Origin of the sequence: Pseudomonas brassicacearum subsp. brassicacearum (genome assembly GCF_008801605.1) — a bacterium.
GTDB lineage: Bacteria > Pseudomonadota > Gammaproteobacteria > Pseudomonadales > Pseudomonadaceae > Aquipseudomonas > Aquipseudomonas brassicacearum.
Genome location: NZ_VZPJ01000001.1, coordinates 691,645 through 922,330, shown reverse-complemented (window position 1 = coordinate 922,330; position 230,686 = coordinate 691,645). Strand labels below are relative to the sequence as shown.

Annotated in this window: 201 protein-coding genes, 1 tRNA gene, 8 pseudogenes and 2 riboswitches (2 of these 212 running past the window's edge); of the genes and pseudogenes, 109 read left to right on the top strand and 101 right to left on the bottom strand. The window is 58.7% G+C overall.

Annotated features, from left to right (window positions below; translation table 11 throughout):
• Nucleotides 1–436: the 3' portion of an SDR family oxidoreductase gene (locus F7R20_RS04040; RefSeq protein ID WP_003200090.1), read on the top strand. Its footprint begins 311 nt before the window's first position; only the last 436 of its 747 coding nucleotides appear in the window; the start codon falls outside the window, past its left edge; the stop codon is at nt 434–436.
• Between the two features lie 115 nt (nt 437–551).
• On the opposite strand, the gene mapR is transcribed toward F7R20_RS04040, so the two are convergent.
• The 3 genes from mapR to F7R20_RS04020 form a co-directional block, all read right to left on the bottom strand.
• Nucleotides 552–1,961, bottom strand: coding sequence for a GntR family transcriptional regulator MpaR (mapR, locus tag F7R20_RS04035; protein WP_003200093.1), 1,410 nt, complete (start codon nt 1,959–1,961; stop codon nt 552–554).
• Nucleotides 1,962–2,143: 182 nt separating this feature from the next.
• Nucleotides 2,144–3,556 (bottom strand): cytochrome c oxidase accessory protein CcoG, encoded by a 1,413-nt coding sequence (gene ccoG, locus F7R20_RS04030; protein ID WP_003200095.1) that lies wholly within the window; start codon nt 3,554–3,556, stop codon nt 2,144–2,146.
• A gap of 288 nt (nt 3,557–3,844) precedes the next feature.
• Entirely contained in the window at nt 3,845–4,081 is a 237-nt protein-coding gene (locus F7R20_RS04020) for a DUF3203 family protein (protein ID WP_003200097.1), read from the bottom strand.
• A 135-nt stretch (nt 4,082–4,216) separates the two neighbouring features.
• On the opposite strand from F7R20_RS04020, the gene F7R20_RS04015 reads away from it, so the two are divergent.
• The gene (locus F7R20_RS04015; protein WP_003200100.1) at nt 4,217–4,717 is read left to right on the top strand and encodes an MgtC/SapB family protein; all 501 of its coding nucleotides are present in this window, start codon (nt 4,217–4,219) and stop codon (nt 4,715–4,717) included.
• Between the two features lie 50 nt (nt 4,718–4,767).
• Here F7R20_RS04015 and F7R20_RS31580 read toward each other — a convergent pair whose 3' ends face one another.
• Nucleotides 4,768–4,932 carry a hypothetical protein gene (locus F7R20_RS31580; protein WP_013692690.1) on the bottom strand — a complete coding sequence of 55 codons (165 nt, stop codon included), beginning with the start codon at nt 4,930–4,932 and terminating at the stop codon, nt 4,768–4,770.
• 211 nt (nt 4,933–5,143) lie between these two features.
• Between F7R20_RS31580 and F7R20_RS04010 the strand changes: the two genes are divergently transcribed.
• From F7R20_RS04010 to glgB, 3 genes are all read left to right on the top strand, one after another.
• The gene (locus tag F7R20_RS04010; RefSeq protein WP_003200102.1) at nt 5,144–7,141 is read left to right on the top strand and encodes an alpha-1,4-glucan--maltose-1-phosphate maltosyltransferase; all 1,998 of its coding nucleotides are present in this window, start codon (nt 5,144–5,146) and stop codon (nt 7,139–7,141) included.
• A 169-nt stretch (nt 7,142–7,310) separates the two neighbouring features.
• Entirely contained in the window at nt 7,311–10,655 is a 3,345-nt protein-coding gene (gene treS, locus F7R20_RS04005) for a maltose alpha-D-glucosyltransferase (protein ID WP_003200104.1), read from the top strand.
• An 11-nt stretch (nt 10,656–10,666) separates the two neighbouring features.
• Nucleotides 10,667–12,901 carry a 1,4-alpha-glucan branching protein GlgB gene (glgB, locus tag F7R20_RS04000; RefSeq protein ID WP_003200106.1) on the top strand — a complete coding sequence of 745 codons (2,235 nt, stop codon included), beginning with the start codon at nt 10,667–10,669 and terminating at the stop codon, nt 12,899–12,901.
• A 187-nt stretch (nt 12,902–13,088) separates the two neighbouring features.
• On the opposite strand, the gene gudD is transcribed toward glgB, so the two are convergent.
• Both gudD and F7R20_RS03990 read right to left on the bottom strand, forming a co-directional pair.
• Nucleotides 13,089–14,432: a glucarate dehydratase gene (gudD, locus tag F7R20_RS03995; RefSeq protein ID WP_003200108.1), complete on the bottom strand. Its 1,344-nt coding sequence runs from the start codon at nt 14,430–14,432 to the stop codon at nt 13,089–13,091.
• Between the two features lie 28 nt (nt 14,433–14,460).
• Nucleotides 14,461–15,807: an MFS transporter gene (locus tag F7R20_RS03990; protein WP_003200111.1), complete on the bottom strand. Its 1,347-nt coding sequence runs from the start codon at nt 15,805–15,807 to the stop codon at nt 14,461–14,463.
• A gap of 336 nt (nt 15,808–16,143) precedes the next feature.
• Between F7R20_RS03990 and F7R20_RS03985 the strand changes: the two genes are divergently transcribed.
• Nucleotides 16,144–16,854: a FadR/GntR family transcriptional regulator gene (locus tag F7R20_RS03985; protein WP_003200113.1), complete on the top strand. Its 711-nt coding sequence runs from the start codon at nt 16,144–16,146 to the stop codon at nt 16,852–16,854.
• Nucleotides 16,855–17,102: 248 nt separating this feature from the next.
• Here F7R20_RS03985 and F7R20_RS03975 read toward each other — a convergent pair whose 3' ends face one another.
• From F7R20_RS03975 to F7R20_RS03965, 3 genes are read right to left on the bottom strand one after another with little or no spacing between them, the layout of a single operon-like run.
• A complete protein-coding gene (locus F7R20_RS03975; RefSeq protein ID WP_003200115.1) occupies nt 17,103–18,284 on the bottom strand; it encodes an acetyl-CoA C-acetyltransferase in 1,182 nt (393 codons plus the stop codon).
• A gap of 11 nt (nt 18,285–18,295) precedes the next feature.
• On the bottom strand, nt 18,296–18,961 hold the full coding sequence (locus F7R20_RS03970; RefSeq protein WP_003180355.1) for a CoA transferase subunit B: 666 nt from the start codon (nt 18,959–18,961) through the stop codon (nt 18,296–18,298).
• A 35-nt stretch (nt 18,962–18,996) separates the two neighbouring features.
• Nucleotides 18,997–19,695: a CoA transferase subunit A gene (locus F7R20_RS03965; RefSeq protein ID WP_003200117.1), complete on the bottom strand. Its 699-nt coding sequence runs from the start codon at nt 19,693–19,695 to the stop codon at nt 18,997–18,999.
• 130 nt (nt 19,696–19,825) lie between these two features.
• Between F7R20_RS03965 and F7R20_RS03960 the strand changes: the two genes are divergently transcribed.
• Complete coding sequence (locus tag F7R20_RS03960; RefSeq protein ID WP_003200120.1) at nt 19,826–20,731, top strand: LysR family transcriptional regulator; 906 nt, start codon at nt 19,826–19,828, stop codon at nt 20,729–20,731.
• A 47-nt stretch (nt 20,732–20,778) separates the two neighbouring features.
• Here F7R20_RS03960 and F7R20_RS03955 read toward each other — a convergent pair whose 3' ends face one another.
• A complete protein-coding gene (locus F7R20_RS03955; RefSeq protein ID WP_003200121.1) occupies nt 20,779–21,606 on the bottom strand; it encodes an NAD-dependent protein deacetylase in 828 nt (275 codons plus the stop codon).
• 185 nt (nt 21,607–21,791) lie between these two features.
• On the opposite strand from F7R20_RS03955, the gene F7R20_RS03950 reads away from it, so the two are divergent.
• From F7R20_RS03950 to F7R20_RS03935, 4 genes are all read left to right on the top strand, one after another.
• Nucleotides 21,792–22,064 carry a hypothetical protein gene (locus F7R20_RS03950; protein WP_003200123.1) on the top strand — a complete coding sequence of 91 codons (273 nt, stop codon included), beginning with the start codon at nt 21,792–21,794 and terminating at the stop codon, nt 22,062–22,064.
• A 35-nt stretch (nt 22,065–22,099) separates the two neighbouring features.
• Nucleotides 22,100–22,348 (top strand): metallothionein, encoded by a 249-nt coding sequence (locus F7R20_RS03945; RefSeq protein ID WP_013692693.1) that lies wholly within the window; start codon nt 22,100–22,102, stop codon nt 22,346–22,348.
• A 477-nt stretch (nt 22,349–22,825) separates the two neighbouring features.
• Nucleotides 22,826–23,203: a con-10 family general stress protein gene (locus tag F7R20_RS03940; RefSeq protein WP_013692695.1), complete on the top strand. Its 378-nt coding sequence runs from the start codon at nt 22,826–22,828 to the stop codon at nt 23,201–23,203.
• Between the two features lie 311 nt (nt 23,204–23,514).
• Nucleotides 23,515–24,444, top strand: coding sequence for a ZIP family metal transporter (locus F7R20_RS03935; protein WP_003200128.1), 930 nt, complete (start codon nt 23,515–23,517; stop codon nt 24,442–24,444).
• A 24-nt stretch (nt 24,445–24,468) separates the two neighbouring features.
• On the opposite strand, the gene F7R20_RS03930 is transcribed toward F7R20_RS03935, so the two are convergent.
• A complete protein-coding gene (locus F7R20_RS03930) occupies nt 24,469–24,876 on the bottom strand; it encodes a YkvA family protein (RefSeq protein WP_003200130.1) in 408 nt (135 codons plus the stop codon).
• A 243-nt stretch (nt 24,877–25,119) separates the two neighbouring features.
• Here F7R20_RS03930 and F7R20_RS03925 point away from each other — a divergent pair, with 243 nt between their 5' ends.
• On the top strand, nt 25,120–26,139 hold the full coding sequence (locus F7R20_RS03925; protein ID WP_003200131.1) for a hypothetical protein: 1,020 nt from the start codon (nt 25,120–25,122) through the stop codon (nt 26,137–26,139).
• 9 nt (nt 26,140–26,148) lie between these two features.
• Here the strand turns inward: F7R20_RS03925 and F7R20_RS03920 are convergent, their stop codons facing one another.
• The gene (locus F7R20_RS03920) at nt 26,149–26,343 is read right to left on the bottom strand and encodes a hypothetical protein (RefSeq protein ID WP_003200134.1); all 195 of its coding nucleotides are present in this window, start codon (nt 26,341–26,343) and stop codon (nt 26,149–26,151) included.
• A gap of 218 nt (nt 26,344–26,561) precedes the next feature.
• On the opposite strand from F7R20_RS03920, the gene glsB reads away from it, so the two are divergent.
• Nucleotides 26,562–27,470: a glutaminase B gene (glsB, locus tag F7R20_RS03915; RefSeq protein ID WP_003200136.1), complete on the top strand. Its 909-nt coding sequence runs from the start codon at nt 26,562–26,564 to the stop codon at nt 27,468–27,470.
• A gap of 63 nt (nt 27,471–27,533) precedes the next feature.
• On the opposite strand, the gene F7R20_RS03910 is transcribed toward glsB, so the two are convergent.
• Together F7R20_RS03910 and F7R20_RS03900 are read right to left on the bottom strand one after the other, a co-directional pair.
• Entirely contained in the window at nt 27,534–27,863 is a 330-nt protein-coding gene (locus F7R20_RS03910) for a hypothetical protein (RefSeq protein WP_003200138.1), read from the bottom strand.
• 664 nt (nt 27,864–28,527) lie between these two features.
• Nucleotides 28,528–30,474, bottom strand: a complete 1,947-nt coding sequence (locus F7R20_RS03900) for a DNA topoisomerase III (protein WP_003200140.1) — start codon at nt 30,472–30,474, stop codon at nt 28,528–28,530.
• Nucleotides 30,475–30,718: 244 nt separating this feature from the next.
• On the opposite strand from F7R20_RS03900, the gene F7R20_RS03895 reads away from it, so the two are divergent.
• From F7R20_RS03895 to F7R20_RS03880, 4 genes are all read left to right on the top strand, one after another.
• Nucleotides 30,719–31,126 (top strand): response regulator, encoded by a 408-nt coding sequence (locus F7R20_RS03895; protein ID WP_003200142.1) that lies wholly within the window; start codon nt 30,719–30,721, stop codon nt 31,124–31,126.
• Between the two features lie 103 nt (nt 31,127–31,229).
• Nucleotides 31,230–31,751, top strand: a complete 522-nt coding sequence (locus F7R20_RS03890; protein ID WP_003200143.1) for a sigma-70 family RNA polymerase sigma factor — start codon at nt 31,230–31,232, stop codon at nt 31,749–31,751.
• Complete coding sequence (locus F7R20_RS03885; RefSeq protein ID WP_003200145.1) at nt 31,748–32,707, top strand: FecR domain-containing protein; 960 nt, start codon at nt 31,748–31,750, stop codon at nt 32,705–32,707. The genes F7R20_RS03890 and F7R20_RS03885 overlap by 4 nt, the downstream gene beginning before the upstream one ends.
• A 96-nt stretch (nt 32,708–32,803) precedes the next feature.
• Nucleotides 32,804–35,281 (top strand): TonB-dependent siderophore receptor, encoded by a 2,478-nt coding sequence (locus F7R20_RS03880; RefSeq protein ID WP_003200146.1) that lies wholly within the window; start codon nt 32,804–32,806, stop codon nt 35,279–35,281.
• A 42-nt stretch (nt 35,282–35,323) separates the two neighbouring features.
• Here the strand turns inward: F7R20_RS03880 and F7R20_RS03875 are convergent, their stop codons facing one another.
• Both F7R20_RS03875 and F7R20_RS03870 read right to left on the bottom strand, forming a co-directional pair.
• Nucleotides 35,324–36,946: an MFS transporter gene (locus F7R20_RS03875; RefSeq protein WP_003200149.1), complete on the bottom strand. Its 1,623-nt coding sequence runs from the start codon at nt 36,944–36,946 to the stop codon at nt 35,324–35,326.
• A 205-nt stretch (nt 36,947–37,151) separates the two neighbouring features.
• Nucleotides 37,152–38,795 (bottom strand): GMC family oxidoreductase, encoded by a 1,644-nt coding sequence (locus F7R20_RS03870; RefSeq protein ID WP_003200150.1) that lies wholly within the window; start codon nt 38,793–38,795, stop codon nt 37,152–37,154.
• Between the two features lie 130 nt (nt 38,796–38,925).
• On the opposite strand from F7R20_RS03870, the gene F7R20_RS03865 reads away from it, so the two are divergent.
• From F7R20_RS03865 to F7R20_RS03855, 3 genes are all read left to right on the top strand, one after another.
• On the top strand, nt 38,926–39,810 hold the full coding sequence (locus F7R20_RS03865) for a LysR family transcriptional regulator (RefSeq protein ID WP_003200152.1): 885 nt from the start codon (nt 38,926–38,928) through the stop codon (nt 39,808–39,810).
• A gap of 132 nt (nt 39,811–39,942) precedes the next feature.
• Complete coding sequence (locus tag F7R20_RS03860) at nt 39,943–40,314, top strand: c-type cytochrome (protein WP_003200154.1); 372 nt, start codon at nt 39,943–39,945, stop codon at nt 40,312–40,314.
• A 115-nt stretch (nt 40,315–40,429) separates the two neighbouring features.
• Entirely contained in the window at nt 40,430–41,728 is a 1,299-nt protein-coding gene (locus F7R20_RS03855) for a D-arabinono-1,4-lactone oxidase (RefSeq protein WP_161796648.1), read from the top strand.
• Between the two features lie 82 nt (nt 41,729–41,810).
• Here the strand turns inward: F7R20_RS03855 and F7R20_RS03850 are convergent, their stop codons facing one another.
• Entirely contained in the window at nt 41,811–42,755 is a 945-nt protein-coding gene (locus F7R20_RS03850) for a SphA family protein (protein ID WP_003200158.1), read from the bottom strand.
• Nucleotides 42,756–42,961: 206 nt separating this feature from the next.
• On the opposite strand from F7R20_RS03850, the gene F7R20_RS03845 reads away from it, so the two are divergent.
• The 7 genes from F7R20_RS03845 (at nt 42,962) to F7R20_RS03815 (ending at nt 52,647) form a co-directional block, all read left to right on the top strand.
• Complete coding sequence (locus F7R20_RS03845; RefSeq protein ID WP_003200160.1) at nt 42,962–44,005, top strand: AraC family transcriptional regulator; 1,044 nt, start codon at nt 42,962–42,964, stop codon at nt 44,003–44,005.
• 282 nt (nt 44,006–44,287) lie between these two features.
• Nucleotides 44,288–44,905, top strand: a complete 618-nt coding sequence (gene lexA, locus F7R20_RS03840; protein WP_013692700.1) for a transcriptional repressor LexA — start codon at nt 44,288–44,290, stop codon at nt 44,903–44,905.
• Nucleotides 44,905–45,537, top strand: a complete 633-nt coding sequence (gene imuA / locus F7R20_RS03835; protein ID WP_003200164.1) for a translesion DNA synthesis-associated protein ImuA — start codon at nt 44,905–44,907, stop codon at nt 45,535–45,537. The genes lexA and imuA overlap by 1 nt, the downstream gene beginning before the upstream one ends.
• Nucleotides 45,538–45,544: 7 nt before the next feature.
• Entirely contained in the window at nt 45,545–46,966 is a 1,422-nt protein-coding gene (locus tag F7R20_RS03830) for a Y-family DNA polymerase (RefSeq protein WP_003200166.1), read from the top strand.
• Complete coding sequence (locus F7R20_RS03825; protein WP_197675458.1) at nt 46,942–50,040, top strand: error-prone DNA polymerase; 3,099 nt, start codon at nt 46,942–46,944, stop codon at nt 50,038–50,040. The genes F7R20_RS03830 and F7R20_RS03825 overlap by 25 nt, the downstream gene beginning before the upstream one ends.
• A gap of 117 nt (nt 50,041–50,157) precedes the next feature.
• Entirely contained in the window at nt 50,158–52,269 is a 2,112-nt protein-coding gene (locus F7R20_RS03820) for a PAS domain-containing hybrid sensor histidine kinase/response regulator (RefSeq protein WP_003200170.1), read from the top strand.
• 96 nt (nt 52,270–52,365) lie between these two features.
• Entirely contained in the window at nt 52,366–52,647 is a 282-nt protein-coding gene (locus F7R20_RS03815; protein WP_027912559.1) for a hypothetical protein, read from the top strand.
• A 193-nt stretch (nt 52,648–52,840) separates the two neighbouring features.
• On the opposite strand, the gene F7R20_RS03810 is transcribed toward F7R20_RS03815, so the two are convergent.
• A complete protein-coding gene (locus F7R20_RS03810) occupies nt 52,841–53,362 on the bottom strand; it encodes a DUF4142 domain-containing protein (protein WP_003200174.1) in 522 nt (173 codons plus the stop codon).
• 217 nt (nt 53,363–53,579) lie between these two features.
• Here F7R20_RS03810 and F7R20_RS03805 point away from each other — a divergent pair, with 217 nt between their 5' ends.
• Nucleotides 53,580–53,816 carry a YdcH family protein gene (locus F7R20_RS03805; protein WP_003200175.1) on the top strand — a complete coding sequence of 79 codons (237 nt, stop codon included), beginning with the start codon at nt 53,580–53,582 and terminating at the stop codon, nt 53,814–53,816.
• Nucleotides 53,817–53,889: 73 nt separating this feature from the next.
• On the opposite strand, the gene F7R20_RS03800 is transcribed toward F7R20_RS03805, so the two are convergent.
• The 4 genes from F7R20_RS03800 to F7R20_RS03785 form a co-directional block, all read right to left on the bottom strand.
• Nucleotides 53,890–54,753 (bottom strand): LysR family transcriptional regulator, encoded by an 864-nt coding sequence (locus F7R20_RS03800; protein WP_003200177.1) that lies wholly within the window; start codon nt 54,751–54,753, stop codon nt 53,890–53,892.
• Between the two features lie 63 nt (nt 54,754–54,816).
• Nucleotides 54,817–56,535, bottom strand: a complete 1,719-nt coding sequence (locus tag F7R20_RS03795) for a hydrogenase maturation protein (RefSeq protein WP_003200178.1) — start codon at nt 56,533–56,535, stop codon at nt 54,817–54,819.
• A 214-nt stretch (nt 56,536–56,749) separates the two neighbouring features.
• Nucleotides 56,750–57,064, bottom strand: coding sequence for an SCP2 sterol-binding domain-containing protein (locus F7R20_RS03790; protein WP_003200180.1), 315 nt, complete (start codon nt 57,062–57,064; stop codon nt 56,750–56,752).
• A 51-nt stretch (nt 57,065–57,115) separates the two neighbouring features.
• A complete protein-coding gene (locus F7R20_RS03785) occupies nt 57,116–57,826 on the bottom strand; it encodes a histidine phosphatase family protein (protein ID WP_003200182.1) in 711 nt (236 codons plus the stop codon).
• 226 nt (nt 57,827–58,052) lie between these two features.
• Here F7R20_RS03785 and sohB point away from each other — a divergent pair, with 226 nt between their 5' ends.
• Entirely contained in the window at nt 58,053–59,084 is a 1,032-nt protein-coding gene (sohB, locus tag F7R20_RS03780) for a protease SohB (protein WP_003200184.1), read from the top strand.
• A 205-nt stretch (nt 59,085–59,289) separates the two neighbouring features.
• Here sohB and F7R20_RS03775 read toward each other — a convergent pair whose 3' ends face one another.
• Together F7R20_RS03775 and F7R20_RS03770 are read right to left on the bottom strand one after the other, a co-directional pair.
• Nucleotides 59,290–59,784: a DUF934 domain-containing protein gene (locus F7R20_RS03775; RefSeq protein ID WP_003200186.1), complete on the bottom strand. Its 495-nt coding sequence runs from the start codon at nt 59,782–59,784 to the stop codon at nt 59,290–59,292.
• Nucleotides 59,768–61,426, bottom strand: a complete 1,659-nt coding sequence (locus F7R20_RS03770) for a nitrite/sulfite reductase (RefSeq protein ID WP_003200188.1) — start codon at nt 61,424–61,426, stop codon at nt 59,768–59,770. The genes F7R20_RS03775 and F7R20_RS03770 overlap by 17 nt, the downstream gene beginning before the upstream one ends.
• 503 nt (nt 61,427–61,929) lie before the next feature.
• Here F7R20_RS03770 and F7R20_RS03765 point away from each other — a divergent pair.
• A complete protein-coding gene (locus F7R20_RS03765; RefSeq protein ID WP_003200192.1) occupies nt 61,930–63,069 on the top strand; it encodes an ABC transporter substrate-binding protein in 1,140 nt (379 codons plus the stop codon).
• A gap of 74 nt (nt 63,070–63,143) precedes the next feature.
• Here F7R20_RS03765 and F7R20_RS03760 read toward each other — a convergent pair whose 3' ends face one another.
• The gene (locus F7R20_RS03760; RefSeq protein WP_003200193.1) at nt 63,144–63,362 is read right to left on the bottom strand and encodes a DUF2970 domain-containing protein; all 219 of its coding nucleotides are present in this window, start codon (nt 63,360–63,362) and stop codon (nt 63,144–63,146) included.
• A 54-nt stretch (nt 63,363–63,416) separates the two neighbouring features.
• The gene (gene metH / locus F7R20_RS03755; RefSeq protein WP_003200194.1) at nt 63,417–67,127 is read right to left on the bottom strand and encodes a methionine synthase; all 3,711 of its coding nucleotides are present in this window, start codon (nt 67,125–67,127) and stop codon (nt 63,417–63,419) included.
• Between the two features lie 156 nt (nt 67,128–67,283).
• Here metH and F7R20_RS03750 point away from each other — a divergent pair, with 156 nt between their 5' ends.
• The gene (locus tag F7R20_RS03750) at nt 67,284–69,575 is read left to right on the top strand and encodes a fatty acid cis/trans isomerase (protein WP_003200197.1); all 2,292 of its coding nucleotides are present in this window, start codon (nt 67,284–67,286) and stop codon (nt 69,573–69,575) included.
• Nucleotides 69,576–69,690: 115 nt separating this feature from the next.
• Nucleotides 69,691–70,275, top strand: a complete 585-nt coding sequence (nfuA, locus tag F7R20_RS03745; protein ID WP_003182850.1) for a Fe-S biogenesis protein NfuA — start codon at nt 69,691–69,693, stop codon at nt 70,273–70,275.
• Between the two features lie 180 nt (nt 70,276–70,455).
• Here nfuA and cobM read toward each other — a convergent pair whose 3' ends face one another.
• The 4 genes from cobM to F7R20_RS03725 form a co-directional block, all read right to left on the bottom strand.
• Nucleotides 70,456–71,202 (bottom strand): precorrin-4 C(11)-methyltransferase, encoded by a 747-nt coding sequence (gene cobM / locus F7R20_RS03740; RefSeq protein ID WP_003200200.1) that lies wholly within the window; start codon nt 71,200–71,202, stop codon nt 70,456–70,458.
• A 77-nt stretch (nt 71,203–71,279) separates the two neighbouring features.
• Complete coding sequence (locus F7R20_RS03735) at nt 71,280–71,684, bottom strand: cobalamin biosynthesis protein (RefSeq protein WP_003200202.1); 405 nt, start codon at nt 71,682–71,684, stop codon at nt 71,280–71,282.
• Nucleotides 71,681–72,376, bottom strand: a complete 696-nt coding sequence (locus tag F7R20_RS03730) for a CbtA family protein (RefSeq protein WP_003200205.1) — start codon at nt 72,374–72,376, stop codon at nt 71,681–71,683. The genes F7R20_RS03735 and F7R20_RS03730 overlap by 4 nt, the downstream gene beginning before the upstream one ends.
• An 11-nt stretch (nt 72,377–72,387) precedes the next feature.
• The gene (locus tag F7R20_RS03725) at nt 72,388–72,576 is read right to left on the bottom strand and encodes a CbtB domain-containing protein (protein ID WP_003200207.1); all 189 of its coding nucleotides are present in this window, start codon (nt 72,574–72,576) and stop codon (nt 72,388–72,390) included.
• Nucleotides 72,577–72,676: 100 nt separating this feature from the next.
• A riboswitch (cobalamin riboswitch) is annotated at nt 72,677–72,899 on the bottom strand.
• Nucleotides 72,900–73,112: 213 nt separating this feature from the next.
• Nucleotides 73,113–73,326: riboswitch (cobalamin riboswitch) on the top strand.
• A 98-nt stretch (nt 73,327–73,424) separates the two neighbouring features.
• Between F7R20_RS03725 and cobW the strand changes: the two genes are divergently transcribed.
• From cobW to F7R20_RS03645, 15 genes are all read left to right on the top strand, one after another.
• Complete coding sequence (cobW, locus tag F7R20_RS03720; RefSeq protein ID WP_003200209.1) at nt 73,425–74,489, top strand: cobalamin biosynthesis protein CobW; 1,065 nt, start codon at nt 73,425–73,427, stop codon at nt 74,487–74,489.
• Nucleotides 74,490–74,492: 3 nt separating this feature from the next.
• Nucleotides 74,493–78,266 carry a cobaltochelatase subunit CobN gene (gene cobN, locus F7R20_RS03715; protein WP_003200211.1) on the top strand — a complete coding sequence of 1,258 codons (3,774 nt, stop codon included), beginning with the start codon at nt 74,493–74,495 and terminating at the stop codon, nt 78,264–78,266.
• A gap of 209 nt (nt 78,267–78,475) precedes the next feature.
• The gene (locus F7R20_RS03710; protein ID WP_003200213.1) at nt 78,476–79,474 is read left to right on the top strand and encodes an ATP-binding protein; all 999 of its coding nucleotides are present in this window, start codon (nt 78,476–78,478) and stop codon (nt 79,472–79,474) included.
• Between the two features lie 101 nt (nt 79,475–79,575).
• Nucleotides 79,576–80,133, top strand: coding sequence for a vWA domain-containing protein (locus F7R20_RS03705; protein WP_028237280.1), 558 nt, complete (start codon nt 79,576–79,578; stop codon nt 80,131–80,133).
• A gap of 199 nt (nt 80,134–80,332) precedes the next feature.
• Nucleotides 80,333–81,979, top strand: a complete 1,647-nt coding sequence (locus tag F7R20_RS03700) for a phospholipase D-like domain-containing protein (RefSeq protein WP_003200218.1) — start codon at nt 80,333–80,335, stop codon at nt 81,977–81,979.
• A gap of 64 nt (nt 81,980–82,043) precedes the next feature.
• The gene (locus F7R20_RS03695; protein WP_013692712.1) at nt 82,044–82,292 is read left to right on the top strand and encodes a type II toxin-antitoxin system Phd/YefM family antitoxin; all 249 of its coding nucleotides are present in this window, start codon (nt 82,044–82,046) and stop codon (nt 82,290–82,292) included.
• Nucleotides 82,293–82,402: 110 nt separating this feature from the next.
• Entirely contained in the window at nt 82,403–82,744 is a 342-nt protein-coding gene (locus F7R20_RS03690) for a YdcA family protein (RefSeq protein WP_003200220.1), read from the top strand.
• A gap of 395 nt (nt 82,745–83,139) precedes the next feature.
• Nucleotides 83,140–83,988: a transporter substrate-binding domain-containing protein gene (locus F7R20_RS03680; protein ID WP_003200222.1), complete on the top strand. Its 849-nt coding sequence runs from the start codon at nt 83,140–83,142 to the stop codon at nt 83,986–83,988.
• Nucleotides 83,989–84,042: 54 nt separating this feature from the next.
• Entirely contained in the window at nt 84,043–84,705 is a 663-nt protein-coding gene (locus F7R20_RS03675) for an amino acid ABC transporter permease (protein ID WP_003200225.1), read from the top strand.
• A gap of 9 nt (nt 84,706–84,714) precedes the next feature.
• Nucleotides 84,715–85,377: an amino acid ABC transporter permease gene (locus F7R20_RS03670; RefSeq protein WP_081352422.1), complete on the top strand. Its 663-nt coding sequence runs from the start codon at nt 84,715–84,717 to the stop codon at nt 85,375–85,377.
• Entirely contained in the window at nt 85,374–86,195 is an 822-nt protein-coding gene (locus F7R20_RS03665) for an amino acid ABC transporter ATP-binding protein (protein WP_003200230.1), read from the top strand. Before F7R20_RS03670 ends, F7R20_RS03665 begins: the two co-directional genes overlap by 4 nt.
• Before the next feature lie 26 nt (nt 86,196–86,221).
• Nucleotides 86,222–86,611, top strand: coding sequence for a RidA family protein (locus F7R20_RS03660; protein ID WP_003200232.1), 390 nt, complete (start codon nt 86,222–86,224; stop codon nt 86,609–86,611).
• Between the two features lie 145 nt (nt 86,612–86,756).
• Complete coding sequence (locus tag F7R20_RS03655; protein WP_003200234.1) at nt 86,757–87,521, top strand: IclR family transcriptional regulator; 765 nt, start codon at nt 86,757–86,759, stop codon at nt 87,519–87,521.
• A gap of 40 nt (nt 87,522–87,561) precedes the next feature.
• Complete coding sequence (locus F7R20_RS03650) at nt 87,562–88,779, top strand: amino acid deaminase (protein WP_003200236.1); 1,218 nt, start codon at nt 87,562–87,564, stop codon at nt 88,777–88,779.
• A gap of 154 nt (nt 88,780–88,933) precedes the next feature.
• The gene (locus tag F7R20_RS03645; protein WP_003200238.1) at nt 88,934–89,848 is read left to right on the top strand and encodes a sugar kinase; all 915 of its coding nucleotides are present in this window, start codon (nt 88,934–88,936) and stop codon (nt 89,846–89,848) included.
• A gap of 122 nt (nt 89,849–89,970) precedes the next feature.
• Here the strand turns inward: F7R20_RS03645 and F7R20_RS03640 are convergent, their stop codons facing one another.
• Together F7R20_RS03640 and F7R20_RS03635 are read right to left on the bottom strand one after the other, a co-directional pair.
• Nucleotides 89,971–90,246, bottom strand: coding sequence for a peptidylprolyl isomerase (locus tag F7R20_RS03640; protein WP_003182808.1), 276 nt, complete (start codon nt 90,244–90,246; stop codon nt 89,971–89,973).
• A gap of 48 nt (nt 90,247–90,294) precedes the next feature.
• Nucleotides 90,295–92,832: a hybrid sensor histidine kinase/response regulator gene (locus F7R20_RS03635; protein WP_003200240.1), complete on the bottom strand. Its 2,538-nt coding sequence runs from the start codon at nt 92,830–92,832 to the stop codon at nt 90,295–90,297.
• A 132-nt stretch (nt 92,833–92,964) separates the two neighbouring features.
• On the opposite strand from F7R20_RS03635, the gene F7R20_RS03630 reads away from it, so the two are divergent.
• Nucleotides 92,965–94,083 carry a PilT/PilU family type 4a pilus ATPase gene (locus F7R20_RS03630; RefSeq protein WP_003200243.1) on the top strand — a complete coding sequence of 373 codons (1,119 nt, stop codon included), beginning with the start codon at nt 92,965–92,967 and terminating at the stop codon, nt 94,081–94,083.
• 191 nt (nt 94,084–94,274) lie between these two features.
• Here the strand turns inward: F7R20_RS03630 and F7R20_RS03625 are convergent, their stop codons facing one another.
• The 10 genes from F7R20_RS03625 to F7R20_RS03580 all read right to left on the bottom strand — a co-directional run bounded on the left by F7R20_RS03625 (nt 94,275) and on the right by F7R20_RS03580 (nt 107,429).
• Entirely contained in the window at nt 94,275–96,230 is a 1,956-nt protein-coding gene (locus F7R20_RS03625; protein WP_003200245.1) for an acetoacetate--CoA ligase, read from the bottom strand.
• Between the two features lie 158 nt (nt 96,231–96,388).
• A complete protein-coding gene (locus tag F7R20_RS03620) occupies nt 96,389–97,165 on the bottom strand; it encodes a 3-hydroxybutyrate dehydrogenase (protein ID WP_003200247.1) in 777 nt (258 codons plus the stop codon).
• 7 nt (nt 97,166–97,172) lie between these two features.
• Nucleotides 97,173–98,564 carry a GntP family permease gene (locus F7R20_RS03615; RefSeq protein ID WP_003200250.1) on the bottom strand — a complete coding sequence of 464 codons (1,392 nt, stop codon included), beginning with the start codon at nt 98,562–98,564 and terminating at the stop codon, nt 97,173–97,175.
• Nucleotides 98,565–98,866: 302 nt separating this feature from the next.
• A complete protein-coding gene (locus F7R20_RS03610) occupies nt 98,867–100,282 on the bottom strand; it encodes a sigma-54 interaction domain-containing protein (RefSeq protein WP_003200252.1) in 1,416 nt (471 codons plus the stop codon).
• A 144-nt stretch (nt 100,283–100,426) separates the two neighbouring features.
• Nucleotides 100,427–102,007: an ABC transporter ATP-binding protein gene (locus tag F7R20_RS03605; RefSeq protein WP_003200254.1), complete on the bottom strand. Its 1,581-nt coding sequence runs from the start codon at nt 102,005–102,007 to the stop codon at nt 100,427–100,429.
• Between the two features lie 25 nt (nt 102,008–102,032).
• On the bottom strand, nt 102,033–103,055 hold the full coding sequence (locus tag F7R20_RS03600; RefSeq protein ID WP_003200255.1) for an ABC transporter permease: 1,023 nt from the start codon (nt 103,053–103,055) through the stop codon (nt 102,033–102,035).
• The gene (locus tag F7R20_RS03595; RefSeq protein WP_003200258.1) at nt 103,055–104,113 is read right to left on the bottom strand and encodes a microcin C ABC transporter permease YejB; all 1,059 of its coding nucleotides are present in this window, start codon (nt 104,111–104,113) and stop codon (nt 103,055–103,057) included. Before F7R20_RS03595 ends, F7R20_RS03600 begins: the two co-directional genes overlap by 1 nt.
• Complete coding sequence (locus F7R20_RS03590; protein WP_003200260.1) at nt 104,113–105,981, bottom strand: extracellular solute-binding protein; 1,869 nt, start codon at nt 105,979–105,981, stop codon at nt 104,113–104,115. Before F7R20_RS03590 ends, F7R20_RS03595 begins: the two co-directional genes overlap by 1 nt.
• A 200-nt stretch (nt 105,982–106,181) precedes the next feature.
• Entirely contained in the window at nt 106,182–106,463 is a 282-nt protein-coding gene (locus F7R20_RS03585; RefSeq protein ID WP_003200262.1) for a peptidylprolyl isomerase, read from the bottom strand.
• A gap of 96 nt (nt 106,464–106,559) precedes the next feature.
• Complete coding sequence (locus F7R20_RS03580; protein WP_003200264.1) at nt 106,560–107,429, bottom strand: esterase/lipase family protein; 870 nt, start codon at nt 107,427–107,429, stop codon at nt 106,560–106,562.
• Nucleotides 107,430–107,752: 323 nt separating this feature from the next.
• Between F7R20_RS03580 and F7R20_RS03575 the strand changes: the two genes are divergently transcribed.
• Nucleotides 107,753–108,814 carry a hypothetical protein gene (locus tag F7R20_RS03575; RefSeq protein WP_069971609.1) on the top strand — a complete coding sequence of 354 codons (1,062 nt, stop codon included), beginning with the start codon at nt 107,753–107,755 and terminating at the stop codon, nt 108,812–108,814.
• Nucleotides 108,815–108,973: 159 nt separating this feature from the next.
• Here F7R20_RS03575 and F7R20_RS03570 read toward each other — a convergent pair whose 3' ends face one another.
• Nucleotides 108,974–110,044, bottom strand: coding sequence for a 3-deoxy-7-phosphoheptulonate synthase (locus F7R20_RS03570; protein ID WP_042956675.1), 1,071 nt, complete (start codon nt 110,042–110,044; stop codon nt 108,974–108,976).
• A gap of 47 nt (nt 110,045–110,091) precedes the next feature.
• A complete protein-coding gene (locus F7R20_RS31575) occupies nt 110,092–110,244 on the bottom strand; it encodes a hypothetical protein (RefSeq protein ID WP_003200270.1) in 153 nt (50 codons plus the stop codon).
• 416 nt (nt 110,245–110,660) lie between these two features.
• Between F7R20_RS31575 and F7R20_RS03565 the strand changes: the two genes are divergently transcribed.
• From F7R20_RS03565 to F7R20_RS03530, 8 genes are all read left to right on the top strand, one after another.
• Nucleotides 110,661–111,422, top strand: a complete 762-nt coding sequence (locus F7R20_RS03565) for a carbon-nitrogen hydrolase family protein (protein ID WP_003200272.1) — start codon at nt 110,661–110,663, stop codon at nt 111,420–111,422.
• A 7-nt stretch (nt 111,423–111,429) separates the two neighbouring features.
• The gene (locus F7R20_RS03560) at nt 111,430–111,864 is read left to right on the top strand and encodes a GNAT family N-acetyltransferase (RefSeq protein WP_003200274.1); all 435 of its coding nucleotides are present in this window, start codon (nt 111,430–111,432) and stop codon (nt 111,862–111,864) included.
• A gap of 126 nt (nt 111,865–111,990) precedes the next feature.
• Nucleotides 111,991–112,632: a response regulator transcription factor GacA gene (gene gacA / locus F7R20_RS03555; protein ID WP_003200277.1), complete on the top strand. Its 642-nt coding sequence runs from the start codon at nt 111,991–111,993 to the stop codon at nt 112,630–112,632.
• A 2-nt stretch (nt 112,633–112,634) separates the two neighbouring features.
• Entirely contained in the window at nt 112,635–114,458 is a 1,824-nt protein-coding gene (gene uvrC, locus F7R20_RS03550; RefSeq protein ID WP_003200279.1) for an excinuclease ABC subunit UvrC, read from the top strand.
• A gap of 32 nt (nt 114,459–114,490) precedes the next feature.
• A complete protein-coding gene (gene pgsA, locus F7R20_RS03545; protein WP_003200282.1) occupies nt 114,491–115,051 on the top strand; it encodes a CDP-diacylglycerol--glycerol-3-phosphate 3-phosphatidyltransferase in 561 nt (186 codons plus the stop codon).
• A 63-nt stretch (nt 115,052–115,114) separates the two neighbouring features.
• Nucleotides 115,115–115,190 (top strand) — tRNA-Gly (locus tag F7R20_RS03540).
• Nucleotides 115,191–115,412: 222 nt separating this feature from the next.
• Nucleotides 115,413–117,254, top strand: coding sequence for a tyrosine-type recombinase/integrase (locus tag F7R20_RS03535; protein WP_081352424.1), 1,842 nt, complete (start codon nt 115,413–115,415; stop codon nt 117,252–117,254).
• 256 nt (nt 117,255–117,510) lie between these two features.
• Nucleotides 117,511–118,353 carry a pentapeptide repeat-containing protein gene (locus F7R20_RS03530; protein WP_081352425.1) on the top strand — a complete coding sequence of 281 codons (843 nt, stop codon included), beginning with the start codon at nt 117,511–117,513 and terminating at the stop codon, nt 118,351–118,353.
• Between the two features lie 265 nt (nt 118,354–118,618).
• On the opposite strand, the gene F7R20_RS03525 is transcribed toward F7R20_RS03530, so the two are convergent.
• From F7R20_RS03525 to F7R20_RS03505, 5 genes are all read right to left on the bottom strand, one after another.
• Complete coding sequence (locus F7R20_RS03525; RefSeq protein ID WP_081352426.1) at nt 118,619–120,400, bottom strand: UvrD-helicase domain-containing protein; 1,782 nt, start codon at nt 120,398–120,400, stop codon at nt 118,619–118,621.
• Nucleotides 120,400–122,538, bottom strand: a complete 2,139-nt coding sequence (locus tag F7R20_RS03520; protein ID WP_081352427.1) for an AAA family ATPase — start codon at nt 122,536–122,538, stop codon at nt 120,400–120,402. The genes F7R20_RS03525 and F7R20_RS03520 overlap by 1 nt, the downstream gene beginning before the upstream one ends.
• Nucleotides 122,539–122,681: 143 nt before the next feature.
• On the bottom strand, nt 122,682–123,848 hold the full coding sequence (locus F7R20_RS03515) for a reverse transcriptase family protein (RefSeq protein ID WP_081352428.1): 1,167 nt from the start codon (nt 123,846–123,848) through the stop codon (nt 122,682–122,684).
• Nucleotides 123,849–124,037: 189 nt separating this feature from the next.
• Nucleotides 124,038–125,339: a phosphoribosyltransferase-like protein gene (locus tag F7R20_RS03510; RefSeq protein WP_081352429.1), complete on the bottom strand. Its 1,302-nt coding sequence runs from the start codon at nt 125,337–125,339 to the stop codon at nt 124,038–124,040.
• Between the two features lie 168 nt (nt 125,340–125,507).
• Nucleotides 125,508–126,650 (bottom strand): hypothetical protein, encoded by a 1,143-nt coding sequence (locus tag F7R20_RS03505; RefSeq protein WP_081352430.1) that lies wholly within the window; start codon nt 126,648–126,650, stop codon nt 125,508–125,510.
• Between the two features lie 282 nt (nt 126,651–126,932).
• Here F7R20_RS03505 and tnpA point away from each other — a divergent pair, with 282 nt between their 5' ends.
• From tnpA to tnpC, 3 genes are all read left to right on the top strand, one after another.
• On the top strand, nt 126,933–127,265 hold the full coding sequence (tnpA, locus tag F7R20_RS03495; protein WP_080766454.1) for an IS66-like element accessory protein TnpA: 333 nt from the start codon (nt 126,933–126,935) through the stop codon (nt 127,263–127,265).
• Nucleotides 127,262–127,597 (top strand): IS66 family insertion sequence element accessory protein TnpB, encoded by a 336-nt coding sequence (gene tnpB / locus F7R20_RS03490; RefSeq protein WP_081352431.1) that lies wholly within the window; start codon nt 127,262–127,264, stop codon nt 127,595–127,597. The genes tnpA and tnpB overlap by 4 nt, the downstream gene beginning before the upstream one ends.
• A gap of 61 nt (nt 127,598–127,658) precedes the next feature.
• Nucleotides 127,659–129,185, top strand: a complete 1,527-nt coding sequence (tnpC, locus tag F7R20_RS03485) for an IS66 family transposase (RefSeq protein WP_081352432.1) — start codon at nt 127,659–127,661, stop codon at nt 129,183–129,185.
• 38 nt (nt 129,186–129,223) lie between these two features.
• On the opposite strand, the gene F7R20_RS03480 is transcribed toward tnpC, so the two are convergent.
• The gene (locus tag F7R20_RS03480; RefSeq protein ID WP_039011224.1) at nt 129,224–130,186 is read right to left on the bottom strand and encodes an arsenic resistance protein; all 963 of its coding nucleotides are present in this window, start codon (nt 130,184–130,186) and stop codon (nt 129,224–129,226) included.
• 93 nt (nt 130,187–130,279) lie between these two features.
• On the opposite strand from F7R20_RS03480, the gene F7R20_RS32250 reads away from it, so the two are divergent.
• Nucleotides 130,280–130,714, top strand: a complete 435-nt coding sequence (locus tag F7R20_RS32250; RefSeq protein ID WP_080766455.1) for a MerR family transcriptional regulator — start codon at nt 130,280–130,282, stop codon at nt 130,712–130,714.
• Nucleotides 130,715–132,073: 1,359 nt separating this feature from the next.
• Here F7R20_RS32250 and F7R20_RS03470 read toward each other — a convergent pair.
• A complete protein-coding gene (locus F7R20_RS03470; RefSeq protein WP_151180591.1) occupies nt 132,074–132,508 on the bottom strand; it encodes a hypothetical protein in 435 nt (144 codons plus the stop codon).
• 192 nt (nt 132,509–132,700) lie between these two features.
• Entirely contained in the window at nt 132,701–134,425 is a 1,725-nt protein-coding gene (gene mobH, locus F7R20_RS03465) for a MobH family relaxase (protein WP_039011230.1), read from the bottom strand.
• A gap of 231 nt (nt 134,426–134,656) precedes the next feature.
• Here mobH and F7R20_RS03460 point away from each other — a divergent pair, with 231 nt between their 5' ends.
• A complete protein-coding gene (locus F7R20_RS03460) occupies nt 134,657–134,851 on the top strand; it encodes a DUF7740 domain-containing protein (RefSeq protein ID WP_026067412.1) in 195 nt (64 codons plus the stop codon).
• 134 nt (nt 134,852–134,985) lie between these two features.
• On the opposite strand, the gene F7R20_RS03455 is transcribed toward F7R20_RS03460, so the two are convergent.
• The gene (locus F7R20_RS03455) at nt 134,986–135,948 is read right to left on the bottom strand and encodes an ArdC family protein (protein WP_039011233.1); all 963 of its coding nucleotides are present in this window, start codon (nt 135,946–135,948) and stop codon (nt 134,986–134,988) included.
• A gap of 130 nt (nt 135,949–136,078) precedes the next feature.
• Nucleotides 136,079–136,408, bottom strand: a complete 330-nt coding sequence (locus tag F7R20_RS03450) for a hypothetical protein (RefSeq protein ID WP_081352434.1) — start codon at nt 136,406–136,408, stop codon at nt 136,079–136,081.
• A gap of 449 nt (nt 136,409–136,857) precedes the next feature.
• Between F7R20_RS03450 and F7R20_RS03445 the strand changes: the two genes are divergently transcribed.
• Nucleotides 136,858–137,268 carry a DUF3742 family protein gene (locus F7R20_RS03445; protein ID WP_039011236.1) on the top strand — a complete coding sequence of 137 codons (411 nt, stop codon included), beginning with the start codon at nt 136,858–136,860 and terminating at the stop codon, nt 137,266–137,268.
• Here F7R20_RS03445 and F7R20_RS03440 read toward each other — a convergent pair.
• The 5 genes from F7R20_RS03440 to F7R20_RS03420 form a co-directional block, all read right to left on the bottom strand.
• Nucleotides 137,261–138,799, bottom strand: a complete 1,539-nt coding sequence (locus tag F7R20_RS03440; RefSeq protein WP_081352435.1) for a conjugal transfer protein TraG N-terminal domain-containing protein — start codon at nt 138,797–138,799, stop codon at nt 137,261–137,263. The two genes, F7R20_RS03445 and F7R20_RS03440, sit on opposite strands and share 8 nt — an antisense overlap.
• 10 nt (nt 138,800–138,809) lie before the next feature.
• On the bottom strand, nt 138,810–139,118 hold the full coding sequence (locus tag F7R20_RS03435; protein WP_039011238.1) for a hypothetical protein: 309 nt from the start codon (nt 139,116–139,118) through the stop codon (nt 138,810–138,812).
• A 3-nt stretch (nt 139,119–139,121) separates the two neighbouring features.
• Nucleotides 139,122–140,504: an integrating conjugative element protein gene (locus F7R20_RS03430; RefSeq protein WP_081352436.1), complete on the bottom strand. Its 1,383-nt coding sequence runs from the start codon at nt 140,502–140,504 to the stop codon at nt 139,122–139,124.
• Nucleotides 140,501–141,457 carry a TIGR03756 family integrating conjugative element protein gene (locus F7R20_RS03425; protein WP_081352437.1) on the bottom strand — a complete coding sequence of 319 codons (957 nt, stop codon included), beginning with the start codon at nt 141,455–141,457 and terminating at the stop codon, nt 140,501–140,503. The genes F7R20_RS03430 and F7R20_RS03425 overlap by 4 nt, the downstream gene beginning before the upstream one ends.
• 115 nt (nt 141,458–141,572) lie before the next feature.
• Nucleotides 141,573–141,827 carry a helix-turn-helix domain-containing protein gene (locus F7R20_RS03420; protein ID WP_081352438.1) on the bottom strand — a complete coding sequence of 85 codons (255 nt, stop codon included), beginning with the start codon at nt 141,825–141,827 and terminating at the stop codon, nt 141,573–141,575.
• A 158-nt stretch (nt 141,828–141,985) separates the two neighbouring features.
• Between F7R20_RS03420 and F7R20_RS03415 the strand changes: the two genes are divergently transcribed.
• The 7 genes and pseudogenes from F7R20_RS03415 to F7R20_RS03385 all read left to right on the top strand — a co-directional run bounded on the left by F7R20_RS03415 (nt 141,986) and on the right by F7R20_RS03385 (nt 147,248).
• Complete coding sequence (locus tag F7R20_RS03415) at nt 141,986–142,243, top strand: LasR-specific antiactivator QslA (RefSeq protein WP_080766456.1); 258 nt, start codon at nt 141,986–141,988, stop codon at nt 142,241–142,243.
• A 98-nt stretch (nt 142,244–142,341) separates the two neighbouring features.
• Nucleotides 142,342–142,962 carry a hypothetical protein gene (locus F7R20_RS03410; protein ID WP_039011245.1) on the top strand — a complete coding sequence of 207 codons (621 nt, stop codon included), beginning with the start codon at nt 142,342–142,344 and terminating at the stop codon, nt 142,960–142,962.
• Nucleotides 142,963–143,209: 247 nt separating this feature from the next.
• Nucleotides 143,210–143,329: pseudogene (locus F7R20_RS31790) on the top strand (AAA family ATPase); the annotation flags it as partial.
• A gap of 175 nt (nt 143,330–143,504) precedes the next feature.
• Nucleotides 143,505–145,064 carry a hypothetical protein gene (locus tag F7R20_RS03400; RefSeq protein ID WP_039011246.1) on the top strand — a complete coding sequence of 520 codons (1,560 nt, stop codon included), beginning with the start codon at nt 143,505–143,507 and terminating at the stop codon, nt 145,062–145,064.
• Between the two features lie 94 nt (nt 145,065–145,158).
• Entirely contained in the window at nt 145,159–145,299 is a 141-nt protein-coding gene (locus F7R20_RS32245) for a 3'-5' exonuclease (protein WP_197675462.1), read from the top strand.
• A gap of 239 nt (nt 145,300–145,538) precedes the next feature.
• A complete protein-coding gene (locus F7R20_RS03390) occupies nt 145,539–145,991 on the top strand; it encodes a hypothetical protein (RefSeq protein WP_052239504.1) in 453 nt (150 codons plus the stop codon).
• Nucleotides 145,992–147,248: a hypothetical protein gene (locus F7R20_RS03385; RefSeq protein WP_039011248.1), complete on the top strand. Its 1,257-nt coding sequence runs from the start codon at nt 145,992–145,994 to the stop codon at nt 147,246–147,248. It begins immediately after the preceding gene.
• 13 nt (nt 147,249–147,261) lie between these two features.
• Here F7R20_RS03385 and F7R20_RS03380 read toward each other — a convergent pair whose 3' ends face one another.
• The 9 genes from F7R20_RS03380 to F7R20_RS03340 are packed head-to-tail and all read right to left on the bottom strand — an operon-like array spanning nt 147,262 to nt 154,729.
• A complete protein-coding gene (locus F7R20_RS03380) occupies nt 147,262–150,015 on the bottom strand; it encodes a conjugative transfer ATPase (RefSeq protein WP_081352439.1) in 2,754 nt (917 codons plus the stop codon).
• A complete protein-coding gene (locus F7R20_RS03375) occupies nt 150,015–150,431 on the bottom strand; it encodes a TIGR03751 family conjugal transfer lipoprotein (RefSeq protein ID WP_081352440.1) in 417 nt (138 codons plus the stop codon). The genes F7R20_RS03380 and F7R20_RS03375 overlap by 1 nt, the downstream gene beginning before the upstream one ends.
• Nucleotides 150,394–151,911: a TIGR03752 family integrating conjugative element protein gene (locus F7R20_RS03370; RefSeq protein WP_081352441.1), complete on the bottom strand. Its 1,518-nt coding sequence runs from the start codon at nt 151,909–151,911 to the stop codon at nt 150,394–150,396. Before F7R20_RS03370 ends, F7R20_RS03375 begins: the two co-directional genes overlap by 38 nt.
• Complete coding sequence (locus F7R20_RS03365; protein ID WP_081352442.1) at nt 151,901–152,713, bottom strand: TIGR03749 family integrating conjugative element protein; 813 nt, start codon at nt 152,711–152,713, stop codon at nt 151,901–151,903. The genes F7R20_RS03370 and F7R20_RS03365 overlap by 11 nt, the downstream gene beginning before the upstream one ends.
• Nucleotides 152,710–153,351 (bottom strand): PFL_4703 family integrating conjugative element protein, encoded by a 642-nt coding sequence (locus tag F7R20_RS03360; protein WP_039011258.1) that lies wholly within the window; start codon nt 153,349–153,351, stop codon nt 152,710–152,712. Before F7R20_RS03360 ends, F7R20_RS03365 begins: the two co-directional genes overlap by 4 nt.
• Nucleotides 153,348–153,761, bottom strand: a complete 414-nt coding sequence (locus F7R20_RS03355; RefSeq protein ID WP_039011260.1) for a TIGR03750 family conjugal transfer protein — start codon at nt 153,759–153,761, stop codon at nt 153,348–153,350. The genes F7R20_RS03360 and F7R20_RS03355 overlap by 4 nt, the downstream gene beginning before the upstream one ends.
• 7 nt (nt 153,762–153,768) lie before the next feature.
• Nucleotides 153,769–154,140, bottom strand: coding sequence for a TIGR03745 family integrating conjugative element membrane protein (locus tag F7R20_RS03350; protein ID WP_039011261.1), 372 nt, complete (start codon nt 154,138–154,140; stop codon nt 153,769–153,771).
• A gap of 17 nt (nt 154,141–154,157) precedes the next feature.
• Nucleotides 154,158–154,397 carry a TIGR03758 family integrating conjugative element protein gene (locus tag F7R20_RS03345; RefSeq protein ID WP_039011262.1) on the bottom strand — a complete coding sequence of 80 codons (240 nt, stop codon included), beginning with the start codon at nt 154,395–154,397 and terminating at the stop codon, nt 154,158–154,160.
• Entirely contained in the window at nt 154,394–154,729 is a 336-nt protein-coding gene (locus tag F7R20_RS03340; protein ID WP_081352443.1) for an integrative conjugative element protein, RAQPRD family, read from the bottom strand. The genes F7R20_RS03345 and F7R20_RS03340 overlap by 4 nt, the downstream gene beginning before the upstream one ends.
• A gap of 319 nt (nt 154,730–155,048) precedes the next feature.
• Here F7R20_RS03340 and F7R20_RS03330 point away from each other — a divergent pair, with 319 nt between their 5' ends.
• The 5 genes and pseudogenes from F7R20_RS03330 to F7R20_RS31855 form a co-directional block, all read left to right on the top strand.
• Complete coding sequence (locus tag F7R20_RS03330; RefSeq protein ID WP_081352444.1) at nt 155,049–155,822, top strand: toll/interleukin-1 receptor domain-containing protein; 774 nt, start codon at nt 155,049–155,051, stop codon at nt 155,820–155,822.
• Between the two features lie 11 nt (nt 155,823–155,833).
• Nucleotides 155,834–156,292 (top strand): GIY-YIG nuclease family protein, encoded by a 459-nt coding sequence (locus F7R20_RS03325; RefSeq protein ID WP_081352445.1) that lies wholly within the window; start codon nt 155,834–155,836, stop codon nt 156,290–156,292.
• A gap of 137 nt (nt 156,293–156,429) precedes the next feature.
• Nucleotides 156,430–157,095 carry a competence protein CoiA gene (locus F7R20_RS03320; RefSeq protein ID WP_080766457.1) on the top strand — a complete coding sequence of 222 codons (666 nt, stop codon included), beginning with the start codon at nt 156,430–156,432 and terminating at the stop codon, nt 157,093–157,095.
• Between the two features lie 17 nt (nt 157,096–157,112).
• Nucleotides 157,113–157,451: a hypothetical protein gene (locus tag F7R20_RS03315; protein WP_039011268.1), complete on the top strand. Its 339-nt coding sequence runs from the start codon at nt 157,113–157,115 to the stop codon at nt 157,449–157,451.
• Between the two features lie 15 nt (nt 157,452–157,466).
• Nucleotides 157,467–157,647, top strand: a pseudogene (locus F7R20_RS31855) (hypothetical protein); the annotation flags it as partial.
• A gap of 110 nt (nt 157,648–157,757) precedes the next feature.
• Here F7R20_RS31855 and F7R20_RS03310 read toward each other — a convergent pair.
• The 12 genes from F7R20_RS03310 to F7R20_RS03255 all read right to left on the bottom strand — a co-directional run bounded on the left by F7R20_RS03310 (nt 157,758) and on the right by F7R20_RS03255 (nt 167,293).
• The gene (locus tag F7R20_RS03310) at nt 157,758–158,489 is read right to left on the bottom strand and encodes a TIGR03747 family integrating conjugative element membrane protein (protein WP_081352446.1); all 732 of its coding nucleotides are present in this window, start codon (nt 158,487–158,489) and stop codon (nt 157,758–157,760) included.
• Between the two features lie 89 nt (nt 158,490–158,578).
• Entirely contained in the window at nt 158,579–160,684 is a 2,106-nt protein-coding gene (gene traD / locus F7R20_RS03305) for a type IV conjugative transfer system coupling protein TraD (RefSeq protein ID WP_081352447.1), read from the bottom strand.
• Nucleotides 160,685–160,693: 9 nt separating this feature from the next.
• Nucleotides 160,694–161,209 (bottom strand): integrating conjugative element protein, encoded by a 516-nt coding sequence (locus tag F7R20_RS03300; protein WP_081352448.1) that lies wholly within the window; start codon nt 161,207–161,209, stop codon nt 160,694–160,696.
• A complete protein-coding gene (locus F7R20_RS03295) occupies nt 161,206–161,754 on the bottom strand; it encodes a lysozyme family protein (protein ID WP_081352449.1) in 549 nt (182 codons plus the stop codon). Before F7R20_RS03295 ends, F7R20_RS03300 begins: the two co-directional genes overlap by 4 nt.
• A complete protein-coding gene (locus F7R20_RS03290) occupies nt 161,736–162,455 on the bottom strand; it encodes a TIGR03759 family integrating conjugative element protein (RefSeq protein ID WP_081352450.1) in 720 nt (239 codons plus the stop codon). Before F7R20_RS03290 ends, F7R20_RS03295 begins: the two co-directional genes overlap by 19 nt.
• 9 nt (nt 162,456–162,464) lie before the next feature.
• A complete protein-coding gene (locus F7R20_RS03285; RefSeq protein WP_081352451.1) occupies nt 162,465–163,136 on the bottom strand; it encodes a chemotaxis protein in 672 nt (223 codons plus the stop codon).
• Complete coding sequence (pilL2, locus tag F7R20_RS03280; protein ID WP_081352452.1) at nt 163,133–163,675, bottom strand: PFGI-1 class ICE element type IV pilus protein PilL2; 543 nt, start codon at nt 163,673–163,675, stop codon at nt 163,133–163,135. Before pilL2 ends, F7R20_RS03285 begins: the two co-directional genes overlap by 4 nt.
• 110 nt (nt 163,676–163,785) lie before the next feature.
• The gene (locus F7R20_RS03275; protein ID WP_081352453.1) at nt 163,786–164,529 is read right to left on the bottom strand and encodes a DUF5983 family protein; all 744 of its coding nucleotides are present in this window, start codon (nt 164,527–164,529) and stop codon (nt 163,786–163,788) included.
• 53 nt (nt 164,530–164,582) lie between these two features.
• The gene (radC, locus tag F7R20_RS03270; protein WP_081352454.1) at nt 164,583–165,077 is read right to left on the bottom strand and encodes a RadC family protein; all 495 of its coding nucleotides are present in this window, start codon (nt 165,075–165,077) and stop codon (nt 164,583–164,585) included.
• Between the two features lie 99 nt (nt 165,078–165,176).
• A complete protein-coding gene (locus F7R20_RS03265) occupies nt 165,177–165,434 on the bottom strand; it encodes a hypothetical protein (RefSeq protein ID WP_081352455.1) in 258 nt (85 codons plus the stop codon).
• Nucleotides 165,435–165,503: 69 nt separating this feature from the next.
• Nucleotides 165,504–166,085 carry an STY4534 family ICE replication protein gene (locus F7R20_RS03260; protein WP_081352456.1) on the bottom strand — a complete coding sequence of 194 codons (582 nt, stop codon included), beginning with the start codon at nt 166,083–166,085 and terminating at the stop codon, nt 165,504–165,506.
• An 866-nt stretch (nt 166,086–166,951) separates the two neighbouring features.
• Entirely contained in the window at nt 166,952–167,293 is a 342-nt protein-coding gene (locus F7R20_RS03255) for a helix-turn-helix domain-containing protein (RefSeq protein WP_081352457.1), read from the bottom strand.
• A gap of 233 nt (nt 167,294–167,526) precedes the next feature.
• Between F7R20_RS03255 and F7R20_RS03250 the strand changes: the two genes are divergently transcribed.
• The gene (locus F7R20_RS03250) at nt 167,527–167,760 is read left to right on the top strand and encodes a hypothetical protein (protein ID WP_245224355.1); all 234 of its coding nucleotides are present in this window, start codon (nt 167,527–167,529) and stop codon (nt 167,758–167,760) included.
• 46 nt (nt 167,761–167,806) lie between these two features.
• Here F7R20_RS03250 and F7R20_RS03245 read toward each other — a convergent pair whose 3' ends face one another.
• The 14 genes from F7R20_RS03245 to F7R20_RS03180 all read right to left on the bottom strand — a co-directional run bounded on the left by F7R20_RS03245 (nt 167,807) and on the right by F7R20_RS03180 (nt 181,732).
• A complete protein-coding gene (locus F7R20_RS03245) occupies nt 167,807–169,774 on the bottom strand; it encodes a DNA topoisomerase III (RefSeq protein ID WP_081352459.1) in 1,968 nt (655 codons plus the stop codon).
• A gap of 221 nt (nt 169,775–169,995) precedes the next feature.
• Entirely contained in the window at nt 169,996–170,466 is a 471-nt protein-coding gene (locus F7R20_RS03240) for a single-stranded DNA-binding protein (protein WP_081352460.1), read from the bottom strand.
• Nucleotides 170,463–170,981 carry a DUF3158 family protein gene (locus tag F7R20_RS03235; RefSeq protein ID WP_081352461.1) on the bottom strand — a complete coding sequence of 173 codons (519 nt, stop codon included), beginning with the start codon at nt 170,979–170,981 and terminating at the stop codon, nt 170,463–170,465. Before F7R20_RS03235 ends, F7R20_RS03240 begins: the two co-directional genes overlap by 4 nt.
• Nucleotides 170,978–171,733, bottom strand: coding sequence for a PFL_4669 family integrating conjugative element protein (locus F7R20_RS03230; RefSeq protein ID WP_081352462.1), 756 nt, complete (start codon nt 171,731–171,733; stop codon nt 170,978–170,980). Before F7R20_RS03230 ends, F7R20_RS03235 begins: the two co-directional genes overlap by 4 nt.
• 144 nt (nt 171,734–171,877) lie before the next feature.
• Entirely contained in the window at nt 171,878–173,065 is a 1,188-nt protein-coding gene (locus F7R20_RS03225; RefSeq protein ID WP_081352463.1) for an STY4528 family pathogenicity island replication protein, read from the bottom strand.
• Complete coding sequence (locus F7R20_RS03220; RefSeq protein ID WP_081352464.1) at nt 173,062–173,610, bottom strand: DUF2857 domain-containing protein; 549 nt, start codon at nt 173,608–173,610, stop codon at nt 173,062–173,064. The genes F7R20_RS03225 and F7R20_RS03220 overlap by 4 nt, the downstream gene beginning before the upstream one ends.
• On the bottom strand, nt 173,607–175,190 hold the full coding sequence (locus F7R20_RS03215; protein ID WP_081352465.1) for a ParB family protein: 1,584 nt from the start codon (nt 175,188–175,190) through the stop codon (nt 173,607–173,609). The genes F7R20_RS03220 and F7R20_RS03215 overlap by 4 nt, the downstream gene beginning before the upstream one ends.
• Before the next feature lie 14 nt (nt 175,191–175,204).
• Nucleotides 175,205–175,414, bottom strand: a complete 210-nt coding sequence (locus F7R20_RS32130) for a hypothetical protein (RefSeq protein WP_081352466.1) — start codon at nt 175,412–175,414, stop codon at nt 175,205–175,207.
• Between the two features lie 85 nt (nt 175,415–175,499).
• The gene (locus tag F7R20_RS03205) at nt 175,500–176,342 is read right to left on the bottom strand and encodes a ParA family protein (protein WP_081352467.1); all 843 of its coding nucleotides are present in this window, start codon (nt 176,340–176,342) and stop codon (nt 175,500–175,502) included.
• Between the two features lie 4 nt (nt 176,343–176,346).
• Nucleotides 176,347–176,577 carry an AlpA family transcriptional regulator gene (locus tag F7R20_RS03200; protein ID WP_025214457.1) on the bottom strand — a complete coding sequence of 77 codons (231 nt, stop codon included), beginning with the start codon at nt 176,575–176,577 and terminating at the stop codon, nt 176,347–176,349.
• 111 nt (nt 176,578–176,688) lie between these two features.
• The gene (locus F7R20_RS03195; protein WP_081352468.1) at nt 176,689–177,438 is read right to left on the bottom strand and encodes a hypothetical protein; all 750 of its coding nucleotides are present in this window, start codon (nt 177,436–177,438) and stop codon (nt 176,689–176,691) included.
• 687 nt (nt 177,439–178,125) lie between these two features.
• Nucleotides 178,126–179,403: an O-acetylhomoserine aminocarboxypropyltransferase/cysteine synthase family protein gene (locus F7R20_RS03190; RefSeq protein WP_081352470.1), complete on the bottom strand. Its 1,278-nt coding sequence runs from the start codon at nt 179,401–179,403 to the stop codon at nt 178,126–178,128.
• Nucleotides 179,404–180,488: 1,085 nt separating this feature from the next.
• Nucleotides 180,489–181,451 (bottom strand): GlxA family transcriptional regulator, encoded by a 963-nt coding sequence (locus F7R20_RS03185; protein WP_081352471.1) that lies wholly within the window; start codon nt 181,449–181,451, stop codon nt 180,489–180,491.
• Between the two features lie 167 nt (nt 181,452–181,618).
• The gene (locus F7R20_RS03180; protein ID WP_145902449.1) at nt 181,619–181,732 is read right to left on the bottom strand and encodes a helix-turn-helix domain-containing protein; all 114 of its coding nucleotides are present in this window, start codon (nt 181,730–181,732) and stop codon (nt 181,619–181,621) included.
• A gap of 541 nt (nt 181,733–182,273) precedes the next feature.
• Here F7R20_RS03180 and F7R20_RS03175 point away from each other — a divergent pair.
• From F7R20_RS03175 to F7R20_RS03155, 5 genes and pseudogenes are all read left to right on the top strand, one after another.
• Nucleotides 182,274–182,525: pseudogene (locus F7R20_RS03175) on the top strand (IS66 family transposase); the annotation flags it as partial.
• 555 nt (nt 182,526–183,080) lie between these two features.
• Nucleotides 183,081–185,387, top strand: a complete 2,307-nt coding sequence (locus tag F7R20_RS03170; protein WP_081352472.1) for a molybdopterin-dependent oxidoreductase — start codon at nt 183,081–183,083, stop codon at nt 185,385–185,387.
• A gap of 177 nt (nt 185,388–185,564) precedes the next feature.
• Complete coding sequence (locus F7R20_RS03165) at nt 185,565–186,020, top strand: OsmC family protein (RefSeq protein ID WP_081352473.1); 456 nt, start codon at nt 185,565–185,567, stop codon at nt 186,018–186,020.
• 47 nt (nt 186,021–186,067) lie between these two features.
• Entirely contained in the window at nt 186,068–186,829 is a 762-nt protein-coding gene (locus F7R20_RS03160) for an enoyl-CoA hydratase (protein WP_081352474.1), read from the top strand.
• A 238-nt stretch (nt 186,830–187,067) separates the two neighbouring features.
• A pseudogene (locus tag F7R20_RS03155) lies at nt 187,068–188,600 on the top strand (IS3 family transposase).
• A gap of 225 nt (nt 188,601–188,825) precedes the next feature.
• On the opposite strand, the gene F7R20_RS31565 reads toward F7R20_RS03155, so the two are convergent.
• On the bottom strand, nt 188,826–188,990 hold the full coding sequence (locus F7R20_RS31565) for a hypothetical protein (RefSeq protein ID WP_155767773.1): 165 nt from the start codon (nt 188,988–188,990) through the stop codon (nt 188,826–188,828).
• Between the two features lie 26 nt (nt 188,991–189,016).
• Between F7R20_RS31565 and F7R20_RS03150 the strand changes: the two genes are divergently transcribed.
• The 4 genes from F7R20_RS03150 (at nt 189,017) to F7R20_RS03135 (ending at nt 195,349) form a co-directional block, all read left to right on the top strand.
• Nucleotides 189,017–190,039 carry an AraC family transcriptional regulator gene (locus F7R20_RS03150; protein WP_081352475.1) on the top strand — a complete coding sequence of 341 codons (1,023 nt, stop codon included), beginning with the start codon at nt 189,017–189,019 and terminating at the stop codon, nt 190,037–190,039.
• Between the two features lie 90 nt (nt 190,040–190,129).
• Entirely contained in the window at nt 190,130–191,572 is a 1,443-nt protein-coding gene (locus F7R20_RS03145; protein ID WP_081352476.1) for an aldehyde dehydrogenase family protein, read from the top strand.
• A 901-nt stretch (nt 191,573–192,473) separates the two neighbouring features.
• Complete coding sequence (locus tag F7R20_RS03140) at nt 192,474–193,874, top strand: APC family permease (protein ID WP_081352477.1); 1,401 nt, start codon at nt 192,474–192,476, stop codon at nt 193,872–193,874.
• Between the two features lie 62 nt (nt 193,875–193,936).
• Nucleotides 193,937–195,349, top strand: coding sequence for an aspartate aminotransferase family protein (locus F7R20_RS03135; protein ID WP_081352478.1), 1,413 nt, complete (start codon nt 193,937–193,939; stop codon nt 195,347–195,349).
• Between the two features lie 360 nt (nt 195,350–195,709).
• Here the strand turns inward: F7R20_RS03135 and F7R20_RS03130 are convergent, their stop codons facing one another.
• Nucleotides 195,710–196,753, bottom strand: coding sequence for a helix-turn-helix domain-containing protein (locus F7R20_RS03130; protein ID WP_162276482.1), 1,044 nt, complete (start codon nt 196,751–196,753; stop codon nt 195,710–195,712).
• Between the two features lie 447 nt (nt 196,754–197,200).
• On the opposite strand from F7R20_RS03130, the gene F7R20_RS03125 reads away from it, so the two are divergent.
• From F7R20_RS03125 to qhpG, 12 genes and pseudogenes are all read left to right on the top strand, one after another.
• Complete coding sequence (locus tag F7R20_RS03125) at nt 197,201–197,743, top strand: isochorismatase family protein (protein WP_081352480.1); 543 nt, start codon at nt 197,201–197,203, stop codon at nt 197,741–197,743.
• Nucleotides 197,744–197,774: 31 nt separating this feature from the next.
• Complete coding sequence (locus F7R20_RS03120; RefSeq protein ID WP_081352481.1) at nt 197,775–198,623, top strand: 3-hydroxybutyryl-CoA dehydrogenase; 849 nt, start codon at nt 197,775–197,777, stop codon at nt 198,621–198,623.
• A 98-nt stretch (nt 198,624–198,721) separates the two neighbouring features.
• Entirely contained in the window at nt 198,722–199,501 is a 780-nt protein-coding gene (locus F7R20_RS03115) for an enoyl-CoA hydratase (protein ID WP_239548665.1), read from the top strand.
• 358 nt (nt 199,502–199,859) lie between these two features.
• On the top strand, nt 199,860–201,044 hold the full coding sequence (locus F7R20_RS03110) for an acetyl-CoA C-acyltransferase family protein (protein ID WP_081352482.1): 1,185 nt from the start codon (nt 199,860–199,862) through the stop codon (nt 201,042–201,044).
• 14 nt (nt 201,045–201,058) lie between these two features.
• Nucleotides 201,059–201,688, top strand: coding sequence for a TetR/AcrR family transcriptional regulator (locus F7R20_RS03105; protein ID WP_081352483.1), 630 nt, complete (start codon nt 201,059–201,061; stop codon nt 201,686–201,688).
• A gap of 83 nt (nt 201,689–201,771) precedes the next feature.
• A complete protein-coding gene (locus F7R20_RS03100; RefSeq protein WP_081352484.1) occupies nt 201,772–203,550 on the top strand; it encodes an acyl-CoA dehydrogenase C-terminal domain-containing protein in 1,779 nt (592 codons plus the stop codon).
• Between the two features lie 97 nt (nt 203,551–203,647).
• Entirely contained in the window at nt 203,648–205,327 is a 1,680-nt protein-coding gene (locus tag F7R20_RS03095; RefSeq protein ID WP_081352485.1) for a fatty acid--CoA ligase, read from the top strand.
• Between the two features lie 88 nt (nt 205,328–205,415).
• Nucleotides 205,416–205,750, top strand: a pseudogene (locus F7R20_RS31850) (quinohemoprotein amine dehydrogenase subunit beta); the annotation flags it as partial.
• 359 nt (nt 205,751–206,109) lie between these two features.
• Nucleotides 206,110–208,017 carry a sigma-54-dependent Fis family transcriptional regulator gene (locus tag F7R20_RS03085; protein WP_081352486.1) on the top strand — a complete coding sequence of 636 codons (1,908 nt, stop codon included), beginning with the start codon at nt 206,110–206,112 and terminating at the stop codon, nt 208,015–208,017.
• The gene (locus F7R20_RS03080; RefSeq protein WP_081352487.1) at nt 208,017–209,735 is read left to right on the top strand and encodes an ABC transporter ATP-binding protein; all 1,719 of its coding nucleotides are present in this window, start codon (nt 208,017–208,019) and stop codon (nt 209,733–209,735) included. The genes F7R20_RS03085 and F7R20_RS03080 overlap by 1 nt, the downstream gene beginning before the upstream one ends.
• Nucleotides 209,725–210,402 carry a subtilisin-like serine protease QhpE gene (gene qhpE, locus F7R20_RS03075; protein WP_081352488.1) on the top strand — a complete coding sequence of 226 codons (678 nt, stop codon included), beginning with the start codon at nt 209,725–209,727 and terminating at the stop codon, nt 210,400–210,402. Before F7R20_RS03080 ends, qhpE begins: the two co-directional genes overlap by 11 nt.
• The gene (qhpG, locus tag F7R20_RS03070) at nt 210,399–211,688 is read left to right on the top strand and encodes a flavin-dependent monooxygenase QhpG (RefSeq protein WP_081352489.1); all 1,290 of its coding nucleotides are present in this window, start codon (nt 210,399–210,401) and stop codon (nt 211,686–211,688) included. Before qhpE ends, qhpG begins: the two co-directional genes overlap by 4 nt.
• A 99-nt stretch (nt 211,689–211,787) precedes the next feature.
• On the opposite strand, the gene F7R20_RS03065 is transcribed toward qhpG, so the two are convergent.
• Nucleotides 211,788–213,278 carry an aldehyde dehydrogenase family protein gene (locus F7R20_RS03065; RefSeq protein ID WP_081352490.1) on the bottom strand — a complete coding sequence of 497 codons (1,491 nt, stop codon included), beginning with the start codon at nt 213,276–213,278 and terminating at the stop codon, nt 211,788–211,790.
• Nucleotides 213,279–213,741: 463 nt separating this feature from the next.
• On the opposite strand from F7R20_RS03065, the gene peaA reads away from it, so the two are divergent.
• The 11 genes and pseudogenes from peaA (at nt 213,742) to ccmI (ending at nt 225,338) form a co-directional block, all read left to right on the top strand.
• Nucleotides 213,742–215,322, top strand: coding sequence for a quinohemoprotein amine dehydrogenase subunit alpha (gene peaA / locus F7R20_RS03060; RefSeq protein ID WP_081352491.1), 1,581 nt, complete (start codon nt 213,742–213,744; stop codon nt 215,320–215,322).
• 81 nt (nt 215,323–215,403) lie between these two features.
• Entirely contained in the window at nt 215,404–216,834 is a 1,431-nt protein-coding gene (peaB, locus tag F7R20_RS03055; protein ID WP_081352492.1) for a quinohemoprotein amine dehydrogenase maturation protein, read from the top strand.
• A 1-nt stretch (nt 216,835) separates the two neighbouring features.
• The gene (gene qhpC / locus F7R20_RS03050) at nt 216,836–217,159 is read left to right on the top strand and encodes a quinohemoprotein amine dehydrogenase subunit gamma (RefSeq protein ID WP_081352493.1); all 324 of its coding nucleotides are present in this window, start codon (nt 216,836–216,838) and stop codon (nt 217,157–217,159) included.
• 24 nt (nt 217,160–217,183) lie between these two features.
• Complete coding sequence (gene peaD / locus F7R20_RS03045) at nt 217,184–218,302, top strand: quinohemoprotein amine dehydrogenase subunit beta (protein ID WP_081352494.1); 1,119 nt, start codon at nt 217,184–217,186, stop codon at nt 218,300–218,302.
• Nucleotides 218,303–218,687: 385 nt separating this feature from the next.
• Nucleotides 218,688–219,821: pseudogene (locus tag F7R20_RS32240) on the top strand (PDC sensor domain-containing protein); the annotation flags it as partial.
• A 150-nt stretch (nt 219,822–219,971) separates the two neighbouring features.
• On the top strand, nt 219,972–220,751 hold the full coding sequence (locus F7R20_RS32235; RefSeq protein WP_394351187.1) for a methyl-accepting chemotaxis protein: 780 nt from the start codon (nt 219,972–219,974) through the stop codon (nt 220,749–220,751).
• 165 nt (nt 220,752–220,916) lie between these two features.
• Complete coding sequence (locus F7R20_RS03035) at nt 220,917–221,672, top strand: heme ABC transporter permease (RefSeq protein WP_081352495.1); 756 nt, start codon at nt 220,917–220,919, stop codon at nt 221,670–221,672.
• A complete protein-coding gene (ccmD, locus tag F7R20_RS03030; protein WP_003199159.1) occupies nt 221,669–221,845 on the top strand; it encodes a heme exporter protein CcmD in 177 nt (58 codons plus the stop codon). The genes F7R20_RS03035 and ccmD overlap by 4 nt, the downstream gene beginning before the upstream one ends.
• Nucleotides 221,842–222,297, top strand: a complete 456-nt coding sequence (ccmE, locus tag F7R20_RS03025) for a cytochrome c maturation protein CcmE (protein ID WP_081352496.1) — start codon at nt 221,842–221,844, stop codon at nt 222,295–222,297. Before ccmD ends, ccmE begins: the two co-directional genes overlap by 4 nt.
• A gap of 3 nt (nt 222,298–222,300) precedes the next feature.
• Nucleotides 222,301–224,289, top strand: a complete 1,989-nt coding sequence (locus F7R20_RS03020; protein ID WP_081352497.1) for a heme lyase CcmF/NrfE family subunit — start codon at nt 222,301–222,303, stop codon at nt 224,287–224,289.
• Between the two features lie 58 nt (nt 224,290–224,347).
• A pseudogene (gene ccmI, locus F7R20_RS03015) lies at nt 224,348–225,338 on the top strand (c-type cytochrome biogenesis protein CcmI).
• A 165-nt stretch (nt 225,339–225,503) separates the two neighbouring features.
• Here ccmI and F7R20_RS03010 read toward each other — a convergent pair.
• The 3 genes and pseudogenes from F7R20_RS03010 to F7R20_RS03000 all read right to left on the bottom strand — a co-directional run.
• A pseudogene (locus F7R20_RS03010) lies at nt 225,504–225,754 on the bottom strand (3-hydroxyacyl-CoA dehydrogenase family protein); the annotation flags it as partial.
• Between the two features lie 322 nt (nt 225,755–226,076).
• Nucleotides 226,077–226,619 carry a cysteine hydrolase family protein gene (locus tag F7R20_RS03005; protein WP_039011326.1) on the bottom strand — a complete coding sequence of 181 codons (543 nt, stop codon included), beginning with the start codon at nt 226,617–226,619 and terminating at the stop codon, nt 226,077–226,079.
• 91 nt (nt 226,620–226,710) lie between these two features.
• A complete protein-coding gene (locus tag F7R20_RS03000) occupies nt 226,711–227,601 on the bottom strand; it encodes an MBL fold metallo-hydrolase (RefSeq protein WP_039012782.1) in 891 nt (296 codons plus the stop codon).
• A gap of 237 nt (nt 227,602–227,838) precedes the next feature.
• On the opposite strand from F7R20_RS03000, the gene F7R20_RS02995 reads away from it, so the two are divergent.
• On the top strand, nt 227,839–228,849 hold the full coding sequence (locus F7R20_RS02995; RefSeq protein WP_081352498.1) for a GlxA family transcriptional regulator: 1,011 nt from the start codon (nt 227,839–227,841) through the stop codon (nt 228,847–228,849).
• Nucleotides 228,850–228,884: 35 nt separating this feature from the next.
• Here the strand turns inward: F7R20_RS02995 and F7R20_RS02990 are convergent, their stop codons facing one another.
• Nucleotides 228,885–230,686: the 3' portion of a TonB-dependent receptor gene (locus F7R20_RS02990; RefSeq protein ID WP_039011331.1), read on the bottom strand. Its footprint extends 202 nt past the window's final position; only the last 1,802 of its 2,004 coding nucleotides appear in the window; its start codon lies off the right edge, out of view; the stop codon is at nt 228,885–228,887.

Below are 230,686 nucleotides of genomic sequence, written 5' to 3'. Positions count from 1 at the left end.
CATTCTCAAGATCATGAAGACCAACGTGCTGGGGCCGATTCTTTGCGCCAAGCACGCGGTGCTGCGCATGTCGCCCAGGCACGGCGGGCAGGGTGGCAGCATCGTCAACGTCTCGTCGGTGGCCGCGCGCTTGGGCGCACCGGGGGAGTACGTCGATTACGCGGCCTCCAAGGGCGCGCTGGACACCTTCACCATCGGCTTGTCCAAGGAAGTGGCCGGCGAAGGCATTCGCGTCAACGCGGTGCGTCCCGGCTACATCTACACCGATTTCCATGCCCTGAGCGGTGACCCGGACCGGGTCAGCAAGCTGGAATCAGCGATCCCCATGGCTCGGGGCGGGCGTCCGGATGAAGTGGCCGAAGCGATTATCTGGCTGTTGTCGGACAAGGCTTCGTATGCGACCGGGACGTTTGTGGATCTGGGGGGCGGGCGCTGAGTCCTGGGGTGTCTGTTTTGGCCCTATCGCGAGCAAGCTTTGCTCCCACAGGGGACAGTGTTCCGATGTGGGAGCAAAGCTTGCTCGCGATGGCGGTCTGACGGACAACCCGATATCAGAACGAGCGAATAATCCGCCCCAACGTCTCCATGGCCTTTTCCGAGGCCTCGGTCCACGGGCTGCCGTAATTCAAGCGGATGCAATTCCTGAAACGCCGGGTTGGTGAAAAGATCGGTCCCGGCGCGATGCTGATGCCCTGGGCCAGGGCCATCTGGAACAGCTTGAGCGAATCCATCTGCTCCGGCAGCTCCAGCCACAGGAAGTAGCCCCCCGCCGGCTGGCTGACCCGGGTCTGGGCGGGGAAGTAGCGGGCGATGGCGGCGAGCATCGCGCTTTGCTGTTCCTCCAGGGCATAGCGCAGTTTGCGCAGGTGACGGTCGTAGCCTCCGTGTTGCAGGTAGTCGGCGATGGCGGCCTGGGCCGGCATCGAGGCGCACAACGAGGTCATGAGCTTGAGCCGTTCGATCTTCTGCGCGTAGCGCCCGGCGGCGACCCAGCCGATGCGATAACCCGGTGCCAGGCTCTTGGCGAACGAACCGCAATGCATCACCAAGCCTTCGGTGTCGAACGCCTTGGCAGGCTTGGGGGCCTGCTGGCCGTAATAGAGTTCGGCGTACACGTCGTCCTCGATCAGCGGCACCTGATGGCGGCGCAGCAACTCTACCAACGCCTGTTTGCGCTCTTCGGGCATGGTCGCGCCCATGGGGTTCTGGAAGCTGGTCATGCACCAACAGGCCTTGATCGGATGGCGCTCCAGTGTCTGCGCCAGCACGTCCAGGTCGATGCCGTCGCGCGGGTGCACGGGAATTTCCACGGCCTTGAGCTTCAGGCGCTCCAGTACCTGCAGGCTGGCGTAGAACGCTGGCGCTTCGATCGCCACCAGATCGCCGGGCTCGGTCACGGCTTGCAGGCACAGGTTCAACGCTTCCAGGGCGCCGTTGGTGACCAACAGCTCCTCCATGGGCAGCATCAACCCGCCGACCATGTAGCGCAGGGCGATCTGTCGGCGCAGTTGCGGGTTGCCTGGCGACATGTCCGTGACCACCATTCGCGGGTCCATGTCCCGTGTTGCGCTGGACAGCGAACGGGACAGCCGTTGCAGTGGGAACAGCATCGGGCTGGGGAATGCCGAGCCGAACGGTACGGTGGCCGGGTCCTTGATCGAGTCGAGGACCGAAAATACCAGCTCACTGACGTCGACTTCGGTGGACTCGTGCACCTGGCTGCTGATCGCGGGCTCCGAAAACGGGCTCGGCGCATGGGTGTTGACGAAGTAGCCGGAGCGCGGCCGGGCCCGGATCATGCCGCGTCGTTCCAGCAGGTAATAGGCCTGGAACACGGTGGACGGGCTGACACCGTAGGTCTGGCTGGCGTAGCGTACCGACGGCACACGCTGACCTGGCCCCAGCATGCCCGAGCGGATCAGTTCAGCGATGTCGTCGGCAAATTTCTCGTAGCGTTTCATGGTGGTGCCCAGTCTTGAATGACGCGTGGTTTGCGCTTTTTAAACTGTGGGAGCTTCTGTGGGAGCAAAGCTTGCTCGCGACGCAGGCGACACGGATCAACAGTAAGGTCGCGTTATCGTTCTTCGCGAGCAAGCTTTGCTCCCACACGCTCGCTCCCACAGGTGCCCGGCATCTTAAAGCTTCAACGATTCATCGGTGCGACAAAACGGCTCTTGGCGATGCTGTAGATGCCTGGCTCGTCGCTGTCGGCGACCTTGAACGTCATTTCCTGGGAGCCTTTGCCGGGCCGTTCGCTGAGCATCGCCACCGACACCGGCACATCGACGATTTCCCCCGGGGCCAGGCTCAGTTGGGTCTTGCCTTGCAGGATGAAGCCGTCGCCGTCCACCAGGGACAGATGGTAATCCTGGCGCTGTTGGGTCTTGTTGATGATTTTCAGGCTGTAGATGTTCTCGATCTGGCCTGCGCTGTTTTCCCGAAACAGGCCACGGTCCTTGCTGACGTCCAGCGACACCATGGGCCGTTGCATCAGCGCTACGACCAGCGCGCCGATCATCACCAGCAGCACGGCGGTATAGCCGATCAGCCGAGGCCTGAGCAGGTGAGTCTTGCCACCCTGCAGCTGATGTTCGGAGGTGTATTTGATCAGGCCGTGGGCGTAGCCCATCTTGTCCATGATCGAGTCGCAGGCATCAATGCAGGCCGCGCAGCCGATGCACTCCATCTGCAGGCCGTCGCGGATGTCGATGCCGGTGGGGCAGACCTGCACGCACATCTGGCAGTCGATGCAGTCGCCCAGACCAATATTGGCCGGGTTTGCCTCGCGTTTGCGTGGGCCGCGGATTTCACCGCGGGCCGCATCGTAGGAAATGGTCAGCGTGTCCTTGTCGAACATCACGCTCTGGAAGCGTGCATAGGGGCACATATGCATGCACACCGCTTCACGCAGCCAGCCGGCGTTGAGATAGGTGGCTGCGGTAAAGAAGAGCACCCAGAACAGACTCACGCCGGCCATTTGCAGGGTCAGCAGTTCTTCGGCCAAGGGGCGGATCGGTGTGAAGTACCCCACGAACGTCAGGCCGGTGAGCAGGCTGATGGCCAGCCATAGCGTGTGCTTGGCGCTGCGGCGCAAGAGTTTGTTCAGGCCCCAGGGCGCGGCCTGCAGTTTGATCCGCTGGTTGCGTTCGCCCTCGGTGATTTTCTCGCACCACATGAAGATCCAGGTCCAGGAACTCTGCGGGCAGGTGTACCCGCACCACACGCGGCCAGCAAACACGGTGATCGCAAACAGGCCGAAGGCGGCAATGATCAGCAAGGCCGACAGCAGGATGAAATCCTGGGGCCAGAAGGTCGCGCCAAAGATGTGGAATTTGCTTTCGGAAAGGTCCCAGAGCACCGCCTGGCGTCCGCCCCAGTTCAACCACACCGTGCCGAAGAACAGCAGGAACAGAACCCCCGCACCGCTGATGCGCAGGGTACGAAACAAACCGGTGAAGCTGCGGGTGTGGATCAGGTTGTCGGTGCTCCTGGCCTTTATCTTCGTTGGCGCAGGTTCGAACGTCTGTATCAACTGGACGGGGATTCTATCGCTCATGGTCGGTCGCTCATCAGCCTCTATCTGGCCGGGGCACTATGACCATGGAACTGTTTGCATAACAGACTCAGGTGTTTCGATAAAAACCGGATCAGATGCCGCGAAACCCAGGCCCTGCGACACTTTGATGCACCCGAGGACGAGCGAACATACCGTTGAGGCCAGGGGGTAGTGGGAGCAAAGCTTGCTCGCGATACAGACACCTCGGTTCAAGAAGTATCGTGTTGTTTTCATCGCGAGCAAGCTTTGCTCCCACGGATTGAACACCTCGCAGAGGCTTCAAGCCGTTCAGATCGCCGAGCCGCTGTCGCTGGCCTTCAGGTGCTTGCGCCCGTCGACTGCGCCGGCCACGGTCAGTGCATCGGCCTCGGCCTCGGTGATGTAGACCCGGTCGCCATTGAGCTCCACGACTGACATGGCCTTGTCCGGGTCGGTGATGATGGTCAGCTCGCTGGCAGGGCGCTGTTCGGTGCCATTGGGGGTTTCGAAATGGCAGGTCTGGTTGTCATCGATACGGACAGTCATGGTGTTGCTCCTTCCGGGGTCATGAACGTTAGGTCGCGCGGCCAAGCCAGGGTTCGTTGCGGCTGATCAGCGGTCGGGCGCACCTCTGGCGCCGCCTGCGGTCCATCGTTTATCGAATGAAAAAGAGGACGGTCCATGGACGCCTGGTGGCATGAAGTCTGGGTAACCCTGCAGGCGGAATTCGCCGACATCACCGATGCCCAGCAGATGACCCGGGTCACGGTGCGTCTGCTAATGGCCGCGCTGTTGGGCGGCATTTTGGGTTTCGAGCGCGAACACAAGGGCAAGGCTGCCGGCGTGCGGACCCACATGCTTGTGGCCCTGGGGGCGGCGCTGTTCGTATTGGTGCCACAGATGTCCGGGTCACAGGCCGACGCGATGAGTCGGGTGATACAAGGCGTGGTCGCCGGCATCGGTTTTCTCGGCGCCGGCACCATCCTGAAAAACACCGACGGCGACGAAGGTCACGTCAAGGGCCTGACCACGGCTGCGGGCCTCTGGATGACCGCCGCCATTGGCGTCGCCGCCGGGCTGGGCCGGGAGGCGACGGCGGTGCTCAGCACGGTGCTGGCGCTGGCGATCTTCAGTGTGATGCCGGTGATCGTCCGGGCGCTGGAGAAGGGCGGCAAGCCGTGAAGCGGCTATGAGCCTGCAAACACAACAGGTTTTTTATTACTACGCTTGAATCAAACCCGCTCCGGCGGCGCCTCGCTCGGCGGGTCGCCCAGCGGCGGTTGTGGGTCCAGTGGCGGGTCTTTCTCTGGAATCGGCTCGGGATCAGGGCCGGGCGGGGGCAAGGTGGGGTCGTCGATGTTCGGATCGGGTGTTTCGGCCGGGATGGGAATGTTCATCGGGACGGGTCTCCGTGACGCACATGGCTTGAGTCGTGCTTATTGTTGTTGACCACCTTGCACCGGCTTTGATCCCCGGGATGCATCGGGGTAAATCCCTCTGAACTTTTAGCCGCTGATCCGGTTCGGAGTTTAAGTGAGTTTTTTCAGGGACCCGTTGGGCCTTTACCGCCACAAGCGCGTCCATGGGGCGTAAAAGGAGCGATGCTCGATGACTGCCGAACACCCGACTGAACTGGCCTACAACCCGCATTTGCCGCTGTCCCAAGCTTTGCTGTTGCCGCGTATCGCTATTGAAAGCACCATGCCGGTGATCGACGGCGGGCAATTCGCCGCCAAGGCCGTGGCTGGGCAGGACGTGACAGTGACCAGCAAAGTCTTCGCCGATGGTCATGACAAGCTGGCCGTGCGCATTCGCTGGCGTGCGCTGCAGGATGAAGTGTGGAACAGCGAGGTCATGAGTGACCTGGGCAACAACGGCTGGCACGGCCAGTTCAACGTGCCGGAACAAGGCCGCTATGTGTTTTGTATCGAGGCCTGGATCGATCAGTTCGCCAGTTTTCGCTACGAGTTGGAGAAGAAATTCGGTGCAGGGGTGCCGATCAGCCTGGAGTTGCAGGAAGGGCGCAGCCAAGTGCAAATGGCCGTCGAGCGCAGCACGGGTGAACTGAGCGAGCAACTGGCGGCCTTGCACCATGAGCTCTCCGGCTTGTTGCCGACCGAGCAGGTGGCGCTGTTCCTGGCACCGCGCAGTGCCGATCTGATGTCCCGGGCCGATCATCGCCCGTACTTGAGCATCAGCCCCGAGTATCCGCTGGATGTGGAGCGCAAGCTGTCCGAGTTTGCCAGCTGGTATGAGCTGTTTCCCCGCTCGATCACCGACGATCCCCAGCGCCACGGCACTTTCAACGACGTGCATTCGCGCCTGGCGGTGATCCAGGACATGGGCTTCGACGTACTGTACTTCCCGCCGATCCACCCCATCGGTCGCAGTTTCCGCAAAGGCCCGAACAATTCCCTCACTGCCGGTCCCGACGACCCGGGCAGTCCGTATGCCATTGGCAGCGAGGAGGGCGGGCACGAGGCCATTCACCCGCAATTGGGTAGCCGCGAGGACTTCCGGCGCCTGGTGGCGGCGGCCGCTGACCACGGCCTGGAGATCGCCCTGGACTTCGCGATCCAGTGTTCCCAGGATCACCCCTGGCTCAAGCAGCACCCGGGCTGGTTCAGCTGGCGGCCGGACGGCACGATCAAATATGCGGAAAACCCGCCGAAGAAATACCAGGACATCGTCAACGTTGATTTCTACGCGGCCGATGCGATTCCCAGCCTGTGGACGGAGCTGCGGGACATCGTGGTGGGCTGGGTCAAGGAAGGCGTGAAGATATTCCGCGTCGACAACCCTCACACTAAACCGTTGCCGTTCTGGCAATGGCTGATCGCCGATGTGCGGGCGCAATATCCTGAAGTGATCTTCCTGGCTGAAGCGTTCACTACGCCGGCCATGATGGCGCGGCTGGGCAAGGTCGGTTACTCCCAGAGCTACACCTATTTCACCTGGCGCAACACCAAGGCTGAGCTGGCGACCTACTTCAGTGAGCTCAATGAATCGCCGTGGCGTGAATGCTACCGGCCGAATTTTTTCGTCAACACGCCGGACATCAACCCGGCCTTTCTCCATGAGTCGGGGCGTGCCGGTTTTTTGATCCGCGCGGCCCTGGCAACCATGGGCTCAGGCCTGTGGGGCATGTATTCGGGCTTCGAGCTGTGTGAGTCGGCACCGGTGCCGGGCAAGGAGGAATACCTCGATTCGGAGAAATACGAGATCCGCCCCCGGGACTTCACCGCGCCGGGCAACATCATTGCCGAGATCGCCCAGCTCAACCGCATCCGCCGGCAGAACCCGGCGCTGCATACCCACTTGGGCCTGAAAATCTACAACGCCTGGAACGACAACATTCTCTATTTCGGCAAGCGCGCCGCCGACGGCAGCAATTTCATCCTGGTGGCGGTGAGCCTTGATCCGCACAACCCGCAGGAAGCCAGTTTTGAGTTGCCGCTGTGGGAGATGGGCCTGCCCGACGACGCCCAGACCCAGGGCGAGGATCTGATGAATGGACATCGCTGGACCTGGTACGGCAAGTACCAGTTCATGCGGATTGACCCGGCGTACCAGCCGTTCGGGATTTGGCGGATCAGCGTGGCGTGATGCTGTGGGAGCAAGGCTTGCCTGCGATGAAGAGGGCGCGGTCTCCCTGAGGAATCGAGGTGCCTGCATCGCGAGCAAGCTTTGCTCCCACAAAGCGCAGGCCTCACAACACAAAAAGACCTCACAAGCCTGTATCCCGCGGCTTTATTGAATTCATCAGGAGTTGCAAATGGCGAAGAAACCCCGGTCTGCCACCTTTATCAAAGACCCGCTCTGGTACAAGGACGCGGTGATCTATCAGGTCCACGTAAAATCCTATTTCGACTCCAATAACGACGGGATCGGTGACTTTCCCGGCCTGATCGAAAAGCTCGACTACATCGCCGACCTGGGCGTCAACACCATCTGGCTGCTGCCGTTCTATCCTTCACCCAGGCGCGACGACGGTTATGACATTGCCGAATACCGTGGCGTCAGCCCCGACTACGGCACCATGGCCGATGCGCGGCGGTTCATTGCCGAAGCCCACAAGCGCAACCTGCGGGTGATCACCGAGCTGGTCATCAACCACACCTCGGACCAGCACCCCTGGTTCCAGCGCGCGCGCAAGGCCAAGCCGGGTTCGAAGGCGCGGGACTTCTACGTCTGGTCCGATGACGACCACAAGTACGACGGCACGCGCATCATCTTCCTCGACACCGAGAAGTCCAACTGGACCTGGGACCCGGTGGCGGGCCAGTACTTCTGGCACCGCTTCTACTCCCACCAGCCCGACCTCAACTTCGATAACCCGCAGGTCCTCAAGGCCGTGTTGTCGGTGATGCGCTACTGGCTGGACATGGGCATCGACGGCCTGCGCCTGGACGCCATCCCGTACCTGATCGAGCGCGACGGCACCAACAACGAAAACCTGCCCGAGACCCATGACGTCCTGAAGCTGATCCGCGCCGAGATCGACGCCAACTACCCCGACCGCATGTTGCTGGCCGAAGCCAACCAGTGGCCGGAGGACACCCAGTTGTACTTCGGCGATGTCGACGCCCAAGGGATGAACGGTGACGAATGCCACATGGCCTTCCACTTCCCGCTGATGCCGCGCATGTACATGGCGCTGGCCCAGGAAGATCGCTTCCCTATCACCGACATCCTGCGCCAGACCCCGGAGATCCCCGCCAATTGCCAGTGGGCGATTTTCCTGCGCAACCATGATGAGTTGACCCTGGAGATGGTCACCGACAAGGAGCGTGACTACCTGTGGAACTACTACGCCGCCGACCGTCGGGCGCGTATCAACCTGGGCATTCGTCGGCGCCTGGCGCCGTTGGTGGAGCGCGACCGTCGTCGCGTCGAGTTGCTCAACAGCCTGCTGCTGTCGATGCCTGGCACGCCAACGCTGTACTACGGCGATGAAATCGGCATGGGCGACAACATCTACCTCGGCGACCGCGATGGCGTGCGTACGCCGATGCAGTGGTCCATCGACCGCAACGGCGGTTTCTCCCGTGCCGACCCGGCCAGCCTAGTGCTGCCGCCGATCATGGACCCGCAGTACGGCTACCAGTCGGTCAACGTCGAGACTCAGGCCGGCGACCCGCACTCGCTGCTCAACTGGACCCGGCGCATGCTGGCGGTGCGCAAGCAGTCCAAGGCCTTTGGCCGTGGCACGTTGAAGATGCTCTCGCCGAGCAATCGCCGGATCCTGGCCTATACCCGCGAATACACCGGGCCCGACGGCAAGCACGAAATCATCCTCTGCGTGGCCAACGTGTCCCGCAGCGCCCAGGCTGCTGAACTGGATCTGTCGACCTACGCCGGCATGGTCCCGGTGGAGATGCTCGGCGGCAATGCCTTTCCACCCATCGGCCAGTTGAACTTCCTGCTGACCTTGGCGCCGTACGGCTTCTATTGGTTTGCCCTGGCAACCGAGAACCAGATGCCGAGCTGGCACGTGGAACCGGCCCAGAGCCTGCCGGACTTCACCACCCTGGTGCTGAAGAAACGCCTGGAAGAATTGCTCGAAGCGCCATCGCGCACCACGCTGGAGCAAACCATCCTGCCGAGCTGGTTGCAGAACCGGCGCTGGTTCGCCGGCAAGGACAGCGCGATCGAGAAGGTCGAGATAGTCTATGGCGTGCGCTTTGGTGACCCGCAGCACCCGGTGCTGCTCAGCGAAATCGATGTCACCAGTGGCGGCCAGACCCTGCGTTATCAGCTGCCGTTCGGCCTGCTCGCCGAAGACCAGGTCGGTGCGGCATTGCCGCAGCAACTGGCGTTGTCGCGGGTACGTCGGGTGCGTCAGGTGGGCTTGATCACCGATGCATTCAGCCTGGAAAGCTTCGTGCGCGCCGTGCTGCACAGCATGCAGGCCGCCACGGTGCTGCCGTTCGCCGAAGGTGAGTTGCGCTTCGAACCCACCGAAGGCCTGGCTGCGCTGAACCTGGGCGAAGAGCCGGAGGTGCGCTACCTGTCCGCCGAACAGTCCAACAGTTCGGTGGTGGTGGGCAGCAGCCTCGTGCTCAAGCTGATTCGCAAGGTCGCCTCGGGTGTGCACCCGGAACTGGAAATGAGCGCCTACTTGACCGCCGCCGGTTTCAGCAACATCTCACCGCTGCTGGGTTCGGTGGTTCGCCGCGACGTCCAGGGTGAAGATGCGCTGCTGATGATCGCGCAGGGCTACTTGAGCAATCAGGGCGATGCCTGGGAATGGACCCAGAACAACCTCGAACGCGCCCTGCGCGACGAGCTGGCGGACGCGGTGTCCGAACAGGAGCAGCATTACAACGCCCTGGGCGAACTGAAGGATTTCGCCGGCATGCTCGGCCAGCGCCTGGGGGAAATGCACCAGGTATTGGCCCAGGCCACCGACGACCCGGACTTCGCGCCGCAGGCTACCAACGCCAAGCAAGCCCAGGCCATCGGCAAGGACGTGGCCGCCCAAGTGGAAAACGCCTTGCGCCTGCTCAAGCAGAACCAGGGCCAATTGAACCCCGCGGACCAGGCCATGGTCGCACGTTTGCTGGAGCACAAGAAAACCGTCCTGGCCCATGTCCAGACGCTGGCCGGCAAGGCTGAGGGAGGCTTGCGCATTCGCGTCCACGGAGACCTGCACCTGGGGCAGGTGCTGGTGATCAAGGGCGACGCCTACCTGATCGACTTCGAAGGTGAGCCGGCGCGGCCATTGCATGAGCGACGGGGCAAGCACAGCCCCTATAAGGACGTCAGTGGCGTGTTGCGCTCCTTCGATTACGCGGCGGCCATGGCGATTCACTTGCACACCGTCGACAGCACGGCCGATGCCGATGCAGCGAGGCAAAGGGTCGCCGATCGTTATTTGAAAGAGGCTCGCCAGGCATTTGTCGAGGCATATCGGCTGGCGGCAGCTAGTCTTGCCCATGAGTGGAAGGATGCTGAAGGCGAAGACGCCGCACTGGCGTTGTTCGGCCTGGAGAAGGCGGCCTATGAAGTGGCCTATGAAGCCGAGAATCGCCCCACCTGGCTACCCGTGCCGTTGCACGGTCTGGTCGGGTTATTGAGTGGGCTGCAACCCTTTTCCGACGTAGCCGGACCGATTTAGTGGAGAGAATCATGAGTGTCTCGAACAAAGAACCACAGGGGCAGGCCAAGGAGTCGTTGCTGCCGGCGCCCCATGACATCGACGCGCTGGTGCGCGCCGAACACCACGACCCGTTTTCCATCCTGGGGCCTCATGGCGACGACGCCGGCGGCCAATTCATTCGCGCGTATCTGCCCGGAGCCCTGAGCGTGCATGTGCTGGCCCGCGATGGCGGCGAAGAGCTGGGGGAGCTGCAATCCACCGCAACCCCGGGACTGTTCGTCGGCCATTTCGACCGTACCCAGGCGTACTTGCTGCGCACCCGTTGGGCCGGCGGCGAGCAGGTTGCCGAAGACCCCTACAGCTTCGGCCCGTTGCTGGGGGAGATGGACCTTTACCTGTTTGGCGAGGGCAATCACCGCGACCTCAGTTCCTGCCTCGGTGCGCAACTGACCACCGTCGATGGCATCGACGGCGTGCGGTTCGCTGTCTGGGCGCCGAACGCCCGACGCGTTTCGGTGGTCGGGGATTTCAACGTCTGGGACGGGCGTCGGCATCCGATGCGCATCCGTTATCCGTCCGGCGTGTGGGAGATATTCATCCCCAGGCTGGGTCCCGGCGAAGGTTACAAGTATGAAATCCTCGGCGCCCACGGCATCCTGCCGCTCAAGGCCGACCCGGTGGCCCTGGCCACGCAGATGCCGCCAGACACGGCGTCGAGAGTCGCCTCACCCCTGAAGATCGAGTGGCAGGACGACGAGTGGATGCAGCACCGTCGCGAGCGGCATCTCCCGGGTGCGCCGCTGTCGATCTATGAATTGCACGCCGGCTCCTGGCAGTGCGAAATCGACGAGGCGGGTGAGGTGGCCCGGCAGTACAACTGGCATGAAATGGCCGAGCGGCTGATCCCGTATGTCAAGGACCTGGGCTTCACCCACATCGAGCTGATGCCGATCATGGAGCACCCGTTCGGCGGCTCCTGGGGCTATCAGCCGCTGTCGCAATTCGCGCCGACGGCACGCTTCGGCTCGCCGGACGATTTCGCGGCGTTCGTCAACGCCTGCCACCAGGCCAATATCGGCGTCATCCTCGACTGGGTGCCGGCGCATTTTCCCACCGACACCCACGGCCTGGCCCAGTTCGACGGCACTGCGCTGTACGAATACGGCAACCCGCTGGAAGGCTTCCACCAGGATTGGGACACGCTGATCTACAACCTGGGCCGCACCGAAGTGCACGGTTTCATGCTGGCGTCGGCGCTGCACTGGCTCAAGCATTTCCACGTCGATGGCCTGCGGGTGGATGCCGTGGCCTCGATGTTGTACCGCGACTATTCGCGCAAGGCCGGCGAGTGGGTGCCCAACCGCCACGGCGGACGGGAAAACCTCGAAGCCATCGATTTCCTGCGGCACCTCAACGATGTGGTGGCGCTGGAAACCCCCGGTGCGCTGGTCATCGCCGAAGAATCCACGGCGTGGCCGGGCGTCAGCCAGAGCACCCAGCAGGGCGGCCTGGGTTTCGCCTACAAGTGGAACATGGGCTGGATGCACGATTCGCTGCACTACATCCAGCAAGACCCGGTGTACCGCGCCCATCACCACAACGAACTGAGCTTCGGCCTGGTGTATGCCTGGTCCGAGCGCTTCGTCCTGCCGATTTCCCATGACGAAGTGGTCCACGGCAAACGCTCGCTGATCGACAAGATGCCCGGTGACCGCTGGCAGAAATTCGCCAACCTGAGGGCCTACCTCAGCTTCATGTGGGGGCATCCCGGCAAGAAGCTGTTGTTCATGGGCTGTGAATTCGGCCAATGGCGCGAGTGGAACCACGACCAGCAGTTGGACTGGTACCTGCTGCAATACCCTGAGCACCGTGGTGTGCAGAAACTGGTCAGCGATCTGAACCGTCTGTATCGCGAAGAACCGGCGCTGCACGACCAGGATGATGCGCCCCAGGGGTTCCAGTGGTTGATTGGCGACGATGCGCTTAACAGCGTCTACGCCTGGCTGCGCTGGAGCAAGGAGGGCCGGCCGGTGCTGGTGGTCGCCAACTTCACGCCGGTGCCGCGCGAGGCCTACCGGGTCGGCGTGCCATTCGGCGGGCGCTGGGTCGAATTGCTCAACAGCGATGCCGACACCTACGCCGGTTCCAACTATGGCAATGGCGGTGGAGCCTCCACCGAAGAGGTGCCCAGCCATGGCCAGGCCCTGTCGCTGGAACTCAACTTGCCGCCGTTGGCGGTTTTGATCCTGCGGCCGGAGGGTTAGTCGCGAGTCTTGCCATGCAACCCTGTGGGAGCGAGCCTGCTCGCGATGCGGTCTGCCTGAGAAGGTGATGTGGATGTGCCGCCGTCATCGCGAGCAGGCTCGCGATGGCGGTGGATCAGTCACCTGGATAGAGGCTGACACTGCGCAATCGCGAGCAAGCTCGCTCCCACAAGGGATATTGCCCGCTTTAGCGAACCAGGCACGGCCGCTTGTTGTTGAACGTCCAGCCTGGAATCAGGAACTGCATCGCCACCGCATCGTCCCGCGCGCCAAGGCCCATGCCCTTGTACAACTCATGGGCCTTGGCCAGTTGGTCGGTGTCCAGCTCAATCCCCAGTCCCGGTTTTTTCGGCACTTGCACGCAGCCGCCCTGGATCTGCAACGGTGCCTTGGTCAGCCGCTGGCCGTCCTGCCAGATCCAATGGGTGTCGATGGCCGTGATGTCGCCCGGTGCGGCAGCGGCCACGTGGGTGAACATCGCCAGGGAAATGTCGAAGTGGTTGTTGGAGTGCGAGCCCCAGGTCAGGCCCCATTCATTGCACATCTGCGCCACCCGTACCGAACCCTGCATGGTCCAGAAGTGCGGATCGGCCAGGGGAATGTCCACGGACTGCAAGGTGATGGCGTGGCCCATCTCGCGCCAGTCGGTGGCGATCATGTTGGTGGCGGTCTTCAGGCCCGTGGCGCGGCGGAACTCGGCCATGACTTCGCGGCCGGAGTAGCCGTTCTCGGCACCGCAAGGGTCTTCGGCATAGGCCAGCACCTTGTGCTGATCGCGGCACAAACGGATGGCTTCCTTGAGTGACCAGGCGCCGTTCGGGTCCAGGGTAATGCGCGCCTGGGGAAAGCGCTCGGCCAGCGCCGTGACCGCTTCGATCTCCGCATCACCTTGCAGCACGCCGCCCTTGAGCTTGAAGTCCTGGAAACCATAGCGGGCGTGTGCCGCTTCGGCCAGGCGGACCACGGCGTCGGCGTCCAGGGCCTTCTCATGGCGTACGCGGAACCAGTCGTTGTCGGCGTCCGGCTCGCTGCGGTAGGGCAGGTCGGTCTGCTGGCGATCGCCGACGTAAAACAGATAGCCGAGCATCTTCACTTCATCGCGTTGCTGGCCTTCGCCAAGCAGGGCGGCGACCGGTACATCCAGGTGTTGGCCGAGCAGGTCCAGCAACGCCGCTTCCAGGCCGGTCACCGCGTGGATGGTGATGCGCAGGTCGAACGTTTGCAGGCCACGACCGCCGGCATCGCGGTCGGCAAAGGCTTGGCGCACGGTGTTGAGGATCTTCTGGTACGTGCCGATGGGGCTGCCGACCACCAGCGAACGGGCGTCTTCGAGGGTCTGGCGAATGCGCTCGCCACCGGGTACTTCGCCCACGCCGGTGTGGCCGGCGTTGTCTTTGAGGATGACGATGTTGCGGGTGAAGAACGGGCCGTGGGCGCCGCTGAGGTTCAGCAACATGCCGTCATGGCCGGCCACGGGCACGATCTGCATGCTGGTGATGATCGGGGCTTTGCTGGTTTCTGGGGTGCTCATCTGTACTTATCCTTGAACAATCGAATGATCAGACGTGGCTGGCTGCCGGGTCGGCTGGGGTTGTCACGGCTTTGGGCTTGGGCGTGTTGCGTGCGGCAAACACGATGATCGCGGCAATGATCGAGGTGGCCGCCAAGCCATAGAGGCCGCCCTGGATCGAGCCGGTGTTCTGTTCCAGCAGGCCGAACGTGGTTGGGGCGACGAACCCTCCGAGGTTGCCCACCGAGTTGATCAGGGCAATAACCCCAGCGGCGATCCGTGCGTCCAGGTAAGCCTGGGGAATTGGCCAGAACAGCGACGACGCCGACTTGAAGCCCAGGGCCGCGAAGCAGATGGCGACGAAGGCGAAGATCGGCCCGCCGGTGGTGGACATGAACATCCCGGCTGCCGCGATCAACAGGGCCGTGGCGACCCAGGCCTGCTGGAATTTCCACTTGGCCGACAGCGAGGCGAAGGCGTACATGCCGACGATCGACAACAGCCACGGGATCGAGTTGAACAGCCCGACCTGGATGTCGCTCAGTTCACCCATTTTCTTGATGATGCTCGGCAGCCAGAACGTGGCGGCATAGATCGTCAATTGGATGAAGAAGTAGATCAGGCAAAACAGGATGATCTGGCGGTCCTTGAGCAACTGGCCGATGGACAGTTTGATCGGCGAGGCGGCTTCTCGTGCGCGCTGTTCATCGTCGATGGTTTTGACCAGCACATCTTGTTCTTCGCGGCTCAACCATTTGGCGTCGTGGGGCTTGGAGTCCAGCCAGAACCAGACGAAGACGCACAGGCCGACGGAAAACATCCCTTCGATGAAGTACATCCACTGCCAGCCGTGCATGCCCAGGCCATTGATTTGCAGCAGCAGCCCCGACAGCGGGCCGGAGATCAGCGACGCAATGGCCGAACCGCTGAGGAAGATGGCGATGGCTTTGCCGCGTTCGACACCCGGCAGCCAGCGAGTGAAGTAGTAGATCACCCCAGGGAAGAAGCCGGCTTCGGCCACGCCCAGCAGGAAACGCAGGATGTAGAAGTGGGTTTCGTTCTGGATGAAGGCCATGCCCGCGGCCACCAGGCCCCAGGTGAGCATGATGCGGGTCAGCCAGATACGGGCGCCGATTTTTTGCAAGAGGATGTTGGACGGGACTTCGAACAGCGCGTAGCCGATGAAGAACAGGCCGGCGCCAAAGCCGTAGGCCGCGGCACCGATGCCCAGGTCGTGCTCCATATGGGCGCGCACGAAGCCGATGTTCACGCGGTCGATGTAGTTGACGATAAACATGATGACGAACAGCGGCAGGATGTGGCGCTTGACCTTGGCGATGGCCGACAGCAGCACCGGATCCGCTCCGGCATTCGCCTTGAGGCTGGATGTGTTCACTGGTTTTCTCCCACTCGTTATTTTTATGCGGGGCATCGTGCAGGTGCCGATGTTGATAGACATCATACAACCTGATTTTTTTGAGTGACAAGATATTTTTTAGCGTGATTGGATGGGCGGTCAGACTTTTTAATGCTGTATTTGTTGGGTGTCGTTGAAGTTTTTGACGGTGTGCAGGGCGCACGGTGCGATAGAAATCGAGCTTTTATGGGCGTTGATTTTCGAAGTCGATCGCCAGGTGCGGTGTGTTGTCATACAAGTTTGGCGTTCTGTAATGCTCACTCTCAAGCCTGCTGATGGTAGGATCGACCAGCCTGTTTTCGAGGAACCCTGGCGATGCAAGACACCGAAGCGCCGCTGCGCAAGCGTACCCATAACCTGGCCCATGACCTGGTGGCGAAGCTGAGCCAGAGCATCTTGCTGGGACAGTTGAAACCCGGCGAAAAACTGCCATCGGAAGGTGCCATCGTTCGCGAGCATGGCGTCAGCCGGACCGTGGTGCGCGAGGCGATTTCCAAGTTGCAGGCTTCGGGGCTGGTGGAGACCCGCCACGGCATCGGCACCTTTGTGCTGGCGCAAACCGGCGAGCCGGGGTTGCGGCTCAATGTCGACACTGCGGCAGGGGTGCGGGCAATCCTGGAGCTGCGCCTGGGCCTGGAAACCCAGGCGGTGGCATTGGCGGCCCAGCGCCGCAGCGAACACCAGTTGCAGCAGATGCGCCAGGCGCTGGATGACTATCAGCGGCTGTCCAGCAACAACGACAGCTGTGTCGAGGCCGACCGGCGGTTCCATCTGCTCATCGCCGAAGCCACGGACAACGCCTGTTTTGTCGAAATCATGCAGCACCTGGGCAGTGCGATGATCCCCAGGACCCGAGTGAACGTGGCCGAACGCGGTCAGGCGGACCTGGGCAAGCTGGCACAACTGGCCAACCTCGAGCATGAGGCGATCTTCAACGCCATCAAACGCCAGGACCCGGACGCCGCCCGCGCCGCCATGTGGCTGCACCTGACCAACAGCCGCGACCGGTTTGGCGCAGGTTCCTGACGGCTCATCGTCGCCTGACCCACCGCCATCGCGAGCAAGCTCGCTCCCACAGGGGATTGGCGGTGGGCACAGAATCCCAGAACACCACAGATCCACTGTGGGAGCGAGCTTGCTCGCGATGAGGTCGGTAGGCCATGCGCAAAACAGCAGGCAAAAAAAACCGGCGCAACCGAGATTGCGCCGGTGGTGGTGCCAGTGGTTGTGCGGATATTCGTGGGTCCGCGCAGCCACCGTTGAACCTGTATCGGTTATGCCCGTTCCAGCGCCAGGGCCACACCTTGGCCGCCGCCGATGCACAGTGTCGCGAGGCCTTTCTTGGCGTCGCGCTTGATCATTTCATGCAGCAGCGACACCAGGACTCGGCACCCCGATGCGCCGATAGGGTGGCCCAGGGCGATGGCGCCGCCGTTGACGTTGACCTTGTCCATGTCCCATTTCAGTTCCCGGGCCACGGCCAGCGATTGGGCGGCGAAGGCTTCGTTGGCTTCGACCAGGTCCAGTTGATCCAGCGACCAGCCAGCCTTGTCCAGGCAGCGGCGGGTGGCCGAGACCGGGCCTATGCCCATGATGGCCGGGTCGACGCCGGCATTGGCGTAGGCACTGATTTTCGCCAGCACGGGCAGGCCCAGGGCCTTGGCTTTTTCCGCGCTCATCAGGATCACGGCGGCGGCGCCATCATTCAGCGAAGACGCGTTGCCAGCGGTGACGCTGCCGTCCTTCTTGAAGGCGGGTTTGAGCTTGCCCAGGGATTCGGCGGTGGTGCCGGCGCGCGGTTGTTCGTCGGTGGCGAACGCCACAGGATCGCCTTTGCGCTGGGGAATCAGGATCGGCGTGATCTCATCGGCGAACCGACCGCCCTCGATGGCGGCGACAGCCTTCTGCTGGGACGCGGCAGAGAAAGCGTCCTGCTCCTCGCGGCTGATGCCGTACTTGTCCACCAGGTTCTCGGCGGTGATGCCCATGTGGTAATCGTTGAAGGCATCCCACAGGCCGTCGGTGATCATGCTGTCGATCATCTTCGCGTGGCCCATGCGCAGGCCGGTGCGGGCGGCCGGCAACACGTACGGGGCCAGGCTCATGTTCTCCATGCCGCCGGCGATGATGACGTCGGCGTCGCCACAGCGGATCGCCTGGGCGCCCAGGTGCAACGCCTTGAGTCCCGAACCGCAGACCTTGTTCAGGGTCAGCGCCGGCACCGCATGAGGCAGGCCGGCCAGGATCGCCGCCTGGCGAGCCGGGTTTTGTCCGGATCCTGCGGTCAGCACCTGGCCAAGAATCACTTCATCGACCTGTTCGCCCGACAAACCGGTCTGTTCCAGCAGGCGACGAATCACCGCGGCACCGAGTTCCGGCGCGGGAATGGAAGCCAGCGAACCCTGGAAACTGCCGATGGCGGTACGGGTAGCGGCGACAATCACGACTTCTTGCATCGAATCTCTCCTCACTGGGCAGCGAACTGCATTTCAGGCACGTGGTCCGGCACGATCAATTTGCCGGCGGTCTTGGCGACGATTTCCTCGACGCTGACGCCCGGGGCACGTTCTTTCAGGATGAAGGCGCCGTCCTGGATTTCCAGGTAGGCCAGGTCGGTCAACACCCGCTTGATGCAACCGGCGCCGGTCAGCGGCAGGCTGCAACGCGGCAGCAGTTTCGACTCGCCGTCCTTGGACGCATGGGTCATGGTGACGATGATGTTCTCGGCACCGGCCACCAGGTCCATCGCGCCGCCCATGCCCTTGACCAGCTTGCCGGGGATCATCCACGAGGCAATATTGCCTTCCACGTCCACCTCGAACGCGCCGAGCACGGTCAGGTCGATATGCCCGCCACGGATCATGGCAAACGATTCGGCCGAAGAGAAGATCGACGCGCCAATGCGCGCGGTGACGGTCTGCTTGCCGGCGTTGATCATGTCGGCATCGACTTCGGCTTCGGTGGGAAACGCACCCATGCCGAGCAGGCCGTTTTCCGATTGCAGCATGACTTCCATGCCTTCGGGAATGTAGTTGGCGACCAGGGTCGGAATGCCGATGCCCAGGTTCACGTAGTAGCCGTCCTGCATTTCGCGGGCGACGCGTTGAGCCATTTGTTCGCGGGAAAGTGCCATGTTGTTATTCCTTCATTCGGGCCGGGGGCAGGGGATCACTTACGCACGGTGCGCTGTTCGATGCGTTTTTCGAACGTGCCGCAAATGACCCGGTCGACGTAGATGCCAGGGGTGTGGATCTGCGTCGGGTCCAGCTCGCCGGGTTCGACGATTTCTTCGACTTCCACCACCGTGATCTTGCCCGCCGTGGCGGCCAGTGGATTGAAGTTCTGGGCGGTGTGGCGATAGATCACGTTGCCGAAATGATCGGCCTTCCAGCCTTTGACGATGGCGAAGTCGCCGGTGATGGATTCTTCCATCAGGTACTGGCGACCATGGAATTCACGCACTTCCTTGCCTTCGGCCACCGGGGTGCCGACGCCGGTGGCGGTGAAGAACGCCGGGATGCCTGCGCCGCCGGCGCGCATTTTTTCCGCGAGGGTGCCTTGGGGGGTAAGTACGACTTCGATTTCACCGCTGAGCAGTTGCTTCTCGAACAGGGCATTTTCGCCCACGTAGGAGGCGACCACCTTGCGGATCTGCCGGTCTTCCAGCAGCACGCCGAGGCCGAAGCCGTCGACGCCGCAGTTATTGGACACTACGGTGAGGTCGCGGATGCCCTTGCGCTTGATCTCGGCGATCAGGTTTTCCGGGATACCGCACAGGCCGAAGCCGCCGGCGATGACGGTCATGCCGTCCTTCAAGCCTTCCAGCGCTTCCTCATAAGAGCTCACGCGTTTGTCGAAACCTGCCATAGACACCTCTTTTATTCTTGATGGGGTCGCAATGGGATGCAGTGTTGCGCCAAGTCATATATTTGTTAAGTTGATTTTTAGGTTGGATTGATTGATAAAACTCAACAATAGACCCTGGAGCGTAGCGAGCATGACCCTCAAGCAAATCCGCGCCTTCCTCGCCGTGGCCCAGAGCCTGAGCTTTGCCGTGGCCTGCGAGCGGTTGCACCTGTCCCAGTCGGCCCTGAGCCTGACCATCAAGGCCCTGGAAGAAGGCCTCGGCGGTCGCTTGTTCAGCCGTAATACCCGTAACGTGGCGCTGACGCCCGAAGGCGAATCCTTGCTGCCACTGGCCCGACGGCTGATTGCCGACTGGGACAACGCCGAGGACGAAATGCGCCAGCGCTTCACCTTGCAGCGTGGCCGCGTGACGTTGGCGGCGATGCCGTCGTTTGCCGGCAACCTGCTGCCGCCGATCCTCAAGACCTTCCGCGCCCGCTATCCGAATGTCAACGTCACGGTCAACGACGTGATCAACGAGCAAGTACTGGAAATGGTCCGCGATCGTCATGTCGAATTGGGTGTGGCGTTCGAGCCGATGCAGGGTTCGTCATTGGCGTTCACGCCCTTGTATCTGGATCGCTTCGTCGCGGTAGTGCCGTTGGACTCACCGTTTGCCCTGCGCGACGAAATCCACTGGGAAACCCTGCTGGAACAGCCCTTCATCACGCTGCAACGGCCCTCCACCGTACGGGTGATGCTGGAGGAGCATCTGCGGGCCCGGGGCATGAAACTGCCTGTGGAGTTCGAGAGCCACCAATTGGCGACCGTCGGGCGGATGGTCGCCAGCGGGCTGGGGGTGAGTGCCGTGCCGGCGCTGTGCGTCGGGCAGATGCATGAGCTGGGCGCCCGCTGCATCACCTTGAGCGATCCGGTGATCGAACGGGCCATCGGGGTGCTGACCAAGCCGGGGCATGAACTGTCTGCGGCGGCGCAGGCGTTGTTCGATACGCTCAGGGATCAGGATTTGGGCACATTGACCGCAGGCTACCACTGATCCTGTGGGAGCGAGCAAGCTCGCTCCCACAGGGGTATGGCGTGGTGTCAGATCAACAGTGGCAACAGTTGCTCACACGGCTCTTCAAGCTTGAGGTCCAGCAGCTCATCGGCCCGGGTCTTGCCTCGGTTGATCGCCAGCAGCGGCTTGCCCTGGTCCTTGATGGCCCGGCACAGGCGAAACGCCGAATACGCCATCAGCGACGAGCCCACCACGAGCAGGCCGTCCGCTTGCTCGACGGCTTGCACGGCGCGGGTCGCGGTGAGGGGGGCGACGTTCTCGCCGAAAAACACTACGTCGGGTTTCAATCGCTCGCCGCCGCAATGAGGGCAGCGAGGCACTTGGAAGCGCGCCTCGAAGGCCGGGTCGAGCAGGGTGTCGCCATCGGGTGCCTGCACCGCATCGACACCGGCCAGGTAAGGGTTTTCGGTTTCCATCAACTGTTGAATCTGCTGTCGTTCGCTGCGCTGGCCGCAATCCAGGCACAGCACGCGATGCAGGCTGCCGTGCAGTTCGATGACGTCCTGGCTGCCGGCCTGGTCATGCAGGGTGTCGACATTCTGGGTAATCAGGCCGGTGATGCGCTGCCGTGCCTGCAATTGGGCCAAGGCCTCGTGAGCTGCGTTCGGCCTGGCCTGCCGCACCCGTGGCCAGCCCAGCATCGCCCGCGCCCAGTAGCGCCGTCTTGCCTCGGCCTGGGCGAGGAACTCCTGATACATCATCGGCTGTCGACCCCGGCGTACACCGTCGCTGTCGCGGTAGTCGGGGATGCCCGAAGGGGTGCTGATGCCAGCACCGGTGAGCACCAGGAAGCGGCGTCCGGCCAGGTACGCCTGCAACTGATCGAGCGGTTCGCGATGGAAATCGTCCGGCATGGGTGTTTCTCCGTGGGCCTGGATTCGTTGAGGGTAGCACTGTCGAGCACGGGGCCTGCGTCACGCCTTTCGTCGCTCAGCGGCGCTGTTCTGCAAACTTTCCTTGCAGGAGGGGCCTCCACACTTATGTGCGAAAGAGCAATCGGGTTGTTTCGGTCGCTCTGAACCTGTCGCAGGGGAGGCTTATGAAACAGACCATCGGTGAAGTACGGGCCATCAATCGACCGCGCGCAATGGTGGGTGTGTACGTGGGGCAGGAGCACGGCCATACCGTGCTAGCGCTGCGTTCGGCCAATGACATCGATATTGGCGACATCCTGGAGTGGGACAGCGGCACGGCCTTGGGCACTCAGTCCTATCACAACCAGACCAAGGGCTGGACCGCCGATGTGTATGTGGCAAACCACGGTGTGGCGACGGCCAACCTTGAGGTCCAGTTGATGGTGGGCTCTTCCTGACGGCGCCTTCGACTTATTACTTCGGGAGAAAGAGCATGAGCAAACTAAAGTGCGGTTGCCCCGATTGCCAATGCGAGGTGGATCCGCAACGGATGTTCAACCACGACGGCGAGGCTTATTGCAGCCAGGCGTGTGCCGAACAACATCCCAACGGTGAGCCGTGTCCGGCCCCCGACTGCCATTGCGAACGCAGTGGCAAGGTGGGTGAGCGGAATGTCACCGATAACCAACTGGACGACGCGCTGGAGGAAACGTTTCCGGCGAGCGATCCGATTTCACCCTGAGCATTCTTGAATCCGGGTATCGGCGACAGGGTATCCGGACGCCGCAAGCCGGTCAGTGCGGTGGTGCAGGACAACACCGGCAGCCCGCGAGTTTTGGCTTCCTGGAACGGCGCGAGGCCAGGGTGACGAGACCGGTGCAATGGGGTGCCGGCGCCACTTGGCCTTTGGCGGACAGCGTGGAAAGACACGCACTGTTTTCCCCATGTGGGAGCGAGCTTGCTCGCGATAGCGTTGGATCAGCCTTATTGATATCGACTGACACACCGCCATCGCGAGCAAGCTCGCTCCCACAGGAAGTTTCAGTCTCGACCTGCTTAATAGCCTGATGCAATAAAGATCATGGCGGCGGCAATATAAATCGGGCATTGACCATTCGTCGCCGTTTACAACGTTTTCTTAAAACCTTGGCGGCGTCATGTTTTCCGAATAAGACGAGTCAGCAAGGCTCGTTGATATTAACTAAACGAGGTGAATGAAATGGCTAACACAGGAAATAACAATCCTGGCAATTTCGCTAACGATCGTGAAAAGGCATCGGCAGCCGGGAAAAAGGGCGGCCATGCATCAGGGGGTAACTTCGCCAATAATCCTGAGCGTGCATCCGAGGCAGGGCGCAAGGGAGGGCAGGCATCGGGTGGTAATTTTGCCAACGACCCTGGGCGTGCCGCAGAAGCCGGCCGCAAAGGCGGGCAGGCCTCTGGCGGTAATTTTGCCAACGACCCTGAGCGGGCTTCGGAAGCCGGCCGCAAAGGTGGCCAGGCCTCGGGCGGCAACTTTGCCAACGACCGGGAGAAAGCCTCCGAAGCGGGTAGAAAAGGCGGTGAGAACAGCCGCGGCGGCGGCCGTGATTCATAATGCCCGCTGACATGGCAAGCCCCGTGCCCATGGCATGGGGCCCCATTGGTTTATATAGCCGAGTTTGCCGGGTTTAAACTACTGCCGGGCTTTACAGTCTTTTCGCTTTGTTCGTTAAAAATATGGGTTAATTGGTGAGTTAATCACCGTTCGTCTCGTTTATTGAATAAAAGATAAATCATCCTGTTACTTCCTCCGACTATAAAAAACGGCGAGGGCGGCGCTTCCTTGCCTGGATATTATGTTTGATCGTTGCCACCGTTTAGGAGCACGATCAGCCATGTTTTGGTCAACACCCGTAAGGACCTTCGATGGACCAACCCACCTCCCGGAGTCGATCTCCCTGGCGCACCTGGCTCAACCCCGTGCAAGACAACCTGTTGCTGGGGGTAACGTTCTGGCTCGGGCTGGCGTTGGTGGCCGCGTTGTTGCTCTACAGTGGCTACAACGCCCTGGTTGGCGCCAATCGTCAAAACCTGGGCTACGCAGTGCTGGGCGGTACCTCGGGCTTTGCCGCCACCGCCCTGGGTGCGTTGATGGCAGTGGTGCTGCGCGATATCGCCTCGCGTACCCAGGACATCATGCTGGGTTTTGCCGCCGGCATGATGCTCGCCGCCAGTTCGTTCTCATTGATCCTGCCGGGCATCGAAGCGGCACAGGTCATCTGCGGCAATCAGTTGCTTGCCGCGTTTGTCGTCGTGGTCGGCCTGGGCCTGGGCGTCGCCCTGATGATCGGCCTGGACCGTTTCGTGCCGCACGAGCACGAACTCAGTGGCCGGCGTGGGCCCCAGGCCGAACGTATCAATCGCGTCTGGCTGTTCGTGCTTGCCATCACCTTGCACAACTTGCCGGAGGGCATGGCCATCGGCGTCAGTTTTGCCGACGGCGACTTCAAGGTCGGCCTGCCCCTGACCACCGCCATCGCTATCCAGGACATCCCCGAAGGCCTGGCCATTGCCATGGCGCTGCGGGTTACCGGTATCAGCACCTTGCGTGCCGCGCTCATCGCGGTCGGCTCGGGGTTGATGGAGCCACTGGGCGCGGTGATTGGCCTGGGCATGTCATCGGGTGTCGCCATCGCGTACCCCATCAGCCTGGGGTTGGCGGCGGGGGCGATGATTTTCGTGGTATCCCACGAAGTGATTCCCGAAACCCACCGCAACGGCCATGAAACACCGGCCACTCTGGGGCTGATGATGGGGTTTGCGGTAATGATGTTTCTCGACACGGCGCTGGGCTGAGCCCCCTGAACCGAATGCATGGTTTCAGCCGGTATTGACGGGACCGCCGTAGAACATGAACCAGGTACCTGCCAGTGTCGCTATCCAGGCCAGCACAATCAACGCCGCCGCTAGCTTGTTCACCGGGCGCTGGCCATCGTTTTCCTGCCATTGTCGGGCCTTGGCTGCACATTCTGCCAGCACTGCGAGCGGCGTCAGGCGAAGCGCCAACCAAATCCCCAGGGGCAGCAAGATCACATCATCCAGATAACCCAATACCGGGATGAAATCCGGGATCAGGTCAATGGGGCTCAGGGCATACGCCACCACGATAACGGCGATCCATTTGGGCAGCCAGGGCGTCTGCGGATGGCGATAGCAGAACCACAGCGTCATGGTCTGGCGTTTCAGGGTCCTGGCCCATTGGCGAAGACGTTCGAGGAGCTTGGTCATCAAAGCCCTGCAAGGTCTAGGGATCGACAAAGGATACTCGCAAACTGCGAGATGAAACCTGTGGGAGCAAAGCTTGCTCGCGATAGGTGTATCAGCAGTATTGATGTCGGCTGATACACCGCTATCGCGAGCAAGCTTTGCCCCCACAGGTTTGCTCCCATAGGTTTTTGCCTCCACAGGTTTTACTGTTCTCGCGACCTATACTCAACCCCATGGGTGACCTGAATCCGGGGTGGCGCGATCGTGCTGCGTTCGCTGGTGCTGGCCGTTTTGCTCGTTCTGGCGGGGTGCGCCACGCCGCAGCGCGGTCAACAGGCTGCCACGGTGACGATTGACCAGGCCACTTGGCGACAGGTGGACCAGCAGATCATCGCAGCATCGAAAAGCGCTATCGAAAAGGCGGGGCTCTACGCCCGCGGGTCGATGGAGCATTGGCGTTTGTTGGTCTATGAGCGCACCGAGGCTGAGTTCATCCCCTGGTTCAGCAGCTATTGGACCCAGGAATGGCTGGCGGTGAAGGTCAGCTGGTATGCCGCCAGTGCCAAGGCTGAGGAGGATTCCTCGGCCAGGCGCCTGGCGGTTTACCTGCAAGAACAATATCGCGAGCAGGTACTGGAACCGGTGGCGGTGGAAATTGATCCCGAGGCGATCAGGGCTGCCGCGACGGACTACTACATACGCCAGCTCAATCAGCAGGTCCAGGTCATCGCCCTGCGGCATCGAATCCCGAACGAACTGATGAACCGGCGCCTGCACGGTATTCCTGCCATCAACCTGGGGCCGCCGGCGGCGCGTAACGCGTCGTTGTACGAGGTGGTGCATACCGAACCGCTGAACACGCTGCCGGCTTATGCGGCCCTGATCGACCACGTCAACAAGGCCGCTACCACAGGTGCCGGGCCCTCAGAGGCGGTGATCGCAACGGTGGCGCAACGCACCAGCGAAAAAATCGAGGCGCAATTTGCCACCCGAGGGGCGACCGGCGCGGCGGCGGCGGTGGCCGGGAAGGCGGCCGGGGCGTTGATCTCGGTGGGCGTGGCGGGTATTCGCGCGATCATCCACGAGGGCGAGCGGCCGGAAATGGAGGCAGAAATCCGCAAAAGCCTGAGCGCTGCGTTCGATGAGGCGTGGTTCAGGTCGCTCAAGCATCCCCTCAGCGGGGTGATGGCGCCGGTGTACTACCTGGACGAGGAAATAGAAGGCAACCTGGTGGAGGCGGAGCTGGCCAATCGCGCGGTGGCATTGCCGGACATCAAGCCGTGACGGGCTGGCTCATTCTGACCCGAGGGTGACGCGGCAACCCTTGCGCTGGCGGATCTGCTCGTCCGATGGGCGTTCCTTGATGAACTCGAAGCGCGGCTCGCCTTCGCTGTAGATCACCAGCCAGCCCCATTCCAGCTCGCTTTCATCCTGCCCGGGCTTGGGCGGCGAGGCCCACCAGGGTTCTTTTTGCATGATCTGGCGCATCGTCTGCTCCTGTCGATTGATCCTTTGAACTATAGACCGCTCGATTTTGTGACAAGCGCCTGTGAAAGCGCTTGCTCCCACAAAGTCTGCTTCCACAGATCCCCTTGCCGGAGGGTTGTGTGCCTGAAGCTTGATAATCAGTGTGCTCTGACCTCGCCCACCAGCGTCTAGCGTCTGTATCCCCGCACTCGAACGGGGAATGACTGGACCCCGCGCATATGCAAGCACTGTTGAACGAGATCCTCGATGCGGTTCGCCCCCTGATTGGTCAGGGCAAGGTGGCCGACTACATTCCGGCCCTGGGCACTGTGGCGCCCAACCAGTTGGGCATTGCCGTGTATGGCAACGACGGCGAGTTGTATTGCGCCGGCGACGCCGAAACAGCGTTTTCGGTGCAGAGTATTTCCAAGGTGTTCAGCCTGGTGCAGGCCATCGGGCATTCCGGCGAAGCGATCTGGGAGCGCCTGGGCCATGAGCCGTCCGGCCAACCGTTCAATTCCCTGGTGCAACTGGAATTCGAACGCGGTCGACCACGCAACCCGTTCATCAATGCCGGCGCGTTGGTGATCTGCGATATAAACCAGTCGCGTTTCGCCGCCCCGGCGCTGTCGATGCGCGATTTCGTACGCCGTCTGTCGGGTAACCCACAGGTGATGGTGGACGGCAAGGTCGCCGAATCGGAATACCAGCACCGCGCCCGCAACGCGGCGATGGCGTACCTGATGCAATCGTTCGGCAATTTCCATAACGATGTGGAAGCGGTACTGCGCAGTTACTTCAGCCACTGCGCCCTGCGGATGAGCTGTGTCGACCTGGCACGGGCATTCTGCTTCCTGGCCAACGACGGGTTCTGCAAGCACAGCGGCGAACAGATCCTCAGCGCCCGGCAAACCCAGCAGGTCAATTCCATCATGGCCACCAGCGGCTTGTACGATGAGGCCGGCAATTTCGCTTATCGCGTCGGCCTGCCGGGCAAGAGCGGGGTCGGTGGCGGGATTGTCGCCGTAGTGCCGGGGCGGTTCACGGTGTGCGTCTGGTCGCCTGAGCTCAACGTCGCCGGCAACTCCCTGGCCGGCATGGCGGCGCTGGAGTTGATGAGCCAGCGGATCGGCTGGTCGGTGTTCTAGAACCTGCCTCACAAAAAAAGGCCCGCTCCTGGATCAGGAGCGGGCCTTTTTGTGGAGTGGTTATCAGCAGAGGCGGTCGATGACCCGGACCTCAGAAGTGTTCTGCATCGACTGCCAGGCCTGGGTCAGCGTTTGCAACACGCGACCGATGAAGTCTTTGTCGGCCGCGGCCTTCTTGCCAACGTAGCCCTGGCCACGACGGTACATCTTCAGCCGGGCACCCAGCTCTTGCGTGTTCTTTTCGAACTCGTCTTCGCGGGTGTAGGGCGACAGGCAGTCCATATGCACCTGGCCAGTCTTGCTGATCCACAGGATATGGCTGTCGAGAGTGTCCTTGTGTGCTGCGAATATGCGAGCCAGTTCATCAATAGATGGTTGATTATTCAGATTCATGTGTAAGCCCCTTGACCATTTGGTTGATCTGTCTGGTGGTTCGCAAAAACTTCGCTACTCGGTAAGTACCTGCCTGCTACCGAAACCAGGCCGTCAGCATTCTTCCGTCGAACTTCGACAGGGTCGTGCATCGGTTGTGTAGTCTTATCGAAGGGCTGCTACGCAAATGCGCTACAACGAAGAGAAACAGCGAAGAATCTTCAGGCAGTGTCAACTTTCGAGGGTCGAACCACGCGCGTCATGAGGATTGATCGCCGGCGTTTCTCGTCCTTGTTACCGGACGGTCAGGCCAGGTCAGCACCTTCAATCTGCCTTGTGGGCAGTCCCTTATCCAAAAAACAGCTCGGCGGTCAGACGAGCTTGCTCAAACAGTTGCCTGTACTCCCGATCGGGGAGACGTCTGCATCATGCAAGGGCAAATCGGAGGCGTCAACGGTTTTGTAGTGATTATTTTTGGTCACTACATATTGTCGGACAAAACGGTTTGGGTATGAAAAATTGGCGAAGGCGCGGACTTATCTGTGGGAGCAAGGCTTGCCCGCGATGAAGATCACACGGTCGATCTGGAACCGAGTCGCCTGCTTCGCGGGCAAGCCTTGCTCCCACAAAGCCTTGCTCCCACAGATCTTCTGCCACAGGTTCCATGTCTTCGGTGAGCCGCTGCTCAGGTCGCCTTGGCCTTGCTCGCCTTGCGCGGTGCGCCGCCAGCCTTGCGCTTGGCCGGCTTGCGTTTGTTTTTCCACGGCGTTGCGCCGCGCCCGGCGGGGCTGGCCGGGCCGCTGATGGTCAGGCTCATGCCCTGGCAGCGGGCGACGTGCTTGCTCATCCAGGCGGCTTGTCGGGTCACGAATTCCTCCAGGCTCATTTCGCCGCTTTGCACCATGTCCAGCGCCTGCTCCCAGATGGCCGTGGTGCCCGGGTCGGCGATGGCCCGGGGCACGGCGTCGATCAGGCTGAAGGCCGCCGGGGTGGCGGACAGCGCCTTGCCGTTTTTCACCAGGTAACCGCGGTCGAGCAGCCCCTGGATGATCGAGGCCCGGGTCGCTTCGGTGCCAATGCCGGTGGTGTCCTTGAGCTTTTGCTTGAGCAGCGGATCTTCTACCAGTTTGGCGACGTTCTTCATCGCCTTGATCAGGTCGCCTTCGGTGAACGGCTTGGGCGGTTGGGTCCACAGGTCCTTGGGTTTCACCTCGTCCACGGCGCAGTCGCGGCCTTCGGCCAGCGCCGGCAAGGTCTGCGGCGCCGGTGCTTCACGGCCCCTGGCCGGGGCCAGCGCTTCGGGCAGGGCGCGTTTCCAGCCGGGTTCGACGATCTGCTTGCCCACGGCCCGCAGCGCCTGGCCGGCACAGTCGAAGTCGGCCTGGGTCCGGTCGTATTCGTGGTTGGGCAGGAACTGCGCCAGGTAGCGCGCGCGAATCAGCGTGTAGACCGCGCGCTGCTTGCCGGCGAGTTTGTCGAGGTTCCTGGCGGCGGCGGTGGGAATGATGCCGTGGTGGGCGCTGACCTTGGCGTCGTTCCAGGCCCGGGACTTGCGTTGCGGCTGCAGGTGCTCGCGCAGCGGTGCAAGGCTTGGGTCGGCCTGGGCGAGGGCGGCCAGGATGGCTGGTGCTTCACTGTGCTGGCTCAAGGGCAGGAAACCGCAATCGCTGCGAGGGTAGGTGATGAGCTTGTAGGTCTCGTAGAGCGACTGGGCGATGTCCAGGGTTTCCTGGGCGCCGAGGCCGAGTTTCTTCGAGCAGACTTCCTGCAGCGTGCCCAGGTCGAAGGGCAAGGGTGCCGCTTCGCGCAGACGCTCGGTGCGCACTTTCAGCGTCCGGGCGCTGGCGGCGTTGCTCATGGCCATGGCCGCGTCTCGGGCCAGGGCCTGGTTCAGGCAGCGCTCCTGGTCGTCGCAGGCGTCCGGGTCGGCGCGCCACTGGGCGGTGAATGCCGTGCCTTCGTGGCTGAGCTGCACGTCGATGGCCCAATAGGCGATCGGTACGAAGTCGGCGATGCTGCGGTCGCGGTCCACCACCAGGCGCAGCGTGGGTGTCTGTACGCGGCCCACCGGCAACACGCCCTGGTAGCCGGACTGGCGCCCCAGCAGGGTGAACAGGCGACTCATGTTCATGCCGACCAGCCAGTCGGCCCGGGAACGGCCCAGCGCCGAGTGATACAGGTTGAAGGTTTCGGCCCCCGGCTTGAGGGCGGCCAGGGCCTTGCGGATCGATGCTTCGTCCAGGGCCGACAGCCATAGCCGCCGGATCGGCCCGCGATAACGGCAATGTTCCACCAGCTCCCGGGCGATCATTTCGCCTTCGCGGTCGGCGTCGGTGGCGATCACCAATTCCTTCGCTTCCCCCAGCAGGCGCTTGACCGCCTTGTACTGGCTGGCGGTTTTCGGCTTGACGGTCATTTTCCATTGCGCCGGCACGATGGGCAGGTCGGCCAGTACCCAGCGCTTGTAGCGCGCGTCGTAGGCGTCGGGTGGGGCGGTTTCCAGCAGATGGCCGATGCACCAGGTGACCGTGATGCCAGGGCCCAGCCAGCAACCGTCGCCACGGCGCGTGGCACCGAGCACGGCGGCGATGTCCTTGGCCTGGGACGGTTTTTCACACAGGTACAGCTGCATAGCGCCCTTTTCCCGAGCAGATTTTCATGGGGCTGTAGCATGGTCATGGATGCGCGCCAGGGCAAGTTTTATCTGTATGGATATACAGATAAAAAGCGTTGCGCTGCGTTGCCAGGACGGCTCTGGCATGACATTCGGCGGCCTGTTGGCACACAGAATGAATTTCTCGCAGGGGGATTGCTCATAACTTCAAGGCGGTTGCTGCCGCAAAGAAGGTTTTATGAGGTCAAGGAGAGTCACTTTCATGAATTCGATGCCAAATGGCAACGGCCAGGCGACTACACGTTTGATTCTCGTTGTGGAAGATGATCCGACCATCCTGGAGTTCCTCTGTGAAATTCTCGAGGAGGAAGGGTTTGTCGTGGAGCCTCGGGAAAGCGCCGACGCGGCGTTGACGTTTCTCGAAGAGAGCGCCCATTACGTCGACCTGTTGCTCACGGATATCACCATGCCCGGAAAGATCGACGGCGCGGACCTGGCCAACCTGACCGGCGACCGCTGGCCGCAGATACCGCTGCTGATCATGTCCGGTTTCGAGACCCCGGAAAGCGCGGGAATCAAGCATCACGCTTCGTTCATCGCCAAGCCCTGGGCGCTGGGACAGATGCTGGATCTGGTGGAAAGCACGGTAAAAAGTCACTCCATGAACTGAGTCATTCCAGCGAGTGGGTGGTGGCCGGGCATGTTTGGGTTGCAAGCGGCGATAGGCTCCATGACAATGCGAGTCATTATCAGTCGCGAATTATTCCATTGCCATGTCCGCCAACGATCTGTCCCTACGCAGTGCTGTCGACGTTCTGTACAGTGATCATCATGGTTGGCTCCAGGGCTGGCTGCGCAAGCGTTTGGGCAACACCTTCGATGCCGCGGACCTTGCCCAGGATACGTTTGTGCGGGTCATCAAGGCGCGCACTGCGCTGGATATCCGTGAGCCACGACCGTACCTGTCGATGATCGCCAAAGGGCTGTTGATCGACCTGTTTCGCCGTCGCTCGCTGGAGCAATCCTACCTCGAAGTATTGGCGGCCATGCCGCAAGAGCAGCACCCCTCGCTGGAAGAGCAGGCAATCATGCTCCAGGCCCTGATGGAGATCGACCGCTTGCTCCTGGGGCTGGGGCCGCGGGTAAGGCAGGCGTTCATCCTGTCGCAGTTCGATGGCCTGACTTACCCGCAAATTGCCGAACGCCTGGGTGTCAGCGTACGCACGGTCAACAATCACATGGCCAAGGCCATGGAGCATTGCTGCCTGATGCAGATTCAACTGCAGCTTTCATGAACCTGCCCCCTGAAGAGTTGCACGCCATTCGCGTGGCGGCGCAGTGGTACGCCCGGCTGCATTCCGGTATCACCACCGACGCGGACCGGGCCGACTGGCGCGCCTGGCTGGCTGCCGATCCGCTGCACGGCCAAGCCTGGCAACGCATGGCGGCAGTGGCCGAGCAGATGGCAAGCGTACCGGGCGCCCTGGCCGCACCGACCTTGAGCGACGCCCACCATCGATCCCGCCGCCAGGTATTGCGTAGCGTTTTGCTGCTGACGTCCGCTGGCGGCCTGGGCTGGCTGGGCTGGCGCAGTCAGGCAAGCCAAAACCTGTTTTGCGATTACCGCACCGCCGTGGGCGAGCGTCGCGAGTTCCAACTGGCTGATGGCAGCACGGTCCTGCTCAACACCGATACCTCGATCAATGTTCGTTTCGATGGGAGGCAGCGGCTCGTGGAGTTGTTGCAGGGTGAGGTGCTTGTGACGACGGCGGTCGATCCCTTGCAGCGTCCGTTCAAAGTGGTGACGGGGCCGGTCGAGGTGCTTGCGCTGGGCACGCGGTTTATCGTCCGTGGTCAGGTGCGAGGCGGCGAAGTGGCGGTGCTGGAGAAAGCGGTCGAGGTGAGTCTGTCGGCGATGGGGTCAAGGAGGCGGGTCGAAGCCGGCCAGCGCCTGGATTTCAATGAGCGGTCGCTGGGCACGTTGCGGGGCAACGATGTGTCGGTCGGTGCCTGGCAGAAGGGCAGCATCATCGCCATTGACCGTCCCCTGGCGGCGCTGCTGGATGAACTGTCGCGCTATCGCCCCGGTGTGCTGCGCTGGGACCCGGCGATTGGCGACTTGAAGGTCTCCGGTGTGTTTCCTGTCGATAACACTGACCTCGCCCTGGCGGCGTTGGAGAGCGGCTTTTCGTTGCGGGTGACGCGCTACAGCCGATTCTGGGTCCAGGTCGCAGGTGGCGAGCGGCGGTGACGCTGTGTAATAAAAATATCCGCCCCTGCACTTTTCAGCCTCATCGTTCGGCTCTTCCTCAGTGAGTTTTTATCGACCGTTTTGGGGAGGGGAAATATGCCTTGGGTAAGCGCGCCAGGCCGTCTGGTGTTTGCAGTGAAAATCGGCTTGCTGGCTGTCACCACCGCCGGCGCCACGGCCGTGAATGCCAACCCGGTTCCAGGCGCCTCGGTGCAGCAGCGTTCGGTGCAGGCCTACGATATCGGCGCCGGCAGCCTGGTGGATGTGCTGACCCGTTTCTCCAGCGCCGCCGGTGTCGCCCTTTCGTTTGATGCCCGGCAACTGGAGGATCTGCAATCGCCCGGCCTGAGAGGTTCTTTCGGCGTGGCTGACGGCTTCGCTCGCATTCTTGGCGGGAGCGGCCTGCAAGCTGAGCCCCAGGCCAACGGCACGTACGTGCTGCGCCGGTTACCTGCCAACGGTTCGGTCATGGAACTGGGAGCAACCAGCATCGAGGCACAGATGCTCGGGGCGACCACCGAGAACAGTGGTTCCTACACGACGGGCGCGGTGACCATCGGCAAGGGCGAGCAATCCCTGCGCGAAACGCCGCAGTCGGTGACGGTGATCACCCGCAAGATGCTCGATGACCAGAACCTCAACACCATCGATCAAGTGATGGAAAAGACCCCCGGCATCACCGTCTACGACTCGACCATGGGCGGCAAGTATTTCTATTCCCGTGGGTTCCGGATGTCCGGTCAGTATCAATACGACGGCGTTCCGCTGGACATGGGCAACAGCTATGTCCAGGCCGACAGTTTCAGCAGCGACATGGCTTATTACGACCGGGTCGAAGTCCTGCGCGGTGCCGCAGGGATGATGAAAGGCGCGGGCGGTACTTCCGGTGGCGTCAATTTTGTCCGCAAGCGTGGCCAGGCCACGGCCCAGACCGAACTCAGCCTCTCGGGCGGCACTTGGGACAACTACCGCGGGCAGGTCGATACCGGTGGCCCGTTGAATGATTCCGGCACCGTGCGGGGCAGGGCGGTGATCGCCGAGCAGAGCCGGCATTATTTCTACGACGATGCCCGGCGCAAGGACCAGATTTATTACGGTGCCCTGGATTTCGATCTGTCGCCCGACACGACGCTCGGCGTGGGCGTTGCCTATGAAGACGTTGATGCAAGCCCTTGCTGGGGCGGGCTTCCTCGCTACCGCGACGGCAGCGATCTGAAACTCAGCCGTTCCACTTGCCTGGATCCGTCGTGGAACACTTGGCGCAGCCAACGGACCACGGTGTTCAGCGATCTCAAGCATCAGCTCAATGACGACTGGGCGGTGAAGGTAGCCGGTGTCTATACGAAAAATACCCAGGACATCAAATACGCCTTTGCATCGGGTTCGGTGGCGCCAGGCACCTCGACCACCAACCTGCTGGGCAGCATGTACGACTACGACCAGGTCGATTACGGCCTCGACGCCTACCTGGACGGCAAGTTCGACGCCCTGGGGCAGCAACATGAATTGATCGTTGGTTTCAACGCCAGTCGTTCGGACAAGGATGACTTCTTCTCGGTGGCACTGCTGCCACAGAAGCAGAACGTGTTCGATCCGGATCGACATATTCCCGAACCGGACGACAGTTACTTCATCGAAAACTCGACGCGCGGTGGCCCGGTCAAGACCGTTACCCAGCAGCAAGGCATGTATTCGACCCTTCGCCTGAAACTGGCGGACCCGCTGACCTTTGTCGTCGGCAGTCGGGTGAGCTGGTACCGCTCCAAGACCGACTCGGTGTTCCTCACGGGTGGTTCGGAGCACGCCAAGAGCACGGAGACCGGCCAGGTCACGCCGTTTGCCGCCGTGCTGCTGGACCTCAATGAGCACCTGACGGCCTATGCCAGTTATTCGGATATCTTCACGCCCCAGGGCAACTATCGCTCCGAAAGCGGCGCGGCGCTCAAGCCCCTGGTGGGCGAGAGTTATGAGTTGGGGATCAAGGGCGAGTGGTTCGAGGGACGCTTGAACAGTGCTTTCAACCTGTTCCGCACGCTGCAGAAAGACCAGGCCCAGACCGACTACAACTCAAGTTGTGCGTCCTCGGACGGTTACTGCTATGAGAACGCCGGCAAGGTTCGCGCCCAGGGCTTCGAAGCCGAGATCAGCGGTGAAGTCATCGAGCGCCTGCAACTGCTTGCCGGCTACACCTACACCCAGACCAAGACCCTCAGCGACATAGACACCAGCCTCAACGGTGGTTCGTTCAACAGTTATGTGCCGCGTCATGTGCTGCGCCTGTGGGGCGATTATGCCCTCGGCGGAGCGTTCGAACGGTTCAGTGTCGGTGCCGGGGTCAATGCCCAAAGCGACAACTTCCGGGTATCGCCAGCGACGGGCGAGAAGATCACCCAGGCCGGTTATGCCGTGTGGAATGGCCGCGTCGGCTACCGCATCGATGACACCTGGTCGTTGGCCCTCAATGGCAACAACCTGTTCGACAAGCGCTACTACACCACCATCGGTACCGAGGGTTTCGGTAACTATTACGGTGAGCCGCGCAACTTCACCATGACCGTGAAGGCGCGCTTCTGATCCGCTGGCGAGGGCGCCAGTGCCCTCGCCACGGTTTCGTCCTCAGTTTTTATCCAGGTCCACGTTCCGGGTTTCCCGCAGGCAGATCATGCCCACCACCAGGCTCACCCCGGTGATCACCACCGGGTACCACAGCCCATAGAAAATATCCCCGGTGTAGACCACCAGGGCGAACGAGACGGTGGGCAGGAAGCCGCCGAACCAACCGTTGCCGATGTGATAGGGCAGGGACATGGAGGTGTAGCGAATGCGGGTCGGGAACAGTTCGACCATCAACGCTGCCAGCGGTCCGTAGCACATCGCGGAGATGATGATCAGCGCCACGATCAAGGCCACGATCATCGGCCGGTTGATCTGCTGGGTATCGGCCTGTTGCGGGTAGCCTGCCAGGGTCACGGCGCCGCGCAGGGCGGCTTCGTCGTAACCTTCGAGTTTCACGTCACCGACGCTGACCTGCACCGTGCTGCCGGCCGGGGCCGCGACGCTGCTGTAGGGCAGGCCTTGCTTGACCAGGAAGGTCTTGACCTTGTCGCAAGGGCTGTCGAAACGCGCCTTGCCCACCGGGTCGAACTGGAAGGTACAGGTTGCCGGGTCGGCGATCACGGTGATCGGTGCCTGGCGGCTCGCCTGGTCGATGGCCGGGTTGGCGTAGTGGGCCAGGGTCTTGAAGATCGGGAAGTACAGCGCGGTGGCCAGCAGCAGGCCGATCATCAGCACCGGTTTGCGCCCGACCTTGTCCGACAGCCAGCCGAAAAAGATGAAGAACGGTGCGCCGATCACCACGCTGACAATCAGCAAGCTGTTGGCCAGGGCCGGGTCCATCTTCAGGAACTGGGTGAGGAAAAACAGCACGTAGAACTGCGCGGCATAGAAGGTCACCGCTTGCCCGGCGTTGATGCTGAACAGGGCGATCAGCACCACCTTGAGATTCTCCCATTTGCCGAAGGATTCGCGGATCGGCGCCTTGCAGCACTTGCCTTCTTCTTTCATTTTCAGGAAGGCCGGCGACTCATGCAGGCTCAGGCGAATCCAGGTGGAGATGCCCAGCAGCAGGATCGACAGCAGGAACGGAATGCGCCAGCCCCAGACTTCGAACTGATCGCCGGTGAAGTAGCGACAGCCCAGCACCACCAGCAGCGACAGCAACAGCCCGAGGGTAGCGGTGGACTGAATCCAGCTGGTATGAAAACCGCGCTTGCCCATTGGCGCGTGCTCGGCAACGTAGGTCGCCGCGCCACCGTACTCACCGCCCAGGGCCAGGCCCTGGAGCATGCGCAACACCACCAGGATGATCGGCGCGGCGATGCCGATGCTGGCGTAGTTGGGCAGCAGGCCGACGCAGAACGTCGCCAGGCCCATGAGGATGATGGTCGCCAGGAAGGTGTATTTGCGCCCGATCATGTCCCCCAGCCGGCCGAACACCAGTGCCCCGAATGGCCGCACGATGAAGCCGGCGGCGAACGCCATCAGGGCGAAAATGAACGCGGTGGTGTCGTTGACCCCGGCAAAGAACTGCTTGCTGATCACCGCCGCCAGGGCGCCATAGAGGAAAAAGTCGTACCACTCGAACACCGTCCCCAAGGACGAGGCGAAGATGACTTTCTGGGTTTCCTGGCTGGTGCCGACGCTGCGCGTGGCTTCCAGGGACTGAACATGCTCGGACATAGCGGTATCCCTCACAGTGATTGTTTTTGTTGTTCCACTGCGACGCCGGGGTGGCGTCTCCTGATTTGACACACTTTCCTTGAATCGACCCATCCCCTTGTGGGAGCGAGCTTGCTCGCGATAGCGGCGGCACATTCAACCTATGCGTGGCAGACAGACCGCTATCGCGAGCAAGCTCGCTCCCACAGGGGGGCTCTGCTGTTTTTCAGACCGTGGCCGGCTCCTTCTGGGGCGTGGTGATTCTTGTGTCTGCCTCAAGCATCATCTGCGCCGCCTTCTCGGCAATCATCAAGGTCGGCGAGCAGGTGTTGCCCGAGGTGATGCGCGGCATGATCGAGGCGTCGGCGATGCGCAGGCCCTTGATGCCGTGGACACGCAGTTGCGCATCCACCACCGCGTCGCGATCCTGGCCCATGCGGCACGTGCCGACCGGGTGGAAAATCGTCGTGCCAATCCGGGCTGCGGCCTGGTGCAGCTCCTCTTCGGTTTGCAGGCTGGGGCCCGGCAGGTATTCCACCGGTTTGAACGCGCTCAGGGCCGGGGCCACGACGATGCGTCGGGTCAGGCGGATGGCGTCGGCGGCGACCCGCAAGTCTTCGGGATGGCTCAGGTAATTGGGTTGGATCAGCGGTGCTTCGTGCGGGTCGGGCGAACGAATGTCCACCCGGCCACGGCTTTGCGGGCGCAGGTCGCAGACCGATGCGGTGAACGCCGGGAAGCTGTGCAGCGGTTCGCCGAAGCGTTCCAGGGACAACGGTTGTACGTGGTATTCGAGGTTGGCCGAGGCCTGTTCCGGGCCCGAGCGGGCGAATGCACCGAGTTGGCTGGGGGCCATGGACAGTGGGCCGCTGCGGTCGTACAGGTAGCGCAGGCCCATGCCCATCTTGCCCCACAGGGTGCCGGCGATCTGGTTCAGGGTGCGGGCGTTTTCCAACTGGTAGATCAGCCGCAGTTGCAGGTGGTCCTGCAAGTTGCCGCCGACACCGGGCAGTTCATGGGTCACACCGATGCCCAGGCGTTGCAGCAGGTTGCGCGAGCCGATCCCGGAACGTTGCAGGATGCCCGGCGAGCCAACGGCTCCGGCGCACAGGACAATTTCCTTGCGGGCCTTGAAGGTCATGCCCTTGCCTTGCCAGCGCGCGCTGACGGCGTGGGCGCGGTCGTCACGCAGCAACACGCGGTCGACCTCGACGTCGGTCAATACCGTGAGGTTGGCGCGGTGGCGAATCGGCTTGAGAAACGCCTTGGCCGCGTTCCAGCGTACCCCGGCTTTCTGGTTGACCTGGAAGTAGCCGCAGCCTTCGTTGTCGCCGCTGTTGAAGTCGTCGACGTTGGGGATGCCGCTCTGTTCGGCGGCGCTGCGGAAGGCATCGAGAATCGGCCATGACAAGCGCTGGCGTTCGACCCGCCATTCCCCAGCGGCGCCGTGGAATTCGGACGCGCCGGCAAAGTGGTTTTCACTCTGGCGGAACAGCGGCAGCACATCGTTCCAGGCCCAGCCGGAATTGCCCTCGGCGGCCCAGCTGTCGTAGTCCGTCGCCTGGCCGCGCATGTAGATCATGCCGTTGATGGAGGAGCAGCCACCCAGGACCTTGCCGCGAGGGTAGCTCAGGGCGCGCCCTTGCAGGCCTGGTTGTGCTTCGGTCTTGAAGCACCAGTCGGTGCGTGGGTTGCCGATGCAGAACAGGTAGCCGACCGGGATGTGAATCCACGGATAGTTGTCGCGCCCACCGGCTTCGAGCAGCAGCACCCGGTGTTGCGGATTGGCCGACAGCCGATTGGCCAGCAGGCATCCGGCAGGGCCGGCGCCCACGATCACGTAATCGTATTCATCGACGACAGGTTGCATTCGCGACCTCATTCTTGTTTTTGTGGGATCCATCCTAGTTGTTAGTTTTCGTCAAAAGAATGTTAGTTTTTGCGCAGCGGCTGTGCGTTTATAAACAGTCATGCCTTCAGGCGCGTTCAAGGATCGCTTCATGTTCGACTGGAATGACCTGCGTTATTTCCTGGAGCTGCAACGCAGCGGACGTCTGCTGACGGCTGCACGGCGGCTGAACACCACCCACGCCACCGTGGCCCGGCACATCGAGGCCATCGAAAAAAGCCTGGGCTCCGCGCTGTTTGTCCAGCATGCCCAGGGCTATGAACTGACCCCGGCCGGCGAGACGCTGCTCAAGCACGCCGAAGCCATGGAAAACGTGGCGTTGCTGGCCCAGGAGGACATCACCCAATCCAGTGCGCCCCTGGGCAAGATCCGCCTGGGGGTGACCGAAGGGCTGGGCATCATGTTCCTCGCCAGTCGCATGGACGGGCTGTTCCAGCGTTATCCGGGGCTGGAAGTGGAACTGGTGGCGGTGCCGCGCTTTGTCAGCATCCTCAACCGTGAGGCGGAAATCAGCATTCACCTCGAACGCCCGGCGGCCGACCTGCTGGTCACCCGCAAACTCACCGACTACAGCCTGGCGCTGTACGCCAGCCAGGCCTACCTGGACCGCTCGCCAGCACTGCGCAGCCGCGAGGACCTGGCCCGCCACGCCTGGATCGGGTATGTCGATGACCTGCTGTTCAGCCAGGAACTGATGTTCCTCAACAGCTTCTGCCGCAACCCTCGGGTGGTGTTCCACAGCACCAGCGTCATCGCTCAGCAACAGGCCGCGCGCTCGGGCCTGGGGATCGCCGTGCTGCCTTGCTACATGGCCAGCGGCGACCCGACGCTGGTGCCGTTGCTGCCGGACGAAACCATCCGCCGCAGTTACTGGATCAGCACTCGTCGCGAACTGCACAAATCCGTGCGATTGCGGGTGCTGTGGGATTACGTGGTGCAGTTGTGCGAGCGTGAGCAGGGGCTGCTGTTGCCCTGAGCAAGCTCCCTCGCCAGGGTGCATATGTCCTGGCCGCCCAAGCCCCCTTTTATGGCCCCCAATGACCTCAAGCCGATGCAGTGGCGTGCCTTAGTGTTGACCCACAACAAAAGCGCCGCCGAGAGGGCCTCTATGCCGGCTACCACGCCTTCAACCGTGTTCCACTCAGCCTTCATCGTGCTGCTCGGCACCCTGCTCACAGGGTGCGGCGAAGAGGCCAAGCCGCCCGCGCCCACGGTGTTCACGGCCATGCCCAGCGATGCGGCGCTGGCCCAGGTCTACGACAGCAGCTGCAAGCTCTGCCACGCCAACCCCGCTGCCGGGGCGCCGTTGACCGGCGATACGAACGCCTGGGCGCCACGGGTGGCCCAGGGCGCCGACACCCTGCTGGACCACGCGATCAACGGCTACAACGGCATGCCGCCGATGGGCCTGTGCATGCACTGTTCCGAAGAGCAGTTCCTGGCCCTGATCGCCTTCATGTCCGGCCAACACTTCCAATAATAACTACGGGTACTACGGCATGACGATGGACTCCTCACGGCGCCGGTTGCTGCAACAGGCCGGTGTTGTCGCAGCCTTTACGGCCCTGGGCAGCCAGGGCGCCCTGGCCGAGCTGATGCGCGCGCCGCGGCTGATTCCATGGCGCAACTGGTCCGGTGCGCAGAGTTGCCTGCCGGCGGCGCGCCTGGCCCCCAAGGACCTCGATGAACTGGTGAGCGTGGTGAGACGCGCCGAAGGGCGGATTCGTCCGGTGGGTTCCGGGCATTCCTTCAGTGCCCTGGTGCCCACTGACGGCACCTTGTTGTCGCTGAGTTTTTTCAGCGGCCTGTTGGCTCATGATGCAGCCAGCCTGCAAGCCGAGTTCGGCGGCGGCACGCCCATGTCCCGCATGGGCCCGGCGCTCAAGGCCATCGGCCAGGCACTGCCGAACATGGCCGACGTGGATTACCAGACCCTGGCCGGTGCCATCGCCACCTCGACCCACGGCACTGGCAAGGCCTTCGGCTCGTACGCGTCCCAAGTGGTCGGCCTGCAACTGGTGACGGCCAGCGGCGCGGTCCTCGATTGTGATGCCCAGCGTCATCCTGAAGTGTTCAAGGCCGCTCGGGTGTCCCTTGGCGCGCTGGGGCTGGTGACCCGCGTGCGCCTGCAGAACCGCGCCGCCTATCGCTTGCGCGAGCACCAATGGGTGGCGAAAACCGAGGAGTTGCTCGAAGACGTGGACACCAACACCCGGGACAACCAGCACTGGGAAATGCAGGTCGTCACCCATTCCGACTATGCGTTGTCGATCGCCCTGAACGAAACCACCGATCCGGCCACGCCGCCGATCAGCCCCGAGGAGGAGGGTGGCAACGAATTCGTCAGCCTGATCGAAAACCTCGACAAGTACGGCAGCGACTTTCCAGCGATCCGGCGAGCGCTGCTCAACAGCCTGCGGCTGGTGGCCGATTTCGACGACCGGGTCGGTGACTCCCATGACATCTATGCCAACGCTCGCACCGTGCGCTTCAACGAGATGGAGTACTCGGTGCCGGCCGAACACGGACCGGCGTGCCTGCGGGAGATTCTGGCGCTGATCCGCGACAAGGACCTGCGCACCTGGTTTCCCATCGAATACCGCTACGTGAAGGCCGACGACATTGCCTTGAGCATGTTTGAAGGCCGGGACAGTTGCTCGATCTCGGTGCACCAGCATTACCAGATGGACCATCACAATTTCTTTGCCGCCATCGAGCCGATCTTCTGGAAATACCAGGGTCGTCCGCATTGGGGGAAATTGCATTCCCTGAACGCCAAGGCGCTCCAGGCGCTGTACCCGCGCTGGACGGAATTCACCGAGGTGCGTCAGGCGCTGGACCCCAGCGGCAAGTTCCTCAATGGGCATCTTTCATCGATTCTGGGTTTGAGCTGAAGGAAGAACCTGTGGGAGCGAGCCTGCTCGCGAAGCAGGCGACTCGGTCTTATGACAAAACAAGCGGTATGGCTGCATCCATTCAAAACGCAAACGGAATACTGACCTTGGCCCAGAGCATTTCGCCCTCGGTGCGGTTCTCCACTGCAAATTCCTTGGCCCAGCGGATTTCGGCGCTGGCGTACTTGAGGAAGGTCAGGTGCAGCGCCGGGCCGATGGCGAAGACCTGGCCGCGCACACCATCGTCGACGTCCTGCCCGGCGAATTGCACGGTGCGGCCGTACTGTTTGTCGTCGGTGGTCTGTTTGAGGTAGTAGCCGTTGAGCCCCAGCATCACGTTGTCGGTCAGGCGGTAGCTGGCGGAATAATCGAAGTGGAAAATCTGCCCCGAACGGTAGTCGGTGTCCTTGTTCTTGCGGTTGAAGCTGTAGGTGGTTTTCATCGACACCTCGGTGTTTTCCGTGGGCAGCCAGGTGAAGGAAAACAGCGGCTTGTAGGTGTAGAAATTGTTGCTGGTATTGGCCAGTCGATCAGTGCTGTATTCGCCGGTCGGCACGGTGATTTCCACCGCCGCGGCCAGGGTCAGATTCTTGCCCATGTCCCAGAGCACGATGGGCGAAATCGTGGTGTCGCCCATGCCCTCGCGGGTGTCATGCAGGCCGAACACCGAGACTTCCTGCTTGAGCCACGGCTGGGCGATGTAGATCCCCAGGCGCCCACCGGCCACCCGCAACGGGCTCAAGTAATCGATGCGCGGGATCACCGCCGTGGATTCGATTTCGACATTCGGCACTTCGCCGCCCAACGAACTGATGTTGAGCTTCCGGGCCTTGTAGTGGTTGTAGTAGACGTTGAACGCAACCATGTTGTCCGGAAGGCTGTCGACCTCCAGCGGCAGCATGAAGAAGCCATCTGTACCGGGGCCGATGTTGTCGACCCCGGCTTCGGTAGCCAGGGCCGGCAAGGCACTGGCGCAGGCCAGGCCGAGGGTCAATTGCAAGGCGAGTGTCGTGCGGATCGGGTTCATGTGGGGGCTCATTATTATTGTTGGTGATGCACCGAAAGTCCGAGCCATACAAATAAGCCGTTCGCCGCCAACAGGGCAGGGTATTGGCGGCCATACAGGGGACTTGGGCGGCCAGATTTTTGTGCCCCTCGATCCGCTGGGGCATGCTAACTTTGTGAAACAACCGGTTACAAAAACGCCACCTAACGTGCTCCGGAACCCGCCCCATGCAGATGAAAGTCATCGACCCGACCTATGAATTGGCGCTGGTATCGCCATTCCTGCTGCAGACCCTGGCCGAAGTGGTGGCGGACAAAGGCTTCGATGCCGCCAGCCTGTGTCGCGGCCTGGGGTTCGGCCTCGATGATCTGCAAGATCCCGCCCAGCGCATTTCCTACCGCCAGGCCGTGGTCATGATTCAACGGGCGCTCAAGCTGTTACCCGACCAGGGGCTGGGGTTGTGGGTGGGCGACCGCAACGTGCTTGGCACCCTCGGCCTGTTGGGCCACGTCTTATCGCTGTGCGAAACCCTGCGCGATGCCTTCGCCCTGGGCGTCCGTTACCAGCACACTAGCGGCGGCATCGCCGTGGCCAGCGTCGAAGAAGCCACTGACCGGATCATGGTCGAGGCGATCTGCCGCCTGCCTTTCGCCGAGATCCAGGTGTTTGCCGTGGAAGAGTTCTTCGCCAGCCTGATGGTCTATGGCCGGGCGCTGGCGGGGCCCGACTTCAAGCCCCAGGCCGTGGAGTTCATGCACGCCGCGCCGTCCTATGCCCAGCAATACCAGCGGATTTTGGGACCGGATGTGCACTTCGGTTGCCGACACAATCGCATGCTGATCGACGTGCGCTGGCTGGATATGCGTTTGCCCAATCACCACCCGTTGGCCCTGCGCCAGGCATTGGCCTTGCTGGAGCAGGAGGCCACCGAGGTACACCAGAAAATCGATCTGATCCAGACCGTGGAACGGGCGATTGCCCGGGACCTGACCCGGGGCAGCCATATCGAGAAAATCGCCAGCGATCTCAACATGAGCAGCCGCACTCTGCGTCGGCGCCTGACCGAACACAACCTGACCTTCGAGGCCTTGCTCGAACAAGTGCGCCGTGGCCGGACCCTGAACCTGTTGGCCAACCCTGGACTGTCCATCGAGCGCATCACTGAAGAAGTCGGCTATAGCGATGTGCGCAGTTTTCGCCGGGCGTTCCGACGCTGGACAGGCATGAGCCCGAGCGCATTTCGCAACGAGAGCGCCGACGCCCGGCTCTAAGGATATGTCCAAACAGTATTTCTCAAGCCGTGTGGGAAGCGACCTGACAGTCGGCCTGGTTCTGCAGCCGTACCTCGATCCAACTGTGGGAGCAAAGCTTGCTCGCGATGGCGGTGGGTCAGCCTCCATGGATGTCGAATGGCCTGATGCCTTCGCGAGCAGGCTCGCTCCCACAAGGTAATGCTGTTCACTTGAGGAAAAGTGTTGATACCTGTGGCCAGAGATTGCTCCCGCTGTGAACTGACTGGCGGCGCTTGTCAGAAAAATCCTTAAAGAGTACAAATGTACTCCATGACGACTCTCACTCCCCGCCGTACCGCCATCCTGACTTTCATCCGCGAACGCATCGCCGATCAGGGCCAGCCTCCCAGCCTCGCTGAAATCAGCGAGGCGTTTGGTTTTGCCTCCCGCAGTGTGGCGCGCAAGCATGTGCTGGCGCTGACCGAAGCCGGTTTCATCGAGGTCAATCCGCACCAGGCCCGGGGCATTCGCTTGCTGAACCAGCCACCACGACCCGAGTTGCTGGACGTGCCGGTGCTGGGGCGAGTGGCCGCCGGGCTGCCGATTGGTGCCGATGCCGAGGTCCACAGCCGCCTGATGCTGGACCCGGCGATTTTTACCAAGGCGCCGGATTACCTGCTGCGGGTCCAGGGCGATTCGATGATCGAGGACGGCATTCTCGACGGTGACCTGGTGGGCGTGCAGCGCACACCGCAGGCCGCCAACGGCCAGATTGTCGTGGCGCGTCTGGACGGTGAAGTCACCATCAAGCGCTTCGAGCGCATTGGCGAGCGGGTGCGTTTGTTGCCGCGCAACCCGGCCTACCAGCCGATCATCGTCGAGGCCGATCAGGACCTGGCGATAGAAGGGGTGTTCTGTGGCTTGGTGAGGCAAGGCTGATGGGCGCCGTCGTTGCGCTGGACACGCTGTTCAACGGCGGCCAGGTCTGGAAGGGGCGGCCTGCGCCGCCAGCCGCCAGCCCGCAACCCACCGGCCATGCGGCGCTGGATGCGGCGTTGCCCAGTGGTGGCTGGCCGGAGGCGGCGTTGACGGAACTGCTTATCGCCGCGCCGGGCGTGGGTGAGTTGCAACTGGTGTGGCCGACCCTGGCGCGGCTGTCGGCGGCGGGGGAGCGGATCGTGCTGGTGGCGCCACCGTTCGTGCCCTATCCCCAGGCCTGGCAGAACGCTGGCGTCGACCTGCAACAGTTGTCGGTGATCCGCGCCGATGAGCGCGATGCCTTGTGGGCCACCGAACAGTGCTTGCGTTCGGGCAGTTGTGGCGCGGTCCTGTGCTGGCCCCGCCAGGCGGACGACCGGGCCTTGCGCCGTTTGCAAGTGGCGGCGGAAACCGGCCAGACCCTGGCATTCGCCTGGCGCTCGATCCAGGAGGCCATCAACCCGTCGCCGGCGGCGCTGCGCATCGCCATCGATACCCGGCCGGCGCAGTTGCGCGTGCTCAAATGCCGCGGCGGGGTGGCTCGTTCGGCGCCGATTGCCTTTGCCACGCTCGCCCCACAAACCGGGCATTGAGGTTGCGATGCGCTGGGTCTGTATTCTCTTCCCGCAATTGGCGCTGGACGCCGCGCTGCGTCAGCGCCCCGATCCCGACCAGCCCCTGGCATTGCTGACCGGTCCGGCACAGCGTCGGGTGCTGCAAGCGGTGAATGCGCCGGCACGGGCCCTGGGCTTGCGTCCCGGCCAGACCATGACCGCCGCCCAGGCCTTGAGCAAAGGCTTTGCCACCGCCGAATACGACGCGGCGCAAATCGAACACTGGCAACAGTTCCTGGCGGCCTGGGCCTACCGTTTCAGCTCCCAGGTCAGCGTGCATTACCCGCGTACGCTGCTGTTCGAGATCGAGTCGAGCCTGGGCCTGTTTGGCCCCTGGCCGGTGTTCGAGGCGCGCTTGCGGACCGAGCTGACCGAGCTGGGTTTTCGTCATCGCATCGTCGCCGCGCCCAATCCGGTGGCGGCGCGGGTGTTGGCCAATGCCTATGACGCCCTGGTGGTGCCCGACGCCGAGACCTTGCAACAATGCCTGGGAGACATGCCCGTGGAGCGGATCGGCCTGGAACCCGAGGTCGCCACGGCGCTGTCGCGCATGGGCCTGCGCCGTCTGAGCCAGGTCCAGGCCTTGCCCCGGCAGACCCTGGCTCGGCGCTTCGAGGCCCAGGTGCTCAAGCACCTCGACGCGCTGACGGGCAGTCGCACCCTGGCGCTGTCGTTCTACCTGCCGCCAGACCGTTTCGATGTGCGCATCGAACTCAACTACGACGTTCAGTCCCATCAGGCGCTGCTGTTTCCGTTGCGCCGGCTGACCGGTGACTTGTCGGCCTTCCTGTGCGGTCGCGACAGCGGCGTGCAGCGCTTCGACCTGCACCTGGAGCACGCCGGTTTGCCGGACACGCTGATCAAGGTCGGCTTGCTCAGCGCCGAACGGGACCCTGCGATGCTCTTCGAACTGGCCCGCGGTCGCTTGGAACAGGTGCAGGTCGCGGCCCCAGTGCGGGGTTTTCGCTTGTGTGCCGAGGACCTGCCGAGTTTCGTGCCCCAGCGCCTGGAGCTGTTCGACGAGCGCCCGCAACAGTCCTTGCCCTGGGAGCAACTGCGCGAACGCCTGCGGGCGCGGCTGGGGGATGACGCGGTGCAGGGCCTGGGGTTTCGCGATGACCATCGACCTGAATGCGCCTGGCAAATGACACCGCAACCCCGGCCCCAGGCCTGTCCGGTGCGCGCTGGCGTGCAGCGTCCCGGCTGGCTGCTGAATGAAGCCCAGCTGCTGCAGGACAGCCAGGCGCGAATCCTCATGGGCCCGGAACGCATCGAGACCGGTTGGTGGGACGGCGCCGACGTACGCCGTGACTACTACCTGATCGAAACCCGCAGCGGACAACGTGGCTGGGCCTATCGAACGGTGGGCGAGGGCGGGCCGTTGTGGCTGCAGGGCTGGTTCGCATGAGCGTCGAGTATGCAGAGCTGCATTGCCTGTCGAACTTCAGCTTCCAACGCGGCGCCTCCAGTGCCCTGGAGCTGTGTCGTCGGGCCAGGCAAGAGGGCTACCAGGCCCTGGCGATCACCGATGAATGCACACTGGCTGGAATCGTCCGGGCCTGGCAGGCGGCCAAGGAACTGGAACTGCAACTGATCGTCGGCAGCGAAATCCAGGTCGAGAACGGCCCGAAGCTGGTGTTGCTGGTGGAAAACCTGGAGGGCTATCAAGCCTTGTGCCGGCTGATCACCCGCGCCCGACGTCGCAGCGAGAAGGGTCACTATCGCATTGTGCGAGAGGACTTCGACCAGCCCTTGTCGGGGCTGCTGGCGTTGTGGATAGCCGAGGGCAAAGACGCCGAGGAACATGGCCGTTGGCTCCAGTCGATCTTTGCCGGGCGCCTGTGGCTGACGGTCCAGTTGCATTGTGGACAGGACGACCGCCGTCGGTTGGCAGACTCGTTGGCGCTGGCCGAGCGCTTGGATCTTCCAGTTGTGGCCAGTGGCGATGTGCACATGCACGTGCGCGGCCGTCGTGCCCTGCAGGACACCATGACCGCCATCCGCCACCACGTCACGGTGGCCGAGGCTGGCCAGCGCCTGCACCCCAACGGCGAGCACCACCTGCGCAGCCGCAAGGATCTGGCCGATCTCTACCCGCGGGCCTTGCTCGACGAAACCCTGAACATCGCCCGGCGCTGCACCTTCGATCTTGGCCAACTGCGTTACCAATACCCCCGCGAGCTGGTGCCCGAGGGGCATGACCCGGCGTCCTGGCTGCGGGAACTGACTGAGCGCGGCATGCGCGAGCGGTGGAAGGATGGCGCGACAGACAAAGTGCGGGCACAGATCGACAAGGAGCTGAGCCTGATCGCCGAGCTGGGCTATGACAGTTATTTCCTCACCGTACAGGACATCGTCAGCTTCGCCCGCAGCCGCCATATCCTTTGCCAGGGGCGTGGTTCGGCGGCCAACTCGGCAGTGTGCTACGCCCTGGGTATCACCGAAATCGACCCCAGCCTTACCAGCCTGTTGTTTGAACGCTTCCTGTCCCGGGAGCGCAACGAGCCGCCGGACATTGACGTCGATTTTGAACACGATCGTCGCGAGGAAGTGCTGCAGTACGTGTTCCGGCGCTACGGTCGTCATCGTGCGGCATTGACGGCGGTGGTCAGCAGTTACCACGGCGCCGGCGCGGTGCGCGATGTGGCCAAGGCCCTGGGGCTGCCGCCGGACCAGGTCAGCGCCCTGGCCGATTGCTGTGGCCGCTGGAGCGACGAGGCGCCGCCAGTGGAGCGCCTGCGTGAAGGCGGCTTCGACCCGGACAGCCCGGTGTTGCGCCGGGTCCTGAGCCTGACCCGGCAATTGATCGGTTTCCCTCGGCATTTGTCCCAGCACCCTGGCGGCTTCGTGATTTCCGAGCAGCCCCTGGACACCCTGGTGCCGGTGGAAAACGCCGCCATGGCCGAACGCACCATCATCCAGTGGGACAAGGACGACCTGGATGCGGTCGGGCTGCTCAAGGTGGACATCCTGGCCCTGGGCATGCTCAGTGCGATTCGTCGCTGTTTCGATTTGATCGAGCACTACCGGGGCCAGCGCTACGCCCTGGCGTCGCTGCCCCAGAATGATCGAGCGACCTACGAAATGATCAGCCGCGCCGATACTATCGGTGTGTTCCAGATCGAGTCCCGGGCGCAGATGTCGATGTTGCCCCGGCTGAGGCCCAAGACGTTCTACGATTTGGTCATCGAAGTGGCGATTGTACGGCCCGGGCCGATCCAGGGTGGGATGGTGCATCCGTACCTGCGGCGCAGAAACAAAGAAGAGGCGGTGACTTATCCCTCTGAAGCGTTGAAGCAAGTGCTCAACCGCACCCTGGGTGTTCCCTTGTTCCAGGAGCAGGTCATGCAGATCGCCATCGTTGCGGCCGATTACACCCCGGGTGAAGCAGACCAATTGCGTCGCTCCATGGCTGCCTGGAAACGTCACGGTGGGTTGGAGCCCCATCGGGAACGCCTGGCGCAGGGGATGAAGAAAAACGGCTACACCGCTGAATTCGCCGCGCAAATCTTCGAACAGATCAAAGGCTTCGGCAATTACGGTTTTCCCGAATCCCATGCCGCCAGTTTCGCCTTGCTGACCTACGCCAGCAGTTGGCTCAAATGCCACGAACCGGCGGCGTTCGCCTGTGCCCTGATCAACAGTTGGCCCATGGGGTTCTACAGCCCGGACCAGATCCTCCAGGATGCCCGCCGGCATCAACTGTCGATCCGCCCGGTGGACGTGCGTGCCAGCGATTGGGATTGCAGCCTCGAGCCCATGGAAGACCGACAACCGGCGATTCGCATGGGGCTGCGCATGGTCAAGGGCTTTCGCGAAGAGGATGCCCGCCGTATCGAAGCGGCCCGCCGGCATCGGCCCTTCAGCGACGTGGCCGACTTGGGCGAGCGCGCGCAGCTCGATGCCCGGGCCCAGGCGCAACTGGCCGACGCCGGTGCCTTGCAGGGTTTGGCCGGTGATCGCCATCGTGCCCGCTGGGAAGTGGCCGGGGTGCAGAAGCAACTGGGCTTGTTCGCCGGTTTGCCCAGTCAGGAGGAACCACCCGTGGCCCTGCCAAAACCCACGCTGGGGGAAAACCTGTTTGCCGATTACACCACGCTCGGCACGACACTGGGCCCTCATCCACTGGCCCTGCTGCGTCCCGAACTGCGTGCCCGCCGCTGCCGCAGTTCACGGGAGTTGCAGGATGTGGAGCATGGGCGCAATGTCAGCGTCGCCGGGTTGGTCACCGGCCGCCAACGCCCGGGCACGGCCAGCGGTGTAACCTTCGTCACCCTGGAAGATGAATTCGGCAACCTCAACGTGGTGGTCTGGCGCGACTTGGCCGAACGCCAGCGCAAGACCTTGGTGGGCTCGCAATTGCTCAGGGTCGACGGGCGCTGGGAAAGCGTCGGCGAGGTCCGCCACTTGATCGCCGGGCGCCTGAGCGACCTGACCGAGTTGTTGGCGGGTATCCAGGTGCATAGCCGTGATTTCCGCTGAATCCGCAAACAGGATCCTCCCATGAAACCAAACGCCAACCCAGCGCTCGAAGCACTGATCGCAAGGGATTTGTGTAATGCCGACTCCCTGCAGGCATTTTGAGGTTCAGAATCGACCATGCAGTTTCTATCCCAAAATCACGGGTGCCCTGGATGGGGCGGTGAAATGGCCGGGCGTATCCGGGCGTTCGATTGGAGCCGGACCGAGTTGGGCGCCATCGAGCACTGGTCCGCCAGCCTGCGCAGTGCCGTTCAGTTGTTGCTGGCTTCGCCCTTGCCGATGGTAATGTTGTGGGGCCGCCAGGGCTTCATGATCTACAACGATGCCTATGCCGAGTTCGCCGGTGGCCGTCATCCCTACCTGCTGGGGTGCGCGGTGGAGTTGGGTTGGCCGGAGGTCGCCGAATTCAATCGGCATGTGCTGGACGTCTGCCTGGCCGGCGGCACCTTGTCCTACCGCAGCAAAGAGTTGGTCCTGCTGCGCGATGGCAAGCCTGAAGATGTGTGGATGGACCTCTATTACAGCCCGGTGCCCGATGACGACCAGTCCCCGGCGGGCGTGCTGGCGATTGTGGTGGAGACCACCGAGCTCGTGTTGACCGAGCGCGCCCGGCAAGAGGCCGAACGCAGTTACCGGGCCGTCAATGAGCGCATCCAGTTGGCCCTCTCGGCCGGACCATTGCTGGGGTCGTTCGTCTGGGATATCCAGGCCGACACCCTGTCGGGCGATGAGCGTTTCGCCCGTACCTTCAACTACCCGCCAGACTGTTCGCTGGACGCACTGCCCATCGAAATTGCCCGCAAGCGCATCCACGCCGATGACCTCGAAGAGGTCAACCAGCGGGTCGAACTGACCTTGCGCACGGGCATCCCCTACAGCGCTGAATATCGAGTGCGCCGCGTGGGCGGTGATTACCTGTGGGTGCTGGCCAGCGGTCGCTGCGAATTCGATGCCACGGGCAAGCCCCTGCGTTTTCCAGGTGTGCTGATTGACATCAATGAACGCAAGACAGCCGAAGCTTCGCTGCTCAAATTCACCCGCGACCTGGAACAGCGGGTCGCCGATGAGGTGCAGGCGCGGCTGGCGGCAGAAGAGCAGTTGCGTCAGTCGCAAAAGCTCGAGGCCATTGGCGGTCTCACTGGCGGCGTGGCCCATGACTTCAACAACCTGCTGCAAGTGATTGCCGGCAATCTGCACTTGCTGGCCCGCCACGAGCGGGACAACGCCAACGTGCAACGGCGGGTCAGTGCCTCCATCGAAGCCGTGGAACGGGGGGCCAAGTTGTCATCGCAGTTGCTGGCTTTTGCCCGGCGCCAGCCATTGTCACCGGCGGTCTACAACCCACGACGCATCTACGATGGCATGGGTGAACTGCTGCAGCGGGCCTTGGGCGAAACCATCCAGATTGAAGTGAGCCTGCCCCAGGAGCCCTGGTGCATCCACGTCGATCGCAATCAACTGGAAAACGCCCTGTTGAACCTGGCGATCAATGCTCGCGATGCCATGGGCGGCGAGGGCACCATCCGCCTGATCGGTGAGAACATCGGACTCGATGAAGCGTTCTGTGCCGGCAAGGGGATCCCGGCCGGCGACTACGTCCGGCTGTCGGTGATCGACCGCGGTGCCGGCATGCCGCCCGACATCCTGAAGCAGGTGTTCGAACCGTTTTTCACCACCAAGACCGATGGCCAGGGCACCGGGCTTGGACTGAGCATGGTGTTCGGGTTCGTCAAGCAAAGTGGCGGCCATATCGAGATCTCCAGCGACCTGGGCGAGGGCACGCGGGTACGGATGTATTTCCCTCGAAGCCTTGCGCCCGAAGCGGGGGAAACCGAGCAACACGACGTGCTTCAGTCCGGCAGGCAAGAGACGATCCTGGTGGTGGAGGACAACGAAGAGGTGCGCAGCGCGTCGGTGGAACTGTTGGAACAGTCTGGTTATCGGACCCTCACGGCCGCCAACGGTGATGAGGCGATGAAGCTGCTGCTGGAAGGCATCTCGGTCGACTTGATCTTCACCGACGTGGTCATGCCCGGCTTGATCAAGAGTTCCGACCTGGCCGCCTGGGCCAAGGTGCAGAACCCGCCGGTTCCGGTGCTGTTCACCTCGGGACACACCCGGGACATCATCTCCCGGAACCATCAACTGAGCCCCGATACCCATTTATTGAGCAAACCCTACGGCCCGGACGCGCTGACCCGGATGGTGAGGAGTGTGCTGGGCGGCTGATCGCGGCGCTGCAAACAAATGGAACCGAAGCCGTCGCGTCACCTTCGAATGTTCAAGACCGGTCATCCATCCGGCCCTGCCATGAACGAGGTGCCCATGAACGACGATCCCGCAACCACCCAGCAACAAGGCCAGGCGCAGACACCGTCCCCCCGTAACGATCCGGCCATCGACCCCCAAGTCCCGGACAAGCCTGCGAGCGCCCAGCCAGTCAGCCCTGCCGGAACGGACCAGGCCCAAAGCGGCGCCACTGAGGTCGATCAGAAGCATCATCATCAGGACAATGACAACACCTTCAGTCCCGGCTTCAAGCCTGAACCGGATCGGCCGAAATCTGGCGAGGATACTGACGCTGATATCGACACCGATGGTGGCTAGCCCCTGAAGGATGTGCGACACCGAGCCATTGTGGGAGCGAGCTTGCTCGCGATGACTGTGGCAAATTCGCCATCCCTGTGACTGAAACACCGCTATCGCGAGCAAGCTCGCTCCCACAGGGGGGCGCTTCGAGAAAACGGCGCTTCCCTTCCAAGGGAGGCGCCGTTTTTCCTTGGGTGAGCAGTGTCTCGCTCTACTTGCTTGGATGCGCAGCCTGAAGTTTCTTGGCGGCATCCAGGTGATGTTGCAGATCCGGCAGCATCTTCTGGGCGAACGCCTTGAGTTCGGTATTGCCAGCCTTCTTGTCGTCGGTAACGGTTTCGGCTTCTTTCTTGAACAGGGCGATGGTTTCTTCGTGGGCCTTGACCTGGTTGTTGGCGTAGGCCGCATCAAAAGACTCATCGCGTACGTCGAGAATCTTCGCCTTGGCTTTTTTCATCAGCGTGGTGTCGTCGGGTACTTCGATGTCATGTTTTTGCGCCAGGGCTTTCAGCTCTTCGTTGGCCTTGGTGTGGTCGGTGATCATCTTGTTGGCGAACGCCTTGATGTCCGCCGATTGGCTTTTTTCCAAGGCCAGTTTGCTGGTCTCGATTTCTGCAATGCCGCCGGCCGCCGCGTTGTCGACAAAGTCGTTGGAAGTCGCGGCCCATGCCATGCCCATGCTGGTACTCAGGGCAACTGCCAGGCCGAGTTGACGCAGGGTAAATCTGTCCATAGGTAAGTCTCCACACAAGTTGAACGAGCGACTCTTGTCGTCTCTGAGCAATGGAGGGTGGGGTACAGGCAAAGGTTTGATCGCCAAGCGATCCGGTACGACGAACGGTCACCGCTGGTCGGATTGGCGGTCGACAGAACCCTGTCGAGGAGGCCATCCTGATAATCGACGGGTGCCGCAAGGGCGCCTGCCACCGACCCATCGAAGGAGGTGTTCCATGCCGGTGTCCCACGATTTGTGCCAGGATCTCAAATGCACAAAAGACCACATCCAGCAAAAACGCAGCGAGAATCCAAGGCTCGACTCGTTAATTCAAAAATACTCCCAACTTGATGCCGAGGTGGTCGAAGCCGAGAAACCGTCCTCCGGCGCGCTGTCCGACGATGCTTTGGAGACGCTCAAGAAGAAGCGATTGCTGGTCAAGGACGAGATCGTGGCTCAGATGCAGCGCTAGCCTCGGGACCGAACCTGTGAAGGCCCTTCGTGTTGCGAAGGGCTTTTTGGGCGAGGCCCTCACTCTCATAAACTCAGGTCAATGGATCCCAGCGCTGCGACCAGTCGCTGCCGGTCTTGACGATCTCTCGCAACACCTCGAATGCCTGCTGCAACGCTGCTGAATCCCGATCGCGGGAGTAGACCAGGTAAGTGGGGTAGTTGAATTCCGGTGCCTTGGGCACCCGTTCCAGGATGCCGCTGTCCAGGTAGCTCTGCACGACCCGGGTGCGGAAGTAACCGCTGCCGCCGTTTTCCAGGATGTACTGCAAGGCCAGGGGACCGAGGTTGAAGGTCACGGCGGCCTTGGCCTTGTCCGGTAGCGCGGTGTCGTGTTGGCGGCGGAAGTCAGCACTCCAGTCGATGTACACGTAGGGTTCGGGACGGGCGGCCAGGCGTACCAGGATGAGTTTTTCTTCCAGCAGCTGTTCTACCTGCAGGCGCGGCCAGTATTCGGGTTGATACACCACCGCCGCGTCCAGCAGCCCCAGCTCCAGCTGTTGCAGCAGTTTCTCGCCGTCGCGGATGTCCATGCGCAGGGCATGGCCGGGAATTTTCTGGCGCAGTTCGCCGGCCCAGGCGAGCATCAAGGGATTGCACAGGCTGACCTCGCCTCCCAGGTGCAAGACGTTGCGATAACCCTCGGGCAGTGGCAGGTCCCGGCGGGCTGCTTCCCAGGTCTGCACGAGCTGGTTGGCGTAGACCACAAACGCCTCGCCGTCGCTGGTCAAGCGCGCGCCGGCACGGTTGCGCACGAACAGCGCGCAGCCGAGCTGGCTTTCGAGCTTCTGCACCCGGGCGGTGATCGCCGTCTGGGTCACGTGCAGCTTTTCGGCCGCAGCAGCGAGGCTGCCGTGGCGGACGATTTCCAGGAAGGTGCGGGCGAGGTCGATGTCCATGTTCAGGCCGATACGGGGGAAGCGGGCATTGTAAGAGCTGCCGCGCCTCGCCGATACCGGGCATTATTGGACGGCTTGGGCCTGTGCTGTTCGCGCCCAAGGGGCGACCAGGCGTTCTGGTGTGCGGCAGGCCTTGTGCTTGAAGACGAACCCACGGCACTTGTCGGCGAAGCCGTGGCGATTGTCCACCATGTCATGTCGCATCTGCGCGAGTTCGCCATCGCGGCACGCCTGGATCGCTGACAGGCTCCGCTCGGCCTTGCGAACCCGGATGCTTTCATAGTTCGGATCGAGCAGCGCACTGTTGGCTCGCTGCAGCAGCCACAGGCCGAACTCGTCGGGGCAGCGTGGTCCGATCTCCTGGACCATGCCGTAGCGCAACGCCTGGAGGGCGCTGATCGGCAGGCAGTCCTGGGTGAGTTTCCAGGCCATGTCCGGGCCGACCGCGCGGGGCAGGCTGTAGGTCCAGTATTCGGAGCCGTACAGGCCCATGGTCGCGTAGTGCGGGTTGAGCACGATGTCACGGCGCGCCAGCACGATATCGGCCGCCAGAGCCAACATCACACCGCCGGCCCCGGCGTTACCCGTCAGGCCGCTGACCACCAGTTGCCGTGCGCTGAACAACTCAAGGCAAACGTCATCGATGGCCTGGATGTTGGCCCAGGCCTCCAGGCCGGGTTCGGCGGCGGCCTGGATAACGTTCAGGTGCACACCGTTGGAAAAGCTGCCGCGCCCGCCGCGGACCAACAGCACCTGGGTGTCCCGGGACTTGGCCCAGCGCAATGCCGCCACCAGCCGTTGGCATTGCTCAGTGCTCATCGCCCCGTTATAGAACTCGAACGTCAGCTCTCCCACATGGCCGCATTCCCGATAGCGAATGGGTTGGTAAGGCTCATCGCTGAACGGCTGGCGAGCCAGGGAACCGTCGAGCATCGGGACGCCTTCGAGCCGGTTAGACAATACGTGGCGCGCCGGACGCTTGAAGGTCTGTTCGCCGGGCTGCGGCTTGCGGCGCAGGGCGCCGATCCACAGGCTTGCATCCCCTGTCGCCACCAGCACCGCATCGTCACGCACGGCCAGCAGTTCGCCGGGCAGGCCGTGACGAACGTCCGGATGGGCGTCGTACAGGTAAAACTGCTCGCCGGCCAGGCTTGCCAGCACTCCGGGTTGACCGTCGGCGGCATCGATGCAGCGTTTGATGAAGCCGGTGCTGTCGTGCCAGCTGAAGGTGCGATGGGCCTGGGTCATGTTCGGTTGCAGGCGTCCGACCACGTCATGACGGTCATAGTCCAGTGGCACCGGGATGAAACCGTCGAGGTATTTTTCCACGACCTCGCGGATGCAACGAATGGCCGCATCGCTGACCGGGCCGTTATACAGCTCGGATTTGCGCAGGCCTTGGGGCAGGTCGAATTCGCAAGTGGCCCAGACTGGCCCGGCGTCCATTTCCTCTACCGCCTGCAACGCCGTGACACCCCAGCGTTCGGGCTGCCGAGTGATCGCCCAGTCCAGGGCGCTGGCGCCGCGGTCGCCGACAATTCCGGGATGAATGATCACCACCGGGCGCCGCGGGTTGCGCCATAACTGCTCGGGTACGCGGTCCTTGAGGAACGGGCAGATCACCAGGTGGGCGCCGCTTTCTTCGATTTGCCGGCAGACCGAGGCCGGATCGGTGAACAGCACGACGCTGGGGTGATAGCCGGCCTCGCGCAGATCCAGCCAGGCGCGTTGGGTCAGGCCGTTGAAGGCACTCGACAGCAAAATGATCTTCAGTGTGGGCATGAGTCTCTTCCGTGAGATGAGCAGGCGCCGGCTCCCGATGAGCCGTCCCTGGCTTGATGGAAGCGCTACGTTAGCGGCTGGGGGAAGAGCGACAACTGACAGGGATCAAGGTTGTGAGTGCAACGCGGGATCAGGGGAGGGCAAAAACACGAATCCCGCCACGGGGGCGGGATTCGTCTGCAATCAAAGGCCCGCGAAGAACGCGAGCGCAGTCTCAGCCTGGGAACAGCTCGGACAGTTTCATGGCCAGCATCATGTCGCCTTCGGCGCGCAGCTTGCCGCCCATGAACGCTTGCATGCCGTCGGTGCTGCCGTCGACGATGCCTTGCAGGGTTTCGCCGTCCATCACCAGGGTCACCTGGGCGTCCGGGTTTTCACCTTCCTGCAGTTCGCAGGTGCTGTCCTTGACGACCAGCGAGAAGTTCTTGGTATCGTCGATGCGGAAACCGAATACCAGGTCCAGGCCGGCAGCGGCGGCTGGGTTGAACTTGGCTTTCATGGCTTGTACGGCGTCGGCTACGGAGGTCATGGTTTCGATCCTTATTTGGGTGGTACAGCAAGGGTCTACAGTAATCCGGACTCAGCGAAAGGTGATGAGGTCCGGGGCCTTCAGCAGTTGCAGGTGGGCATGGCTGTTGAAGGAAGCCAGGGCCACCTCGCGGCCCCTGAATTTCAGGTGGTTGAGCGAGGTGTTGACGATTTGCCAGTTCAATTCGAAGGCCTGTCGGGCCGGTATCCGGGTGATCAGGTGGAGCAGGGCAGTGATGGTGCCGCCGGAGGTGAACACGGCGATTTTATGGGTGTTGTCGGCTTGCTCCAGGATGCGGTGCAGGCCCGCCTGGACCCGCTCGACAAAACCCAGCCAGCTTTCCAGGCCCGGCGGGTCATACTGGCCGCTGAGCCAGCGTTCGACGATCAGTGCGAAGATGCGCTGGAATTCGGCGCGGTTCTGCGCAGCGTTGCGCAGGATATGCAGCGCCTCGGGCTCTTGGGGAAGCATGTCCGGCAGCAGGGCGCGAATGACCGCGTCGGCATCGAACTCGTTGAACGCGGCGTCGATTTCCAGCTCGGGAACCGGCAACCCGGCGGCGGACATCTGGCCCAGCGCACCGATGGCGGTATCCTGTTGGCGACGCAGGTCACCCGAGAGGCAGCGATCGAATACGACACCGAGCTCCGCCAGGTGACCGCCGAGCACTTGCGCCTGGCGCACGCCATTGGGTGAAAGGACATCGTAGTCGTCCGCACCAAAGGAGGCCTGGCCATGTCGAATCAGATAGATACTGCCCACGTCCTCGTCATCCCGGTACGTTGAAGGTTTGGCGAGGTTATGGGGATGGCGGTGAGCTGTCAATGAAAAAACATACGCTTGTTTGAAATGCCCGTTGCAGCCTTGTCCTGCCTCGCTCGCGTTAAGGTAACCAGCGGTTTCATGACTGGTCGCGACGCAGGCGCATGGGTATGCTGGGACCGTTACGCGCCTGCGTTCAGTGGCGCATTGCATTTAAGGAGTTGCTGTGGAGTTTTTCATCGAGTACGCCGGTTTCCTGGCCAAGACCGTGACGTTGGTGATCGCCATCCTGGTGGTGCTGGCCAGTTTTGCGGCGCTGCGCAGCAAGGGGCGACGTAAGTCGACCGGCCAGTTGCAGGTGAGCAAACTCAACGATTTCTACAAGGGGCTGCGTGAGCGCCTGGAACAGACGCTGCTGGACAAGGATCAGCTCAAGGCCCTGCGCAAGGCCGAAGGCAAGGCTGAAAAGGCCGGGAAGAAAAACAAGGACAAGCCGGCGGCCAAGCCCCGGGTGTTCGTGCTGGATTTCGACGGTGACATCAAGGCCTCGGCCACCGAGAGCCTGCGTCATGAAATCACTGCGCTGCTGACCCTGGCGACGCCGAAGGATGAAGTGGTGCTGCGCCTGGAAAGTGGCGGCGGCATGGTCCACAGCTACGGCTTGGCCTCGTCGCAACTGGCGCGGATCCGTCAGGCCGGCGTGCCGTTGACAGTCTGCATCGACAAGGTCGCGGCCAGCGGCGGCTACATGATGGCGTGCATCGGCGAGAAGATCATCAGCGCTCCCTTCGCGATCCTGGGCTCCATCGGCGTCGTCGCGCAATTGCCCAACGTCAATCGGCTGCTGAAGAAACACGACATCGATTTCGAAGTGTTGACGGCCGGGGAATACAAACGCACGTTGACGGTGTTCGGCGAAAATACCGAGAAGGGCCGGGAGAAATTCCAGGAAGACCTGGACATCACCCATGAGCTGTTCAAGAACTTCGTGTCCAACTACCGCCCGCAACTGGCCATCGATGAAGTGGCGACCGGTGAGGTCTGGCTGGGTGTCGCGGCGCAGGGCAAGGGCTTGGTGGACGAGCTGAAAACCAGCGATGAATACCTGGCCGAACGCGCCAAGGGTGCCGAGCTGTACCACCTGCACTACGCCGAACGCAAAAGCCTGCAGGAACGCATCGGCATGGCGGCCAGCGGCTCGGTGGATCGCGTGCTGCTCAGTTGGTGGAGCCGCCTGACCCAGCAGCGGTTCTGGTAATTCGGGGGCAGAACCGCCAATTCCCTGTGGGAGCGAGCTTGCTCGCGATAGCGGCGGCACAGCCAACATCCTCTGTCCAGACACACCGCCATCGCGAGCAAGCTCGCTCCCACAGTGGTTCGGGGGGGAGCTGGGCATTGATCATTCAGAAACAAAAAAGCCCTGAACCGGTACACCCGGCTCAGGGCTTTTTCATAGGGCTTTCTCAGCGACGACGGAACAGCGGCAGCGGCTCGTCAGTGGCTGCCTGGTAGGTCACCGAGAAGTCCTTGAGGCTTTCGAGGGCTTCGTAGGGATCTTTGTCGGCGCGCAAGGCAAAGGCGTCGAAGCCGCAGCGGCGCATGTAGAACAACTGGTCGCGCAGTACGTCGCCAATCGCCCGCAATTCACCCTTGAAACCATAGCGGTCACGCAGCAGGCGGGCGTTGGAGTAGCTGCGCCCGTCGGTGAAGGCCGGGAAGTTCAAGGCGATGACCTGCAACTGGTTGGCGTCCTCGCCGATTTCCTCGGCTTCCTCGTCGGCGTCCAGCCACACGCCCAGGCCGCCGTCGCGGGCCTTGAGGGCGTGGGCATGATCGCGCCACAGGGCCAGGGGCACGATCAGGTCGTCACAGTTGGAGATGCCATCGAGGGTCGCGTCCTTGGGCAGCAGGTGCCAGGTTTCGTCGACAACCTCGTTGTTCTTAATGATTCGCTGCATAGACGCGTTCCTTGAAGAGGTCGATGCCAATACGTTGGTAAGTGTCGATGAAGCGCTCGTCTTCGGTACGTTGTTCGATGTACACGTCGATCAGCTTCTCGATCACGTCAGGCATGTCGTCCTGGGCAAACGACGGGCCGAGGATCTTGCCCAGGCTGGCGTCGCGGCTACCGCTGCCGCCCAGGGAGACCTGGTAGAACTCTTCGCCTTTCTTGTCCACGCCCAGGATGCCGATGTGGCCGACGTGGTGGTGACCACAGGCGTTCATGCAGCCGGAAATGTTCAGGTCCAGCTCGCCGATGTCGAACAGGTAGTCCAGGTCGTCGAAACGACGCTGGATCGATTCGGCGATAGGGATCGACTTGGCGTTGGCCAGCGAGCAGAAATCGCCGCCCGGGCAGCAGATCATGTCGGTCAGCAGGCCGATGTTCGGGGTGGCGAAACCTTGCTCGCGCAGCTCGCCCCACAGGGTGAACAACTGGCTCTGTTCAACGTCCGCCAGGATGATGTTCTGTTCGTGGGAGGTGCGCAGCTGGCCGAAGCTGTAGCGCTCGGCCAGGTCGGCCACGGCGTCCAGTTGCTTGTCGGTGATGTCGCCTGGCGCGACGCCGGTCGGCTTCAGGGACAGGGTCACCGCGACATAACCCGGCTTCTTGTGGGCCAGGGTGTTGCGGGTGCGCCAGCGGGCGAAGCCTGGGTGTTCCTTGTCGAGGGCTGCCAGTTCGGCGTCCTGATTACCCAGCGCCTTGTACTGCGGGTCGACAAAGTGCTTGGCAACGCGATGCACTTCGGCTTCCGTCAGGGTGGTCTGGCCGCCACGCAGGTGAGCCATCTCGGCTTCGACCTTCTCGGCGAACACTTCAGGCGTCAGGGCCTTGACCAGGATCTTGATCCGCGCCTTGTATTTGTTGTCGCGACGGCCGTAGCGGTTGTATACCCGCAGGATGGCGTCGAGGTAGCTCAGCAGGTCCTGCCACGGCAGGAACTCGTTGATGAACGCGCCGACCACCGGCGTACGCCCCAGGCCACCGCCGACCAGTACACGGAAGCCCAGCTCGCCGGCCGCGTTGTAGACCGTTTCCAGGCCGATGTCGTGGACTTCGATGGCCGCACGGTCCGAGGTCGAGCCGTTGATGGCGATCTTGAACTTGCGCGGCAGGTAGGCGAATTCCGGGTGGAAAGTCGTCCACTGGCGGACAATTTCGCACCACGGGCGCGGGTCGATCAACTCGTCGGCTGCGACACCGGCGAACTGGTCGGTGGTGACGTTGCGCAGGCAGTTGCCGCTGGTCTGGATCGCGTGCATCTGCACGGTGGCCAGTTCGGCGAGGATCTCGGGCACATCTTCCAGGGCTGGCCAGTTGTACTGGACGTTCTGCCGGGTACTGATGTGGGCGTAGCCCTTGTCGTAGTCGCGGGCAATTTTCGCCAGCTTGCGCACCTGGCGCGAGGTCAGTTGGCCATAAGGCACAGCCACGCGCAGCATCGGGGCGAAGCGCTGGATATATAAGCCATTCTGCAAGCGCAGAGGGCGGAATTCTTCTTCGCTCAGCTCGCCTGCCAGATAGCGTCGGGTCTGATCACGGAACTGCTTGACGCGGTCCTCGATGATCCGCTGATCGTACTCGTCATATACGTACATATAAGTCTCGGTCTCAGGCTTGGGCCGATCAGAAACAGCTGCATGTTGGCTCGCTGGAATCGGGTTCTGCCTCGGCAATTCTGCGCGCACGGCCGCGCACTCCTAGAGGAGCCGGTGCAAGATACCTGTTTTGAGTTATGCGCAAAAGTGATGTTTGAGTATATGTAAAGAACCAAATCGACTAATGAGATTGATTATTGCCTAACCCACATTTGTCGTACGGGCAATCATCGTCTTAACTGTGGTCGAGTCCCTATGCAATCACCTACAAAACCGACAAGAGGCGATGCAATGAGCAATCCGACCAAAGCAAGGAAAAGCGACAGTACTGTTGATGCCTGGGCCATTTTGTTCCTGATTATCCTGGTGGTGGGCTCCGCAGTGTTCTGGGTCAGTCATCAATAAGTTCGAGCCGTTGCAGGCCACATGAAGGTCGCGCGTTCATGTGCCCGTTCGCCACCCGGGTCGTTATACTGGGTGGCGTATTATTTGGGGCGGGCGGGATGTCGAAGTTTATCTGTAGGCTACTGGGGCTGTTATGCCTGTCATTCTGGGCCCAGGCCCAGGCCGCCCATGTGGTTTCTTCTTCGTCCGAGGCGTTGCCTGGCAGTTCGGCTGCTCCTTCAGTCGTGTTCCTTAACCCGGGGTACTCCACCGAGCCCTTCTGGGTCAGCTACACCGAATTCATGCAAGCGGCGGCAAGCAAACTGGGCTTGCGGCTGCGCGTGGAGTATGCCGAGCGCGATCCCCAGCGGATGATTCGCCAAGCGCGCGAGGCCGTCACGGCCAAGGACCGTCCGGACTATCTGGTGTTGGTCAACGAGCAGTATGTCGCCCCGCGGATCCTGCAGTTGGCGCAGGGCAGTGGGGTCAAGCTGTTCCTGGTGAACAACACGTTGACCAGCGATCAGACTCGCCTGCTGACAGAGAACGGTGCCCCACCTCCCGAGTTGCTCGGCAGCCTGGTGCCCAATGATGAGCGCAGCGGTTACCTGATGCTCAAGGAACTGTTGCGACAATACGGACCGTTGGCGCCTGGGCAGACGCTCGATCTGCTGGCTTTTTCCGGGAAGAAACTCACCCCTTCGGCGCAACTGCGCGAGAAAGGCCTGCTCCGGGCGCTGGCCGAGCACCCGCAAGTGCATCTGCGCCAGTTGGTCTATGGCGAGTGGAATCGCGAACGGGCTCATGAGCAGGCAAGCCAGTTGATCAAGCGCTATCCGCAGACCGCGCTGGTCTGGTCGGCCAATGATGAAATGGCCCTGGGCGCCATGCAGGCGTTCGAGGAGGCGGGTCGCCAACCGGGCAAGGATGTGTTGTTCAGCGCCATGAACAGCTCCAGGGCGGCGCTCCAGGCCCGCATCGACGGGCGCTTGAGCGTGCTGTTCACCGGGCATTTCAGCTTGGGAGGGTGGGCCATGGTGCTGCTCCATGATCACGCCCGGGGCGTCGACCTCGCGCGTCATGGCGGCTACAACCAGCAGATCGACCTGATGCAATCGCTCGATCCGGCCCGTGCCCGCGCGTGGTTGAACATGAATCCGGCCAAGGACTATCGCCTGGACTTCAAGCGCTTCAGCCTGGTGTCCCACCCGGATGGCGAGCGTTATGCCTTTTCGCTCGATGCACTGGGGCGGCGCTAGAGCGGCTCAGATCGAGATGGGCGATATGGCTGTTTCGGTTCGCAAGAGAGCTGTTTCCATACTGTGCAGACGTTCTATACGTCCGCAAAGTACAACACCAGATTGACGATCCCATACAACGTCAACCCGAAAATCACCGTAAACAGGATGCCGAGGATGATGAAGTGGCTCGGCTTGCCATGGGTGAAGTCGCGGGCGCGGTTTTTTCCGCTTTGCACGCCGAAGGCCGCCGCTCCCACGCTGTGGAGCATTTGCCAGAGGGTGGGCGGCTTATTTTCGGTTGGTTCGTCCATGATGCTCTCCATACACAAGGTCGTATGTAGAGAGCATAGCCAATTGCTGCGCACTCAGTTGTCGTAACCCAGGTTTGGCGACAGCCAGCGCTCCGTCACGCTCAGGTCCTGGCCCTTGCGGGCGGTGTAGCTCTGGACCTGGTCCTTGTCGATCTTGCCCACGGCGAAGTATTGCGCCTGGGGGTGGGCGAAATACCAGCCGCTGACCGCTGCTGCCGGGAACATGGCGTAGTGTTCGGTGAGGAACACACCGCTGCGCCCGGCCTTCAGTTCGCTGGCCTCGGGGTCGAGCAGGCGGAACAGGGTGGCCTTCTCGGTGTGGTCCGGGCAGGCCGGGTAGCCAGGGGCAGGGCGGATGCCGGTGTACTGCTCCTTGATCAGGGCGTCGTTGTCCAGGCTCTCGTCCTGGGCATAGCCCCAATAGTCTTTGCGCACCTGCTGGTGCAGCCATTCGGCACAAGCTTCGGCCAGTCGGTCGGCCAGGGCCTTGACCATGATCGAGTTGTAGTCGTCGCCGGCTTCCTGGTAGGCCTTGGCGACTTCTTCGGCACCGATGCCAGCAGTGGTAATGAAACCGCCGACGTAGTCGGTCACCCCGCTGTCCTTCGGCGCGACGAAGTCGGCCAGGGAGAAGTTCGGCTTGCCGTCGGTCTTGATGATCTGTTGGCGCAGGTGATGCAGGCGGGCCAGTGGCTTGCCATCGTCGCCGTAGACTTCCAGGTCATCGTCGTGCACCTGGTTGGCCGGCCAGAAACCGAACACGGCGCGGGCGCTGATGAGTTTCTCGTCGATCAGCTTGCGCAACATCGCCCGGGCATCGGCGTACAGCGCGGTGGCGGCTTCGCCGACCACTTCGTCGGTGAGGATGCGCGGGTATTTGCCGGCCAGGTCCCAGGAAATGAAGAATGGTGTCCAGTCGATGTATTCGGCCAGGACGTTCAGGTCGATGTTGTCCAGTACTTTGGCGCCCGTGAAGGTCGGCTTGACCGGCTGGTAGCTGCTCCAGTCGAACTGTGGCTTCTTGGCCACGGCGGCGGGGTAGCTCAGGCGTTCGGTGCGGGCGCTGCGGTTGGAAGTACGCTCGCGTACGTCGATGTAGTCCAGGCGGGTTTTCTCGACGAAAGCCGGCTTGAGCTCCTTGGACAGCAACTGGGTCGCCACGCCTACGGCGCGGGAGGCGTCGGTGACGTAGATCACCGCGTCGTTGCTGTACTTGGGCTCGATCTTCACCGCCGTGTGGGCCTTGGAGGTGGTGGCCCCGCCAATCATCAGCGGCAGGTGGAAGCCCTGGCGCTGCATCTCGCGCGCCACATGCACCATCTCATCCAGGGACGGGGTGATCAGCCCAGAGAGGCCGATAATGTCGCACTTCTGCTCCTTGGCCACCTGCAGGATCTTCTCCGCCGGCACCATCACGCCCAGGTCGACGATGTCATAGCCGTTGCAACCGAGCACCACGCCGACGATGTTCTTGCCGATGTCATGCACGTCGCCCTTGACCGTGGCCATCAGGATCTTGCCCTTGGCCTCCGGCTTGTCGCCTTTTTCCGCCTCGATGAACGGGATCAGGTGGGCCACGGCCTGCTTCATCACGCGGGCGGACTTGACCACCTGGGGCAGGAACATTTTGCCGGCGCCAAACAGGTCGCCGACGATGTTCATGCCGGCCATCAGCGGGCCTTCGATGACCTCGATCGGGCGGGCGAAAGACAGTCGCGATTCCTCGGTGTCTTCAACGATGTGGGTGGTGATGCCCTTGACCAGCGCATGCTCCAGGCGCTTGTTCACTTCCCAGCCGCGCCATTCCTCGGTTTCCGCTTCCTTGACGCTGCCGTCGCCCTTGTACTTGTCGGCGATGGCCAGCAGGGCGTCGGTGCCTTCGGGGGTGCGGTTGAGGATCACGTCTTCCACGGCGTCGCGCAGCTCCGCCGGGATCTGGTCGTAGATCTCCAGTTGGCCGGCGTTGACGATGCCCATGGTCAGGCCCGCGCGGATCGCATAGAGCAGGAACACCGAGTGGATCGCCTCGCGCACCGGGTTGTTGCCGCGGAACGAGAAGGACACGTTGGAGACCCCGCCCGAGGTCAGTGCGTAGGGCAGTTCGTCACGGATGTAGGCGCAGGCGTTGATGAAATCCACGGCATAGTTGTTGTGCTCTTCGATACCGGTGGCGACGGCGAAGATGTTCGGGTCGAAAATGATGTCTTCCGGTGGGAAGCCGACTTCATTGACCAGGATGTCGTAGGAGCGCTTGCAGATTTCCTTCTTGCGCGCCTCGGTGTCGGCCTGGCCGGCTTCGTCGAAGGCCATCACCACCACGGCGGCACCGTAGCGCTTGCACAACTTGGCGTGATGGATGAACTGCTCGACGCCTTCCTTCATGCTGATGGAGTTGACGATGCCCTTGCCCTGGATGCACTTGAGGCCGGCTTCGATCACCTCCCACTTGGAGGAGTCGATCATGATCGGTACGCGGGAGATGTCCGGTTCGCCGGCAATCAGATTGAGGAAGGTCACCATGGCCTTCTTCGAATCGAGCATGCCCTCGTCCATGTTGATGTCGATCACCTGGGCGCCGGCCTCGACCTGTTGCAGGGCCACTTCCAGGGCCTCGGTGTAGTTGTCCTCGCGGATCAGCCGGGCGAACTTGGCGGAACCGGTGATGTTGGTCCGCTCGCCGACGTTGACGAACAGCGAACTGCGATCGATGGTGAACGGTTCCAGGCCCGACAGGCGGCAGGCCCGCGGGATCTCCGGGATTGGCCGCGGCGCATAGCCGGCCACGGCCTTGGCGATGGATTCGATGTGCGCCGGGGTGGTGCCGCAGCAGCCACCGACAATGTTCAGGAAGCCGCTCTGGGCGAACTCTTCGATGACCTTGGCCGTTTCGGCTGGCAGTTCGTCGTATTCACCGAATTCGTTGGGCAGGCCGGCGTTGGGGTGGGCCGATACGTGGGTGCTGGCCTTGTTCGACAGCTCCTCCAGGTACGGACGCAGTTCGCTGGCGCCGAGGGCGCAGTTCAGGCCCACGGAGATCGGCTTGGCGTGGGCCACCGAGTTCCAGAAAGCTTCGGTGGTCTGGCCCGAGAGGGTGCGGCCGGAGGCGTCGGTGATGGTGCCGGAGATCATGATCGGCAGTTCGACGCCCAGTTCTTCGTAGACCCCTTGCACGGCAAAGATCGCCGCCTTGGCGTTCAGCGTATCGAAAATGGTTTCGATCAGGATCAGGTCGGCGCCGCCTTCGATCAGGCCCTTGGTGGCCTCGGTGTAGTTTTCCACCAGTTCGTCGAAGGTCACGTTGCGGTAGCCGGGGTTGTTCACATCCGGTGACAGCGAGCAGGTGCGGCTGGTCGGGCCGAGCACGCCGGCGACGAAGCGCGGCTTGTCCGGGGTTTCCAGGGTCTTGGCGTCGGCCACTTTACGGGCCAGGCGCGCGCCTTCCAGGTTCAGCTCGTAGGCCAGGCCCTGCATGCCGTAGTCGGCCTGGGACACCTGGGTGGCGTTGAAGGTGTTGGTCTCCAGGATGTCGGCGCCGGCATCCAGGTAGGCTTTTTCAATGGCACCGATCACGTCGGGGCGGCTGAGCACCAGCAAATCGTTGTTGCCCTTGACGTCGCTCGGCCAGTCGGCGAAGCGCTTGCCGCGGTAGTCCTGTTCTTCCAGCTTGTAGCTCTGGATCATCGTGCCCATGCCGCCGTCGAGGATCAGGATGCGTTCCTTGAGGGCTTGCTGGAGAAGATAAAGGCGAGCGCTGCGATCAGACATAGGACTACCTGGAAAAAAAGACCATTACGAAGGCCGGGATGATAGCAAACCTGTGCAGGATTTGATCATGAGGGGCTTTTGCATGAATATCGCTCATGTTTGCAAGGCGATGCTGGCCCGGTAGAATCGCCGGACTATCTATTAGGGACCCGAGACATGCCGTACCGCGTCTTATTCGGCAGTCTGTTGCTGCTGTTGTGTTTTACCGCAGCGGCCGGGAGTCTCGCTCCCGCGATCTCCTACACCCGCGACATCCAGCCGATCTTCACGGAAAAATGCGTGGCCTGTCATGCCTGCTATGATTCCGCCTGCCAGTTGAACCTGGGCAGCGGCGAAGGCGCGGCACGGGGGGCGAGCAAGCTGTCGGTGTACGACGGCGAGCGGCGCCAGGCGGCCGATCCGACCCGTTTGTTCTATGACGCCTCCGGCCAGCGCGCCTGGCAGCGCAAGGGTTTCTATTCGGTGCTCGATGCACAAGGCAGCCAGGCTGCCCTGATGGCGCGCATGCTGGAGTTGGGCCACCGCACGCCGTTGCAGCCCAACGCCAAACTGCCGGAAGAGATCGTGCTGGGCCTCAATCGTGAAAACAGTTGCGCGATGCCCGATCAATTCAACGAATACGCCGGTGCCCATCCCAAGGAAGGCATGCCCCTGGCCGTCACCGGCCTGACCGACCAGCAATACCAGACCCTGCAACGCTGGCTGGCCGCAGGCGCCCCCATCGATCAGCAGGCCCTGGCCCCGAGTGCCGCCGAAGCCTTGCAGGTGGTGCAATGGGAAAACCTGCTCAATGCCCCTGGCGCCCGGGAAAGCCTGGTGGGCCGCTGGTTGTTCGAGCATTGGTTCCTGGCGCACATCTATTTCAAGGACGGTGAGCCGGGGCATTTCTTCCAGTGGGTCCGTTCGCGCACGCCCACCGGCCAGCCGATCGACCTGATCAATACCCGTCGTCCGAATGATGACCCCGGTACCAGCGTCTATTACCGGCTCTGGCCGGTGCAAGGGGTGATCGTACACAAGACCCACATCACCTACGGCTTGAGCGCGGCGAAGATGGCGCGCATCAAGAGCCTGTTCTACAGCGGCAAATGGCAGGTTTCCGCGTTGCCGGGCTACGGTCCGGAGCGCCGGGCCAATCCGTTCTCCACCTTCGAAGCTATCCCGGCCCAGGCTCGCTACCAGTTCATGCTCGATAACGCCGAGTATTTCGTGCGCACCTTCATTCGCGGGCCGGTGTGCCGGGGCCAGATTGCCACGGACGTGATCCGCGACAATTTCTGGGCGTTGTTCCAAGCGCCCGAACACGACCTGTACATCACCGATCCGAACTACCGCGGCCAGGCCACGCCGCTGCTGGCGATGCCGGGGCAGAACGACGATGTGGGCAGCGTCGTCAGCCTGTGGCTCGACTACCGGGACAAGCGCAACGAATACGAAGCCTTGCGCCGCGACGTCTATGCCGACGCTCCGGCGCCGAGTTGGTCGACGCTGTGGGCCGGGAACGACAATGCGTTGCTGAGCATTTTCCGGCACTTCGACAGCGCCTCGGTCAACAAGGGCCTGATCGGCGAAGTGCCGCAGACGATGTGGCTGTTCGACTTCCCATTGCTGGAACGCACCTATTACCAATTGGCGGTGAACTTCGATGTATTCGGCAACGTGTCCCACCAGGCCCAGACCCGGCTGTATTTCGATCTGATCCGCAACGGTGCGGAGCAGAACTTCCTGCGCCTGATGCCGGCCGACTCCCGGGAAGGCTACCTTGACGACTGGTACCAGGCCGGCGGCAAATTCAAGATGTGGCTCGATTACGAGACCATCGATGATGACAAGCCGACCGCCCTCAAGCTCGACGAGCGCGACCCCAAGGGCGATTTCGCCCTGCAATTGCTGGCCCGTTACGGCGAGCTGAATGCGCGCCCCGATCCGATCAACCGCTGCGACGGGGCCTACTGCTCGCGCCCGAACATCGACCCGTCGCTGCAAAACGCCGAACAGGCCCTCAGTCGGCTGGTGTCACGCCCGGCGGCGGGGCTCAAGGTGATCGACCAACTGCCGGAAGCGACCCTGCTGCGCGTCGAAACCGCCAGCGGTCATCGTGAGGTCTACAGCCTGCTGCGCAACCGAGCCCACAGCAACGTGGCGTTCCTGCTGGGCGAGGAGGCGCGCTACCAGCCGGGGCTGGACACGCTGACGGTCTACCCGGGTGTGCTCAGCAGCTATCCGAACTTCATGTTCAACATTCCGGCCGAGCAAGTGCCGGCGTTCGTCGAGGCCATGCAAGGCGCCCAGGATGCATCGGCGTTCGAGCGGATTGTCGAGCGCTGGGGCATTCGCCGCAGTCACCCACAGTTCTGGCACTACTTCCATGACCTGAGCCAGTACATCCAGGAGACGGAGCCCGTGGAAAACGGTGTGCTGGACATGAATCGCTACCAGAACCTCTGATCGACAGCACCGGTGGCAAACTCCGTGCCGCCGGGCTCTTTCCTGACAAAAATACTAGGACTTTGTCCGGCGCGATGATTGGCGTAAACTGCCGGCAAGCCTGCGAGGAGTTTCCATGACCGCCATTACCATTACCGATGCCGCCCACGATTACCTGGCCGACCTGCTGTCCAAGCAGAACACGCCTGGGATCGGGATCCGCATCTTCATCACCCAGCCCGGCACCCAGTACGCTGAGACGTGCATTGCCTACTGCAAGCCGGGGGAAGAAAAACCCGAAGACACCGCGCTGGGGCTCAAGAGCTTCACCGCGTACATCGACTCGTTCAGCGAAGCCTTCCTGGACGATGCGGTGGTCGACTACGCCACTGACCGCATGGGCGGCCAACTGACCATCAAGGCGCCAAACGCCAAGGTGCCGATGGTCAATGCCGACAGCCCGGTCAACGAGCGCATCAATTACTACCTGCAAACCGAAATCAACCCGGGACTGGCCAGCCACGGCGGCCAGGTTTCGCTGATCGACGTGGTGGAAGACGGCATCGCCGTACTCCAGTTCGGCGGCGGCTGCCAGGGCTGCGGCCAGGCTGACGTCACCTTGAAGGAAGGCATCGAGCGGACCTTGCTCGAGCGCATTCCGGAGCTCAAGGGCGTACGCGACGTGACCGACCACACGCAGAAAGAAAACGCCTACTACTGATTGTGGCAATACCATCTTGCGATCAGCTCGTAACCTGTGGGAGCGAGCTTGTGGGAGCAAGGCTTGCCCGCGATGCAAACACCTTGGTGTAGCGGATAGACCGAGGCGACGCCTTCGCGGGCAAGCCTTGCTCCCACAGGTTCGCTCCCGCAGGGGGATCCAGGTGGATTCTCTGGCGAGTCAGGGCCTGTAGAGATGCGCATGCCCGGCGCGGTACAGCGAAGACTCGCTGAACACATCGTTGCCCAGCACACGTCCCACCAGAATCAGCGCCGTGCGGCGAAAGCCCTTGGCGTGTACCTTTGCTGCGATATCGTCCAGCGTCCCCATCACCCAATCCTGATCCGGCCAGGTCGCCCGGTGGATCACGGCAATCGGGCAATCGGCGCCATAGTGGGGCCGCAGTTCGTCGACGATTTTTTCCAGATGATTGACCCCCAGGTGAATCGCCATGGTCGCCCCGTGCTGCGCCAGGCTGCCCAGTTCTTCCCCAGCGGGCATCGGGCTTTTGTCGGCGTAGCGGGTGAGGATCAGGCTTTGGGAAATGTCCGGCAAGGTCAGTTCGGCGCCCAGCAGGGCGGCGCAGGCTGAGGTCGCTGTCACCCCCGGGATGATTTCGAAAGGGATGGCCAATTCCCGCAGGCAACGAATCTGCTCGCCGATGGCGCCGTACAGGCTCGGGTCGCCGGAATGCACCCGGGCCACGTCCTGGCCCTTGAGATGGGCGCTCTTGATCAATTCGATGATCTGTTCCAGATGCAGCTCGGCGCTGTTGATCACCTGTTCGGCACAATGGCCTTCAAGGACGGCGGTTGGCACCAGCGAGCCGGCGTAGATGATCACCGCGCACTGGCGGATCAGTCGCTGGCCTTTGACCGTGATGAGGTCCGGGTCGCCGGGGCCGGCGCCGATGAAGTAAACGGTCATGACCGGCTCCTGTGGAAGGTGGGTGAGCGTTGCCCAGATGAAGATCGCTCATGATCCTGGGCGCCGATTATCGGGATTTACGCCACGACCGCCAATGCCAACGTGCTCTTGGGGCCTTTTTGGCGAGTAATCAGTAGCGTCGCGGGCGATCTGCCCAACTGGTCGGCCAAGGCGAGGGCGGCGCTTTCGGCGATGCCGTAGCAACCGGTTCGCTCGAAGGCGATCTCGGAACGGTGACTGAGCCGCTGCTCGTAGCTGGCCAACTGTTCGACACTGAAGCAGGTCAGCGGCAGCGCCAGTTGCCCGGCCAGCTCCAGCAGCCCGGGCTCGTCACGCTTGAGGTCGATACTGGCCAGGGCCCGTACCCGATGAAGTTCGATGCCGTGGGCCAGCAGCGTCTGGTCGAGCAGGGCCCGCAGCGTGCTGGCCGGGCAACCACGCTGGCAGCCCAGGCCGATCACCAGGATCGGCTCGGCGCTCATGCGTCGTGGTGGGCTTGGCCGTCACGGCGAAACAGCCAGGCGCTGATCAGGCCCAGGGCCAGCCAGAACGCGACGTTGGTCAACTGCGAGGCAATCTTGAACTGGCTCTCCAGCGCTTCGGGCGCCAGCATCGAGTGGACTTCGGGCTGCGGCGCGCCGATGACGTGGGGCACCAGCAATGTTGCCACGCCCAGCACCTTGAGCAGCCAATGCTGGCCGAAGGCGATCAAGGCAATGCCCACCGCCGTGGACGCCGCGGTGCCGATCCACCACATCTGTCGTTGGGCCAGGTCGGCCGCTGCGGTGCCAGGCAATTCCGGGGGCAGGCCAAGCGTCGGCGCCAAGACGAAAGTGGCATAACCGGCCAGGCCCCAGAGCAGGCCCTGGGACGTGCGCGTCGGTGCGCGCAAGGTGTACAGGCCCGCCAGCATCAGGGCAAACCCCACGGCGACCACCAGGTTGCCGCCCGTGGTGGACAGCACGCGCTGCCAGCCGTCTTCCGGCTCCCAGGCCTCGGCATCATGGGTATGAGCCGCCCCGTCGGCGTGTTCATGGACCTCGGTCGCCGGGGCCTTCTCGAAGGTTTCCGCCTGGAGAATCAACGGCGATACCCAGAAACTTTGCAGCAGAGTCAGCAGCAGGGCGGCCAGCAAGCCGCTGAAACCAGCGGTCTGCGCGATACGCTTGATCATGTCGTCAGTTCTCAATGGCACGGGAATGCGGCGCTGTGACGGGTATCGTGAGCAGCGTTGTGCACCGCTTCGATGTGGGAGAAACCGGCGAAATAGACCAGCCCCGCGCCGAGGATGGAAGCAAGGATCGCGGCGCTCAGGCGTTGGCTCAGGGTGGTGGTGCTGCTGGTGGTGCGGGCGGTGCTGCTGATGGTCGACATGGCGCTTCCCTCTGTTCTTGTTCAGTGGGCATTCGAGCGCGATGAAACCCCGGGCGAAAGCCCGCCAAGGTTCGAACAGCGCCCGCCCACCGCGGGTTTGTTGATGCATGAGTCAAGGGCCGGTCTCCGGGCTCGCGAGGGGCGGGGCTTGCGCCTGGCCTGCAAGCGTCACCTTCCCATGTCCGGGGACACAGTGGTTCAGACGCTTCGCTCGCTTACCGTTGCGGGGGCAGCACCGGACTGACGTGGCTTTGGAGTAAAGCACACGATTCACCGGTTTCCCGTTTCACCCTGTGAAGGGCACCCGTAACTAGGCGTACAGGAGAGCATGGGCGGGGGCGGGGCGTCAATTGGCGTGGGTTCTCAGGCTGGCACCGAGTTGCGCCCATCGCGAGCAAGCTCGCTCCCACAATGAATCTCGCGGATCACAAAACTCATGTTCAACAAAGATCAACTGTGGGAGCGAGCCTGCTCGCGATGAGGCCCGGACATACACCGCAGAACACTCTGGCGATTGACCCGCCCCCACACCCTGCGTAGCCTTGCGCCTTCGAGGTTCTTCGGCACATGCCGGAGCTAAGAAGGGAACGCGGTCCAAGCCGCGGCTGCCCCCGCAACTGTGAACGGTGCTGTTTCTGCAAGGCCACTGTGCATGCCCTTTAAAACGGGCGCACGGGAAGGCGCAGCAATTGCCAGTCGAAAGATTGGCCCGCCGTCAGCCAGGAGACCTGCCTCGAGACAGATTCTCACTACAACCGGGCGGGGTGATCCGGTGGCGAAATCTTCCGCGCACGCCTGTGCCAGCGGTTGTCGTCCCGTTTGCCCGCCACCTTGCCAAAGGGCATCCGATGAAAACACTGGCCAAACTCCCCGTCACCATCGTCACCGGTTTCCTCGGCTCGGGTAAAACCACCTTGCTGCGGCACATGCTCGACAACGCCCAGGGCCGGCGCATCGCCGTGATCGTCAACGAATTCGGCGAGCTGGGCATCGACGGCGAAATCCTCAAGCAGTGCTCCATCGGTTGCACCGAAGAAGAAGCCAACGGCCGCGTCTATGAACTGGCCAACGGCTGCCTGTGCTGCACGGTGCAGGAAGAGTTCTTCCCGGTGATGCGCGAACTGGTGGCCCGGCGTGGCGACCTCGATCACATCCTCATCGAAACCTCCGGCCTGGCCCTGCCCAAGCCGCTGGTCCAGGCCTTCCAATGGCCGGAAATCCGCAGCGCCTGCACCGTCGATGCGGTAATCACCGTGGTCGACAGCCCGGCCGTGGCCGCGGGTACCTTTGCCGCGTTCCCCGACCAGGTCGATGCCCAGCGCAAACTCGACCCGAACCTGGACCACGAATCGCCGCTGCACGAACTGTTCGCCGACCAACTGGCGAGCGCCGACCTGGTGATCCTCAACAAGGCTGACCTGATCAGCCCTGAGGACCTGGCCAAAGTTCGCCTGGAAGTCGCCGAAGAGCTGCCACCGGCGGTCAAGGTCATCGAAGCCAGCAGCGGTCGCCTGCCGCTGGACGTATTGATCGGCCTGGGCGCTGGTTCCGAAGAACACATCGACGGCCGCCACAGCCATCACGACCATCACCACGATGGCGACGATGATGACCACGATCATGACGCCTTCGATTCCATTTCCATCGAACTGCCCCAGGCTGACGAAAGCCTGTTGCTCGACGCGCTGACGCAACTGGTGGTCCAGCACGGAGTATTGCGAGTCAAGGGTTTCGCGGCGATTCCGAACAAGCCGATGCGCCTGTTGATCCAGGGCGTCGGGACGCGTTTCGACAAGCATTTCGACCGCCAGTGGGGCGCTGAGGAAGCGCGGGTCACCCGCCTGGTGCTGATCGGCCAGGCGCTTGACGCCGCGCTGCTCGAAGCGCAGTTGCGCGCCGCCCTCGGGGCCTAAGCCATGCACCTGCTCAGGACCCAGCCCGGCGGTTTCGTGTCGGACGACAACATCGCCGACCTGGGGCAAACCCCCGCCGAACTGGTGATCCTGTGCAGCGGCGACTCCAGCCTGGCGCTGTTGGCCGAAGCGGCGAAGCAGTTGCCGGGTGACTACCCGCAGTTTCGCCTCGCCAACCCGATGCAGGTGCAGAACCACGCCTCGGTGGATCTGTATGTCGAAGACGTGCTGCAACACGCCAAGGTCATCCTGTTGTCGCTGCATGGCGGCATCGGCTATTGGCGCTACGGCATCGAGCGCCTGATGGAACTGGCGGGGCGCGGGGTGAAGCTGATCCTGGTGCCGGGGGATGATCGTCCAGACCCGGAACTCAGTGACCTGAGCAACGTGGCCGTTGAGGACCGCGACCGGCTCTGGCAGTTCTTGCGCCAGGGCGGGCTGGGCAATGCCCTCGACCTGTTTTACAACCTAGGCAGCCAATGGTTCGGCCGCGATTATCCGTGGGCCGAGCCGCAGGCCTTGCCACGCACGGCCATCTATCACCCGGCGAAAACCAGCGCCAACCTCGACGACTGGCAAGCCGACTGGAGCGCCGGGCAACCGGTGGCGGCGGTGCTGTTTTATCGCTCCCACCTGCAAGCGGCGAACACCGCGTTCATCGACGTGTTCTGCCAGCGCCTGCAAGCGGCGGGGCTCAATCCGCTGCCGATTGCCGTGGCAAGCCTCAAGGAGCCTGGTTGCCTCGCACTTGTAGAGGACTGGCTGGACGAGGTGCAGGCGGGGGTGATCCTCAACACCACCGGCTTCGCTCAATCCAGCCCCGAAGCTCCGCATTTGCGACCGTTTCGCCGCAACATCCCGGTGATCCAGGCGATCTGCGCCCAGGACAACGAACCCGGCTGGCGGGCCAGCGAGCAGGGCTTGGGACCGCGAGACCTGGCGATGCACATTGCCTTGCCGGAACTGGACGGACGGATCATCAGCCGCCCCATCAGTTTCAAGGACCTGGCCTGGCGCAGCGAGCGCAGCCAGAGCGATGTGGTCTGCTACCGGGCCGCGCCCGAGCGCATGGATTTTGTCGCCGAACTGGCCCGACGCTGGACCACCCTGGCGCGTTTGCCCGATGCCCAGAAGCGTGTGGCGCTGATCCTCGCCAACTACCCGACCCGCGACGGTCGCATCGGCAATGGCGTCGGCCTGGACACCCCGGCGTCGGCCTTGAATATCCTGCGGGCCCTGCAGGCCGAGGGCTATCCGTTGCCGTCCGAACTGCCGGCGAGCGGCACCGCGTTGATCCAGCAATTGCTCGGCGGGGTCAGTAATGACCTGGACAGCCTCGACCTGCGTCCCTGTCACCAGAGCCTGGCCCTCGCCGAGTACCAGGCCTTGTTCGACGCATTGCCCGAAGGCAATCGCCAAGCGGTGCTGGCGCGCTGGGGCTCGCCCGAGCAGGACCCGATGTTCCGCGACGGCCGTCTGATGGTCGCCGGTCTTCGGCTGGGCCTGACCTTCGTCGGTATCCAGCCGGCGCGGGGTTATCAGGTCGATCCGAGCGCGGTGTACCATGACCCGGACCTGGTACCGCCCCACGGTTACCTGGCGTTTTATTTCTGGTTGCGCCACACCTACGGCGTCCACGGGGTGATTCACGTCGGCAAGCACGGCAACCTCGAATGGCTGCCGGGCAAGGGCGTCGGGCTGTCGGAAAACTGCTGGCCGGACGTGCTGCTGGGGCCGCTGCCGAATATCTATCCATTCATCGTCAACGACCCGGGTGAGGGCGCCCAGGCCAAGCGTCGTACCCAGGCGGTAATCATCGACCACTTGATGCCGCCGCTGACCCGGGCCGAAACCTATGGGCCACTGCGTAACCTCGAGCTGCTGGCTGACGAGTACTACGAGGCGCAATTGCTCGATCCGCGCCGTGCCCGGGAGCTGCAACGGGACATCCTCAATCTGGTGCGCGAGACCCACATCGACCGCGAACTGCAACTCGACGCATCCCTCGACAGCGACACCGACGCGGCGATCTGGCTGCCACGCCTGGACACTTACCTGTGCGACTTGAAGGAGTCGCAGATCCGCGATGGCTTGCACATTTTTGGTGAGTCGCCCAGCGGACGGCTGCGCATCGACACCTTGCTGGCGTTGCTGCGCATTCCCCGGGGCGACGGCAAAGGCGCGCAGTCGAGCCTGTTGCGGGCGCTGGCCAAGGCGTTCGGGCTGGGTTTCGATCCACTGGATTGTGCCTTGGCCGAGCCCTGGACTGGCGAGTGTCCCGAGGCGTTGCGTCAGGTCAGCGCCGAGCCCTGGCGCACCACCGGCGATACCCGCGAGCGCCTGGAGCTGTTCGCTGTGCAGTTGATCGAGCAGGCGCTGGACGGTGCGGTGGAGCAACTCGACGCGCCGGGTTGGGAGGTGGCGGGCAGCATCATTGAAAACCTGCGATCCGTCGTGGCCCCGCGCCTGGACGCTTGCGGCCCGGCGGAAATGCGCGGCCTGCTCGATGCCTTGAACGGGCGCTTCGTGCCGGCCGGCCCCAGCGGCGCGCCGAGCCGCGGGCGCCTCGATGTGTTGCCCACCGGGCGCAACTTCTTCTCGGTGGACGTGCGCAACCTGCCCACCACCACGGCGTGGCGCATCGGTTTCCAATCGGCGAACCTGATCCTTGAACGGCACTTGCAGGACCACGGCGATCACCTGCGTCAGCTCGGCCTGTCGGTGTGGGGCACCGCCACCATGCGTACCGGCGGCGATGACATCGCCCAGGCCATGGCGCTGATGGGCGTGCGTCCGGTGTGGGCCACGGGCAGCCAGCGGGTCGATGACTTCGAGATCCTGCCGCTGAGCCTGCTGGACCGGCCTCGGGTCGATGTCACGCTGCGCGTGTCCGGCTTCTTTCGTGACGCCTTTGCCAACCTGATCCGCTTGTTCGATGCCGCCGTGCAGGCCGTCGCCGCCCTCGATGAGCCGGACGACATGAACCCGTTGGCGGCCAAGGTGCGCGGCGAACGCGAAGCCTTGCTGGCATCGGGTCTTGAGCCGGAAGCCGCGGCGCGCCAGGCCGGCTGGCGGATCTTCGGCGCCAAGCCCGGTGCCTATGGCGCGGGCGTGCAGGGGGCGATTGACGGTCGCTTGTGGCAGAGCCGCGAGGATCTGGCCGAGGTGTACCTGAACTGGGGTGGTTACGCCTACGGCGCCAGCGATGAAGGCACTGCTGCCCGGGAGCAGTTCTCCCGGCGTTTGAGCCAGGTGCAGGCGGTGTTGCAGAACCAGGACAATCGCGAGCATGACCTGCTCGATTCCAACGATTACTACCAGTTCCAGGGCGGCATGCTGGCGGCTGTCGAGACCCTCAGTGGTGATGCGGCGGCCAGTTACCATGGCGATCACAGCCAGCCAGACTTGCCCAGGATCCGCACCCTGAAAGAAGAGCTCAACCGCGTCATCCGTTCCCGCGCAGCGAATCCGAAGTGGATCGACGGCGTGAAGCGTCACGGCTATAAAGGCGCGTTCGAACTGGCGGCGACGGTGGACAACCTGTTTGCCTTCGACGCCACCACTCGGTTGATCGACGATCACCAGTACGCCTTGCTGGCCGATGCCTACCTGCTCGACCCGGACACCCGGGATTTCGTCCGCCAGCACAACCCCGACGCTCTGCGGGACATGACCGAGCGCATGCTCGAAGCGCAGCAGCGGGGGATGTGGCAGGCGCCGGGGGAGTACCGCGAGGCGCTGGAGAATTTGTTGTTGGATATAGAAGAAGATGGCTGACGTGCCTACTCAGCAGGCGAGACACAACCCCTGTGATGGGTTGACCTGTGGCAAAGGGATTTATCTCCACCCTGTGGGAGCAAGGCTTGCCCGCGATGGTGGCGCCGCGGTTTAGCAGCTAAACCGCGTTTTCGTTCATCGCGGGCAAGCCTTGCTCCCACAAGTCCCCTTTTGACATTGACGTTACCGACCACCCTTGAGAATTAGATATGACCCACACCCCCCATTTCCCGCTCTGCGCCGTGGTCGGCGCCGATGATCTGAAACTGGCCCTGTGCCTGGCCGCGATCGATCCGAAAATCGGCGGTGTGCTGATCGAAGGGCCGCGGGGCATGGCCAAGTCCACACTGGCCCGGGGCCTGGCGGACCTGCTGGCCAGCGGTCAGTTCGTCACCTTGCCCCTCGGTGCTACCGAAGAGCGACTGGTGGGCACCCTGGACCTGGACGCGGCGCTGGGGGAAGGGCGCGCGCAGTTTTCTCCCGGCGTGTTGGCCAAGGCCGATGGTGGCGTGCTGTACGTCGATGAAGTGAACCTGCTGCCCGATCACCTGGTGGACTTGCTGCTCGATGTGGCCGCCAGCGGCATCAACCTCATCGAGCGCGACGGCATTTCCCATCGGCATCCGGCGCGCTTTGTGCTGATCGGCACCATGAATCCGGAAGAGGGCGAACTGCGCCCGCAGTTGCTCGACCGTTTTGGCCTGAACGTCGCCCTCGACGGTCACACCGCACCGACTGAGCGCGGCCAGATCATCCGACGGCGGCTGGATTTCGACAGCGATCCGCAGGCGTTCTGCGCGGCGTGGGAGACGACCCAGGCGCAGTTGCGCGAACGTTGCCAACAGGCACGCGACCGCTTGGCCGGGATCGCCCTGGATGACGCGGCGCTGGCGCAGATCACCGAGCGCTGCTTTGCCGCCGGGGTCGATGGCTTGCGCGCCGACCTGGTCTGGCTGCGGGCGGCCCGGGCCCATGCGGCTTGGCGCGGGGCTGCTGCAATTGCCGATGAAGACATCGATGCGGTCGCCGAGTTTGCCTTGCGGCACCGGCGGCGCGGGCATTCGGCACCGACACCGTCCCAGGCGCCGACCGGCGCGGAAAAAACCACTGAACCCAGCGAGGGCCAGGGCCAGTGGGGTGACCTGCCGGCCCGGGCATTGCCGACCGGTGCTCGGCGTGACGTGCCGAGCTGGCCAAAAAAGCCCTAGGCATTCGCCCCCGTTCGCCAGCGGGGGCGAATGCCAGACCCCGTGCCGGACGACTCGACCAGGGCCGCCAGGGCCGCAGCAAAGCGGCGGCCAGCGGTGCGGTGAACTGGCCGGGGACGTTGCTCAATGGCCGGCCACGTCTGCGTGAGGACCTGTGCTGGCACGCTCGCCAGCGCTCGCCCCATGAGCTGTGGCTGGTCATTGTCGATGCGTCGGCCTCGACCCGGCGTCATCGCGCCTTGAGTGACGGCAAAGGCCTGCTGGCGCAGTTGTTCGACGACGCCTATCGCCAACGGGCCCGCCTGGGGCTGTTGACGGCCAGCGGTACGCAGCCGAACTGGCAGGTGCAAGGGCTCAAGGCCTCGGCCGGTCTGCGCGACTGGCTCGATGGGCTGGGCGCCGGTGGCGGAACGCCGTTGCTGGCGGCGCTGAACGAGGCCGGGCGCTGGCTGGAGGCCCGACGCAAGCGCTACCCGGCGGAGCAGCAACGGGTCTTGGTGATGACCGATGGGCGAGTCAAGGAGGGGCTTTCACTGCCGTTGCTCGATTGCCCGTGCCTGTTGATCGACATCGAAAGAGGCCCGATTCGCCTGGGCCGGGCCCGGCAGTTGGCGGGGCGGTTGGGGGCGGAGTATCGGCATATCGATGAAACCACTTGAAATGTTCTTTGACTGTGAAGGCCTCATCGCGAGCAAGCTCGCTCCCACATTTGGTTTCGCTGTGCACACATAACTGATGAACACCACAGCCCCTGTGTGTGCGAGCTTGCTCGCGATCAGCATCGCCTCGGTCCCTGATCTGACCACCTAACCCGCATCACTACACTATGCTCAGGCAGCCCCCTCACAGGAGTGAACCATGCGCGTACTCGTCACCAACGCCCAGGACGATTTTCGGGTCAAGGCCTATGCCGGCACCAACGGCGTGCTGCTCGCCATGGACCTGGCGGAATCCCGACGCCAGGGGCTGCTGGGTTTTGCCATCGAGAAGCAGCAGGGGGACAAACCCTGGCTGTTCCTGTTCAACAGCCTGACCTTCCCCGACAAGGCCCACACCTTTCCTCAGTTCCACGCCACCCCCAGCGACAAGGCACCCTTGCAGAAATTTCGCTGGGCCGACTACGCGGTCAACCCCGGCGTGACCATGCACTACCGCGTGCACCTGGCCTACGGCAGCCCCGATGCACCGCAGTTGGGCGAATCCCTGGAGGTCACGGTCACCAGCGACGACGGGCAGCCGGCCAACCAGCGGGTCATCTTCAACCGTGCCGTGGCCGCCAGCCAGGCGTTCCAGCGCAAGTTTCCTGAAGTGGACGCGCTGATCGGCGCCAACAAGCACCTGTCCATCGATGACTGGCCCGACGCCCCGCGTCGCTGGCTGGAGAATGGCCTGTTGGGACGCCTGATCGGTTTTATCGACCGGGCGCTGGATGCCAGCTGGGCCCTGGATGTCGCCATTTATGAATACGAACTGCCGGTGATCGTCGACGCGGTGAATGCCGCCCATGCTCGCGGTGCGAAGGTGCGGGTGCTGTATCACGCCGAGCCGGGGGACGACACCACGGCGCGCAACGAAGCCAGCCTCGAGAAAATGCCAGCAGCCAACAAGCGCGGACGAGTTACCCATAACATTTTCCACGACAAGTTCATTGTGCTGAGCAAGGTGGACGGCAACGGCTCATTGCAACCGGAGGCGGTGCTGTGCGGCAGCACCAACTTCACCGCCAACGGTGTCTACCGCCAGGCCAACGTCGTTCATGTGCTGGACGACCCTCGGGTGAGCGGCAGCTACTTCCAGGTGTTCGAGCAAATCTGGGCCGAACCCCAGGACGTCGATGCCACTCGCCAGTGGCTGACCGACAACAATGCCATGGCTCCACAAGAGGCGTTGTTCGCCGGGTTCTCGCCGCGCACCGGGGAGGGCGACCTGGATCGCTTCGTCGACATCATCAAGGGCGCGCGAAAGGACCTGCTGTTCGTCACCGCCTTTGTGTTGCCCGAGCGCATCCTCGACGCGGTGCTCGGCGCACCCAATGACGACGTGCTGCGCTACGGTCTGCAAAACTCCAAGAGCCGCATCACCGGCTTTCACGCCGACCGCACCGCCGAATTCGCCGCCACCGCGCTGCTCAACACCGGCCTGGAAGGCTGGCTGCGGGAAAACATGAAAGGCCAGAAGGGCAACCTGCTGGTGCACACCAAAGCCATCGTCACCGACTTCACCAGCGACACCCCGACCATCCTCAGCGGCAGCCATAACCTGAGCGCCGCGGCGAGCAGCGGCAACGACGAGAATTACCTGATCATCCAGGGCGACACCGACCTGGCCGACCGCTACGGGCTGGAGTTGCTGCGTTTCTATGAACATTACCGCTTTCGCTACTTCGCGAAAAAACTCGCCCTCAAGCAGGTCAAGCCACTGGCGGTGGATGACAGCTGGAGTGATGACTATTACCGCGAGGGGGATTTGCGGATGTTGTCCAGGGTGAGGTTTTGCGGGCGCTGACAGTTTTAAGAGTTGTATTAGAACGCTATTGTTTAGCGCCATTCAGTACTCAAGGTCTCATTCCATGACTCGTATCGTGCTTTCTCGAGTTGTAGCCAGCATTTCTGAACTCAAGAAAAATCCGATGGGTACCGTTGCAGCGGGTGAGGGATTATCCGTAGCGATCCTGAATCGTAACGAGCCGGCTTTTTACTGCGTCCCAGCCAGAGAATACGAAGCCATGATGAATCGGCTTGAGGACATGGAGCTTGTCGCTCTGTGTCACGAGCGGGAGAACGATCCATCAATCAAGGTTGCGCTTGATGATTTATGAGCAGAAGTTCCTGTAGAAAACAGGGTTGTTCGAGTTGAGATCTTGCGGGCGTTAGGCGCAGTAGATGATCCAGTGCTAGCATAGGGCCATATATCAGCCTGGAAGCTGCCATGAATCTCTGTCACGGAACGTCCGCTTTACTTCGCGCCTGTGTCGCGATTCTGTTGTTGACCCTGGGCACTTCGGCCCTTGCCGCCAATCAACCGTGTTCCGGGCGCAAGGGCGGTATTGCCGGGTGTGACGGCGATACCTTCCTGTGCAACGACGGCTCCATCAGTGCTTCGAAGAAGTCCTGTTCCGCTGTGCTGGGGCTTCGGAACGAGGCCCGGCCGCAGTCGTTGCTCAAGTCCGCCGACGGTTGCCAATGCGGCAGTGGCAATTACTGCGTCGGCCCCCGGGGCGGGGTCTATTGCCTTACGCCTGGCGGCAGCAAGAGCTACAAGCGCAAATAGCCCAGGCACACCGCCGAACCATTGTGGGAGCGAGCTTGCTCGCGATAGCGTCAGGTCAGTCGCCATCAATATTGACTGATACACCGCCATCGCGAGCAAGCTCGCTCCCACAGGGTATTTTACAAATTCCAGAGTGGCTCCGTTTCGGTGCACCGGGGGCGCCGAATACCCGGCTTGGGGCCTTGTTACCCGTGCGTCGTGGCCCACGGTAGCAACAGTGTTCGCACGCAGATGCCACTGTGCGGGCGCCTGTTTTTCCCATCCCCCTGATTTCCTTAACTTTCCATTTTCCTCACCCACGCGCTGCAAGCCTGTGGCACACTTTCTGCTGTCTATTCCGTTGTTACATACCACGTTCCGGTATAGCGGAATAAACCCATTCTGGAGTGCTTGCCATGCAACGCCGACCTTCCTTGTTCAAAGCGTGTGTTTTTCTCTTCGCGGCCACGACGGCTGCCATGGGGGTCGCTCAGGCGGCCGACAGCAAGCTGGACAGCGTGCTGCAGCGGGGGAAATTGATCGTGGGCACGGGCAGTACCAATGCGCCGTGGCACTTCCAGGGAGCGGATGGCAAGTTGCAGGGCTTTGATATCGATATTGCGCGGATGGTCGCCAAGGGGTTGTTCAACGACCCGGAGAAAGTCGAGTTCGTGGTGCAGTCTTCCGATGCGCGCATACCCAACCTGTTGACCGACAAGGTCGACATGAGCTGCCAGTTCATCACCGTCACCGCCAGCCGCGCCCAGCAAGTGGCGTTCACCCTGCCGTACTACCGCGAAGGCGTGGGCCTGCTGCTGCCGGCCAACAGCAAGTACAAGGAAATCGAAGACCTCAAGGCCGCCGGCGACGGCGTCACCGTGGCGGTGCTGCAGAACGTCTACGCCGAGGAGCTGGTGCACCAGGCGCTGCCCAAGGCCAAGGTCGACCAGTACGACAGCGTCGACCTGATGTACCAGGCAGTGAACTCCGGTCGCGCCGATGCCGCCGCCACCGACCAGTCCTCGGTCAAGTACCTGATGGTGCAGAACCCTGGCCGCTACCGCAGCCCGGCCTATGCCTGGAGCCCGCAAACCTACGCCTGTGCGGTCAAGCGCGGCGACCAGGACTGGCTGAACTTCGTCAACACCACCTTGCATGAAGCCATGACCGGCGTGGAATTCCCCACCTATGCGGCGTCCTTCAAGCAGTGGTTCGGTGTCGAGCTGCCGTCGCCAGCGATCGGTTTCCCCGTCGAATTCAAATGACCCTGTGAGCCCGGGGCGCCACTTGCGGGCGCTCCGTCGAAGGTACTGCCGACCATGAATTATCAGTTGAACTTTGCCGCCGTCTGGCGCGATTTCGACACCCTGCTGGCGGGGCTTGGCCTGGGGCTTTCCCTGGCACTGGTGTCGATCGCCATCGGTTGCGTGATCGGCCTGGCGATGGCGTTCGCGCTGCTGAGCAAACATCGGATCTTGCGAGTGCTGGCGTCGGTGTATGTGACGGTGATCCGCAATACGCCGATCCTGGTGCTGATCCTGCTGATCTACTTCGCCTTGCCGAGCCTGGGCATCCGCCTGGACAAGCTGCCGTCGTTCGTCATCACCCTCTCGCTGTACGCCGGGGCCTACCTGACCGAAGTGTTTCGCGGCGGACTGTTGAGCATTCACAAGGGACAGCGTGAAGCCGGGCTGGCCATCGGCCTGGGCGAGTGGCAGGTGAAGGCCTACATCACCGTACCGGTGATGCTGCGCAACGTGTTGCCGGCGTTGTCGAACAACTTCATTTCGCTGTTCAAGGACACCTCCCTGGCGGCGGCGATTGCCGTGCCGGAGCTGACCTATTACGCCCGCAAGATCAACGTGGAGAGCTACCGGGTGATCGAAACCTGGCTGGTGACCACGGCCCTGTATGTCGCGGCCTGTTACCTCATTGCCATGGTGCTGCGTTATTTCGAGCAGCGCCTGGCGATCCGCCGTTAGGAGTGTCCCATGTACGAATCACCCAGTTGGTTGCATGAGTTATGGGTTGCCCGGGACACCCTGTGGGCCGGCTTCCTGACCAGTGTGCAGTGTTCGCTGCTGGCGATTGTGTTGGGCACGTTGATCGGCCTGGCCGCCGGGCTGGTGCTGACCTATGGCCGGACCTGGATGCGCGCGCCGTTTCGCTTCTATGTCGACCTGATTCGCGGCACGCCGGTGTTCGTGCTGGTGCTGGCCTGCTTCTACATGGCTTCGGCCCTGGGCTGGCAGATCGGTGCGTTCCAGGCCGGCGTGCTGGGCTTGACGCTGTTCTGCGGCTCCCACGTGGCCGAGATCGTGCGTGGGGCCTTGCAGGCGTTGCCCCGTGGGCAGATGGAGGCGAGCCAGGCCATCGGCCTGACGTTCTACCAGTCGCTGGGCTATGTGCTGTTGCCCCAGGCGTTGCGGCAGATCTTGCCGACCTGGGTCAATTCCTCCACCGAGATCGTCAAGGCCTCGACCCTGCTGTCGGTGATCGGCGTTGCCGAACTGCTGCTCAGCACCCAGCAGATCATCGCCCGGACGTTCATGACCCTGGAGTTTTACCTGTTCGCCGGGTTTCTCTTTTTCATCATCAATTACGCCATTGAATTGCTCGGGCGGCACATTGAAAAGCGGGTGGCCTTGCCATGACTGACGTTTCGAATCTCTCCAACACGGAGCTTTCCAACACAGAGCTCTCCAACACCCAGCCGCTGCTGGACATTCGCGGCTTGCGCAAACAATACGGCCCGTTGGAAGTGCTCAAGGGCGTGGACCTGAGCATGCAGCGCGGCAACGTGGTCACGCTGATCGGTTCCAGCGGTTCGGGCAAGACCACGCTGCTGCGCTGCGTCAACATGCTGGAAGAGTTCCAGGGCGGGCAGATCATGCTCGACGGCGAATCCATCGGTTACGACGACATCGACGGCAAGCGTGTGCGCCACGCCGAAAAAATCATCGCCCGGCACCGGGCCATGACCGGCATGGCTTTCCAGCAATTCAACCTGTTCCCGCATTTGACCGCGTTGCAGAACGTCACCCTGGGCCTGCTCAAAGTGAAAAAGCTGCCCAAGGACGAGGCCGTGGCCCTGGCCGAGAAATGGCTGGAGCGAGTGGGCCTGTTGGAGCGGCGCGATCACTTTCCCGGCCAGTTGTCCGGCGGCCAGCAGCAGCGCGTGGCAATCGCCCGGGCAATTGCCATGAACCCCAGCCTGATGCTGTTCGACGAAGTGACCTCGGCCCTGGACCCGGAACTGGTCGGCGAGGTGCTGAACGTGATCAAGGGCCTGGCCGAAGACGGCATGACCATGCTGCTGGTGACCCACGAAATGCGCTTTGCCTTCGAGGTCTCCGACAAGATCGTGTTCATGAACCAGGGCCGCATCGAAGAGCAGGGGCCGCCGAAGGAATTGTTCGAACGGCCACAGTCGCCACGGCTGGCAGAATTTCTCAAGAACACGCGTTTTTAATTTTCCATTCAATAAGGAGATAACCCATGAGCATTACGCGCTACGGCACCGGCAGCACCGCAGGTGGCGGTCAGCCTCGGCCATTCGCCCGCGCCGTGGAAGCCGATGGCTGGCTGCACGTGTCCGGCCAGGTGCCGGCGGTGAACGGCGAGATCATTGCCGGCGGGATCGTCGAACAGACCCACCAGACCATGAAGAACCTGGTCGCTATTCTCGAGGAGGCCGGATACGGCCTGGAAGATGTGGTGCGCTGCGGTGTGTGGCTGGAAGACCCGCGGGATTTCTGGAGTTTCAACAAGGTCTTCGGCGAGTACTTCAGCCCGGAACACGCCCCGGCCAGGGCCTGCGTGCAGGCGAGCATGATGGTCGATTGCAAGGTCGAGATCGATTGTGTGGCCTACAAGAAGAAGGCCTGAACCACGGGGGCCTTATCGCGGGCAAGCCTTGCTCCCACAAGGAAACGCATTCTTCCGTGGGAGCATGGCTTGCCCGCGATAGCGATCTATCAGGCGGCGCAGCAGTCTGGTTAAACTCCCGGCCAATTGAATGGGAACCAAAGACATGACCGAAGACACCATCAAACGCCGGGCCCGGGGATTGGATCGGGCGTTCGATATCCTCGATTTCCTCAAGGAAATCGGCCAGCCGCTGCGCCCGAACGATATTGCCAGCGGCATCGGCAGCCCCAAGTCCACGGTCTATGAACTGGTGGCGTCGCTGCTGGAGCGGCGCATCCTCGAGCCGGTGGGCAAGGACGGCCATGTCTACCTGGGCCGCCAGTTGTATTTCCTCGGGCAGGCACACCTGCGGCATTTCGACCTGAGCCGCGAGGCTGACCAGGCCTTGCAGGAGATCGTGCGCCAGACCCGGGAAACGGCGCAGATGTGCCTGCTCAACGGGCGCAAATACACCGTCGCGCTGATGAAGGAAGGCGAGCGGCATTTTCGCATTTCATCGGACATCGGGGAAAACGCGCCGATCCCGTGGACGGCGTCCGGGCGCCTGCTGCTGGCGCATTTGAGTGACCAGCAGATCGTTGACCTGATCGATCCCGACGACTTCATTTTGCCGGACGGCGAGCGCCTGCCCCTGGAGCAGTTCCTCAAGGAAATCCGCCAGGCCGGCCTCGATGGGTTTTTCTCCTTCGACAGTGTCGCCGACACCTTCACCCACTGCTTCGCCGCACCGGTCAAAGACCCGAATGGCGTGGCCATCGCCACCCTGTGCATCGTCGCCCCTCGGGCCGACGCCAAGAACAATTACGCCGACTACCGCCGGGTGCTGATCGAAAGCGCCAACCACCTGGCCCGTCGTATCAATGAATAGACAGCAACGGCACTAGCGGCCGTGTGCGAGGAGTTCGAACATGCCTTCCGCCATCCTTAATGCCGGCGTCGAGAAGGGCGCCGCCACCGTCGGCGCCCACCTGCTACGGGACGTCAGCCTGCCGGCGCTGGTGCTGCATCGCGCGGCGCTGGAGCACAACATCCGCTGGATGCAGGATTTCATCAGCAGCAGCGGTGCCGAACTGGCGCCCCACGGCAAGACCAGCATGACCCCGGCATTGTTTCGCCGGCAACTGGACGCAGGCGCCTGGGGCCTGACCCTCGCCAGCGCCGTGCAGACCCGTGCCGCTTACGCCCATGGCGTGCGCCGGGTGTTGATGGCCAACCAATTGGTGGGCACGCCGAACATGGCGCTGATTGCCGATTTGCTCGCCGACCCGGCGTTCGAATTCCACTGCCTGGTCGATCATCCGGACAACGTCGCTGCCTTGGGCGCTTACTTCGCCTCGCGCGGAGTACGGCTCAATGTGATGATTGAGTACGGCGTGGTCGGCGGTCGTTGTGGCTGCCGGACCGAAGCCGAGGTATTGGCCCTGGCCGAGGCGATCCAGGCGCAACCGGCGTTGGCGTTGACCGGCATCGAAGGCTACGAAGGGGTGATCCATGGTGACCACGCCATCAGCGGCATTCGTGCGTTCGCGGCGTCCCTGGTGCGGTTGGCGGTGCAGTTGCAGGACAACGGCGCGTTCGCCATCGACAAACCGATCATCACCGCCTCGGGGTCGGCCTGGTACGACCTGATCGCCGAATCCTTCGAAGCCCAGAATGCCCACGGGCGTTTCCTCAGCGTGCTGCGTCCCGGCAGCTACGTGGCCCATGACCATGGCATCTACAAGGAAGCGCAGTGCTGCGTGCTGGAGCGTCGCAGCGATTTGCACGAAGGCCTGCGCCCGGCGCTGGAAGTCTGGGCCCATGTGCAATCGCTGCCGGAGCCGGGTTTCGCGGTGATCGCCCTGGGCAAGCGCGACGTGGCCTACGACGCCGGCTTGCCAGTGCCGCTCAAGCGCTACCAGCCCGGTTCGGACACGGTGGCGGGTGACGATGTGAGTGGCTGCAAGGTGACGGCGGTGATGGACCAGCATGCGTTCATGACCGTGGCGGCGGGGGTTGAGTTGCGTGTGGGCGACATCATTTCGTTTGGTACTTCACACCCGTGCCTGACGTTCGACAAGTGGCGGGTGGGGTGCCTGGTGGATGAGCAGTTGCGGGTGGTCGAGAGCATGGAGACGTGTTTCTAGCCTTTAGACCGAGTCGCGGCTATCGCGGGCAAGCCTTGCTCCCACACTGATCGACTGTGAACACAAAATGGGTGTTTACCCAAAATCCCCTGTGGGAGCAAGGCTTGCCCGCGATAGCGACCTTCCAGACACCGCTGAATTATCAGGATCATCCATGAGCAACCCCAAACCCCGCATCGCCCTGATCGGCGAATGCATGATCGAACTGCAACAACGCGCCGACGGCAGCCTGCTGCAAAGCTTCGGCGGCGACACCCTGAACACGGCGGTGTACCTGGCCCGCGCCTTGGGCGACAGGGGCGCGGTGGATTACGTCACCGCCTTGGGCGACGACAGTTTCAGCGATGCCATGTGTGAAAACTGGGCCGCCGAGAACATCGGGCTGCAACGGGTCCAGCGCTTGCCTGGACGTCTGCCGGGCTTGTATTGCATCCAGACCGATGCGGCAGGTGAGCGGCGATTCCTGTACTGGCGCAACGAGGCGGCGGTGCGCGATTGTTTTACCACCCCGGCCGCCGGGCCGATCCTGGCCGCGTTGCTGGATTACGATGTGCTGTATTTCAGCGGCGTCACCCTGGCGGTGCTCGGCGAGCAGGGGCGTGGCAAACTCATCGAAACCCTGGTCGAAGCGCGTCGGCGCGGGGCGCTGGTGGTGTTCGACAATAACTTCCGGCCCCGGCTCTGGGGCTCGATCGAGGCAGCACGGGCGGCGTATCGCAGCGTCTTGCCCTATGTGGAGTTGGCGCTGCTGACCGTAGAGGACGAGCAGGCATTGTTCGGTCATGCCGACAGCGAAGCGGTGTTCGCCGCCTATGCGCAGCTTGGCACGCCCGAGGTGGTGCTCAAGCGCGGTGCCGAGGCCTGCCTGATTCGTTGCGACGGCCAGTCTTATGAAGTACCTGCCCTGCGGGTCGAGCGCGTCGTCGACACCACGGCGGCGGGGGACTCCTTCAGCGCCGCGTACCTGGCGAATCGTTTGCTGGGCGGCAGCCCGGTGGAAGCGGCCGAGGCAGGCCACCTGTTGGCGAGCCGGGTGATCCAGGTGCCGGGGGCGTTGATGCCCAGATAGAGGAGACACAGAACCTGTGGGAGCGAGCTTGCTCGCGATAGCGTCGGATCAGCCGGCATCCCTGTCGACTGACACACTGCTATCGCGAGCAAGCTCGCTCCCACAGGGGGATTGGGCGATCGTTAGTCCCGGTAGAACACCTGCACCAGGTGATACCCGAACTTGCTCTTGATCGGCCCATGCACCACCCGCAGCGGTTTCTTGAAAATCACCGCATCAATCACGCCGACCATCTGCCCCGGCCTTACTTCACCCAAATCGCCGCCGCGTTTGCCTGAAGGGCAGGTGGAGTATTTCTTGGCCAGCACATCGAAGGCTTCGCCCTTGGCGATGCGTTGCTTGAGCTGTTCGGCTTCTTCGGCGGTTTTCACCAGGATATGGCGGGCTTGGGCTTTCATTGCTGCGGTGACCTGAACGGTGCGACGGGGCGGCGATTATGCCTCAAGTCAGCTGCCATGGTTGATCATCGTCCGAATCTTGTTGGCCAGCAGATCGAGGGAGAAGGGCTTGGCGACCATGTCCATGCCCTGGTCGAGGAACCCCTGGCGTTCGGCGGCTTTCTGCGCGTAACCGGTCATGAACAGCACTTTCAACCCAGGCCGGTGCTGGCGGGCGATTTCCGCCAGTTGCCGGCCATTCATGCCCGGCAGCCCGACATCGGTCACCAGCAGGTCGATGCGCTGGTCCGATTCCAGCACGGGAAGCGCGGTCACGGCGTCCCGGGCTTCTAGGGCGGTGTAGCCCAGGGCCTGCAACAGGTCGAGCACCAGCATACGCACGGCGGGTTCATCCTCCACCAGCAACACGGTTTCCCCGGCGATGGCCGGCGGTACGACGAACGCCTCTGGCGTTTCGGGTGGTTGGGTCGGCGAAACGTGCAAGCGCGGCAGGTACAACTGCACCCGCGTGCCCTGGCCCGGCACGCTGTCGAGGTTGAGGTGCCCACCCGACTGCTGGGCAAAACCGTAGATCATCGACAAGCCCAGGCCGGTGCCCTGGCCGATGGGCTTGGTGGTGAAGAATGGATCGAAGGCCTTGGCCAGTACGGCGGGGGTCATGCCGCTACCGTTGTCGCTGACGGCGATCATCACGTAGTCCCCGGCCTTGACCGGCTCCAGGGTGTTGATGTCAGTAGCGTCGAGATAGACGTTGGCGGTTTCGACGATCAGTTCGCCGCCCTCGGGCATGGCATCGCGGGCGTTGATCACCAGGTTGAGCAGGGCGTTTTCCAACTGGCTGGCATCGGTGTTGACCGGCCACAGCTCGCTGGCCAGTTGCAGCCGCAGCACGATGTGATCGCCAGTGGTGCGGCTCAGCAGGTCTTCGAGCGAGTGCACCAGGTCATTGGCGTCCAGCGGTTTGCGGTCCAGGGACTGGCGTCGGGAAAAAGCCAGCAGCCGATGGGTCAGGGCCGCGGCGCGGTTGGCCGAGGACACCGCGGCTTCGGTGAAGCGCCCGATCTCGTCAGTGCGGCCAGCGGCGATGTAGCGTTGCATCAGGTCGAGGCTGCCGAGGATGCCGGTGAGCATATTGTTGAAGTCATGGGCAATGCCGCCCGTGAGCTGGCCCACGGCTTCCATTTTCTGCGCATGGCGCAGGGCTTCTTCGGCGCGCTCGCGTTCGAACATCTCGCTTTGCAGCCGGTGATTGGCTTCGGCCAGTTGCTGGGTACGGGCGATGACCCGTTCTTCCAGTGTTTCGTTGAGGTTGCGCAGGGCCTCCTCGGTTTTCCGGCTCTCGGTCTCGTCGATCACGAAGATGTAGAAACCGTTCACCGCACCGTCCGCCCCATGGCGAGGCAGGTAGTTGATCAGCGAATGGCGCGGGCGCCCGTCGCGATGGTCCATCTGCACGGTGAAGCTGCACGGCTGGCCGGCCAGGGCGTCGGCGATCTGTTGGGCGCGGGCGGCGTAGGCCTCTTCGCCGAGCACTTCGCGGATGGTCTTGCCGTAGAGCTCCTGCGGGGTCAGGCCGTACCAGTCCAGGTAAGCGCTGTTGTTCAGCCGGAAACGCTCTTCGCGGTCCACGTAGCTGATGAGGATCGGCATCGCATTGATGATCAACTGCAGCTCGGTCTGGCTCTGGCGCAGGGCTTGCTCGGTGCGCTTGCGTTCGGTCAGGTCCAGCGCCGCGCCAAGAAAGCGCTTGGGTCGGCCGTGGCGATCCTTGTAGCAACGGCCGCGTACGTACACCCAGCGCAACTCATCGTCGGGCTGCAGCAGTCGGTACTCCTCGGCGTATTCGGTGCCGTGGGTGATGCAGTGCTTGATGCTGCGGGCAACCATCGCCCGGTCCTCGGGGTGCACGCCTTCAAGGTAGGCACTGATGGGCAACTGGCGTGACAGGCTGGGGTCGACGCCATGCAACAGGGCGAAGTGCGCATCGGCAATAAAGCGGTCTTCGCTGATGTCCCAGTCCCAGGTGCCCAGCGCGTCGGCGGCAGCCAGGGCCAGTTGCAGGCGCTCTTCGCTTTCGTGCTGGGCCTTGAGGCTGGCCTCGGAGCGGCGTTCGAACTCCATGGCCAGGCGGCGTCGTTCGCCGGTTTCGATGGCGGTGACCAGGATGCCGGCGACGTTGCCGCTTTCGTCACGCACCGGGCTGTAGGTCAGGTCCAGCCAGACATCACAGAGACGGCCGGCGAAGGGCACGCGCCATTGCTGGTCGCGGCAGGTGTGCGTCTGGCCTTGCAACACACGGTGATAAATCCCTTCGGTCGCACTCTTGAGTTCGGGCCATGCTGTATGGGTCGGCCGGCCGAATGCCCGGGGGTGCTTGTCACCGGCCAGTCGGCCGAAGGCGTCGTTGTAGAGATGGGACAGCTGCGGTCCCCACAGCAAGGCCATCGCCATGGGCGAATGGAGCATGATGTCCACGGCGGTGCGCAGGCTCTGGGGCCAGTTCTGGGCAGTGCCCAGCGGGGTCAGGGCCCAGTCCATCTGGCTGATCAGGCGCTGTGTATCGCTGCCGGCGGGTGTCGCGTTCATCCCGCGATCCCTGGCTGTCGTGTCTGTGCCACGGCGTCGACTATCCTCAGAAGAGGGTACATGCGGGTGGGTCTGAAGGGTTTCATGTTCGGCTCAGCTTGTTTCATTGACGTCTCGCGGAAGTTTCAGTCCATGGAAATCGATCCGTTGTTGCGAATCCTGGCGAGCCAGAATGGTTCCGACCTTTACATGTCCACGGGTGCGCCACCGTGCGCGCGTTTCGAGGGCGTGATCAAGCCCTTGGGGAACGAGGCGTTCAAGGTCGGCGACATTGCCAGGCTCGCCGAGTCTCTCATGGACGCCGAACAGCGTCTTGAGTTCGATCGGGAGTTGGAAATGAACCTGGCGATCTCCCTGGCTGGCGTCGGGCGGTTCCGGGTCAATATCTTCAAGCAGCGCAATGACGTGTCCATGGTGATACGCAACGTCAAGCTGGACATTCCGCGCTTCGAAGACCTGAAACTGCCTCGGGTGCTTTTGGACACCATCATGCAGAAACAGGGGTTGATGCTGTTCGTCGGCGCCACAGGCTCGGGCAAGTCGACCTCCCTGGCGGCGCTGATCGATTACCGCAATCGCAACAGCAGCGGCCACATCATCACCATCGAGGACCCGGTGGAGTATATCCATCGGCACAAGAAATCCATCATCAATCAACGGGAAGTCGGTGTCGACACCCGCAGTTTCCATGCAGCCCTGAAAAACACCCTGCGCCAGGCGCCTGACGTGGTGCTGATCGGCGAAATTCGCGACCGGGAAACCATGGAACATGCCCTGGCGTTTGCCGACACCGGGCATCTGGTGATTTCCACCTTGCATGCCCATAACGCCAACCAGGCCCTGGACCGGGTGATCAATTTCTTTCCGGAAGAGCGTCGGCCGCAGTTGCTCAATGACCTGGGCAACAACCTCAAGGCGTTCGTCTCCCAGCGCCTGGTGCGCACCCGCACCGGCCAGCGGCGAGCGGCGGTGGAGGTCATGCTGGGCTCGCCCACGGTGGCCGACCTGATCCGGCGCAACGAGCTCGGCGAGCTCAAGGGCATCATGGAAAAGTCAGAGGAACTGGGGATGCAAACCTTCGATCAGGCGCTGTTCAACCTGGTGGTCGAAGGCGCCATCGATGAGGAAGAAGCGCTGAAAAATGCCGACTCGGCGAACAACCTGCGGTTGCGTTTGAAGTTGCATAGCGAGTCGGGGGCGGCGGCGCCACCGGCCGATCCGGCGGCGGGAGAGTGGGGGCTGGTGGATTGAGTACTTCTGTGGGAACAACACTTGTGGAAGCAAAGCCTGTGATGAGCCTGTGGGAGCAAAGCTTGCTCGCGATGAACGATGACGCGGTAGGTCTGAAAAACCGCGTTGCCTGTATCGCGAGCAAGCTTTGCTCCCACAGACCTGGCTCCCACAAGTGTTTTTGCTCCCCACAGGTCTGAGGCCTGCTCAGTTCAAGTAGCCAGCTCCGGCCGATCCCGAAACTGCTCCAAAGCCCCGGGGTTGGCCAAGGCATCGGTGTTCTTCACCACCTCGCCATGCACCACATTGCGCACCGCCAGCTCCACCACCTTGCCGCTGATGGTTCGCGGAATATCACTGACCGCGAGGATCTTCGCCGGCACATGACGCGGGGTGGTGTTGGCCCGGATGACCTGGCGGATCCGTTGCTCCAGTGCTTCATCCAGTGTCACGCCATCGCGCAGGCGCACGAACAGCACCACCCGGACATCGCCCTGCCATTGCTGGCCGATGGCGACGCAGTCCAGCACTTGCTCGACTTTTTCCACCTGCCGATAGATTTCCGCCGTGCCGATGCGCACACCGCCGGGGTTGAGCACGGCGTCGGAGCGTCCGTGGATCAGGAAGCCGCCGTGGGGCAGTTCTTCGGCGTAGTCACCTTGGGCCCACACGCCGGGAAACTGGGCGAAGTAGGAGGCGTGGAGTTTTTCCTGCCGAGGGTCGTTCCACAAGCCAATGGGCATCGCCGGGAAATGGCGGATGCACACCAACTCACCTTTTTCACCAATGACCGGGTTGCCGGTCTCGTTCCAGACCTGCACGGCCATGCCCAGGCTCTTGCCCTGCATCTCGCCCCGGCGCACCGGTGACAGTGGGTTGCCGTTGACGAAGCAGGACACAATGTCGGTGCCGCCGGACATCGAGGCCAGGCAGACATCGGCCTTGATGTCGCGGTACACGTAATCGTAGCTATGGGGCGCCAGTGCCGAACCGGTGGAGAGCAGGGTTTTCAGGCTGTCCAAACGGTGCGTCTGACGGGGTTTGAGGCCCTCGCTTTCCAGGGCGGCGAGGAATTTGGGGCTGGTGCCGAATACGCTGATGCGCTGCTGATCGATCAGGTCCAGCAAGCGCTCGGGGCCGGGGTGAAACGGCGAACCATCGTAGAGCACCACCGTGCTGCCCACGGCGAGGGCCGACACCAGCCAGTTCCACATCATCCAACCGCAGGTCGTGTAGTAGAACAGCCGATCATCGGGCCCGAGGTCGACGTGCAGGCCATGTTCCTTGACGTGTTGCAGCAGCACGCCACCGGTGCCATGGACGATGCACTTCGGCACGCCGGTGGTGCCGCTGGAATACAGGATGTACAGCGGGTGATCGAAGGGCACGCTGACGAACGCCGGTTCGCCACCGCTTTGATAAAAGTCGTTCCACAACGCGACAGCGGCCGTGGTCTTGAAGTCCTCGACGCGGGCGTCAGGCTGGGCATAAGGCAGTACGATCAATTGCTGCAATGACGGCAATCGTTCAAGGATTTCGTTGACCTTGGCTCGCTGGTCGATGATTTTCCCGGCATAGCGATAACCCGCGCAGGTGATCAACACTTTGGGCTCGATCTGGCCGAACCGGTCAATGACGCCCTGGGTGCCGAAGTCCGGTGACGAGCACGACCAGATAGCGCCCAGGCTGGTGGTGGCGAGCATGCCGACGAGGGTCTGCCAGGTGTTGGGCATGCAAGCGGCGACTCGATCGCCCTGGGTGACGCCGGCGGCTTTGAGGCTTGTTTGCAGGCCGGCGACATGGGCGGCGAGTTCGGCCCAGGTCAGTTGTTCCTGGCCGCCGTTTTCGTCGAGCGCCACCACCGCGACGGCGTCATCGCGGCGGCGCAGCAGGTGTTCGGCGAAGTTCAACGTGGCGCCAGGGAACCACTGGGCGCTGGGCATTTGCGAACCTTCCACCAATACCGCGTCGGGCGCTTGATGAAAGCGAATCTCGAAGAAATCGACAATGGCCTGCCAGAAGGCTTCGCGCTGGTCGATGCTCCAGGCGTGCAGGGTCGGGTAGTCGTGCAGTTGCAGGTGATGTCGCGCGTTGACGAACTGGCGAAAGGCGTTCATGCGCGACTGGGCGATGCGTTCGGGGCTGGGTTGCCAGAGGATGTCGGACATGGGGTGCCTCTTGTTCTTTTGTCGGGCCTGACGATCGTTCCTACGCTCTGCGTGGGAATGCCTCTGGGGACGCTCCGCGTTCCGTTCTTGGGACGCAGAGCGTCCCTGTCTGCATTCCCACGCAGAGCGTGGGAACGATCAGTATCCAGTAGAGAGGGTTATTGAGCCAACCACCCACCATCGATATTCCACGCCGCGCCGCGCACCTGGCTGCCGGCTTCGCTGCACAGGAACAGCACCAGCTCCCCCAGTTGCGGCGGGGTGACGAATTCCAGGGACGGCTGTTTCTCGGCCAACAGATCGTGCTGTGCCTGTTGCGGATCGACGCCAGCGGCAATGCGATCATCGATCTGTTTTTGCACCAGCGGCGTCAGCACCCAGCCCGGGCAGATGGCGTTGCAGGTCACGTTGCTGGTGGCGGTTTCCAGGCCGACCACTTTGGTCAGGCCGATCACCCCATGCTTGGCCGCGACATACGCCGCCTTGCCCACCGAGCCGACCTGACCGTGCACCGAGGCGACGTTGATAATCCGCCCCCAGCCCTTGGCGCGCATGCCCGGCAGGCTCAGGCGGGTGGCGTGGAACACCGAGGACAGGTTGATGGCGATGATCGAGTCCCAGCGCTCCACCGGGAAATCCTCCACGGCGGCCACGTGCTGGATCCCGGCGTTGTTCACCAGGATGTCCGCGCCGCCGAACTCGCGTTCGGCGTAGGCGAGCATATCGGCGATCTGCGCCGGGTCGCTGACGTCGGCCGGATGATGACCGACCTTGCCGCCGAACTGTTTCACCTCGGCGATCACCGCCGAGGCGTCGCCAAAACCGTTGAGGATCAGGTTGGCCCCGGCCTTGGCCAGGCTCAAGGCGATGCCCAGGCCGATGCCGCTGGTAGAACCGGTGACCAGGGCCGTCTTGCCCGAAAGAGTGGTTGTCATGGGAACCTCACACAATGCCAGTGGCGTAGAACACACCGATCACCACGAAGACCGCGAGGGTCTTGATCAGCGTAATGCAGAAAATGTCTTTGTAGGCTTCGCGGTGGGTCAGCCCGGTTACCGCCAGCAGGGTAATCACCGCGCCGTTGTGGGGCAGGGTGTCCATGCCGCCGCTGGCCATGGCGGCTACCCGGTGTAGCACTTCCAGGGGAATGTTGGCGGCGTGTGCGGCGCTGATAAAGGTTTCGGACATCGCCGCCAAAGCGATGCTCATGCCTCCCGAGGCGGAGCCGGTGATGCCCGCCAGCAGCGTGACGGTCACCGCTTCGTTGACCAGTGGGTTGGGAATGCTCTTGAGCCAGTCGGCCAGTACCAGGAAGCCCGGCAAGGATGCGATGACCGCGCCGAAGCCGTATTCCGAAGCGGTGTTCATCGCCGCCAATAAGGCGCCGCCCACGGCGCTCTTGCTGCCTTCGGCGAGTTTGCTGCGAATGGCGCGGAAACCAAACAGCAAGACCATGATGATGCCCACCAGCAACGCCGCCTGCACCGCCCAGATCGCGGTGAGCTTGGCGATGTCGCTGGTCACTGGCGTCGCCATGCCCGGCAGCGCCAGGCTGTGGGTCTTGCCATACCACTGGGGAATCCACTGGGTGAACAACAGGTTCATGAGCCCTACCGCCAACAGTGGCGAAACGGCGATCCAGGGGTTCGGCAGCTTGATGTCTTCAGCGGTTTCCGGCTCGTTGCGCAACTCGGTGCCGTAGCCTTCGCCCGTGCGCTGGGCCTTGTTACGCTGGCGTTGCAGGAACAGCATGCCGAGGCTGAACACGAAGAGCGTGCCGATCACGCCCAGCCACGGTGCGGCCCAGGCAGTGGTGTTGAAGAACGTGCTGGGGATGATGTTCTGGATCTGCGGCGTGCCGGGCAGGGCGTCCATGGTGAACGAGAACGCGCCGAGGGCGATGGTGGCCGGGATCAGGCGCTTGGGGATATTACTCTGGCGAAACATCTCGGCGGCGAACGGGTACACCGCGAACACCACGACGAACAGCGACACGCCGCCATAGGTCAGCAAGGCACAGACCAGCACGATTACCAGCATGGCCTGGCGCGTCCCCAGCAAGCGAATCGCCGCGGCGACGATGGAGCGGGAGAACCCCGACAGTTCGATCAGCTTGCCGAACACCGCGCCGAGCAGGAACACCGGGAAATACAGTTTGATGAAGCCGACCATTTTTTCCATGAACACCCCGGTGAAGGCGGGAGCGACGGCGGACGGGTCGGTGAGCAGGACGGCGCCGAGGGCGGCAATGGGGGCAAAGAGGATAACGCTGTAGCCACGGTAGGCGGCGACCATCAGCAGCGTGAGGGCTGCCAAGGCAATGATCACACTCATGGTGTGTCTCCTGGATTGTTATTGTTGTGGTGAAGCTGTGGGGAGGGCTTTAGCGAGTTTTGTGCCAGGTGTGTAACTGGCTGAAATATAAGGAAATTGTTTGGGGTTGTAGGGCGGGAATGAGAGGTTTGTCTCTGTTTTGAGATTTGTGTGGGGTGTGCAGGCCTCATCGCGAGCAAGCTCGCTCCCACAGTTGGCCGCGTATTTCAGGAGAACCCAGTCCCCCTGTGGGAGCGAGCTTGCTCGCGATGAGCGCAAAGCGCTCCAAAACCATAGGTCTATATTTTGAGAATAAAGTCTCTTTATTGAGACTCCGCAATCCCCAACGCCACCATCTTCTTGTACAACGTCGACCTCCCCAGCCCCAACCGCTCGGCCGCTTCAACCACTTTGCCCCCGCATTGCGCGAGGGTGGTTTCGATCAACTGCCGGTCGAAGCGTGCCCGGGCCTGGCTGAAAGTTTCTTGCGGCAACGGTTCCAGGCTTGGGCTTGCCGTGTGGGTTACCGGTATGAACGTGCCGATGGCGGCGCGGATGTCCGCCGCCGTGAGCACCAGATCATCGCTGAGCAGCGCGGCCCGTTCCAGCACGTTGCGCAGTTCGCGGATGTTGCCCGGCCAGGCGTGTTGCCGCAGCAGGTCGAGGGCGGCGGGGTTCAGTTCGTGCTGGCTGCGCAGTTCTTCAAGGATCGCTTCGCTCAGGGCCGGCAAATCATCCAGGCGTTCGCGCAACGGCGGGACCTGGATCGGCAGCACGTTGAGGCGGTAGTACAGGTCGGCGCGAAACTCTCCGCGCTTGATCGCCGCTTCCAGGTCCATGGAGGTGGCGGCGATTATTCGCACGTCGCTTTGCAGCACCTCATTGGAGCCCACCGGTTCGTATTCCTTTTCCTGGAGCACTCGCAGCAGTTTGCTTTGCAGCGGCAACGGCATGTCGCCGATCTCGTCGAGGAACAGCGTACCGCCTTGGGCGATCTGCAGTTTGCCGGCGCGGCCCTTGCGGTCGGCCCCGGTAAACGCCCCTGGCGCGGTGCCGAAGAATTCGGCTTCCAGCAGCGATTCAGGAATCGCCGCGCTGTTGATGCTGACGAACGCCTTGTGGGCGCGCGGCGAAGCACTGTGGATGGCCTGGGCCAGCAGTTCCTTGCCGGTGCCCGTTTCGCCGAGCAGCAGCACTGGCGAATCGGCGCTGGCGCTGCGCCGGGCACGGCGCTTGACCTCAAGGCCGGCGTTGCTGGTGCCAATGAAATGGGCAAAGTTGTACTTGGTCTGCCGCGCCCGCAGCAGCGAGCGGGTGGAGGCCAGTTCTTCCTGCATGCTCAGGTAGCGCTTGAGCATCGGGGACAGGCTGCGTAACTCATCGAACAAGGCAAAGCCGATGGCGCCGATCACCGCGCCCGCGCTGTCGTGGATCGGCAGGCGCATCACCACCAGGGGCTCCTTGGGCGTGTCCTGCATGTCCAGCAGGATCGGGCGCCCGGTGCGCACCACTTCACGCAACAGGCTGCCGGGAATCACGCTCTCGCACGCCCGGCCAATCGCCTCCTGCGCCGAGTTCAGGCCGAAGCGGCGGGCGTAGCGTTCGTTCATCCAGACGATGTTCGCGTCACGGTCGACAATCACCGTGCCTTCGCTGGACTGCTCGATGATCTCGAACAACGAACGGATCGCCAGCGTGCGGACGCGCTTGTAATCCTTGAGGCTTTCGGTGGGGTTCATGGTCGGGTCCGGATTGTGTGTTGCCTGTCAGGTCCTCATCGCGAGCAAGCTCGCTCCCACAGTTGATCTTCAGTGCGACGCAGACCACTGTGGGAGCGAGCTTGCTCGCGATGAGGGCGACACGAAGCTACGTCATGCGCCGCATTATGCCCACCCCGTATGCGCCGCCGCCAACAACTCCTTGGTATAAGGATGCTGGGGCGAGTCGAACACGTCATGGCTGGCGCCTTGCTCGACCACTTTGCCGTCCTTGATCACGATCATGTCATGGGCCAAGGCACGGATCACCGCCAGGTCGTGGCTGATGAACAGGTAGGTCAAGTCGTACTTCTCCTGGAGCTGACGGAGCAGGGCGACGACTTGTTTCTGCACGGTGCGGTCCAGTGCCGAGGTGGGTTCGTCCAGCAGAATCAACGCAGGCTTGAGCACCAGGGCCCGGGCAATGGCGATGCGCTGGCGCTGGCCGCCGGAGAACTCATGGGGGTAGCGATGACGGGTCGAAGGGTCGAGGCCGACCTCCTTGAGGGCCTGGATCACCCGGGCTTCACACTGTTCGGGGCTGGAAGGCTGGTGGACCTCGAGGCCCTCGCTGATGATCTGCTGCACCGACATGCGCGGGCTGAGGCTGCCGAACGGGTCCTGGAACACCACCTGCATCTGCTTGCGCCACGGCCGCAATGCTTTTTGCGACAGCTGATCGAGGGCCTGGCCCTGGAAGTGAATGCTGCCTTCGGATTCGATCAACCTCAGGATCGCCTGGCCGAGCGTGGACTTGCCGGAACCGGATTCGCCGACGATGCCCAGGGTCTTGCCGCGCTGGATGGACAGGCTGATACCATCCACGGCGCGCAAGTATTCCTTGCGCCGGAACAGGCCGCCGCCCAGGGGGAAACTGACGTGCAGGTCCTGTACCTGCAGCACCTCTTCGCGCTCGTCCCGGGGCAGGGCTTCGCCTTCCGGTTCGGCGTGCAGCAGCTCACAGCTGTAGGGGTGTTTCGGCGCGTTGAAGAGGGTTTCGCAGGGCGCCTGTTCGACGATTTCTCCATCCTTCATCACGCACACCCGTTGGGCGATGCTGCGCACCAGGTTCAGGTCGTGGCTGATCAATAGCATGGACATGCCAAGCCGTTGCTGCAGCGACTTGAGCAGCAGCAGAATCTTGCGCTGCACGGTCACGTCCAATGCAGTGGTCGGTTCGTCGGCAATCAACAGTTCCGGCTCGCAGGCCAGGGCCATGGCGATGATGACCCGCTGCCGCTGGCCACCGGACAGTTGATGGGGATAGGCCTTGAGTCGCTCGACGGGGTTTTGAATGCCAACCAGGGCCAGCAGCTCCAGAATGCGCTGGCGCGCGGCTTTGCCTCCCAGGCCCTTGTGCAGCATCAGCGTTTCGCCGATCTGCTTTTCGACGCTGTGCAGCGGATTCAGCGAAGTCATCGGCTCCTGGAAGATCATGGCGATCCGGTTGCCGCGCAGCTCCCGCAGGGCCGTGGTATCGGCGCTCACCAGTTCCTGGCCGCGATAGCGAATGCTGCCGGTGGTGCGGGCTTCTGTCTCGGGCAACAGTTGCAGGATCGAGTGGGCCGTCACTGACTTGCCGGAGCCGGACTCGCCCACCAGGGCCAGGCATTCGCCGGGGCGGATGTCCAGGCACAGGTTGCGCACCACCGTCTGGTCGTTGAAGGCCACGCTCAGGTCGCGGATTTCGATCAGGTTGTCGCTCATCTCAAGGTTCCGCTTCATGGCCGTTTCATGATCGTGGGTCGAACGCGTCTCGCAACGCTTCGCCGATAAACACCAGTAGAGAAAGAATCAGCGCCAGGGTGAAAAACGCCGTGAGCCCCAGCCACGGCGCTTGCAGGTTCTGCTTGCCCTGGGCAATCAATTCGCCCAGCGACGCGCTGCCGGCCGGCATGCCGAAACCGAGGAAGTCCAGGGCGGTGAGGGTGGAGATTGCCCCGGTGAGGATGAAGGGCAGGTAGCTCAGGGTGGCGTTCATCGCGTTGGGCAGGATATGCCGCACAATCACCTTGCGGTCCGACAAACCCAGGGCTCGGGCGGCCTTCACGTATTCCAGGTTGCGCCCGCGCAGGAACTCGGCGCGGACCACGTCCACCAGGGCCAGCCAGGAAAACAGCGCCATGATCCCCAGCAGCCACCAGAAGTTCGGCTCCACGAAGCCGGACAGGATGATCAGCAAGTAGAGCACCGGCAGCCCGGACCAGACTTCCAGCAAGCGTTGCCCGAGCAAATCCACCCAGCCACCGTAATAGCCCTGCAATGCACCGGCGGCGATGCCGATCAGCGCGCTGATGGCGGTCAGGGCCAGGGCGAACAGGATCGACACTCGCGCGCCGAAGATCACCCGGGCCAGCACGTCCCGGGACTGGTCATCGGTGCCCAGCCAGTTCACCGATGTGGGAGGGCTCGGGGCCGGCTGGTTGAGGTCGTAGTTGGGCGTGTCGTCGCTGAACGGAATCGGTGGAAACCACAGCCAGCCGCCGTCCTTGTGGATCAGGTTCTGCACGTAGCTGCTGCGGTAGTCGGCCTGGAACGGCAGTTGGCCACCGAATTCCTGTTCGGTATGGCGCTTGAACACCGGGAAATACAGCGAGCCCTGGTAACTGACCACCAGCGGCTTGTCATTGGCGATCAACTCGCCGCCCAGGCTCAGGATGAACAGGCCGATGAACAGCCACAGCGACCACCAGCCCCGACGGTTTTTCTTGAAGCGTTCGAAGCGCCGACGGCCCAAGGGGGAAAACTTGAACATCAGGCGTTCCTCGCGGCGAAGTCGATGCGCGGGTCCACCAGGGTGTAGCAGAGGTCGCCGATGAGTTTGATCAGCAGACCGAACAACGTGAAGATGAACAGCGAACCGAACACCACCGGATAATCCCGGGACACCGCGGCCTCGTAGCTCATGCGTCCCAGGCCGTCGAGGGAAAAAATCACCTCGATCAGCAAGGAACCGGCGAAGAACACGCTGATGAACGCCTGGGGAATACCCGATACCACCAGCAGCATCGCGTTGCGGAACACGTGGCCGTACAGCACCCGGCGTTCGCTCATGCCCTTGGCCCGCGCGGTGACCACGTACTGGCGGGTGATTTCATTGAGGAACGAGTTCTTGGTCAGGATCGTCAGGGTGGCGAAGCCACCGATCACCAGCGACGTGACCGGCAGCACCAGGTGCCAGAAGTAATCGGCGATCTTGCCCAGCGTCGACAACGACTCGAAGTTGTCCGATACCAGCCCGCGCACCGGAAACCAGTTCAGCGAGGTGCCGCCGGCGAACACCACGATCAGGAACATCGCGAAGAGGAACGCCGGCATGGCATAGCCAATGATGATCGCCGTGCTGCTCCACACATCGAACGCGGAACCGTGACGCACGGCCTTGCGAATGCCCAGGGGAATCGACACCAGGTAGGTGAGCAGCGTCGCCCAGAGACCGAGGGAAATGGTCACCGGCATTTTTTCCAGGATCAGGTCGGTGACCGTGGCACCGCGGAAGAAGCTCTTGCCGAAGTCCAGGCGAGCGTAGCTGCTGAGCATCAGCCACAGGCGTTCGTGGGCCGGTTTGTCGAAGCCGTATTGTTTCTCGATGTCCTTGATCAACTGTGGATCGAGCCCCCGGCTGGCGCGGGAACTGCCGGTCATGGTGTTGCCCGAACTGCCAATGCTGGCGCCGCCGATGCCTTGCAGGTGAGCGATGGCCTGTTCCACCGGCCCGCCCGGCGCGGCCTGTACGATGACGAAGTTCACCAGCAGGATGATCACCAGGGTCGGAATGATCAGCAGCAGGCGTCTTGCGATATAAGCCCACATCAATGCCGCCCTCCGGGTGTGCCGCGCCTGATGAGTTCGGCACGCATCTGCTCGTTGGTCAACGGTGTGCTGCTCACTTCCCACCAGCTCTCGATGGCTTCGTCATTGCTGGCCTGTACCTTCGGGATGCCGAAGCGGTTCCACCACACGGTCGAGCTGCCCGGCGGGTAATAGTTGGGGATCCAGTAGTAATTCCATTGCAGCACCCGGTCCAGTGCACGGGCGTGGTGGAGCATGTCGGCTTTGGTCGTGGCCTTGACCAGGCCGTCGATCAGGGCATCCACCGCCGGGTTCTGCAGGGCCATGTAGTTGTTGGCCCCCGGGTCGTTGGCCGCCGCCGAGCCAAAGTAGTTGTAGAGTTCCAGACCCGGCGAGGTGCTGACCGGGTAGCCGGTGATGATCATGTCGTAGTCACGGCTCATCAGGCGATTGACGTATTGGGACGCGTCGATGCGCCGGATGCTCATGTCGATGCCAATCTGCGCCAGGGTGCGCTTGTAGGGCAGCAACAGGCGATCCATACCGTTCTGGCTGTTCAGGAACGTGAAGCTCAGCGGCTCGCCCTCGGCATTCACCAGGCGGTCGCCGTCCGGTTTCCAGCCGGCCTGTTCCAGCAACGCCAGGGCTTGCAGTTGTTTGTCGCGGATCACGCCACTGCCGTCGGTTTTCGGAGCCTGGAAGACTTGAGTGAAGACTTCGTCGGGAATCTGTCCGCGCAACGGCTCGAGGATCGCCCGTTCGCCGGTATCGGGCAGTTCTCGAGCGGCGAGTTCAGTGTTGGAAAAGTAACTCTGCTGACGCACATAGACATTGCGCATCATCTGGCGATTGCTCCATTCGAAATCCCAGAGCATCGCCAGGGCCTGGCGCACACGACGATCCTGGAACTGCGGTTTCTGCAGGTTGAAGACGAAACCCTGGGCGGTCTGGGGAGCCTCGGTGGCCAGGTGGGCCTTTTGCAGGCGACCGTCGTGCAGGGCCGGGCTGTCATAGCCGATGGCATAGCCGGTGGCGGAGAACTCGCGATTGTAGTCATAGGCGCCGCCGCGCAGCACCTGGCGGGCCACATCGGTGTCGCCAAAATACTCGATGCTGAAGTGGTCGAAGTTGTAGAGGCCGCGACTGACTGGCAGGTCCTTGCCCCACCAATCGGCATTGCGCTCGAAGGTAATGCTGCGCCCGGAATCGACCTTGCTCACCCTATATGGACCGCTGCCCAGTGGCGCCTCGTAGCCACCGCCGTTGGCGAAATCGCGGGTCTTCCACCAATGTTCGGGAAGGACCGGCAAGGTGGCGATGTCCAGGGGCAGGGTGCGGCTTTCATTGTTCTTGAAGTTGAAGCGCACGGTGCGCTCGTCCTCGACCACGACGTCCTTGACCGCCGCGAACTGGGTGCGATAGCGCAGGCTGCCCTGGGTCATCAACAGCTCGAAGCTGTAGCGCACGTCCTCGGCGGTAATGGGCTTGCCATCGGCGAAGCGCGCCTTGGGGTTCAGGTAGAAGCGCAGGGACAGGCCATCGTCGGCCCGCTCCATCTTCTGCGCTACCAGGCCATAGACGGTATAGGGTTCATCCAGCGAGCGCTGGGCCAGGGGCGAATACAGCATCCCGTCGATCTGGCTGACGCCGATGCCTTTGTCGATGTAGGGCAGGATGTGGTCGAAGTGGCCGATCTCGACGGCCGAGCGGCGCAGGGTCCCGCCTTTGGGGGCCTGGGGATTGGTGTAGGCGAAGTGGCCGAAGCCTTCGGCATATTTGGCCGGTTCGCCATAGACGGTCAGGGCATGTTGCGGTGCTGCATCGACGCCGACGGCGCCTGTCAGCAGGACCACGGCAGTCAATAGCAGGGAAGGGAACGCCAGTCGCATTGTCAGCCTTAAAGCCGGGTGATCGATGACACGATTTGTACGCGAGCGGCGCGTGGATCGCCAGTCCTTATGGCGAAGGGATTTATCTGTGGGGGCAAGGCCTGTGGGAGCAAGGCTTGCCCGCGATGGCCGCGCCGCGGTCCAACAGCTAAACCGCGTTATCGTTCATCGCGGGCAAGCCTTGCTCCCACAAGGAGCCATCAGTCCTGACGGCTGGTCACTTCCAGCAGGTGGTAACCGAACTGAGTCTTGACCGGACCCTGGACCACATTGATCGGGGCGCTGAACACCACGGTATCGAATTCCTTGACCATCTGGCCCGGGCCGAACGAACCCAGGTCGCCACCCTGACGGCTGGATGGGCAGGAGGAGTTGGCCTTGGCAACTTCGGCAAAATCGGCGCCGGCTTCGATCTGGGCCTTGAGTTCGTTGCACTTGTCTTCGGTGGAAACCAGGATGTGGCGGGCAGTGGCTTTGGCCATGAGGGAAATTCCTTTCGCTGTATTTAAAGGTGTTGAGCCTACCGGATTCATTGACGGGTTGTTGTCAAAATTGCGTCAAAACCTTGGGGCCGGCGATCAAAGGCCGGCTTTGCGCAGGCGCTCGGCGTGGCGCAGGTAAAGCTCTGTGGGGTCTGTACCCTTGCATAATGTGCCGACTCCTGGATTGATGGCCTCCATATGGTCCATTGGATAGTCGGAGCGAATGACCTTGCCCAGGTGCGAACTGAAGCGTCCGACCAGGCCGTCGTTCTGCTCGGCTTCGGTGATGAAGTAGTCGGAAAAGGCGCGGCAGAAACCCTGCAAAGGCTCCGATGCTTCCCCTGTAGCCTCGGGCAACGTACCGCTCCATGAGTAGTAGCGCACGCCATTGACTCGGTCCGGGCCGTTCCCACCCCAGTGCTTCGGCAGGCCCTGGGGGTATTTGTCGTTGAAGGCGCCCACGCCCTCAGTGGTCAACGTCGCCAGCGCGGCGACGGCGGTGGGCGATAGCTGCGCCTGCCCGTCAAGCAGCGAGATGAAATCGGCGAACAGCGTGGCGACGTCTCGTGCCACATGCCCTGGCAACCGTCCGGGGGTAAGGGCCTTGCGCAGGAAGTCGGCCAGTTCGGAACCATGGTTGGGGCCGCTGACCGACGTGACCGAGGCAACTTTGTCGGGTGCCAGCGCGGCAGCATATCGAACGGCCAGCGCACCCTGGCTGTGGCCGATCAGGTTGACCCGGGCCGCACCGGTGCCGGCCAGGACCCGATCGATTTGCGCCAATAGTTGTTCGCCTCTGGCCTCGTTGCAATGGGTGGCCGACAGGTACGGGATGAACACCCGGGCACCGCCTGCGCGCAGGGCTTGTTTGATGCCATGGAAAAGTTCGAAACCGCCGATCCTGTCAAACCCGAACAACCCATGGACCAACAGGATGGGAAATTGAGTGGTTGCATTCCGTTGCATGTTCGTACCTTTTTCGAAGAGGTTCACGGTGAATTTGCGACCTCACTCTAATCCAGACCCGTAATGGACGGTGTAGGAAAAAACCGCGCTGAACCGGGGAAACCGGAATAGAAAAAGTGGGAAGAATGGGAAATCCCCCGACGGTGGCTACATGTGTAGGAGCTCTCCTATAACCCGAGTCGTTTGCAGCTACAGCTTTGAACGCCAGGGACCACCGCCGTTGTTGTCTTGTCTGGCTGTGGGTTTGCCGCGAGCAGGTTTTAATGGCCCCATCGAGCGCCGTTATGCAAACGGTGCCTTCATCCAAGGACTGGAGCCTGTACATGATCACTTACCCCTCTCTTCAACGATCCCGTTCAACTTCAGGGACAAGGCTGCCGCCACCGATCCTGGCAGCGGCCCGGGACGGGGTGATCGACCCCGCTTGGCGCAAGGCCGTCGTTACCATCAAACCTTATCCACTGATGACGTGCGGGGATGAGGTGCTGCTGCGTTGGCATGGGCTCAACAACGAGGGTGAGTCTTACCGACATGAAGTGGTCGGGTTCGTCACGGAGCGGCAAGTAGGGCGAGACGTCGTGTTCGTCGTGCGCGAACCGCATATTGCCGAGTTGGACGGTGGCTCGCTGGAGCTTTCCTACCAGGTGACGGGCAAACAGTTGCCGGCCACCCTGGTTTCGCAACACCTGCAACTGGATATCGGCGATGTATCACCGCAACTGCTGCCTGCCGTTGCCAACGACGCGGTCGGAGGCAGCCTTGATCCGAGTCGGGTGCCCGACGGAACGTGGCTGACCATTCGGCCCTACGCCAGGATGGCGGTTGGCGATCGGTTGATCTTGACGGCCAGCAAGGGTTCCAACGCGCTTTGGCGCGATGTGCTGGAAATAGAAACCCATGCGGTTGGTCGTGAGGTGTCGCTCTGGATCGATCATTCGCTGATTGCTCCCCATGTGGGACACAACCTGGCCTTGGCCTATGTCGTCAGGCGTGGACATTCGGTGCGCCGCGCCGAGCCCTTGTCATTGCGCATCGGTCCGCTACAGCGTCCTGCGTTGAAGGCGCCCAGGATTCGGGAGATGAACGACGGGTGGCTGAATGTCGACGATTTGCAAGAGGGGGTGACGATTGTCATCGATGATCCCGGGCTTGAGGCGGGCGAGCTGGTCTGGTTGCAGTGTAACGGGAACTCGTCTTATGTCCGTGAACGCGAAATCACCGAGGCCACGGCAGGCCAACCGCTCGTTTTTGTGATTCCTGCGGCGTATTGGCAGGATCAAGGTGACAGGTCGGTGGGCGTGTTCTATCAGGTTGAGCGCCTGGATGACGTCAGCCAGCGTTCCGAGTGGGTGACGGTCCAGGTTCGTTCCAGTGCGCCAGGCTAAGCGAAGCCCGGCACAACCTCGGTGGGAGCGAGCTTGCTCGCGATGACAGTGTTTCAGGCAACATTAATGCTGGCTGAACTGACGCTATCGCGAGCAAGCTCGCTCCCACAAAGGGGCCCACGCCGCCCCCTGGTTCCAGGGGAAGGTGGGTTCGGGACCTCAGGCTGGCAATTGCAGCTTGCGATGGGCTTCGCGCAGCAGCTGTTCGGTAGACCCCCAGCCCAGGCAACCATCGGTGACCGAGACGCCGTAGCGCATCGACGGGCCCAACGGCTGGCAGCCTTCGAACAGGTGGCTTTCGAGCATCATGCCGATCAGGGAACGGTTTCCTTGCAGCCGTTGCTCCAGCACGTCATTGAATACCTGCGGTTGGCGCAGCGGGTCTTTGCCGCTGTTGGCGTGGCTGCAGTCCACCATGATCCGGGCCGGTATCTTGAGGCGGGTCAGGTCATGGTGTATCTGCGTGACGCTCTGCTGGTCGTAGTTCGGCCCGCGATGACCGCCGCGCAGCACCAGGTGGGTGTCGGGGTTGCCCGCGGTCTGGATGATCGCCGGATGCCCCTGGCTGTCCACGCCGAAATGCCGGTGGGGATGGGCGGCAGAGCGCATGGCGTCGCAGGCAATGCCGACCCCGCCGTCGGTGCCGTTCTTGAACCCCACGGGCATGCCCAGGCCGCTGGCCATTTCCCGGTGGATCTGCGATTCAGTGGTGCGCGCACCAATGGCCACCCAACTGAGCAGGTCGTCGAAGTAGCTGGCGGCCATGGGTTGCAGCAGTTCGGTGGCGACAGGCAAGCCAAGCTGCAATATCTCGCGCATCAGTTCCCGGGACAAGGTCAGGCCGGCGGCCATGTCGTCGCTGCCATCCAGGCCAGGATCGTAGGCCAGGCCTTTCCAGCCTACGGTCGTGCGGGGCTTTTCCACGTAGGCGCGCATGACCAGCAGCATGCTGTCGCGCACATCATGAGCCACGCGAGCCAGGTTGGCGGCGTATTCGAGGGCGGATTTCGGGTCGTGGATCGAGCAGGGACCGACGATGACCAGCAGGCGGGAGTCCTCACCGTCGAGGATCGCGCGGATGGCCTGGCGATGGGCGCTCACTTGATGGCTCAACGCGGTGCTGAGCGGCAATTGGTGCTTGAGTTGCAACGAGCTCGGCAGACGCAGGGTCAGGGCTTCGTTGGCAGGGTTGAGCGTGGACAGCGGCAAAGCGGAGACGGACGAATTCATGATCTGGCTTCCTGGACGGGCAGCGGGTTCATTCCCGCGCGCCGGTCCTAGTGGGGTGTTCGACAATTGGCCGGATTGGCCCGCAATTGAGGCTTGCCACCGGTAGGTGACCGATCGGAGGCGGCAGGCTGTCCCGAGCGGTGGCTGGTAAATCGCCAGGCGGAAAAACTGTCGTAACGGTAATAAGTGGCGTAGTTCATGGCTCAATCCTCAAGTTGTCTGGTGTTGCAAATGTGTGGGGCCTGAAAAAACAAAACCCCCGGTCGGGAGGCCGACCGGGGGTTTGGAAAACTCTGGAAGGCGACCCGTTTAAAATGGGCGCCGGTTGGGTATCAGGCGCGCCAGTGGCTAAACCAATACCCAAAATAAAAGCTGACCGGAGTTTGCACGCTGTTCGCCCAGGCAGCCGCAACCGAGCTCGGGGCGCTGGCGGTTTGAAGCGGTGAGAGGGCGTTGAACATGGTCTGTCTCCGATGAATGGCCCTGAGCTTACTTGAGGACGGTGCGCCGGTTCAATCAGAAAATTCTATCGAGGGCATGCAATTGTTCGCCCCGGCTTGAGTCCGCTGGGCTTTATGACAAACTTCAGGTTTGCAGCGCCTCCCAAGGATGACCCATGACCGCTCCAGCCTTCGCCGCCGCCCAGTCGATCTCCATCGCGGGGGGCGTTCGTGCCAACCTCGTGCGCCATCAGTATTTCATGCAGGCGGCCGCTGAACAGGGCGTGCAGTTGCTCGTGTTTCCTGAGCTGTCGCTCACCGGCTACGAACGTGGCTTGGCGGCGGACCTGGCCATCCTGCCGGAGGATGGCGTATTGCAACCGCTGCGCGACCTGGCCCGCGAGCTCGGCCTGACGACGGTGGTGGGCCTGCCGATTCGCCTGTCGGCGGCCGCCCCGGTGTTGATCGGCGCGTTGGTCCTCGGCGCTGATGGTTCCCTCGGGGTGTACAGCAAGCAGCATCTGCACCCTGGGGAAGAAGTCGCCTTCGCCCCGGGGCATGGCGGCTCGATACTGGCGATGGGGCAGGATTGCATCGCCCTGGCGGTATGCGCCGATTTTTCCCACGCCAGCCATGCTGCCGCGGCAGCCGGGCAGGGCGCTACGCTATATGCGGCGGGGGTGTTGATCACCGAGGGGGGCTACGTGCCCGATACGACATTGCTGCAAGGATATGCCCGGCAGCATGCCATGACCGTGCTGATGGCCAATCATGGTGGCGCTACCGGAGGCTGGGAGTCTGCCGGTCGCAGTGCTATCTGGGGCCCAGACGGTTCGCTGCTCGCGGCAGCGCCCGGCACGGGCGAGCTGTTGGTGATCGCCCGCCGCGACGTCAACGGTTGGGTAGGGCAAGTCGTGCCGGTGGCCGTGCTTGGATGAGGTGTTCATGAGTTTCGAGTGGCGTGCCGCAACGGCTGGGGACATCGACTTCGCCCGGCAGCTGACCTGCGACAACATGCTTGCCTATTACCTCAAGCATGATTTGCTCTGGCAGGACGAAGCGTTCGACTTGGCCTGGATTATTCGCCAGAACTGGATAATCAGTCGTGCCGGCCAGGCACTGGGCTTTGTCAGCCTCAGCCGCGATGCCCGGGCGTTGTACATCCGGGAACTGCAGGTTGATAAAGCGTTTCGTGGGCAGGGCGCCGGTACCTGGGCGATCGGACAGGTTTGGGATCTGGTGGGCCTGGAGCGTCGGCCGGCGCTGCGCCTGACGGTGTTCAAGGATAATCCGGCCAGGGCGTTGTACGAACGCATGGGCCTGCGTGTCGTGGGCGAGGATGAGTGTTTCCTGAGGATGCAGCGAGACGCCGGTGCTTGAAGCCTCGGACGTTATGCCAATAAAGATGCGTTGTAACTTTTATCTGTCCCTTTGCGCTAGGTCTGCCGGACGCTTTTTGCTAAGGTGTTGTGCAACCCAAATAAGACCAAATCGTGAGGTGTCTGCTTGATTAGGGTGTTAGTGGTCGATGACCATGATCTCGTCCGTACGGGCATTACACGAATGCTGGCTGACATCGACGGCCTGCAGGTAGTTGGCCAGGCTGAATCCGGGGAAGAATCCCTGATCAAGGCGCGCGAATTGAAGCCCGACGTGGTGTTGATGGACGTCAAGATGCCTGGCATCGGCGGCCTTGAGGCCACGCGCAAGCTGCTGCGCAGTCACCCGGACATCAAGGTGGTCGCGGTGACCGTGTGTGAAGAGGATCCGTTTCCCACCCGGCTGTTGCAGGCGGGCGCGGCGGGTTACCTCACCAAGGGTGCTGGGTTGAACGAGATGGTCCAGGCCATTCGTCTGGTTTTTGCCGGGCAACGCTACATCAGCCCGCAAATCGCCCAGCAATTGGCGATCAAGTCGTTCCAGCCAACCAACGATTCTCCCTTCGATGCACTGTCGGAGCGGGAAATCCAGATTGCGCTGATGATTGTCGGTTGCCAGAAGGTGCAGATCATCTCCGACAAGCTGTGCCTGTCGCCAAAAACCGTCAACACTTACCGCTACCGTATCTTCGAGAAGCTTTCGATCAGCAGTGACGTCGAATTGACACTGTTGGCGGTGCGCCACGGCATGGTCGATGCCAGCGCCTGAAAATGACTGAATTGTTTGATCCAAGTGCGTTCCTCTCCACTTGCAGCGGCCGCCCCGGCGTGTACCGCATGTTCGACGCCGACGCACGCCTGCTTTATGTCGGCAAGGCCAAGAACCTCAAGAAACGCCTGGCCAGTTACTTTCGCAAGACCGGCCTCGCCCCGAAGACTGGCGCCCTGGTGGGGCGCATCGCGCAAATCGAAACGACGATCACCGCCAATGAAACCGAGGCGCTGCTGCTCGAGCAGACGCTGATCAAGGAATGGCGCCCGCCGTACAACATCCTGCTGCGCGACGACAAATCCTACCCCTACGTGTTTCTGTCCGACGGGGCCTTTCCGCGCCTGAGCATTCATCGGGGCGCCAAAAAGGCCAAGGGTCGGTATTTCGGTCCTTACCCCAGCGCCGGGGCGATTCGTGAAAGCCTCAGCCTGCTGCAGAAGACCTTTTTCGTTCGCCAGTGTGAAGACAGCTACTACAAGAATCGCACCCGGCCCTGCCTGCAATACCAGATCAAGCGCTGCAAGGCGCCTTGCGTGGGGTTTGTCGAGCCGCAGGTCTACGCTGAAGACGTACGTCACTCGGTGATGTTCCTGGAGGGCCGCAGCAATGCGCTGACCGATGAACTGTCGGCAGCCATGGAAGACGCGGCGGTCAACCTTGAGTTCGAACGGGCTGCCGAGCTGCGTGACCAGATTGGCCTGCTGCGCCGCGTTCAGGACCAGCAGAGCATGGAAGGTGGCAGCGGTGATGTCGATGTGATCGCCGCGTTCATCAACCCGGGCGGCGCTTGCGTGCATTTGATCAGCGTACGCGGCGGGCGCGTGCTGGGCAGCAAGAACTTCTTTCCCCAAGTGGGTATCGAGGAGGACGTGGCCGAGGTCATGGCGGCGTTTCTGGGCCAGTACTACATCAGCAGCCCGGAACGCGACTTGCCTGCCGAGTTGATCGTCAACGTGGTCCACGAGGATTTCCCGGCCCTGATCGAAGCCATCGACAAGCTTCGCGGTCGTGAACTGACCATCAGCCACCGCGTTCGCGGCACCCGTGCCCGTTGGCAGCAACTGGCCGTGACCAACGCCGAACAGGCCCTGGGCGCGCGCCTGGCCAACCGTCAACACGTGGCGGCGCGATTCGATGCCCTGGCCGATGTCCTCAACCTGGACGAGCCGCCGCAGCGGCTGGAGTGCTACGACATCAGCCACTCCAGTGGTGAGGCAACCGTGGCGTCCTGCGTGGTGTTCGGTCCGGAAGGCCCGATCAAGTCCGATTACCGCCGTTACAACATCGAAGGCGTCACGCCCGGCGATGACTACGCGGCGATGCATCAGGCATTGATGCGCCGGTTCGGCAAGCTCAAGGACGGGGAGGGCAAGTTGCCAGACATCCTCCTTGTCGACGGCGGCAAGGGCCAGTTGTCCATGGCCCGCGATGTGCTCAATGAACTGATGGTGCCCGACCTGATCCTGCTGGGGGTGGCCAAGGGCGCGACGCGCAAGGCCGGTTTCGAAACCTTGTACCTGAACGACGCCGCCCATGAGTTCACCCTCAAGGGCGATTCGCCGGCGCTGCACCTGATCCAGCAGATCCGCGACGAAGCCCACCGCTTTGCCATCACCGGACACCGTGCCCGCCGTGGAAAGACGCGCCGGACGTCTACACTGGAAGGTGTGGCAGGCGTCGGCCCGACGCGCCGCCGCGACTTGTTGAAACATTTTGGTGGATTGCAGGAACTGTCTCGTGCCAGCATCGAGGAGATAGCCAAAGCACCCGGTATCAGTAAAAAGCTCGCTGAGTCGATTTATGCAAACCTGCACAGCGAGTAGAATGCCCGTCAACCTCGCAGCCAGTTGTGCCGATGAATATCCCAAATCTGATTACCGTCCTACGCGTCCTGCTCATTCCGATCTTCATTTTGCTGTTCTATTTGCCGTACCACTGGAGCTACATGGCCTCCGCCTCGGTCTTTGCCTTCGCCGCCGCGACGGACTGGCTGGATGGTTACCTGGCTCGACGCCTGGAGCAGAGCACGCCGTTCGGCGCGTTCCTCGACCCGGTGGCCGACAAGCTGATGGTCGCGGTGGCCTTGGTGCTGCTGGTACAGGAACACGGCAACCTCTGGCTCACCTTGCCGGCGGCGGTGATCATCGGCCGCGAAATCGTCGTCTCGGCGCTGCGTGAGTGGATGGCCGAGCTGGGCGCCCGCGCCCAGGTCGCCGTGTCGAACCTCGGCAAATGGAAAACCGCCGCGCAGATGCTGGCGCTGGTGATCCTGCTGGCCAACCCTTCGGACTTCAGCTTCTGGGTGCTGTTGGGCTATGCGCTGTTGCTGGTTTCCGCTGGGCTGACGCTGTGGTCGATGGTCCAATACTTGCGCGCCGCCTGGCCGCATCTGCGGACGGATGTAGAGCCGAAATAAAACTTTTTTGAATCAAGGGGTTGACGGCGTAATTTGAATCTATAGAATGCGCCACACCAAGACGCGGGAATAGCTCAGTTGGTAGAGCACGACCTTGCCAAGGTCGGGGTCGCGAGTTCGAGTCTCGTTTCCCGCTCCAAATATTGCGCTGCAGAGTTCCACTGAATTCTGTAAGTGATTGAAATCAGGGCCTTCAGGCCCTTTTTTCGTTCCAGCGGGAACCACTGAAATCCAGCACTATCCGGTGCGTTTAAGTCCAGAATTGAGTCCAGGATTCTGACGAGCACCGAATCGGTTTAATGCTGGAGCAGATTGTGTAGCGAGATGAGCATTTGGCCCTGACTCTGTTCAGGAGCTCGCGATGGCACTCTCAGAAATGACAGTTCGGCATGCCCGAATCACCGGTAATGACTACACCCTCGGCGACAGTGATGGTCTCACGCTCAATGTGACGGCCAGAGGCGGAAAAGTCTGGCTCTTCCGTTATTACTGGGCAGGCAAGCAGAAGCGCATGTCCCTCGGTAGTTACCCCCAAATTGGGCTTAAAGAAGCCCGTACCCGTCGTGATGCAGCACGTACCTTGGTTGCCCAGGGCATCAATCCCTATGAGCATCGCAAACAACAGCGGCTTGCTGTTCATGCTGCGAAGGAGCACACCTTCGAGGCCGTGTTCAATCAGTGGGTGGAGTTCCGCAGGCTGAGCCTGAAGGAAGGGCGTCAAAGCACGCTCTCGCAGATATTGAGGATCTTCAATAAAGACGTCTTGCCCACCCTGGGCGGGCGGTCCATCTACGAGATCAATCGTCACGATCTGCTGGATTTACTGAGCAGGATCGAACAGCGCAAGGCCTTAACGACAGCTGAAAAATGCCGGACTTGGTTCAACCAACTGTTCCGCTATGCGCTGGTGAAGATCGAGGGGTTGGAACACAACCCGGCTTCAGACCTCGATGTGGTCGCACTTCCCAAGCCCCCCGTGACGCACAATCCGTTTCTCCGCATGGACGAGCTGCCGGCATTGATGGCTGCTCTTCGAAAATACGGTGGCGCCAACCAAACTCGGCTTGGCCTTCGGTTGTTGCTGCTGACCGGTGTCCGCACGGGCGAGCTGCGGTTGGCGACGCCCGACCAGTTCGATCTGGCGAAGCGTTTGTGGGTCATACCGGCGGAGGTGGTGAAGCAGCTCCAGTTAGCGATGCGGAAGCCAGGTAAGCAGACCCAAAATGTACCGCCGTACATTGTCCCGCTGTCGGTTCAGGCGCTGGAGATCGTGCGTCACTTGCTGGACCAGGTTGTCCCCGCACAGCGCTACTTGTTTGCGCATCGAAGTGACCTGAGCAAACGCATCAGCGAGAACACGCTGAATGGCGCGTTGCGTCGGATGGGGTACGCCGATCAACTCACCGGGCATGGGATGAGGGCGACGATCTCGACGGCGTTGAACGAGATCGGATACCCGAAGGTTTGGGTGGATGCTCAGCTTTCTCATGCCGATCCGGACAAGGTGAGTGCGGCCTACAATCACGCGGAATACGTGGAGCAGCGCCGGACCATGATGCAGGATTGGGCGAACCGTCTGGATCTTTGGGGGCAAGGCCAGCTGAAAGCGGCTAGCTCTCCGCTTACTATTCGTTTAGAAGGTGCAGCTTCGTTACCTTCGTTGGAAAGCGCGAACGCAAACGCCGTTCTGTACAGCGGGGGGTTCCCAGCGACGACGGTTCCAGCTTCCAAAATGTCCGTCAGCAACGAACCGCTCCTTAACGCGGCTCAGTATTCACCTGTCCTACCTGTTCCAATGCAGACTGAACAGCTGCGCGAACCCCGAGTATCCGACATACAACGCCAGCGCGCCGAGATGCTAGCCATCTATGAAGCTGCGAGTAATTTGCCACTGCTTATCTTCGCCAAACTGGCAGGCAAATCCCGAGATCAGATCAATCGCGATATCAAGGCTCGGCGCCTGCTGTCCCTGAGCCTGGGGAATCGCGGTCAGCGCATTCCCGATTGGCAACTTGATCCACTGCGGCACAAGTTGATACTTGCTGCATTAGCGCGGTTTCCGGATGTCGATGCGTGGAGGCTTTATCGGACGGTCTGTGAGCCTCATGAGCGACTGAAGGGGCGCTCGCCAATCGATGTGCTCACACTGGAGAATTTTGACGTGACTGCACGAATCGTTTGCAGTGCGCTGGGTTCAAGCTGAGCGGTCTTCGAGCGGTGACAACGGATGTTGCCGTTTGCATTCAGGAGGCCAGGCCGAATGCGAGTCTGAAAGTGATGTGGCAGCGTCTTGACGGCAGCCCAGTAATTTCTCATCATTATGTCTCGCGCCACTGACGGAGGCGTTCGGCCCTAGCTTGGTGAAGCCCCTGCACCGTCGTGTTACCCCCCCCTCTTTATAAGCCATCTCAATGGTCAGCATCCTCTAGGGCTCCATGCTGATAATTTGAGGTTTGGTCATGAACACTCCAGCTACACCTTCACTTTCGATTTTGAAGTCTGATGCAGAGAGACTTTTACGTGATGCTCGTGACGGCTGCCCAGACGCAGTGATTCGACTTGTGAAACAAGGCTTTCGAAGAGCCGAGGAGCTAACGCACGACACATGCTTGCGCGTCGTTGCCGAGGAGTATGGTACGACCTTCGTTGAGGCAGTCCGCGAAGAGAAGCTGATCTCCCGTTATGTCCAGCATTCAGAAGCAAAGGGGTTCTGGCGTGAGCCTTATGGGTATCCGTTCCGTCGTGCCCGGTATTTGCGGCAATTTGATGCTTTGGTGGAGTCCCTTCGCGATCAGGTGCCTTTGGCTGTGGCAGCTCAGAAACGAGGTGTTGATTTCGCCGGTTTCCATTTCAGCAGCTTGCTATTCGGACGCATTGATCAGGTGCTAAAGCGGCGTAAGGTGCCTGATTTTAGCCATCTTCAGGCTCCTGGCAGCCTTGTTCACTGGCACTGGGTATTGGACGTCGTCAAGTACAACCACGCAAATTTCAGTGACGCGAAATTTTACACTGTCACCGCAGACCCTCTCACACGTCCTGGCGGACATTTCTGGATGGCGGATTTCAGCTATGCAAATCTGTCAGGTGCTGACTTCCGTGGCTCGTACATGAGAGGTGCAAAATTTGTAGGTGCCGACTTAGACGGCGCTGACTTCCGAAACGCCAACATCTTTGAAACAGACTTCACCGGAGCACAAGGTGCGTATCTCACTGGAGAGCTGGGGGATGAAAATTGGGACGTCGGGCCGAAAAGGGTAGTGCGTGCAAAGGCTAACCGAAGCAGATTCTCGGCTGAGGCATAAGGACCCGAAGTCTCCTGCGATGTGGACGAACTAGCAAGTCGGCACTTAAAAGGCGATCTTCCCCGAACCGCCTTTCCGACCGCTAGCTCGCTTGAGGGCATATGGGAACACCTAATGGATCCCGCAGAATTTGAGCTCTATGCTCTCAGAAGTTTTCCCCTATTTTTGCCCCGCTCACACCTTGCGAGCGATCGCGAACGGCGATTTCTGATAAACACCAGTATGGCACTGGCTGGCTTTCAATAGTCAATAGGTGGAGGTGATCTCAGTCTGAGTCATAACTAAAGCGGCAAACTGCGAGGGACTCCGTCGGTGTGTAGACCCCGTACCGTCCTCTCGATCGTCCTGTTTCTGAGATCAAGTGAAGATGTTTTCGAGCGCGGGAGCTCAATACATAAAGGAGCTTGCTCGCGGCAACATGACCGTCCGCTTCATTGAAGTGAGGCACCATTCCCTCCAACAGACCGAATGCGATAACAACGTCGAACTCAGCGCCCTTGACCCCATGAATAGTGGAAACTGTTATGCCGGTCCGCTCACGAAACACCTTCTTGAAGAATGACACTTGATTGATGTAGCTCGCTCCGGCTTTCTGGAGTTTCTCGATTCTCGATGCCGAGCTGTTAAAGAATGCCTCACGATGCGCCGTGAGCGGTGGGAAGTTCTCTGGCGATAAACTGAGTCGCTCAAACAAATCGATAAAAGCTCGATTCAGGTACCCGAGTCCATCCGTCTCATCAATCAAGAGTGCGTTGCACTCTCTTAGCAGCTTTCGTTGCGTAAGCCGCGTGGTGTCCACACCGAAATCACCGAGGTCTTTGATCACATCGTTTGCCCAGCGCATTCGACGAACTAGCAGTCTCGGTGAAGACTCTGTCAGTAAGATTTTGGAGAGTTTGAACCAGAAATTGTCCGAATCGTTGCTGAAAGGAACGAGCCCTGGGCCATCGAACTGCTGATCGGGCAGCATCGCCACCAGTTTACGGGTCGTGGACGCCAGCAAAATCCACCATGGAGCGAGCACGCAGATGTTTTGGGGAGCATTGCCGGCGGCAAGACTCAGTTGGATCAACCTGACCAATTCATCGTGCACATCGGTGTGAGCGACGTCCTGGTTGTAGGTCACCAGGCTGGGAAACACTGTATGCTCGCCCGCGCTCTTAATGCTCGTCGCATGGACGTTGAAGTTTGAGAAATAGTCGATGATCCTCTTACTAGACCTGTAATTACGACTGAGCGACATTTCTTTGATCGGGATGCCGGCTTGGGCGCGGAAGTCAGCCACTGGTATCGCATATCCGCCGAGCGATCCGTAGATTGCCTGGTTCGGATCGCCAACAATAAACGTCTTCGTTTGCCCGCGGCCTGCGCGCAGAATGGTAAGTAGAAGGCTGTACTGGATCTGCTTGGTGTCCTGGTACTCATCTACCAGAACATGGGAAAAAACTTGCGAGAGCAGAATCGCGATATGCGGCTGGTCCCGTATCAGGGTATGGGCGTGCCACAGAATCAGTTCGAAATCGATCTGTCGACTGGCTGAAAGCTCTTCGAAGTATGCAGCCAGAACCTTGTGAATCGCATCGTGCTTGCGTTTGTCTTGGCATCCAAGGTAGTACCCGGTCTCGCTAATGTAGTAGTCGCAATCCCAGTGACTGATGCTTCGATAAGGGGCGCATAGCCGCTCCAGCATGAGTTCGCGATCATGTGTGTCTATGACACAGTAACCATACGCGAGCGCAGGGCAGTAAATGCCGTAGGGCTTAATGATCCACTCCAGGCAGAACGAGTGAATTGTGCCGATCCACAGCCCGGAGGTGTCGACGCCCAAGTCTTCAATACGCTCCTGAATCTCATCGGCGGCTCGATGGGTATAGGTAATGGCTACAACGATCCGTTTGTCTGCGCGGCGAGACAGCTCATAGGCAATTTTGTACGTCAGGGTGCGTGTCTTGCCGCTGCCTGGGCACGCGATAAGGAAGATGCTCGACGGTTCGACCACGGCTGCTGCTTGCTCACAATTCAGTTCTCGTGAGTCCCAAGTGAACATCACGCCATCTCCGCTAGGAACGCATTGATGGCGTCTCCTCGCAGCATAAAATCGACCGCTGCCTTGAGGGTCTGCAGGCTGATTTCCTCTCGTTCAAAACGCTCCACTTCAAGTAGGAAAGTTTTCTTCAGGGGAGTCAGCAAAGGCTTGGGACTGAACCGGCATTCGGCGCGATGTTGCAGAATTCTGGTGAGCAAGGAGCGAGAGAATGGGCCATGCGCAAAATGAATGGCTTGCAGGATATAGGTGGGGATCTGTACGTGATGGGTGAGATGCTCGGCGAGGAGGATAGCGAACCATCCCTTGCCCTCCTTTTGGGCCATCGTCAGCGTTCGGCGACCCATTCGCACTAGCTGCCCGGATTGAAGAGACTCCTTCGCTTGCTTGATCGTCTTTTCATCCGTGTAGACTTTCGGGACGGTCTGAGCAACGGCTTCATGGTTGCCCGCTGCGACAAAGTCGACCTCAAAGGTATGTTTGGCATAGAAGGTTGCAAGCCATTGGTTCCCGTCAATGAATCCAGTTAGGTCGGCCTGGCGTTCCAGACCTGATTTCTGTGATCCGGCCGCTTTGGATTTTCTCGCTTTCGTAGCATCGTCATCGGTGGGCAATGGTGTGATACCGAAGAAGGCCTGATCGAGGTCTGTGACGATGGCGCATCGCTTTCGGATTCGCAGGTCGTGGAACAGGACTGCTACATTCTTGAAGCCCGTGCTGCGGATGTTAATGACACTGATCCCTAGCTCGTCCACGCTGAGGCCCAGCACTTTCTTGACGAGCACCGGGATCAGAATTTCTTCCACGTCACCTTCGACAAGAATTACGCTCTTGGCGAAGAGCAAATTGCTACGCACTGCATCGAGATAACGCTGAATGCTCGTGACCTGGGACGGTTCAAGGCCCGTAGCTGGCTGGTAGGCCTCACAAAATGAGCCGTTGCGTCCTAGAATGTTGACGCTGCTGACATTACTCACCTCTGAGATGTGAGTGGAGTGTGTGGTGTAGATGATCTGCGCGTCGCTGTAGGCGATGCGGTCGAACAGGGTCTTCTGAATGTGGGTGTGGATGTGCGCTTCCGGTTCCTCGATCAAGAGGAAGTTAGCGATGGAAAGCTTTTCGCGTTGGTACTTGAACTCCAGAAGCTTGAGTGTCAGGTAAATCAGGTTGGCACCACCCAGGCTCAACTCATGAATTGCCCCCTCGTATCCTACTTCTGACTCGCCCACGAAAAGCCGTAGCGACTGGAAAAGTTTCTCAGCTTCCTCAGGCAAGTCAGATTTAATCGATAGTGAAGCAGGTGAGTAGGTTTCACCGGCAGCGTCCTTGATGGTTTCGCGGATATTGTTGCGAACCGACTGCACATCCTCAAGGTCCTCGATGGACGTGTTGAGATCGCGAACCATCTGAGTGATCGGCTGCATCGTCTCGGGGTTGATCTCCCCGCTTTTGCTCTTGAGCAGGGTAAGCAAGGGGTTCGTTCGGTTGTTATGGAACTCTGCTACAACGTCGCGCAGCGCCTGTATGAATGTCAGCGAGACCTCTTTCGTAACGGAGAGGAACCCGGGCACTTTCGCCCCTATTCCCGGAAATTCCGTCTCCGATTTGAAGACGCACGACCCGAAGTCGCCGACGATGGATTCGTATACGGCGGGGACGCTGAAGTCGGCGTTGCTCCGTCCTGTGAAAATCGTTTCATAGTCGTCGATTGTGATCCCACTGCGGATTTCAGCAAGCTTGTCTTCGTCAAAGATATCAAGGGCAGCCAGCTTCAGCCGGATCTCTTTCTTGGGCCGGAAGATGAGGTTATAGGTAGCCTTTCGGAGCGGCGTATCTGAAAGCGTAGCTGTGCTGTGTAGGAACAGCGCCTGCACGGATTCGTCGGTACTGATCTCCTCGAACTCCATGCTGATGATGATCCAGTGACCTTGCCACTGTCCGAGCGAACGGCTGAAATCTGATTCCTCTAAGCGGTAGGCGGCACGCACCATCGTGTCGTCGAGCAGAAGCCGGATCGCTCGCAGGATGTTCGACTTGCCTGAGCCGTTTTCCCCGATGATGGTGTTCACACCCTTGTGAAACCGAAGGGTCGTGTTCTTGAAATTCCGGTAGTTGACCAGGGTCAATTTGGAAATATGCATTTTTCTCCGGCCCGCCGCTCCCTGAGCAGCCTTAGTTAGTAGTGAGTAGCTCGTTGATTTATGACGTTGCTGCTACACCGAAAAGGCCTTGAGCGGTGTTTGATTCTAGCAATGCGCTTAATTCATTCGGCTCTACTGCAATGTCAGTACAGTATTGGCCACTCCACAGCTTCCAGCCTTGCTTTTATCTCTCTGCCGTAGTCAGGCTCGATCTGGATGGCGTAGGCAGCGAGCCCCATCAGATGATTGCGCATGCCAGCAATTGCTGAAAAGCCGCGACGCTCTGCATGTTTCAAAGGCCCGACGTCCTCGCGCTCCAAGTAATGTAGGTGCATCCGGATTTTCATTCTGAATTCGCGGGTTAGCCTCGGTGTTTCCCGATGCACTTGTAGCCCCAGGACGATTTTTCGACTCCGTGGTGAGGCAATCGTAGTCTTGGCGAGATTCGGGTTGAGCCCAAATCGCTGGAGGATCCTGTAGACCTCATTTACTGTCCGACGAGCCTGCTCCCGATCGAATGCAATGTCGGTTGTAGAGAGGGTCAGGTCATCCGCGTAGCGGGTATAGGTCAGCCCAAGCCGCTCGGCTAGCTCGGTCAGCAAAATGTCGGCTTCTCTCATCGCAAGGTTTGCGAGCATGGGACTCGTTGCCGCGCCTTGTGGCAGATGACCAGTGTCGCGTGATGCGTAGTTGGGAATCTTTGACTTGGACAAGGAGACTTTTCGGCGCCATTTGATCGTGCGGCGCATACGACTGAAGTTACCGGTACGGGTGCAGAGGCGTGACAGTTCAAAGGATACCAAGGGCTGGTAGCCGAGGCTGCGGAAGACCCGGTAACAATCAATTTCCGAGATCGACTCGAAAAAGCGTTGCACATCGACCTTGATCAGCCAACGACTCGCGCAGTGAGGCGAAGCCGCGTCAATTAGCCGGCAGTTCGGTGCAAAGGCTGTGCTGGCCGCATGAGGCTTGGCTTTAGCCAATACGTGTTGCGCGATCCACTGTTGGGCTACCGACAGGCTTGGAGGTGGAACGCAAATCACACGGAATGAAGTGGGCTGGCCCAGTCGCCCGCGCTTTCTAACGCGAAAAACCTTGTAGGACTCAACTTCGCGAGTGACGTAATTTCGCAGGTGCTTATAAGGCACTTGGGTAAGGTGGGCGAGGTGCTTGAGGGTCAATATTGGGGGCAGCGATGGGTGAACGGCGACCGTCTTCTGAGAGGTCGCGATCGCAGCGTCCATCACCGGGGGGGCAACGGTACTTGCGCCTTGGGCTCGGCGGTAGTGTTGAGGCGTCCAATCCTTCATCTACTTTGACACCCGCAGGGTGAGTGCTCGCGCCGCGGGCAGAAGGCTACGCCACTAGGCTGTGGCGTGAGCGCTTAACCGTAAGCAGGAGCTAAGACATAGGGCTGCAGTAATCTGCGCCCGGTGATGAGTTGAGAATCCAACCCATCATGGCAGCAACATTCTAGGAACGTACGCCGGAGCTAGAATCTAGATTGGATGCCTCAACGAGGAGGGATAGTACGGTTCTGGTATCGGATTGCCAACAGGTGTGGTTTTTTTAGCAAGATGCTCCTGTTTTCTCGCGTGCGCGAGCTGACCATAACCTTGGTCGGTCAGTCTGCGTTGTGAGTCGATCCAGCCATATTGAGTCATTTTTCGGAGAAGATTCGTCAGCTCATACGTTTTCAGGCCGGTTCGAGTGGCGAGTGCCCGGTCGTTTAAGCGGGAACGCTGCAACAGCGCACTCAGCACCAGAAAAGCCTGTCCTGTGCCTATGTCTGATTTCAAGATCGCCTTCGACTTGGCCAGGCTCTTATCACCGAGGTTAGCCAAGCGAGCGCTGATGCTCTCGGCCGTCAAGTCAATCCCGAACACTTCCTTGCTGATGCCGGCTGAAACCCGAGCAGGGAATAAAGGCGTCCAGGTTTTTTTCTTGTCTTTTGAGGCTTTGTGAAACATGAGCGGTACGTTGTTTGGCGCACCGTGTGCGAACACAAGCAGAGCTCCAGTGTTGCCGTAGCCAAGGCTTGGGCCGCTCCAAAACCAAGGGCCGTGGCCTGGCTCTCCATCAGTGGGATCATAAGTGGTGCAGAGCGTTTTCATCTGCTCGGCTTCTTTAAGGGAAAAACAGGTGTCGATGGTGGGGCAGGGCAGAACAACATGTATCGCCGGTCTTGACGGATGTCTGGCTACCGAGCGCTCACCGGATTCAGTAGCGGAATACGCCATGACTGCAAACCTCATGAGTTTTCCTGACCACCAGCTGCGGACGGATCTCACAAGCCACGCCGCTTCAAGATAGCTGGATGCGCGATCACCGCTTCCAATCAGATCCGTAACGACCCAGAAAGCCCGTGCACGTTTTCGGCGTATTTGTTCCGGGCCGGGGTGGTTTAGGAATTTTGTTGGATACTCCTGGCATAGCTGAGAAATCATCTGCGCGACTATGCCTTCGCTGCCAACAGAGGGGTCATAGGCTTTCGTTGGCTTCACCGCGTCAGGCCCCTTCGCGCCGGTGGCCCGCTTAATGGTGCGTCGGGTTTCCTTGAACAAACGGTTCGGCTTACCCAAGCGATGTCTAAGCTCGCGCTCGGCATACAGAGCAACGGTGCCCTGTGTTGCTTCTGCTTCTCGCAGAAGCATGGCCCGCATTTGATCGAGGAAATCATCGCGTGATACGAAGGCAAGCGCCTCCAGCAGTTTCTGGGCGCGCGAGCGATCACCAAGATTGAACTGCTCCAGCCAGGCGCGGGCGCGGGCATCACTGGCTATGGCGAGCGGCGTGTTCATTGTTCAATGTGATCCTATCAGCCGGCGTGGTCTGCACTGGTGTGCGTGCTGTCACAGGTTGTTTGATCGAGTAAGTACTTATGCTAATCCTTTTGGGCTCGATACCTGCTCGAGAGCCTGTGAAGACTTCAACGATTCCGAAAATATGGTAGTTTCCCTTACCACGGTTCAACCGCTCTTAGCTGGGGATTGGGCATCCGCACGTTCGACTAGCTCGCGAATCTGTTCCCTCACCTGATCTTCGCACTTGTGACATGCAAAATACTGGATTCTTTCCATATCCCCTGTCACAAACTCACCACATCTCTCGCACGTGACTGCACCCCAGCCTCTGTCGTAGCAGGCCACACAACCCCACATCCCGTCGATGAAGAACACCGAGGGATGAGGGTGCTCGCACTTGTGACAGGATGCGATGTGTACAGTATCGTCCTCGCACCAGCTGTCCCCAGCTGAAAAATGCTGCGAGCACAGGTCAATTAGGACGCCAGTGTCGATGGGGTGGGCGCAGTGCGGGCAGTTGTGAACATCACCCTGGAAAAACTTAAACGGGGTACCACATCCAGGGCAAGGTAGCTCGGCATCACAGCTCACGAGCGCAGTATCATCGACCCCGCAGACCATGCAGGAGTAATCAATGCCCCATTGATGGTTCTCCCCGACGATTGCCGCAGTCATTTTGCAACGACCGCAAGCCATAATCTCTTTGCCTTTCTTTTTCTGGATTTCGATCTGAGGCTGTAAAATTTCAAACCGGGCTTTGATGAATTCGCCCTGTCGCATTATGCGCTGATTGAGCACATGCAATTCTGCAGAGTACGGCTCGAAAACCGCTTTCCATGGCCCAGTCAAAAGCCCGTAAAGGTAATGCCATGATGCCCATGCCTCGACGATTACGCCGGCCTGTGTGGCGCCCAAATCGTCCATGCCTGAGTGTGCGAAGTGGACGATCTGATTGCGATGCTCGCCAAGCGCTTTGAAGTTCTCGGCCGCTGGTGTTTCGATCTCATCGCCGAGGATAGAGCCTATTCGTTTTAGGGCGTCATCCAGATAAACCGAGAGAAAATCTCCCACTGCCAGGTTTTGAAGATCGCCAGTCTCTGGTTTCGCAAGCATCAGCGTCCAGTGCTCGGCCATCAGCCTGGCTTTCAAAAACAGTTCGATCGCCGTATAGAGATCAACGATGGCGTTTTTTGGCTTTTTCTGGAGGTGGTCAATCGACGTGTGCACGAAGCCTAATGCGTTGCGCACCAAGCCATCGAATAGCTCCTCTTTCGTCCGGCGCTCCTGTTTAAGCCATCTGCGTCCCATATTCCCTCGCTTTATCCATTCTGACTTTATCGTATCACCTAGGATTTTGTCTTAAGCACTGAGGCCGCGCCATGGTGGCCTGGGGGGCTTAACTCACGGATGGTAACAGTGCGTTTGAAAGATGCGGCGCACCCTGCCAGGGCATATGCCAGCAATGGATCAACATAGGGATAGTTGAAAAGTAACCGTCCGGCCAAGTCATCTACCCAGCCCTGCAAAGCGAAGACATGGTGTGCACTTAAATTAAGTGGACACCAATTCTAGCTCTCAAGCGGGTATATCATGCAGCCAACACGCCGTTCCTATTCCAAATCCTTCAAAGCCCAGATCATTCAAGAGTGCGCCCAACCAGGCGCTTCGATTGCCAGCGTCGCGCTCGGCCATAGCCTCAACGCAAACCTCGTCCACAAATGGATTCGGCTGCAAACGCAGAAAATCCCGGCGCACCCACCTGCATTTATTCCGTTAGCCATGCCGCTGGCGGGGGCGAACTCCCATCCAGCATCATCGAATATCTGCGTTGAAATACAGCACCCGCGCGCCATCATCAAAGTGGACTGGCCCGTTGAAAGTGCTGCCGCCTGCGCGACTTTTCTTCGAGATATTCTGCGATGATTCACATCGACTCCATCTGGCTCGCCACCGAACCGATGGACATGCGCGCAGGCACCGAAACGGCGCTAGCCAAGGTGATCGCGGTGTTCGGTGCGGCGCAGCCGCACAGCGCTTATCTGTTCGCCAACCGCCGCGCCAATCGCATGAAAGTGCTGGTGCATGACGGCTTCGGAATATGGCTGGCGGCGCGCCGGTTAAACCAAGGCAAGTTCCACTGGCCTGGCATCCGCCATGGTTCTGAGATGGAACTGGATGCCGAGCAACTTCAAGCGTTGGTGCTGGGGCTGCCATGGCAACGCGCAGGTTCTAGAGGCTCGATCACACTGCTTTAACGGCTGCCATTAGCCTATCGGTCTATCGTCGCGAAACGCCTGCTCTGGCAAAGTCCGGCGTATGACTTCTTCGCCCAATCTCGACCAACTGTCTCCCAATCAACTGCGCGTCCTCGCAGCGCAGTTGCTCTCGCAAGTCGACACTATGGGCAAGAAAATCAACCGTGACCAAACAGTCATTGAGAAACTGACCCATGAGATCGCCCAGCTCAAGCGTTTGAAGTTTGCCAAGCGCAGCGAGCAGATGAATCCTGAACAGGCCAGCCTGCTAGATGACCTGATCGATACTGATATCGCGGCGATTGAGGCCGAGCTTCAGGCGTTGCAAATAGCACCAACGGCGACCGAGGAAAAGCAAAAGCTCAAGCGCACGGCATTGCCGGCAGAATTTCCGCGAACGTTGATCCATTACGAACCGGACAACACTCACTGCCCATGCGGTTGCGCCCTCAAGCGCATCGGTGAGGACGTCAGCGAGAAGCTGGACTACACGCCCGGCGTGTTCACCGTCGAACGCCATGTCCGTGGCAAGTGGGTCTGCGATAACTGCGAAACGCTGATCCAGGCACCGGTTCCGGCGCAGATCATTGATAAAGGCATCCCGACTTCGGGCCTGCTCGCACACGTCATGATCGCCAAGTTTGCTGACCATCTGCCGCTTTACCGTCAGGAGTCAATCTTCGGTCGAGCGGGCTTGGCGATTCCACGTTCAACCTTGGCTCAATGGGTTGGCGTGACCGGAGTTCAGTTGCAGCCGCTGGTCGATGCGCTGCGCGAAGTAGTGCTTGGGCAACCAATCATCCACGCAGATGAAACACCGGTGCAGATGCTCATGCCGGGAACAAAGAAAACCCACCGCTCCTATGTGTGGGCCTACGCTACCAGCCAGTTCTCGGATGTGGCAGCGGTGGTTTATGACTTCAGCCCCAGTCGCGCCGGAGAGCATGCTCGCGACTTCCTTCAGGACTGGAATGGCAAGTTGGTCTGCGACGATTTTGGCGGCTACAAGGCCAACTTTGAACTCGGCGTGACCGAGATCGGCTGCATGGCCCATGCACGGCGCAAGTTCTTTGAACTGCACGCTACGAATAAAAGCACGCTCGCCGAGCAAGCCCTGCGCTATATCCAGTTGTTGTACGAAATCGAAAGAGAAGTCAGAGACGTGGAGCCGGATTTACGGCGCCGAATACGGCAAGAAAAAGCGGTACCGGTGATGGATAGGCTGCATGCCTGGATGAATGCGCAGCGTGATCTTGTGCCCGAAGGTTCGGCCATCAGCAGAGCATTCGATTACAGCCTTAAACGCTGGGCAGCGCTGTCGCGCTACCTCGATGACGGGGCGGTTCCCATTGATAATAATTGGGCGGAGAACCAGATCCGGCCATGGGCTCTTGGGCGCAAGAACTGGCTCTTCGCCGGGTCGCTACGCAGCGGAAAACGGGCTGCGGCGATCATGAGCTTGATCCAGTCAGCGCGGCTGAATGGCCATGATCCGTACGCCTATCTGAAGGATGTTCTCACGCGCCTGCCGACGCAGCGCGCGAGTGAGCTTAATAAGCTGCTGCCGCACAGGTGGGCACCTGTTTAATCGCGCAGGGTGTTTTGTGCTTATGTCTTCCCTGGCATCTACATTTTGCGCCACACCAAAGCAGGAATTGCTCGGATGTAAATTAGTTCGCTGACCAACTCAATCAGAGTTTGAGTAATGACTGCTGCCGCAGCGAGCCCTCTGATTTCCTCGGGCAAGGCCAATGCCAATGGTAGAACTACCAATGAGTTTCGTGTCGAGCTGCTGAAAGCGACTGATCTTGCCGTGCTAGCCGGTAACTTAAACGCCCGAGCCACCAGCGCACCCACCACGGGTGCCAAGAGCATGAAACCAATGTAGACGGGAATAACAGGCAGCAGCTTGTCCATGTCTCTGACCACCGTTGAAATCTGAGAGCCGATCACTACGACCAATACAGCCGCCATAGCTGGCACAGGCATCCAAGCCCATACATTGTTCCAGCCCTCAACGACGCGTGACCCCTTTGCCCCGGCAGCTGTTGCTACTGCCAAGACCAAGGGTAAAGCGATCAGCACTACGAAGGCCTCAACAAATGGGCCGACCGATATAACCACCGCCGAGTCATCACTCACCATGAAGGCTAGATAGAGGGGTAGTAGCACAAGCTGAAGCACGAGTAGTAATGGCGTTGCCGCCAGAGTCAGTTTGGAGTCGCCCTTACCGATATGGGTAAACACCACAACATAATCGATACAAGGCGTCAGCAAGACCAATAGTGCGCCCACCAATATCGCCGGGTGGTCGGCTAGGCCCATCGTCAACGCCCAAACCAACAGGGGGATGGCGACGAAATTAGCGGTCAGCAGCGCGGTCATGAAACGCTTGTTTGCAAGCCCTTTGCGGAGATCCAGGAATGGGATCTGTAGAAACATGGCGTACATCAGCACAGCAATGGCTGGTGTCACCAACGCACCTAACGCTTGAGAGGCATCAGGTGCGAGCAGGCCTCCGATAGCCGCGACAATGACCGCGACGAAGTAAACGGGAATCTGGTTCTTCTCTAGCTGCTCTCTGTCCACGGAATGCCCTTAAAACGCGTGAAATCATTTTTCGATTGAGCAGGTTAATATCTGTAGCTACTACAGGTTCAAGAAAATGCTTGGGGAGTTTGGATGTCAGGAATCGGAGCGCTGTCGAAATCAACGGGTTGCCACATTGAAACGATTCGCTACTACGAGAAAATAGGCCTTCTCCCTCCGGCCCTACGGTCGACAGGGCGGCATCGAATCTATACCGAAAAGCATCGGTCACGACTCATCTTCATCAGGCAGAATCGTGAACTGGGCTTTCCGCTCGACGATATCCGCGAACTCATTGCGCTCGCGGCAGATGCTGATCGTCTGTGTGCTGATGCGTTGTCGGTGGTCAAGAAGCACTTGGCAGAAGTGGAATCTAAGGTAGCTAAGCTCCAGCAGATCCGGATAGAGCTGCTCTCAATGGCAGGCACGTGTGAGTCAACATGCCTAGGCTCGAACACTCCAGACTGTACGATTGTTGAGTCACTGTTCGAACCCGCTGCTGGGGCTCGCTCTGGTTGCTGCTCCTAGACGAGTCAAGAGCATAGGGGGAGCAAGCTGCCGTCGAAACCGAATAGCGCGATAGTCTCGACAGGATGTTTCGAGCGTCCGTCTACACCAAACGGGCTGGTGCAAGATGTGTTCGGCAGACGCTTACGTTGAAAATGCCAAAACAGTATTTTATCAATGGTATTCCGCCTCGATAAAGACGAGTAGCACATTGAGTACGTCAGGGTTCGTAAGGAGGGGGCGGGGGACAATTTCGTCGTACCAAGAGGACTTGTCGCCCAGCTGATCGCATCCGGTATTTCATCAAGGTTCGTTATCATCACGAGGGAGAATGGCATACAGGAGCTGTGGTCGATGTCTACGAAGGTACATACCTTCGGGCGAGCCCTAACCAAACGGTGCTTGACGGCCTAAGAAACCTTCCAAAGTTTTGGGGTGAGAGGGGCAGTCTAAGATCGTGTAACGCTTAGTGCTCGCCAATTGGGCATTGGTGATCATCTGGTAAATGCCAGTCGCATTGGCGTAGGCTGAAGCCCATTCGCACAAAGTGCATGCTGAACGCCGTCCTTCCTGTGATGGTTCACCATATCCGGCCTTGGTCGGATAGCCGAGATCACTCCCGACGGACCTCGCGTTACTGTGCTCCTTCCACCACCGCGAGGCGCACGCTCGACCCGACGCTCTCAGTGGAGCAGTTACAGGCCTTCAAGGCCGCCTGGAAGCATCGTCGAGCATCTTGACCGGCTGAGCGTCCATATAGCCACCCAGGGGCAAGGCTGTCATTGATGGTGCTTCAACCACCTCAGGCTTTTCGAAGTCGCACAGGATGTCGGGGTTGAGTTTGATCGACTGGCGGGATTCGAGCAAAATCGAAGGGTTTTGTCACAGATGAGCTGGATCGGGCAAGCTCTCAAGCTGGATCGTTGAGAGGACTTCATTTTTGTACAAGGGTGGTTCACGCTGACAAGGGCTTGAGTCGGATGCCTTCGGCACAAAGCCGGTCGTAGGGGGGCGATCGGTAAACAACGTCGACGTCACATTCGTGTTCGATCGTAACGAAGGTTTCCCTACTTTGGCGAGGGCTCTGTGGCTGCGGAGCTCTCAGAATCTTGGGTGCGTTATCCTTGTCAACCGCATTGAGGGATCATTGGGACGGTTGGTGATCACAGGTACCGTCCTGGCCATACGCAACGCGCATCCCGATATCAAGAAGCGTTTGTACGATATCGGACTTTACACGGCGGGGCTGGTAGATGCGTTCTGTGACGACTAGGAAGAAGATTTGGAGGAGATCGTGCAGCCGCCAGATTGATCGTTCGCAGCTACCTGGTTTTGTTGCCGATCAGGTGGCTGCGAGCATTTGGGACGATGGATCCGGACTTAGTGCGAGCCTGATCGCAGGAACTGGGCGATGCTCCCCATGGCAGCGCCCATCCTTTTGATCCAGCGATAGGTGACAGCTGGGCTTGTGACCAAGTGGTAGCGATCGTTGAGATCCTGGATTCGATTCAGGACAAGCTCGCGCTCCGAGGCACTCAGATCCTGCTCCAGTAAACGTGCTCGCAGGGGAGCCAGCTTAGCTTCGTACTCGCGAGCCCACTCTGGCCGTAGGTAGTTCTGAATCCTCTCCAAATTGAGCAGAAGGACTGCAGAGGCGGACAATGTCATCGCGCTAGACACCAAGTTCAGGTCACCCTGGTTCCATAGCGCGCCCAGTGCCAGGCAAGGTGATATCGCTACCAACGACAGGTATAAAAAGCGTTTGGGTGGATCTTCGCGATCTATCGGATTAGTACGGCTCAGAGCTGCAATCATGGGGTTCACCCGTCAATGAGTTCAACGCGGATCGTCTCACAGTGGATCATGTTCTGGGCTCAGAATTCGTTACCAGATTTGTAGGTCACCATGGGGCCGCTGGGGTAACCGTCCGGGTAGACCGTACTGCACTCGAGCTCGACTTGCGGAGCGGATTCGATACAACAAAAGCGAAGAGTTTGATTAGCCTCGTTAGCCATCACCAAGCGTGAGAAAAGGGTTATCTGACGGTATCGATTCTAAAATTGACGTCGGCTCCACAATCAGATATCCCTTCAAGGTCGTTTTCTTCCTGGGACCTTGCACTTGGCATGTCCAGATATTTAGACCGTTATCTCGCTTTCTGTGAACCTTCAGCTTCTCGAACTGTTTTTGCACCCAACGCCATTCCTCCATCTCCTGATCTGAACCCTGCGAAACGCCTGGAAATTCCTGCGCGTAGCGTTGGAAGAGACCAGGCGTGACCAAAAATACGCTGCCATCCACTGTGTGGATTTTGGCCTTGCTGTCGTTGATGATCAGTTTGTGGCTCAGAATGCCTTCCTTGACCCAGCTGAGGAATGCCTGGCCTGGGCTATCCGACTGAAGCGTTGAAGTTTCGACAGCACTTTCTGACAGTGCGTCTTTGGCCTCAGGCTCTTTCAATTCGAACATGTCCAGCAGCGTGCCGAGGTAATCGGCATCCTCTAGTGCCAAAGTATCCGGCTGCGGTTGACTTTGGTCTGATCTTGTACTGGCTGTTTCGGGCGTTGGTGTTGGTACCGGGGTGTCAGTTGAACGGTCATGGACTGCAATGCTCACCGTTCCACTGAAAGCCTCAGGCCGGTCTTCGTTCCCCCAAATCAGTGCGGGTTGAAGGCGCAGAAAGGTGAAGCTCTGCTGCCAGGTTCCCTGTGTCACACGCGCGGTCCAAATGGCTTTGCCTTCCGGCGTGGTCTCAACCAATCCATGTGACTGCAGCTCGTCAAACACAGCGAGGTTGGATGAGGGAATGCCCTCAATCGATTGCGACAGCAGATAGGCTCGCAGCTTGTCTGTGACCGTCTTACTGACCAGCCACAGTGCGTCCTGGGTCAGCCATCCCGCGGCACCCGGCTGGTTGAGTTTCAGCTCGTGCTGAATCAAATGACGCAGTCCACTGATCAAATGGTGTTGCAGCGAATGAGTCGGCGCTTGCAGAGCCTTGCTCGGGTTACCACCGATGTTCTGTGCGGTGGAAACACGGTCTGCCTGCATCACCAGCTCACCAAGCACGCCGGCACGTTCATACTGACCTGCTAGGACATACAGCAGGTTGGCCCAGAGCGATGGAAATCCACTGAGCCAATCGAGGATTGAGCGGTCGAGAATCTGGGTGTAGAGCAAGCCTGCGGCCGCGCCGTGCAAGTGGTAGTCGCGCCCCTTGAAATAGCGGAAACGATACGGCTGATCCAGGGAACCCTGCCAAGGATGCCAGATGCGGCCATCCTGGCGTTCGACCAGCAGGTCCACGGCGATCTTACCGATGTCATGGAGCAATGCTCCATAGGCAATGCCAGCTGACCAGGCATCGGTCTGGGCGGCTTGGTCTTCAGGTGCGGCGCCGGTGGGAAGCAGATACGACTGACGCAATTTCAAACTACAAGCGACCAGCTCCAACCCATGGTCGAGCATGCCGCCCAGATAAGCATGGTGGTGCGTCTCGCTGGCTGGAAGCTGCTGGACCAACTCGGCGTAGCGATGGATCGGATTTAAATAGAGCTGGCTGAACTGCGGATGGGAGAGGGCGGTGTACTGCCAAATGCGATCGATCAACTGACGGCGATGCTCGGCTGCTAACAAGCTCTGGGACGATTCGATGGGCAGGTACCCATCGGCGACGTTTACGGTGGGTGGCGGAGGAGGCTTTTGCCTTTTGTGCCGAAACAGACTGAGCATCATGGTCCTCCTGGGAACTGGCAGAGTCAGTGGCCTTTTAGCCTTTTCGGATAGGGCTCTTACCCTTGACTCCCCATTCCCTTCCAACCCTTACCGGTCCTTTTGACGCGGTTCCCTTTGTGCGGCAATCGGAATATCGATTTGTCCTGGTGCCGTTTTGTTGGAAGCGCATGCTGGTACGAAAAAGGAAAGTGTCGGTACACTGCGGTGCGAATTTTATCGGGTCTTGCCATGAACCTCACTGACGCCACGCTCATACTGCTGCTCGCGGCACGTATCCATGGAACAGACGAAGCCGTCAGGGCCTCGGCGAAAAGCGTGGTCAAGAAGCTTCCGCGCAGCAAACGCGATCTGATCTACAAGGTGATCGACAGCCGAAGTCCACTCGATCTGGTGGATTACCTGGCGGAGAATCTGGATACGTAACGGCGCACTGCGGTTACAGGATTACTTCATGCTCTTTGCGTCAGAGCTCCGCAGTGTGGGAGTTTTTCTGGGCATAGAAAAAGGGTCCAACTCGTGTTGGACCCTATGAAGCGTGTGCAGCGGTGAGGTGACGATCAAGCTCCATCGTTCATGCATCGCGAGTCATCCATTACCGTCTGCTTCTGTTGCTGCTCCAGGTTGAGCACATACTCCGAAGCGCATCGGGCCTGGCCACTGGCGCGGAAAATCGCGCGGTTGTCAGCCTTGAGCAGGCCGAGCCAGGAGTCGATATAGCCCTCGTGCCGAAGCTCTCCCCGTATACCGGCGTAGGCACATAAAAAAGCGGCGCCCATTTCGGCGATCAACTCTTCAAATGCATAGCCTGGCGAGCCAAATGGACACGGAGAGGTCACGCCTTCGCGCTGCAATCGAGAGTGGTGTCCGGTCCAGTGCGTCAGCTCGTGAAGTGCGGTGGCGTAGTACTCACTTTGATCGTGAAATTGCGCTTTTGTTGGCAGTTGGATGAGGTCTCTGATCGGGTGGTAAAAGGCTTCGTCGGCAAATCGATGAATGATGTTTGCTCCCGAACGTAACAACAGATTTTCCGCAGCGCCGTTGGGGAAGAAGGGATCGCTCGGTTCCGTCTCGAGCACCGTTTCGTTGAGTGTTTCGAGCCCCTCCGTTTGCTCGATGTTGAACAGAAAATGCGTCCTGAGAATGCCGAAATGAGCAACCTTGGGCTGACCGTTTTCATCTAGTACGGGGTGGCCTGATTCGGTCTGTTCCTCGCGCTCCATCGGCTTGTAGAGCACTGCCAGGGTGCTGTGCTCACCCTTACGAATGTGCCCGCCGGCTTTTTTGGCTTGATTGAAGGTCAGCCAGCGATCTTGAGTGAACCCCTGCAACCTGGCCTCGGCCCAGAGCAACGGTAAATTGATGCCCGAATAGGGGCGCTGGGTGATGGCGTTGATGGGGTAGGGTTGGTGATGACCGACGTCAGCTGAGCCACTTGAGGACCAGGGTTTGATCCAGGGCGCTACGCCTTGGTCCAACGCGGTAACGATCTTGTCAGTCACGTCTTGGTAGATATTGCGCATGGCATGTTCCTCGAAAAACCGGAGGAACGCCTTGCCCGTCGGGGAGGGTTCCCCGGTGGGTGTTGATTGGATTGGTACAGGACTGCGTATAGCTTGAGTTGGATCGGTGGCCGGGTATGGCCATTTGCGTTCAGCGTTGCTGCTCTTCCGCAAGCGCTATCAGTAAGGCGTTAGGTTGGTCTGATGCCTGAAGCAGGCTGAGGCTCAGTCGCAGCAATGGTTCATGATCTGCATCACTCGCTGAGACGAACTTGGCTACCTCAAACACCACGTAGGGTGCGTTTGGATCGGCCAGGTGAGCTGTGAAGGCTGCGCGTATCACATTGCTCAGCCTATCGAGCTGCAGTTCTTCAGGATGATTTGAACCATCGAGCAATACTGCGTGTTGCCACGCGTCTGGAGTGAACACAATGGGCAAGCGCAGAGTGTTCAGTGCTTCGCTTGTGAGTGAGCCGGACATGGTGTGCCTCCGTTGATAGCGCGAAGAAACCTGTCCCATAGGGGAAAGAATTCCCCGCGGTGGGTTGAAGAAAAACAAGAGTGGGTAGGACGAGCCGAGCTCGAAAGACGCTCGGGAGAGCAGTAGACGTTCATCACCGTGTAGCGTGACCGTGCGAGCCACCGAACGCTAATCGCACTTGGGAGGAACCATCACCGGAGTGACGTAGCTTTGAAGGCTCTGGCTACCTGGGAAGGTGCTGTCCATAACAGCGATCCGTATCCTCTTGTAGCTGGATGATTTGGATGAGTCAACGGCCCTAGAGGCGCTGTTGTACGAGGTGCGTCTTCTGTCTTCCAGTGAAGAGTTTTTCGCCCCAGCAAGCTGATAAACGGTTAAGCATGGGCGATTTTCAGTAGTAGTCTGTAATCTCGATTTCCACAGGAACACGCTCAGAAGAGGTCGCAACCATGCCGGCTCAGCAGTCACTTCAAATCTCCCGCGCACACCGCTGGGCATATGCATGCGGTATGTCGGTAAAACGTGTTTATCGCAGGTTGAAAGGATTTGAATCTCGTGTGGCTAAACGTGCGGTCGCGACAGGTATGCCTGCTGGTGGGCTATTGGTTCGCGGGACCTTTCTGGTTACGAAGCTGGCACTCATCCTTGGGTTGCTTTTTATCGGTTTCTGGTTGGTCGCTTCTGTCGTAACGATGGTTGCTGTGATTGGTCTCCTGTTGTCCAAGGCTGCCATTGACGCGGATCTTGAAGGCAATGATCCAGGTCCCGACTTTTTAGGGGCCAACTCCTATCTAGGCAATTACGACGACAACGGCCATTACATCGGGCATTCCAAATCATCGAGTAGTGACGTCAGATGATCCTTTTCGTAGCTCCCATCAACTGATCTGTGCCTTTGCCTGCCGCGCCATGCGCTGCCTTGCTCGCACTTCCTAGCATCCCTTCAAGGCTGCTGCCAATTGCGTAGCCTGCCCAGCTCATAGCAACCAGAAATAGACCTGGCAGAACCAAGAACATCGCCCCCATCACATACTCAATCACCTGTGCCGTGACGGTTCCATCCATAAATCCGGATGTGGGCAGCGACAACAGCACCTGATTGGACGCCGACACCTGGTTGTACAAGGTATCGAGCATGCTGGAGTCGACCCAGCGGGCCAACTCCCACCAGAAGGTCAGCATGAGCAGCGTGAACAGCGCGAACGTCACCGTCATGACGGTCTTTAGCTGATAGGTACTCACGAGTAGGATTAGCGGCAAACTGATGATGACGCCCATGATTAGGAAAGCCTGCACCATCGGCAGGGCAGCGCGTAGTGCATTCATTGCCGGGAAGTTGCTGAATGAACCAAGGGCCAGCCCAGTATTCGTGGCCAGGTTATTGAGCCCCTGATTGATCGACCCACCACGAGCGCTGGAGCCGTAGTCCTGGTACACCTGTCCTGGCGACATGGACATCGATTGCTGGCGCGGGCTGACCAGTTCGCGCAGGGTGGCGTCCTCAATCTCGCTACTCGAACGGCCAGTCAACCAACCTTTTAGCTGAGTCAGCAGCGAAGGATCGACTTGCTCGATCAAGCGCTCGCGCAACCCGACACCGTTGTCACTCCACCACTCTTTGCAAGTGGGGTAGCCCGCGCCATTCTCCAACCGTGGCAAGGAAATATCTCGGGCTTCATCGTAGGGCCAGCTGACTCGCGGTGTCCGTGAGCGATCGGTGTCGTAGTAGCCCGGTGTGTCGAGAAAATAGCGTGAGCCGATCCAGGACGCATCATGACTTTGCGCCTTGTCCAGCTGCGGACGATTGGTGAACAGCCGAGAGCGGGAATAGCCGTAGCAGTCACGAGTGAAGTCGGCGACTTCCTGCAGCAATACCTGGTTATCGATGCGCGAACTGTTGATCTCCATGCGCATCTGCCGGATATCCGGTGCGCAGGGAATGGAGGCGGTTGCCGCCGCCGTCACCCCTTTGCTCAAGGCGTGCACCAGAAACCACCAAATTGGCACGTTGGCGGAGCGTTCGCCGATGGTATTGAAGGTAATCCCCCAGGCGGTTTCTGCTGGCTTAGCCACACTGATACCGCAGCGCTGGCTCGCTGCATCATCGAACGTCATTGACGTGAGGCTCAATGGAAAGACCGGCGCGCAGCCGAACAAGACGACGATGTAGGCCAGCCACAGCCGGTTCTCTATCCGCGGTACAGAGAGCAATCCTTTGTTGCCTTCATCCGCGCCTTGCTGACGGGCCGACAACCATTCTTGCAAGATGATTGCACCAAAGGGCGCGGCGAACAGCCCAGTATCGGACAGGACGTTCCAGATACCGTTGTTGATGATCCATGCCAGCAGGGAGAGGTAAAACTCCAGGTAGCTGTTGGTGCTCATGAGCATGGTGGTGACCTCACAATCGAGTGAGCTCGACGCAGGTAAAGAGCAAGAGCCCTAATGTCCCGACGCGTTTCACGCGCAGTCGGTCTTGTGGTCGATGTCGGTAGCGCCTCAGCAGGTCCCACCAGAGTGCAAAGAGGACGCCGTAGAGCAGGACACGCCACCACCGCAGATAAGGGCGTATCGATTCCAAGGTTTGCTGCCAAACCTCGAAACTGCCCAGCGCAGTGCAGCCGATCCAGGCGATCAGTGCGGCGGTCAGGATCATCCCTGCGGCGATCCCTAGACTTGAAAGCAAAGTGAATAGCAGTGAGCGTTTCATGGCTCACTTGCGCCTGGCGTCGGCGTCGTTGAGTCGGCCAGGTTCAGGGTCGCCTTGCTCGACGGTACGCGATGCGTCGGCACCACCGGCATGCCGGTCGAGCACCAGGCTGGCGGTGTTGGTGGCCAGCATCTGCCGTACCTGCAGTTCGGTCTGCAGCAGGCGTATTTCGCGCTCCAGGGTGTCGATGTTTTTCGTCAAGGCGCTCTGGGCCGGCTCGGCGGAAGCGATGTTCGGCTCGTGACTGCCTGCCAGCAGCGTGCGCAGTAGCAGCAGTGCCTTGTCGAGCACGCTGGACAAGGCCGTCTCACTAGCTAGGCGCCGTGCCAACAGATCCTGGTCGGGATCGTCGCGCAGCGCTTCAATCACGCCACGGGTCACCGGCAGCATCGGGCTGGAGGCTTTCGCCAGGTTGTCAGGGGTAGGCGGCAGCGAGCCCGACAGCAGCCCTTGCAAGGCCTTGAGACGTTCGCTGTAGGCCTCCTGGATCAGCGGCGATAACCCACTGCCAGCGGTAGCACGCAGGGTTTCGCAGGTGTCGCAGGTCGCGACTTCGCTTTCCCCCAACACGCGTACGGCCCATTCGGATTCCTCTTGGGGCGAGGTCCATGTCTGGCAAATAGCCCCGCCTAAGCAGTCGCTACTACTGATCGAGGTGCTGTCATCCACCGTGCGGTTATGCAGCAGGTTATAGCCCGCTCTCACCACGTCGGAAGTCACACGAATGGGCGTCTGCCCATTCCCACCAGCCTTCGAACCGCCCACCCAGGACACCCCATTGTTGCCGTTATGGGCCTCGGTGCTTTTCACCGCGGCCACCGCATCACCGGCTGTTTGCTCCAGATTGCCCTGCATCTCCTGGTTTTTGGCCAGTTCGCCCCAGCCGGCTTGACCGACCTTATCCGCCATCTTTTCGGCCATGGCCTGGCAGGTCAGCTTGGAGCGGTCGAAGTCGATGCGCCCCTGCATCACACCATTACTGAGCAACTCATAGAGACCGGGGTTGGCGCGCTGGATGATCAACGCCGGCAGCGACATCACGGCTTGGGTCGCGTTCTGCACGATGCTGCTCATGATCTGCTGGAAACCTTCGGTCACGCCATTCAGTTGGTTTTGCAGGGTGTTGGTGAGGCTCATGTTTCCGCACATCATGTTCGCTCGCCATGACCCGCCGACACCGAGACCACTGGGCCGGTAGAGCGAACTCGGTGAGCCGACCGCCGAGCCGCCACCAATGGTGTACATCACTCGGTCGTCGAGTACTTCGCCTTGAGTGCCCAGGCGGTAGTCAACTCCGGCGGCGTCGGCATGCGTGGCCATGGTGAGTAGTCCGCAGAGCAACAGACTCGACACGCCCAGCCATCGTCGTCCGAGAAGCCGACTCATGAAGCATCGCCTTCGAAGTCGATGCTGAACAGGAAAGTTTGTCCCTCACGTTTGCAGCAGCTATAGGGACGCCACAGCGACCAGGCGTAGCCGCCATCTGCGCTCTGTACCGGATCGCTGGGGAAGATGGCACATGTGGGTTGAACCAGGGGGGAGAGCAATTGCCATTTGTGGGTCGAAGCATCGTTTTCAACGATTGGGCCAGGCGGCCAATAACCATCGCGTGGTACGGGTATGAGCGGTAAATACACATGCGGCTGCCAGTTGCGAGTAATGACGTCACCCGCTCGCTGCGCCATCACTGCAGCGGCTTTGAAGTCGTCGGGTTGTACCAGAAATCCTTGCCGGGGATAGACGTTGCCCCACATGTTGCCCGCGAGCTGACGACCGATCTCACGGACTCCCGGTAAAAGCGACTCGGGATAAAGGCTTTCAGGGATGCCATGACGCCAGGCCAGTGAGTCCAAAGTGCTCAAGTAGTAGGGCATGAACGCAGTGGCGCCGCTGGCGCAGGCGTAGCCGGATTGCGAGGCCAGTTGCGTGGCGGCCCAGCCTCCGGGGTGGCCGATGCCATCAACATTTTTGAAACGAGGCAGGTTATCGCGCTGGGTGTTCGGCGTGATCAGGTTACCGCCACCTTCCGCACCGCTGGTGGGAGAGGAGAGAGCGGCCATCTCGGTCCACGGATTGCTGCCGGTGGTGGTATAGCTCGAGACCACCAGCTCAGGAATGAAATGACGAACCTTGGTTGAGGCTTTAACCGTGCAGCCGAAGGGGGTGCAGAGCAACCAAAAGCAGATGCCGACGACTCTGTACTCGAGGCAGTCTGGAGAAAGTACGGAGGTGGTAATGTTGCCGGTATCCAGCGCTACGCTTGATCCGGATGCCAGCAGAATGCTCAGCACCAACGGATGTAATTTCTGGGACGAAATGTGCGGGCAGGCAGCAGACATGATCCAGGCTCTGGGTGTATGGCCTGGACAGGTTCAATAATCGAGAGAGGGGTGTCAGTGAGAAAGCCGAACGCAGGATTGTCGGTTTATAACGATCTTCTAGATCAGCAGAGGGTCATTCAGCGCTCAGCGTACGAGCAAGCGCGTCAGACTCGATGAGCAACTGATCCGTTTTGATCTCGAAAATGTTGGCGAGTTTGCAGAGGACCAATAACGACGGGTTGCCTACCCCTCGTTCAATTTGACTCACGTAGGTACGATCCACCTCGGCCATGAGCGCCAATTGCTCCTGGGTAAGGTTCTTCACGCGTCGCAACGAGCGGATGTTTTCCGCAAGTTGCAGACGAAGCTGTTCGTAGTCTTGAGTCATGCGCGCAAACTGCGCCTTGAGGGACTCTCAATCCACGGGATATAGTCTACATTTGCTCTGATTCAGGCTTTTTTGATGCTTAAGCCGAGTGTCAGTTTTGTTTCTATGCTGCTTAGAACAGACCGAGCATTAATAAATAATCGAAAGCTAAGGTGTCTATGGACGAAAATTACGTTTCAATTCCGGCGGCGGACGGCTGCCTGAGTCTTTTGACGCCGTGGGGCAGCGAATTTGCGCCTATGATCGAACGTGGCGTGCAATGCGCCCAGGCCTGGCTTAATACACCCGGTGACGTACCGCTGTGGTGGGAACTGGCGCAGGCACGGAAGACTTGTCCGGCAGGAGACTCTCAGGATGCTTTCGAAGCAGGATTTTTATTGAGAATTCAGCAGCGGCTTCGAGGTGTGTCTAAATAACTCTGTGCGGCGAGCACCTGGTGTTGTTAGCCAGGATGATGCGGCGGCATTTCATAGAACCTTGCGGTTTCAGGGATCGGAACAAAAGGAGATGGACCATGACCGTGTTTAACGTGAACTTCGCTGTCGATGACATGGAAGGCAAGACCGTATTGGTCTTTCTCAAACCGCAACAGCCACAGCGTAACTACCGAATTCACGCTTGGCAGGTATTGACCGGTTTGGCTGGCTCCACCGAGTCATTCAGCTACGAGGCGATCATCGAAACCGATGTGACTACAATCGATGAAGCTGATGGCCCGATTGTGTCGGGGCGTCAGGGTATTTCGCCTGGCGCGCTCTTGCAGGCGATCAGTCCGAGCGGAATATCGCCATATTTGGAGCCGGCCCCGATATCGCTGGCGAGGGAGAAACTGACACCAGAGCAGTGTGGGGTGATCAACAAGACCAACCCTTACATGCAGTTTGACTGCAACTGGTACGTCAACGGACACCCGGTGGTGACCATGCCCAACGTGGATTCGTCGATGACGGTGAGCTTCGAGCACCTGCCGTGCTTCTACTTCATGGTGACGGCACCACCGAAAGTCGGTCAGACGTACATCGTGCAGAACTTCTCTGACATGGCTCAGTACATACCTCCCATTACCGCCACTGAGGTAGATGTCATCCTGACTCGTCCTTACGGCCTGTGGGAATTCGACTTCAGTGCCAAATGACCCAGGCTCGCTACGGCGCACGGTTCCGTCACGTGTTCCCTTCCGGGAAACGGAAATGTCACTTCTTGACCTGACCCATAGACGGGAAGCCAGGCTTCCCGCTCCTCCGCCCAGTGCTGTCAGCCGATCTTCCTCTCCAACATCGAGTCTATCCGCAGTTGTGCCCGCTTAATCATATGCCCACACCTACTGTAACTTTGTGATTCGGACCGCTCTGGTTACCGGGAATCTCATAGGCCGTGGCCGCGTCCGTTATCTGTGTCTGCTGCCCCTAAGGGAGGAGCTGAGCCTGGCCCATGGTGATGCGCAACGGCGCGATATGCATGAGCTGCTGGATGACCGCTACGGCAACCGTTCGCTGGTCACCGGGCTACGAAATTGACGGCAATAGGAACTTCAAGCTAACAATGCCAACCTGCGTCGCTGCGCTTCGACTATCTGTCTGAAGGAGCGTGAAAAGAGTGTCCGGACGTTGGTGGCTGAGTGTCCGGATGGCATGGAATCCGCAGCCAAGGCCATAAATCATCTGAAACAGAGACTCAATGAACCACGAAAACGTTGTTACACCGGAACAAGCGATTGAAGAGATTCGGCGCTTGGCAAAGAAAATCGAGCGCAGCTCTTCGAAGTCTCTGGAGGCGATGAAGGGTATACAGCGCGACTGCCAGGAGAAAATCCAAGAACTCAAGTACGAGTTGAGCACGGATCTGATCGCAAAGGCCAACGAGCCCGTCGCGAGAGCAGTTAGCCTTCTTAACTGGATCCTGCTTGCCGTGGTGGTAATCGGTGGCGCGCTCGCCTGGCTGACCACCAGTAGCCTCAAGTCCACCTTGGAAACGCTCATGACACAGAGGATTGAGTCTTGGCTGTCACTGGACGATCAGCACTCGCCGGCTAGCAAGACCTTTGATGCTTACCGCACCCGTGCCTTGCTTGACTCCTACATGATCCAGCTCGCTCGGCAGAAGTCGCAGCACAGCCCCATCGTCAATCTACGCTTCAAGGTTGGCGACCAGAAACGTCTGATGGCGATAGTTCGCTCGCCATCATCTGACCACCAAGACTTTTACGATGCGCTGCGCTTGTTGGCAGTGGCTGGTGGGGAATGGGGCGTTATCGTCGGTGAGAACGAGTTAGGGCGCGATCTTGTTGGACTAATTGAAGACCCGCGCTTCGACTCAAGAAGAAAGTTGGACATACTGCAGATCCTTTCGCGCAATAGAAATCTGGTGGACGTCGAAGCGAGATACCTACAGGATACCTCGGCACCCGAGGCGCTTCGTTACCAGTCCTATCTCAACCTCAAGGACTATGACAAAGGTTCGCCCCTCGGTGAGCTCGCACTGAAATACGCTACCAACCTTTTGCAAAGTACCTCCCGTTACAAGGTGGAGGAAGCGCTCGAACACATCGCAGCGGTCGATCCGTTCAATGCTGACCTGGCGGCATTCCTTCAGGCGCTGCCGGAGCTACAGCGCGATGCAAGGATGGACTACCGCCTGGCAGTAGCCAAAGGCTGGATTACTCAATTGCCTTCTCCTGACATGATGAGTTTCTACCTCCCGGAAGAAACTGAACCGGTGGACCGGGAGGCTATTCGGGCGTGCGTCGCGACTCTGATTAGCGATCTGCTGGAGGATGGCCTAATGCTGGGAATGGATAATACGCTCAGTGGAAGGTCTCACCTGGCGATTCGTTATGCACAAGCCACGGGTACCGCCGTCATCAAGTCTTTTCCGCTGGAGCGGCTACTGGGGGACCAACAGCTCATGCAGGCAATCTATGAGCATCAGTATCCCAAGGGCTTAGAGCGCTTTGCCCGGTTCTTCTCGGTAGCCGATAGAGGTGAGGTCGTCGCGCTGGCGAAGCTGACAGTGCTTGCGGACGCATTGGGTGTCGGGAGTGACCCAACACAGCCCAAGGAAATTGTCGGGCGGTTGGAGTTCGTGCCGGACGCAAAACTTCGGTTTACTTGGAGGGACAGTCTGGGGGATTGGCAGAGTCGCAGCATCGACGCGCTGGACAAAGCGAGGGTCAACATGGTGTTCAACAAGGACGCTATTTCCTATAAGGGCGTTGACCCAACCGACTGGATTTTCTGATCCTCCATCATGCTGAGGGGGGCGCCGGTCCGGCGCAGGGCTCGACATGGTGTTTCATGTATTTTCTGGACGGATCGATGGCTCGGGGTGAGTAATTTTAAGTACCCTCCACAGTGCGAAGGGGGGAGAGTCTGATGCGGTCATCTTGTTTGGTATCAACAGCGAAGATTTTCCAAACTGGCGCGATTCTAAGCATGCTATGTTCGAAGCCCGGTGGCTTTTTATATTGGCGTGACTCAGCCTCGTAAAGAGTTCTGCCTGGTTTACCAAGATAGCATCGTGCTTCTAGCTCCCAATAAGATCGGTAACGACCCAGAATGCTCGCCATGTTGCTGCTGATGGCGCAGCCGCCATTTGCTGGTGCAGTGTAGGAAAAAGTGCGATTGTTTTAGCAATAGTCTGCGCCAAGCTGACTCAACACAATAGCCTCCAAGTCATTCGGAAATGTCCTCCGAACAAAACCTGGAGCTCACTATGTCTTTCTTCGATTCGGTTTTTGATTTTGTTGGAAGCGCTACTGGCGCGGTAAGCGATTTGGCGGTTGCTGCAGTCAGCACGGCGGGGGATCTGGCCAGTTTGGCAGTTGAAACGGTGATGGAGAACCCTGGCAAGACGGCCCTGATCTGTATTGGTACTATTGCCACCGGTGGCGCCGCCGCGGCCTTTGCAGGTCCGATTGCCGCAACCGTTGGCGCCTCTGGGCTGCTGGGAGCAACGGCTTCCGGTACGGCCATCAGCTCGCTTTCAGGCGCTGCATTGACCAATGCGTCGTTGGCGGCGCTTGGCGGTGGTGCTATCGCGGCTGGTGGCGGTGGCATGGCGGTTGGCGCGACGGTCGTGGCGACAACGGGGGCGGCTGTGGGCGCTACTGCAAGCATCGGTGTAGCGGTAGGTGTCGCAGAGGCAGAGAAGAAAGGGAAAGCGTAGATGGCTCGCATCACGAAGGCACAGAAGGCTGGCTTGGATTTTCTGGACCAGATCTTTTTTAACGAACTTGTCGTTCATCGAGGGATGAACGACGAGGAGCAACAACAACTTGAGACCGTCATCAAGCGTGTAACGCAGATGGCTGAGAGTCAGTATTCAGGTCGCGAGGCTGAGCTTATCAAGCACTTCGCGTACTACTTCTTGGAGGTAAGCCTGACCAACACCATGGCTGAGTGGATGCAGGTTTTCCCAGTCACGGCGCTACCCCCCGATCTGTCCACGCAGACGGTCGAAGCGGTTAATCACTTTACGAGTGATTTCCAGATGGCTTTTATGCTGGTCCTAGCGGAAAAGTCTACGGGGTTTGACGCGAGCTACGCCCTGGAGATTGCTGAAGCTCTAAAGAGTGAATTCGCTGGCTACTCAGCGCTAGTCAGGCGCGACCTAGTGATGCGCTGCTTTGCATGCGAATTTAGAGATGTGTCTGTGGGTATCTATTGTTGGTTGATTGTTGCAGGGGTATTGCCTGTGACAAAAAATTGCTCAGATCGGATAAGTAACGAATTTAATGACAGATTTATAACTCGCCTTACCTTGTTGGCCGATCATGAGATGATCGTACACAGCCTAAAGGTAATGATTAGCAAAGATAATTCCACGTCTGTATTTCTTGGGCAGGCGAAATTCGAGCTGAAGGAGGCGACTATTGTTCGCCTGCTTGATATACAAAAAGTCTTCAATGAATCCGTTGCCAAGTCGAGCCTGCGCGGTATCCCGCTGATCAATGGTCGTGACCTGACGAGCGCAGAACAAGTACAGCGTTTTTTCGACCAGTGGGGGAGTCGCAAGGCACGGTTACGTATGCACACCGGCACGCTGGCCAGTTGGCTGAGCATCCTGGGAGCGGGCATGGTGGAAATGCAACTTTCCCGTGAGTACCATAATGCTGCTCAGGAAAAGTATCGCAATGGCTCCGAGTCTTTTGAGATATCTGATCTGAAGGTCGCTGCGATCTTCAATGCTTGTGACAACAAGGACACTCTCACCGAGGTCGTGAGGCAGAGGCTTTTGGAATACGGTCTCAAGATCAATCCTGACACGCTATACCGCAGTCACTCGATGATGAGAAAGAACATCCTGCGTCTAGTGAGCATGTACTGCAAGATGACGCGTGAGGCTGGGGTGGTCATGTCAGCCATCTACGACGATACCTTTTATAGCTCGACCTTTATCCATGCAGACAAGCTGCCTCGCTGAGGGTTTCAGTCAACTATCCTGGCTCTATTCCTCTGATTCGATCGATCCTGTCAGCCACCCGGTAGGCGGCTTCCAGCTCCGAGCAGCCGTTGTCCTGTATCAGTTTCCAACGCTCGGCTTTTTCCTCCGGCTCCGTCATGGCGAGGGCGAGATAGAGGCTAGGCGGAACAGTTCGAAACAACGTTTCGAGCTTCTTCGATAGCACGACACCCTCAGTATATTTTCCCGACTCCTTACTGGCGGAGAGCAGCAAGGCTTTCTGTGCCGGCGTGAGTTTCTTGAACCGTGCGATTTCTTCGATTTCCGCGGGCGGCATGTTCAAGCAAATCCACCATTCGATCATGTTGAGCATGGTCTGCGCGGCGGTGGGGAAGTCGGCAAGGTTTTGCGTCGCCAGCCAGAACCAGGCTCCGAGCTTGCGCCACATCTTTGTGCCCTTGACCACGAACGGCGCCAACAGTGGGTTTTTGGTGATGATATGACCCTCATCGGTGACCATGATGATCGGTCGGCCGAGGTACTGGTCGCGTTCAGCAAGGTTGTTCACGGTGTTCATCAGGCTGATGTAGCTGATGGACATCTGTGCTTCGTAGCCCTCACGAGCATAGGTGGCCAGGTCGACGATGGTCACATCGCTTTCGGGCCAAGGTGTGCCTTCGCAATCGAACAGTTCACCCTCGAAACCCTGGCAAAATAGGTCGATGGACTCTCCCATTTCCTGGGCACGCTCACGACGCTTTTCAGGTAAGTGCGTGTCGCTGGCGACTTGCAGTAACGCGTCGCGTACGTCGCGGGTCAATACCTGGCGACCCGACGCGACACAGGTCTGCGCTGCATCGAGAATGCACTCGCGGATCAGACTGCGATCGGCTCGACTCAGGCGCGCCTCTTCCTTGGCTTCTCCGCCGGTGATCATCAGCCTGGCGGTGATTTCCAGTTCTCCGAGAACATCACGTTGGTCTTCGCGACTGGTTATTACCTCATCGTCCCACTCATCGATTGACAGGCTCGCCATCTGATCTGGCTGCTCGACCAGGCGCCAGGCATCGGCGAACGGGGCGAGACTGACCGAGGCGCCAGGTTTCAATTGGACCTTATTGACCGACAAACCCTGGGTTGCGAAGTAGTCGCCCTGCAAACCGAATGAGTTACCGGCCTCGACGATAAACAGGCGAGGGCGGTACACCGCCATGACCTGCATCAGCAGGGTGACCAGGGTGGCCGACTTACCGGCGCCGGTCGGGCCGAACAACAGCAGATGGCCGTTCATGGCCCGATCTAGGCGTGACAATGGATCAAAGCTCAACGGCGAGCCACCACGATTGAACAGGGTGATGCCCGGGTGGCCGGTACCGGTGCTGCGGCCCCATACCGGGAGCAGATTCGCCAGGTGCTGGGCGAACATCAGTCGCGTGTACCAGTTGCGCGTGTCGCGGGCCGGGTTGTAAGCCATTGGTAGCCAACGCAGGTAACTGTTGCAGGCGGCGACCTCATCGCCTTCGCGTACCGGTTGCAGCCCCGCACCCAGCAGTGCGCTGGCCAGGCTGACCGAGCGCTGGTGCAATTGCTGCTCATCGTGACCGCGTACGTAAAACGCCAGGGTGCCCCGGTATAGCTTGTGCTGGCGGCCGATGATCGCGCGAGCCTCTTCGACATCCTGGCGGGTCTGGGCTGAGGCCAGGTTTTCTCCGATGGATTTGCGGGCCAGGCGGTTCAATTGATCCTCGAGTACATCTTGGGGTTTAACCACCAGGGTCAGGCTCATTACCGTGCCTTCAGGCAACTGGTCAAACAGCGTATTCACCGCGTCACCCTTGCGGGCTTCCCCGGTGAGTTGACCAATCGACGGTGCCCGCCGTAGTTTGTCCACCACCATCACCCGGTGGGGCTGATCGTCGAAAAACCAGAGTCCGCGAGGTACATCCGAATGCGGCTCATTGAAAAACAGGCGTTCGGCAAAGTCATGATCGAAGGGCAGTTCTAGTGACTCATCTTCGCTCGACTCTGGATAGGCCACGCGGCGGTAGAATTCCTCGGGCGCTTCATCGGTGAGCCTGGGTGCCGGATTGAACCAGGGCAACAACCAGGCATACAAACCTCGGCCATCGACTCGCGCCGATTGCACACCGCAGGCCTGCAAAGAAGCACCGATACGTTCGCAAGCCTGTTGCAGGGATTGCACTGGGGTGAGTCCCGTCTCATCAGCGTCAGACTCAAACCAGCGATAGACCACCAGGCGCACCCGTCGGTTATTGCCACGCCAGGGCAGGCGGGTGACGGCCTTGTCCTCGAACAGACCTCCCGGCTTGGCGATGGCCTTCAGATGACGGCGACTGAGTTCCAAATATGCTTCGGTGAAGACCGTGCCGCGCGCACTGTCTTGAATATATTCGGTAAGCCGGGTCAGATAGGGAACGAAGTCGTTGTCGTCCTGGCAAAAAAACTGCACCACCCACGGCGCTTGATCCAACTCATCAAAACTATCCTGCAGGGCATGCTCAAGGGCATTGCGGGCAGCCATCAGCCAATCGGGTTCGCGCCCTTCGGTGCCGATGGGCAGTAACTCGAACACCGCCCCCACCGAGCGATTGTCATCCAGTAGAAAACACTGCTCGGTGTCGAGGTATTCGACCCAAGGCAGGTGATCGGTGAAGCTAGGGTTGTGTGCATACAGTGCAGCTTCATCGGCCAAGGTGGTACGAGGGCGCGATGGGTGGCGCCAGGCTTTCCATGCAGAAGAGCCCTTGCCCGAGTCGTCGGTAGGCACTACAAGTCTTCCTGACGTTCACCCGGTAATGCGTACTGCACCCGTTGGTAAAACGGAAAAACGGTCGAGTAACCCGGGACCGGTGCCTGCTCGGTACCGCTCAGGTGCGGATACACGTACAGCACCAGATCGGGATTGGGCAAGCGAGGGAACAGGTTGCGGATCTCGTTCGCCGCTGTGCGCGTGTACGGCTCCTGGAGAGCAACGGAGAAATCTGCCTGGGCCAACGGGCGGCGTAACTGTTGCCGAGCATCCAACAGTTGCTGCTGAGTGCCTTGCGACCCGGCACCGTTCCAGATGTCCAGCATGGTTTGCTCGCCATGGGGCAGCAGCGTCTCCTTGTCAGTGGAACACCCTGTCAGGACCAAGGAAAACACGCTAATCCAGGTCAGGCAGAGAAACGTGGTCTTTTTCATGGCGAACGCTCCGGCCCTTGGGCTCGTAGTCGATGGTAATCTCATGGTCGAGGTGCAGCGCGACTTGGGCGGCTGGTGGCACGTATACGGCAGCAAAGGTCTCGCCATAGAGTTTGTTGATCCACTCACGGATGTCGCTGACCCCACCACTGAGAATTGAACTCAGCGCGCTGTTACCTGTGTTGTTAGTAACCCCGAGCGTACTGCCGCCGGAACTGATCACACTGCTGTTGTTCTGCTCATCCCCGAGCAAGGCAGCGACACCGGCGCCGGCGGCAGTGATCAAGCTCTGGCTGCCGAGGTACTGTTGAGCGTTTGAGCGGCGTTCGCCGGCAATGCAAGGAATGCCAAACGGATCGGACAGGTAACCGAGTCCGCCACGAATCTTGTCGGTGTTCGAACTCTGGGCGGTGGAGGCGTTGCGGCTGGCTACCGCCTTCGGCTGAGGCACCGTGCGGATGGTGCCGTCGGTAAACACAAAGGTGATTGACTCGACCTGTCCGCGTACGCACGACAGGGTCCAGTCACCGGACGCCGTGCCGCTCATTACGGCACCCGCAACGTCCGGCAGATCGATGCCGTTGGCCGTCAGATTCTCGGGCCCAACCAGCACCTTGAAGGGGTAGGGATCATTCACCGTGCCGTCCACCGGGACTCGGCCGATCAGCGCAGTCATGGCGACCGAGCCCATCAATGTCGCGTTTTCGGGAAGGGTGTAGACCGGTTTCGCGCCTTCGGTACGCTCAGCGGAGTGTGTCAGGTCACGTTCACTCTTGGTGACCTCACGTAACTGCTTCTGGCTGCGGTCGATGGCATTTTCCTTCAAACCCTCCAGTGAGTTGAAGGCAGTAGGCAGACTCAGGGCGGACGCGGTTTTGGTTTTGCCCCGGGCGTCGGTGGACGGAGCATCCGAGGGCTCAATCCACTGCAGCGCATCGTCGGCAGAATGCTCTCCTTCGAGCTGCGCCCCGTCGCCCGGCTCAAGCCCCAATCCGATCGGCATGTCCTTGCCTTTGCCGGTCAGCCCCGACAGCTGTTCCTGCAATTGCGTCAGCAGACCACGGGCCTGGCGACTGTCTTGTTCCGCTTTGAGTCGCGCCTCGTTGGCTTGTCGACGGCCTTCGTCGACCTGCTGGGTCACGCTGCCAAGCGCCGTCTGGATGCGCGAGTCGACGCTGCTTTCCCGTTCGCGAAGGCGGTTATTCTCCGCCTGCAGCGAATCGTTGTGTTTTTTCAGGCCGAGCATGTCGCTGCGCATGGCCTTCACCTGGCCGACCAAGGTGGCAACCGTGTCGCGTGGGGTATCACCCGCAATACCGAGCGACTTGGCCTGCTCGGCGGATAATTGGAGGTTGTCCTGAGCCGTCGGACTTTTTGGTGAAGGCGTGGTACCACCCGCGACCCAGGTTTTCAGGATGATGAACACCACGCCTAGTAGCAGAGCCGGTACCAGCCATTTGAGCAAGGCGTTAGCTTTCATCGTCAGCACCTCGCGCAACGGGCGGAAGCAGCACGGCGCGATCGAGGCCAGCACCGCGGGTGACGAGGTAGGCAATCGTGGTGTCTTCAGGGCTGCCGACAGGCCCAAGAAACGCATGCTGGAAGGACGCGGCGAACAACTTGGCCTGAAGCTGGCGCGGATCGAGTTGCACCGTCACTGCACCACGGTTGCGCAACCTCACCGCCGTCACCCAGTACTCCCCGAGTCGCCAGGCGGCGATGGGTGTGCCGGACACGTTTTCGGTTGGCAGCAGGCTTGGCAGTTCGGTGCGCAGCTTGAGCGGGACGCGGCGTACACCGGGCAGGGACTCCACGGTGCGCAACGGCGCGTACAGGCTCTGTGCGGCGTAGCGCGTCAACGCGACCGGGACCGGTGTGCGTTCTGGAACAGGGGCGGTGCTAGATTCCGCCTCGGTAGCTTGCATCTGAGCATTCTTGAGAATGCGCACAGGCTCCAGCGGTTGATCACCAGGCGTGGCCGCGATATCCAGGAGGATGATCTCGCCCGTCGTGACTGATTGCAGTTGCAGTCGAGTAGGTGCAATGGCTTCCGACGGGCGCAGGTACAGTGTGCCACCGGTTGATTGAACACGCAGTTTGCCCATCAGGGTGGAGGGCACACCGACTCGAACAGCCTCATCGACAAAGACCACCCGCTCCTGATTGATCACCAGTGGCACCGCGAGGGGAAGGCGTTCCCAACGCATCAACCCGACGGCCTGCACTGCTGCTCCCCATAACATCAGTGCGGCGGTGAGTCCGAGGGTAGACATCCGCTTCATGGCTCACCTCCAGGCAGGGAGATTTTTTGCGGAGTGCCCTGATAACAGTCCAGCGCCATCCCCCATTTATTACGCTCGGGATCTAGGTCAAAACGCACTACGCGCAATGGATAACGCACTACCACCCGCTTCACCGGTTCGGCGGCGTAATACTCGTCGGCGTTGAGGTCGAGGGTGACCAGCCAACTGTCCTGATCGAGTTGTTTTACCCTGAGCTCCGGATCTTCGCTGTAGCCTCGACCCAGAATTTCGTAGACACCACGCACCCGCTGACGCAGTTCGCCAGCGGCCTTGCGGTACTCATAGTCGCCCTCGAGGAAGGCCTTGCAGCCGGGTGTCAGGTAGGACTGCAAGCTGTAGATAGCGCGGCGGTAATCCTGTTCACCATCCGTAGGCCAGCGATTGAGTTGACCGAAGATATACAGCGCGAAGGCATAGACATTCTCTGAGGGGATATCCCACCATTTGCGCGTGCTGCCTGAGCGCAGGTCCGGCGGTACATGCACGGTCAGATCGGTCGGCGCCGAGCGCCAGCCGTACCAGAGCCCAGCACAGACCAGGGCAAGAATCATTACCGCCAGACGCAGGCTGAAGATATGAGCCTGTTGGGCATCCACCTTGTTCCGAAAACGGCTCATGGCTGCCACCGGGACAGAGTTGGACGCAGTCGACGTGAACGGCGAACCGTCCAGGGGCCGGAGTGGAGGATCAAACTTCCGCGACCCAGGCGCCAACGGCTAGCGAGTATCCATTCGAGCTTGCGGTACAACCAGGTCTCTGGCCGGGCCCGTTTGGCTTGACGCAGTAGCGTGCCACCGACAAATAGCACCAGCGCCATGCTTGCGATCATGCTGGTCGGCGCCACGGCAATGGAGGCGGTGGCAATCGCCAGAGGAACACCCAGCACTAGGCCGATAAATGCGCCAGCACCGAGCGCCACCCACATCTCATCATTGGTCAAACCGCGCAGCACGGCGGGATCACGATTGAGTCGCTCAGGCAGAAAGACCAAGGTGCCGTCGGCAAGACGTTCGATAGCGTCGTTCATACCAACCTCACAGAATCGCGGCTGCCTTGGTCAGGAACCAGATGATGATCACCACCAACAGAGCTCCGATACCAACCACTGCGCCGAGGTCCTTCCAAGTCTTGCGCTGGTTCTGCACGTCGGCATAGACGGTCAGGGAGTGCCAGGCCACACCGAGAAAAGCGAGTAGGGCGATCAGCAGGCCGAGCAGGATGCCGCCGTCGTAGGCGTAGTTTTTGATCGTCTCGATCAACCCAGAACCTTCGCCACGCGAAGGGGCTTCCATGGTGGGAAGCTCGGCAAAAGCCAAACTTGGACCGAGCACCAGCAGCAGACCGATCAAGCGTTGGCTCGTACGATCACGCAGGTTGTTTTTCAGAGGGGCAAGGCACTTGAGCATGGCGGCGATCTCCTGGATTAGGACAGGGTGAAGAACATCAGTACGAGCAGGGCGAGCAAGACGCGCGCGGCGCTGCCGCCGAAGGCTCCAAAGCGCACATTGCCAGCGGCCCAACCACGGTAGGCCGTCCACATCACCCAGGCGCACCAAAGCAAAGCCAGAACGAGAACCAGGGACACCCACAGCGTCGAACTGCTCTGTGCCGAGAAACCGGAGGCGTTTTGGAACGCTGTGATCTGGGCGTCAGTCATGCTCATGGCGAGGACTCCGCGGACGGGATGTCGAGGCGGTAATCGCCGACCAATTCAACGGGGTCGCGTGGTTGAGCGCGGGAAGGGGAGAGATAGCCCTGCACACCAAGACGGATGCGCTGTATGTCTCGAATCAGTCGGTGGTAGTCGAAGCGATAGCGATCGTTGGGTTCAGCCGTGCTGGCTGCCTCAGCTTGCGTTGCAAGGCGTTCGAGAGTGTCTAGCTGCTGCTGGACTAGGCTGAGCTGATCCTGCTCATAACCAGATGCGGCATAGCTGCCGCCATGGGCGGTAGCCAGCGAGAGCAGTAACAAGCAGCGAAAGATGGTAGTTGGCATGATGCTGGCCCATATGGATATGGGAGCAGAATCAAGTTAGAGGTTGAGTTTTTCCGTAAGAAACATGAGGTCTGATGAATCGCTTTTTCTGGGGAGCGACTGAGGGTCGCCTTTACACAAGATTGTTTAGGCTTGCCGGTATCGAAGGGGCCAGCGCACAATCAGGCAGGCGTACCTTGGGAAGCGCCGAGGGATCGACCTGCGACACATTAGAAAAATATTTGGCATTGAGGGTCTTGAAGCGGTCAAGAAACTCTGTGCGGGCGATCTTGTGCGACTGGGCGACATAGTCTAAGAATCATTTGATGGAAGTTAGCTGATGAGTAAGGTGTTCCTAAGTCATAACCATGCGGACAAACCTTTTACAAGGCGTCTCGCGAACGATCTTCGCCAAGCTGGTCATTCTGTTTGGATTGATGAAGCCGAAATAAACATCGGTGACTCCCTCATAGGGAAAATTCGTGAAGGTCTTGATGAAGTAGATTTTGTGGCAGCGGTTTTAAGTGAGCACTCCATTGGTAGTGTTTGGGTGCAGAGGGAACTGGAGATCGCGTCAAACCGAGAGATTGAGGAGCGCAGAGTGGTTGTCCTGCCACTGTTGGTGCAAAAAGTGGCGCTGCCAGGTTTTCTGAAAGGGAAATTTTACGCTGACTTCACCGATCCCTCGTCTTACAAACCAATGCTTGATCTTCTACTTCGCGCGCTTGGCCCCGCAACGCCGGTAGAAAAGCCCGCAGAAGCTGAGATGGAAGCTCTAAGGAGCGAACTTGCCGTCATGAAGCATGCTTTAGATGATCTTTCTAAACAGAATAAAGCTCATCAGCATTTCTCGCTGATGCATAAGAACCCCCTACTGGCTGAAGCTGTTGACCGTGCTAACCAGAAATTTCCGAGTCATGCGCCGATCAATAACACATACGCTTTTGAGGTTGGTAACACCGTGGTAACCCTGGATTACCTGCTTTGGGGTATTGGGAAAGCCATGAGAACGGGAGCTCACGTTCTAGAGGCATTGCTTTCAATGCACAACAAGTGGCAAGAGGCTCACTGCATGGTCGAAGCATATGACGACCTACTCGCTAGCTATGACTAGGAAACGCGCCGATGAGCATACAACAATCACTCCGCGATTATGAAATCGCCCTCTGCGCAGCAGCTCGCAGAGTCGTAGCGGAAGGACAAAAATGGGCGAGCGACGTACCACAGGATGCTGGTGTTTACGTTCTCTGGAAAGATGCTAGCCCCGTCTACGTGGGGGAAACCTCATCTTTGCGTTCTCGTATGCGGGACTTGACTCGCGTTGAGAACCACACTTTCGCTCGGATTACGTGCGAGCAATTCAGCATAGCGCTTGCGGACAAAGTCGGTTTGCTCGGCGTGCTATCGAAAACCTACACGCTCTCCTTCATCTTGGTGCCCTTCGGCCGAAAGGAAGTTGAGGAATTCCTGATACTACGGTGGCGTTCGAGCCTCTTCAACAAACCAACGACGAGGTTGATGAAGGGCACTCAGTACAGCTGGGTTTCTGCAATCGTATCCAGCCAGGAAGCCTCCCTGATCTAGGAAACTCAATGAAAAAACGATCAGGGTAAGCGCGGTGCGATTTTCCAAGCATGGCGGTTAATGCATCAGCCGAATTGCGAGATTTGGCCGTACCAGGGCGCTGTTCTTGCGTCCGCGAACTGACTAGGAAAGTCTGAATGCGATATGCCGACGTCAATGGGGTGAAGTCAGAGGCGCAGCCCAAAATGCAAGCTGTATGCCGAGCTTGCGGCGGTGAGCTTGTCGCTAAATGTGGCAAGCATGTAATTTGGCATTGGTCTCATCTTTCCTTGGATACCTGTGATCGGTGGTGGGAAACAGAAACGGAATGGCATCGTCGATGGAAGGATCGGTTCCCGAAGGACTGGCAAGAAGTCATTCAATACGATGCACTGACGGGTGAAAAGCACATCTCCGACGTTCGTACAGAGCATGGCGTGGTTGTGGAGTTTCAGCGCTCGACTATCGACCATTCAGAAGTGAAGGCTCGCGAGAGCTTCTACCAGCGAATGGTATGGGTGATCGATGGGGCAAAAAGTGAATTTGATTGTGTGACTTTCTCGAATATGCGCACTCATCCTGATGACGATGGGTTTGCATTTTTTCGATGGTTTGGCAGGAGCAAATTGTTTCATCGCTGGCATACAACTACCCCAGTGTTCATCGATTTTGGTGATCAGTATGGGTTTTGGCGAGTATGTAGATTCGATCCTCAAAACAATGAAGGGGTAGCGCTTCTGGTAGACCGTTCGCTGTTCATCGCGGCGTTGGCTGAAGGGACCTCAGATTTCAGTAGAAATGGTGGGCCAGCATCCGCCTCTTAATTGATAGGAAAATCGATATGAAGCGAGTTTTGCTTGGCTATACGCTGGTGATCGCACTGGTGGGCTGCTCTGATCCTAGTGAAACCTCCAGCGGTACCAGCAAATACGTTGGTGCGTGGAGCAATGAACGCAGCAGCGGAGGATTGAAACTGGTCATCGATCAAGACGGCGGTCACTTTATCGTTAAGGAGTTTTTTGCAAAAAACAATGTTGTGCTCGGGGTAAGTGTTGGTGAGATTGCAGGCGGCTACCTGAACGCCAAGACAGGAATCGGCCCCAAGATTTTTTATTCCGCGAAGGATGACGCTCTGATAATCGAGCCGTCACCCACCTTGTTCTATCGGCTATCCCAGTAACGGAAAAGATCGCCCATAACACAGTTGATTAACGTGATACGTGCAACCGCCACGAAGTGGCGAGCAGGCGATAAGGAGCACCGTGGCGGTGCCGTGCTGGTATGGAATTGCGAAGTGTACGGCTAAAAACGAACTGCGTGATCCGGCAAGCGAGCGCCCAGGAGCCTGCGCCGTGGACAAGGCGGGACTGGTCTTTCCCTATAGACGAAGGCTCAACAACTATAGGACCCAATTCTGGCGCGAACAGTCTTGAACACCTGCGCAAACACCAGCTCCACGAACAACGGAAAAAGCTGAACGAAGCACTTAAAGATATTTTTTGAACGTTGTCGCTGTGATCGCTACTACTGCTCCAAGTATTACTGCACAAGGCAAAAAAATAGCTATGGGATTGAGCGAAAAGGGCAGGGATAGGTAAATAATCCAGGGCACAAGCAATAGTGGTATCACTGCTCGTTTTGCTCGGTGATAGACGAAGCTACTCTCTCGTCCAGCACCAAATTTGCGCAGGTCGCGACGCATCAAACCATCGATAAAACCGGTGAGAGAGGCCAGCAGAAACAAGGGCGTGGCCAGGACCAGAATGGTCAGGCGCACAACGAAGGTAAAGGTCACATACACCGCCGCCAGCACAAAATCTTCAATGCTCACGTAAAACTGGTTGATCCACCCCCAGAAGCTTTTGTCCATGCTCGATACCCGCGCCTGCTGGGCAAAATCCGCAAAGCCAGTCTTGACCAGCAACCATTGATTGAGAAAGTCCAGTACTTGAACAATCCTTCGCCCGGGTTGTTGGAGGATGAGTGAAGCTTTGAAGTGCTCGCTGAGCCAACCCAGCTCACTATTCAGCATGACCTGGCTGTGTCGCCAACCCTGATCGCCCCAGAACAGCAGCAAACCGGCGAACTCAATGAGGATCGAAAACAGCAACGAGGCGATCAGCAAGCCAATGATGCGTAAGACCAAGCCAATAACCGAGACGATCAATCCCGGGCGCTGGATCGGTTGTGGCGGCGTGTTCTGTACGGAAGTCGCCATCCTTTACTCCATTGCGCACCGTTAAGTTGATGCTGCCACGGCGCCTGCCGAATACGTGTTTGCTGAATCAAAACCTGTAGCGGGGCGGGCTACCCCACCTGATCCAGATCGAAGTTGGTTGTCGGGCCGCCGCCGCTTGCACTCCACCATTGGCCCACCTGTTCGTTGTAAGTGGCCCGCATCCGCTGGGTAAGCTCCTGCAGGTCCTGGGGCATGGCATCGTCGTTGGAGGGCTTAGGCAACGGCATGCGGACTTTCCAGAGCTGGCCACCGGCCTGAAAGGAAAACATTTGCCCCTTGGGCAAACTGACGATATGCGCTGGCTCAATCAGCGGCACGCTGGTGGTGCTGACGCGATCCTGCGAGGACGAAGTGAAGTCCGTGTTGGCCTCCGGATCGGAGGTGTCGGTCGCACCCGACACCAGGGTTTTGGTCAACACATTGACCTTGGGCAACTGCTGGGTGAGCAGTTCTGCAGTGGCGGTTTCGCGCACGCGGAGCATCTGCAGGGTGTTGAAGTTACCAATGACTTGGCCGGCCTTGGCGCGGTTACCAATACGTGCTTCGATATCGCTGAGGGTCTGGGTATAGGCGGTTACTTGGATTCCTGCGCCGCCGCCCTTATTGATCAACGGGATGAATTCATCACCCATCAACTCGTTGAACTCATCGGCGTGGAGGTTGATCGGCAACTTGTCACTGCTGCTGCCTGATGGGGGCAGGCCATGGTCGATGCCGTGTTTGTAGATGTGTCCGGCGACCGAGACCAAGTCGGCGAACATGGAGTTGCCCACCGCGGCGGCCACCTCGGCGTCGGTCAGCGCATCCAGGCCAACGTAGACGATGCCGCGTTTTCGGATGATCTGCATCCAGTCGAAGATTGGTCGCGGGTCATCTAAATCGGTGTAGTTGGGGGCCAGTAACTGGGCGGTCTTGCCGGTGGTGAGTTTCTCCAGCAGCGGCAGCAGCGAGGCAACGATTTTGTCGAAGTAAGTACGGTCATATCGTACCGCCGAACGCAGTCCGTCCATTACCGGATCAAATACCCGCTTCACCGCTAGGTACTGCTCGATGGCCACCACACGCTTTTCGCGCCCGATCATATGCCGGGGAATATTTTTCTCGGTGAGCTTGCCTTCAAGCTGGACGATCACTTCCCACGCTTTCGGGTCGGTCTTGGCGAAAAACTGCTGGGCGTATTCGATAAACAGTGCGTCGATGTTGACCACATGTCGCTGGATCTGCAGGTAGTCTGGGCGCCGGCCCAACTCGATCAAAGCCCGGGCAATGATATTGACGAAGCGCCAGGCGAACTCACGAAAGGCCGCAGAATTACCTTCACCACTGAGCTGTCCGGCGATGCGCGACGCCACTTCCGAAATACGTCCGAAACGTCCCACGGCGTTGTAGCGAGCGGAGATCTCCGGCCAGCCCAGATGGAAAACATAGAACTCCTTTTCTCGACCAGCGCGTTTGGCTTCAACGTACATCCGTTTGAGCAAGTCGGCATCGCCCTTCGGATCGAAGACGATGACCACCTCGTGTTCGACGCGGTGAATGTCCTGGGTGATATACACCTCGGCGAGCCGGGTCTTGCCAACACGGGTCGTGCCCAGCACCAGGGTATGTCCGACCCGTTCGCCCAGCGGCAGACTGACTTCCGTTTCGTTGGGCTCGACCCCATGCAACAGCGGCGAACCACCGACCGGGGGTAAAGGGCGCATCGGATTGAAGGCACTGTCCCAAGCCGTGACACGGGCCAGTGTCGAGAGCGGAAACGGTGCATGTTCTAGGCGACGTTCGAGTCCACGTGCCAGGCGGTAACGGGTCGGTTGGTCGACGTAGTGAGCGACGGCCGGATCCTGGGCCTCGACCAAGCGCTGGGTGTGCAGGCGGGTCCAGCGAAAGCCGCGGCCCATGAACAGACGTTTGCGGCTCACCGGAATCTGCCGGCTGGTTAGCTCGTAGCGCGGCAGCCGGCGGATATTGCGCCGATAGCGCAACACCTCCCAGGCTTGTCGGAGGCGGATCAAACCGAACAGGGCATAGGCCAGCGCCGCAGTCAGACCGATCTCGGGTGATAGGGCCACGGCCCAGGGCGAATACACGCATAACACCGCTGCGGCGACGCAGATCGCCACGGTATACAGCTCGACTGCGGGCCGGAGTTTGGACTCCATCGCATGTTCGGCCATGACCCAGACTCACTGTTCCAGTGAGGTGGCTGTGATTAAGACAGGGTAGTGCTCAATTTTCAGGCGAGAGGCGATGTCGTTGCCGTTGACCGGCAGGATGGTGATGCCCGGCGCAGCTGCTCGAATTCGGGCCAGGGCTTCAGTATCGGTCACTTCGACGGCGAGACCGGCGGCCCCCATTTCTTGCAGTTCAGTCGCACGCTGATGCAGCCAAGCCAACGATTGGGGATCCTCCCCGACAAGGAAAAATGGCTGCAAGCCCGGCATGTCCAGGGTGCGAGTTGTGATTTGGCCTGGGCTCAAGTGAGAGCTGCGCACGGGCAGTATCCAGGTTTCATCGGCAAATGCAGATAGGTCTGCAGGTATGGCCCGAGCAGGCTGGGTCTTGTTGTTTATTGGCGGCCTGGAAGCTTCAAACTGGGGGCGGGTGAAACCGCCAGGCTGAACTTCTGCAAACGACAGTCCCGGCTGGGCGAGCGCAGCCAAGAGCACGGCGAAGTAATACGCACTGGGAATTCGCGTCATGGTGGTGTGCCCTCTTTAAAGGAAACCTGCAATCGTTCGAGTTGTAGGGAAAAGCCGGCGCGGTAACGCGCGGCCGGCGTTCCTCCTGCCGGGCGGTGATATCGGCCAGCGGCTGACACCCAATCACCGGTGACGGCGTGATGCTCTTGCAGCAGCGCGGCAGTTACGGCCAGATTGCGGTAGGGTTCAAGGGCTTCGCAGGGACTGGAGAAACGTTGTCCGTGATAGCCCAGGTTGATTTGCCCAAGCCCGGCATCGACCCGCTTGGCGTCATACCGAGCAAGCGCCTGAAGCAAGGCGTGACAGGCGGTCTGACGATTGGCGAAACGGTAAGGGCTACCGGCAATATTCAGCGTCCAGGGCCAGGGCAGCAGTCGACCACGGAGGCGGGTGCCACTCTCCTGCAGGGCAATCGCGAACAACACCGTGGAAGGGACGTTGGCGTCATGCGCTGCCAGTTGATAAGCCGGAGGCGGAAGTTCGTCTGCCCGGACGGCGTGCACCGTCAGCAGGAGCGCAATAGCAGTCAATCGAGACGTTGCCATTGTCCGTTCACCTGCTGAAATGTGACGGGTAGCGGTCTCGGGGCTCCCAGGCTGAACCAGCGCCCGCGATCATGGTTCAGCGTGATTTGCCGGTGTTGGACCTTGCTCGCATCAATGCCTGCTTGCCGCGCCCAGCCACGGACATGTTCGTCCTCACCTTGGCTGCCCACCAAGTAGATATCGAACGCTGTATCACTACTTTGCAGACGCTGCGCTTCAGCGGTGCACGCAGGGCAATGGTCTTCGACAAACAGAGCACGGCGCGGCTCTACCGGTGAGCTAGCAGCGGGCGGGGATGCCATACCCTGAATCGGCAACAGTCCAGGAAACAGCTTGGCCCAAGCTGCGGTGTAGGCGTTTTGGTAAGCCAACTCGCGCTCGGCTCGTTTGGCTTCCAGCGCTACCTGCAATTCGGCATAGCGCTGGCGCTCTTGGTCGGTCTCTGCTTCGACGCCGAGCGCGGTCAGCGGATCCAGATTCGGGCTCCAGAAACCACGCGGGCCGGCTTGGATCTGTTCGAAGCGTGTCCACTCTTGCTCCGTTAGACCCCAGCTTGCCGCCTGTTCAGAGTGCGAGCGCCCCAGCGGAGTGGACTGTGTGTCCTGGACCTGTGACGGTGTCGTGACAGGGTTGCCCATCGCAGCGCCCGTGCTAAGCAATGAAACGAGACAGACGACGGGGGACAGTAGCGCTCGGTTCATAATCGTTTCTCAAGGGAGTTGCACGGTCTGGTCTGGCTGAGCGGTCACGGCGAAGATGGCCGCGTTCGGCTCCAGCGCCTTCAGCTGCCATGCGCCGAGCTGCTCGCCGTTGTGCAGCAACTGGATATCCTTGAGTGAGCGACTATCAGGAGGCGCTACGGCCAGAAAGCGCTCGCCACCGCGGGATTCAACACCCAGCACTGAGAATGGCGGCGAGAGCGGGGCAGGCTTGGCGCGAGCGGCTTTTTTCGGCTTGGCTGAGGAGGGTGTCGGTGATGGGAGTGATGACTGGGGCTTGAGGTCCAGGAGTCGCTGCTCAACGTTCTCAAGTCGTGCGCGTAGCGCGATCATATCGGCTGCGGTGGCACGGTCTGCCAGACCGTCGCGTAGCTCCTGAATCTCTTGCGCCCATTGATCCAACATCGGATCGAGGGTATTGGCCTGTCGCTCACCGGTATCGACCATCTGCTTCAGGTCTTTCAGTGCGTACTGCAGCTTCTCCTGTGCATCCATGAGGGTGCTTGAATCACGTTGCAGGGTATCCAGGGTCTGTAAGCGTTGGGCGTTCGCATTTTCCAGCTCGGTCACGCGTTGATACTGGTTATACAAGCCACCACTCAGCCCGGAGACCGCCAGACAAAGGGAGCCGACAATGAGAGTTTGAAATGTCGAGGCTTTCATGGGCGTGCCTCCGACTGATGGGGCGAGGTTGGTGTGACCTGCACGTTGCCAGCGTCATTTTTCTCCCGTTCGAAGCAGACCGAACGGCTGACCTCATCGGTCGTGAGTTGCCAGGCGGGGCCAGCCAGTACCTGCAGTGCGCTGCGTAATGGGATCGGGCCGAGCCGGTAATGGGCTGCGGGCAGAGGCCTGGTGAAAAGTATTTTTACTGGTTCGGCAGCAGGGCAGAGCGAATAACCTGAGCGCTGCAGCACGTAGTGCATCGCTTCCTGTACCGAAGGATTCAGGTTGAGCGGAATGCTCACGTCAATGATTTGAGCGAGAAGATCACGTTGCTCTGCTGTGGGCTCGGTGCTGACCAGCGTATAGCGGCCATAGCGGAGCTCTGTCGGGTGACTCTCTTCGGCTGTACTCCTCGAAAGCTGGGCCCGATTGGAACTACCGGCATTCTCTGGACTAGTCGGTAATGGGGTGGGGATCTGCGCCGTGCAGGCGCTCAATAAACCCAGCAGGCAGACAGGCGTGAAAAAACGCTCCATGGAAAAAACCTCATGTCAGATTCAGTGCAGAACCTGACATGAGGTGGAGGGGCGGGTCAGTGAGTAAGTTGATTCAAGACGGGTCGTGTTTAAGTTGAACGCGTTGCTATTTAGTCATAAATGGCGAGCCCATCCAAGACGGCAGCGTCGGGGTCGAGAATCAACAACCTCACATCCGCCAATGCCGCCAAATACAGTACGTTGACCAGGGCTTCCGGTGTGCCAGCGTCGAGCTGCTCCTGCCTCAGCGATGTGTAAAGACCGCCCTCAATCTTCATCAGATTTTCGTCGGTCCAGGGCGTGCCGATCAGCTTACACCCGAGGCCATTGCCGTCTGTCAGGGCGAAGGGTTCAAACAGCAGACCGGTTGGTCCGGAGTTGAAATTGCTAGCCCGGCGTTCCAAGTAGCGCAACGCCTCTTCAGTGAGGTGTGCGGTACTGATCTCCCAGGCTCGACTGTAGTGTCCCGTTTCGAACTTCAAGCGATGGACCATGGCTTGGGCTTCTTCCAGGGAGTACAAGTCGCCGACGTGATGTCGCTCGCTGAGCATCTCGCCAGTCACGGAGTAAACCACTTGGCGCACCAGCCCGGTGAACGGACAGCATTCATCCAGCTCATCCGGAATGAATTGGCCTTCGCTGATCAAGGCGAAATCATCGTTGAAAAGGCAGGGGAACAGTTCCAGCGCATCGTCGGGTAGATGAGCTTGTGAGTCGTGTATGGAGCGAAAGCAGGGAGGGCAGTTGTTCGCGTAGGTGATTTGCAGCAGCCGTTCAATAAATAGATTGTCATAGCCGCGAACGAATGGGTTTGAGGCCCCCAGCATGGCTGGGGCTTGGGTAGTGGAGTTCATGAGTATTTCTCCAGGATGAAAATGAACAAGGCGCCCGAAGGCGCCTGTAAGGGTTAAAGCCAGCCGTATTCGGCAAGAGAAAGTGGGCGACCTTCACCCACGATGAAGTGATCCAGTACACGAACTTCGATCAAGTCCAACGCCGCTTTCAGCCGTGCGGTCAAGACGCGATCTGCCTGGCTGGGTTCCGTACATCCCGAGGGATGGTTATGAACAAAAATGGCGGCTGCTGCGTTATGTGCGAGGGAGCGCTTGACGACCTGGCGGGGATAAACACTGGCGCCATCGATACTGCCGTGAAAGAGGATCTCGAACGCCAGAACGCGATGGCGGGAGTCGAGAAAAATCACACCGAAAACTTCATGCTCTTGTTGCGCAAGATGAAGTTTCAGATATGAGGCCACGATGTCAGGTGACGTCAGGTTCGGGCCGCAGGTGAACAGCCGGCGATCCAGAATGTGCAGCGCTTCGTCGATCAGCTGGTTTTCCTGGGCGATGCGACCAGCCTCGACATCCGAGGCTTCAATCAGGGTGAGCTGTGTGTTCATGAGGTACCTCCGAAGGGAACAATCCGGGGGTACACCCCGAGGGGAGTGGTGTCCCCGAGGTGGATATAGAGTCACGGGCATTGCCCGATGACGCGCTGTTTACAGCCGAGTGAATCGGTGGCGTTGTCCGTGCAGGTGTGAGTCACAACCGTCGCAGGGCAATGGGGAGAAGGTTCTTATTCCACGGTCAGTTTCGGGGTCGAAGTCGGCACTGATGGGCATTAGCCGAACCAGCCCGCGATGGAGACCGGCGATGCGTTTCTCGATTTCATCCGTCGTGTAGTAGAGCGATAACGTGCTGTAGTCCTCGTAAGCCGCAGCGAACAGGCAATCGTCGCAAAGCCAGAAGGATTCCATGTGGGTTCTCCTGTGCGGTTTGAAGAAAGGCGCTCGATTGAGCGCCTTGATGTAAACATCGTGGATTGTTCAGGCGGACTGAACTGTACGTGTGGCAACACGGCGGGCTGTGCGGAGAGTGGGTGCAGATTCAGGTTTGATCCTGGTCTCTGTTGGGTTGTCGGTATCCTCAGCTTCGGCATCAGCCGACGTTGGGGATGGCTCACTGTTTGGCGTTTGCTCAGCAGGTGCTGTTGCCTCCTGCCTGGCAGGCGCTTTGTATTCGAATACGCCGTTGACCTTGATCCAGTCGATGAAGAGCAAACGACCTTTCAGGCTGGCGCCCGGTTGGCCTTGTTTAGCGCCTTTCTCATAGAGAAATGGGTCAATCCACAGGTCGCCGATACGGAATGACAGCAAAACCTTTTTCTCGGCATTGACTGCATCCATATAGAGGCGGATCAAGCGTTCAGCTTCGCCTCCAGCGACTTTGCAGTCGAAGCGAGTGTATTCGACCGCATCCGTGGCACCGTGCAGGGCTGCGATATCGCAGGCCATGAACGGCTGGCCGCGGCGGACTTGTACTTCGCGAACGCGGTTGAGGTAGCCGATGCCGACGGTATGCAGATTGAAGTAAGTAGTTGCTTCTTGGGATTGGTTGGCGTGGGCCATGGTGGTTCTCCTTTCAAGGAAAAACGGCGACGCACAGCCCCTGACGGGAAAGTGAGCTCCGTCAGGGTGGGTAAGGTGAAGGCAAGCGATGAACGACACGGCACCCGCAAGCCGATGACCATCAGTTCGATGCGCCTGGAGAATAGAGGTGCAGCAGAGGAGAAAACCGCAGCAGGTCTGCGGACCTAGGGTAGTGGGCATTCATCACCGCTGACGCGGTAACCGTGCGAGCCTCCGAATGCTGATCGCACTTGGGTAAACCACCACGAGCGTGGCGTAGCCTTGAAGGTTCAAGCTACCTGGGCTGGGCTGTCAACGACAGCGAACCACACCTTTTGTATAAGCCTGTCATAGGGGAGCGTCAAGACACCCCAAGCCGTTTTTTTATGGCCGGAATACAGTGGAAATTACTGGACTGAAGAAAGTGAAGAAGGGGCCTGGCTAGGGGCCAGGCGAGGAACAGAAAAGCCACCTTAGGCGGTCTGACGCAGTCGACAAGCTCCTCGCAAAACTTGATTTGACTGGGCCATGATTCGCCAACCGACCCTTATCGTGGCCTGGGTCGGAATACGCTGGCACGCATCCGCGCACAAAGGGTGCCCAGTATTTCCCCGGCGGGCTCCGGGACTGAATGCGATTGCCGTAGCGGATGACCGCTGATGCCTGGCAGAGGCAACAGCGGTCATCCGCCACATTGATCCGGTCGAGCACAAAGCGGGAATGAAATTCCGCAGAAGAGAAGGCTCCGAACTCTAACAGTCCGACCGAGCTACCCGGAGCGAATCGGTCTTGGGTCGCCGTAAGCGATGATCCTGAGGCACTACAGCAGAGGGGGTGGGAGGACGTCAAGCCAGTGTGCTAAGAGGTTATTTGCTACTGAGATGAGCGGCCAGCTGTTCGACGGTCGTCAGGATAAAGGCACGGTCGCTTTCTTGAAGGCCGCTCAGCAGGCCCGCGATCATCTGGCCCTGGTCGTTGGGGCGAGTGCTCGACTCCGTCAGCAGTTCATCCATCCGGCAGTCGAAGATGTCTGCCAGTTGCATCAGCTTGACCACGGAAAGCTCCACCACACCCCGCTCAAGGCGCGAAATGGCTTCGCTGCCGATCCCCAGTCGTTCAGCCACCTCTTCCTGGGTCAGATTACGCTGGGTGCGGTGCTTCGCGATCATGCGGCCGATTTGGGCTTGGGTTGGATGTTTATGTGCCAAGTGATGAGTTCTCCAATTCAACCCGAATGGTTGAGCAAAGACCCATTGACATGAACATCCTTAACGGTTGAGTATCGACTTAAAGGGTTGTTATATTGACTGAAATAGCTGTTTGTCGCGACGTGACATCTATTCCTCCAGGAATCAGAGGCCGAAGTGACCAGCGAGACTGAGCGGTCTGATAGGGCCAAAGGGAGGTAAGGTTGAGCATGGATGAGCCGCGCGAGAACGTCATGGACCTGATCTGGGATCGAACACTGGAGCTGTTCATCAAGATCCATGACTGCCCTGATAATCCTGAACATCTCGATAGCCTTGTTCATTGGCTCAATGAAGATCCTGCTCACCTGAAAACGTTCAACGAACTGGGGCAGATATGGATCGCGACAGGCATCGCGTTGGCCCGTGAAATCGGACAACCGCTAAGCGACTTGGAGAAGGATCAACTGCCGTTGATGATGCACTGACCCGTATACCAGCCCGCCAAAGATTCATGTGATCACCAACGGTGCGTCATGGTCGACGCGGCCCTTTGCTGATCGGCACAGTGCCGTTGCAGTTCGGGTAGTGGGAGCATGACCAAAACGGTCCTGATTTTCCCTTCCGCCTAAGCATTGAGGCGTTGCAAATGGGGCAGTGCGGTCCGGCTTCGACCGGTACCGACAAGGTGAGCGCTCCGGAGTGCTCGACCAACTGCGTAATCCAGTGCGCCTGCTTGGCAACGAATGCGTCCAAGGTCAGACGTCCTGCTTCGATTTCATCCAGAGCTTGCTCCCAGATCGCTGTCATACCCGGATCCGCGACTGCAGCGGGTACCGCTTCGATCAGCGTATGGGCCGCTGCGGAGGCCATCAAGGCTCGTTTTTTCTTCAGCAAATAGCCGCGATCAATCAACCCCTTGATGATGCCGGCTCGCGTGGCTTCGGTGCCGATACCGGTGGTGTCCCGAAGTTTCTGTTTCAGACGCGGGTCGTTGACCAACTTGGCGACGTTTTTCATCGCCTTGATCAGATCGCCCTCGGTGAGTGGTTTGGGCGCAGCAGTGCGCATAGACTTGAGTTCGACGTCGTCCACTGCGCACTGCGCGCCCTGTTGTAAGGCAGGCAACACCTGGGACTTTTGACTGGGCTCATCGTCTTCGGGGTTGTCGGAGAGTAAGCCTTTCCAGCCTTGGACGAGGATCTGTTTGCCAACAGCAGTCAAACGCTCGGCGCCGCACTTCAGTTCGACCTCGGTTCGATCAAACTCGTGAGGCGGCAGGAATTGCGCGAGGTAGTGGCTACGAATCAGTTCGTAGACTTGGCGCTCTTGTTCAGACATTCGCCCAAGGTTCGCCGGCTCGGTGGTGGGGATGATGGCGTGGTGCGCGGTGATCTTGGCATCGTTCCATGCTCGTGAGCGCAATGATCGATCAACGCTTCCGAGCGCTGGGCGTAACGCGGGATCCATTCTGAGTAGGGCATCGAATACCGCAGCTACCTCGTTGAACATGCTCTCTGGCAAATTGCGGCAATCGCTGCGCGGATAGCTGGTGGCTTTGTGGGTTTCATACAAGGCTTGGGCGATGTTCAGGGTTTCCTGAGCGCCGAGTCCCAACTTGCGTGAACAGACTTCTTGCAGTGTGCTTAGATCGAAGGGCAGGGGTGGCGCTTCGCGGAAATGCTCAGTCAGCAGCGAGACTACGGTGGCGGTCTTGCTGCTAAAAATCGATTGGACGGTCTGACTGGCAAGCGCCTGCTGCAGGCAGCGACCGGCTTCGTCACGTCCTGAGCTGGGCGGTATCCACGACGCGATGAAGGGTTGCCCCATTGAAGACAGGTGCACATCCACCACCCAATACGGCACAGAGACGAAGCTGGCAATCGCGCGGTCTCGTTCAACCACCAAGCGCAAAGTGGGCGTTTGGACGCGTCCAACCGACAGCACGCCGTCATAGCCCGCCCGCCGTCCTAGGAGGGTAAACAAACGACTGAGATTCATACCAATCAGCCAATCGGCGCGGCTGCGGGCGAGGGCTGAGTGATAAAGCGGGAAGGTCTCCTGACTAGACTTCAGCGAGGACAGTGCTTTGCGAATCGACGCCTCGTTGAGTGCGGATAACCAGAGGCGCTCAACAGAGCCACGATAGTTGCAGAGCTCCAGTAACTCGCGGGCAATCATTTCACCTTCGCGATCGGCGTCGGTGGCGATGATGATGGTGCTAGCTTCGCTGAGCAAGCGTTTGATGACCTTGAACTGTGCCGCGGTCTTGGGTTTGACCTCGACCTGCCAATGTTCGGGAATGATCGGTAGATGATCCAACGACCAGGTTTTGTACTGATCGCCATAGGCTTCAGGTGGGGCCGTTTCCAGCAGATGGCCGATACACCAGGTGACGGTTGTCTCGGGTCCGATCAAGCAACCATCGCCACGTCGGCTGGCTCCGAGAACCTTGGCAATGTCACGACCTTGGGAGGGTTTCTCGCAGAGAAAGAGACGCATAGAACTGCTCCGGGTTGAGTTCGGAGCAGCGTTGTTGGAAACAGCAGTGGCGAGCTATGAGAAACCTGAATGGCAGGTTCCTCATATTAGTCGGTGAGGGCAGTCTTGATTGGGGATGAGGCTACTACTGTGTAGTCACGTGGACAACAGTGCTTCACGTGCAGCGAGTGATGAGGGCCAGGAACTTCGCGCAAAGGCGCAATTTTTATGCCTCAAGCCCATCATGCCGATGGTGGCTGCCCTCTGCGCTTTTTGGACTTCGACGCGGGCGAGCTGGCCTGGTCTGTAGCCTGCCCGACGGGAACCGCAGACGAGGCTGATTCACTTGAGCGCTCCCGCATGAGCACGTTCTGCACGCGATGAGGCAGGATGCCGACACGACGCGCCTCGATCTTGAAGGTCACCCGCGCATTGTCTTCACTGTCCTCCCACTCATCGCGCACGGTGCGGCCCTCTACCAACACGCGCATGCCTTTCTGGTACAGCGTGCTCCAGTGTTCAGCTTCGCGGTGCCAGAGCTCGACCGGCGCCCAATAGCCGCCTCGATCCTCATAGCTGCCATCGCGTGGCACCGGGTTGTCGAAGTACACATTCAGCCGTAGCAAACGCCGTGGCTCGTCATTGCCTGATGAAAATTCCTGGAACTCTGGCGCACTGCCAATGTTGCCTTCGCCGACAAAAAAAGTACTCATCCTGATACCTCCACTGCGATTGCGAGTTGGCGCAGCAGCCGTTCGGCACTGGCCATTTTGATCGCGCAGGTCGATGCCTGGCGGTAGAGCGAATGCACCACGCTCATCTGCAAGTTCAGCGCAATGCGCTCGTATTCGAAACGGTGCAAGCCCTCGCGTATGGTTTGCGGCAAGGCCTTGTTGGAGACTTGGCGTTCCCAGACCGCAACCCCCATACGAGCGAAGTCACGGGTACGCCAACGCAAAAAGGTGCTGCCTGCACTGGTGTTCTGCAGCACCAATCGAATATCCAGCAGTGAGTAGGGAGGTTGTCCGGCTTGCTGCACCACAGCCTCCATCAGGTGATACAACTGCGCCTCGATTTCCCTCGCCATCTGCGCCAGGTATTCCAGTTCCCCCTTACCCTTAAAAGGTTTTAAAAGGCCTTTTAGGGAGGCAGCGTGTTCGAGTCGGCGATAGGCATCCGCTGTTAGTGTTTCGAGGGGCATTGGTTGAGTCGGGATTAGGGGCTTCATACTTCGTCCTCCGGCTCATCGACTGTCGCAGATGGTTCTACTGCTTCCTCTGCCAACGCGTCAGCTCCATCTACTGTCACAGCGCCACGACGAATGATCGGTGGCGCGAACTGGGAGCGGCGATGCCCCTCAAGGATGTCCATAGGGGGGAGTCCAAACTTCTCCATGGCCGCCAGAGCACGAGCGTTGTTCGCCGCCATGTCGTCACGGGTGACGCCTGCATGCCGATAGCGCTGCGCCTGACCGAACAGGCTGCGCAACAGGTGGGCGCCGTCGTCGATCCAGGCTTCCATGTCTCGGCGACCGATCAAGGCGGTGTGATGGGCCAACAGGGTATGCCGCACCAGCGTGTCGTAGTCAGTCAGCAGGTAGACGGCGAGAAACCCCAATTGGCTGCCGATGTACAAGGGTAAGGTGACGGGGTGGATATTGAGGTTATCGCCCATGTCGATCTGTGTCGGCAGGTCCTGTCTGATCCGGTCCAACTGCTGGGTCAGTTCCAGCATCCCAGCCTTGGCCTGCATCAATTTTTCTTCGAGCTGCACGATCGCCCAGTCGGCATAAGGATCGTCCTGCGCTGCGGCTTGTTTGATCAGGTTAGTGGCGCTGATGTAGCCGGCCATACCCATGATCGAGTGGACGCCTTCGCGTGCGGTTCGACCTTGCCAAATTCGGGCGGCGTGGTGGGTATGCAGTGTCAGGGTGATGCTGCTGCGCAATGAGCCCAGGTTGAGCTGATAGTGATCGGCCACGGTGTCGTCCTCGCATAGGCTTGGACGGAGACGTTGCGACAGATGAAGGTCAGGGACAGCCGAAAAGCTGAATGTGGTCTGTTCGGTTTGGTTCGGGACGGCCAATTACCGAGACGCTCGACACTGATGCCAGTGGCATCAAATCTACTGACGTCCAGGGCGTTTGCTACGCAGCTGGCGTAGTTCCTCCAGGCACGCTTGGGCGAGGGAAGAGGCGGGTTCGCCCTTTTTCCTAAGTTGGCGCGGGGGAGCGGGTGGCGGTTCTGCAATGGGTAACGATTCAGCCTGACCTGCCCAAGGGCGGAAATCGCCTTTCAGCGCCCGCTGGATCAGGCCCATCAGATACGCCGCTGGTTTGCGGACGCGTCCTGCCGCACAGCGTGCGCCCGCTTCGTTGAGCACCGCCTGCCGATCTGCTGGTTTTAGCTTGTTCAGCGTCACGGTGACGGCCTGCCGCTCGCTCAGACTTAGGTGCAGCGGATCAGGCCAGTGCAGGTTATCCACTGCTGGGGTCGCGCGCGGTACCGTACAAATACTTTCTTTTAATACAGTACAGGCGGCATTCGGATTCCGAACGGTGCCGGAAACATGGGCGTTCAGACCCGGTTCGGAATCCGAACGAGGTCCCACACGATTCCGAACGCGGTGATCGCCACCCCGTTCGGAATCGTGTAGCGCTTCATCGGGCGCCTTATCCAATCCTTGTTGTGTCCAATGCTCGCTCAAACTGTCGAGCCGGGTGGGGAGTCGACCCAAATCGATATCAGTGTCCTGACGAATTTCTTCCAACACATGTTGAGCAACAATTCGTACAGCCTTGGTCGCGTGAGAGAGGGCATGGCCGACCAGCTCCAGATAATCCTGATCCAGCTCCATGGCTTCGGCGGGCGTTAACGGTTCATCGTGCAGGACGTACAGAGAACCTTGTAGGCGCCCGCTGAGCTGATCGCGGCCACGACTCACCAAACTGAGCCAGCGAGTCAGCCTGAGCATCGTCAAGACGCGAGCGATGGTTTCACGGGAGGCTGACGCACCGTAGGGCACGCTCGACAAGTAAGGCTGCAAATCTTCATAGTGAGGAGTTATCACACTCTGGCCTTGCAGCATAAATCGAAATACTTGCCAGGCATTCCGTTCCAATGGCGTCAGCCGACTATCCAGGAGCAGCCGACGCGGCACGACTTCGTGAGATTGGCCACTGAACAAAAAGCCCGCCTGCAGGGCCTGGTTGGAAGGATGTTCAGTGGTGGGGCGTGCGGGCCAACGTTCACTTAGTTGTTGGGTGCATTGCTGCAGAACACGCTGCCAGCGACTGGAAGGGGTAGTGTTCATGTTCCGTTGCTGTAATGGTCGATCTGCTGCCAAACGATGGTCAAGCTGATCTGTTGCTCTTCTGACAACATCATCATGGCGTCGAGCTGATCCTCAGCACCGTCCTCAGCGCGTAGTTGGCACCAACGCTGCCAGAGCGCATGTTCCTGCGCTTCGCTCAAGTTCTGGGGGCGGCCCTTACGGGTTTCTATCTTGAGCAGACGTCGGCGAAGGGCGGTTTCCGAATGCGCCAAACCGAAGTACTGATACATGATGGCGCTGCTGGCACCGAGCTTGAGCGCTCGGTTGATCAGGCGCTCGTTGTGTTCGTCGCGTTCGGCCTGGTCGATCAAGCGATGTAGCACCGGCGAATCAATCTTGATCTCAACCCAGGGGACGGTGGCGTGGGCCAGACGTGACAGCGTGGTAGGCGGTAAGGATTGCAATAAGTAAATGTCCTCTTCACCCAGTCCGAGTGCTTTGCAGCGTTGCAGGTTACCCAGGCGCAACTCGTGAAGGACCTGAGTCAGCATGGCCTGGTTGAGCACATTGAAGGACAGGTTCATGGCAGCTCCCTTGGTGAATCGTCTTCATGGGTAAGCGTTAAGTCGATCAGGCGCCGGGCTAAGCGAATGAGGCGATACAGTTTGATTAACAGGTAGTCGGGCAGTCGCTCCAGTCCTACGTCCACGGCGGGACGATCGGCCAGCGGGAGTTGATAGACCCCCAATAGCAGTTGCCCGAAAAGGGCTGAGGGCAATTGCTTGCGATCCTCCCAGTTCACTTCGTCTTGGGCGCGCAATAGGGCCAGGAGCAGAAGATGAACGCCCGTCGAACGAGGTGTCGCAAGATCTACCCGCTCCATATCTAGAGCAAAACCCAATCCTTGCTGCTGATCGATGATGCTCTCGGGACGTCCGGCATAGGCTGCCAGTTCCCGAGCCAGACCGGCGATGGCTAAGCGCAGTTGTTCGGGGGTATCCAGTGTTGGTGCGATGATCCAGATGTCGTCGATCGGACAGGTTGCGACGGTTTTTGTTGGTTCGGAGGCAGTGGCGCGATCAATCTGTCCGCGGATCTGCTGGACACGTGACGGAGGGCTGACTGCTGATACGACATTCGTTACGGGCAGCGTGAGCTGTTCCTCTCGCGCTGTTTCGGCCGGGGTCTTGGTTTCAGCTGATTTGGAATGCGGCTCGGAGGGGGGAGGCTCGGCCGCGGGCTCATTGACGCTCTGCAGAGGGTTGCTCTCCGGGGGCGTGACGACAACGTCGGGCGCCCGGATAACCCGGTGGGTATCGCCCAGCTCAAGGGCCAACATGCGGTAGGACTGGCCGAGTAAGCGGCTCATGCGTTCGAGCAGCTCATCCTGGATTTGCTCAAGGTTGAAGGACTCTGGGTCGGCATCAAATTGCCCTAAGGTGTCGAGCCAAAACTCGGTAAACGCAATGGCGTCGTTCGGATAACGATTCCAGGTTCGTTCAGCCTGGCTACGTAGACCAATCAGGCGTTCAATTTTTGGTTTCCCCAACCCGGCATATAGGGTTTGTGGAATGGCGGGTAGTAAATGTTCGAGGGTGTCCAGCATCCGACTGATGTGCGACTGCGAAACGGGGTAGCCCCCAGCGGTAAGACGTCGTGCCAGCTCTCGTTGCGAAAGTGTTGCTCCATCAGGGGCGAGCATGGTCTTGAGTTTGGCTACAGCCAGAGCACGTTCGATGAAGGTGAGTTGGCCGTGCAGATCGCTTTCAGCGAGATGGCCGAGTAGGGCGCTGATTTCATCGGTCCAGGGGCGGAACAGGCAATAGATGCGGAAGAAACGCTCATCGCGGGTTTCCTGCCACAGCTCGCCGAGAATCGCCAAGCGCGTATTGCCGCCGTTTCGGATGATGAAATAGGCTTCTCCCGGGCGGCGAGTAATCGGCGGCGGTTGATCCAGCCCGCGTTCACGGATTGATGCCTTGATATCGTCATAAAGCGGGTTACGGATGAATCGCGGGTTGTGTTCGTAGGGCCGCAACTGCTCCAGAGTAACCAGCATAGGCGTATCAGTGAGCGGATCGGACAATCGCTCCAGTTCTGGACCGCGAGGGAAGTGGTCCTTGTGCAGTTTTTCGGTGATTTCCTCCTGAGTGAGCTTCTTCATTGGAGCTACCTCAGTTAACGCCGGGGGCGCAAATGGTCACCGACCTCGAACTTAACGATCTCGGCTGTACCCGAACCTTCGAAATGCTGAGACAGTTCCGCGAGAAACCGACCCATGGCCGAGCGCCCACGCTGCAGGCGAAAGACCACGGTGCAATATTCCTCGCTAGGCGGATGATCTTGTCGTATGGATGGCTGAACGATGATGGGAAACTGATCCAACATCAAAAGACTCCTCGCCAAACGCTGTTGGCCTTGAGGTTGAACAAACAAAATGACCTGGCGAGAAATACCGGTTTCGGTATTCGCCTTATCGAACCTCTGCGTATCTGCTAACCCTAGAAATCGCCTCGCGCCATTCCGGAAACAACTCGATGGCCAGCGCTTGCATGGTTTTCAGCGCTGATTGCGAGCGTCGTTCATGTGACTGGCGAGTCTCGATTCGGTGGGCTGGTAGACCAAGAGAGGCGGCATTGAGGTAAGCCACTCGGTCTGGAACTGCGGTGTCTAGAACAGAAATGTTGGGAGCTCCAGCGAATGACTCGTGCAGGCCACGAATGATCATTCGCGTGTCTACTCGGATGCTATTTACCTGGTTCAGCAGTAGTCGCAACGGTGGCAGCGTAATACCCAAGTGACGAAATGGTTCGAGGTCAGTGAACAGTCTCAAAGTGCCGCGACTCAGTTCGCGGGCGGCTAGCATTTCCGGTGTGATGGGGGAGAGGGCGATATCGCAGGCGAGGATGGCCATCTCCAACAGCACGCTACGTGCGCCTTGGGTGTCGATCACAAGCAGGTCATAACGGGGGCGAAAATCGTCTAGCAAATTGCGTAGCCGTAATCGCCCGTCAGGGGCGTGTAGCAGTAATGTACTCAACTGGCCTTGAGCGTCGTTGGAGATGATGAGGTCAAGCCCCGCAATCACGGTCTTGGAAACAATCTGCGCAGGCGTTGTTAAGTTGAAAGCAATGAGTTCGTAGGCGCCAGCAACAGCCTTTTGGCTCAAGGCGTAATAGCTGGAGAGGGTGGGTTGGCTATCCAGATCGAGCAGTAGCACGCGTAGACCCGCATCCGCCAGAAGACCGCCGAGATTGGCGGCTACTGTGGTTTTGCCTACGCCACCTTTGGTGGACACCACTGATACCACGCGCATGGCATCAGGCCTGCTGCGCCAAACGCTCATTGATCCATTGCTCGATCTCCAGCGAGTCCCAGCCAACTGCGCGCAGCCCAATGCGTTTGGCTTGAGGGAATTTACCTTCCTTCATCAAGTTGTAGATGTGCGCGCGCTTGAAGCCGGTTTTTCGCTCCACCTCGTCACGCCGCATGATATGACGCTCTAGCGATGGTTGATTATCAGAAGCGTTCGGGGCGGTTTGGGATAACATGTCGACACTCCGTGGCGCTGCGTGCGCGTAGTGAGAAGTGACCAGAATTGAATAGCAAAAAAGGACGAGAGTCATTGCGCCGCAACGGGAGTGATTGCAGCGCAATCCGTCTCATTGATTTATGAGGCTGCGCTTACCAGCAGCAAATTTTTCGTCCAACGTACGCTTGGTTATGCCCGGTACGTTTTTATAGTGAGCGGTTAGCGCGTCAACGATGGCCGCTTGGGATTGGAAAACTGACAATGGTTTTCCAGACGGGGACTTATCGAGAAACAGGTTGACCATCGACCCGATAATGTTTAGATAAACGGCTTCGCTACGATCGCTGACTTTATGATTAGTCTTGAGCAAGTGATGTATGTTCTTTCTTTCTAGTCCAATGGCTTCTAGATCGCTAAGTAATTGCTCATGAGCTGCCTCCAAAGCCCTTAGTTTTACTTGCAGTGCTTCTCGATCCGCTTGCAATTCTAAGTATGTTTCAATGCTAATGCCATTTTTTTGATGGAGGGGCTCCCCAAAGAGAAACTCTGGTCGTTGATCAGGATAATATCGCGACATCCAACATTTTAGATCAGTGTGACGGACGGTTATGTGGTCGTAATTAACGGGAGTGCCAATGGCCACCGGTACGCCGAAACATCCATAAGCGAGCTCCCCATGTTGAATGGCATCGAGAATTTTTTCCGTGTTTACATGCAGGCAGGGCCACTGCGGGAAATTAGTTTTGAGCCTGCTTGGACAGTGCTGAGCTACTTCGAGTATTTCTCTTTCATAGGTGGTCAAGTTGCACCAGCGCAAGGCTGCATCAACGGGTCTGTAAAATAGTTTTGCATAAAGGTTACAGCTTTGGTTTGCGTACATAACGAATCACTCCATTGAGATGTTTTGCTCCTTAGCTTGCAAGTGAACGTATGGTTATTTGGTGTGCTGCGAATCCCGAGTCTTAAAGAGAGGGGGTTGTCGCCACGGTTGAGATATATGATGATCGTTTCGTAATGGTGTATTTATATTTTGTATGATTATAGAAGAGGTGATTTATTGGTGTGTTTGTGGGATTTGTTATTCGTCGTGTGAGTTCTCTTGAACTTGGCAGAAAAAAACAGGGGGTTGAGGTCCGCGGCGTTGACGGGGTTGCAAGTTTTAAACCGCGAGGTTGTTTTTTTGTATAATGTTCTTATGGGCCAGATTTATCTGATATTATTATCAATAGATGCAATTTATAAAATAAAATTCTATTTTTATCATGATGCTACGTTCGCTTCTCGCAAAAATGTCAAAATATTGATTTTTTACGCCATATTGGACTTCGGGCTCGCCATTATTAGGATTGGGTCGATGGTATCAGAGGAGGGCGACGGCGCCAGGTGCCCGAACTGTTTCTCCGGGACTTGGCGACGTTCGCGAAAAATTTAGAACAGTGAATATACGGCGATTGTAGTCAAGCAAAGGGCATCACCACACAGTACATCTGCGGCTTCGCAGAACCTATGGCCGCCTACTGAATGAGCAATGCGGATAGGATATAACGCCCTAGCCGACCTTCTCGCCTCACATTTGAGACGAGCCCAGCGCCTGGCTCAGATCGTCGATAAGGTCTTCAATCGCCTCGATGCCTACCGACAGACGAATCATTTCGGGCTTCACGCCAGCCTTTGCTTGTTCCTGCTGGTTCATTTGCCGATGGGTAGTGGAAGCCGGATGGCAGGCAAGAGACTTGGCGTCACCGATGTTGACCAGTCGCTTGAAGATTTGCAGAGCATCATAGAAGCGCACGCCTGCGTCATAGCCGCCCTTCAAACCAAACGATAGGATCGCCGACGGTTTACCCTGCATGTATTTTTGTGCCAGTGCGTGATGAGGATGGTCCGGGAGACCGGCGTAGCTGACCCATTCCACTTCAGCATGGCTCTGCAGGAATTGCGCAACTTTCAGGGAGTTGTCGGTGTGACGCTCCATGCGCAGCGCGAGCGTTTCCAGGCCTTGCAGCAGCAGGAACGCGTTCATGGGTGCCAGTGCCGCGCCGGTGTTGCGCAATGGCACTGTGCGTGCGCGCGCGATGAAGGCGGCGGGCCCGAACTTCTCGGTATAAATCACGTCATGGTACGCCGGCTCGGGCTGGTTGAGGCTGGGGAATTTTTCCGGGTATTGGGTCCAAGGAAAATTGCCGCTGTCGATGATCACACCGCCCAGGGAATTGCCGTGTCCGCCGACGTACTTGGTCACGGAATGCACAACGATATCGGCGCCAAACTGAATCGGCTTGCAGAGAATAGGCGTAGCCACCGTGTTGTCGACCATCAGCGGTACGCCGCGGATGTGAGCAGCTTCAGCCAGGGCTTCGAGATCAATGATGTTACCCGCCGGGTTGCCGATGCTTTCGCAGTACACCAGCTTGGTGTTGTCATCGATCAGTTCGGCGATAGCCTCGGCAGAGTCATCTCGGGCAAAACGCACCTCCACGCCAAAGCTTGGCAACAGGTGGGCGAAGAGAGTGTAGGTGCCACCATAGAGTTGTGGGGTAGTGACGATATTGTCACCTGCGCGGGTTAACGTTTGGATCGCATAATGGATTGCCGCGCTGCCGGCCGATACGGCCAGCCCTGCCACGCCGCCTTCGAGGGCGGCCATCCTTTGTTCCAGCACATCATTGGTGGGGTTCATGATTCTGGTGTAAATGTTGCCCGGCACGTCCAGGTTGAAAAGGTCGGCACCGTGTTGGGCGTTATCGAATTCGAAGGCAACATTCTGATAGATAGGCACTGCGACAGCCTTGGTAGTCGGGTCTGACTTGAAGCCATGGTGCAGCGCGATGGTGGCGTCTTTCATGATTGGTTTTGATCCCTTTAAATTATTCCGGATTTTGCGGCACGAAGATTTTGTCGAAGTCCATTATGCCGATCTTCGAGCTCTGTGACCTGGTAAGTCCAAATTTGCCGAGGGGGGTTGCCCCCCAAACGCTGCGCGCAGAATATATGTGAAGGCGTTCCGCCATTACTGGTGATCACGCGTTCGCGACATGACATTAAACGCAGATCAGACAGCAAGCAATCTCCAGACGCGACCCTATTATCGAAGAAGGGCCGCAAGATGGCGAACCTAATAGCCAATTTCAGTGCTATCAAGTCGTCATCATGACTTTGCCGGAAGGTGCCGATGGCTTGGTTTCTGCGAATGTTTAAGGATTGTCTTGGATTCATGCGTGAGTGCATATCAAATCTGGGGCCACGTACGACCCGTGAGTACAGGCGCAATTCGGAAGGCTTTGGATTTTGTTTTGTGACATTGCCTTCTCAGAGCCCCTGAGCAGTCTTACCCTTCAGTGCTAAAGGTTTTTTCAAAGTAAAGTTTCGAACATCTGGAGGCTAATAATGTTAGAAGGGACTGCAATGATTCAGAGGAAAAGTGATTATGCATTGAGGCTGCGTCAATCCAGGTGAATTTTATGATCCAGACGTTGAGGTTTGTACTTTGTGTGAGAGCGTACTCAACGCATTGTGGCGAAACCCTTTTAATATTTTTTAGTAAGGATAAGATCTCCATGTGCAGGTTGTTATCCATTTTTGCTTGCAGCTCGATTGTATTGATTGCCAGTTTGGACATGGGCGAAGTCTCTGACGCTGAACATGAAGGGGGGTATTCAAGCGTGTTAACTATACGGGGTAGATGCTGAGTTTTATCTCCAAGTCTTAGTCTCTGTCACCCTGAAAGGCTATTTTGAGGTGGGATTAATTTAAAGAAGATTTATCATGAGAAAATGACAAAATATTGATCATGTCCGCCAGATTTTGGTGAATATCGCTTCAAGGCGATCAAGCCATTTAGCTTTTTGCTGTTCATAGGTGAGATGACGCTCAGGATTGGGGAAGGCGTTTTTGCCAAAAAACATCGCTGCGTTGTGGGCGTTGGCAATGTTATTTGGTCGATTTGAAGCGTGCGCGATGCTCCTTGGGGGTGATGCCAAAATTCTTCACAAACCTTCTGATGAGGGTTGATTCACTGCCCAGCCCGCAGCGCTGGGCGATGGTTTTGAGTGGGTTATTTGAATTTGTAAGCATATCGCGGGCCGCGTCTAGTCGGAGCAGTTCCACCATTTTGCTTGGTGATTTTTCCATTGATTCCGAGTATTTACGTACGAAGGTTCTTTCGCTCATGTTCATGAAATTTGCGAGCACTGGTACTGTTAAGTCGGTGCTTAGGTTTTCATTAATCCATGCATGCAAATCTGAGAACTGACTGCTCTTCGATTGCAAGGTTAGGGAAGAGCTGAATTGATTCTGATCTCCAGGGCGTTTGAGAAACATTACCAAGTGTCGAGCAACCTCCAGCGCAACGGAGTGTCCCAAATCTTTCTCGACGATCGATAATGCTAGATCAATTCCTGATGTAACACCTGCTGATGTCCATATGTGCTCATCATTAATAAATATTGGGCCTCGTTTAATTATTATTGATGGAAAGTTTCTCTCCAGTTCGTCGTAAGCCGACCAGTGAGTGGTTGCTCTTCGTCCGTCAAGTTTTCCGGCACAGGCTAGTGCGAATATGCCAGTGCAAACAGAAATCAGGCGCTCGGCTTTGTCTGCATGGTTTATAAAGTGCGTGACAAATTTCGGGTCTTTACAGAAATCATGTATGCCTGGTCCACCGGGTATAATTAAGGTGTGTGGCGAAGAGGTTTCTGCTTGCAGAATTTCAGTGTTTATTGAGAAATTTGAGCATATCTCAGTGGTTGGATTTAACGCTAAAATAGAAATCGTATACGGTTGGTGATCGGGGCGGGAGAAGCGGTTGGCTGCCGTGAACACGTCGAGAGGCCCCGCCAAGTCAAGCAAACTTACGTTCGGATAGGTGATGAACTGTATGGATTTAGGGCGCATAAACAGCTACTCCAAGAGGCAACGTCTGGACACGTTTACTGACGACTTACTGAGTAATTTTGAGTACTAGACCGTCCCCTCGCAATAGATATCTATACATCTTTTCGAAAAATCGTCATGAGCTTTTGATGGACGGATCTGCCTGAGCGCTAAAACAAGGAGTTGACCTACCTTGAATGCAGATTGAGAAGTTGCTGCCCGGCGGCGATAGGTGTGACATTTAGCTCGGCAACGGCTGCAGAAAAGCTTCGACATCGTGCTACGGCTTGGAGAGTTCGCAACGCATAAGGTCCTGGGGATTACACCGCATTGCTAGTCGGTGCGGCTTGGCAGGGCGTCATTACTTAGGGAAAGAGAGATCATTGTAACGAGCAGCGGCTGAGTCGCAGGTGTGGGCTCACCTATAAGCTCGTACCCGACCTCTCTGATACCGAAGCAGCTTGACCTCAACCGTTAGGTTTCATGGTCTGGTCAAAGCTCTTTGGCCTCTACGTCCTTCGTTTCAGCGATGTGTCTCATCGCTTGCCAACCATGCGTACCGCCGCCGCCAGCGCGAAGGGCTGTTGCTACCATAATTACCTCAGCTACATCTTGTTTCGATGCTCCAGCACTCACAGCGAGCAACAACACGGAGGCGCCGGGCTGGAAGGTGGCTTCGACGACTCGGCGTTTAAAGTCGAGCGGGAAGTTGGGGCGGCGACCGGTTCGACGAGCTGGGGCAACTGTATTCAAGATAGTATCCACTAAAAAATGGTGTCCCCTATCTTGGCTAATTTAGAGGGCTGTCAGGATAGAGTGTTGGGCGGACGGTTCCGAGACATGGCCCACGCACGGCGCAAGTTCTTCGATCTGCATATGACCAATCAGAGCCGGGTGGCCGCTGAGGCCTTGCGAGGGATCGCCGAGCTTTACGAGATTAAAGGGCGCGGCCGGGGAACTCGACACAAAACATCAGCAACAACTGCGCGGTCAAAAAACAGAACCCAAGTGGCAATCGCTGTACGACGTTGCTGTCGATTCGCCAATGCACTCGGACGTCAGGGACAGTGCCGCACGATTGTGTATGAAGGTTGAATATCTCCCTGGCAGCCGATTGTATTGGCTCTGTCGCCCCTGCTTTTCATGAGATGGTTAGCCTGCTGAACAAACCTATCTTGGCGTACTGCCGGACTGGGAACCGCTCAAACAAGCTGTTCGAGCAGTGTATCGTGGGCGAATGGCCCAGGCTTTCCCAGTACTCCTGCTTTCATATTTTGGATGAAAGTCGATTGGCATCAGATGTCAACGACTCTGTCATCCACTGACAAGCCGCGGGCTTCGTCACTGATTACTTTGCTTGCTAGGAGGCTCGGGTTGCGAGGTAGGAGATCTCTGCCAAATCCAGGCCTAACAAGCAGATCGAAAAAGAACGGCATCAGAGAAGTCGCGTTGATGGCTACAGTCAGAACTGAGCTATTTCCTGCCCGGGCGGCTATGACGGTCATTCTTATGACTAGTAGCCCCAATTAAGAGCTTGCACATTGCATTGAGTCCTGCGCGTTGCTCGGCAATCAGTAGCGGCTTGAGCTGGTACTCGGCGAAAGCACGGGTATCTACAGATCATTAGAACAAAAAACTGGAGGCTCAAGTATGAAGGTTGAACGTTACGCCCATTGCAGCCATTGGGGAGCCTACTCAATTCTCGTCCAAAATAACGAAATTGTTGGGATCGAGCCATTTGAACATGATCCTGCGCCTTCGCCGATTATCGACTCCGTTCGCGAATGGGCACGTTCAGATCGACGTATCACGCAACCTATGGTCCGTTCTGGTTGGCTTCAGAGCCGGGAAAAAAGTGATCGATCCAGGCGGGGTGAAGACCAGTTCATACCGGTGACTTGGGAAGAAGTCACCAATTTAGTGGCCGATGAAATTAATCGGGTGTCCTCAAACTATGGTAACGAAGCAATTTTTGCCGGTTCCTATGGGTGGACAAGTTGTGGTCGGCTTCATCATGCCCCGTCTTTGCTCAAGCGTATGCTGAACCTGGTAGGGGGCTACACTGGCCATGTGGATACCTACTCAATTGCAGCAGGACCCACAATACTTAGGCATGTCCTTGGAGATGACGCAGCCTGTACGGGCGGGTCCAGTACTTTAGATACGGTTGTCGAGCACACTGAGACGCTTATAGTCTTTGGCGGCTTATCTCCCCGAACAGCACAGAACGAGGCCGGGAGTATTGCCAAACATTCTCTTGAAAGCAATCTAAGAAAAATTGCTGCTAAGAATATTAAAGTTATTTTAGTTTCTCCATTAAGAGATGATCTGCCTGAATGGGTAGGGGCAGATTGGTGGCCAATTCGCCCGAACACCGACACTGCGCTCATGCTGGGGCTGGCAGGTGAAATCTTAAAATCAGACTCGCATGACAAAGCCTTCCTCGACCGCTGTACCAGCGGTTCGGATGACTTTATTAACTATCTGGCTGGTAAAAAAGACTGCCAGTACAAAGATGCCGCCTGGGCATCATCAATCACTGGCATAGAGCAACAAAGTATTCGTGACCTAGCGAAGCTACTTGTAAGTAGCCGCTCGATGCTCACGCTCAGTTGGAGCTTACAGCGCGCTCACCATGGTGAGCAGCCCTATTGGGCAGGATTAGCGCTTGCTGCGATGGTTGGACAAATAGGGTTGCCCGGAGGAGGGGTTGGCTATGGATATGCGTCGCTCGGCGGGGTCGGCGCTCCGATAAGCCTAAGTAAATCTCCTTCTATTTCGCAGTTTAAAAGACGGATTTCAAGCTTCATTCCTGTGGCAAGAATCAGTGATATGCTGTTAAATCCAGGAGCTGATTTCACTTATGATGGAAAACAGCAGGTTTATCCAGACATACGGCTTGTGTATTGGGCAGGGGGTAACCCGTTTCATCATCATCAAGATCTAAATCGATTGGATGTGGCATGGAAGAAGCCAGAAACTATAATTGTGCAAGATCCAATGTTTACACCTACTGCTTTGCGTGCGGATATCTTGCTGCCAGCCAATACTTCTATTGAGCGAAATGATATTGCCGCCAGTAAGCGATCTGATTATGTGTTGGCCATGCATCGCGCAATAGATACAGTAGGTGAATCCAAGTCGGATTTTGATATTTTTGATGCTGTTGCAAAAAAATTAGGCGTGCATGATGAGTTTAATGAGGGTCGTAACGAAATAGATTGGTTAAGGCATATGTATAATGAGACTCGAACTGATGCGTTTGATCGTCTCGGTTTTGAGATGGTCGATTTCGATCAGTTTTGGAAGCAGGGCTATGCCGAATGCCCAATGCGAAGTCATCATACTTACCTGCGCGAATTTCGTGAATCACCTGAGTTACACCAGCTTAAAACCGAAAGTGGAAAGATAGTCCTCAATAGCTCTGTCTTAGCCAAATTACAATATGATGATTGTTTGTCTCATCCCGCTTGGCTGGAACCTGCTGAATGGTTGGGTAACGCTGATGCTACACAATTGCATCTGATATCCAACCAACCTGCCGGTCGATTGCATAGTCAATTAGAAACAGGCCAAGCAAGCCTGCAGATGAAGCGTAACGGTAGAGAGCAAGCAAAAATAAATGCAGGAGATGCTCGTCGTTTGAGTATAAATGATGGTGACATTGTAAAATTGTGGAGTGCACGAGGGGCTTGTCTAGCGACAGCTACAATTGTCGATACGGTTAGCTCGGGTGTGGTTGTTCTTCCAACCGGCGCTTGGCTGACTACAACGGCACAAAATAGTTTGGATTTCGCAGGCAATCCCAATACCTTAACGCTGGATATTGGTTCATCCAAGTTTGGTCAGGGTTGTGTAGCACACACGTGCTTAGTAAATATTGCCCCTTATAATGAATTGGCACCAGATGCAATGGAGTATTATAAAAATCTTGTCGATAGTAAGGTGGTTGCCTGAGATATGTAATATCTCGACAGCTTGCTGCCGCGAATGAATGATGGTTAATCCTGGTGAGGAGATGTTGCCTCTGACAAGCTAAATCGTATGTTTGGTCCTGATCTAGATTGATAGAGTAGGGGCTGTGTTAGTTGTATGGCGCTTAGTTGACTATATTGACTGGAATGAGGGTGGTTTATGTCTGAACATGTTGCTGAAATAAAATGGGAAAAAAATGCCCATGCCGATGATGCCTCCACTTACTCACGTAACCATGTGAGTCACTTTGACGGGAAGCAAAAATTAAATGTATCGGCTTCAGTTGAATACAAAGGCGACGCTTTGTGTGCTGATCCAGAACAATTGCTAGTGAGTGCTGCAGCAAGCTGTCATATGCTGTTTTTTTTAGCAATCGCTGAACAACTAGGGTTTCTACCTGAGTCCTATTGTGATATGCCTGTGGGATATTTGGAAAAGGCGGACGGCGGTGGGTTGGAGATTACGCGAATTGAGCTTTATCCGAAGATTGTTTTTTCCGGAGAGAAGAGGCCGGACGCGGATGCTATTAACCGGATGCATTCTGGAGCACACAAGCGGTGTTTTATTGGTAATTCAATTAAAGCCACCATTACGGTCTGTGATTATTCAGAGTAACGTTAAGGGGCCCGCGCAGTAATGCGCGGGCGTGAGGGTGAAATTGTATGGAAAATATAGAATCTGTTATACTTTATGAGCGGCGGAACGATGTTGTGACGTTGTGGCTGAACCGGCCGCAACAGTATAACGCACTGTCAGAAGACATGCTTAATGCGCTGAAAGAACAGCTAGATGTGCACGCGGGCGATACAACTATTCGTTGTTTGATCCTGGCAGCGAAAGGCAAAGCGTTTTGCGCAGGGCATGACCTACGCGAAATGCAGCAGAATACTGATCTTTCGTATTATCAGCAACTATTTAGCTTGTGCAGTGAAGTGATGATGAAAATCCACTCATTTCCTGTTCCTGTCATTGCGCGCGTGCAAGGTGTCGCCACTGCAGCAGGCTGTCAATTAGTCGCGAGTTGCGACTTAGCTGTTGCAGTAGTGGGTGCTCGTTTTGGGGTTTCAGGAATAAACTTGGGTTTGTTCTGCTCCACACCGTCTGTCGCATTGACCCGGAGCATATCGAATAAACATGCCTTTGAGATGTTGTTCACTGGGAAGTTTATTGACGCTGATGCGGCAGTATCCTGGGGGTTAGTCAATCAAGCGGTAGACAATAAAGACATTGATAGTGCTGTTGACGTTCTGACTTCCGCCATCGCAGCCAAGAGCGCTGCTGCCATTCGACACGGGAAGGCAATGATTTATCGCCAGCGTTCGATGTGTATAGAGGATGCTTATTCGTATGCAGCTAAAGTAATGGCATGTAATGCCATGGAAGATGATGCTATCAACGGAATTAACGCTTTCTTAAGTAAATAATTTTTAAACAAAGTGCCGTTTATGCCTTGCGAGGTTGAGGTGATTGAATTGAATACTTACCGTGCGGGCGTTCGGCTTCTATTATAGTTGCGGCGTCTATTTTTTGAGGGGCATAGTGGTAATTCCATGACTCTGTTGTTCCCTGCCCGCCTAAAAGAAATAGCTCGTCACTATCCCCCGGTGTCAGGATAGTTGTTACCTCCCCGGTTTTAATCTCGGGGGTGGAAAGAGACTGGTCGTGCCGTACTATTCACCTGAACGCAGAGCCGCATTACTCAAGATGCTGCTTCCCCCGCTGAACCTGTCGATGGCCGAGGTCTCCAGACGCGAAGAGGTCAGCGAAATGCCTTTGTCCAACTGGCGCATGCAGCTCAGTTCTGAAGGAAGTGCAGTGTCCGAAAACAAGCCGTTGACCGAGAACTGGTCAGCCGAAACCAAGTTTGCTGTCGTGCTTGAAGCCGCCGATTTGTCCGAGATCGACCAGGGCGAATATTGGCGCCGCAAAGGCCTTTACCCCGAACAGATCACGGCCTGGCGACAAGCCTTCATGACCGGCCAGAAATCGGAAAAGGCCCAGTAAAAAAGAAGATCGGGAGCAGTCTCGCAAAGATAAGAAACGCATCCAGGAACTTGAGCCCGAGCTGCGCCGCAAAGACAAGGCGCTCGCTGAAACAGCCGCGTTGTTGGTGCTGCGAAAAAAGCTCAATGACAACTGGGGGGCTGACAACGGGGACAACTCACGTCTTTGCCAGAACGGCGGTTACTTGTTGACTGGCTGAGCGAAGCGTCCGCTGCGGGTGCCAGAAAAATCAGAGTCTGCCGGGAATCGGTTTATCGCTGCGGACCTTGTAACGGTGGACTGGAGCAGGCGTTATCAAGGCCGATGCCCGAACGACCACCGTACTACCTGCACCGCGCGAGCGGCAAGCGATCGTGGCGTTGTGCAATAGGCCGGAGTATGCCTATTTGCCGCCGAGCCAGATCGTGCCGCGTCTGGCCGATCAAGGGCGCTACCTGGCTTCGGAGGCGACGTTTTATCGCGTCCTGCGAGCGACGGGTCAACAGCAAGCATTGAGGTTGTAGTCAGCCCCCTGGCGGTACGGCGCACCGACGACGCATGCCGCCAAAGGGCTGAATCAGGTGTGGTTGTGGGGCATCACGTATCTGCCGTCGCCGATACGCGGCCAGTATTACTACCTCTATCTGACGAGGATATTTACAGCCGCAAGGCCGTGGGTTGGGAGGTCTATGATGCGGAAAGCGGCGAAAAAACCGCCGCGCTGCTGCAACGCAGCGTGATCGGCGAACAGTGTTTACGCGGACCGCTGGTGCTGCACTCGGACAATGGAGCGCCGATGAAATCGGTGACGCTGTTGAGCAAGATGTATGAGCTAGGCATCACGCCCTCGCGGGGACGACCCCGTGTCAGCAACGACAATTCTTACTCCGAGTCGCTGTTTAGAACCCTGAAATACTGCCCGCAATGGTCGCAGGATGTTTTTGCCGGTCTGGACGCCGTACGAGCGTGGGGAGGGGTTTCATGCGTTGGTACAACAACGAGCACCGGCATAGCCGTATCCGGTTCTTCACCCCGGGTGAGCGGCATTGAGGAGTGGACCATCAGGTCTTGGCCCGGCGACATGAGCTGTACGAACGAGCCAAGGAGAAAAAGCCGGAACGCTGGTCGCGTCGAACACGTAACTGGAAGCCGATCGGCACCGTGCTGTTGAACCCGGATCGGGAGCAGCACGTCGAGAAAAGAGCGGCATAGTTAGACGGTTGACGTGACAACTACCTTGAAAAACGCCGCTATGGGTAAAGTAGCTTGGTTTAAGTTTATGTAGGGCGCGCTTATTTGTATGGTCTAGGCAATTAATCAACATCGTCCTAATCATTTTGCTATGGTATTTTTATATTAAGTGCTGATAGTTGGCCATTGTTCCTAACTTCATGTTTGGCCTGTTTTATGCTGTAAAAACATGAGTCAAATGTCTGCTTAGGTGAAATAATCTGCGTTGCCAAGGCCAAGCACATTTGGCAGCTTGGCGTGTCCTGCATAATCACTGGCTTCTTTAGCAAAAAAATGGTGCTGGGTGGTCCTAAGATTGAGACTCGAATAAAAAGTGAGGTTTGCCTGAGCGCTGGCAGGTAAATCAATCATTTACACTACGCACGAGTGAGGCATATATGACTTTACATAATTGCCATACCATATACGCCGAAAGTTTTTTCACACAGCACGCACAGTTGTTTTCGCCTTATTTGAACTCAGTTGGGCTCAGTGGAGAAGCTTTACATTCACCTGGCTATGAGATTCCGTTATCTAAATATGTCGCTTTGTGGGAGCTTTTGGGGAGGGAAGTATCTCAAAGCATAGGGCTTGAGGTCGGAATACGAACTAGCTGTCATGAATGGGGGGTTTGGGGGCACGCTGTAAAGAGTGCGCCGACAATGCAGTTGGCATTACATTGCTTGAGCCATTTTATTGAGGTTCTGACTCAAGGAGTTAAGCTCGACGTAATCATGACCGATAGCTCAGTCAGTGTTGGCTATCAGATAATTGACCCTCTTATAATTCAGCGCAGGCAGGATGCAGAATTTTCAATTGCCGCAGAGCTGAGTTTGATTCGTGAAATTACCGGTCGTGTTGATCTTTCGCCGACGTGTGTAGAGTTCGAACATAGTGCGCCGAGGGATTTGAGTGTATATAAGGAAATTTTTAACTGTCCAGTATTTTTTAATCGGCCCGACAATCGGCTGTATTACGCTAGAAGCTTGCTGGAAATGCCTGTGTGCACCGCCGATATCCGTTTGTTCCAGGTATTAGAAGCGTTCCTTGAGCAGCGACGCGTAATGAGAACTGGACCTAATGATTTACTTAATGGGCTTTTGCGTCATATCGCGGATAGCTTGGGTGGCGGATGTCCCAACATTGATCAGGTGGCCGCCGCCATGAATATGGGGGTAAGGACGCTACAGCGCCGTTTGGCCGATCATAATCTAGACTTCAGCCACCTTGTGGAAGTGGTGCGTCGGTCCCTGGCAGAAAATTATGTGTCGTGCTCAAACCATAGCATAACCGATATTGCACTGTTGCTTGGCTATACCGAGGCCAGCTCTTTCAGCCGTGCATTTCGGCGATGGATGCAGCTTACTCCTCAACAATATAGGCAGCAGGTACTGGCGAAGCCGTTACTAAATGGCGCCTGATGTCAGTTCTTAAGGCATGAACAGACAAGACCACGTCAAGTGCTTTAGGTAGCTTTGCACCTGAGTCAGGTCCTATATTGGAGAGAGAAGATGTTTCAGCAAAGTAAAAATCATAAAAGTTTTTTTATTAATGGCGCTTGGATTGCTCCAAGTGGCGAGCAGTCGTGTCATGATGTCATCAATCCTGCTAACGGGCGTGTGTCCGGATCGATTTCGTTCGGATCGGCGATCGATGTAAACATTGCTATACAAGCCGCGTTCGATGCTTTTCCTGAGTATTCGAATACGCCTGTCGAATTTCGCGTAGCCCTATTAGAGCGAATCTGTGCGGTCTACGAGAGGCGTTTAGATGAACTAGCTGAAGCGATTACGCTTGAAATGGGGGCGCCTCTACATAAACTTTCACGCCCCCTTCAAGCTGCTATTGGGCTCTGGCATTTCCAATCTGCTTTGGAAACGCTCAAGCAGTACAGTTTCGAAAGTAAGTATGGTTCAACAATCGTCATCAAAGAGCCTATTGGTGTGTGCTCACTTATCACACCTTGGAACTGGCCGATGAATCAGGTTGCATGTAAAGTTGCCCCTGCATTGGCTGTAGGCTGTACGATGGTACTTAAGCCAAGTCAAAATTCTCCGTACTCAGCGATCATTTTCGCAGAAATAATGGAAGAGGCAGGCGTTCCAGTCGGTGTATTTAATATGATTAATGGGCAGGGGAGACAACTCGGAGAACTACTAGCTTCCCACCCGCTAGTGGATATGGTCTCTTTGACAGGATCTACCCAGGCAGGAGCGAGCTTGACGGTTGCCGGTGCTGAGACCGTAAAAAGAATGTCCTTGGAGCTGGGTGGAAAATCTGCAAATATTATTTTGTCTGATGCGGATTTAGAACAAGCCGTTCGGCATGGTGTTTTACATATGATGTCCAACTCCGGTCAGTCCTGTACGGCGCCCTCCAGGATGCTGGTGCCACGAACTCACCTGGAGCAGATAGAGCAAATAATCGTCAAGGTATGTTCTGAGATCAAGGTGGGTGACCCTATGGATCCTGAAACAACAATGGGTCCTATGGCTAACGCACGGCAATACCATCTTGTTAAGGAGTTTATTGGCGTGGGAATAAAGGAAGGAGCAAAACTGTTAGTTGGTAATGAGGAGGAGCTGGCTCGATCAACTGAAGGGTTTTATATTTATCCGACTGTATTCACGAATGTTGATAATAACATGAAGATTGCGCGGGAAGAAATTTTCGGGCCTGTACTGGTTGTGATTGGATATGATAGCGAGGAGGAGGCAATCGCTATCGCTAATGATTCAATATATGGGCTTGCTGGGTATGTTCACTCCTCGAGTCTGTCACACGCAAGTGCGGTAGCAAAGCGCATGCGCACCGGGATGGTCCATCTTTGCGGTGCCGCGATTGATATCAATGCACCCTTCGGTGGCTATAAACAGTCAGGTAATGGTCGGGAGTGGGGCGCAGCTGGATTTGAAGAGTTTTTAGAAACTAAGTCGATAATGGGCGCGCTTTAGTTAGCTTGGTGATTCTTCTCTACTATTTGAGGAGTCACCATTTGTTTCTCTCGGAATGTGGCTAGATACTTCTAGCTCTGCATGCCTAAGGAGTTACCTGATTTATCTCCGAAATACGTGGCGAAACGCGGCTGTGTATTCAAAGTCGCCAGCAATTCCATCTATCGAAATCCCTGGTTGCGTTAATGGCTGAGCGACGCTGAAGGTATTTTCGATGCGGTAATATTCTGCCTAATTTGGGTAATAAAAAACCGAGTTTATAAAATAAATGCCCAGTCTTTCGAGTCTTGTTTGGGAGTCGATGAGCTCCGGCAACCTGCTTCAGATCACGACCTGTTCCCTTTCGCTGGGGAGTATGCTGATTATTTTCGTGACGTTCATTAAAGCCATTGCAATGTGAGCGCTCTTTGTTCGTCAACCGCTCGCTTGCAAATTTTTGAGAGAGTGACGCTACATTTTCGGAATTATGGTTCTCAGAGTTTTTCAGAGGTAATGTGTGGCAAAGTTATCTCGTCTGCCGATTATTTTATTTTGCACCATACTTACTAGTTAGTTCTAAATTGGTTTGGTTTTGTTAGATTGGCATGGAATGCCAATCATTCTGTCGTGGCGTAGCAAGCCAATATCTTCGGAGTCGATTATGTTAGGCGCTTGGTGAGTAGGAAACTATTGTCTGTAGGATCAGTAAACTTCCAGTTGCCAATGTGTGTCTGTATAGAAAGATAGGCACTGTGTACGAATAATGTAGCTGTTGCGACTCTTGTATCATATGAATGCAGCCTTTGCATTTAGGCTTGTCATGTATGTTTGCGCTAAAAACAATAATATCTATTTTCCTACCGTTTTTGTTACACCAGCCTGCTGCGCTGACCAACACTAACTACGTACAGGAATAATACGCATGAATGATGTAGCCGCAGAGGGCACAGCTCTCGACGATTTATCCAGAACCATCGGCTCGCGCCAACCTAGTACGAATTCGGCGCGTCGCATGGAACGCGTCCTGGGGTTGCCGTCGCTTGTCCTATTTGGACTAGCCTATATGGTGCCGTTGACGGTCTTCACCACCTATGGGCTGGTCACCCAGGCCACTTCCGGGCATCTGCCCGCCGCTTACGTCGTTACCCTGATTACCATGTTATTCACCGCTTACAGCTATGGGCGGATGGCCGCTTCGCTACCCTATGCCGGATCGGCGTACGCCTATGCCAGTTCTACATTCGGCGGCAAGATCGGCTTCATGGTCGGTTGGGTATTGCTGCTGGATTACCTGTTCATACCGATGATCTGCTATCTGGTTATCGGCATTTACATGGCCCAGTACTTTCCCGCCGTGCCAATGTCGGTATGGATCTGTGGCAGCATTCTCGGTGTACTGGTGCTGAATGTTCTGGGCATTAAATTGTTGGCCAAGGTCAACTTCGCTCTGATCGGTGTCCAGATCGTGTTCATCGTCGTATTCATCGCCGCCTCCATTGTTTCCATCAGCGATGCTCCTCCGGTTTCCTTCTCCGCACCCTTTTTCAGTCCAGATATCAACTTTCAAGGGCTGCTCAGCGGTGCTGCCACGCTGTGCCTGTCCTTTCTGGGTTTCGATGCGGTGTCGACGTTGTCCGAAGAAACACGGGACCCAGCGCGCAACCTTCCACGCGCCATCATGCTGTGCACCTTGCTCAGCGGCTTTCTATTCATACTGATTGCCTACACCGGCCACCTAGCTTACCCGGATTGGCGTGCGTTTCAGGACGTCGACTCAGCGAGTTTACAGGTGATACAGCATGTGGGCGGGCAACTGCTATCGGCTTTTTTCACAGCCATCTATGTCGCTGGGTGTTTCGCCTGCGCGATGACTGCACAAGCCAGTGTCTCGCGGATCCTCTTTGCCATGGGCCGTAATGGCGTCCTATCAAAGCGCGTCTTTGGCGTGACCAGCAAACGATTCGGTACACCTGTTTCAACCACTGTTCTAGTGAGTCTGATATCGCTGACTGCACTGTTGATCAGTCTGGACCTGGCCTCGACTATGATCAGCTTCGGTGCTCTGACTGCCTTCTCTTTCGTCAATCTCTCCGTTATCAAACACTTCCTCTGGGACAAAGGGGTGCAAGGGCCCCGGGCCATTCTGTGCTACGGCTTTATCCCGCTGGTCGGCCTGATCCTGACCCTGTGGCTGTGGACCAGTCTTTCTTCGACCACTTTCGAAGTCGGCCTGGCCTGGCTCGGCGGCGGTCTGTTCTACCTGCTCTGGTTGACCAGGGGTTTCCGTCGCCCTACGCCGCAATTACATCAGCACGACGACTAACACACTTTCAATGACGGCACCCATGCCCGGGCGCTTCACAAATCCGCATAGAGGCTCGCACCATGACTATCGTAGAAAAAGATATCGTTCCAACCAGCAAAACTGATGAACTTCAGGCGTTAGCGAAGAAGCATTTGCTTATGCACTTCACCAGTGCCACGTATTACGAGAGCGCTCCGCTCACGATCATGAGCCGTGGCGAAGGCTGCTGGGTTTGGGACGAATTTGGCAACCGTTATCTCGACGGATTGGCGGGCCTGTATTGCGTAAATGTCGGCTATAGTCATGGAGAAGAAATTGGCGAAGCGATAAAAGCTCAAATGTGCAAGCTGCCATATTTCAGTAACTGGAGTTTTGCCCACGAACCGTCCATTCGCCTGGCGGCGAAAGTGGCGTCACTGGCACCGCCGTCGATGAACCGGGTATTTTTCACCTCAAGTGGCTCGGAATCTAATGAGTCGGCTATGAAATTGATCCGGCAATACCACCTGGCTCGGGGTGATCATGCCAAAACCAAGTTTATCGCCCGACGCGTGTCCTATCATGGCACCAGTTTTGGCGCGCTTTCACTTAATGGTATGACCAATATCCGTAACATCTTCGAACCCTTGATTCCCGGTGTTCGGCATGTTTCCAACACCAAGCGCTACAAGCGTCCGCAAGACGAAAGCGAAGCGCAATTCACAGCGTTTCTGCTCAATGAAATCGAATCACTGATCATCCAAGAAGGCCCGGACACGGTTGCCGGGTTATTCATCGAGCCCTTGCAAAATGCCGGCGGCAGCCTGACGCCGCCCGCCGGCTATGCCGATGGCATACGCCACTTGTGCGATAAATACGGCGTACTGTTGGTCGCCGATGAGGTGATTTGCGGTTTTGGCCGCCTCGGCGAGTGGTTTGGTTCGATCCGCTATGGCATCAAGCCTGACATCATTACCTTCGCCAAAGGCATCGCGTCAGGTTATATCCCCCTGGGCGGAATGATTACCAGCGATGCGGTGATGGAGCCCATCCTCAACGGCCCGCAGCAGATGTTTTTGCATGGGCTGACTTATGGTGGCCATCCGGCCGCATGCGCTGCGGCGCTAGCCAATATTGAGATCATGGAGCGTGAGGGTGTGCTCAATAACGTGCGGCGCAATCAGGCCTACTTCCGTGCCAAGCTCGAAGAATTAAAAGCACACGCCATTGTTGGAGACGTGCGCGGTGACGGTTACCATTACTCGCTCGAGCTGGTCACCGATAAAGCCAACCGCAGCTGGACATCCGCCGTACCTTCCACGGAGTTTGTTGCCACCCGCCTTGCACCGGCCCTGTTCAAGTCCGGATTGCTGTGTCGTGCCGCGGTTGACCATGAGGGAACGCCGCTAATCCAGGTGTCCCCACCGTTGATTCTTTCGCTCGAAGAGATTGACTGGCTGGTTGCGCGACTGGATGTCGTGCTGGGCCAACAAATCGAAATCGGCTTCGATTGACAGCTGTGGTCGCGCTGACCCTTTGTCGAATGGGTTATGCGCTTTGTAGTACTCGACCGTGCGCCTTAGTGGCGCACGCGTCGAACGATCTGCGTTTGCCGTATTTATGAAATCTAGAACCACGCCTCCAATGCGTACCGAGCTCAAACTGCCACCGAGCAGATTCACAGTGATGTCGCGGAAAGGCGTTCGGCCGTATTCATACGCGAATTGGATGTAGGCGTGAAAGGCTACTGAAAACGTTGTGTTTCTCCAGCCACAACGTCGTTTTCGAATGCTCGTGGGCGGCGTAGGTGTTGGCGATCAATGCCGTCGAAGTGGGTTGGGCGCTTCTTAATAAATCTTCTTAACGGAGTATGGCTAGATATTTCGGTTTCTATATGCTCCGGGCGTTACCTGCATCCAACCCCGAAATGCGCGGCAAAATGCAGCTGTGTTTTCAAAGCCCACCAGGGCTGCAACTCCATCTATCGAAATCCTAGACTGTGTTAATAACTGAACCGCGAGATCGCGGCGTAGATCATCTCGTACAACTCTGAAACTCGTACCCTCCGCTTGTAACTTGCGCGTCAGAGTACGAGTAGAAAGTCCTAGTGCACAAGATACTTTATTGATGTCATCTGATGGGATTTCCATCGCGGCAAGGTGTTGCCTGACTTTGGTGCTAAACAATCCCGCGTTTATGGTGGTGAATGCCCAGTCTTCCGGGGCGCGTCGTAAGAAGGCCCAAAGTTCCACACGGGTACGGCGGTAATTCGTAAGCCGGAATTTTGAATCAATCCATATGGCGCTGTGCTCGGCGTCAAAATTTATGGGGCCAGGATATAGGAATGCGTAGTCGGAAAAGTGATCAGGTTTTGGGAACGCAAACTGAACAAGCTGCAATTCTATTTTACTATTAAGCAACCAGCTAACAATGCCATGGATAAGTTTAATCATCAGCTCGTGGCCGAGAATATTAACCTCGGCATCAGACACCCTCGGTTTGAGCGTGATACCAATTCTAGAGTGTTCGCTCATGAGTGTCAGTTGGTAGTCATCGAGCAGCAGATTCCAAAAGCGCGTCAATCGGTTGAGTGCGATCGCAATATTGGCCGCATCCAGCAAATTTAACATCATGTATTTAAAGGTCCCGCTGCGAATCGGTCGGGACCACAGTCCATGCATCTCGTCGTCCAATAAAACTATATTTGCTTTATAAGCTGCCATAAATTGGGCGCGGCTTATTCTTAGCTCCGGCTGATAAAAACATACATCTGGAATATTGGCTTTTTGAAAAATGTTCAGGACGGCAGCGTCACCGTGAGCAGTCTTGGTTTTTCTTACCAGACCCTCTAAAAAATGTCCGGAAATTGTGAATGCCGGCTCGGGAGGTATGGATCGATTTGAAAAATGTACGTGCATTGCTGACATCCTCTTGCGCGACCAGTGTGCCCATCAACGTCCTCGTCATTCTGGCGTATTCTGCATAAATTATGGCCCGCAATGCAAAAAAAAAATCTGAATTGCCCTACATTAGACTTCACCTCTCTTCGAATGGATCAAAGGTAACGCTTGGTTGTTGAGGGTAGAGGTCCTTTTGCACTGCGCGTCTTCATTTTGCGAGGCCAAACCTGGGTGGTTTTCACTTGATAGCCGGAGGAGTCGACGACTCATCGCTTCATGGCGCGAGGTGCAAATGTGTGTGCTATCACCGAGCCAGTGCTTGGATCCATGGCTAAATTGGAAGGATAGCTAAGTTAGCGCTGGTTCGGGTTGCCCCACGGGATTAGTTTGTCAGTTTCCAGTAAATGGTCGTTGTCACTACGTCGAGGCGATGCAAGCTTTAAAAAATAAAAGGAAGAAGTAGCTTTGAAAATAAATAGAGCTAAGGCGGCGTTGCTAGTCATCGACATGCAACCTAAAGTATTACGATTGATACCTAACCATCAGGAAATCCTTCAGAACTGTCAGTGGCTAGTTGGCTTGTGTGAAGACCTTGACGTTGTAGTTCGATTTTCTGCGCACTATCAAAAGGGTCTGGGCTCTATATCGGAAGAACTATTAGTTTGTGCCGAACACCCCGTGATCGTAAATAAATGCTACTTTTCCTGCGTGGAGGAGGGCGGCGAAACGGCCGAAGTGGTTGGGTCGCAAGAGCAATGGATCCTGTGCGGTATAGAAACACATGCGTGCGTTATGCTTACTGCCATGGACCTTGCTCTTGCGGGGAGGCAGGTTTTCGTAGTGGTCGACGCTGTTGGATCACGATCTGAAGTTGATAGGTCGGTGGCCTTGTCCCGATTGCAACAATTAGGTGTGATCCTGGTTACGCGGGAAATGGTGTTGTTCGAATTACTGCGCTGTGCAGGGACAGAAGATTTTAAAGCATGTAGCAAAAAATACTTGAAGTAAGTTCTGGTTCATAACTGTCTACGGGGTTTACATGACTAAGCAGAAAATCGGTATTCTTGGCGCTGGTACTATGGGCAGCGGCATCAGCCAAGTTTTTGCGGTAAATGGGTTCGACGTCGCGCTCATTGATATCTCAGCAGCTGCGCTCGAGCGGGCTATTAACACTGTCGAAAAGAGTTTGGACCGGTTGCTCAGTAAAGAAAAAATTACCGCTCAGCAGAAAAATGACGCTCTTTCAAAAATCAAAATAGGTCAAGATCTCGCCAGCTTGGCTGATTGCGACGTTGTTATTGAAGCTGCGACCGAAGACCTCGAGCTGAAGTTGGCGTTAATGGCTCAATTAGATACTATTGTCCGGCCTGAAGCGATTTTGGCAACCAACACATCATCTATTTCCATTACGCGACTGGCTTCGGCAACGTCACGACCTGAAAGAGTCGTGGGTCTACATTTTTTTAATCCGGTTCCACTAATGGCTCTCGTTGAGGTTATTTCCGGACTTCAGACAAGCGAAGCTGCATCGTCTTCTATGGATGCGTTGGCTAAGGAAGTAGGGAAGACACCGGTCAAAGTTAAAAATAGCCCCGGGTTTGTCGTAAACCGGTTGCTTTGCCCAATGCTTAATGAAGCAGTGTTCGCGTTGAGCGAAAATCTTGCGACCGCATCAGAGATTGATGAAGCAATGAAACTGGGTGCGAATCATCCCATTGGTCCACTGGCACTGTGCGATATGATTGGTCTGGACGTTCAATTGGCCGTGATGCAGGTATTGTTCGAATCTTACAAAGATTCAAAATATCGCCCTGCGCCTCTGCTCGTTGAGATGGTTGAAGCCGGCTACCTTGGACGTAAGACAGGTCGTGGTTTCTACAGGTATTAATATGGAGCAGTCCTGCTATCAAGTTGTGGAGTAAGGTCTCTTCAAGTTTTATTTGGTTTTTATTCAAGCTCGGCTCTGTATTTTTGAGGAAGATGAATTTGGACAGTCAAGGCTCGATCATCGTAGAGGTTCACGGTCGTGTGGGTTTGATTAAAATAAATCGGCCCGACGTTCTCAACGCGTTGAATGACAAGGTGGTTAAGGGGATTTCTGATGCTGTTGATTTGTTTGAATCGGATGAAGAGATAGGTTGCATCGTTATCACTGGAAGCGATAAAGCCTTTGCGGCTGGCGCTGACGTTGGATTTATGAAGTCATTTGATTATATGCATGTCTATAAAACGGATTTTGTGACTCGTAATTGGGAGCGACTTGGGAAATCCCGTAAACCCGTAATTGGCGCCGTTGCGGGCTATGCGTTGGGTGGCGGTTGTGAGCTTGCGATGATGTGCGACATGATCTTCGCCGCTGAGAACGCGCAATTCGGGCAGCCCGAAGTTCGGCTAGGCGTATTGCCTGGCGCAGGAGGTACTCAGAGATTAACTCGGGCCGTTGGTAAGGCAAAAGCGATGGATTTGTGTCTAACTGCTCGGACGATGGATGCTTTTGAAGCCGAAAAATCTGGACTTGTGGCACGAGTCGTACCTGTCGAGCGCCTTCTGGATGAAGCACTGAGTGCTGCACAGACAATTGCCAGATTTTCATTGCCTGTCACAATGATGATTAAAGAGTCCGTTAATCGTGCGTTCGAAACCAGTCTGTCGGAAGGTTTGTTGTTTGAGCGTCGCCTCTTTCACTCTTCCTTCGCTTTGGAGGATCAAAAAGAGGGGATGGGCGCGTTTCTTGACAAAAGGAAGCCCATTTTTAAACACCGCTAGTATCGAATCGTAAACCGTACCATAGCTAGTTCCAACGACGCTTTCTCAATGGCGCTATATCTGTCGGTGGGTTGTCACGCTGCGAGTTGTCGATTGTCATCAGATGTCAATTGCTATGTCATCCAGCAGCAAGCCTTCCCCTTCAAAATTGAGTATCGTGTTAAATGGGTGAGGCGGTGCTTTTTGTTGTTATTATTTTAATTATCGTTTTCTGCGTACATGCTGTCTACTTGAATAAGTGAAATAGGACGCTGTGCCTGGTCAGCCGTAGATTAGTTCTGGCAAAAGTCGACGAGGCTGTATTGTCGAGTAGGCTGAAGAGAACGTGCAACTCAATAACAAACTTAATGGAGTTTCCATGTCTACATCTGAAGTGTTTATCGTCAGCGCAGCACGAACTGCAATCGGCTCCTTTGGTGGCACACTGAAAGATATCTCGCTGTCGCAGTTGGCAACGACAGCGGTACAAGCGGTTCTGCAACGCAGCGGTTGCGCGCCGGACCGTGTTGGTAGTGTTGTGTTGGGCACTGTTATTCCGACCGATCCGCGCGATGCCTATCTCTCACGGGTTGCCGCCATCCAGGCCGGTATTCCGAATGAGACTCCAGCGTTCAACGTCAATCGCCTGTGCGGTTCTGGTTTGCAGGCGATTATTTCGGCTGCGCAGGGCCTGTTTCTGGGGGAAAACGAAGTCGCAGTTGCCGGCGGTGCCGAGTGTATGAGTCGTGGGCCCTACATACTTCCGAGCGCGCGATGGGGTGGGCGTCTGGGCGACATGCAGGCTGTGGACTACATGCTGGGTATTTTGCATGACCCCTTTCACCGCATTCACATGGGCATTACCGCGGAGAATATCGCCGAGCGCTGTGGTATCAGTCGAGCCGAGCAGGATGCGCTGGCGCTGGAAAGCCAGAAGCGTGCGGTGCGCGCTATCGCCGAGGGGCGCTTCGCTGGGCAGATCGTACCGGTTGAGGTGAAAACGCGTAAAGGTATACAGCAGTTCGAGGTTGATGAACACGTGCGCGGTGATGTAACTCTTGACCAGTTAGCAGCGATGAAAGCGGCGTTCAAAGCGGACGGGACGGTAACCGCTGGCAACGCATCCGGTCTGAACGACGGCGCCGCTGCGTTGTTGTTGGCTAGTAGCACGGCGCTTAAAAGCGAGAACCTGCGCCCGCTTGCACGTTTGGTCAGCTATGCATGTTCCGGGGTTGAACCGGAGCTGATGGGATTGGGGCCGATTCCTGCTACTCGTCTTGCTCTGAAGCGCGCTGGTCTCACGGTCGCAGATCTGGATGTGATCGAATCCAACGAAGCTTTTGCTTCCCAGGCTTGTGCAGTGGCTCGTGAGCTCGACTTCGATCCTGCTAAGGTAAACCCGAACGGCTCGGGTATTTCCCTCGGCCACCCAGTCGGTGCCACCGGAGCAATCATCGTCACCAAGGCCATCCATGAACTGCATCGTGTCCAGGGGCGTTATGCACTGGCGACCATGTGCATCGGTGGTGGTCAGGGCATCGCTGCGATCTTTGAGCGTGTCTAAAGGGACGTCGCTGAATGAATCAAGTATGTGATCCGCGCGCTGAGAAAGTTACGCCTTCACGGCTGCAACCATTGCGCAAAAGCGCATTGCAGCTTTTCGCCCAGCGAGGTTTTGCTCGGGTAAGCGTACGCGAACTGGCGCAGCAGTTGGGGATGGGCCCCGGTTCTTTTTATTGCCATTTTGAAAACAAAGAGCAACTGTTGTTCGAATTGATCGAGGAACTCTTTACCGACTTACTCGCGTTGGCGCGGCGTCGCAAGAAGGGTTGCTCTCTTGCGTGCCTACAGGCGTTCGTACAAGCGCATATTGACTTGCACGAGCGACGCGCAATGCATTTTCTAATTGCTGAGCGCGAGTTCCACTGTCTTTCGCTGGACCACCAGCAACACATTTGCAAAATGCGACAAGATTATGAAAATCGCTTTTTGGTCCTGCTGCGCGAGGCTGGGGCGAGCGCACCCTCGCCGGTGCTAGCGGCAACCGTGCACGCAGTAATGGCCTGGTTAAACAACCTGCCAAGTTGCCTGGAACAGTCCGGACTGAAAGCGTCGGAAAGGCCCGCAATACTGAGTGCAATTGTGCTTGGATCGCTTTCCAGCGTTCTGCCGTCGTCGGCACACACCACACTTTTGAATGTTGCGTGACCCAGAAGCGTATTGCTCGCAGGTGAAGGTGGCTTCACATCAACCACTGCATACCCATGCATATAATACTACGAGACTCTGTTATGGCAGATTACAAAGCTCCGTTGCGCGATATGCGTTTTGTCCTCAATGAAGTGTTCGAGGTTTCCAAGTTATGGGCTCAACTGCCGGCCTTGGCCGAGGTGGCAGATGAAGACACTGCTATGGCCATCCTTGAAGAGGCCGGAAAAGTTACTGGTGAAGTGATCGCTCCGCTCAATCGAAGCGGCGACGAAGAGGGATGCTCTTGGCGTGAAGGCGCGGTGAAGACTCCTGCAGGTTTCCCCCGGGCTTACCAGACTTATGCAGAAGGTGGATGGGTGGGTGTCTGCGGTGCGCCGGAGTTTGGCGGGATGGGCATGCCTAAGTTGATCGGCGCTCAGGTTGAAGAAATGGTCAACTCGGCAAACATGTCGTTCGCCCTATACCCGATGTTGACCGCCGGGGCATGCCTGTCGATTCTGAACCACGCCAGCGAGAAACTGAAGGCAAAATACCTGCCCAATATGTACGAAGGCCGTTGGGCCGGATCGATGTGCTTGACTGAGCCGCATGCCGGCACCGACCTTGGGATTATCCGCACCAAGGCCGAGCCTCAAGCCGACGGTAGTTACAAAATCGTCGGTACGAAGATATTCATCACCGGTGGAGAGCAGGATCTGACCGAGAACATCATCCATCTGGTACTTGCCAGGCTCCCGGACGCTCCTGCCGGCCCTAAGGGTATCTCGCTTTTTTTAGTGCCTAAACTTATGGTCAACACAGATGGCTCTGTGGGTGAACGCAATGCAGTTCATTGCGGTTCGATCGAGCATAAGATGGGCATAAAGGGCGCAGCCACCTGTGTGATGAACTTCGATGGCGCCACCGGCTGGATCATCGATGCGCCAAACAAGGGGCTGGCGGCGATGTTCACGATGATGAATTACGAGCGTTTGGGCGTTGGTATCCAAGGTCTGGCGTTGGGCGAGCGGTCTTTCCAGAGCGCGGTCGAATACGCGCGGGAGCGCCTCCAAAGTCGTGCGCCGACCGGGCCCCAGGCCACAGACAAAGTCGCCGACCCCATCATAGTGCACCCGGACGTCCGCCGCATGTTGTTGACGATGAAAGCTCTGAACGAGGGGGGGCGTGCTTTCTACAGCTACGTGGCAATACAACTGGACATTGCCAAGTACAGCGAAGATGCCACGACGCGAGCGCGTGCTGAAGAAATGGTTGCCTTGTTGACCCCCGTGGCGAAAGCTTTCATCACCGATATGGGATTAGAGACTACAGTGCATGGTCAACAGATCTTTGGTGGGCATGGCTTCATTCGTGAGTGGGGCCAAGAGCAGTTGATCCGAGACTGCCGCATCACCCAGATTTACGAAGGCACTAATGGTGTCCAGGCGCTCGATCTGATGGGGCGCAAGGTGGTGGGCTGCGGTGGGATTTTTTACAAGCATTTCAGTATCGAAGTGAAGGATTTTATCAGCTCAGCCGATGCCTGCCTGGATGAGTTCACCGTACCGCTGCAAGCAGCCATCGACACCCTCGATGCGTTGACAGCCTGGATCATCGTGCAGGCTAAGGCCAATCCCAATGAAATCGGCGCCGCCTCGGTGGAGTACCTCCAGGTGTTTGGTTACACCGCCTACGCCTACATGTGGGCGCTGATGGCGCGCACGGCCTTGGACAAGCAAGAGCACGAGGACTTTTATGCCAGCAAAGTTGGGACTGCGCGCTTCTATTTTGCTCGTCTGTTACCACGTATCCATTCGTTGAGCGCCGCAGTAAAGGCCGGTAGTGAATCGCTTTACTTACTCGACGCCGCCCAATTCTGAACGTTCCGGGTGCTGGCCGATATAAGTCCATGGCATTGTGCTAGGGCTAGTAAAGTCCTTATTGAAACTCAATGGATTCCATCCTGGAGATGCGATCATGGTTAAAACAAAAATAATTTCCCCTGCGCAAGGCGCATATAGCTATCCATTGCTTATCAAGAGCCTATTGCTCTCAGGGCAGCGCTATGAAGCAGAACAGGAGATCGTCTACGCCGATAAGCTGCGCTACAGCTATCGCACGCTCAATAAACGTATTCGGCAAATGGCCAACGTGTTGACCGCCGCAGGAGTAAAGGCTGGGGACACGGTGGCGATGCTGGATTGGGACAGTCATCGCTATCTGGAGTGTTTTTTCGCGGTGCCGATGATCGGCGCCGTGCTGCATATGGTGAATATTCGCCTGTCTCCGGAGCAGGTGCTGTATACGATGAACCACGCGGAAGATGATTTAGTCCTGGTACATGATGACTTTCTGCCGCTGCTCGAGCAGATACATGGCGGATTGAGCTCCGTAAAAGGTTATATCCAGCTAAGCGAAGGCGCTGCCAAGGTCACGAGTTTGCCAGTATTGGGCGAGTACGAGCAGTTGCTGTCCCAATCCCTTGTGGATTACGACTTTCCCGAATTTGATGAAAACTCCGTTGCTACAGTATTTTACACCACAGGGACAACAGGTAAACCGAAGGGAGTGTACTTTAGCCATCGCCAGCTAGTCCTGCATACCTTGGCCGCGGTCGGCACCCTTGGCGCCTACCGAGGACTACCGATACTTCGCTCTGACGATGTCTATATGCCAATTACTCCAATGTTCCATGTGCACGCCTGGGGGGTGCCATATGTGGCAACATTGATGGGCGTTAAACAAGTTTACCCCGGTCGGTATGAACCCAATGCCCTTGTGCGCCTCTATAGAGAGGAGAAGGTCACCTTCAGCCACTGCGTGCCAACTGTTCTACAGATGATCCTGACTTGCCCAGAAGCAGCCCAGACTGACTTTAGTGGCTGGAAATTGCTCTTGGGTGGCAGCGCGTTAGCACTTGGGGCAGCCAGTCAAGCGGCCGAACGTGGCATGCTTGTACACACCGGCTATGGCATGTCTGAAACCTGTCCGTTGCTAAGCAGTACTTATCTACGGCCTCACGAACTTGCCCTGCCGATGGACGAGCAACTTCCACTTCGAATTAAGACCGGAGTGCCCATGGCCATGGTGGATATGAGGGTAATCGACTCCAACGGTCAAATCGTGCCGCATAACGGAGAGTCGGTAGGTGAGATTGTGGTGCGGGCGCCTTGGCTAACTCAAGGCTACTTGCACGACCCTGAAAAGGGTGCAGAACTTTGGGAGGGGGGCTGGCTGCACACTGGTGATATCGGCTCTATCGATGCGCACGGCGTTTTGGAGATTAAGGATCGTATTAAAGATGTGATCAAGACTGGCGGCGAGTGGATCAGTTCCTTAGAGTTAGAAAGTCTGATCAGTGAGCATCCTGCCATCATGTCGGTTGCGGTGGTTGGAATTCCAGATATTCAGTGGGGTGAGCGACCAATGGCCATGATCGTTTGTGCACCATTATCCCAGCTCACTCAGGCGGATCTTGAGCAGCATTTGTTGCAATTCGTCGACAACGGTCGCATTACTAAATGGGCGATACCGAAAAAATTTGTATTTGTCGACGACATACCCAAGACAAGCGTTGGCAAAGTAGACAAAAAAAAGATTCGGGAAAATGAATCCGCGGATTTGCCAAGTGAGTCTATACGGCATATTGAACAGTAATAAAAGTCAGTGGGCGGTGGCAGGAAGTAGTCTTGTACCCGGCCTTGGTTAGGCGGCTTTGGCCGGGAGTATGATGTTGCCACTTGGCGTTGACTTGAAAAACGGAAGACTTAAGCTACCGACGTCGGCCATCGGATAGAACTCTATTTCAGCGGAGTGCGTTCACCTAAAGATCTGAACCTGATGTTTGACGTGCTAAATCGCTTGGCAAAGTACGACATCAAGCAGAAAAAATTACTGCAGGCGGCTACCCTAGATGATTTTTTATTGTATTTAGTTTAATAAGAACGGCAGCAAAAATTATTTGTCAGGCGCACTAAACGACATCGCCATTTTCGATACCGTGAGCATGAAGCAGATAGGCATATAAGCTTGCCAAGAGGGGGCATGGCGTTGGTTACTTCGCAGATATTCATTCGTTAGAAAGGCCCACTAGTAATAAATTGGCCTGAGATGGTGGTGCACTGAGTTCCTTGTTGCCGGGGCTTAGCAAGCCCCGGCAGCTGTCTCGGTCAGAAACCAGGCTGACACCAGTATTCAGTGCGCGCCCATTGCCTGGTGAGTGAGGGGCCGAGCTGCGTCCGGGGTGGAAATGCTTGAATGCCTGGCAGCTGAGGTGCAAGCTAAGCATGCAATATTCATTTGATCGGATCGGGCGGTTCAAAAAGGTCGGCAAATGAACAACTTCATTGCAATCGAGCTAGTGTTAACGCGATGTTTAGACAAAAGTGCCGCGTCAGCAGACGCAGAACGGTGAAAGAATTAGCTCGGAGCTCACCAGAATGCTCAAGAAAACAATAATAAATAATCTTCGGCCCGAAGCCCACTTGGCCCGCGAAAAGCTTCATCACGATGGGGTCATTCCCAATGGATTGTTGCGTGCTGAAATTGATGCCTCATGGCGACGTAGCGTGGAACATGGCGTGTCCTTCAATGATGGATACGAACTGGAGCAGCAATCCCGTTCGAGTGTCGAGGATTTAAATGCTACCAACTGCGTGCTGATTGACGCCGCGCTGCCAGTAATCGACTACCTGGCCGAGCGTCAGGGCAAGACAGGGCTGATTGTCCTTGCCAATGCAGATGCGACCATCCTGACTGTCGAAGGTCGCGTCGATCGCCTCGAGAGTATAGGCATGAGCGTGGAGGACATCACCCTCGGCGCGTGCTGGAGTGAAGCCGTTCGCGGTACCAACGCACTGGGCACCGCACTAGTCGAAGCCCGTCCGATGACGATTGATTGCGGCGAGCATTTTCTTGACCGCCTAAACGGAATATCCTGCTCTTCCGTCCCGATTTACTGTCCTCAAGGCAATCTCCTTGGCGTGCTCGATTTGACCCGCGAGGGGCCGCTTGGACGCGTTCAAGAGAGCACTGCACTGCTGACTATGGCCGTCAGTCAGATCGAAGGTCGAGTATTCAACCGCAGCTACCCAGAGGAAATAGTCCTGGCGTTTCACTGCCGCCGCCAATATCTCGAATCATCCTGGCAGGGGCTGATGGCGGTAAGCTTGGGAGGGCAAATTCTTGCGGTCAGCACCCAGGCGTGTCAACTGCTCAATACTGAACGTTCGATGTTAATCGGTAGGCGTTGTGAAGAGTTTCTGGGCGTTGATGGCGTGCAGCTGTTATCAAGGTTGCCTCAGGGTAGAGTCGGTAGTCTGCAGACCGCGAAAGGTGAATTCTTTTACAAAATTCTGCGTTCGCCGCAGCGCTCCAACACCATAAGCATCCCGTCGCACAGCACCGTTAAAGGCACCAAAACACCACCTCTACTTGAATCTATGGCCGGTACTAATACCCGTTATGCCCGCGCTTTGCGGATGGCCCGTCAAGGCTTGGCTAATGAATTGCCAGTTTTACTGTTGGGCGAAACCGGCACCGGCAAAGAGGTTATCGCCCGCGCGTTGCACATGGCTGGTAGCCGCTGCGAAAAGCCTTTCGTGGCAGTGAACTGCGCGGCAATTCCGGAAGGACTGATCGAGTCGGAGCTGTTTGGGTACCGGGAGGGTGCCTTCACTGGCTCTCGCCGTGGCGGTATGGTGGGGCGTTTGCAACAGGCCCATGGCGGCACCTTGTTTCTGGACGAAATCGGCGACATGCCGCTGGCCTTGCAAGCGCGACTCTTACGTGTTTTGCAGGATCGCATAGTGGCCCCGCTAGGTGCCGGCGAAGAGCAGAGCATCGACATAGCGCTGATTTGTGCCACTCACCGCGACCTTAAACGCCAAGTGGAAGACAAACAGTTTCGCGAAGACTTGTTTTACAGAGTTAACGGCATCTGCGTCATGCTCCCGACCCTGCGCGAGCGTGACGATGTTGCGTTGCTGTTGACTCAGTTGTTGGTCAGACTTGATGCACCGAATGTATTTTTAGACGAGGATCTGAATCGTTTGCTGCTGGACTATCATTGGCCAGGCAACTTCCGGCAATTAGAGACAGTTTTACGTACAGCGCTGGCCATGCGCGAGCCGGGCGAGAGCATTTTGACTTTAGAACATTTGCCCGACAGCATGCTGGATGAACTTAACGCCAGCGAACGGCCGCCGTCCGGCAGTATCCGTAAGAATGAGCTGGAGCTGATTCGCCAGTCCCTCGACACCCACCACGGGAATGTCTCGGCTGCTGCCGACACCTTGGGAATCAGCCGAGCGACGCTGTATCGTAAACTCAAGCAATTGCGTTCTTGATGCAGCGCCTGATCGTGCGGCTGATTGACAGCCAAAACCCTGAAGCTCTGCAAGCGGCGCTGAGCTGGCTCTACAGTTTTGTCCGGCCTCACAGGTTGGCAATCATCGGTCTGCTTGGCTTGTCGATCTGTGCCTCAATGCTGGTGCTGGTTCAACCATGGCTGACTAAACTGCTGATCGATGATGGGTTGCTGGCGCGCGACTTTTCCATGCTGGTGCTGATCGCGGGGTTGATGATCGTCGCGGGGCTACTCGGAACGGTGTTGTCAGGCATCAATCGTTACCTGCATACGCGACTTTCCGGGCGGATTCTGTTCTCGTTGCGTGACGACGTCTACCGACACCTGCAAACCCTGTCGCCGAGCTTCTACGGGCAGCGGCGGATCGGCGATTTGATGTCGCGACTCGACGGTGATGTCGCCGAGATTCAGCGCTTCGCCGTTGACTCACTGTTTTCAGCGGTATCGAGTGTGGTGGGTCTTGTCTGCGCCATCGCCATGTTGCTGACGCTGTCATGGAAACTCTCGCTGTTGGTAGTGGTGCTGATCCCTCTCGATGTACTCTGGCTGCGATGGATGCGTCGTAAGGTCGAACGCGATGTACGGCAGTTGCGCGAGCGTTCGGCGGACATGTCGTCGTTCATGGTCGAGACCCTGCCGGTGATGAAGTTCATTCAGTCGGCTGGACAGCAGCAACGGGAGTCACGCCGACTGGAGACGCTCGGGCAGGGCTACATGAGCCAGTTGTTGCGCTTGCAAGTCACCGAGTTTTTCACCCAGGCGGTTCCCGGCACGCTGACCTCATTGTCCCGGGCCTGCGCATTTCTGATCGGCGGTTATTGGGTGGTGCAGGGGACGTGGCAATTGGGGGCGCTGATCGCGTTTTCGACCTATTTGGGCATGGCGGTCGGGCCGGTCCAGAGCCTGCTCGGCCTGTACGTAGCGATTCAGCGGATGACGGTCAGTCTCGGGAGAGTCATGGAGCTACGTGGTGAAGAGCCCACAGTTGTCAGCCCCGTCATGGCGAAACCGATACCGACCCTCGGTGATCTGCGTTTCGACGACGTTCACTTTAGCCATCCCGGTCGTCAGAGCACGTTGCGAGGTATTGATGCGCGAATCCCTTATGGCTTGAAAGTCGCTCTGAGCGGTGGCTCCGGCGTCGGTAAGTCGACGTTGATCGATCTGTTGCAACGGCATCATGATCCGCAATCGGGCCGGGTATTGCTGGGCGATGTTGACCTGCGAGAGCTGGACCTGCTTGAACTGCGGCGGCGGATTGCCGTGGTCAGCCAAGATATTGTCCTGTTTCGTGGCAGCCTCGCGGACAACCTGGCCTACGCGGTTCCTGACGCCAGTCGCGAAGCCATAGCCGAAGTGGCGCGGCTGGCGCAACTCGACAGCTTAATTGCCTCTCTGCCTGAAGGCCTCGACAGCCCGTTGGGCGAGAGCGGTCAGCAGTTGTCCGGTGGACAGAAACAGCGCATAGCTATTGCCCGGGCGTTGTTGCAGGATCCGCTGATTCTGGTGATGGACGAAGCGACGTCGGCGGTGGACGAAACCACCGAGCGCGAAGTTATCGAGGCCATTGATCAACTGTTTGTCGGCCGCACGCGGATCTTGATCAGTCATCGTCCCTCTACCTTGGCCGATGCGGATTTGCGTTTCGAATTACTTGATGGCGTGCTCACGTCTAAAACGGTGTTACATGAAGCCTGAGCTGCGTATCGGTGTGGTGGATAGCGGGCATTCGGCAACACAGCGAGTGCAGGTGATTTCCGCGCGTCGTTTCTCGTTGTTGGCTGATGCAGTCGACGAAAGCGATGCGCTCGACGACGCGCTCGGCCACGGCAGTGCGGTAATCGAAGCCCTCAGTCGAAGTGCGCCTTCGGCACTTTTTTGCGTGGCTCAGGTGTTTGATCGGCGAGGTGTCACAAGTGCCTTGCAGATAGCTAAGGCGATTGACTGGCTGGTGGCTCAAAACGTGCGTCTGATTAATCTGAGTCTTGGCTTGCGCCAGGACCGCGAGCTGTTGCGCAATGCGTGCGCAGCAGCGGTGGCGCGTGGCATTCTGCTGTGTGCCTCAAGTCCCGCGCAGGGTGAAGGCGTCTTCCCGGCGAATTATCCGGGGGTGCTGCGGGTGACGGGCGATGCTCGTTGCGCCGAACGGGAGTGGTCGTGCCTTAACAGCCCTCAGGCGGATTTTGCAGCGTGTTGTCGCGGAGGCAATCCCGCCCAATCTGGAGCCAGTCTTGGCTGCGCAGCGTTAAGCGGTCATATAGCCGGATTTCTCATTGCACAGCCTGATGCGAACAATGATCAAGTCATTGGCTGGCTGCGGGAAAACGCCAGCTATTACGGCCCTGAATGGCGAGTGGGAGCATGATTTTAGTTCTCGGTGCGGGCCCGGCAGGTGCTACGGTTGCCTTGGGGCTGCAGCGCCTCGGCTATCAGGTAACATTGGTCAGTGATTGGCGCCGATTTGCGGCGCTGGAGGGTGTTTCAGTGCGCGTACTGGACGCCTTGCGCAGTGCTGGTCTACACCAAGCGCTGGCATCTTCGGCCTTGCCGTCTCAGCGTCAGGTGGTGTGGAACGGGCAGCAGCACGCGCAGAATATCGAATTTCTATTGGATCGTCCGAGCTTCGACCGAGGTTTGCGTGAGGATCTGCGTTTGGCTGGAGTCCAATTGATTGAGGGGCGCGTGTTAGGCGTTCGAACCACGGCGACCGAACACCTGGTCGAAATCGAGGGCCGTGAAACGCTACGAGTGGACTTTTTAGTGGAGGCTCGTGGGCGTCAGGCGCCGGCGCTCGGCAAAGGCCTGCGCGGACCGGAAACGATCAGCCTGCTGAATCGTTGGCAAGGCGTGCCGGGCGCTACGGCCAGTGCGGTAGAAAGCCTGGCCGGCGGCTGGGCATGGATGGCACGACATGCCGATGGTCAGTGCTACTGGCAATGGACGGTGGATGTCGCCAGCACTGACTTGCCCGGCAAAGCGAAGCTGCTGGATTACTGTCGTCATCAGCGCCGAAATTCGGTGTTGGCGCAGGCATTTTTTGGTACTGAGCCGTCAACCGATGTGCAGGTACACGCCCGCAGCAGCACGGCAATTTTGAGCCCGCGGGTGTGCGGCGATCATTGGATACGGGTGGGGGACGCAGCGATGGCGGTAGACCCATTGTCAGGCAACGGGATATTTCAATCGCTGTCTTCCGCGTTGCAAGCGCCAGCCGTGATTAATACATTGTTGCGTAAACCTGAGCGGGCGGCGTTGGCACAGCGGTTTCATCAGCGGCGAGTGGAGCAACTGTTTTTACGATTTGCACGAATTGGCCGGGATTTTTACATTGATGAGCAGAGATGGCCGCAGTTGCCATTCTGGCAAGCCCGCCGACAATGGCCTGACATCGAACTTGCCCATGCCGAGGCGGATTTCAGTGCCCTCAGCATTAAGCGTGCGCCCGTACTGGACGATGGTTTTGTCAGTGAGGCTGAAGTGGTGGTTACGGCAGATCAACCCTTGGGGGTCTGGCATGTTCACGGAATTGAGCTGGCGCCGTTGATACGGCGTTTACGCTCGGAACCCGTGAAGCAGGTAATGGCAGGGTTGACGGTAGAACAGGGCAGGATGATCAAAGGATGGTTGTTGGCTCAGGGCTTTAAACCCTGAGGTTAATCTTGACGGGGGAATACATTTCCCCGTCAAGATTGTCTGCCGATTCAAAAAGTCGTTGCGAATCAATCAAGCGAACTTCGCTCAATCGTGCCCTTATAACTTGATCAACACCGATTTCAGCTCGGTGTAGTGTTCAATCGCCGCAAATCCCATTTCCCGTCCTACCCCGGACATCTTGTACCCACCAAATGGCAGAGCCGGGTCTAGCGCGCTGTGGCAGTTGACCCACACCGAGCCCGATTTGATCCGCGGAATCATCCGGTGTACCGCTGCAAGATCATTCGACCAGATGCTTGCGCCCAATCCATAAGGGCTGTCATTGGCCATACGCAACGCATCGGCTTCATCATCGAACGGGATGGCCACCAGCACCGGGCCGAAGATTTCTTCCTGCACCAGTGAGTGCTTCTGATCGACATCGACGATCACCGTCGGCTTGACGAAGAACCCCGGCCCGAACTGCTCACCACCACAGGCGATGGTCGCACCGCTTTCCCGGCCCTTTTCGATGTAGCCGTAGACGCGCTCCTGCTGGCGGGCCGAAATCAACGGGCCCATTTCGACGCTCGGATCCAGACCGTTGCCCAGCTTCATGGCGTTGGCGATGTCGCTGATGTCCGCCACCACATTGTCGAAATGCTTGCGCTGTACATACAGCCTGGAACCTGCGCAGCAGACCTGGCCCTGATTGAAGAAAATCGCGCTGGCCGCCCCGGCCGCAGCGGTTTTCAGGTCGGCGTCGGCCATGACGATGGTCGGCGATTTACCGCCCAGTTCCAGGGTGACCCGGGTCATGGAGTCCATGGCGATCTTGCCGATCTGCTTGCCCACGGCGGTGGAACCGGTGAACGTCAGCTTGTCCACCAGCGGGTTGTGAGTCAGCGCCGAACCGGCAGTGATGCCGGTGCCGGTGACCACGTTGAACACGCCTTCGGGATACCCGGCCTCCAGTACCAGCTCGGCGAGTTTCAGCGCGGTCAGCGGGGTTTCGTCGGCGGGTTTGAGCACTACGGTGCAGCCGGTGGCCAGGGCCGGGCCGAGTTTCCAGCAGGCTAGCAGCAGCGGGAAGTTCCAGGCGACGATGGCGCCGACCACGCCCACCGCTTCACGACGGATGAAGCTGTGGAACTGGTCGTTGGGCATCAGCGGTACCGACACGTCAACAGTGGAACCTTCGATCTTGGTCGCCCAACCGGCCATGTAGCGCAGGAAGTCGATGGCCAGTTGCACGTCCATCACCTGGGCCACCACCGCGCTTTTACCGTTGTTCAGGCATTCCAGTTGCGCCAGCAGCTCGGCGTCGCGCTGCATCAGGTCGGCGAGTTTCCATAACAAATTCTGCCGCTCCCGGGGGCGGGTGCGGGTCCAGGCCGAATCGTCGAACGCCTGGCGGGCGGCAAGCACCGCGCGGTCGACATCCGCAGGCGTTGCCCGTGGCACCACGCACAGCACTTCGCCGGTGGCCGGGTTGTGCAGGGGCATGGTCTGGCCGTCGGCGGCCTCGACCCAGTCACTGCCGATCAGCATGCGCGGGGCACGCTGGATGAAAGCCGTAGTATCAGGAAGTAGACAGGTAAGCGACATAATTAAACCTCTTTTGTTGGTGTGAAGAGGTCTGTCGCAATGGTTGTGCCAGTTACTTTTTTAATGGGGAAAGGCTCGATTTTGCGGGGCTGAGAGCAATTCATCTGGTGCTCCTGGTTTAACCGAATGTCGTATTTTGAGACGACGTGAGACATCTAGGTAATACTCCTGATACAGCGCCATAACGTGGTGGTCGGCAGGTGTTCACGCTAACAAGCAACGTACATATCTCAGAGTGAAACAGTTGTCGCGAAGTAAAACAGATGGCAGTGAAGGTAGTGTTGAAAAATAACCTCGCCGTTACCGATATACCGCGTATTTCGCTAAGTATCCAAAGTTGGCACGTTCTGTGTATTCATCATCGTAGGCGTGCTTTGTTTCGACCTGCCCAAGACCGCCGAAACAAAAAAACTTAAACGTGAAAGTAAAAAAATAAGAACGCACCGTGCGAGGTTTGACCTTGATGAAGAAAAAACTCCGATTGGGCCTGAGTACTAGTCTGGTATGTATAGCCGCGTGTGTGGCGCTGCATTCACCATCCAGCCTGGCTGCTCGCGACGCCAAGACTATCCTCAGCGAAACCTGTCGAGGTTGTCACACACCTGAAGGTAATGATGCCCTGAGTCGTATCAGTCATCAGCGTAAAACACCGGAAGGCTGGCTTATGACAATCGCAAGGATGCAGGTCATGCATAGCGTGCAGATCAGTGATGAAGACCGCCGCACCCTGGTTAAATATTTAGCCGATACCCAAGGCTTGGCGCCAAGCGAAACGGAAGGCGTGCGTTACGCGTTAGAAGGCCGCCTCAGTACGGTAGAAAAATTCGACGATCAAACCAGCCAGATGTGTACCCGCTGCCACTCGGGTGCGCGGGTCGCGCTACAACGTCGTCCGGCCCAGGAATGGGAGCATCTGGTGAACTTCCATCTTGGACAGTGGCCATCGCTTGAATACCAGCTTTTTGCGCGGGATCGAGAGTGGTTCGACATTGCCCGCAAAGATATGGTGCCGCTGTTGGCCAAGCGTTATCCGCTGGACAACCCGGCCTGGAAAAAATGGCTGAGCAGTGCGCCGAAGACCGAAGCGCTGGTCGGTGACTGGAGCTTCAGCGGCCACTTGCCGGGCAAGGGGGAATTGTCCGGTGTGATGATCGTCATGGCCGATGGCCGCGACACGTTCAAGGTCAGCGTCAAAGGCCAATACGCCGACGGCAGCCCGTTCAATGGCGATGGCAGCGCGATTCTCTACACCGGTTACGAATGGCGCGGCAACGTGACCATCGACGGAGTGACCATGCGCCAGGTGTTCGCCGCCCAGGGCAACGCCATGCAGGGGCGGATGTTCGAGGCGGAGCACGATGAACGAGGTCTGGACTTCATCGCCGCCAAGCAAGGCAGCAACCGTTTGCTGGCGGTGCAGCCGGGTTACATGAAGGTTGGCGGCGAAACTGAAGTGACCCTTGTCGGCAGCGGTCTCACCGGCAAACCGAACTTCGGCAAAGGCGTGGAAGTGGTCGAAGTCGTCGAGCAGAGCCCTGAGCGCATCAAGGTCAAACTCAAGGCCGCTGCCAATGCTCAACCGGGTCTGCGCACCGTCACCGTCGGCACGCTGAAAGGCCCGACCCTGTCGGTCTACAGCACAATCGCCGAAGTCAAAGTCGTGCCCGAGTTCTCAGTAGCGAGGATCGGCGACGGCGGTGGTTCGACACCGAAAGTCCAGGGCCGTTTTGACGCCGAAGCCTGGGGCAAGGGCGTGGACGGCAAGCCGTATCGTATCGGCGTGTTCCCGGCGCAGTGGTCGGTCGAGGCCTTCGACGATCGCGCCAAGGAAGACGAGGACGTCAAGTTCGCCGGCACCATGCAGGCTGACAGCGGCGTGTTCACACCGGGCGATGCCGGGCCAAACCCGCAGCGTAAAATGTCCACCAACAATGCCGGCAACCTCAAGGTGATCGCCGCCGTCGACGACGCAGGGAAATCCCTGACCGGCGAAGGCCACATGATCGTCACCGTGCAACGCTGGAACAATCCACCCATTCCATGAGTTGGCTGATTCGTAGGATTTCAGACACTTTTTCGGAATGATCGCAGGCCCCGTAGTACGGGGTTTGCACAGGAGGTTGCAATGGGCGCTATTTTGAATCTGGTCGAGCGGAACCTGCACGAAGTGCACGTCGATGCCGACCGCATGCTGTTTCACATCCCCAGCAGTTCGCTGTTCGCCAGCGATGAGCTGACCGGCACTATCATCGATACCTTGCGCGGTCCCGGCTGTTCGTCGGACGACCTGATCCAGCGTTTGTCTTCACGCTTCAACGGCGAAGAAATCACCGAGACCTTGCGTGAGTTGATGTCCCTGGAGCTGGTCAGCGACGGCTCGCCGCTGACCCCGGATATTGGCACCAAACGGGTCGAGCGCACCGCGATCAATACCGTGGTGCTCAACGTCAACACCGGCTGCAACCTTAGCTGCACCTACTGCTACAAGGAAGACCTCGACAAGCCGTCGGCCGGCAAGAAAATGGATGTCGAAACGGCTATTGCGTCAGTGGAAATGCTGCTGCGTGAATCCCCGGATGAGGAACGCTTTACCGTGGTGTTTTTTGGTGGCGAACCGCTGAGCAACCGCAAGCTGATCGAATACATGGTCGATTATTGCGAGAAGCGTTTCCGCGAGGCGGGCAAGTTCGTCGAGTTTGTCATGACCACCAACGCCACGCTGCTCACCGAAGAGACCGTGGACTATCTGAACGCCCACCGTTTCGGGCTCTCGGTCAGTATCGACGGACCGAAAACCGTGCACGACCGCAACCGCATCACCGTGGGCGGGCAGGGCACGTATGACGTGGTGCGGCGCAAGGCTGAGATGCTGCTGTCCCGCTACAACAGCCGCCCGGTCGGTGCGCGAGTGACCCTGACCACCGGCGTCACCGACGTCGAAACCATCTGGGATCACCTGTTCAACGAGCTGGGGTTTGCCGAAGTCGGTTTCGCTCCGGTGACCTCCGGCGATATCAGCACCTTCAACCTGACCAGCGACGAGCTGATCGAAGTTTTCGCCAGCATGAAGAGGCTGGGCCGGCGTTATCTGGAGGCGGCACTTGAGCACCGCAACATCGGCTTCTCCAACCTGCATCAGTTGATCACCGACATCCACGAAGGCCACAAAAAAGCCCTGCCGTGCGGCGCGGGCCTGAAGATGCTGGCGGTGGATCACAAGGGCGAACTGAACCTGTGCCACCGCTTTACCGGCTCGTCGCTGCCGACCTTCGGCAACGTGCACGGCGGGGTGAAACAGGTTGAGCTGAACGACTTCCTGTCCCAGCGCCTTGACCGCAGTAATACCGGTTGCGAGGACTGCCAGATCCGCAACCTCTGCTCCGGCGGCTGCTACCACGAGAGCTACGCCCGTTACGGCGACCCGACCCACCCGACCTATCACTACTGCGAACTGATGCGTGACTGGGTCGACTTCGGCATCGAAGTCTACACTCGGATCATGGCTCACAACCCTGCGTTTATCAGCAGTTATATCACTCCGCGCAAGGCTCACTGATATGAAACATCTCAAGGCAATCAATAATAAAGCGTTGAAACTAGATGAAGCCGCGGCCGAAAACCGCATCGAAGAAGTGGTGGCGATGAGCTCTGTTGCGGGCTGTGCCTCGACCACCGACCCGGGTTGGGAAATCGATGCGTTTGGGGGGGTGTCGTCGCTGTGCCAGCCGATGGAAGCTGACCTTTATGGTTGTTCTGACCCTTGCTGGTGGCCGGCCCAGGTGCCCGACATGATGAGCACGTACCCGGACTGGAACAAGGACGCGCAGGCCTCGAACGAGAGCTGGCGCAACCTCGGGACTGTCTTTCCAAAAGACAAATAATCGGACAGAGAGAAGGATTCCAGCATGCACAGCATCAAAGCCTGCGGCCTGGCCGTGTTTGTCGTCCTGAGCGTCTGTTCGTTCAACGTTCTGGCCGATGAAAACACCGCACTTAAAATTGGTCACGAGTACATGGTGACCCCCAATTACCCTAATAACCTGCACGTCATCGACCTGGCCACCGATACCCTGTTCAAGACCTGCAAGATGCCAGACGCCTTCGGTCCGGGCACCGTGCAGTTGTCGCCGGATCGCAAGATCGCCTACGTGCTGAACAACCACTATGCGGATATCTACGGCGTCGACCTGGACAGCTGCAAGCAGGTATTCCACGCCAGCATCAGCCAACGGCCTGGTGAAAAAGCGAAGTCGTTGTGGGCCTTTACGGTTAGTCATGACGGCAAGGAACTCTTCACTGTTGCCAATCCGACGTTGATGCTCAACGACCGCTACGTAGTACAGCAACCTCGACTTGATGTTTATGCCACCGACGCCGGGATGGACGCCAAACCCGTGCGCAGTTTTCCGGCGCCCCGACAGTTGTCCGTTATGCAGAGCGGCGACGACGGCACGCTCTATGTCGCGGGTGCGGACATCTATAAGGTCAATGTTCAGACCGGCAAGTTCGACGTGCTGATTCCCAGCCGCAATTGGAAAAGAGCCAATTACAGCGCAGCGGACGTACTTTACGGTTGGCCCCATCAAACGTATCGTCGAGACTTTTCTGTGCTATACACAGCGGCGAAGTACAAGGATAAAAAGCAGGACCCCGCCACCGCTGAGTATGTGTATGGGCTATTTAGTGTTGACTTGAAAACCGGTAAGGCCGAAACCACTGATTTCGGTCCTCTGACAGAGATCTACTTCACCGGGATGCGCTCGCCGAAGGATTCGAACCTGATGTTCGGTGTGCTGAATCGTTTGGCAAAGTACGACATCAAGGAGAAAAAATTACTGCAGGCCGCGACGCTGGATCATTCCTTTTACTGTATTTCCCTTAATAAGGACGGCAGCAAAATTTACTTGTCGGGCACGCTCAATGATATCGCTATTTTCGATGCCGACAGCATGAAACAGATCGGCAATATCAAATTGCCTGGAGGGGATATGGCGTTGGTTACTTCGCAGGTGTTCATTCGTTAGAAGATCCCCGTAAATAATAAAGGGCAAGGCGCTGTTGCGTTGCAATCGCAACAGTCGTCTTGATATAACAAAAAGTTTTTAATATGAGCCTTCCAAGCTACAGGAGTGTGCCGCAGACAGAGCCGTTATAAGCGATGATCATCGGTTCGGCATTCGACTGAGATGGCTCAACGTATGCGGGTGGTCTTGGATCGCACTGATTTGATTCTTACTCCGGCTGGGCTAATGCAATTAGTTGTGTGTCGGCCGTGATGCTTCGCTTTCCTAAAGAGGACTGTTGCCCTTGTTCCCTAATCGACTTCCTATTCTATGGAAAATTACGTTGTTGACCGGTCTGTGCCTTCTGGCGGTCGTTGCTTTATTAGTGGGGCATGCGCTTTATCGGATGAGCGCAGACACATCACTAGTAAAGGCTAGCGTGGCACAAATGCTAGAAGCTGCAGCCCGGGAGCGCATGAAAAAAGAAGCTGAAGTACAAGCTCTTATGCTCAAAGGCTATTTGATGTCTTCTTATCAGGAAGGCTTAGTTTTCTCTCGACAAGTCCTGCAGCAGCGGCGCCAGGCGCAGACCCTGCGACTGAGTGCGCAGACCCTGCGAGAAAATCTCTATCATCAAGTTAAGCAGACACTGGAGGCCAACCCTCAGCTGCTTAGTCTTTATGTAGTGTTCGAGTCAAACGCTATCGATGCCAGCGACGATCACTTCACCAATCGCGGTGAGCTAGGCAGTAACGAGACTGGTCGCTTCGCTCCCTATTGGGTACAGCGAGCAGGTAAAATGAGTGTTCAAGTCGCATCTGAAGCGTTAATTTCAGATACCACGCCTATGCTAGATGGTTCTCCTTTTAATACTTGGTTTAATTGTCCAAAGAAAAATCTTAAGCCTTGCCTTCTCAATCCATATTTCGATGAGAGTTCAGGCCAACGGATGCTAATCACAACCTTGGCTTTTCCTGTAATAGAGGATGGTAAGATCCTAGCGGTTGTCGGTATGGACATTAGCCTAGATAACCTTCAACAACTCGCTGCTGCTGGCAGCCAAGATCTGTATCACGGTTTGGGTTCCGTTAGCATTGTTAGCTCCGCTGGTCTGCTCGCTGCACACAGTAGTGATGCGAGCCTACTCGGCCAAAATCTAGCGAGGGCTTATCCGGATGACGCCAACGCCCTATTGGAGTCGCAGCGTCTTGGGATAGCTCGAGAGCAGCAGGCTCAGGATAATTTACGGTTGGTTGCGCCAATGGTGCCCATTCCGAATAGTGAGCCTTGGGCTTTATTGCTCGATGTTCCTATGTCGTCTCTTCTGGCCCCGGCCTTGTCGTTGCAGCAAGACTTAGATAGCCGCAATGAAAAACGTGCATTGTTGGAATTGTCGCTCGGCGTCGCTGCAGCAACTATCGGCTTGATATTGGTTTGGCTAACGGCTTTGGGTGTGACCCGGCCGATCTCACGTGTAGCTGCGTTGCTCAAGGACATTGCTGTCGGCGAAGGAGACCTTACACGCCGTCTGGTTTATACGCGTCAGGATGAACTAGGCGAACTGGTGGGGTGGTTCAATCGCTTCCTAGATAAACTTCAACCTGTGATCAGCGAAGTAAAACGCTCGGTGCAAGAAACTCGCAATACCGCTGATCAGTCCACCATCATTGCTAATCAAACCAGCTTGGGTATGCAGCAGCAATATAAAGAGGTGGATCAGGTTGCGATCGCGTCGCAAGAAATGACCGCGTCTGCCCATGAGGTTGCGCACAGTGCTGCCCAAGCTGCCGATGCAGCTCAAGGAGCCGACTTGGCCACCCTCGAGGGCCTCGACGTTATAAGTAATACGACAACTGCCATCGAGCATTTGGCAAACGAGATGAGTGTGTCTATGGAAGAAATACGAGATTTGACTAGCCGGAGCGATCAGATCAGCTCAGTGCTGGATGTGATCCGTGCCATAGCCGAACAAACCAATCTGCTCGCACTAAATGCCGCCATTGAGGCGGCGCGAGCTGGCGATGCGGGACGGGGTTTTGCAGTAGTCGCAGATGAGGTACGAAACTTGGCCCGACGCACTCAGAGCTCTGTTCAAGAAGTTCGCTTAGTGATTGAGGGACTGCAGAAGCGTACCAAGGATGTTGTCAGCTCTATGGATAGCAGCTATAGCAAGGCTCAAATCAGCGTCGGACAGGTGGCATTGGCAGTGGTCGCTTTGCGGCGCATTGGTGACGCAGTGTCCATCATAACTAACATGAATTTACAAATAGCTAGCGCTGCTGAGGAGCAAAGCGCTGTAGTTGAAGAAATTAACCGAAACGTCGCTACGATTCGCGATGTTACCGAGTCGCTTTCTACTCAGGCACAGGAGTCCGCCAAAATCAGTAACACCCTGAACGGCCTTGCAAACCATCAACAGGCACTAATGGATCAGTTCGTGGTGATTTCAGGGACCTCCGATAGTCGGTGATTTTTGACTCTTTTTTTCACTTAGGCTCGGTTTGGCTTGCTTATGTCTGAGCGCCAGCGGCATCAGCGAGTATCCAGAGGAGATAGCAATCAACTCGATGAGGTAGCCGTCGGGATTCTTCGACGATGTCTATGCGAGGCGTATCCAGTAGATATGAAAACAGCAATGAACTGGACCTGGTTTCATAAGCTCGGCTCACCCAAGTGGTTCTACGGCATCAGCGGCAAACTGCTCCCCTGGTTGAGCCTCTTCGCGCTGCTATTGATGGGTTCTGGCGTGGTGTGGGGCCTGGCCTTCGCCCCGCCGGACTACCAGCAGGGCAACAGCTTTCGCATCATTTATATCCACGTGCCCACGGCCCTGCTGGCCCAGTCCATCTATGTGATGCTGGCGGTGTGCGGTGTGGTCGGGCTGGTGTGGAAGATGAAACTGGCCGACGTCGCCCTGCAATGTGCCGCCCCCATCGGCGCCTGGATGACCGCCGTGGCGCTGGTCACCGGGGCCATCTGGGGCAAGCCGACCTGGGGTTCGTGGTGGGTCTGGGATGCGCGGCTGACGTCGATGCTGATCCTGCTGTTCCTGTACTTCGGTCTTATTGCGCTGGGCAACGCCATCAGCAATCGTGACAGCGCGGCCAAGGCCTGCGCGGTGCTGGCGATTGTCGGCGTGATCAACATCCCGATCATCAAGTACTCGGTGGAGTGGTGGAACACCCTGCACCAGGGCGCGACCTTCACCCTGACCGAAAAACCGGCGATGCCCGTCGAAATGTGGCTGCCGCTGTTGCTGACGGTACTGGGCTTCTACTGTTTCTTTGGCGCGGTGCTGTTGCTGCGCATGCGCCTGGAAGTGCTCAAGCGCGAGTCCCGGGCCAGTTGGGTGAAGGCCGAAGTACAGAACAGCCTGGAGGCCGCTCGATGAGTTTCGCTTCATTCGGCGATTTCCTCGCCATGGGCCATCATGGCCTGTATGTCTGGTCAGCCTATGGCATTTGCCTGGTGGTGCTGGCCCTCAACGTGGCGGTGCCGATCCTGGCCCGCAAGCGGTATCTGCAACAAGAGGCGCGTCGTCTGCGCCGGGAGAACGGTCAGTGAATCCGCTGCGCAAAAAACGTCTTGTCATCATTCTGGCGATCCTGGTGGGTGTCGGTGCCGCGGTCGGCCTGGCTCTCAGCGCCTTGCAGCAGAACATCAACCTGTTCTACACCCCGACCCAGATCGCCAATGGCGAAGCGCCGAAAGACACACGCATCCGCGCCGGCGGCATGGTGGAGCAGGGCTCGCTGGTGCGTTCCGGGGATTCGCTGGACGTGAAATTCAATGTCACCGATTTTAACAAGACCGTGACCATCGCCTATCGCGGCATTCTCCCGGACCTGTTCCGCGAAGGGCAGGGCATCGTCGCCCTGGGCAAGCTCAACGCTGACGGCGTAGTGGTCGCCGATGAAGTGCTGGCCAAGCACGATGAGAAATACATGCCGCCGGAAGTGACCAAGGCCCTGAAAGACAGCGGCCAGTCGGCACCCGCGCCTGTGAAGGAGGGCTGACCGATGACGGCTGGTATCTTTATTCCCGAGTTGGGCCACCTGGCGATGATCCTGGCCCTGTGTTTCTCCCTGGTCCAGGCCGTGGTGCCCTTGCTCGGCGCCTGGCGTGGCGACCGGTTGTGGATGAGCCTGGCACAGCCGGCGGCATGGGGGCAGTTCACGTTCATGCTGTTCGCCTTCGGTTGCCTGACCTACGCGTTCATGGCTGACGATTTTTCCGTGGAGTACGTCGCCAGCAACTCCAACAGCGCCTTGCCCTGGTATTACAAGTTCAGCGCGGTGTGGGGCGCCCACGAAGGGTCGCTGTTGTTGTGGGCATTGATTCTCGCGGGCTGGACCTTCGCCGTCTCGGTGTTCTCCCGGCAATTGCCACGCGTGATGCTCGCCCGCGTACTGGCGATCATGGGCATGATCAGCACCGGTTTCCTGCTGTTCCTGATCGTCACGTCCAACCCGTTCGAGCGCATCCTGCCGCAGATGCCGATGGATGGCCGCGACCTCAATCCATTGCTGCAAGACATCGGCCTGATCGTTCACCCGCCGATGCTCTACATGGGCTACGTCGGTTTTTCCGTGGCCTTCGCCTTCGCCATCGCCGCGTTGCTCGGCGGGCGTCTCGATGCCGCCTGGGCACGCTGGTCGCGCCCGTGGACCATCGTCGCCTGGGCCTTCCTCGGTGTCGGTATCACGTTGGGCTCCTGGTGGGCCTACTACGAACTGGGCTGGGGCGGCTGGTGGTTCTGGGATCCGGTGGAAAACGCATCCTTCATGCCTTGGCTGGTGGGTACTGCGCTGATTCACTCCCTCGCCGTCACGGAAAAGCGCGGTGTGTTCAAGAGCTGGACCGTGCTGCTGGCCATCGCGGCGTTCTCGTTGAGCCTGTTGGGCACGTTCCTGGTGCGTTCCGGCGTGCTGACGTCGGTGCATGCCTTTGCCTCGGACCCTGAGCGCGGTGTGTTCATCCTGATGTTCCTGCTGTTCGTCGTTGGCGGTTCGCTGACACTGTTCGCCCTGCGGGCGCCGGTGGTCAAGAGCCAGGTCGGCTTCAACCTCTGGTCGCGGGAAACCCTGTTGCTGGGCAACAACCTGGTGCTGGTGGTGGCGGCTTCGATGATCCTGCTGGGGACGTTGTACCCGCTGGTGCTCGATGCACTGTCCGGCGCCAAGCTGTCGGTGGGGCCGCCGTACTTCAACGCGTTGTTCATCCCGCTGATGGCGATCCTGATGGTGGTGATGGCCATCGGTATGCTGGTGCGCTGGAAAGACACCCCGGTCAAGTGGCTACTGGGCATGTTGACCCCGGTGTTGCTGGGCACGGCCGCCCTGGCCGTGGTGGCCGGCGTGGCCTATGGCGACTTCAACTGGGCGGTGCTGGCGACGTTTGTGCTGGCGGCCTGGGTGTTGCTGGCCGGTGTCCGGGACATCTTCGACAAGACCCGCCACAAAGGCCTGATCAAAGGCCTGCCATCCCTGACCCGCAGTTATTGGGGCATGCAGATCGCCCACCTGGGTATCGCCGTCTGCGCCTTGGGCGTGGTGCTGTCCAGCCAGAACAGTGCCGAGCGCGACCTGCGCCTGGCGCCGGGGGAGTCGATGGACCTGGGGGGTTATCAATTCGTGTTCGAAGGCGCCAAGCATTTCGAAGGGCCGAACTTCACCTCTGACAAAGGCACTGTGCGGGTCATTCGCAACGGCCAGGAAATCACCGTGCTGCACCCGGAAAAACGCCTCTACACCGTGCAGAACTCGGTCATGACCGAAGCCGGGATCGATGCCGGGTTCACTCGCGATCTCTACGTGGCCCTGGGCGAGTCCCTGGGCGACGGCGCGTGGGCGGTGCGCGTTCATGTCAAGCCGTTCGTGCGCTGGATCTGGTTCGGTGGCTTGCTCACCGGCCTGGGCGGGGTGCTGGCGGCGCTGGATCGGCGTTATCGAGTCAAGGTGAGAACCCGGGTGCGTGAAGCCCTGGGCGTGACGGGAGCCACTGCATGAAACGTTGGTTGATGGTATTGCAGCCAGCATCTCGATCTGCTCTTGGATAAAACCATGCATGATTAATTTCTGGCTCGCCGCAGGTCTGCTTCTCCTAGTTGCCTTGAGTTTCCTGTTGAACCCCCTGTTGCGTGGCCGTCGCGCCCAATTGGAAGAAGACCGTACCGCGCTCAACGTGGCTCTGTATCAGGAGCGAGTGGCCGAACTACAGGCCGAGCGAGAGAAGGGCGTGCTGAACGCCGCGCAACTGGACACCGGTCGCGCCGAAGCCGCTCGTGAACTGCTCGCCGACACCAAGGGCGCCGATGCGCCGCGCGAATCCCGGCCAGGCAAACCGTTGCCGTTGCTCGCCGCCGTATTGGTGCCGGTGTTGGGCCTGGCGCTGTACCTGCATTTCGGCGCCAGCGACAAAGTCGAATTGACCCGCGAGTTTGCCCAGGCGCCACAGTCCATGGAAGAAATGACCTTGCGTCTGGAGCGCGCGGTCACGGCAAAACCGGATTCTGCCAAGGGCCTATATTTCCTAGGTCGGACCTATATGGCCGAGGATCGCCCGCGGACGCGGCAAGGATTTTCGAGCGAACCGTGGCGGTCGCGGGCCGTCAGCCGGAGCTGTTGAGCCAGTGGGCCCAGGCGCAGTATTTTGCCGATGGCAAGAAATGGTCGGATAAGGTCCAGGCCTTGACTGACGAAGCGCTCAAGCTCGATCCCAAGGAGGTCACCAGCCTCGGCCTGTTGGGCATCGTCGCGTTTGAAGGCGAGCGCTATCAGGAGGCGATCGACTACTGGAGGCGTCTTCTCGCGCAGCTGCCGGAAGGTGAAAAATCCCGTGAGGCGCTGCAGGGCGGCATCACCCGGGCCACCGAGAAGCTGCAAGCCAGTGGCGGCCGCAGTTGAAACCATCGAACTTCCCCGAAGTCCATTTGATGGCGCGCGTATCCCGAGCCGGCCAGCCGATCGTGGGTGAGTGGATCGGCCTTAGTGCACCGTTGCAAAGCGGCACTGGCAGGTTGCAAAAGCTGACTATTGACACGTCGGAACGGCAATAGGCGGGATGAGCGTATGAACACTTGGAAAGAAACGAGGCACTCCTGTCTCGACTCCTCGTCACGTCTGGCCTCACGACTTCAACCATCTAATAGCTTTTCATTGAGTTTGAGCAATGATCTTCCTCTGAACTGGCGCATAGATTTGGTTTTAGCCGCTGATAATGCTCATGTGTAAAGGTGAAAACCAGGTCCTGTTTGCGTCCTAGATAGCCAGCAGCGACCATTTCTTTTAGCAACGGAGCAGGCCGGTATTTACTGTGGTTGAAGCCTTCACACAAAGTCTCAAGGATGGCCAGCACAGTGTCCAGGCCGATCAGGTCCGCCAATGCCAGCGGGCCAATCGGCTGGTTACAGCCCAAGCGCATACCCGCGTCCATGTCTTCGGCGCTGGTGCGACCCTCCTGAAATATAAATATTGGCGGGATTGTTGAGGCTTGTCGCGAATGCACATGTCGACCGCATGACTGTTGTTCGGCCTTGGCTGCGTAAGCTGAGCGAGGCGGTTCAAGAAACGGTTATTTTCTCGAGGCCTGCCGGTATCCAGCTTATCGTGCGCTGCAAATCAGGCTTGTTTAAAAAATTAGCATAATCAGCTAGCGCACAACCAAGGTGAATGGGTAATACCCCATTCAATCTGAGACGATGGATGCTTGGTACGACGCCGGCGCCATCAGATTGTTTGTGCATGATGTTGAAAGCCAGGGCCCCGAAGGGGCCCCAGAGTCAAGTCGACACCCGCTAGGCCGATAGATATTCGTCTACCGGTTTGACGGTGGCATAGCCGAACTCAAACGCTGCCATTATCGTTGCATGCGCTTGAGCGGCAGGAACACTTACCCCGCCAAACGTGAGATCCAGCGTGGCGCAGGCATCATGCAGCACAGTAACTGCATAGCCCATGTCCACTGCTGCACGGACCACCGCGTCGATGCACATGTGGCTCATCGCACCGATGACCACGATTTCTTGAATATCAAGGGCATCCAATTGCTGCTTGAGATCAGTTTCCCGGAAGGCGTTAATGTGCTTCTTGACGATGACAGGTTCGTCACCGACAGGAGCAACAGCGGATTGAATTTTCGCACCGGCGGTTCCTTTAGCAAAAATTGGAGCGCCTTCGACTGATTCATGCCGTACGTGAAAAATTGGAATACCTGCATCCCGCGCGTGGGTGATAACCCGCAGCGCATTTGCGGCAGCGTGTTCGATGTCGGTTAGAGGCAATTTGCCAGTGGGCAGGTATTCGTTTTGTAGATCAACTACTACAAGACCTCGGTTCATGAACGATCTCCAGTCAAATGAACAACGTGATGATGTTTCTTGGGCCGAGCTGTTTGCGTGAGTCAATCAGCGTCAATGGCGGCCCAATAAATCAGAACTCCAGTGAAGCGCCGTCTTCCGGAATCGCTACACGGTTCTCAATACCGTGCTTTTTGACATAGGTGCGCAGTTCTTCACGAGTCAGGGACATGTGATTGATTGCATCCATGTGTACGGCGACGATCTTCGCGTATTTCGCAGCCTGAGCGGCGCGTAGAACATCTTCCTCACCCATGATGATCGACCCCTCATATCCGGTCATCATTGCCTTGCCTGCATTCAGTACGATCACTTCGGGGTGATACTTCTCAATGGTCTGGTCTACCTCTTTACGCCAGACCGTGTCACCGGCAAGGTAAAGGGTCTTGTAGCCTGGCGCTTGAAAGACCACCCCCATGGCTTCACCTAACGGCTTTGCCAGGGCTGGCACGGCATACATTTCATCTGTGCCATGTTGACCACCGGTTTTCGTAATTCTGACGCCGCCGAATTCAGCGTCGCCTTCCAGGACGCGCACATTCTTGAAGCCTTGTGAACGAATCAGCTTCGCATCGTCCTCATGTTGAGTGAATAAAGGGATGTCTTTAGGTAGGGCTTTTTGCGCGGCGTCGTCCCAGTGATCAAGGTGCGTGTGAGTGACGATCACTGCGTCGACGCCGGCGATAACCTCAGAAGGTGACTCGGTCAGATCAACCAATGGATTTCGAAGGTTACTGCGGTAGGTATTTTCAAATCCTGGGTAAGCGCCCTTTTTGGCGAGCATCGGATCGATCAGGAATGTCGTTTCACCGTAGGTGATTTTGGACGTCGCGTTACGAACTTGCTGTAGATCCATTTTAGGGGACGCGTCAGGTGCCGTTGGGGCATTTGTGCCCGCGAATGCCGACGTGGTCGCGGCTGCGCAAGCCATGCTTAGTGCAAAGCGAAGCGTTTTAAAACTCATGAATTCAGTCTCCAGTTGGTACCTCAAGGCTTCATTCTTGCTGAATGCTTTCAAGACTGACAGTGGCCTGAATGACATATTTCGATATAATCGGGCCAATCAGTTTTTCGTTTCCAGAACGGAAAGAGGGGGAGGCGACAGCTCAATTCAGCCTCTGCCAAGCATTTAACCGAGGGCGCGCGCCCAGATACCTGCGAGCGTAACGACAAGCCCATTGGGCCAAACCGAGGCTACCTGATGCATTCCATACGTGTTGCTGTCTTGGCTTTTGATGGCGTAAGCCTGTTCCATCTTTCTGTACCCGGGATGGTGTTGGGGGCAACTCAGTCCGCGCCTGGCGAACCTCATTACGAGATCAAATACTGCGCAGAGACGCCGGGAATGGTGGCAAGCGATCAAGGCCTCGGTTTAGAGGTCACTCAGGGCCTGGAATTGATGGCGGCATCTGACCTGATCATCATCCCGGCGTGGGGGGATCAATCGGTTTTTGCATCTACCGAACTGGTGGCAGCGCTTCAACTCGCCAATTCCGAAGGAAAGCTCATCGTTGGGTTGTGTCTAGGCGCATTTGTGCTCGGAGATGCCGGGCTACTTGATGGCAAGGAAGCAACCACTCATTGGACCGCCCGAGACGAGTTTGCGCGACGTTTCCCAAATGTTCGTTTCAGGCCAGAGGTGCTCTATGTCAGCGCTGAGAATATCGTGACGTCAGCAGGAACCGTGGCGGCAATCGATTGTTGCCTTCATTTGGTACGCGAACGACTTGGAGCGGAGGCCGCGAATCGCACCGCGAAGATGCTGGTCACTCCGCCACATAGGCAGGGGGGGCAAGCTCAATACATAGAATATCCTGTGCCGCATCTATCTAGAGAGACGCATTTGTCTGATGTACTGGAGTGGGCTCGGATGAATCTCTCCAATGATCTGACGCTCGACGTGTTGGCAGACATGGCGAAGATGAGTCGGCGCACTTTCACTCGGCGCTTCAGGGAGGCTACCGGCAGCACCGTCTCTAAATGGTTGAATGCCCAGCGCGTTGTCAGGGCGCAGGAACTGTTGGAAACGACTGACCTGCCCATTGAGTGTGTGGCGGGTGAAGCAGGGTTTGGCACCCCCTTATCCTTGAGGCAACAATTTGGCGCTCAGCTCGGCGCCTCGCCTTCTGAGTACAGGCGAATGTTTTTTCGTGAAATGAGCCCGGTCCGAAAGACGAGCGACAGTGAGCACACTGCCGAACTGTCTAGCTAATGACTGAAACCGAAAAGCTTCAGTCATTATCGCCCCTAGAAATCCACGGTCACTCCGGTATAAAACGCGCGACCATCACCTGGCGAGTGCAGGGATGCCTGAGCACCGTCCGGGTCGTACCAGACGTATTCGTAATATCGGTTTGTGAGGTTCTTCAGTTGCAGATCGACGCTCACTGACCGCGTTACCTTGTAGGTTGCGCCAAGGTTCATCAGCACGTAGCCGCCATAAGTTCCCTTCGTGTTTTCCCGTTCAAGGTAGTAGTTAGTCTGACCGTTCATCCAGGCAGTCAGCTGTAATGCAGGTGTCGCGTCATAGCTGATGCCGGCGTTGTACAGGTGATGTGGGATATGGTCGATTTCCTGACCTTTGCTATTAGGCAGAGTGGCGCTCGGCTGGAGGATTTTCGAATACTGCCAGGAGTACGCCATCCATATTTCGGTACGATCGTTCGGGTGCAGGTTCATCTGCAAGTCATAACCCCACCGCCGAGTTTCACCGACGTTGTCTGACTCGCCACTGGGGTCGTTCAGCCGGCGACTGACTTCCCCCGAGGCCTCTTGCTGCCAATAGGCGACGCGTCCATCCACCCAGTCAGCCGGGGTGAACTTTATGCCTGTTTCCCAGCCCTCGTTGATCGAAGGGGCTAGGTCAGTATCTCTGGGTGGAATCTTGTAAGCCGCCGCCCCGGTGCCCACTTGAAAGGTACGCCCCCAGTTCGCATAGAAGCTGGCAACGTCCCACGGAGAATAGACAACGCTGAACTTTGGCTGCTTGATCAGCCCGTAGTCGTTGATGTCGTAGTCTGTGCCGGTCATTTCGTTAGTGAAGTCGCCCTGGATCTTGTCGACCCGATACGCCGGTACGATCTTAAGTGATTCGAAAGGTTTGATTTCGGCCTGGATGTAAGCGCCGTAGGTGTCGAAGTCGAACTGCTGGTCGCGGGTGGTAGCTAGACGTGAGCGGTCTCTGGTGCGATATCGCTCACTTTTGTTTTGCTGCTGCTGTACGTCTGCACCACCTTCGAGGGCGAAATCGTAGAGCCAGCTGACTTCAGGTCGCCAGGTCAGGGAGGTGAGTGCGCCATATTGCGTCTCGTAGGCGTCGCGTTCCTGCTGAGCACTTGTACTCCAGTATTGCGTCCAGCGCCTGTCATCGAAGGTGTTGACGTAGGCCTTCGCTGACCAGGCGAGGGTATCAGCCAAGTCTGTATCGAAATGCAGACTGACCTGGTTCATACGACGCGTACCCTTGTCAGTAGCGTTGAAGCTGTTGGTCATTTCCGGATGATGACGTGCATCTTCTTCAGCTAGATAACCTGGCTCCTGAGCCTCTGTTTCGTAGTGACGAGCAATAAGGCCGATACGGTAGCTGTCATCATCCGGCGTGTAGAACCATTTGCCCGACATCGAAAATTTGTCGGCCTCGGCGTGTTTGCGGTAGCCATCGGCTTTCTGATAAGCGAAGAAATAGTTCTGCGTCCAGTTGCTACCTTCGATGCCTTTGGCGAGTTGTGTTTCCTGAGTATTGAAGCTGCCATACCGCAGTCGCGCTTTGGTGTAATCACCACCGGTGCGGGTGATCATATTGACGTTGCCAGCAATGTTGTTCAGGCCATAACGCGCATCGCTGGTGCCACGCACCACCTCGATGGCGTCCAATTCCATGGGAAAAATCATGTCCATGTACGGCATGTTGCCGTCATTGCTGTTGCTCGGGATGCCGTCGATCAGCAATTTGACCGCATTCACTTCGCCTTCGCCGTTGAAGCCTCGGAACGAGATTTTGCCCGAGGTTGTGCCTTGGTTGAACTCAGTCAGCATCACCCCTGGTGCGC

Bases quoted from the DNA above. Each gene is read 5' to 3' on its own strand.
- mapR (WP_003200093.1), bottom strand. From the start codon at position 1,961: ATGAAACGCTACGAGAAATTTGCCGACGACATCGCTGAACTGATCCGC.
- ccoG (WP_003200095.1), bottom strand. From the start codon at position 3,556: ATGAGCGATAGAATCCCCGTCCAGTTGATACAGACGTTCGAACCTGCG.
- F7R20_RS04020 (WP_003200097.1), bottom strand. From the start codon at position 4,081: ATGACTGTCCGTATCGATGACAACCAGACCTGCCATTTCGAAACCCCC.
- F7R20_RS04015 (WP_003200100.1), top strand. From the start codon at position 4,217: ATGGACGCCTGGTGGCATGAAGTCTGGGTAACCCTGCAGGCGGAATTC.
- F7R20_RS31580 (WP_013692690.1), bottom strand. From the start codon at position 4,932: ATGAACATTCCCATCCCGGCCGAAACACCCGATCCGAACATCGACGAC.
- F7R20_RS04010 (WP_003200102.1), top strand. From the start codon at position 5,144: ATGACTGCCGAACACCCGACTGAACTGGCCTACAACCCGCATTTGCCG.
- treS (WP_003200104.1), top strand. From the start codon at position 7,311: ATGGCGAAGAAACCCCGGTCTGCCACCTTTATCAAAGACCCGCTCTGG.
- glgB (WP_003200106.1), top strand. From the start codon at position 10,667: ATGAGTGTCTCGAACAAAGAACCACAGGGGCAGGCCAAGGAGTCGTTG.
- gudD (WP_003200108.1), bottom strand. From the start codon at position 14,432: ATGAGCACCCCAGAAACCAGCAAAGCCCCGATCATCACCAGCATGCAG.
- F7R20_RS03985 (WP_003200113.1), top strand. From the start codon at position 16,144: ATGCAAGACACCGAAGCGCCGCTGCGCAAGCGTACCCATAACCTGGCC.
- F7R20_RS03975 (WP_003200115.1), bottom strand. From the start codon at position 18,284: ATGCAAGAAGTCGTGATTGTCGCCGCTACCCGTACCGCCATCGGCAGT.
- F7R20_RS03970 (WP_003180355.1), bottom strand. From the start codon at position 18,961: ATGGCACTTTCCCGCGAACAAATGGCTCAACGCGTCGCCCGCGAAATG.
- F7R20_RS03965 (WP_003200117.1), bottom strand. From the start codon at position 19,695: ATGGCAGGTTTCGACAAACGCGTGAGCTCTTATGAGGAAGCGCTGGAA.
- F7R20_RS03960 (WP_003200120.1), top strand. From the start codon at position 19,826: ATGACCCTCAAGCAAATCCGCGCCTTCCTCGCCGTGGCCCAGAGCCTG.
- F7R20_RS03955 (WP_003200121.1), bottom strand. From the start codon at position 21,606: ATGCCGGACGATTTCCATCGCGAACCGCTCGATCAGTTGCAGGCGTAC.
- F7R20_RS03950 (WP_003200123.1), top strand. From the start codon at position 21,792: ATGAAACAGACCATCGGTGAAGTACGGGCCATCAATCGACCGCGCGCA.
- F7R20_RS03945 (WP_013692693.1), top strand. From the start codon at position 22,100: ATGAGCAAACTAAAGTGCGGTTGCCCCGATTGCCAATGCGAGGTGGAT.
- F7R20_RS03940 (WP_013692695.1), top strand. From the start codon at position 22,826: ATGGCTAACACAGGAAATAACAATCCTGGCAATTTCGCTAACGATCGT.
- F7R20_RS03935 (WP_003200128.1), top strand. From the start codon at position 23,515: ATGGACCAACCCACCTCCCGGAGTCGATCTCCCTGGCGCACCTGGCTC.
- F7R20_RS03930 (WP_003200130.1), bottom strand. From the start codon at position 24,876: ATGACCAAGCTCCTCGAACGTCTTCGCCAATGGGCCAGGACCCTGAAA.
- F7R20_RS03920 (WP_003200134.1), bottom strand. From the start codon at position 26,343: ATGCGCCAGATCATGCAAAAAGAACCCTGGTGGGCCTCGCCGCCCAAG.
- glsB (WP_003200136.1), top strand. From the start codon at position 26,562: ATGCAAGCACTGTTGAACGAGATCCTCGATGCGGTTCGCCCCCTGATT.
- F7R20_RS03910 (WP_003200138.1), bottom strand. From the start codon at position 27,863: ATGAATCTGAATAATCAACCATCTATTGATGAACTGGCTCGCATATTC.
- F7R20_RS03900 (WP_003200140.1), bottom strand. From the start codon at position 30,474: ATGCAGCTGTACCTGTGTGAAAAACCGTCCCAGGCCAAGGACATCGCC.
- F7R20_RS03895 (WP_003200142.1), top strand. From the start codon at position 30,719: ATGAATTCGATGCCAAATGGCAACGGCCAGGCGACTACACGTTTGATT.
- F7R20_RS03890 (WP_003200143.1), top strand. From the start codon at position 31,230: ATGTCCGCCAACGATCTGTCCCTACGCAGTGCTGTCGACGTTCTGTAC.
- F7R20_RS03885 (WP_003200145.1), top strand. From the start codon at position 31,748: ATGAACCTGCCCCCTGAAGAGTTGCACGCCATTCGCGTGGCGGCGCAG.
- F7R20_RS03880 (WP_003200146.1), top strand. From the start codon at position 32,804: ATGCCTTGGGTAAGCGCGCCAGGCCGTCTGGTGTTTGCAGTGAAAATC.
- F7R20_RS03875 (WP_003200149.1), bottom strand. From the start codon at position 36,946: ATGTCCGAGCATGTTCAGTCCCTGGAAGCCACGCGCAGCGTCGGCACC.
- F7R20_RS03870 (WP_003200150.1), bottom strand. From the start codon at position 38,795: ATGCAACCTGTCGTCGATGAATACGATTACGTGATCGTGGGCGCCGGC.
- F7R20_RS03865 (WP_003200152.1), top strand. From the start codon at position 38,926: ATGTTCGACTGGAATGACCTGCGTTATTTCCTGGAGCTGCAACGCAGC.
- F7R20_RS03860 (WP_003200154.1), top strand. From the start codon at position 39,943: ATGCCGGCTACCACGCCTTCAACCGTGTTCCACTCAGCCTTCATCGTG.
- F7R20_RS03855 (WP_161796648.1), top strand. From the start codon at position 40,430: ATGCGCGCGCCGCGGCTGATTCCATGGCGCAACTGGTCCGGTGCGCAG.
- F7R20_RS03850 (WP_003200158.1), bottom strand. From the start codon at position 42,755: ATGAACCCGATCCGCACGACACTCGCCTTGCAATTGACCCTCGGCCTG.
- F7R20_RS03845 (WP_003200160.1), top strand. From the start codon at position 42,962: ATGCAGATGAAAGTCATCGACCCGACCTATGAATTGGCGCTGGTATCG.
- lexA (WP_013692700.1), top strand. From the start codon at position 44,288: ATGTACTCCATGACGACTCTCACTCCCCGCCGTACCGCCATCCTGACT.
- imuA (WP_003200164.1), top strand. From the start codon at position 44,905: ATGGGCGCCGTCGTTGCGCTGGACACGCTGTTCAACGGCGGCCAGGTC.
- F7R20_RS03830 (WP_003200166.1), top strand. From the start codon at position 45,545: ATGCGCTGGGTCTGTATTCTCTTCCCGCAATTGGCGCTGGACGCCGCG.
- F7R20_RS03820 (WP_003200170.1), top strand. From the start codon at position 50,158: ATGCAGTTTCTATCCCAAAATCACGGGTGCCCTGGATGGGGCGGTGAA.
- F7R20_RS03815 (WP_027912559.1), top strand. From the start codon at position 52,366: ATGAACGACGATCCCGCAACCACCCAGCAACAAGGCCAGGCGCAGACA.
- F7R20_RS03810 (WP_003200174.1), bottom strand. From the start codon at position 53,362: ATGGACAGATTTACCCTGCGTCAACTCGGCCTGGCAGTTGCCCTGAGT.
- F7R20_RS03805 (WP_003200175.1), top strand. From the start codon at position 53,580: ATGCCGGTGTCCCACGATTTGTGCCAGGATCTCAAATGCACAAAAGAC.
- F7R20_RS03800 (WP_003200177.1), bottom strand. From the start codon at position 54,753: ATGGACATCGACCTCGCCCGCACCTTCCTGGAAATCGTCCGCCACGGC.
- F7R20_RS03795 (WP_003200178.1), bottom strand. From the start codon at position 56,535: ATGCCCACACTGAAGATCATTTTGCTGTCGAGTGCCTTCAACGGCCTG.
- F7R20_RS03790 (WP_003200180.1), bottom strand. From the start codon at position 57,064: ATGACCTCCGTAGCCGACGCCGTACAAGCCATGAAAGCCAAGTTCAAC.
- F7R20_RS03775 (WP_003200186.1), bottom strand. From the start codon at position 59,784: ATGCAGCGAATCATTAAGAACAACGAGGTTGTCGACGAAACCTGGCAC.
- F7R20_RS03770 (WP_003200188.1), bottom strand. From the start codon at position 61,426: ATGTACGTATATGACGAGTACGATCAGCGGATCATCGAGGACCGCGTC.
- F7R20_RS03765 (WP_003200192.1), top strand. From the start codon at position 61,930: ATGTCGAAGTTTATCTGTAGGCTACTGGGGCTGTTATGCCTGTCATTC.
- F7R20_RS03760 (WP_003200193.1), bottom strand. From the start codon at position 63,362: ATGGACGAACCAACCGAAAATAAGCCGCCCACCCTCTGGCAAATGCTC.
- metH (WP_003200194.1), bottom strand. From the start codon at position 67,127: ATGTCTGATCGCAGCGCTCGCCTTTATCTTCTCCAGCAAGCCCTCAAG.
- F7R20_RS03750 (WP_003200197.1), top strand. From the start codon at position 67,284: ATGCCGTACCGCGTCTTATTCGGCAGTCTGTTGCTGCTGTTGTGTTTT.
- nfuA (WP_003182850.1), top strand. From the start codon at position 69,691: ATGACCGCCATTACCATTACCGATGCCGCCCACGATTACCTGGCCGAC.
- cobM (WP_003200200.1), bottom strand. From the start codon at position 71,202: ATGACCGTTTACTTCATCGGCGCCGGCCCCGGCGACCCGGACCTCATC.
- F7R20_RS03735 (WP_003200202.1), bottom strand. From the start codon at position 71,684: ATGAGCGCCGAGCCGATCCTGGTGATCGGCCTGGGCTGCCAGCGTGGT.
- F7R20_RS03730 (WP_003200205.1), bottom strand. From the start codon at position 72,376: ATGATCAAGCGTATCGCGCAGACCGCTGGTTTCAGCGGCTTGCTGGCC.
- F7R20_RS03725 (WP_003200207.1), bottom strand. From the start codon at position 72,576: ATGTCGACCATCAGCAGCACCGCCCGCACCACCAGCAGCACCACCACC.
- cobW (WP_003200209.1), top strand. From the start codon at position 73,425: ATGAAAACACTGGCCAAACTCCCCGTCACCATCGTCACCGGTTTCCTC.
- cobN (WP_003200211.1), top strand. From the start codon at position 74,493: ATGCACCTGCTCAGGACCCAGCCCGGCGGTTTCGTGTCGGACGACAAC.
- F7R20_RS03710 (WP_003200213.1), top strand. From the start codon at position 78,476: ATGACCCACACCCCCCATTTCCCGCTCTGCGCCGTGGTCGGCGCCGAT.
- F7R20_RS03700 (WP_003200218.1), top strand. From the start codon at position 80,333: ATGCGCGTACTCGTCACCAACGCCCAGGACGATTTTCGGGTCAAGGCC.
- F7R20_RS03695 (WP_013692712.1), top strand. From the start codon at position 82,044: ATGACTCGTATCGTGCTTTCTCGAGTTGTAGCCAGCATTTCTGAACTC.
- F7R20_RS03690 (WP_003200220.1), top strand. From the start codon at position 82,403: ATGAATCTCTGTCACGGAACGTCCGCTTTACTTCGCGCCTGTGTCGCG.
- F7R20_RS03680 (WP_003200222.1), top strand. From the start codon at position 83,140: ATGCAACGCCGACCTTCCTTGTTCAAAGCGTGTGTTTTTCTCTTCGCG.
- F7R20_RS03675 (WP_003200225.1), top strand. From the start codon at position 84,043: ATGAATTATCAGTTGAACTTTGCCGCCGTCTGGCGCGATTTCGACACC.
- F7R20_RS03670 (WP_081352422.1), top strand. From the start codon at position 84,715: ATGTACGAATCACCCAGTTGGTTGCATGAGTTATGGGTTGCCCGGGAC.
- F7R20_RS03665 (WP_003200230.1), top strand. From the start codon at position 85,374: ATGACTGACGTTTCGAATCTCTCCAACACGGAGCTTTCCAACACAGAG.
- F7R20_RS03660 (WP_003200232.1), top strand. From the start codon at position 86,222: ATGAGCATTACGCGCTACGGCACCGGCAGCACCGCAGGTGGCGGTCAG.
- F7R20_RS03655 (WP_003200234.1), top strand. From the start codon at position 86,757: ATGACCGAAGACACCATCAAACGCCGGGCCCGGGGATTGGATCGGGCG.
- F7R20_RS03650 (WP_003200236.1), top strand. From the start codon at position 87,562: ATGCCTTCCGCCATCCTTAATGCCGGCGTCGAGAAGGGCGCCGCCACC.
- F7R20_RS03645 (WP_003200238.1), top strand. From the start codon at position 88,934: ATGAGCAACCCCAAACCCCGCATCGCCCTGATCGGCGAATGCATGATC.
- F7R20_RS03640 (WP_003182808.1), bottom strand. From the start codon at position 90,246: ATGAAAGCCCAAGCCCGCCATATCCTGGTGAAAACCGCCGAAGAAGCC.
- F7R20_RS03635 (WP_003200240.1), bottom strand. From the start codon at position 92,832: ATGAACGCGACACCCGCCGGCAGCGATACACAGCGCCTGATCAGCCAG.
- F7R20_RS03630 (WP_003200243.1), top strand. From the start codon at position 92,965: ATGGAAATCGATCCGTTGTTGCGAATCCTGGCGAGCCAGAATGGTTCC.
- F7R20_RS03625 (WP_003200245.1), bottom strand. From the start codon at position 96,230: ATGTCCGACATCCTCTGGCAACCCAGCCCCGAACGCATCGCCCAGTCG.
- F7R20_RS03620 (WP_003200247.1), bottom strand. From the start codon at position 97,165: ATGACAACCACTCTTTCGGGCAAGACGGCCCTGGTCACCGGTTCTACC.
- F7R20_RS03615 (WP_003200250.1), bottom strand. From the start codon at position 98,564: ATGAGTGTGATCATTGCCTTGGCAGCCCTCACGCTGCTGATGGTCGCC.
- F7R20_RS03610 (WP_003200252.1), bottom strand. From the start codon at position 100,282: ATGAACCCCACCGAAAGCCTCAAGGATTACAAGCGCGTCCGCACGCTG.
- F7R20_RS03605 (WP_003200254.1), bottom strand. From the start codon at position 102,007: ATGAGCGACAACCTGATCGAAATCCGCGACCTGAGCGTGGCCTTCAAC.
- F7R20_RS03600 (WP_003200255.1), bottom strand. From the start codon at position 103,055: ATGTTCAAGTTTTCCCCCTTGGGCCGTCGGCGCTTCGAACGCTTCAAG.
- F7R20_RS03595 (WP_003200258.1), bottom strand. From the start codon at position 104,113: ATGTGGGCTTATATCGCAAGACGCCTGCTGCTGATCATTCCGACCCTG.
- F7R20_RS03590 (WP_003200260.1), bottom strand. From the start codon at position 105,981: ATGCGACTGGCGTTCCCTTCCCTGCTATTGACTGCCGTGGTCCTGCTG.
- F7R20_RS03585 (WP_003200262.1), bottom strand. From the start codon at position 106,463: ATGGCCAAAGCCACTGCCCGCCACATCCTGGTTTCCACCGAAGACAAG.
- F7R20_RS03580 (WP_003200264.1), bottom strand. From the start codon at position 107,429: ATGCAACGGAATGCAACCACTCAATTTCCCATCCTGTTGGTCCATGGG.
- F7R20_RS03575 (WP_069971609.1), top strand. From the start codon at position 107,753: ATGATCACTTACCCCTCTCTTCAACGATCCCGTTCAACTTCAGGGACA.
- F7R20_RS03570 (WP_042956675.1), bottom strand. From the start codon at position 110,044: ATGAATTCGTCCGTCTCCGCTTTGCCGCTGTCCACGCTCAACCCTGCC.
- F7R20_RS31575 (WP_003200270.1), bottom strand. From the start codon at position 110,244: ATGAACTACGCCACTTATTACCGTTACGACAGTTTTTCCGCCTGGCGA.
- F7R20_RS03565 (WP_003200272.1), top strand. From the start codon at position 110,661: ATGACCGCTCCAGCCTTCGCCGCCGCCCAGTCGATCTCCATCGCGGGG.
- F7R20_RS03560 (WP_003200274.1), top strand. From the start codon at position 111,430: ATGAGTTTCGAGTGGCGTGCCGCAACGGCTGGGGACATCGACTTCGCC.
- uvrC (WP_003200279.1), top strand. From the start codon at position 112,635: ATGACTGAATTGTTTGATCCAAGTGCGTTCCTCTCCACTTGCAGCGGC.
- pgsA (WP_003200282.1), top strand. From the start codon at position 114,491: ATGAATATCCCAAATCTGATTACCGTCCTACGCGTCCTGCTCATTCCG.
- F7R20_RS03535 (WP_081352424.1), top strand. From the start codon at position 115,413: ATGGCACTCTCAGAAATGACAGTTCGGCATGCCCGAATCACCGGTAAT.
- F7R20_RS03530 (WP_081352425.1), top strand. From the start codon at position 117,511: ATGAACACTCCAGCTACACCTTCACTTTCGATTTTGAAGTCTGATGCA.
- F7R20_RS03525 (WP_081352426.1), bottom strand. From the start codon at position 120,400: ATGTTCACTTGGGACTCACGAGAACTGAATTGTGAGCAAGCAGCAGCC.
- F7R20_RS03520 (WP_081352427.1), bottom strand. From the start codon at position 122,538: ATGCATATTTCCAAATTGACCCTGGTCAACTACCGGAATTTCAAGAAC.
- F7R20_RS03515 (WP_081352428.1), bottom strand. From the start codon at position 123,848: ATGAAGGATTGGACGCCTCAACACTACCGCCGAGCCCAAGGCGCAAGT.
- F7R20_RS03510 (WP_081352429.1), bottom strand. From the start codon at position 125,339: ATGAACACGCCGCTCGCCATAGCCAGTGATGCCCGCGCCCGCGCCTGG.
- F7R20_RS03505 (WP_081352430.1), bottom strand. From the start codon at position 126,650: ATGGGACGCAGATGGCTTAAACAGGAGCGCCGGACGAAAGAGGAGCTA.
- tnpA (WP_080766454.1), top strand. From the start codon at position 126,933: ATGCAGCCAACACGCCGTTCCTATTCCAAATCCTTCAAAGCCCAGATC.
- tnpB (WP_081352431.1), top strand. From the start codon at position 127,262: ATGATTCACATCGACTCCATCTGGCTCGCCACCGAACCGATGGACATG.
- tnpC (WP_081352432.1), top strand. From the start codon at position 127,659: ATGACTTCTTCGCCCAATCTCGACCAACTGTCTCCCAATCAACTGCGC.
- F7R20_RS32250 (WP_080766455.1), top strand. From the start codon at position 130,280: ATGTCAGGAATCGGAGCGCTGTCGAAATCAACGGGTTGCCACATTGAA.
- F7R20_RS03470 (WP_151180591.1), bottom strand. From the start codon at position 132,508: ATGATTGCAGCTCTGAGCCGTACTAATCCGATAGATCGCGAAGATCCA.
- mobH (WP_039011230.1), bottom strand. From the start codon at position 134,425: ATGCTCAGTCTGTTTCGGCACAAAAGGCAAAAGCCTCCTCCGCCACCC.
- F7R20_RS03460 (WP_026067412.1), top strand. From the start codon at position 134,657: ATGAACCTCACTGACGCCACGCTCATACTGCTGCTCGCGGCACGTATC.
- F7R20_RS03455 (WP_039011233.1), bottom strand. From the start codon at position 135,948: ATGCGCAATATCTACCAAGACGTGACTGACAAGATCGTTACCGCGTTG.
- F7R20_RS03450 (WP_081352434.1), bottom strand. From the start codon at position 136,408: ATGTCCGGCTCACTCACAAGCGAAGCACTGAACACTCTGCGCTTGCCC.
- F7R20_RS03445 (WP_039011236.1), top strand. From the start codon at position 136,858: ATGCCGGCTCAGCAGTCACTTCAAATCTCCCGCGCACACCGCTGGGCA.
- F7R20_RS03440 (WP_081352435.1), bottom strand. From the start codon at position 138,799: ATGCTCATGAGCACCAACAGCTACCTGGAGTTTTACCTCTCCCTGCTG.
- F7R20_RS03435 (WP_039011238.1), bottom strand. From the start codon at position 139,118: ATGAAACGCTCACTGCTATTCACTTTGCTTTCAAGTCTAGGGATCGCC.
- F7R20_RS03430 (WP_081352436.1), bottom strand. From the start codon at position 140,504: ATGAGTCGGCTTCTCGGACGACGATGGCTGGGCGTGTCGAGTCTGTTG.
- F7R20_RS03425 (WP_081352437.1), bottom strand. From the start codon at position 141,457: ATGTCTGCTGCCTGCCCGCACATTTCGTCCCAGAAATTACATCCGTTG.
- F7R20_RS03420 (WP_081352438.1), bottom strand. From the start codon at position 141,827: ATGACTCAAGACTACGAACAGCTTCGTCTGCAACTTGCGGAAAACATC.
- F7R20_RS03415 (WP_080766456.1), top strand. From the start codon at position 141,986: ATGGACGAAAATTACGTTTCAATTCCGGCGGCGGACGGCTGCCTGAGT.
- F7R20_RS03410 (WP_039011245.1), top strand. From the start codon at position 142,342: ATGACCGTGTTTAACGTGAACTTCGCTGTCGATGACATGGAAGGCAAG.
- F7R20_RS03400 (WP_039011246.1), top strand. From the start codon at position 143,505: ATGAACCACGAAAACGTTGTTACACCGGAACAAGCGATTGAAGAGATT.
- F7R20_RS03390 (WP_052239504.1), top strand. From the start codon at position 145,539: ATGTCTTTCTTCGATTCGGTTTTTGATTTTGTTGGAAGCGCTACTGGC.
- F7R20_RS03385 (WP_039011248.1), top strand. From the start codon at position 145,992: ATGGCTCGCATCACGAAGGCACAGAAGGCTGGCTTGGATTTTCTGGAC.
- F7R20_RS03375 (WP_081352440.1), bottom strand. From the start codon at position 150,431: ATGAAAAAGACCACGTTTCTCTGCCTGACCTGGATTAGCGTGTTTTCC.
- F7R20_RS03370 (WP_081352441.1), bottom strand. From the start codon at position 151,911: ATGAAAGCTAACGCCTTGCTCAAATGGCTGGTACCGGCTCTGCTACTA.
- F7R20_RS03365 (WP_081352442.1), bottom strand. From the start codon at position 152,713: ATGAAGCGGATGTCTACCCTCGGACTCACCGCCGCACTGATGTTATGG.
- F7R20_RS03360 (WP_039011258.1), bottom strand. From the start codon at position 153,351: ATGAGCCGTTTTCGGAACAAGGTGGATGCCCAACAGGCTCATATCTTC.
- F7R20_RS03355 (WP_039011260.1), bottom strand. From the start codon at position 153,761: ATGAACGACGCTATCGAACGTCTTGCCGACGGCACCTTGGTCTTTCTG.
- F7R20_RS03350 (WP_039011261.1), bottom strand. From the start codon at position 154,140: ATGCTCAAGTGCCTTGCCCCTCTGAAAAACAACCTGCGTGATCGTACG.
- F7R20_RS03345 (WP_039011262.1), bottom strand. From the start codon at position 154,397: ATGAGCATGACTGACGCCCAGATCACAGCGTTCCAAAACGCCTCCGGT.
- F7R20_RS03340 (WP_081352443.1), bottom strand. From the start codon at position 154,729: ATGCCAACTACCATCTTTCGCTGCTTGTTACTGCTCTCGCTGGCTACC.
- F7R20_RS03330 (WP_081352444.1), top strand. From the start codon at position 155,049: ATGAGTAAGGTGTTCCTAAGTCATAACCATGCGGACAAACCTTTTACA.
- F7R20_RS03325 (WP_081352445.1), top strand. From the start codon at position 155,834: ATGAGCATACAACAATCACTCCGCGATTATGAAATCGCCCTCTGCGCA.
- F7R20_RS03320 (WP_080766457.1), top strand. From the start codon at position 156,430: ATGCGATATGCCGACGTCAATGGGGTGAAGTCAGAGGCGCAGCCCAAA.
- F7R20_RS03315 (WP_039011268.1), top strand. From the start codon at position 157,113: ATGAAGCGAGTTTTGCTTGGCTATACGCTGGTGATCGCACTGGTGGGC.
- F7R20_RS03310 (WP_081352446.1), bottom strand. From the start codon at position 158,489: ATGGCGACTTCCGTACAGAACACGCCGCCACAACCGATCCAGCGCCCG.
- traD (WP_081352447.1), bottom strand. From the start codon at position 160,684: ATGGCCGAACATGCGATGGAGTCCAAACTCCGGCCCGCAGTCGAGCTG.
- F7R20_RS03300 (WP_081352448.1), bottom strand. From the start codon at position 161,209: ATGACGCGAATTCCCAGTGCGTATTACTTCGCCGTGCTCTTGGCTGCG.
- F7R20_RS03295 (WP_081352449.1), bottom strand. From the start codon at position 161,754: ATGGCAACGTCTCGATTGACTGCTATTGCGCTCCTGCTGACGGTGCAC.
- F7R20_RS03290 (WP_081352450.1), bottom strand. From the start codon at position 162,455: ATGAACCGAGCGCTACTGTCCCCCGTCGTCTGTCTCGTTTCATTGCTT.
- F7R20_RS03285 (WP_081352451.1), bottom strand. From the start codon at position 163,136: ATGAAAGCCTCGACATTTCAAACTCTCATTGTCGGCTCCCTTTGTCTG.
- pilL2 (WP_081352452.1), bottom strand. From the start codon at position 163,675: ATGGAGCGTTTTTTCACGCCTGTCTGCCTGCTGGGTTTATTGAGCGCC.
- F7R20_RS03275 (WP_081352453.1), bottom strand. From the start codon at position 164,529: ATGAACTCCACTACCCAAGCCCCAGCCATGCTGGGGGCCTCAAACCCA.
- radC (WP_081352454.1), bottom strand. From the start codon at position 165,077: ATGAACACACAGCTCACCCTGATTGAAGCCTCGGATGTCGAGGCTGGT.
- F7R20_RS03265 (WP_081352455.1), bottom strand. From the start codon at position 165,434: ATGGAATCCTTCTGGCTTTGCGACGATTGCCTGTTCGCTGCGGCTTAC.
- F7R20_RS03260 (WP_081352456.1), bottom strand. From the start codon at position 166,085: ATGGCCCACGCCAACCAATCCCAAGAAGCAACTACTTACTTCAATCTG.
- F7R20_RS03250 (WP_245224355.1), top strand. From the start codon at position 167,527: ATGGACCTGATCTGGGATCGAACACTGGAGCTGTTCATCAAGATCCAT.
- F7R20_RS03245 (WP_081352459.1), bottom strand. From the start codon at position 169,774: ATGCGTCTCTTTCTCTGCGAGAAACCCTCCCAAGGTCGTGACATTGCC.
- F7R20_RS03240 (WP_081352460.1), bottom strand. From the start codon at position 170,466: ATGAGTACTTTTTTTGTCGGCGAAGGCAACATTGGCAGTGCGCCAGAG.
- F7R20_RS03235 (WP_081352461.1), bottom strand. From the start codon at position 170,981: ATGAAGCCCCTAATCCCGACTCAACCAATGCCCCTCGAAACACTAACA.
- F7R20_RS03225 (WP_081352463.1), bottom strand. From the start codon at position 173,065: ATGAACACTACCCCTTCCAGTCGCTGGCAGCGTGTTCTGCAGCAATGC.
- F7R20_RS03220 (WP_081352464.1), bottom strand. From the start codon at position 173,610: ATGAACCTGTCCTTCAATGTGCTCAACCAGGCCATGCTGACTCAGGTC.
- F7R20_RS03215 (WP_081352465.1), bottom strand. From the start codon at position 175,190: ATGAAGAAGCTCACTCAGGAGGAAATCACCGAAAAACTGCACAAGGAC.
- F7R20_RS32130 (WP_081352466.1), bottom strand. From the start codon at position 175,414: ATGTTGGATCAGTTTCCCATCATCGTTCAGCCATCCATACGACAAGAT.
- F7R20_RS03205 (WP_081352467.1), bottom strand. From the start codon at position 176,342: ATGCGCGTGGTATCAGTGGTGTCCACCAAAGGTGGCGTAGGCAAAACC.
- F7R20_RS03200 (WP_025214457.1), bottom strand. From the start codon at position 176,577: ATGTTATCCCAAACCGCCCCGAACGCTTCTGATAATCAACCATCGCTA.
- F7R20_RS03195 (WP_081352468.1), bottom strand. From the start codon at position 177,438: ATGTACGCAAACCAAAGCTGTAACCTTTATGCAAAACTATTTTACAGA.
- F7R20_RS03190 (WP_081352470.1), bottom strand. From the start codon at position 179,403: ATGAAAGACGCCACCATCGCGCTGCACCATGGCTTCAAGTCAGACCCG.
- F7R20_RS03185 (WP_081352471.1), bottom strand. From the start codon at position 181,451: ATGCGCCCTAAATCCATACAGTTCATCACCTATCCGAACGTAAGTTTG.
- F7R20_RS03170 (WP_081352472.1), top strand. From the start codon at position 183,081: ATGAAGGTTGAACGTTACGCCCATTGCAGCCATTGGGGAGCCTACTCA.
- F7R20_RS03165 (WP_081352473.1), top strand. From the start codon at position 185,565: ATGTCTGAACATGTTGCTGAAATAAAATGGGAAAAAAATGCCCATGCC.
- F7R20_RS03160 (WP_081352474.1), top strand. From the start codon at position 186,068: ATGGAAAATATAGAATCTGTTATACTTTATGAGCGGCGGAACGATGTT.
- F7R20_RS31565 (WP_155767773.1), bottom strand. From the start codon at position 188,990: ATGATTGATTTACCTGCCAGCGCTCAGGCAAACCTCACTTTTTATTCG.
- F7R20_RS03150 (WP_081352475.1), top strand. From the start codon at position 189,017: ATGACTTTACATAATTGCCATACCATATACGCCGAAAGTTTTTTCACA.
- F7R20_RS03145 (WP_081352476.1), top strand. From the start codon at position 190,130: ATGTTTCAGCAAAGTAAAAATCATAAAAGTTTTTTTATTAATGGCGCT.
- F7R20_RS03140 (WP_081352477.1), top strand. From the start codon at position 192,474: ATGAATGATGTAGCCGCAGAGGGCACAGCTCTCGACGATTTATCCAGA.
- F7R20_RS03135 (WP_081352478.1), top strand. From the start codon at position 193,937: ATGACTATCGTAGAAAAAGATATCGTTCCAACCAGCAAAACTGATGAA.
- F7R20_RS03130 (WP_162276482.1), bottom strand. From the start codon at position 196,753: ATGCACGTACATTTTTCAAATCGATCCATACCTCCCGAGCCGGCATTC.
- F7R20_RS03120 (WP_081352481.1), top strand. From the start codon at position 197,775: ATGACTAAGCAGAAAATCGGTATTCTTGGCGCTGGTACTATGGGCAGC.
- F7R20_RS03110 (WP_081352482.1), top strand. From the start codon at position 199,860: ATGTCTACATCTGAAGTGTTTATCGTCAGCGCAGCACGAACTGCAATC.
- F7R20_RS03105 (WP_081352483.1), top strand. From the start codon at position 201,059: ATGAATCAAGTATGTGATCCGCGCGCTGAGAAAGTTACGCCTTCACGG.
- F7R20_RS03100 (WP_081352484.1), top strand. From the start codon at position 201,772: ATGGCAGATTACAAAGCTCCGTTGCGCGATATGCGTTTTGTCCTCAAT.
- F7R20_RS03095 (WP_081352485.1), top strand. From the start codon at position 203,648: ATGGTTAAAACAAAAATAATTTCCCCTGCGCAAGGCGCATATAGCTAT.
- F7R20_RS03085 (WP_081352486.1), top strand. From the start codon at position 206,110: ATGCTCAAGAAAACAATAATAAATAATCTTCGGCCCGAAGCCCACTTG.
- F7R20_RS03080 (WP_081352487.1), top strand. From the start codon at position 208,017: ATGCAGCGCCTGATCGTGCGGCTGATTGACAGCCAAAACCCTGAAGCT.
- qhpE (WP_081352488.1), top strand. From the start codon at position 209,725: ATGAAGCCTGAGCTGCGTATCGGTGTGGTGGATAGCGGGCATTCGGCA.
- qhpG (WP_081352489.1), top strand. From the start codon at position 210,399: ATGATTTTAGTTCTCGGTGCGGGCCCGGCAGGTGCTACGGTTGCCTTG.
- F7R20_RS03065 (WP_081352490.1), bottom strand. From the start codon at position 213,278: ATGTCGCTTACCTGTCTACTTCCTGATACTACGGCTTTCATCCAGCGT.
- peaA (WP_081352491.1), top strand. From the start codon at position 213,742: ATGAAGAAAAAACTCCGATTGGGCCTGAGTACTAGTCTGGTATGTATA.
- peaB (WP_081352492.1), top strand. From the start codon at position 215,404: ATGGGCGCTATTTTGAATCTGGTCGAGCGGAACCTGCACGAAGTGCAC.
- qhpC (WP_081352493.1), top strand. From the start codon at position 216,836: ATGAAACATCTCAAGGCAATCAATAATAAAGCGTTGAAACTAGATGAA.
- peaD (WP_081352494.1), top strand. From the start codon at position 217,184: ATGCACAGCATCAAAGCCTGCGGCCTGGCCGTGTTTGTCGTCCTGAGC.
- F7R20_RS32235 (WP_394351187.1), top strand. From the start codon at position 219,972: ATGCAGCAGCAATATAAAGAGGTGGATCAGGTTGCGATCGCGTCGCAA.
- F7R20_RS03035 (WP_081352495.1), top strand. From the start codon at position 220,917: ATGAACTGGACCTGGTTTCATAAGCTCGGCTCACCCAAGTGGTTCTAC.
- ccmD (WP_003199159.1), top strand. From the start codon at position 221,669: ATGAGTTTCGCTTCATTCGGCGATTTCCTCGCCATGGGCCATCATGGC.
- F7R20_RS03020 (WP_081352497.1), top strand. From the start codon at position 222,301: ATGACGGCTGGTATCTTTATTCCCGAGTTGGGCCACCTGGCGATGATC.
- F7R20_RS03005 (WP_039011326.1), bottom strand. From the start codon at position 226,619: ATGAACCGAGGTCTTGTAGTAGTTGATCTACAAAACGAATACCTGCCC.
- F7R20_RS03000 (WP_039012782.1), bottom strand. From the start codon at position 227,601: ATGAGTTTTAAAACGCTTCGCTTTGCACTAAGCATGGCTTGCGCAGCC.
- F7R20_RS02995 (WP_081352498.1), top strand. From the start codon at position 227,839: ATGCATTCCATACGTGTTGCTGTCTTGGCTTTTGATGGCGTAAGCCTG.